General features: G+C 58.6%; 215 protein-coding genes, 6 tRNA genes, 1 other RNA gene, 1 pseudogene and 1 riboswitch (2 of these 224 running past the window's edge). Of the genes and pseudogenes, 104 read left to right on the top strand and 119 right to left on the bottom strand.

What is annotated here, in order from left to right; genetic code table 11:
* The 4 genes in view from ACP0GE_RS06800 to ACP0GE_RS06785 are tightly spaced (at most 15 nt apart) and all read right to left on the bottom strand, a layout consistent with a single transcriptional unit that may run on beyond the window.
* Positions 1-912 carry the 5' portion of a phosphomannomutase/phosphoglucomutase gene (locus tag ACP0GE_RS06800; protein WP_424831230.1) on the bottom strand. It extends 585 nt beyond the left edge of the window, so the window shows 912 of its 1,497 coding nt (coding positions 1-912); the start codon lies at positions 910-912; the stop codon falls past the left edge of the window.
* 15 nt (positions 913-927) lie between these two features.
* Positions 928-1,761 carry a 3-deoxy-8-phosphooctulonate synthase gene (gene kdsA / locus ACP0GE_RS06795; RefSeq protein WP_424831229.1) on the bottom strand — a complete coding sequence of 278 codons (834 nt, stop codon included), beginning with the start codon at positions 1,759-1,761 and terminating at the stop codon, positions 928-930.
* A 5-nt stretch (positions 1,762-1,766) separates the two neighbouring features.
* Complete coding sequence (locus tag ACP0GE_RS06790; protein ID WP_424831228.1) at positions 1,767-3,341, bottom strand: capsule biosynthesis protein; 1,575 nt, start codon at positions 3,339-3,341, stop codon at positions 1,767-1,769.
* Positions 3,319-3,978 (bottom strand): ABC transporter ATP-binding protein, encoded by a 660-nt coding sequence (locus ACP0GE_RS06785; protein WP_424831227.1) that lies wholly within the window; start codon positions 3,976-3,978, stop codon positions 3,319-3,321. The genes ACP0GE_RS06790 and ACP0GE_RS06785 overlap by 23 nt, the downstream gene beginning before the upstream one ends.
* A 218-nt stretch (positions 3,979-4,196) precedes the next feature.
* On the opposite strand from ACP0GE_RS06785, the gene ACP0GE_RS06780 reads away from it, so the two are divergent.
* Together ACP0GE_RS06780 and ACP0GE_RS06775 are read left to right on the top strand one after the other, a co-directional pair.
* The gene (locus ACP0GE_RS06780) at positions 4,197-4,784 is read left to right on the top strand and encodes a uracil-DNA glycosylase family protein (RefSeq protein WP_424831226.1); all 588 of its coding nucleotides are present in this window, start codon (positions 4,197-4,199) and stop codon (positions 4,782-4,784) included.
* On the top strand, positions 4,777-5,565 hold the full coding sequence (locus ACP0GE_RS06775; protein WP_424831225.1) for an SseB family protein: 789 nt from the start codon (positions 4,777-4,779) through the stop codon (positions 5,563-5,565). Before ACP0GE_RS06780 ends, ACP0GE_RS06775 begins: the two co-directional genes overlap by 8 nt.
* 13 nt (positions 5,566-5,578) lie before the next feature.
* On the opposite strand, the gene yghU is transcribed toward ACP0GE_RS06775, so the two are convergent.
* Positions 5,579-6,454, bottom strand: coding sequence for a glutathione-dependent disulfide-bond oxidoreductase (yghU, locus tag ACP0GE_RS06770; protein ID WP_424831224.1), 876 nt, complete (start codon positions 6,452-6,454; stop codon positions 5,579-5,581).
* A gap of 236 nt (positions 6,455-6,690) precedes the next feature.
* Here yghU and ACP0GE_RS06765 point away from each other — a divergent pair, with 236 nt between their 5' ends.
* A complete protein-coding gene (locus tag ACP0GE_RS06765) occupies positions 6,691-7,209 on the top strand; it encodes a YHS domain-containing (seleno)protein (RefSeq protein WP_424831223.1) in 519 nt (172 codons plus the stop codon).
* Positions 7,210-7,270: 61 nt separating this feature from the next.
* Here the strand turns inward: ACP0GE_RS06765 and ACP0GE_RS06760 are convergent, their stop codons facing one another.
* Together ACP0GE_RS06760 and metF are read right to left on the bottom strand one after the other, a co-directional pair.
* Positions 7,271-7,933 (bottom strand): J domain-containing protein, encoded by a 663-nt coding sequence (locus ACP0GE_RS06760; protein WP_424831222.1) that lies wholly within the window; start codon positions 7,931-7,933, stop codon positions 7,271-7,273.
* Between the two features lie 234 nt (positions 7,934-8,167).
* Complete coding sequence (metF, locus tag ACP0GE_RS06755) at positions 8,168-9,034, bottom strand: methylenetetrahydrofolate reductase [NAD(P)H] (RefSeq protein ID WP_424831221.1); 867 nt, start codon at positions 9,032-9,034, stop codon at positions 8,168-8,170.
* 95 nt (positions 9,035-9,129) lie between these two features.
* Here metF and ACP0GE_RS06750 point away from each other — a divergent pair, with 95 nt between their 5' ends.
* Positions 9,130-10,035 carry a LysR family transcriptional regulator gene (locus ACP0GE_RS06750; RefSeq protein WP_424831220.1) on the top strand — a complete coding sequence of 302 codons (906 nt, stop codon included), beginning with the start codon at positions 9,130-9,132 and terminating at the stop codon, positions 10,033-10,035.
* 96 nt (positions 10,036-10,131) lie between these two features.
* On the top strand, positions 10,132-10,917 hold the full coding sequence (locus ACP0GE_RS06745) for an inositol monophosphatase family protein (RefSeq protein ID WP_424831219.1): 786 nt from the start codon (positions 10,132-10,134) through the stop codon (positions 10,915-10,917).
* Positions 10,918-10,968: 51 nt separating this feature from the next.
* On the opposite strand, the gene bhcD is transcribed toward ACP0GE_RS06745, so the two are convergent.
* The 4 genes from bhcD to bhcA are packed head-to-tail and all read right to left on the bottom strand — an operon-like array spanning position 10,969 to position 15,316.
* Positions 10,969-11,946, bottom strand: coding sequence for an iminosuccinate reductase BhcD (gene bhcD / locus ACP0GE_RS06740; protein ID WP_424833821.1), 978 nt, complete (start codon positions 11,944-11,946; stop codon positions 10,969-10,971).
* A gap of 21 nt (positions 11,947-11,967) precedes the next feature.
* Positions 11,968-13,131, bottom strand: coding sequence for a 3-hydroxy-D-aspartate aldolase BhcC (gene bhcC, locus ACP0GE_RS06735; protein WP_424831218.1), 1,164 nt, complete (start codon positions 13,129-13,131; stop codon positions 11,968-11,970).
* Positions 13,132-13,142: 11 nt separating this feature from the next.
* Positions 13,143-14,114 (bottom strand): beta-hydroxyaspartate dehydratase BhcB, encoded by a 972-nt coding sequence (gene bhcB / locus ACP0GE_RS06730; RefSeq protein WP_424831217.1) that lies wholly within the window; start codon positions 14,112-14,114, stop codon positions 13,143-13,145.
* Between the two features lie 11 nt (positions 14,115-14,125).
* Positions 14,126-15,316, bottom strand: a complete 1,191-nt coding sequence (gene bhcA / locus ACP0GE_RS06725; protein ID WP_424831216.1) for an L-aspartate--glyoxylate aminotransferase BhcA — start codon at positions 15,314-15,316, stop codon at positions 14,126-14,128.
* 202 nt (positions 15,317-15,518) lie between these two features.
* Here bhcA and ACP0GE_RS06720 point away from each other — a divergent pair, with 202 nt between their 5' ends.
* Positions 15,519-16,337 carry an IclR family transcriptional regulator gene (locus tag ACP0GE_RS06720; RefSeq protein ID WP_424831215.1) on the top strand — a complete coding sequence of 273 codons (819 nt, stop codon included), beginning with the start codon at positions 15,519-15,521 and terminating at the stop codon, positions 16,335-16,337.
* Here the strand turns inward: ACP0GE_RS06720 and ACP0GE_RS06715 are convergent, their stop codons facing one another.
* On the bottom strand, positions 16,338-17,081 hold the full coding sequence (locus ACP0GE_RS06715) for a rhomboid family intramembrane serine protease (RefSeq protein ID WP_424831214.1): 744 nt from the start codon (positions 17,079-17,081) through the stop codon (positions 16,338-16,340).
* Between the two features lie 42 nt (positions 17,082-17,123).
* A complete protein-coding gene (gene putA / locus ACP0GE_RS06710) occupies positions 17,124-20,528 on the bottom strand; it encodes a bifunctional proline dehydrogenase/L-glutamate gamma-semialdehyde dehydrogenase PutA (RefSeq protein WP_424831213.1) in 3,405 nt (1,134 codons plus the stop codon).
* Positions 20,529-20,630: 102 nt separating this feature from the next.
* On the opposite strand from putA, the gene ACP0GE_RS06705 reads away from it, so the two are divergent.
* Both ACP0GE_RS06705 and ACP0GE_RS06700 read left to right on the top strand, forming a co-directional pair.
* On the top strand, positions 20,631-21,113 hold the full coding sequence (locus ACP0GE_RS06705) for an Lrp/AsnC family transcriptional regulator (protein WP_424831212.1): 483 nt from the start codon (positions 20,631-20,633) through the stop codon (positions 21,111-21,113).
* 36 nt (positions 21,114-21,149) lie between these two features.
* The gene (locus ACP0GE_RS06700) at positions 21,150-21,713 is read left to right on the top strand and encodes a tetratricopeptide repeat protein (RefSeq protein ID WP_424831211.1); all 564 of its coding nucleotides are present in this window, start codon (positions 21,150-21,152) and stop codon (positions 21,711-21,713) included.
* A 57-nt stretch (positions 21,714-21,770) separates the two neighbouring features.
* Here ACP0GE_RS06700 and ACP0GE_RS06695 read toward each other — a convergent pair whose 3' ends face one another.
* Entirely contained in the window at positions 21,771-23,660 is a 1,890-nt protein-coding gene (locus ACP0GE_RS06695; protein ID WP_424831210.1) for a PhoX family protein, read from the bottom strand.
* Between the two features lie 367 nt (positions 23,661-24,027).
* On the opposite strand from ACP0GE_RS06695, the gene ACP0GE_RS06690 reads away from it, so the two are divergent.
* The 4 genes from ACP0GE_RS06690 to ACP0GE_RS06675 all read left to right on the top strand — a co-directional run bounded on the left by ACP0GE_RS06690 (position 24,028) and on the right by ACP0GE_RS06675 (position 29,022).
* Positions 24,028-24,101: transfer RNA gene (locus tag ACP0GE_RS06690), tRNA-Gly, on the top strand.
* Between the two features lie 129 nt (positions 24,102-24,230).
* Positions 24,231-26,039 (top strand): ABC transporter transmembrane domain-containing protein, encoded by a 1,809-nt coding sequence (locus ACP0GE_RS06685; protein ID WP_424831209.1) that lies wholly within the window; start codon positions 24,231-24,233, stop codon positions 26,037-26,039.
* A gap of 157 nt (positions 26,040-26,196) precedes the next feature.
* Complete coding sequence (locus ACP0GE_RS06680; RefSeq protein ID WP_424831208.1) at positions 26,197-28,086, top strand: acyl-CoA synthetase; 1,890 nt, start codon at positions 26,197-26,199, stop codon at positions 28,084-28,086.
* A 12-nt stretch (positions 28,087-28,098) separates the two neighbouring features.
* Complete coding sequence (locus ACP0GE_RS06675) at positions 28,099-29,022, top strand: alpha/beta hydrolase (RefSeq protein ID WP_424831207.1); 924 nt, start codon at positions 28,099-28,101, stop codon at positions 29,020-29,022.
* A 4-nt stretch (positions 29,023-29,026) separates the two neighbouring features.
* Here ACP0GE_RS06675 and ACP0GE_RS06670 read toward each other — a convergent pair whose 3' ends face one another.
* The 14 genes from ACP0GE_RS06670 to ACP0GE_RS06605 form a co-directional block, all read right to left on the bottom strand.
* Positions 29,027-29,863, bottom strand: a complete 837-nt coding sequence (locus ACP0GE_RS06670; RefSeq protein WP_424831206.1) for an alkaline phosphatase family protein — start codon at positions 29,861-29,863, stop codon at positions 29,027-29,029.
* Between the two features lie 151 nt (positions 29,864-30,014).
* Complete coding sequence (locus ACP0GE_RS06665; RefSeq protein WP_424831205.1) at positions 30,015-31,652, bottom strand: ABC transporter ATP-binding protein; 1,638 nt, start codon at positions 31,650-31,652, stop codon at positions 30,015-30,017.
* A complete protein-coding gene (locus tag ACP0GE_RS06660) occupies positions 31,649-32,464 on the bottom strand; it encodes an ABC transporter permease (protein ID WP_424831204.1) in 816 nt (271 codons plus the stop codon). The genes ACP0GE_RS06665 and ACP0GE_RS06660 overlap by 4 nt, the downstream gene beginning before the upstream one ends.
* The gene (locus ACP0GE_RS06655) at positions 32,461-33,417 is read right to left on the bottom strand and encodes an ABC transporter permease (RefSeq protein ID WP_424831203.1); all 957 of its coding nucleotides are present in this window, start codon (positions 33,415-33,417) and stop codon (positions 32,461-32,463) included. The genes ACP0GE_RS06660 and ACP0GE_RS06655 overlap by 4 nt, the downstream gene beginning before the upstream one ends.
* Positions 33,418-33,425: 8 nt before the next feature.
* Positions 33,426-35,015 carry an ABC transporter substrate-binding protein gene (locus ACP0GE_RS06650; protein WP_424831202.1) on the bottom strand — a complete coding sequence of 530 codons (1,590 nt, stop codon included), beginning with the start codon at positions 35,013-35,015 and terminating at the stop codon, positions 33,426-33,428.
* A gap of 355 nt (positions 35,016-35,370) precedes the next feature.
* Positions 35,371-36,453, bottom strand: coding sequence for a glycerate kinase type-2 family protein (locus tag ACP0GE_RS06645; RefSeq protein ID WP_424831201.1), 1,083 nt, complete (start codon positions 36,451-36,453; stop codon positions 35,371-35,373).
* Between the two features lie 17 nt (positions 36,454-36,470).
* Complete coding sequence (gene dtd, locus ACP0GE_RS06640) at positions 36,471-36,911, bottom strand: D-aminoacyl-tRNA deacylase (RefSeq protein ID WP_424831200.1); 441 nt, start codon at positions 36,909-36,911, stop codon at positions 36,471-36,473.
* Positions 36,912-36,941: 30 nt separating this feature from the next.
* Positions 36,942-37,610 (bottom strand): nitroreductase, encoded by a 669-nt coding sequence (locus ACP0GE_RS06635; RefSeq protein ID WP_424831199.1) that lies wholly within the window; start codon positions 37,608-37,610, stop codon positions 36,942-36,944.
* Between the two features lie 101 nt (positions 37,611-37,711).
* Positions 37,712-38,803 (bottom strand): TFIIB-type zinc finger domain-containing protein, encoded by a 1,092-nt coding sequence (locus tag ACP0GE_RS06630; protein ID WP_424831198.1) that lies wholly within the window; start codon positions 38,801-38,803, stop codon positions 37,712-37,714.
* Positions 38,804-38,835: 32 nt separating this feature from the next.
* Entirely contained in the window at positions 38,836-39,984 is a 1,149-nt protein-coding gene (locus tag ACP0GE_RS06625; RefSeq protein ID WP_424831197.1) for an SPFH domain-containing protein, read from the bottom strand.
* 22 nt (positions 39,985-40,006) lie between these two features.
* Complete coding sequence (locus ACP0GE_RS06620) at positions 40,007-40,960, bottom strand: DUF2927 domain-containing protein (RefSeq protein WP_424831196.1); 954 nt, start codon at positions 40,958-40,960, stop codon at positions 40,007-40,009.
* An 8-nt stretch (positions 40,961-40,968) separates the two neighbouring features.
* A complete protein-coding gene (locus tag ACP0GE_RS06615) occupies positions 40,969-42,159 on the bottom strand; it encodes a toxic anion resistance protein (protein WP_424831195.1) in 1,191 nt (396 codons plus the stop codon).
* 28 nt (positions 42,160-42,187) lie between these two features.
* Entirely contained in the window at positions 42,188-43,102 is a 915-nt protein-coding gene (locus ACP0GE_RS06610) for a 5-bromo-4-chloroindolyl phosphate hydrolysis family protein (protein WP_424831194.1), read from the bottom strand.
* A gap of 176 nt (positions 43,103-43,278) precedes the next feature.
* On the bottom strand, positions 43,279-44,091 hold the full coding sequence (locus ACP0GE_RS06605; RefSeq protein ID WP_424831193.1) for a pseudouridine synthase: 813 nt from the start codon (positions 44,089-44,091) through the stop codon (positions 43,279-43,281).
* A gap of 61 nt (positions 44,092-44,152) precedes the next feature.
* Between ACP0GE_RS06605 and ACP0GE_RS06600 the strand changes: the two genes are divergently transcribed.
* Positions 44,153-44,602, top strand: a complete 450-nt coding sequence (locus ACP0GE_RS06600) for a nucleoside deaminase (RefSeq protein ID WP_424831192.1) — start codon at positions 44,153-44,155, stop codon at positions 44,600-44,602.
* A gap of 12 nt (positions 44,603-44,614) precedes the next feature.
* Here ACP0GE_RS06600 and ACP0GE_RS06595 read toward each other — a convergent pair whose 3' ends face one another.
* Positions 44,615-45,307: a metal-dependent hydrolase gene (locus tag ACP0GE_RS06595; RefSeq protein WP_424831191.1), complete on the bottom strand. Its 693-nt coding sequence runs from the start codon at positions 45,305-45,307 to the stop codon at positions 44,615-44,617.
* A gap of 59 nt (positions 45,308-45,366) precedes the next feature.
* Between ACP0GE_RS06595 and ACP0GE_RS06590 the strand changes: the two genes are divergently transcribed.
* Positions 45,367-46,020 carry a ceramidase domain-containing protein gene (locus ACP0GE_RS06590; RefSeq protein WP_424831190.1) on the top strand — a complete coding sequence of 218 codons (654 nt, stop codon included), beginning with the start codon at positions 45,367-45,369 and terminating at the stop codon, positions 46,018-46,020.
* Here ACP0GE_RS06590 and ACP0GE_RS06585 read toward each other — a convergent pair.
* Entirely contained in the window at positions 46,017-46,772 is a 756-nt protein-coding gene (locus tag ACP0GE_RS06585; protein WP_424831189.1) for a class I SAM-dependent methyltransferase, read from the bottom strand. The two genes, ACP0GE_RS06590 and ACP0GE_RS06585, sit on opposite strands and share 4 nt — an antisense overlap.
* 15 nt (positions 46,773-46,787) lie before the next feature.
* Positions 46,788-47,354 carry a DUF4202 domain-containing protein gene (locus ACP0GE_RS06580; RefSeq protein ID WP_424831188.1) on the bottom strand — a complete coding sequence of 189 codons (567 nt, stop codon included), beginning with the start codon at positions 47,352-47,354 and terminating at the stop codon, positions 46,788-46,790.
* A gap of 527 nt (positions 47,355-47,881) precedes the next feature.
* Between ACP0GE_RS06580 and gatC the strand changes: the two genes are divergently transcribed.
* From gatC to rnpB, 5 genes are all read left to right on the top strand, one after another.
* Positions 47,882-48,169, top strand: coding sequence for an Asp-tRNA(Asn)/Glu-tRNA(Gln) amidotransferase subunit GatC (gene gatC / locus ACP0GE_RS06575; RefSeq protein WP_170325838.1), 288 nt, complete (start codon positions 47,882-47,884; stop codon positions 48,167-48,169).
* Between the two features lie 3 nt (positions 48,170-48,172).
* A complete protein-coding gene (gene gatA / locus ACP0GE_RS06570) occupies positions 48,173-49,660 on the top strand; it encodes an Asp-tRNA(Asn)/Glu-tRNA(Gln) amidotransferase subunit GatA (RefSeq protein ID WP_424831187.1) in 1,488 nt (495 codons plus the stop codon).
* Positions 49,661-49,699: 39 nt separating this feature from the next.
* On the top strand, positions 49,700-50,392 hold the full coding sequence (locus ACP0GE_RS06565; RefSeq protein WP_424831186.1) for a hypothetical protein: 693 nt from the start codon (positions 49,700-49,702) through the stop codon (positions 50,390-50,392).
* Positions 50,393-50,395: 3 nt separating this feature from the next.
* Entirely contained in the window at positions 50,396-51,061 is a 666-nt protein-coding gene (locus ACP0GE_RS06560) for an N-acetylmuramoyl-L-alanine amidase (protein ID WP_424831185.1), read from the top strand.
* Positions 51,062-51,184: 123 nt separating this feature from the next.
* Positions 51,185-51,576: RNase P RNA component class A (gene rnpB, locus ACP0GE_RS06555), an RNA gene on the top strand.
* A gap of 6 nt (positions 51,577-51,582) precedes the next feature.
* Here the strand turns inward: rnpB and ACP0GE_RS06550 are convergent.
* The 3 genes from ACP0GE_RS06550 to ACP0GE_RS06540 form a co-directional block, all read right to left on the bottom strand.
* Positions 51,583-51,915, bottom strand: coding sequence for a GYD domain-containing protein (locus ACP0GE_RS06550; RefSeq protein WP_424831184.1), 333 nt, complete (start codon positions 51,913-51,915; stop codon positions 51,583-51,585).
* Positions 51,916-51,984: 69 nt separating this feature from the next.
* Positions 51,985-52,827, bottom strand: a complete 843-nt coding sequence (locus tag ACP0GE_RS06545) for a DUF2182 domain-containing protein (protein ID WP_424831183.1) — start codon at positions 52,825-52,827, stop codon at positions 51,985-51,987.
* 13 nt (positions 52,828-52,840) lie between these two features.
* Positions 52,841-53,476: a DUF1326 domain-containing protein gene (locus ACP0GE_RS06540; RefSeq protein ID WP_424831182.1), complete on the bottom strand. Its 636-nt coding sequence runs from the start codon at positions 53,474-53,476 to the stop codon at positions 52,841-52,843.
* Positions 53,477-53,967: 491 nt separating this feature from the next.
* On the opposite strand from ACP0GE_RS06540, the gene rpmG reads away from it, so the two are divergent.
* On the top strand, positions 53,968-54,135 hold the full coding sequence (gene rpmG / locus ACP0GE_RS06535; RefSeq protein ID WP_007799108.1) for a 50S ribosomal protein L33: 168 nt from the start codon (positions 53,968-53,970) through the stop codon (positions 54,133-54,135).
* A 218-nt stretch (positions 54,136-54,353) separates the two neighbouring features.
* On the top strand, positions 54,354-54,860 hold the full coding sequence (locus tag ACP0GE_RS06530) for a hypothetical protein (RefSeq protein WP_424831181.1): 507 nt from the start codon (positions 54,354-54,356) through the stop codon (positions 54,858-54,860).
* A 161-nt stretch (positions 54,861-55,021) separates the two neighbouring features.
* On the opposite strand, the gene ACP0GE_RS06525 is transcribed toward ACP0GE_RS06530, so the two are convergent.
* Both ACP0GE_RS06525 and ACP0GE_RS06520 read right to left on the bottom strand, forming a co-directional pair.
* A complete protein-coding gene (locus ACP0GE_RS06525) occupies positions 55,022-55,798 on the bottom strand; it encodes a Bax inhibitor-1/YccA family protein (protein ID WP_424831180.1) in 777 nt (258 codons plus the stop codon).
* Positions 55,799-55,982: 184 nt separating this feature from the next.
* A complete protein-coding gene (locus ACP0GE_RS06520) occupies positions 55,983-56,192 on the bottom strand; it encodes a DUF1127 domain-containing protein (protein ID WP_424831179.1) in 210 nt (69 codons plus the stop codon).
* A gap of 127 nt (positions 56,193-56,319) precedes the next feature.
* Here ACP0GE_RS06520 and ACP0GE_RS06515 point away from each other — a divergent pair, with 127 nt between their 5' ends.
* Positions 56,320-57,201, top strand: a complete 882-nt coding sequence (locus tag ACP0GE_RS06515; protein ID WP_424831178.1) for a LysR family transcriptional regulator — start codon at positions 56,320-56,322, stop codon at positions 57,199-57,201.
* Between the two features lie 4 nt (positions 57,202-57,205).
* Here the strand turns inward: ACP0GE_RS06515 and ACP0GE_RS06510 are convergent, their stop codons facing one another.
* Complete coding sequence (locus tag ACP0GE_RS06510; protein WP_424831177.1) at positions 57,206-58,162, bottom strand: NADPH:quinone oxidoreductase family protein; 957 nt, start codon at positions 58,160-58,162, stop codon at positions 57,206-57,208.
* A 316-nt stretch (positions 58,163-58,478) separates the two neighbouring features.
* Between ACP0GE_RS06510 and ACP0GE_RS06505 the strand changes: the two genes are divergently transcribed.
* The 3 genes from ACP0GE_RS06505 to ACP0GE_RS06495 all read left to right on the top strand — a co-directional run bounded on the left by ACP0GE_RS06505 (position 58,479) and on the right by ACP0GE_RS06495 (position 61,138).
* Positions 58,479-58,850, top strand: coding sequence for a helix-turn-helix domain-containing protein (locus ACP0GE_RS06505; protein WP_424831176.1), 372 nt, complete (start codon positions 58,479-58,481; stop codon positions 58,848-58,850).
* 45 nt (positions 58,851-58,895) lie between these two features.
* Positions 58,896-59,687, top strand: a complete 792-nt coding sequence (gene hisN, locus ACP0GE_RS06500; RefSeq protein ID WP_424831175.1) for a histidinol-phosphatase — start codon at positions 58,896-58,898, stop codon at positions 59,685-59,687.
* Between the two features lie 116 nt (positions 59,688-59,803).
* Positions 59,804-61,138, top strand: coding sequence for an 8-oxoguanine deaminase (locus ACP0GE_RS06495; protein WP_424831174.1), 1,335 nt, complete (start codon positions 59,804-59,806; stop codon positions 61,136-61,138).
* A 61-nt stretch (positions 61,139-61,199) separates the two neighbouring features.
* Here ACP0GE_RS06495 and guaD read toward each other — a convergent pair whose 3' ends face one another.
* On the bottom strand, positions 61,200-62,489 hold the full coding sequence (gene guaD, locus ACP0GE_RS06490) for a guanine deaminase (RefSeq protein WP_424831173.1): 1,290 nt from the start codon (positions 62,487-62,489) through the stop codon (positions 61,200-61,202).
* Positions 62,490-62,628: 139 nt separating this feature from the next.
* Between guaD and mgtE the strand changes: the two genes are divergently transcribed.
* Positions 62,629-64,023, top strand: coding sequence for a magnesium transporter (gene mgtE, locus ACP0GE_RS06485; RefSeq protein ID WP_424831172.1), 1,395 nt, complete (start codon positions 62,629-62,631; stop codon positions 64,021-64,023).
* A gap of 5 nt (positions 64,024-64,028) precedes the next feature.
* Positions 64,029-64,586, top strand: coding sequence for a 5-formyltetrahydrofolate cyclo-ligase (locus tag ACP0GE_RS06480; protein ID WP_424833820.1), 558 nt, complete (start codon positions 64,029-64,031; stop codon positions 64,584-64,586).
* A 3-nt stretch (positions 64,587-64,589) separates the two neighbouring features.
* Here the strand turns inward: ACP0GE_RS06480 and ACP0GE_RS06475 are convergent, their stop codons facing one another.
* Positions 64,590-64,823, bottom strand: a complete 234-nt coding sequence (locus ACP0GE_RS06475) for a DUF333 domain-containing protein (protein WP_424831171.1) — start codon at positions 64,821-64,823, stop codon at positions 64,590-64,592.
* Between the two features lie 88 nt (positions 64,824-64,911).
* Here ACP0GE_RS06475 and ACP0GE_RS06470 point away from each other — a divergent pair, with 88 nt between their 5' ends.
* The 3 genes from ACP0GE_RS06470 to ACP0GE_RS06460 all read left to right on the top strand — a co-directional run bounded on the left by ACP0GE_RS06470 (position 64,912) and on the right by ACP0GE_RS06460 (position 68,145).
* Positions 64,912-65,733: a TIGR00282 family metallophosphoesterase gene (locus ACP0GE_RS06470; RefSeq protein WP_424831170.1), complete on the top strand. Its 822-nt coding sequence runs from the start codon at positions 64,912-64,914 to the stop codon at positions 65,731-65,733.
* 82 nt (positions 65,734-65,815) lie between these two features.
* Positions 65,816-67,594 (top strand): SLC13 family permease, encoded by a 1,779-nt coding sequence (locus ACP0GE_RS06465; protein ID WP_424831169.1) that lies wholly within the window; start codon positions 65,816-65,818, stop codon positions 67,592-67,594.
* Between the two features lie 98 nt (positions 67,595-67,692).
* Positions 67,693-68,145 (top strand): META domain-containing protein, encoded by a 453-nt coding sequence (locus ACP0GE_RS06460; RefSeq protein WP_424831168.1) that lies wholly within the window; start codon positions 67,693-67,695, stop codon positions 68,143-68,145.
* Positions 68,146-68,150: 5 nt separating this feature from the next.
* Here the strand turns inward: ACP0GE_RS06460 and ACP0GE_RS06455 are convergent, their stop codons facing one another.
* From ACP0GE_RS06455 to ACP0GE_RS06440, 4 genes are all read right to left on the bottom strand, one after another.
* The gene (locus tag ACP0GE_RS06455; RefSeq protein ID WP_424831167.1) at positions 68,151-69,812 is read right to left on the bottom strand and encodes an FAD-binding dehydrogenase; all 1,662 of its coding nucleotides are present in this window, start codon (positions 69,810-69,812) and stop codon (positions 68,151-68,153) included.
* Positions 69,813-69,823: 11 nt separating this feature from the next.
* Positions 69,824-70,681 carry a bile acid:sodium symporter family protein gene (locus ACP0GE_RS06450; RefSeq protein WP_424831166.1) on the bottom strand — a complete coding sequence of 286 codons (858 nt, stop codon included), beginning with the start codon at positions 70,679-70,681 and terminating at the stop codon, positions 69,824-69,826.
* A gap of 105 nt (positions 70,682-70,786) precedes the next feature.
* A complete protein-coding gene (locus ACP0GE_RS06445; RefSeq protein ID WP_424831165.1) occupies positions 70,787-71,521 on the bottom strand; it encodes a glutamine amidotransferase in 735 nt (244 codons plus the stop codon).
* Between the two features lie 16 nt (positions 71,522-71,537).
* On the bottom strand, positions 71,538-73,310 hold the full coding sequence (locus ACP0GE_RS06440) for an SLC13 family permease (RefSeq protein WP_424831164.1): 1,773 nt from the start codon (positions 73,308-73,310) through the stop codon (positions 71,538-71,540).
* Positions 73,311-73,417: 107 nt separating this feature from the next.
* On the opposite strand from ACP0GE_RS06440, the gene ACP0GE_RS06435 reads away from it, so the two are divergent.
* From ACP0GE_RS06435 to ACP0GE_RS06425, 3 genes are all read left to right on the top strand, one after another.
* A complete protein-coding gene (locus ACP0GE_RS06435; protein ID WP_424831163.1) occupies positions 73,418-74,056 on the top strand; it encodes a hypothetical protein in 639 nt (212 codons plus the stop codon).
* 267 nt (positions 74,057-74,323) lie between these two features.
* Positions 74,324-75,064 carry a YebC/PmpR family DNA-binding transcriptional regulator gene (locus ACP0GE_RS06430; RefSeq protein ID WP_424831162.1) on the top strand — a complete coding sequence of 247 codons (741 nt, stop codon included), beginning with the start codon at positions 74,324-74,326 and terminating at the stop codon, positions 75,062-75,064.
* Positions 75,065-75,241: 177 nt separating this feature from the next.
* Complete coding sequence (locus ACP0GE_RS06425) at positions 75,242-76,516, top strand: permease (RefSeq protein ID WP_424831161.1); 1,275 nt, start codon at positions 75,242-75,244, stop codon at positions 76,514-76,516.
* A gap of 9 nt (positions 76,517-76,525) precedes the next feature.
* Here ACP0GE_RS06425 and ACP0GE_RS06420 read toward each other — a convergent pair whose 3' ends face one another.
* The gene (locus ACP0GE_RS06420; protein WP_424831160.1) at positions 76,526-77,413 is read right to left on the bottom strand and encodes a LysR family transcriptional regulator ArgP; all 888 of its coding nucleotides are present in this window, start codon (positions 77,411-77,413) and stop codon (positions 76,526-76,528) included.
* Between the two features lie 85 nt (positions 77,414-77,498).
* Here ACP0GE_RS06420 and ACP0GE_RS06415 point away from each other — a divergent pair, with 85 nt between their 5' ends.
* The 6 genes from ACP0GE_RS06415 (at position 77,499) to ACP0GE_RS06390 (ending at position 83,317) form a co-directional block, all read left to right on the top strand.
* A complete protein-coding gene (locus tag ACP0GE_RS06415; protein ID WP_424831159.1) occupies positions 77,499-78,098 on the top strand; it encodes a LysE/ArgO family amino acid transporter in 600 nt (199 codons plus the stop codon).
* A gap of 39 nt (positions 78,099-78,137) precedes the next feature.
* Positions 78,138-79,046, top strand: a complete 909-nt coding sequence (locus ACP0GE_RS06410; protein WP_424831158.1) for a DMT family transporter — start codon at positions 78,138-78,140, stop codon at positions 79,044-79,046.
* Positions 79,047-79,134: 88 nt separating this feature from the next.
* On the top strand, positions 79,135-79,707 hold the full coding sequence (gene betI, locus ACP0GE_RS06405) for a choline-binding transcriptional repressor BetI (RefSeq protein WP_424831157.1): 573 nt from the start codon (positions 79,135-79,137) through the stop codon (positions 79,705-79,707).
* Positions 79,704-81,212 (top strand): choline-sulfatase, encoded by a 1,509-nt coding sequence (gene betC / locus ACP0GE_RS06400; RefSeq protein WP_424831156.1) that lies wholly within the window; start codon positions 79,704-79,706, stop codon positions 81,210-81,212. Before betI ends, betC begins: the two co-directional genes overlap by 4 nt.
* A 90-nt stretch (positions 81,213-81,302) precedes the next feature.
* Positions 81,303-82,961, top strand: a complete 1,659-nt coding sequence (gene betA, locus ACP0GE_RS06395) for a choline dehydrogenase (protein WP_424831155.1) — start codon at positions 81,303-81,305, stop codon at positions 82,959-82,961.
* 116 nt (positions 82,962-83,077) lie between these two features.
* Positions 83,078-83,317: a YdcH family protein gene (locus tag ACP0GE_RS06390; RefSeq protein ID WP_424831154.1), complete on the top strand. Its 240-nt coding sequence runs from the start codon at positions 83,078-83,080 to the stop codon at positions 83,315-83,317.
* Between the two features lie 73 nt (positions 83,318-83,390).
* Here ACP0GE_RS06390 and ACP0GE_RS06385 read toward each other — a convergent pair whose 3' ends face one another.
* Positions 83,391-84,791: a helix-turn-helix domain-containing protein gene (locus ACP0GE_RS06385; protein ID WP_424831153.1), complete on the bottom strand. Its 1,401-nt coding sequence runs from the start codon at positions 84,789-84,791 to the stop codon at positions 83,391-83,393.
* A 65-nt stretch (positions 84,792-84,856) separates the two neighbouring features.
* Positions 84,857-86,062 carry a multidrug effflux MFS transporter gene (locus ACP0GE_RS06380; protein ID WP_424831152.1) on the bottom strand — a complete coding sequence of 402 codons (1,206 nt, stop codon included), beginning with the start codon at positions 86,060-86,062 and terminating at the stop codon, positions 84,857-84,859.
* A gap of 180 nt (positions 86,063-86,242) precedes the next feature.
* On the opposite strand from ACP0GE_RS06380, the gene ACP0GE_RS06375 reads away from it, so the two are divergent.
* The 3 genes from ACP0GE_RS06375 (at position 86,243) to ACP0GE_RS06365 (ending at position 88,787) form a co-directional block, all read left to right on the top strand.
* Positions 86,243-87,775, top strand: coding sequence for an acyl-CoA carboxylase subunit beta (locus ACP0GE_RS06375; RefSeq protein WP_424831151.1), 1,533 nt, complete (start codon positions 86,243-86,245; stop codon positions 87,773-87,775).
* 60 nt (positions 87,776-87,835) lie between these two features.
* Positions 87,836-88,309, top strand: coding sequence for a DUF6497 family protein (locus tag ACP0GE_RS06370; protein WP_424831150.1), 474 nt, complete (start codon positions 87,836-87,838; stop codon positions 88,307-88,309).
* A 124-nt stretch (positions 88,310-88,433) separates the two neighbouring features.
* A complete protein-coding gene (locus ACP0GE_RS06365) occupies positions 88,434-88,787 on the top strand; it encodes a hypothetical protein (RefSeq protein ID WP_424831149.1) in 354 nt (117 codons plus the stop codon).
* Between the two features lie 86 nt (positions 88,788-88,873).
* Here ACP0GE_RS06365 and ACP0GE_RS06360 read toward each other — a convergent pair whose 3' ends face one another.
* Entirely contained in the window at positions 88,874-90,025 is a 1,152-nt protein-coding gene (locus ACP0GE_RS06360) for a DcaP family trimeric outer membrane transporter (RefSeq protein WP_424831148.1), read from the bottom strand.
* A gap of 650 nt (positions 90,026-90,675) precedes the next feature.
* Here ACP0GE_RS06360 and ACP0GE_RS06355 point away from each other — a divergent pair.
* Positions 90,676-90,879, top strand: coding sequence for a hypothetical protein (locus ACP0GE_RS06355; RefSeq protein WP_424831147.1), 204 nt, complete (start codon positions 90,676-90,678; stop codon positions 90,877-90,879).
* 117 nt (positions 90,880-90,996) lie between these two features.
* Entirely contained in the window at positions 90,997-93,045 is a 2,049-nt protein-coding gene (locus ACP0GE_RS06350; protein ID WP_424831146.1) for an acetyl-CoA carboxylase biotin carboxylase subunit, read from the top strand.
* Positions 93,046-93,121: 76 nt separating this feature from the next.
* Here the strand turns inward: ACP0GE_RS06350 and ACP0GE_RS06345 are convergent, their stop codons facing one another.
* Positions 93,122-93,568, bottom strand: coding sequence for a DUF4174 domain-containing protein (locus tag ACP0GE_RS06345; protein WP_424831145.1), 447 nt, complete (start codon positions 93,566-93,568; stop codon positions 93,122-93,124).
* Between the two features lie 110 nt (positions 93,569-93,678).
* Between ACP0GE_RS06345 and ACP0GE_RS06340 the strand changes: the two genes are divergently transcribed.
* The 7 genes from ACP0GE_RS06340 to ACP0GE_RS06310 all read left to right on the top strand — a co-directional run bounded on the left by ACP0GE_RS06340 (position 93,679) and on the right by ACP0GE_RS06310 (position 99,977).
* The gene (locus tag ACP0GE_RS06340) at positions 93,679-94,464 is read left to right on the top strand and encodes a hypothetical protein (protein WP_424831144.1); all 786 of its coding nucleotides are present in this window, start codon (positions 93,679-93,681) and stop codon (positions 94,462-94,464) included.
* A gap of 26 nt (positions 94,465-94,490) precedes the next feature.
* Positions 94,491-96,617 carry a methylmalonyl-CoA mutase gene (scpA, locus tag ACP0GE_RS06335; RefSeq protein WP_424831143.1) on the top strand — a complete coding sequence of 709 codons (2,127 nt, stop codon included), beginning with the start codon at positions 94,491-94,493 and terminating at the stop codon, positions 96,615-96,617.
* A gap of 125 nt (positions 96,618-96,742) precedes the next feature.
* Positions 96,743-97,339 carry a VOC family protein gene (locus tag ACP0GE_RS06330; RefSeq protein ID WP_424831142.1) on the top strand — a complete coding sequence of 199 codons (597 nt, stop codon included), beginning with the start codon at positions 96,743-96,745 and terminating at the stop codon, positions 97,337-97,339.
* Complete coding sequence (locus ACP0GE_RS06325; protein ID WP_424831141.1) at positions 97,336-97,824, top strand: N-acetyltransferase family protein; 489 nt, start codon at positions 97,336-97,338, stop codon at positions 97,822-97,824. The genes ACP0GE_RS06330 and ACP0GE_RS06325 overlap by 4 nt, the downstream gene beginning before the upstream one ends.
* A gap of 45 nt (positions 97,825-97,869) precedes the next feature.
* Complete coding sequence (locus ACP0GE_RS06320) at positions 97,870-98,550, top strand: TerB family tellurite resistance protein (protein ID WP_424831140.1); 681 nt, start codon at positions 97,870-97,872, stop codon at positions 98,548-98,550.
* A 4-nt stretch (positions 98,551-98,554) separates the two neighbouring features.
* Positions 98,555-99,568 carry an endonuclease/exonuclease/phosphatase family protein gene (locus ACP0GE_RS06315; RefSeq protein ID WP_424831139.1) on the top strand — a complete coding sequence of 338 codons (1,014 nt, stop codon included), beginning with the start codon at positions 98,555-98,557 and terminating at the stop codon, positions 99,566-99,568.
* 37 nt (positions 99,569-99,605) lie between these two features.
* Positions 99,606-99,977 (top strand): hypothetical protein, encoded by a 372-nt coding sequence (locus ACP0GE_RS06310; protein ID WP_424831138.1) that lies wholly within the window; start codon positions 99,606-99,608, stop codon positions 99,975-99,977.
* A gap of 6 nt (positions 99,978-99,983) precedes the next feature.
* Here the strand turns inward: ACP0GE_RS06310 and ACP0GE_RS06305 are convergent, their stop codons facing one another.
* From ACP0GE_RS06305 to ACP0GE_RS06295, 3 genes are read right to left on the bottom strand one after another with little or no spacing between them, the layout of a single operon-like run.
* Positions 99,984-101,528 carry a Ppx/GppA family phosphatase gene (locus tag ACP0GE_RS06305; RefSeq protein ID WP_424831137.1) on the bottom strand — a complete coding sequence of 515 codons (1,545 nt, stop codon included), beginning with the start codon at positions 101,526-101,528 and terminating at the stop codon, positions 99,984-99,986.
* 53 nt (positions 101,529-101,581) lie between these two features.
* Positions 101,582-102,256: an HdaA/DnaA family protein gene (locus tag ACP0GE_RS06300; protein ID WP_424831136.1), complete on the bottom strand. Its 675-nt coding sequence runs from the start codon at positions 102,254-102,256 to the stop codon at positions 101,582-101,584.
* Positions 102,257-103,330 carry an AI-2E family transporter gene (locus ACP0GE_RS06295; RefSeq protein ID WP_424831135.1) on the bottom strand — a complete coding sequence of 358 codons (1,074 nt, stop codon included), beginning with the start codon at positions 103,328-103,330 and terminating at the stop codon, positions 102,257-102,259. It lies immediately after the preceding gene.
* A 268-nt stretch (positions 103,331-103,598) separates the two neighbouring features.
* Here ACP0GE_RS06295 and proS point away from each other — a divergent pair, with 268 nt between their 5' ends.
* Positions 103,599-104,939 (top strand): proline--tRNA ligase, encoded by a 1,341-nt coding sequence (gene proS / locus ACP0GE_RS06290; protein ID WP_424831134.1) that lies wholly within the window; start codon positions 103,599-103,601, stop codon positions 104,937-104,939.
* Positions 104,940-104,963: 24 nt separating this feature from the next.
* Here proS and ACP0GE_RS06285 read toward each other — a convergent pair whose 3' ends face one another.
* Entirely contained in the window at positions 104,964-105,323 is a 360-nt protein-coding gene (locus ACP0GE_RS06285) for a hypothetical protein (RefSeq protein WP_424831133.1), read from the bottom strand.
* Between the two features lie 400 nt (positions 105,324-105,723).
* On the opposite strand from ACP0GE_RS06285, the gene ACP0GE_RS06280 reads away from it, so the two are divergent.
* Both ACP0GE_RS06280 and ACP0GE_RS06275 read left to right on the top strand, forming a co-directional pair.
* Complete coding sequence (locus ACP0GE_RS06280) at positions 105,724-107,010, top strand: lipoprotein-releasing ABC transporter permease subunit (RefSeq protein WP_424831132.1); 1,287 nt, start codon at positions 105,724-105,726, stop codon at positions 107,008-107,010.
* Positions 107,003-107,689 (top strand): ABC transporter ATP-binding protein, encoded by a 687-nt coding sequence (locus tag ACP0GE_RS06275; protein WP_424831131.1) that lies wholly within the window; start codon positions 107,003-107,005, stop codon positions 107,687-107,689. Before ACP0GE_RS06280 ends, ACP0GE_RS06275 begins: the two co-directional genes overlap by 8 nt.
* On the opposite strand, the gene ACP0GE_RS06270 is transcribed toward ACP0GE_RS06275, so the two are convergent.
* Positions 107,673-108,110 (bottom strand): DMT family transporter, encoded by a 438-nt coding sequence (locus ACP0GE_RS06270; protein ID WP_424831130.1) that lies wholly within the window; start codon positions 108,108-108,110, stop codon positions 107,673-107,675. The two genes, ACP0GE_RS06275 and ACP0GE_RS06270, sit on opposite strands and share 17 nt — an antisense overlap.
* A gap of 96 nt (positions 108,111-108,206) precedes the next feature.
* Between ACP0GE_RS06270 and ACP0GE_RS06265 the strand changes: the two genes are divergently transcribed.
* The gene (locus ACP0GE_RS06265; protein ID WP_424831129.1) at positions 108,207-108,611 is read left to right on the top strand and encodes a c-type cytochrome; all 405 of its coding nucleotides are present in this window, start codon (positions 108,207-108,209) and stop codon (positions 108,609-108,611) included.
* A 3-nt stretch (positions 108,612-108,614) separates the two neighbouring features.
* On the opposite strand, the gene ACP0GE_RS06260 is transcribed toward ACP0GE_RS06265, so the two are convergent.
* The gene (locus ACP0GE_RS06260) at positions 108,615-109,298 is read right to left on the bottom strand and encodes a hypothetical protein (RefSeq protein WP_424831128.1); all 684 of its coding nucleotides are present in this window, start codon (positions 109,296-109,298) and stop codon (positions 108,615-108,617) included.
* A 42-nt stretch (positions 109,299-109,340) separates the two neighbouring features.
* Positions 109,341-110,003, bottom strand: coding sequence for a DNA-3-methyladenine glycosylase I (locus ACP0GE_RS06255; RefSeq protein WP_424831127.1), 663 nt, complete (start codon positions 110,001-110,003; stop codon positions 109,341-109,343).
* Between the two features lie 355 nt (positions 110,004-110,358).
* On the opposite strand from ACP0GE_RS06255, the gene ACP0GE_RS06250 reads away from it, so the two are divergent.
* The 5 genes from ACP0GE_RS06250 (at position 110,359) to ACP0GE_RS06230 (ending at position 115,794) form a co-directional block, all read left to right on the top strand.
* A complete protein-coding gene (locus tag ACP0GE_RS06250; RefSeq protein WP_424831126.1) occupies positions 110,359-111,309 on the top strand; it encodes an ABC transporter substrate-binding protein in 951 nt (316 codons plus the stop codon).
* Between the two features lie 10 nt (positions 111,310-111,319).
* Positions 111,320-112,369, top strand: a complete 1,050-nt coding sequence (locus tag ACP0GE_RS06245) for a quaternary amine ABC transporter ATP-binding protein (RefSeq protein ID WP_424831125.1) — start codon at positions 111,320-111,322, stop codon at positions 112,367-112,369.
* Complete coding sequence (locus tag ACP0GE_RS06240) at positions 112,366-114,429, top strand: ABC transporter permease (RefSeq protein WP_424831124.1); 2,064 nt, start codon at positions 112,366-112,368, stop codon at positions 114,427-114,429. Before ACP0GE_RS06245 ends, ACP0GE_RS06240 begins: the two co-directional genes overlap by 4 nt.
* Before the next feature lie 105 nt (positions 114,430-114,534).
* On the top strand, positions 114,535-115,200 hold the full coding sequence (locus ACP0GE_RS06235; protein ID WP_424831123.1) for an NnrU family protein: 666 nt from the start codon (positions 114,535-114,537) through the stop codon (positions 115,198-115,200).
* A gap of 72 nt (positions 115,201-115,272) precedes the next feature.
* A complete protein-coding gene (locus tag ACP0GE_RS06230) occupies positions 115,273-115,794 on the top strand; it encodes a DUF2478 domain-containing protein (protein ID WP_424831122.1) in 522 nt (173 codons plus the stop codon).
* A gap of 49 nt (positions 115,795-115,843) precedes the next feature.
* Here the strand turns inward: ACP0GE_RS06230 and ACP0GE_RS06225 are convergent, their stop codons facing one another.
* Positions 115,844-116,554 carry a hypothetical protein gene (locus tag ACP0GE_RS06225; protein ID WP_424831121.1) on the bottom strand — a complete coding sequence of 237 codons (711 nt, stop codon included), beginning with the start codon at positions 116,552-116,554 and terminating at the stop codon, positions 115,844-115,846.
* Positions 116,555-116,776: 222 nt separating this feature from the next.
* Positions 116,777-116,860 (bottom strand) — tRNA-Tyr (locus ACP0GE_RS06220).
* 116 nt (positions 116,861-116,976) lie between these two features.
* On the opposite strand from ACP0GE_RS06220, the gene rlmB reads away from it, so the two are divergent.
* From rlmB to ACP0GE_RS06200, 4 genes are all read left to right on the top strand, one after another.
* Positions 116,977-117,750 carry a 23S rRNA (guanosine(2251)-2'-O)-methyltransferase RlmB gene (rlmB, locus tag ACP0GE_RS06215; protein ID WP_424831120.1) on the top strand — a complete coding sequence of 258 codons (774 nt, stop codon included), beginning with the start codon at positions 116,977-116,979 and terminating at the stop codon, positions 117,748-117,750.
* Between the two features lie 156 nt (positions 117,751-117,906).
* Positions 117,907-118,032 (top strand): hypothetical protein, encoded by a 126-nt coding sequence (locus ACP0GE_RS06210; protein ID WP_424831119.1) that lies wholly within the window; start codon positions 117,907-117,909, stop codon positions 118,030-118,032.
* Between the two features lie 105 nt (positions 118,033-118,137).
* Complete coding sequence (locus tag ACP0GE_RS06205) at positions 118,138-118,587, top strand: YHS domain-containing (seleno)protein (protein ID WP_424831118.1); 450 nt, start codon at positions 118,138-118,140, stop codon at positions 118,585-118,587.
* Between the two features lie 201 nt (positions 118,588-118,788).
* Positions 118,789-119,259: a CoA-binding protein gene (locus ACP0GE_RS06200; protein WP_424831117.1), complete on the top strand. Its 471-nt coding sequence runs from the start codon at positions 118,789-118,791 to the stop codon at positions 119,257-119,259.
* Between the two features lie 4 nt (positions 119,260-119,263).
* Here the strand turns inward: ACP0GE_RS06200 and ACP0GE_RS06195 are convergent, their stop codons facing one another.
* The 3 genes from ACP0GE_RS06195 to hisF form a co-directional block, all read right to left on the bottom strand.
* Positions 119,264-119,839, bottom strand: a complete 576-nt coding sequence (locus ACP0GE_RS06195; protein WP_424831116.1) for a hypothetical protein — start codon at positions 119,837-119,839, stop codon at positions 119,264-119,266.
* Between the two features lie 72 nt (positions 119,840-119,911).
* The gene (locus ACP0GE_RS06190) at positions 119,912-120,229 is read right to left on the bottom strand and encodes a phosphoribosyl-ATP diphosphatase (protein ID WP_424831115.1); all 318 of its coding nucleotides are present in this window, start codon (positions 120,227-120,229) and stop codon (positions 119,912-119,914) included.
* Entirely contained in the window at positions 120,226-120,987 is a 762-nt protein-coding gene (gene hisF, locus ACP0GE_RS06185) for an imidazole glycerol phosphate synthase subunit HisF (protein WP_424831114.1), read from the bottom strand. The genes ACP0GE_RS06190 and hisF overlap by 4 nt, the downstream gene beginning before the upstream one ends.
* 129 nt (positions 120,988-121,116) lie before the next feature.
* On the opposite strand from hisF, the gene ACP0GE_RS06180 reads away from it, so the two are divergent.
* Positions 121,117-121,563, top strand: a complete 447-nt coding sequence (locus ACP0GE_RS06180) for a DUF302 domain-containing protein (protein ID WP_424831113.1) — start codon at positions 121,117-121,119, stop codon at positions 121,561-121,563.
* 1 nt (position 121,564) lies between these two features.
* Here ACP0GE_RS06180 and hisA read toward each other — a convergent pair whose 3' ends face one another.
* Positions 121,565-122,284 carry a 1-(5-phosphoribosyl)-5-[(5-phosphoribosylamino)methylideneamino]imidazole-4-carboxamide isomerase gene (hisA, locus tag ACP0GE_RS06175; protein ID WP_424831112.1) on the bottom strand — a complete coding sequence of 240 codons (720 nt, stop codon included), beginning with the start codon at positions 122,282-122,284 and terminating at the stop codon, positions 121,565-121,567.
* A gap of 134 nt (positions 122,285-122,418) precedes the next feature.
* Between hisA and ACP0GE_RS06170 the strand changes: the two genes are divergently transcribed.
* On the top strand, positions 122,419-122,820 hold the full coding sequence (locus tag ACP0GE_RS06170; RefSeq protein WP_424831111.1) for a DUF2147 domain-containing protein: 402 nt from the start codon (positions 122,419-122,421) through the stop codon (positions 122,818-122,820).
* A 4-nt stretch (positions 122,821-122,824) separates the two neighbouring features.
* On the opposite strand, the gene hisH is transcribed toward ACP0GE_RS06170, so the two are convergent.
* Together hisH and ACP0GE_RS06160 are read right to left on the bottom strand one after the other, a co-directional pair.
* Positions 122,825-123,463, bottom strand: coding sequence for an imidazole glycerol phosphate synthase subunit HisH (gene hisH / locus ACP0GE_RS06165; protein WP_424831110.1), 639 nt, complete (start codon positions 123,461-123,463; stop codon positions 122,825-122,827).
* A gap of 52 nt (positions 123,464-123,515) precedes the next feature.
* On the bottom strand, positions 123,516-124,127 hold the full coding sequence (locus ACP0GE_RS06160; protein WP_424831109.1) for a TetR/AcrR family transcriptional regulator: 612 nt from the start codon (positions 124,125-124,127) through the stop codon (positions 123,516-123,518).
* Between the two features lie 86 nt (positions 124,128-124,213).
* Between ACP0GE_RS06160 and ACP0GE_RS06155 the strand changes: the two genes are divergently transcribed.
* Complete coding sequence (locus ACP0GE_RS06155; RefSeq protein WP_424831108.1) at positions 124,214-124,822, top strand: DUF2306 domain-containing protein; 609 nt, start codon at positions 124,214-124,216, stop codon at positions 124,820-124,822.
* Here ACP0GE_RS06155 and hisB read toward each other — a convergent pair.
* On the bottom strand, positions 124,819-125,406 hold the full coding sequence (hisB, locus tag ACP0GE_RS06150; RefSeq protein ID WP_424831107.1) for an imidazoleglycerol-phosphate dehydratase HisB: 588 nt from the start codon (positions 125,404-125,406) through the stop codon (positions 124,819-124,821). The genes ACP0GE_RS06155 and hisB overlap by 4 nt on opposite strands.
* A 154-nt stretch (positions 125,407-125,560) precedes the next feature.
* Between hisB and ACP0GE_RS06145 the strand changes: the two genes are divergently transcribed.
* Positions 125,561-125,800, top strand: a complete 240-nt coding sequence (locus ACP0GE_RS06145) for an Lrp/AsnC family transcriptional regulator (RefSeq protein WP_424831106.1) — start codon at positions 125,561-125,563, stop codon at positions 125,798-125,800.
* 164 nt (positions 125,801-125,964) lie between these two features.
* Here ACP0GE_RS06145 and ACP0GE_RS06140 read toward each other — a convergent pair.
* Both ACP0GE_RS06140 and ACP0GE_RS06135 read right to left on the bottom strand, forming a co-directional pair.
* Positions 125,965-126,039 (bottom strand) — tRNA-Gly (locus ACP0GE_RS06140).
* A gap of 34 nt (positions 126,040-126,073) precedes the next feature.
* Positions 126,074-126,148, bottom strand: a tRNA-Gly gene (locus ACP0GE_RS06135).
* Between the two features lie 148 nt (positions 126,149-126,296).
* On the opposite strand from ACP0GE_RS06135, the gene ACP0GE_RS06130 reads away from it, so the two are divergent.
* Positions 126,297-126,449 carry a hypothetical protein gene (locus ACP0GE_RS06130; RefSeq protein WP_424831105.1) on the top strand — a complete coding sequence of 51 codons (153 nt, stop codon included), beginning with the start codon at positions 126,297-126,299 and terminating at the stop codon, positions 126,447-126,449.
* 9 nt (positions 126,450-126,458) lie between these two features.
* On the opposite strand, the gene ACP0GE_RS06125 is transcribed toward ACP0GE_RS06130, so the two are convergent.
* From ACP0GE_RS06125 to ACP0GE_RS06115, 3 genes are all read right to left on the bottom strand, one after another.
* Complete coding sequence (locus tag ACP0GE_RS06125; RefSeq protein WP_424831104.1) at positions 126,459-126,836, bottom strand: MAPEG family protein; 378 nt, start codon at positions 126,834-126,836, stop codon at positions 126,459-126,461.
* A 73-nt stretch (positions 126,837-126,909) separates the two neighbouring features.
* Positions 126,910-130,347: a pyruvate carboxylase gene (locus tag ACP0GE_RS06120; RefSeq protein WP_424831103.1), complete on the bottom strand. Its 3,438-nt coding sequence runs from the start codon at positions 130,345-130,347 to the stop codon at positions 126,910-126,912.
* A gap of 334 nt (positions 130,348-130,681) precedes the next feature.
* The gene (locus ACP0GE_RS06115; protein WP_424831102.1) at positions 130,682-132,466 is read right to left on the bottom strand and encodes a diguanylate cyclase; all 1,785 of its coding nucleotides are present in this window, start codon (positions 132,464-132,466) and stop codon (positions 130,682-130,684) included.
* Between the two features lie 168 nt (positions 132,467-132,634).
* On the opposite strand from ACP0GE_RS06115, the gene ACP0GE_RS06110 reads away from it, so the two are divergent.
* Positions 132,635-135,031, top strand: coding sequence for an ATP-dependent helicase (locus ACP0GE_RS06110; protein ID WP_424831101.1), 2,397 nt, complete (start codon positions 132,635-132,637; stop codon positions 135,029-135,031).
* Between the two features lie 410 nt (positions 135,032-135,441).
* Here ACP0GE_RS06110 and ACP0GE_RS06105 read toward each other — a convergent pair whose 3' ends face one another.
* Positions 135,442-135,666: a DUF1127 domain-containing protein gene (locus ACP0GE_RS06105; RefSeq protein WP_424831100.1), complete on the bottom strand. Its 225-nt coding sequence runs from the start codon at positions 135,664-135,666 to the stop codon at positions 135,442-135,444.
* Positions 135,667-136,568: 902 nt separating this feature from the next.
* On the opposite strand from ACP0GE_RS06105, the gene mraZ reads away from it, so the two are divergent.
* The 9 genes from mraZ to ACP0GE_RS06060 all read left to right on the top strand — a co-directional run bounded on the left by mraZ (position 136,569) and on the right by ACP0GE_RS06060 (position 146,247).
* Positions 136,569-137,069 carry a division/cell wall cluster transcriptional repressor MraZ gene (mraZ, locus tag ACP0GE_RS06100; RefSeq protein ID WP_424831099.1) on the top strand — a complete coding sequence of 167 codons (501 nt, stop codon included), beginning with the start codon at positions 136,569-136,571 and terminating at the stop codon, positions 137,067-137,069.
* A 4-nt stretch (positions 137,070-137,073) separates the two neighbouring features.
* A complete protein-coding gene (gene rsmH, locus ACP0GE_RS06095) occupies positions 137,074-138,066 on the top strand; it encodes a 16S rRNA (cytosine(1402)-N(4))-methyltransferase RsmH (protein ID WP_424831098.1) in 993 nt (330 codons plus the stop codon).
* Positions 138,063-138,431 (top strand): cell division protein FtsL, encoded by a 369-nt coding sequence (gene ftsL / locus ACP0GE_RS06090; protein WP_424831097.1) that lies wholly within the window; start codon positions 138,063-138,065, stop codon positions 138,429-138,431. The genes rsmH and ftsL overlap by 4 nt, the downstream gene beginning before the upstream one ends.
* Positions 138,428-140,215 carry a peptidoglycan D,D-transpeptidase FtsI family protein gene (locus ACP0GE_RS06085; protein WP_424831096.1) on the top strand — a complete coding sequence of 596 codons (1,788 nt, stop codon included), beginning with the start codon at positions 138,428-138,430 and terminating at the stop codon, positions 140,213-140,215. The genes ftsL and ACP0GE_RS06085 overlap by 4 nt, the downstream gene beginning before the upstream one ends.
* A 22-nt stretch (positions 140,216-140,237) precedes the next feature.
* Positions 140,238-141,719 (top strand): UDP-N-acetylmuramoyl-L-alanyl-D-glutamate--2,6-diaminopimelate ligase, encoded by a 1,482-nt coding sequence (locus ACP0GE_RS06080; protein WP_424831095.1) that lies wholly within the window; start codon positions 140,238-140,240, stop codon positions 141,717-141,719.
* Positions 141,716-143,110 (top strand): UDP-N-acetylmuramoyl-tripeptide--D-alanyl-D-alanine ligase, encoded by a 1,395-nt coding sequence (locus ACP0GE_RS06075; protein WP_424831094.1) that lies wholly within the window; start codon positions 141,716-141,718, stop codon positions 143,108-143,110. Before ACP0GE_RS06080 ends, ACP0GE_RS06075 begins: the two co-directional genes overlap by 4 nt.
* Before the next feature lie 24 nt (positions 143,111-143,134).
* Positions 143,135-144,217, top strand: a complete 1,083-nt coding sequence (gene mraY, locus ACP0GE_RS06070; RefSeq protein ID WP_424831093.1) for a phospho-N-acetylmuramoyl-pentapeptide-transferase — start codon at positions 143,135-143,137, stop codon at positions 144,215-144,217.
* A 149-nt stretch (positions 144,218-144,366) separates the two neighbouring features.
* Entirely contained in the window at positions 144,367-145,767 is a 1,401-nt protein-coding gene (gene murD / locus ACP0GE_RS06065) for a UDP-N-acetylmuramoyl-L-alanine--D-glutamate ligase (protein ID WP_424831092.1), read from the top strand.
* 105 nt (positions 145,768-145,872) lie between these two features.
* Positions 145,873-146,247, top strand: a complete 375-nt coding sequence (locus ACP0GE_RS06060; RefSeq protein ID WP_424831091.1) for a glycine zipper family protein — start codon at positions 145,873-145,875, stop codon at positions 146,245-146,247.
* Here the strand turns inward: ACP0GE_RS06060 and ACP0GE_RS06055 are convergent.
* Positions 146,244-147,419: an NAD(P)/FAD-dependent oxidoreductase gene (locus tag ACP0GE_RS06055; RefSeq protein WP_424831090.1), complete on the bottom strand. Its 1,176-nt coding sequence runs from the start codon at positions 147,417-147,419 to the stop codon at positions 146,244-146,246. The genes ACP0GE_RS06060 and ACP0GE_RS06055 overlap by 4 nt on opposite strands.
* 173 nt (positions 147,420-147,592) lie before the next feature.
* Here ACP0GE_RS06055 and ACP0GE_RS06050 point away from each other — a divergent pair.
* The 3 genes from ACP0GE_RS06050 to ACP0GE_RS06040 all read left to right on the top strand — a co-directional run bounded on the left by ACP0GE_RS06050 (position 147,593) and on the right by ACP0GE_RS06040 (position 148,500).
* Positions 147,593-147,678: transfer RNA gene (locus ACP0GE_RS06050), tRNA-Leu, on the top strand.
* A gap of 156 nt (positions 147,679-147,834) precedes the next feature.
* Positions 147,835-148,206, top strand: coding sequence for a rhodanese-like domain-containing protein (locus ACP0GE_RS06045; protein ID WP_424833819.1), 372 nt, complete (start codon positions 147,835-147,837; stop codon positions 148,204-148,206).
* Positions 148,207-148,314: 108 nt separating this feature from the next.
* The gene (locus tag ACP0GE_RS06040; protein ID WP_424831089.1) at positions 148,315-148,500 is read left to right on the top strand and encodes a hypothetical protein; all 186 of its coding nucleotides are present in this window, start codon (positions 148,315-148,317) and stop codon (positions 148,498-148,500) included.
* Here the strand turns inward: ACP0GE_RS06040 and ACP0GE_RS06035 are convergent, their stop codons facing one another.
* The gene (locus tag ACP0GE_RS06035; protein WP_424831088.1) at positions 148,501-149,259 is read right to left on the bottom strand and encodes an alpha/beta fold hydrolase; all 759 of its coding nucleotides are present in this window, start codon (positions 149,257-149,259) and stop codon (positions 148,501-148,503) included.
* An 89-nt stretch (positions 149,260-149,348) separates the two neighbouring features.
* Here ACP0GE_RS06035 and ACP0GE_RS06030 point away from each other — a divergent pair, with 89 nt between their 5' ends.
* A complete protein-coding gene (locus ACP0GE_RS06030) occupies positions 149,349-149,723 on the top strand; it encodes a hypothetical protein (protein ID WP_424831087.1) in 375 nt (124 codons plus the stop codon).
* Positions 149,724-149,810: 87 nt separating this feature from the next.
* Here the strand turns inward: ACP0GE_RS06030 and glyA are convergent, their stop codons facing one another.
* Positions 149,811-151,106, bottom strand: a complete 1,296-nt coding sequence (gene glyA, locus ACP0GE_RS06025; protein ID WP_424831086.1) for a serine hydroxymethyltransferase — start codon at positions 151,104-151,106, stop codon at positions 149,811-149,813.
* 168 nt (positions 151,107-151,274) lie between these two features.
* Here glyA and ACP0GE_RS06020 point away from each other — a divergent pair, with 168 nt between their 5' ends.
* Positions 151,275-152,036, top strand: a complete 762-nt coding sequence (locus ACP0GE_RS06020) for an NAD kinase (protein WP_424831085.1) — start codon at positions 151,275-151,277, stop codon at positions 152,034-152,036.
* A 250-nt stretch (positions 152,037-152,286) separates the two neighbouring features.
* Here ACP0GE_RS06020 and ACP0GE_RS06015 read toward each other — a convergent pair whose 3' ends face one another.
* From ACP0GE_RS06015 to ACP0GE_RS06005, 3 genes are all read right to left on the bottom strand, one after another.
* Entirely contained in the window at positions 152,287-153,726 is a 1,440-nt protein-coding gene (locus tag ACP0GE_RS06015; protein ID WP_424831084.1) for an amidase family protein, read from the bottom strand.
* Positions 153,727-153,818: 92 nt separating this feature from the next.
* Complete coding sequence (prpE, locus tag ACP0GE_RS06010) at positions 153,819-155,708, bottom strand: propionate-CoA ligase PrpE (protein WP_424831083.1); 1,890 nt, start codon at positions 155,706-155,708, stop codon at positions 153,819-153,821.
* 271 nt (positions 155,709-155,979) lie between these two features.
* Complete coding sequence (locus tag ACP0GE_RS06005) at positions 155,980-158,253, bottom strand: NADP-dependent malic enzyme (RefSeq protein ID WP_424831082.1); 2,274 nt, start codon at positions 158,251-158,253, stop codon at positions 155,980-155,982.
* 186 nt (positions 158,254-158,439) lie between these two features.
* Here ACP0GE_RS06005 and ACP0GE_RS06000 point away from each other — a divergent pair, with 186 nt between their 5' ends.
* The 6 genes from ACP0GE_RS06000 to upp all read left to right on the top strand — a co-directional run bounded on the left by ACP0GE_RS06000 (position 158,440) and on the right by upp (position 164,173).
* Entirely contained in the window at positions 158,440-159,543 is a 1,104-nt protein-coding gene (locus ACP0GE_RS06000) for a cupin domain-containing protein (protein WP_424831081.1), read from the top strand.
* Between the two features lie 105 nt (positions 159,544-159,648).
* Complete coding sequence (locus ACP0GE_RS05995) at positions 159,649-160,041, top strand: cytidine deaminase (protein WP_424831080.1); 393 nt, start codon at positions 159,649-159,651, stop codon at positions 160,039-160,041.
* A gap of 4 nt (positions 160,042-160,045) precedes the next feature.
* Positions 160,046-161,353, top strand: a complete 1,308-nt coding sequence (locus tag ACP0GE_RS05990) for a thymidine phosphorylase (RefSeq protein ID WP_424833818.1) — start codon at positions 160,046-160,048, stop codon at positions 161,351-161,353.
* Positions 161,350-162,561 (top strand): phosphopentomutase, encoded by a 1,212-nt coding sequence (locus ACP0GE_RS05985; protein ID WP_424831079.1) that lies wholly within the window; start codon positions 161,350-161,352, stop codon positions 162,559-162,561. Before ACP0GE_RS05990 ends, ACP0GE_RS05985 begins: the two co-directional genes overlap by 4 nt.
* On the top strand, positions 162,558-163,544 hold the full coding sequence (locus ACP0GE_RS05980) for an adenosine deaminase (RefSeq protein WP_424831078.1): 987 nt from the start codon (positions 162,558-162,560) through the stop codon (positions 163,542-163,544). Before ACP0GE_RS05985 ends, ACP0GE_RS05980 begins: the two co-directional genes overlap by 4 nt.
* Positions 163,541-164,173 carry a uracil phosphoribosyltransferase gene (gene upp, locus ACP0GE_RS05975; protein WP_424831077.1) on the top strand — a complete coding sequence of 211 codons (633 nt, stop codon included), beginning with the start codon at positions 163,541-163,543 and terminating at the stop codon, positions 164,171-164,173. The genes ACP0GE_RS05980 and upp overlap by 4 nt, the downstream gene beginning before the upstream one ends.
* Before the next feature lie 6 nt (positions 164,174-164,179).
* Here upp and ACP0GE_RS05970 read toward each other — a convergent pair whose 3' ends face one another.
* On the bottom strand, positions 164,180-165,193 hold the full coding sequence (locus tag ACP0GE_RS05970; RefSeq protein ID WP_424831076.1) for a hypothetical protein: 1,014 nt from the start codon (positions 165,191-165,193) through the stop codon (positions 164,180-164,182).
* A gap of 193 nt (positions 165,194-165,386) precedes the next feature.
* Between ACP0GE_RS05970 and ACP0GE_RS05965 the strand changes: the two genes are divergently transcribed.
* Both ACP0GE_RS05965 and ACP0GE_RS05960 read left to right on the top strand, forming a co-directional pair.
* Complete coding sequence (locus tag ACP0GE_RS05965) at positions 165,387-166,259, top strand: DMT family transporter (protein ID WP_424833817.1); 873 nt, start codon at positions 165,387-165,389, stop codon at positions 166,257-166,259.
* Positions 166,260-166,491: 232 nt separating this feature from the next.
* Positions 166,492-167,277, top strand: a complete 786-nt coding sequence (locus ACP0GE_RS05960; protein WP_424831075.1) for a Hint domain-containing protein — start codon at positions 166,492-166,494, stop codon at positions 167,275-167,277.
* A gap of 45 nt (positions 167,278-167,322) precedes the next feature.
* Here the strand turns inward: ACP0GE_RS05960 and ACP0GE_RS05955 are convergent, their stop codons facing one another.
* The 8 genes from ACP0GE_RS05955 to ACP0GE_RS05920 all read right to left on the bottom strand — a co-directional run bounded on the left by ACP0GE_RS05955 (position 167,323) and on the right by ACP0GE_RS05920 (position 175,248).
* A complete protein-coding gene (locus ACP0GE_RS05955; protein WP_424831074.1) occupies positions 167,323-169,521 on the bottom strand; it encodes a 3-hydroxyacyl-CoA dehydrogenase NAD-binding domain-containing protein in 2,199 nt (732 codons plus the stop codon).
* Positions 169,518-170,003, bottom strand: a complete 486-nt coding sequence (locus ACP0GE_RS05950; protein ID WP_424831073.1) for a cupin domain-containing protein — start codon at positions 170,001-170,003, stop codon at positions 169,518-169,520. Before ACP0GE_RS05950 ends, ACP0GE_RS05955 begins: the two co-directional genes overlap by 4 nt.
* A complete protein-coding gene (locus tag ACP0GE_RS05945) occupies positions 170,003-171,214 on the bottom strand; it encodes an acetyl-CoA C-acetyltransferase (RefSeq protein WP_424831072.1) in 1,212 nt (403 codons plus the stop codon). The genes ACP0GE_RS05950 and ACP0GE_RS05945 overlap by 1 nt, the downstream gene beginning before the upstream one ends.
* 10 nt (positions 171,215-171,224) lie before the next feature.
* The gene (locus ACP0GE_RS05940; RefSeq protein ID WP_424831071.1) at positions 171,225-171,863 is read right to left on the bottom strand and encodes a glutathione S-transferase family protein; all 639 of its coding nucleotides are present in this window, start codon (positions 171,861-171,863) and stop codon (positions 171,225-171,227) included.
* 276 nt (positions 171,864-172,139) lie between these two features.
* Positions 172,140-172,352, bottom strand: coding sequence for a hypothetical protein (locus ACP0GE_RS05935; protein ID WP_170495439.1), 213 nt, complete (start codon positions 172,350-172,352; stop codon positions 172,140-172,142).
* A gap of 54 nt (positions 172,353-172,406) precedes the next feature.
* Positions 172,407-174,188, bottom strand: a complete 1,782-nt coding sequence (locus tag ACP0GE_RS05930; protein WP_424831070.1) for an acyl-CoA dehydrogenase C-terminal domain-containing protein — start codon at positions 174,186-174,188, stop codon at positions 172,407-172,409.
* A gap of 42 nt (positions 174,189-174,230) precedes the next feature.
* Positions 174,231-174,632, bottom strand: a complete 402-nt coding sequence (locus ACP0GE_RS05925) for a MerR family transcriptional regulator (protein WP_424831069.1) — start codon at positions 174,630-174,632, stop codon at positions 174,231-174,233.
* Between the two features lie 247 nt (positions 174,633-174,879).
* On the bottom strand, positions 174,880-175,248 hold the full coding sequence (locus tag ACP0GE_RS05920) for a MerR family transcriptional regulator (RefSeq protein WP_424831068.1): 369 nt from the start codon (positions 175,246-175,248) through the stop codon (positions 174,880-174,882).
* A gap of 117 nt (positions 175,249-175,365) precedes the next feature.
* Between ACP0GE_RS05920 and ACP0GE_RS05915 the strand changes: the two genes are divergently transcribed.
* Genes ACP0GE_RS05915 through ACP0GE_RS05905 form a run of 3 tightly spaced genes read left to right on the top strand, consistent with a single transcriptional unit; the run spans position 175,366 to position 177,622 of the window.
* Positions 175,366-175,785, top strand: a complete 420-nt coding sequence (locus ACP0GE_RS05915) for a PaaI family thioesterase (RefSeq protein ID WP_424831067.1) — start codon at positions 175,366-175,368, stop codon at positions 175,783-175,785.
* Positions 175,785-176,303 (top strand): PaaI family thioesterase, encoded by a 519-nt coding sequence (locus tag ACP0GE_RS05910; protein ID WP_424831066.1) that lies wholly within the window; start codon positions 175,785-175,787, stop codon positions 176,301-176,303. Before ACP0GE_RS05915 ends, ACP0GE_RS05910 begins: the two co-directional genes overlap by 1 nt.
* Positions 176,304-176,305: 2 nt before the next feature.
* Positions 176,306-177,622: an MATE family efflux transporter gene (locus tag ACP0GE_RS05905; protein ID WP_424831065.1), complete on the top strand. Its 1,317-nt coding sequence runs from the start codon at positions 176,306-176,308 to the stop codon at positions 177,620-177,622.
* On the opposite strand, the gene arsC is transcribed toward ACP0GE_RS05905, so the two are convergent.
* The 4 genes and pseudogenes from arsC to ACP0GE_RS05885 form a co-directional block, all read right to left on the bottom strand.
* A complete protein-coding gene (gene arsC, locus ACP0GE_RS05900; protein WP_424831064.1) occupies positions 177,619-177,960 on the bottom strand; it encodes an arsenate reductase (glutaredoxin) in 342 nt (113 codons plus the stop codon). The two genes, ACP0GE_RS05905 and arsC, sit on opposite strands and share 4 nt — an antisense overlap.
* On the bottom strand, positions 177,957-179,015 hold the full coding sequence (locus ACP0GE_RS05895; protein WP_424831063.1) for a quinone-dependent dihydroorotate dehydrogenase: 1,059 nt from the start codon (positions 179,013-179,015) through the stop codon (positions 177,957-177,959). Before ACP0GE_RS05895 ends, arsC begins: the two co-directional genes overlap by 4 nt.
* Positions 179,012-179,443, bottom strand: a complete 432-nt coding sequence (locus ACP0GE_RS05890) for a DUF1330 domain-containing protein (protein WP_424831062.1) — start codon at positions 179,441-179,443, stop codon at positions 179,012-179,014. The genes ACP0GE_RS05895 and ACP0GE_RS05890 overlap by 4 nt, the downstream gene beginning before the upstream one ends.
* Positions 179,440-179,777, bottom strand: a pseudogene (locus ACP0GE_RS05885) (DUF952 domain-containing protein). The gene ACP0GE_RS05890 and the pseudogene ACP0GE_RS05885 overlap by 4 nt, the downstream one beginning before the upstream one ends.
* 107 nt (positions 179,778-179,884) lie before the next feature.
* Here ACP0GE_RS05885 and ACP0GE_RS05880 point away from each other — a divergent pair.
* Entirely contained in the window at positions 179,885-181,468 is a 1,584-nt protein-coding gene (locus ACP0GE_RS05880) for a bifunctional metallophosphatase/5'-nucleotidase (protein ID WP_424831061.1), read from the top strand.
* Between the two features lie 50 nt (positions 181,469-181,518).
* On the opposite strand, the gene ACP0GE_RS05875 is transcribed toward ACP0GE_RS05880, so the two are convergent.
* A complete protein-coding gene (locus ACP0GE_RS05875; RefSeq protein ID WP_424831060.1) occupies positions 181,519-183,171 on the bottom strand; it encodes a tetratricopeptide repeat-containing sulfotransferase family protein in 1,653 nt (550 codons plus the stop codon).
* A gap of 56 nt (positions 183,172-183,227) precedes the next feature.
* Between ACP0GE_RS05875 and ACP0GE_RS05870 the strand changes: the two genes are divergently transcribed.
* Together ACP0GE_RS05870 and mnmH are read left to right on the top strand one after the other, a co-directional pair.
* Positions 183,228-183,896: an SOS response-associated peptidase gene (locus ACP0GE_RS05870; RefSeq protein WP_424831059.1), complete on the top strand. Its 669-nt coding sequence runs from the start codon at positions 183,228-183,230 to the stop codon at positions 183,894-183,896.
* A 47-nt stretch (positions 183,897-183,943) separates the two neighbouring features.
* A complete protein-coding gene (mnmH, locus tag ACP0GE_RS05865) occupies positions 183,944-184,996 on the top strand; it encodes a tRNA 2-selenouridine(34) synthase MnmH (protein ID WP_424831058.1) in 1,053 nt (350 codons plus the stop codon).
* Here the strand turns inward: mnmH and selD are convergent.
* The 7 genes from selD to ACP0GE_RS05830 are packed head-to-tail and all read right to left on the bottom strand — an operon-like array spanning position 184,987 to position 193,076.
* On the bottom strand, positions 184,987-187,146 hold the full coding sequence (gene selD, locus ACP0GE_RS05860; protein ID WP_424831057.1) for a selenide, water dikinase SelD: 2,160 nt from the start codon (positions 187,144-187,146) through the stop codon (positions 184,987-184,989). The genes mnmH and selD overlap by 10 nt on opposite strands.
* Positions 187,147-187,151: 5 nt before the next feature.
* A complete protein-coding gene (locus ACP0GE_RS05855; RefSeq protein ID WP_424831056.1) occupies positions 187,152-187,538 on the bottom strand; it encodes a Na+/H+ antiporter subunit G in 387 nt (128 codons plus the stop codon).
* A 7-nt stretch (positions 187,539-187,545) separates the two neighbouring features.
* Positions 187,546-187,815, bottom strand: coding sequence for a K+/H+ antiporter subunit F (locus ACP0GE_RS05850; protein WP_424831055.1), 270 nt, complete (start codon positions 187,813-187,815; stop codon positions 187,546-187,548).
* Positions 187,812-188,309: a Na+/H+ antiporter subunit E gene (locus tag ACP0GE_RS05845; RefSeq protein WP_424831054.1), complete on the bottom strand. Its 498-nt coding sequence runs from the start codon at positions 188,307-188,309 to the stop codon at positions 187,812-187,814. The genes ACP0GE_RS05850 and ACP0GE_RS05845 overlap by 4 nt, the downstream gene beginning before the upstream one ends.
* On the bottom strand, positions 188,309-189,847 hold the full coding sequence (locus ACP0GE_RS05840; RefSeq protein ID WP_424831053.1) for a monovalent cation/H+ antiporter subunit D: 1,539 nt from the start codon (positions 189,845-189,847) through the stop codon (positions 188,309-188,311). Before ACP0GE_RS05840 ends, ACP0GE_RS05845 begins: the two co-directional genes overlap by 1 nt.
* Positions 189,844-190,203: a Na+/H+ antiporter subunit C gene (locus tag ACP0GE_RS05835; RefSeq protein ID WP_424831052.1), complete on the bottom strand. Its 360-nt coding sequence runs from the start codon at positions 190,201-190,203 to the stop codon at positions 189,844-189,846. Before ACP0GE_RS05835 ends, ACP0GE_RS05840 begins: the two co-directional genes overlap by 4 nt.
* On the bottom strand, positions 190,203-193,076 hold the full coding sequence (locus ACP0GE_RS05830; RefSeq protein WP_424831051.1) for a monovalent cation/H+ antiporter subunit A: 2,874 nt from the start codon (positions 193,074-193,076) through the stop codon (positions 190,203-190,205). Before ACP0GE_RS05830 ends, ACP0GE_RS05835 begins: the two co-directional genes overlap by 1 nt.
* A 219-nt stretch (positions 193,077-193,295) precedes the next feature.
* Here ACP0GE_RS05830 and ACP0GE_RS05825 point away from each other — a divergent pair, with 219 nt between their 5' ends.
* Together ACP0GE_RS05825 and ACP0GE_RS05820 are read left to right on the top strand one after the other, a co-directional pair.
* Positions 193,296-193,766 (top strand): rhodanese-like domain-containing protein, encoded by a 471-nt coding sequence (locus tag ACP0GE_RS05825; RefSeq protein ID WP_424831050.1) that lies wholly within the window; start codon positions 193,296-193,298, stop codon positions 193,764-193,766.
* Positions 193,766-194,590: an alpha/beta hydrolase family esterase gene (locus ACP0GE_RS05820; RefSeq protein ID WP_424831049.1), complete on the top strand. Its 825-nt coding sequence runs from the start codon at positions 193,766-193,768 to the stop codon at positions 194,588-194,590. Before ACP0GE_RS05825 ends, ACP0GE_RS05820 begins: the two co-directional genes overlap by 1 nt.
* Here ACP0GE_RS05820 and mdoH read toward each other — a convergent pair whose 3' ends face one another.
* The 13 genes from mdoH to cbiE form a co-directional block, all read right to left on the bottom strand.
* Complete coding sequence (gene mdoH, locus ACP0GE_RS05815) at positions 194,591-196,441, bottom strand: glucans biosynthesis glucosyltransferase MdoH (protein WP_424833816.1); 1,851 nt, start codon at positions 196,439-196,441, stop codon at positions 194,591-194,593.
* Positions 196,442-196,458: 17 nt separating this feature from the next.
* A complete protein-coding gene (locus ACP0GE_RS05810; RefSeq protein ID WP_424831048.1) occupies positions 196,459-197,958 on the bottom strand; it encodes a glucan biosynthesis protein in 1,500 nt (499 codons plus the stop codon).
* Entirely contained in the window at positions 197,955-199,172 is a 1,218-nt protein-coding gene (locus ACP0GE_RS05805) for an OpgC family protein (protein ID WP_424831047.1), read from the bottom strand. Before ACP0GE_RS05805 ends, ACP0GE_RS05810 begins: the two co-directional genes overlap by 4 nt.
* Before the next feature lie 44 nt (positions 199,173-199,216).
* A complete protein-coding gene (locus tag ACP0GE_RS05800) occupies positions 199,217-200,587 on the bottom strand; it encodes a tetratricopeptide repeat protein (RefSeq protein WP_424831046.1) in 1,371 nt (456 codons plus the stop codon).
* A 180-nt stretch (positions 200,588-200,767) separates the two neighbouring features.
* Positions 200,768-201,952 (bottom strand): CaiB/BaiF CoA transferase family protein, encoded by a 1,185-nt coding sequence (locus ACP0GE_RS05795; RefSeq protein WP_424831045.1) that lies wholly within the window; start codon positions 201,950-201,952, stop codon positions 200,768-200,770.
* Positions 201,939-203,558: a thiamine pyrophosphate-binding protein gene (locus ACP0GE_RS05790; RefSeq protein ID WP_424831044.1), complete on the bottom strand. Its 1,620-nt coding sequence runs from the start codon at positions 203,556-203,558 to the stop codon at positions 201,939-201,941. The genes ACP0GE_RS05795 and ACP0GE_RS05790 overlap by 14 nt, the downstream gene beginning before the upstream one ends.
* A 79-nt stretch (positions 203,559-203,637) precedes the next feature.
* Positions 203,638-204,096 (bottom strand): DUF302 domain-containing protein, encoded by a 459-nt coding sequence (locus tag ACP0GE_RS05785; RefSeq protein ID WP_424831043.1) that lies wholly within the window; start codon positions 204,094-204,096, stop codon positions 203,638-203,640.
* A 125-nt stretch (positions 204,097-204,221) separates the two neighbouring features.
* The gene (gene cobF, locus ACP0GE_RS05780) at positions 204,222-204,965 is read right to left on the bottom strand and encodes a precorrin-6A synthase (deacetylating) (protein ID WP_424831042.1); all 744 of its coding nucleotides are present in this window, start codon (positions 204,963-204,965) and stop codon (positions 204,222-204,224) included.
* Positions 204,958-205,686 carry a uroporphyrinogen-III C-methyltransferase gene (gene cobA / locus ACP0GE_RS05775; RefSeq protein ID WP_424831041.1) on the bottom strand — a complete coding sequence of 243 codons (729 nt, stop codon included), beginning with the start codon at positions 205,684-205,686 and terminating at the stop codon, positions 204,958-204,960. The genes cobF and cobA overlap by 8 nt, the downstream gene beginning before the upstream one ends.
* Positions 205,683-206,999 carry a cobyrinate a,c-diamide synthase gene (locus ACP0GE_RS05770; RefSeq protein ID WP_424831040.1) on the bottom strand — a complete coding sequence of 439 codons (1,317 nt, stop codon included), beginning with the start codon at positions 206,997-206,999 and terminating at the stop codon, positions 205,683-205,685. The genes cobA and ACP0GE_RS05770 overlap by 4 nt, the downstream gene beginning before the upstream one ends.
* Before the next feature lie 4 nt (positions 207,000-207,003).
* Positions 207,004-207,798 (bottom strand): precorrin-4 C(11)-methyltransferase, encoded by a 795-nt coding sequence (cobM, locus tag ACP0GE_RS05765; RefSeq protein ID WP_424831039.1) that lies wholly within the window; start codon positions 207,796-207,798, stop codon positions 207,004-207,006.
* Positions 207,795-208,163 (bottom strand): cobalamin biosynthesis protein, encoded by a 369-nt coding sequence (locus ACP0GE_RS05760; RefSeq protein ID WP_424831038.1) that lies wholly within the window; start codon positions 208,161-208,163, stop codon positions 207,795-207,797. The genes cobM and ACP0GE_RS05760 overlap by 4 nt, the downstream gene beginning before the upstream one ends.
* Positions 208,160-209,359 (bottom strand): precorrin-6y C5,15-methyltransferase (decarboxylating) subunit CbiE, encoded by a 1,200-nt coding sequence (gene cbiE / locus ACP0GE_RS05755; protein ID WP_424831037.1) that lies wholly within the window; start codon positions 209,357-209,359, stop codon positions 208,160-208,162. Before cbiE ends, ACP0GE_RS05760 begins: the two co-directional genes overlap by 4 nt.
* On the opposite strand from cbiE, the gene ACP0GE_RS05750 reads away from it, so the two are divergent.
* Entirely contained in the window at positions 209,358-210,107 is a 750-nt protein-coding gene (locus tag ACP0GE_RS05750) for a cobalt-precorrin-6A reductase (RefSeq protein WP_424831036.1), read from the top strand. The genes cbiE and ACP0GE_RS05750 overlap by 2 nt on opposite strands.
* Here ACP0GE_RS05750 and cobJ read toward each other — a convergent pair.
* From cobJ to ACP0GE_RS05715, 7 genes are read right to left on the bottom strand one after another with little or no spacing between them, the layout of a single operon-like run.
* Positions 210,080-210,832 (bottom strand): precorrin-3B C(17)-methyltransferase, encoded by a 753-nt coding sequence (cobJ, locus tag ACP0GE_RS05745; protein WP_424831035.1) that lies wholly within the window; start codon positions 210,830-210,832, stop codon positions 210,080-210,082. The genes ACP0GE_RS05750 and cobJ overlap by 28 nt on opposite strands.
* The gene (locus ACP0GE_RS05740; protein WP_424831034.1) at positions 210,829-211,557 is read right to left on the bottom strand and encodes a precorrin-2 C(20)-methyltransferase; all 729 of its coding nucleotides are present in this window, start codon (positions 211,555-211,557) and stop codon (positions 210,829-210,831) included. The genes cobJ and ACP0GE_RS05740 overlap by 4 nt, the downstream gene beginning before the upstream one ends.
* Positions 211,554-212,183 (bottom strand): precorrin-8X methylmutase, encoded by a 630-nt coding sequence (locus ACP0GE_RS05735; RefSeq protein ID WP_424831033.1) that lies wholly within the window; start codon positions 212,181-212,183, stop codon positions 211,554-211,556. The genes ACP0GE_RS05740 and ACP0GE_RS05735 overlap by 4 nt, the downstream gene beginning before the upstream one ends.
* Positions 212,183-213,310 carry a precorrin-3B synthase gene (gene cobG / locus ACP0GE_RS05730; protein ID WP_424831032.1) on the bottom strand — a complete coding sequence of 376 codons (1,128 nt, stop codon included), beginning with the start codon at positions 213,308-213,310 and terminating at the stop codon, positions 212,183-212,185. The genes ACP0GE_RS05735 and cobG overlap by 1 nt, the downstream gene beginning before the upstream one ends.
* A complete protein-coding gene (gene cobN, locus ACP0GE_RS05725) occupies positions 213,307-216,600 on the bottom strand; it encodes a cobaltochelatase subunit CobN (protein ID WP_424831031.1) in 3,294 nt (1,097 codons plus the stop codon). The genes cobG and cobN overlap by 4 nt, the downstream gene beginning before the upstream one ends.
* A gap of 3 nt (positions 216,601-216,603) precedes the next feature.
* A complete protein-coding gene (cobW, locus tag ACP0GE_RS05720; protein WP_424831030.1) occupies positions 216,604-217,659 on the bottom strand; it encodes a cobalamin biosynthesis protein CobW in 1,056 nt (351 codons plus the stop codon).
* A complete protein-coding gene (locus ACP0GE_RS05715; protein WP_424831029.1) occupies positions 217,656-218,036 on the bottom strand; it encodes a DUF1636 family protein in 381 nt (126 codons plus the stop codon). The genes cobW and ACP0GE_RS05715 overlap by 4 nt, the downstream gene beginning before the upstream one ends.
* Positions 218,037-218,131: 95 nt before the next feature.
* Positions 218,132-218,338: riboswitch (cobalamin riboswitch) on the bottom strand.
* Between the two features lie 115 nt (positions 218,339-218,453).
* On the opposite strand from ACP0GE_RS05715, the gene ACP0GE_RS05710 reads away from it, so the two are divergent.
* The gene (locus tag ACP0GE_RS05710) at positions 218,454-219,446 is read left to right on the top strand and encodes an NAD(P)-dependent oxidoreductase (RefSeq protein WP_424831028.1); all 993 of its coding nucleotides are present in this window, start codon (positions 218,454-218,456) and stop codon (positions 219,444-219,446) included.
* 60 nt (positions 219,447-219,506) lie between these two features.
* Here ACP0GE_RS05710 and ACP0GE_RS05705 read toward each other — a convergent pair whose 3' ends face one another.
* A complete protein-coding gene (locus tag ACP0GE_RS05705) occupies positions 219,507-220,430 on the bottom strand; it encodes a glycosyltransferase family protein (protein WP_424831027.1) in 924 nt (307 codons plus the stop codon).
* Positions 220,431-220,736: 306 nt separating this feature from the next.
* Positions 220,737-220,810 (bottom strand) — tRNA-Cys (locus ACP0GE_RS05700).
* A 224-nt stretch (positions 220,811-221,034) separates the two neighbouring features.
* Here ACP0GE_RS05700 and ACP0GE_RS05695 point away from each other — a divergent pair.
* A complete protein-coding gene (locus ACP0GE_RS05695) occupies positions 221,035-221,688 on the top strand; it encodes a protein-L-isoaspartate O-methyltransferase family protein (RefSeq protein ID WP_424831026.1) in 654 nt (217 codons plus the stop codon).
* Between the two features lie 95 nt (positions 221,689-221,783).
* Positions 221,784-222,992, top strand: the 5' portion of a protein-coding gene (locus ACP0GE_RS05690) for a TolC family outer membrane protein (RefSeq protein WP_424831025.1). 210 nt of this gene lie beyond the right edge of the window; only the first 1,209 of its 1,419 coding nucleotides appear in the window; it begins with the start codon at positions 221,784-221,786; the stop codon falls past the right edge of the window.

Here is a 222,992-nt window from a genome sequence, read left to right as displayed (position 1 = left end):
GCCGGTGGATTTCACGTCGGCGACAAAGGTCGAACCCGGGTGAAGTTTCGCCAGATCGCGGGCCATGATGACGCCGACCTTGTCAGCAAAAATCTCTTCGCCCTCATCATCTACCACGCCGCAGCGGTCACCGTCCCCGTCAAACCCAAGCGCCAGATCGGCACCGCTGGATTTCACGGTGTCGGCCATATCGTGGAGCATCTCCATGGCCTCGGGGTTCGGGTTATAGTGGGGGAACGTATAGTCCAGTTCGTTATGGCTGGGTACGATCTCGACCCCCATGCGCTCGAAAATCTCTGGCGCAAAGGCGGACGCGGTGCCATTGCCGGTGGCACACACAACCTTCAACGGCCGTGACATTCTGAAGTCACCCACCAGATCGTCGATATAGGCCTCGCGCACGCCATCGACAAATTCGTATGACCCGCCATCTCGCGCCACGCCTTCACCGTTCAGCACGATGTCGCGCAGTTCCGCCATTTCATCCGGCCCGTGAGTCAGTGGGCGATCAAAGCCCATTTTGACCCCGGTCCAGCCGTTGGGGTTGTGGCTGGCCGTCACCATGGCCACAGCGGGCACATCCAGATGAAACTGGGCGAAATAGGCCATCGGGCTTAGCGCGGGGCCGATATCCTTGACCTGAATACCTGCCTGCATAAGCCCCACGATCAGCGCGTTTTTGATCGACAGAGAATAGTCGCGATAGTCATTGCCGACCGCAATCACCGGCGCGATGCCGCGCTTGTGCATCTGAGTACCCAGCCCCAGACCAAGGGCGGTCATACCCGGCAAATTGATCTCATCAGGGTATTTCCAGCGCGCGTCATATTCGCGAAAACCGGTGGGCTTGATCATCGGATCGCGCAGAAAGCTCCAGGTGTTAGGGGTCACCTCAGGCAAGGGTTTGGGCATAACAGGTCTCAATCGTTAAATCTGAATCGGGTTTTCTTTGGCCAGCGCATCAAAGCGCATCAATGTGTCAATCAATTGGCCCATTTGGTTCAAAGGGATCATATTTGGCCCGTCCGAGGGTGCCGTGTCGGGATCCTGATGTGTCTCAATGAACACGGCTCCTACGCCCAGCGACACGGCGGCACGCGCCATGACCGGGGCGAACTCGCGTTGTCCACCCGATGACCCACCCTGACCACCCGGTTGCTGCACCGAATGGGTGGCGTCCATCACAACCGGATACCCTGTCTGCGCCATCTGCGGCAGCGACCGCATATCCGCAACCAGCGTGTTATATCCAAATGAGGTGCCGCGCTCGGTCAGCAGAATGTTGTGATTGCCCGTGCTTTCGATCTTGGTGGCGATATTGGGCATTTCCCACGGGGCCAGAAACTGCCCCTTTTTGACATTTACAGCGACGCCAGTTTTACCTGCAGCCAGCAACATGTCCGTCTGGCGACACAGGAAAGCCGGGATTTGCAACACATCCACGGCTTGGGCGGCGACGGCACATTGTTCTTCTGTGTGAACGTCCGTCAGAACCGGAATGCCCATCGTCTTGCGGATGTCGTCCAGAACCTTCAATCCCGCATCAATTCCCATCCCGCGCTTGCCGGACAGAGAGGTGCGGTTGGCCTTGTCATACGACGCCTTGAACACATACTGCGCACCCGCGGCTTCGCAGGCCTCTTTCATGGTGCCCGCAATCATCCGGGCGTGGTCGGCTGTTTCAAGCTGGCAGGGGCCGGCGATGATGGTCAGCGGAAGATCGTTGCCAACTGTAAGGTCGGCTATTTTTACATGTTTCATGTGTCTTACGAGGATACCTGTTCACGAAGGACCGACGCTGTAAGCGAGATCATCAGGTAGATACCAGCAAACAACAGGAAAGCCAAAATCGTATTTTCGAACTTGCGCGGATAGCTGGGTTCTTCGCTGGGAACGGGGTTCACCGATACCGTCAGATAACGGACCTTTCGGTTGGCCTCGGTCCGTGTGGTTTCCATATGCTGCATTGCAGTTTGCAGCATCATGTCGCGTGCGGCCAAATCAGCCTGTGCCATCTGAATTCGGACACTCAACCGCGCCAGCGAGTTTTCGCCGGCAGAAGCATCCAGCATCTCGGCGTTAAGGTTCGCCAGCACTGCCTCCAGCCGGGCGATGTCTCGGCTGACGCCGTCCACTTTGGCCTGGTTCGGGCGCAGGTTATCCAACAGGGCGGCGCGCTCCAACTCCTTGTCCTGCAGCTGCACTTCGACCTGATCGATCCGTCCACGTAAGCTGGCAATGACATTCTGAGGGTCCAGAACTGCGCCCTGCAATTGCAGTTCGATCAGTGCCTCTTGGGCCTTGCGGCGCTCGTTCTGCGCGTCCTCGAACCCCTGCATCGCTTCGCGCATCTGGTCCTCGCGCTTCAGCTCGGTCAGGCTGTTGATCTTGTCCTCGGCGTAGGAAATCAGGCGGCGAGAAATATCAACTGAAATCTCGGGCGAGGGTGCGACGACCTCCATCCGGATGATGCCGTCACTGGGGTCATACCCAACGGTGATCATGCGGCTATAAAGCTTATAGGCGTCTTCAAGCGTGGCGTCCGGGGCCAGCCGCTGGATCGGGTCGATCCAATCCTGTTTGAAGATCTCTGAAAAGCCGACGTCGTGTTCCAGCCGCTGCAGTGCGTCTTTCGACTCCAGAAAGTCTTGCGTGGACACTGCATCCTGGGCCGTTGCGTATTGGGTGCCGGACAGCAACCCCCCAATCGACGCCCCTGCGCCATCGGCCTGAAGAATCGAAAAGGCCGAATCACTGGCATACATCGGTGTCGCAACGCGATAGAAGTAGTACCCCACAATCAACGTGGGCAGCATCACAAAGACGGCCAATCGGGCAAACAGACCGAACAGCTTGCGCCGCCGCCGCCGCGCGATGTTCTTCTGGATTTGCCCGATTTCATATTCGCGCCGCTGAGCCGGAGTCAGTTCTGGGCCGGGCAGATTCTCTGTCTTCCGTGCGACGGTCTGCGGCAACTGCACCTTAACCTCGTCCTGCGCCCCGGCGTCGGGCTGATCGTTGGCAGCCAGGTTCAACAGGTTCGTGCGTTGGAACGGATCAATTCCATTTTCCCGCAACAGCCGCACGGCATCGTAGTCCGAGGCTGCCTGCAAACCGTTCTTCTGCGCCAGCCGTCGGGCCACGCGCAATTGTCGTCCGGTCAGACCCTCGCGCTTGATAACCTCAATATCGGTTGAGGGCGGAGCGTCATCGTCGGCTTGCGCGCCGGGTTGCGTCCCGCGTCGGATACGAGAGATCGCATCGGCGCGCGCCTCAGCCGTTCCCTTGCCTTTTGGGCCCGGGTCAGTGTGGAATTTTTTAGCCTTGGGTTTGGTAGTCATAAAGCTGTTTTGCCTCTTCCAAGGTTTCAAACATGTAAAGCTGCCCGTCTACAAGGACAGCGGCCTGTCTGGCAAACTTCTCCAGAACAGTTGGGTTATGGGACACGATCACCAATGTTGTGGTGCGCAGCCGTTCACGCAATATGTCGCCTGCTTTCTTGTTGAATTCGACATCCGTGGTCGCGGGCATGCCCTCGTCGATCAGGTACATGTCGAAATCCAGCGCCAGCATCAACGCAAAGGTGAACCGAGCCCGCATGCCTGATGAATAGGTGCCCAATGGCTGGTCGAAATACTCACCCAGATTGCACAGCCATTTGCAGTAGGCTTCGACATAGTCCGGGTCCATCCCGTAGATTTTTGCGATGTAACGGGCGTTTTCCAGTGCCGACAGTTTTTTGGCGACTCCGCCCGTGAACCCCATCGGGAAGGACACGCGGCATTCGCGGCGGATGACACCTTCGTCCGGTTTCTCAAGCCCGGCCATCATGTTGATAAGTGTGGTTTTCCCCGTACCGTTTGGTGCCAGAATACCGATGGAAGTCCCCAGCTCGACCCGGAACGAGACCTGATCCAGGATCACCTTGCGGCGGGTCCCGGTCCAGAAGGATTTGCTGACGTTCTCGAATTCCAGCATTTGCTGCCTGCTCAGTCTGGTGCGTGGTGCGTCGGCTTAAAGGCATGCCTGCTACCGATCCATATTGGCCACATTATGTCGAATTATGAAACAAATGATCAATGCGTTCCGAATGGATATCACGCCATGTGTGATGTTCCGGGCGATTGGGATCGGTTGGATGCGGGGCCGAACGTCCCTATCTTCGACGCGTTGCCCTAAGAAAGATCACGGACCAGATGACCAGTTTGCTTCGGGAAATTGAGGCCTGTCGCCTCTGTGCAGGCCGGTTTGCAAGAACCGCAACCGCGCATCAGCCGCGTCCGGTGGTCTGGTTTCGGCGCGGCACGCCTATCCTGATTGCGGGGCAGGCTCCTGGTGCGCGGGTGCATGCGTCTGGCCGTCCGTTCACCGACCCTTCGGGAGATCGCTTGCGCGACTGGCTGGGCTTGGATGAAACGGGTTTCTATGATCGTTCGGTGGTGTCCATAGTGCCCATGGCATTCTGTTTTCCCGGTTACAATGATCGCAAGGCCGATTTGCCACCACCGCCCATTTGTCGCCGGACATGGCACGACAAGGTGATGAAGGAACTGGGCGAGGTGCCCTTGACCATTCTGGTCGGCGGGCATGCGCACAAATACCATCTGGACGTAAAAACAACGGTGACGGAAACCGTCCGCAATTGGCGGGACCATGCGCCGCGGGTCTTTGCCTTGCCTCACCCCTCGTGGCGCAATACGGCTTGGCTGAAGAAAAACCCGTGGTTCGAGGCCGAATTAGTGCCGGTTCTGCGCGCTCGGGTGCAAGAGGTTCTGAATGACTGATTCCACCGCTTTGGACGCGGCCCACGCCGCGATGGAGGCTTCCCCGCAGGATGACGCAGCCCGGTTGCGCTTTTTTGAGCGGCTGGCCGACAGTGAGCTTTTTCTGATGCTGACCGAAGAGGCGCAGGGCGACAACATCTCGCCCGAACTGTTTGAAGTGGCAGACGGGCGTTTTGTGCTGGCCTTTGATCTGGAAGAGCGGCTGGCTCGGTTCGCCGGACGCCCGGTTCCCTATGTTGCTCTGTCCGGGCGCGTTCTGGCGTCGATGCTTTCCGGGCAGGGGATTGGTTTGGGGCTGAATCTGGATGCTGCCCCTTCCTCGACCCTGATCCCGGCCGAGGCTTTGGGCTGGTTGTCCGAAACGTTGCAACATGGTCCCGAGGAGGTACAGCAGGAACTGGCCGGATTCGAACCTCCCTCCGGTTTGCCTGAAACGCTGCTTACGGCATTGGATGCCAAACTCGCCACAGCCGCAGGATTGGCTGCTGCCGCATTTTTGGTTGGCACAACGTCCAAGGACGGCGGGCGAGGGCATCTGCTGGGATTTGTCTCGACAGTTGAAGACGCGCAACCCGCGCTTGCACGCGCAGTGTCTGAGGCGTTGACTTTCTCAGGGATCGAGGCAGGTGCTTTGGATGTGGGGTTTTTCGCGTCCGAAGATCCTGCGACCGCCGCTTTGGCCAAGGTTGGCTTGCGGTTCGATCTACCACAACCTCAGGCACCGGATACAGAAAGGGCCGCGCCGGGCAGTAATCCAGAGCGGCCCCCAATTCTCAGATAGTTTTCGGGCAGACTTAATCCGTTGTTTCAAGTTTGTCCTGCGTGCGGGTTTCAAAATCCCCAGAGTCGTGGCGCTCATGTAGCTGGGTATGAGGCTCGCCAAAGGTCCGATTCACCATCCGACCACGCTGAACAGCCGGTCGGGCGTCGATCTCTTTGGCCCAGCGCACTACATTTTCATAGGATTCCACATCCAGAAACTCTGCCGCGCTGTACAGGCGTCCCAGCACAAGCTGCCCATACCAAGGCCAGATCGCCATGTCAGCGATGGTGTATTCGTCGCCAGCGATAAAGGGTTTGTCGGCTAGCTCTAAATCCAGCACGTGCAACTGTCGCTTGGCCTCCATCGCGAAACGGTCGATCGGGTATTGCCATTTTTCAGGCGCATACGCATAGAAATGGCCGAACCCGCCGCCCAGATAGGGCGCGCTGCCCATCTGCCAGAACACCCAGTTCATCACCTCGGTTCGCTTCGCTCCGTCCTCGGGCAGGAATGCTCCGAACTTTTCGGCTAGATGAAACAGGATCGAGGCGCTTTCGAATACGCGAACCGGTTCCTTACCCGAGTGATCCCAAAGTGCAGGGATTTTCGAGTTCGGGTTGGCCCCGACAAAGCCCGAGCTGAACTGGTCACCGTCGCCGATATTGATGAGCCACGCGTTGTATTCCGCTTCGGAATGGCCAAGGGCCAGAAGCTCTTCCAGCATGATGGTGACTTTGACACCGTTGGGCGTGGCCAGCGAATAAAGTTGCAGGGGATGCTGCCCGACCGGCAGATCCTTGTCATGGGTTGCACCGGCAATCGGGCGGTTGATATTGGCAAATTGCCCGCCACTTTCACTATCCCAGGTCCAGACCTTCGGAGGTGTATAGATGGTTTCGTCGCTCATCTCGTGCCTTTCTGACCATTGAAGCGCTGCCACCACAGCTAATGTTGCAAAGGTCAAAGTCCAACCCCGCGAGGTGAACTGATTTTGTAACAATCCGGATCGCGCGCCTCACGTTTGCTGGTGCAAAGTCACAGCGCCGCGAGGAGGGCTACGCAGGGGCGCAGAATTACCTATTGTTTATCCAGTCCCGCCACGATGGCGCCCCCTTTAACAGTTGAGACAAGAGGATTGACCACATGAAACGCTTTGCCCTGAGTTTTGCAGCGGCTATCGCCCTTGCCGCGCCTGCCTTCGCGGGTGATCAATACGTCGACGGCACCGGTTTTGCCGTGTCGGGTTATGACGTTGTAGCCTATCGCAGCCTCGATCAGGTTCCGGTTGGTCAGGCCCAGCCCGAGGCCGTACGTGGCCGGTCCGACATCACCGCCGAATACAACGGCTCAACTTGGGCATTTGCGACTGAAGAGAACCGCGACAAGTTTCAGGAAAACCCGGCCTATTATGCTCCGCAATATGACGGTCATTGCGCCTATGGTGTCTCGCGCGGTGGAAAAGTTCCGGCCAACCCGAACCTGTGGCGGATCGTTGATGACAAGCTGTATCTGAACATCACTGACGTTGTGGTCGGGTTCTGGGAAGAAGACGTCCCGGGCAACATCAATCTGGCCGAAGGCAACTGGCCGGGGATCGAACCTGACGCTGCCTCGACCAGCGTTATCCCAAAATTCACCTCGGAAGGTCCGGTTTCCAACTGACCTGACAAAAAAGCCCGGCTGAAACCAGCCGGGCTTTTGCCTGCAGATGGGCACAACCCCCTTAACTGGCGAGCCAGTAGTCATCTCTCATCTGCTGTCCCGCATCGAACTTGATCTTCACGCTGCGGGCCCCGGGAAATTTCCTGGCGCAAATCGTGTCTGGAACCACGACTTCACCCTGTCCCGAGTTTTTCGATTGAAAAGTTAATATTTCGGTTTCGGTCTTTCGTGCACCCTTCAGAACCGAAGTTGGTAAAGCCACACGGTTGGCCCCCTCAGACACCGGTGTTTTCACAAAATAGGTCAAATCGCGCCCGAAATAGCCGATTGCGTCCGGTATATGATCCGCTATCTGGTCCTTGCCGGGCGCGTTTGCGCCCTGGCCGTCCTTTGATTGGTCGGACAACGCGGGATTCGGGTTCAGCAGATCGCGGCACGCCTCAAGGACGTCCTCGGTTAGTTCAATCACGCGTTTGCGCAATTTCGGACGCCGCGGTTTGGCAGGGCTTTCACTGCCTTTGCCGACCAACCCTTCTTTGCGCAGAAAATCGTAGGCGGATTTGGCACGCGCAAAGCCGGAGTAGTCACCTCCGGTGTGATCGGGGTGGGCATGGAACGCGATATCGCGCCATGCCTCCCGAATATCATGGGCATCGGCGGTCTGGTTCAGCCCTAGCTGTTCCAGCGCATCGGCCCGAGCCTTGATCTTGTCTACTGGCTCCATAACACAAAATACTCGTTACTCACTTAACTGATCCCATTCTGCGATGGGTCACTTTTTTGTCAAATTTTCCGGGGTATTAGATGGAGTAAGGGCAACAGTTTCCCGAGGGTAATCAAGATTGTTGCCTGGGCAGTCAAGATTGGCGGCCGGATTTGATGCGAAATAGCAGCAATACAAAAAAGGAGCGTCCGGCCAACAGGGATTTGGTCCGGACGCCAGTTGAATAACGGTAAGTCAGGCGACGTTCTGCAATTCCGTTTGCGGAGTGATTCCCAGTGCAAAACACACGTCACGAGTCAGCTCTGGACGATTGAGCGTGTAGAAATGAAGCTTGTCCACACCGCCCTCGATCAGGTCCGAGCACAATTCGGAGCATAGCGCGGTCGCCAACAGATCTTCGCGGTCATCGCGAACGGCTTTTTCAAAGGCCTGTTCGATCCATGTCGGGATTCGTGTGCCGCAACGTTGGGCGAATCTGCGCGCGCCTTTCCAGTTTTCAATGGGCAGGATGCCCGGAACGATGGGTTTGTCGATCCCTGCTTTGACACAGGCATCGCGGAACCGGAAAAAGGTGTCGGCCTCGAAGAAGAACTGGGTCAGTGCCTCATCAGCGCCTGCATCCAGTTTGGCTTTCAGCCAGTCAATATCTGCCTGCGCGTTCTGCGCCTCGGGGTGAATGTCGGGGTAGGCACCGACGCGGATACTGAACATTTCGGTCTCGGCAAGGGCCTCGATCAATTCGACCGAGCTTGCAAACCCGTCCGGATGCGGAACAAACCGGTCCTGACCCTTCGGTGGATCACCTCGTAGGGCTACGATGTCCTGAACCCCCGCGCGGGCAAACTGATCGGCGATGTCCAACGTTTCTTGGCGCGAGGCCTCAACACAGGTCAAATGTGCCGCAACTGGCAGGCCAGAGGACTTGTGCAGCGTGGCAACCGCATCCCGCGTCAGCTCGCGGGTTGTGCCGCCCGCGCCGTAGGTGACCGACACGAAACGGGGTTGCAGCGGCGCAAGCGTCTGTACGGTGTCCCACAGGCGGAACGACGCCTCAAGCGTCTGAGGGGGAAAGAACTCAAAAGAAATCTCGGGCTTGGTCATCGGTGTCTCATCCACAAAAACTTAGGCTCTTGTGGCACGTCATAGATTGTGAAACAAACTCATATTACTCAAGAACAACATGAGTTTTGTGTGAAATGCATATCGAATTCCGGCATCTTCGAACCATCAAGGCCATCCATGAATGCGGTGGGCTGGCCCGCGCGGCGGATCAGTTGAACATCACCCAGTCTGCTTTGAGTCATCAGATCAAGGGGTTAGAGGATCAAGCCGGGGTCGAGCTGTTCTTGCGCCGCTCCAAGCCGATGAAACTGTCGGCGGCAGGTCTGCGTCTGTTGCGTCTAGCCGAACAGATCCTGCCGCAAGTTGAAGCGATGCAAAACGAGTTCTCCTCGCTGCGCGACGGACGCACCGGACGGATGCATATTGCCATCGAATGCCACGCCTGTTTCGAATGGCTGTTTCCGGTTTTGGAAGAGTTCCGAAAATCCTGGCCGGATGTGGACGTTGATATCCGCCCCGGGCTGGCCTTTGACGCGCTACCGGCGCTGCAAAAAGAAGAGGTGGATCTGGTTGTTTCCTCGGACCCCGAAGACCTGCCCGGCGTCGAATTCGTCGAATTGTTCGATTATGACGCGGTGTTCGTGGCTGCATCCTCACATCCCTTGGCCGAAAAACCCTTTATCGAGGCCGAGGATTTTCGTGGACAGACTTTGATCACTTATCCGGTGGAACGCACCCGCTTGGATGTTTTCAGCCAGTTGCTGATCCCTGCGCGGGTTGAACCGACGACAATTCGTCAGGTCGAACTTACCGCAGTAATCCTGTTGCTCGTCGCTTCGAACCGGGGTGTCTCGGTTCTTCCGGACTGGGTTGTGCGCGAGGTCAAATACAACTCGGACTACGTCACCCGACCCCTGACCGAAAAAGGAATTACCCGCAGGCTGTACGCTGCGGTAAGGTCCGAAGACCTTGAAAAACCCTTTGTTCAGGACCTTGTGAAACTGGCGCGAACCGAAGCCCGAAAGCTGCAGACACAATAGGCGTAAAACGCGGGTCTGCTATGCGCATCATTCCTCTTGGCAAGGGCGCAATGCCCCAGTATACGCGCGGTTTGACCGGACAGGAGCCTTGGAACAATGGTTGGCAGTGCAAATCTCAACATCATGATGAAAGCCGCGCGTAAAGCGGGGCGGTCTTTGGTCAAGGATTTCCGTGAGGTCGAGAACTTGCAGGTATCGATGAAAGGTGCCGGTGATTTCGTCTCCAGGGCCGACATCGCTGCTGAAAATATCCTGAAAGAGGAACTGCTGGGTGCCCGTCCGACCTATGGCTGGTTGGGTGAAGAAGGCGGCGGCGAGGATGGCGAAGACCCGACCCGTCGCTGGATCGTCGACCCGCTGGATGGCACCACGAACTTCCTGCACGGCTTGCCGCATTGGGCGGTTTCCATCGCGCTGGAACACAAAGGCAAGATCGTCGCTGGGGTGATCTACGACGCCGCCAAGGATGAGATGTTCTTTGCCGAAAAGGGCGAAGGCGCGTGGATGAACGACACCCGTATCCGTGTTTCGGGCCGTCACCGCATGATCGAGTCGGTTTTTGCCACTGGCGTTCCTTTCGGTGGCCGGTCCGATCTGCCTGCAACCTTGCAGGATCTGGCTCGCCTGATGCCTGCCTGTGCGGGTGTGCGCCGCTGGGGTGCTGCAGCGCTGGACATGGCGTATGTTGCCGCCGGTCGCTACGAAGGTTTCTGGGAACGCCGCCTGAACGCGTGGGATTTGGCCGCTGGGATCATCATTGTCAAAGAAGCAGGCGGCTTTGTACAGGCGCTGAACCCGGAAGGCAGCGTGCTGGAGGATGGCGAGGTGATCTGCTCGAACGAGCCGATCTTTGATCAGTTTGCGAAAGTAATCCGGGGCTAAACCCCGTATACCACGGATGGACAAGCGCGACCCAAAGGAGGCGCGCTTTTATTATAGCGTGATGCGCTGTGCCAGTCCGGCCTCATCCGCCAGCTGAGCCGCGACCGAGGCGACGGCCAGATCCTGAAGCCCAACACCTGTTCCGTCGAACAGAGTGATTTCTGCGTCACTGCTGCGCCCTACATGCTCACCGTTGATCACCGCACCGATCTGGGTGATGTCTTCTGCCGACAGATCGCCCGCACCCACTGCGTGTTGGGCTTCACCGATGGTGATGGACTGCGCGACCTCATCGGTGAAAACGGTGGCCACTGTGACCAGTGCCGGATCGACCTCCATTTTGCCTTTGGTATCCGTGCCCATGCAGGCCAGATGGGTGCCGGGTTTGATCCACTCTTTCTTCAAAAGTGGTTCAAAGGCTGAGGTTATGGTGATGATCACATCGGCCTGTGCACCCAGTTCCTGCTGGCTGACGGCCTGGAATTCCAGCCCCAGCTCGTCAGCGACGGCCGCAAGACGGGGGAGCATGTCCGGATGGGGATTCCAGGCGACGACCTTTTCGAAATCCCGTTGCTCGGCTGCGGCGCGGAGTTGGAAGGTCGATTGATGTCCTGCCCCAACCATGCCCAGCACCTTGGCATCCTTTCGGGCCAGATGCGCGATGGACACCGCTGACGAGGCAGCAGTTCGCACGGCGGTCAGATAGTTCCCCCCCACAAGCGCTGACAGTTTCCCGGTGTCAGGGTCGAACAGAAACACCGTGGACTGATGGTTTGTCAGCCCCTTGTCGGCATTTCCGGGCCAGTACCCGCCGGACTTCACGCCCAGAACCTGACCGTCGCGGTCAAACCCGGATTTGAAGCCGTATAGCGCATCCGCATAACCCAACGCTTCGCGCACGACCGGAAAGTTCCACGCGCCGCCGCTGGCCATTGCCCCAAAGACCGATTGAACCGCCTCAAAAGCTTGTTCGCGGCCAACCAACTGCTGGCAGAGGTCTTCGCCCACAATCAGCAGGCCATCTTGCATATTCATGGCATCCCTCATCGCTTAATAGGCCTTTCCACGTGCCGAGACGGGCCAAAGGGCTTCGACTTTCCCGTTCCGAACACCCACGTACCAGTCATGGACGTTGCAGGTGGGGTCACAGTGACCCGGCACCAGCCGCAGCTTGTCGTTAACTTTGAGCACACCGTCCGGATCACCGATCACTCCGTGCTCGTCCGAACACTTGAGGTATTCGACATCATCCCGCCCATAGATAAAGGGTAGCCCGCTATCGACCGATTGCGCCTTCAGACCCGCGTCGCAGATAGCTTTGTCGACTTTCGCATGGCTCATGACGCTGGTCAGAATGAACAGGGAATTCTCCCATTCGCCCTGATCAATTCGCTTGCCGTTCTGGTCCAGAATGCGGCCATAATCCGCGTCCATGAAGGCGTAGGAGCCGCATTGCAGCTCGTTATAAACGCCCGAGTTGCTTTCGAAGTAGTAGGACCCTGTGCCGCCGCCGGAAACCAGGTCGCAATCAATGCCTTCGGCTTTCAGACCCTCGACAGCGTCCTTGACCATTGCGATGGCAACATCCAGCTTTTCCTTTCGCGCCTCATAGGAGTCGAGATGCTGCATCGCGCCCTGATAGGCCTGTATCCCGGTGAATTTCAGGTTGGGTGCAGTTTCGACCGCTTTGGCGATTGCGACCACGTCCGGTGTTGTCGTGACACCGCAACGGCCAGCGCCACAGTCGATCTCAACAAACACTTCCAGCTCGGTCCCATGGGTCTGAGCCGCGGTTGACAGGTCCGCGACGTTGTCGATGTCATCGACGCAGACAATTGTGCGGGCACCCAGCTTTGGAAGGCGGGCAAGGCGGTCGATCTTGGCCGGATCGCGCACCTGGTTTGAAACCAGAATGTCCTTGATGCCGCCACGGGCAAAAACTTCCGCTTCCGAGACTTTCTGACAGCAAACACCAACTGCGCCGCCCAGTTCCTCTTGCAGCAGGGCGACATCCACCGATTTGTGCATTTTCCCATGCACCCGGTGCCGCATTCCGTGCGCTTTGGCATAGTCGCCCATTTTCTTGATATTCCGCTCCAGCGCGTCCAGATCAAGGATCAGGCAGGGCGTCTGGATTTCGGACTCGTCCATGCCGATGGCAGCAGGGATGTCAAAACCAACCTCAAGCTGATCAATATTTGCAGGTTTGTTCATCTTCTTCCTCCTTACCCTTTCAACCAGGGCAGTTTGTCCAGATCCACATTGCCGCCGGTGACGATCACGCCGACACGCTTGCCCCGGAACACGTCAGGGTTCTTAAGAATAGTGGCCAGCGGTACTGCTGAGGATGGCTCCATCACCACCCGCAAGTACTTCCAGGTCAGTTTCATCGCATCGATGATTTCTGCGTCAGACGCCGTGAAGATATCGGCCACGTGGTTCGATACGAAATGCCAGGTGTTTTCCTTGAGCGGCACCAGCAACCCGTCGGCAATTGTCTTGGGGGCATCATCGGCGATGATATGGCCCGCCTTGAAGGATCGATACGCATCGTCCGCCTGCTCCGGCTCGGCCGCATATATCGCGGTTTGTGGGGCCAGACTGGACACCGTGAGACAGGTGCCTGAAACCATGCCTCCGCCACCAATTGGCGCGATGACTGCGTCTACGCCATCGGTTTGCTCCAGCAGCTCTGCCGAGCAGGTCGCCTGACCTGCGATGACGCGGGGATCGTTGTAGGGATGTACGAACTCTCCCCCTGTACGCGCCTGCACCTCGGCAAAGGTTGCCTCGCGGGATGATGTTGACGGCTCGCATTCGGTAATGATTCCGCCATAGCGGCGCACGGCGTCTTTCTTGGCCTGCGGCGCTGTGCGCGGCATGACCACGTTGCAGGGAATGCCCCGGCGAGCGGCAGCGTAGGATAGCGACAGGGCGTGGTTGCCGCTGGAATGCGTACAGACACCCTTGTCCATCACGTCTTCGGGCAGACCGAATACTGCGTTACAGGCTCCTCGGACTTTGAAGGCGCCCGCTTCCTGAAAATTCTCGCATTTGAAGAACAGCTGCGCGCCGGTCAGGTCGTTGAGGTACTCCGACGTCATCACGGGTGTTCGACGAATGTGCGGTTTGATCCGTTCATGCGCGGTGCGCATGTCGTCGATTGTCAGGTCAGTGGCTGAGATTTGGTCCAACATTCCAACCCTCCCTAAGCTGCGGCTTTTGCACGGTCGGATGAACCGTTGCGGAAGTAATCCTGAGCGGCGGCCACTCCGGTGCCCAGCTTGATTGGGTAATTGAGGTCGGCCATTGCCATCTCGATCGTGGCGAGCCCGGACAACACCATGACATCCGTCAGGCTGCCCAAATGGCCAATACGAAAGGCTTTGCCGTTCAACTGTCCCAACCCGATACCGAAGGAAACGCCATAAGTGTTGAACGCGTGATCCGTCAGGGCGTTACTGTCGAACCCCTCGGGAACGTAGATCGCGCTGACCGTGTCCGAGTAGAGATCGGGCGATTGGGCGACCAGTTTCAGGCCCCAGGCGTCTACCGCACGGCGCACGCCCTCGGCCAGCCGGAAGTGACGGGCATAGACATTGTCCAGACCTTCTTCAAACAGCATCTTAAGACTTTCGCGCATGCCGTAGATCAGTTGAAGCGGCGGCGTGTAAGGGAACCCGCCCGAGGCATTGGCAGCCATCATGTCGCTGAAGTCAAAGAAGGTACGGTGCAATTTGGCCGACTTCGTAGCCTCCAGCGCCTTGGGGCTTACGCATAGGATGGCCATGCCGGTCGCCAGCATGAACCCTTTTTGCGATCCCGAAACAGCGATATCGACACCCCATCGGTCAAACTCGAATGGCATGGATGCCAGAGAGCTGACGCAATCCACGAACATCATCGCCGGATGATTGGCAGCATCCATGGCCTGCCGAACGGCGTTGATGTCCGAACGAACGCCAGTGGCCGTTTCATTATGCGTAACCAGAACGGCGCGGATGGAATGGGCCGTGTCGGCAGACAGGACGTCTTGAAACTTGTCAGCTGGCGCGCCGCTGCCCCACGGGCAATCAATAATCTGGACATCCAGACCGTGCCGTTGACAAAGGTCGATCCAGCGGTGGCTGAACACGCCATACCGGGCCACCAGAACCTTGTCGCCGGGGCTGAGTGTATTTGTGATCGCTGCCTCCCAGCCGCCGGTTCCGCTTGCGGGGAATGTCACGATCTGGCCTTCGGTCGTGCCAAAGACTTTTTTGGTGTCCTCAAGAACCGGTGCAAAAGTTTCCACAAAGTCCGGCGCACGGTGATCCTGCGTCTGGACTTGCATGGCAAGGCGCAGGCGGTCGGGGATGTTGGTTGGTCCTGGAATGAAGACCGGGTTCTGGTTTGACATCAGTATGTCCTCCGCTTTGGACATAAGTGTCACTGCAAAGCGCTCTATATGCAATTTTCTTGAAAAATATTTTCATTTATGAAATAAAATACTTAACACGCTGAAAATATTATCCTTTCAGTTTTTCATTCCCGGCATCGAGAAACTGAGAAATTTTCTACCAATCGTTGGATGGTCGATATCAGAAGCGAGGAGGCCCGGCATGGAGACTCAGAAAAGACCGCGTGGCAGGCCGAAATCACTGTTCAAGGAAAGCTCGGCCGGGACCATGCAATCCTTGGACCGGGCGCTGGGCGTGTTGACATCTGTTGCCCGGCTGGAACGGGCCGCACTCAGCGATCTTGCGCGCGAGATCGATGTACCTACGGCTACAACACACCGTATCCTCGTCACATTGCAGAAACACGGCTTCGTGGCCTTTGACGATGAGCGGCAGGAATGGATGATCGGGATCGAGGCCTACCGCACAGGTGCCACTTTCCTAAGGCGTAGCAGCGTGCTTGAGATCGGCCGACCTATTTTGCGGCGTCTGATGCAGGATAGCGGTGAGACGGCCAATCTGGCTGTACCCGACGGCGCCGAAGTCGTTTTTGTGGGGCAGGTAGAGACCCCAAATCCGATCCGCGCCTTCTTCCCTCCGGGTGCGCGGACGCCGATGTACGCTTCGGGCACGGGCAAGGCGATTCTGGCGGCGATGACCGACGTGGCCCTGGCCAAGGTTCTGGCCAAGACTGACCCGGTTGCCTTCACCACCCACACGCGATTGCCGGAATCGGGGCTGGCCGAAGATCTGTCCACGACCCGCGCGCGTGGCTGGTCGTTTGACAGCGAGGAGCGTTATGAAGGCATGTCCTGTATCGGCGCGGCGATCTTCAACAGCAGGGGCGAGCCCTGCGCGGGTATTTCCGTTTCCGGCCCGACGGTCCGCTTTGATGAGGATCGTGCACCGGAACTCGCGTCGCTGGTCGTACAGGCAGCGTGGGATATTACTCATCTAAGCGGCGGGCAGGCGCCGGAATAGCTATCGGCGGGGCACGCGGGGAATGCGCGAGGCCGAAAGCTTGTATTTGCTTTCGGGGTGAGGGGGATGACCATGCGTTCGGTTCCAAAAGGCCGTTCCCCCACGTTTGAGCCAAAGCGGGACGCATAGGATCAGCCCGACAACAAACCCGCCGGTATGGGCCCAATAGGCTACACCGCCTTCGTCGGGGCTGCTGGACAGGCTGCCCAGGAACTGAAACCCCAACCAGATGCCCAGCATGACAAAGGCCGGGATCGTGAAGACGCGGAAATAGACAATCAGGATCAGCAGGATATCCACGCGGGCGCGGGGAAACAGCAACAGATATCCGCCCATCACACCGGCAATCGCTCCGGATGCACCTACGGTCGGCACAATCGAACCCGGAGCTGTGGCGACATGGATCAGTCCGGCACCGATTCCGGCTACAAGGTAGAACAGAAGAAAGGGCAAGTGACCCATTTCGTCTTCCAGATTGTCGCCAAAGATCCAAAGGAACAGCATGTTCCCGGCCAAGTGCATCCAGCCTCCGTGCAAAAACATCGACGTCACCAGCGTCTCAAGTGCGACGCCGTCAGCGATACGCGCGGGAATGATGGCGTAGTCGAAGTAAAACCGGTTGATCAGGCGCGCGTCGTCCATGATTCCCACATAGCTGAGGAAAATCAGAATGTTTGCCGCCATCAATGCGTAGACAACAAACGGCGTGCGCCCCGAGGGATTATGGTCACGGATCGGAAACATGCCGCGACGCTGGGCTTTTCATGGCCCAGCGTCAAGGTCCGGTTATGCCGCACCTCCCAAAAGGGCGGCATTGCCGCCAGCGGCGGTGGTATCGACGCAAACGTGACGTTCACCCAAGACCCGAGCGCGGTCCGGCTTGCCGGGAATCAGCGGTAGGATCGGGCCGTTGCGCCGGGCAAGGTGTTGTTCGATCTCGCGCGCGGTCTCTTCGTTGCCCCACCACAGAACGCCGGAGACGTTGCCTAGGTTTTCAAGCCGGTGCAGATCCAGATCGCCTGTTGCTTGTATGGCAGTGCCGCCCAAGGCCCGAACCGCATCGGCCTGCGCTTGCGCGGCATCCTTGCCCGGTCCCATGCACAATAGCGGCGGGCGGGGGAGTTCGCTCAACCGGTTTGACTCACCGGTCGGGCCGGGCAGGGACTGAGTCAGGACCTCGGCAGGTTTGCCTTGTGGGGCCGGAATGGACGCCATTGCGGTATCCCACCGGCCAGAGGTTGTCTGCCGATCCGGCGCACAGAACCGCGCCATGTAGTTCGGGCCGCCCGCCTTGGGCCCCGTGCCGGACAGGCCTTCACCGCCGAAGGGTTGTGAGCCAACAATCGCGCCGATCTGGTTGCGGTTAACGTAAATATTGCCCGCATGGATCGCTTCGGTCACGTGCTGCACGCGATCATCGATCCGTGTGTGCAAACCAAAGGTCAGCCCATAGCCAGTCGCGTTGATGTCGGCGATGACCTTGTCGATTTCCTGCGCTTTGAAGCGTGCGACATGCAGCACCGGGCCAAATATCTCCCGCTCCAACGCGGCAATACCGGGAATTTCGATCAGAGTGGGGGCGACAACGATTCCTTCGGGGGGAAGGGCTAGTTCCCTAAGCACCCGCCCGCTGACACGCGCTTGCGCGACATGATCCGCAATGCCTTGACGCGCCTGTTCATCGATCACCGGCCCGCAATCGGTCGAGATCAGCCATGGATCGCCAACCTGAAACGCATCCATCGCGCCTTTGAGCATGGTCAGGACATCATCGGCGATGTCTTCCTGTACATAAAGGCATCGCAGGGCCGAACAGCGTTGCCCGGCGGATTGAAAGGCGCTTTCCATGATCGATTGAACGGCCTGTTCGGGAAGGGCGGTACTGTCCACGATCATCGCGTTCAGGCCGCCGGTTTCCGCAATCAACGGCGTGCCCGGGCGAAGATTATCCGCCATTGCAGCGCGGATTTTCAACGCAGTGGCGGTTGATCCGGTAAAGGCCACGCCGCACACGCGCGGATCCGACGTCAGCGCCGCCCCAACGGCTGGCCCGCCAGGCAGAAGTTGCAGCGTGTCTCGGGGCACCCCGGCCTCGTGCAACAGTTGCACCGCACGGTATGCGATCAGCGGCGTTTGCGGCGCGGGCTTGGCGAGTACCGCGTTACCGGTCGCCAATGCGGCCGAGATTTGACCCGTGAAGATTGCCAGAGGGAAGTTCCAAGGGCTGATGCAGGTAAAGACCCCGGCGGGCTTTGCGCCGTCCGGGATATTGGCTGCGTAATAGCGCAGGAAATCAACCGCTTCCCGCAGTTCGGCCACCGCGTCGGGCAGCGATTTTCCTGCCTCGCGGGCCAACAGGGCGAACAGCTCACCAAAATGCGCCTCATACAAATCCGCCGCCACGTTCAGAACACGCGCGCGTTCTTCCGGTGTGGCTTGCCACGGGTTGGCGGTGGCCAGGGCCATTTCCACATCCTCAGCGCTCGCACCGGCAACCGAACCGGGGTGATCCTGGGGTCGGGCCGGATTGATGACCGGCTGCTCGGCCTCGGGCTTGGCGGTTTCCGCCAATAGAGGTTTCGCGTGCCAGCGATGCGTGCGAAACGCCTCGCGGGCGGTTTCAATCCGGTCCAGCGTCGGAGTGTGATGCAGATCGAAACCCATCGAGTTCCTGCGTTCCGGGGCGAAGAGTTCGGGTCCTGTCGGCAACGGCTTTGCCGGGCTTTTGACCGTTTCGAACGGGTCAGCCGCAACCTCTTCCGGGGCGACATCCTCATCCACGATCTGGTTCACGAAGGACGAGTTCGCCCCGTTTTCCAGCAGCCGTCGTACCAGATAGGCCAGCAGATCACGATGCGCGCCAACGGGGGCGTAGATGCGGCAACGGGTGTTCTGCTGGTCTTTGACGATCTGGTGCAGGGTCTCGCCCATACCGTGCAGTCGCTGGAACTCGAACGGCTGACCTTCGGCCATGTGCAGGATGGCGCTGACCGTATGCGCGTTGTGGGTGGCGAATTGCGGATAGATACGGTCCGTCATTGCCAGCAGCTTGCGGGCATTGGCGATGTAAGACACATCCGTTGCCGCTTTTTGGGTGAAGACCGGAAATCCATCGACCCCTTCGACCTGAGCGCGCTTGATCTCGGTATCCCAATAGGCGCCCTTGACCAGCCGGACCATCAGCTTGCGATCGTGGCGTTGAGCCATGTCATAAAGCGTATCCAGAACCAAGCCCGCGCGCGGCCCATACGCTTGCACCACGATGCCGAAACCGTCCCATCCCGCCAACGCAGGCTCGGCCATGACCGCCTCGATGACCTGTAGCGACAGCGACAGGCGGTCCGCCTCTTCCGCATCGACATTCAGCCCCATACCGGCGGCTTTGGCCAATAGGGCCAGGGCGCGCAGGCGGGGGACCAGCTCCTCCATCACGCGCTGTTCCTGTGCCAGTTCATAGCGCGGATGCAAGGCCGAGAGTTTTACCGAGATGCCCGGGTTGGCGCGGATGTCGTCGTGGATGCAGGCCTCGGCAATCGCTGCAATGGCGCGGGAATAGGACAGATGGTAACGGGCTGCATCGGCCTCGGTTCGCGCAGCTTCGCCCAGCATGTCGTAGGAATAGGTATAGCCCTTATCTTCCATCCCTTTAGCGCGGGACATGGCGGAATGAATGGTTTCTCCCAGTACGAACTGACGGCCCATTTCTTTCATTGCACGTCCCACGGCGGTACGGATCACCGGTTCTCCCAGCCGTTTGATCGCCCCGCGAAGGGCACCAACGGGCGAGGGCTTGTCTTCATCCAAAACCCGCCCGGTCAACATCAGTGCCCAGGTTGAGGCATTGACCAGAGACGACGAGGACCGCCCCAAATGCTTGCCCCAATCCGAGGGTGCGATTTTGTCCTCGATCAGCGCGTCGATGGTGTCTGCATCTGGTACGCGCAACAGTGCCTCGGCCAGACACATCAGGGCGACGCCTTCGTCGGTGGACAAGCCATATTCGGCCAGAAACACCTCCATCAGTCCCGGTGATGTGCTGGACCGAATGTCGCGCACCAACTGCGTCGCCGCAGCGCAAATGACCTGAAGGTCGGCGGGTTCCAGGCTCGCCTGAGCGATCAGATCATCCAAAATGGCGGATTGATCAGCATAGGTTCGTGTGTCGATAAGGGTGCGCAAGGTATGAGACATGTGTCCTCCGGAATTTCGAGCAGTATACATGTGAATTTTCGGGACAATCGCTCGAATTTCCGTATCATATGGTCTAATGATCTGAAAAATGATGGAAGATCGATGCAAAAAGACTTTCCCGGGCTGGACCGGTTCGACCGGGCCCTTTTGACGATTCTGGCCGAAGACGGCCGGATATCCGTTGCGGATCTGGCGCGGCGGATCGGGTTGTCGAAATCACCGACACAGGCGCGGCTGAAGCGGCTTGAGGCTGAGGGCGTCATCACCGGTTATCGGGCGATGCTGGACCCGATCCGGCTGGGTCTTGACCATGTCGCCTTTGTCGAAGTTCGCCTATCCGACACGCGAGAGAAGGCGCTGGGAGAATTCAACACCGCAGTGCGCCGTATACCCGAGATCGAGCAAGCCCATATGATTGCATCGAATTTCGACTATCTGCTCAAGGTGAGGACGGGATCGATGTCAGAGTACCGGGCCGTTCTGGCCGAGAAGGTTTCAGCCTTGCCGCATGTTGCGAACACATCGACTTTTGTGGCGATGGAGGCGGTCAAGGAAACCGGCCTTCTGGGCGCGCTTGAGAGCTGAAGTTGACGCAAAACGGTTCTGCGCCATCATTGGCGTATGAAACGAGTCGTTATTGCCCTGACATTATCGGCGCTGCCTTTTGCTGGCCAGGCAGAAACCTGCCCTGATGCTTTGGATCATAGCGCGGATATCGACGCGCTGATTGCGCAGGTGCAGGGCGCGGCATCACAGGCCGATGCCCGCGTCATTTCTAATCAGATGTGGGAACTGTGGACGGACGCTCCTGACGTGAGAGCGCAGGCTTTGCTGGATCAGGGAATGGGTTTGATTCAGATCGGTGATTTGGCGGGGGCTTACAGCATCTTGAATGCGCTCGTCGACTACTGCCCGGATTATGCCGAAGGATATAATCAGCGGGCTTTTGCGAGCTACCTCAGGAAAGACTATGCAGCAGCGCTGAATGACCTTGATGCCGCAATCGACCTGTCGCCGACCCATATTGGCGCGCTCAGCGGGCGGGCGCTGTCCCTGTTGGGGTTGGAGCGTATTGATGAAGCACGGGCCGCCCTGAAACACGCTTTGCAATTGAACCCATGGCTGGCTGAACGCGCCTTGTTGGAACCGGGCGGGGCGCTGGACCCGCCCGGAAAGGATATCTGACAACAAAGAAAGCCACCGGAACACTCGCCCCGATGGCTTTTGAGTTTGTCAGTGCGGTCAGCCAATCAACCCGTTGTCGGCCCGCTTGATCGCGATGACCGAAGAGCGCGGAGTGCCACCATCCGGCCAGTTGCTGCCCGGGTGCTGGATGCCAACGAACATGGTGCGCAGATCGGTCGACCACGCCAGTCCGGTGACCTCACAACCGTTCGGGCCGGTCATGAAGCGGGCGATTTCACCAGTGATCGGGTCGCCAACCAGCATCTGGTTGTTGCCATTGCCGGCAAAGTCTTCTTCGTTGTCGTCGTTCCCGTCCGTCTGGATCCAGACCAGTCCGGTCGAATCGATGGCCATACCGTCGGGCGAGTTGAACAGATTGCCTTCGTTCACATTCGGCGACCCGGCGCGGTCATCCGAATGTACGACTGGATTGCCTGCCATGACATACAGATCCCAATCAAAGCTTTCGGTGGCGTGATCGTCATTTGCCGGGCGCCAACGCACGATCTGGCCATACTTATTTGCCTCGCGCGGGTTGGGACCGTTGACCGATGTGTCATCACCACCTGCATTTGGCTTCACACCACGGTTCTTGTTGTTCGTCAAACAGCAATAAGCCTCGACCGCAACAGGACTGGAGGCCACCCATTCCGGACGGTCCATGGTGGTGCCGCCCGCAGCCGATGCAGCCATACGAGTGAAGATCAGGATTTCGGCTGCGTCCATGCCGGTGGTTTCTGGTGTCAGAGGCAGCCATTCGCCGGTCATGTCATCGTTGAACCTGGCAACGAAAAGGGTGCCGTCGTTCAACAGGTTCTCGGTGTCGACGCCAGGCGCGTAAGCCGCGTTCGAGACGAACTTGTAGAGGTACTCACCACGCTCGTCGTCACCCATATAGACCACGACACGACCATCCGTCGCCAGCGCAACCTCGGCATTCTCGTGCTTGAAACGGCCCAGACCGGTGTGCTTGACGGGGGTGCTGTCCGGCTTGGTCGGGTCGATTTCGACGATCCAACCCGCGCGATGTGGTTCGTTCGGGTTTTTCGACGTGTCAAAGCGCGGATCGAACAGCTCGTAGTGGTTCCAGCTTTCGGACTTGATACCGTAACGCTTCATGCCATCCGCGACCTTCTGGTCATAGCTGGCGTTTTCATCCGTCGAACCAAAGTAGCCGTTGAAGTTCTCTTCACAGGTCAGATAGGTGCCCCATGGCGTCTTGCCCGAGCCGCAGTTGTTCAGAGTTCCCAGAGACGCGGTGCCGGACGGATCGGCCTCGGTCTTCAGCAGGTCATGACCGGCTGCGGGGCCCACGATTTTCATCGGGGTGTTGTGGTGGATGCGGCGGTTGTAGGGGCTGTCTTTGACGACAGACCAGCCCTCGGGGCCTTCCTTGATTTCCATCACAGTCACGCCCTGGATGTTCTGGAACTTCCGGACTTCGTCGGCATTTGCCGGAACACCTTCCTGCGCGGCGGGCAGGTTGATCTTGCGGTTCGGATACTCGTGGTTGATCGCGATCAGTTCGTGACCCTGGAACGAGAAGGTCTCCATCCCGTCAGTGTTCTCACCAAAGATCTTGTCTGAGTTCTCAACCGAGCCACCATCGGTCAGGTCATAGCCATCGGCTTCGGAAAACAGCGGATCACCCCAGCGCATCAGCATTTTCCACTCATAGCCTTCCGGCACATGAACGGTCCCATCGGTCTGGGCAGGGATCGGCGTGAAGGCAAAGCGCGAAGCCTCAACGGCATGTGCCGAGGTCGAGCCCATCAGGCCCGCGCCCATCGCCGCCGCGCCCGAGCCAAAGGCCAGCACTCCGCCCAGGAAGCCACGGCGGGAAATGGCGCTTTCCACCACGCGGTCAAAGTCGTTTTCCGCGGGGCGAGGGAAATGCAACTCGTCCCAATCATCAGCGGACAAGGTGGTGGGGTCGACGTTTTTCATGGATGGCTCCTGGCTATCTATATTGGATTCGCCCCGAGGGAGTAGAACGCCCACATGACAGGAAAATAACAGGATTGGTAAAGTTATTTTTAGATTAGAATTGAAGGCAGATTAATGCTGATCCGCCTGCGCAGCTGATTAAGAATGGGGCATTTCGTCTGCGTTTCTCTGGGCGGGTGGGGCAGGTTATCATGGGAAACCCAAAAAGAACGACGCGCCGAGCTGGAATCAATCCCTTGAGTCGATCGAACATTTGAGACGCCGCAATGCACTGGCGCTTTTTCGGATGATGGCTCGGAAAAGCAGGGACGGCTTGATTTCGCTTCTTGACGCCCGCAGATGCATGGAATACTCAGCCCAGACCTGAGCGGGTATAGCTTAATGGTAAAGCCCCTGCCTTCCAAGCAGGCTATGTCGGTTCGATTCCGTCTACCCGCTCCAGTTCTGTCTACATGTTTCTGCGTCAAATGGCCCGCCGGGCCACGCAATTTGCGTACAGCCGCTTGACCCCGGTTGCCGCTGCGGCCAAGAAGCTGAGACCTAGAAAGTGTCAGTACACAAGGGCCCGATATGGCAAGAAGACCCGCCAGCACCGCAGCACCAGGAGCCAGCGAAGAGCGAGAAAGCTCAAAGAAGCTGGGCGTACTGGCATCGCTGTGGCCCTTTATGCAACCGTATAAGGTGTTGATGATCGGCGCGACGCTGGCCCTTGTTTTGACAGCCAGCATGACGCTGGCCCTGCCATTGGCTGTGCGCCGAGTGATCGACAATTTCCGCATCAAGGACGGAGAGCTGCTGGACTGGTACTTTTTGGCGGCACTCGGAATTGCGGCGGTTCTGGCTGTTGGCACAGGTATCCGTTACGCGCTGGTGACCCGGTTGGGGGAACGGGTGGTTGCCGACATCAGAAAGGCCGTGTTTGACCGCGTCATCGGTATGAGCCCCGAGTTCTATGAACGCATCATGACCGGAGAGGTTCTGAGCAGAATCACGACTGATACAACACTTATCCAGTCGGTATTGGGCTCGTCGGTCTCGATCGCACTGCGCAACATGCTGATGTTTTTCGGCGGGCTGGTTCTGATGCTGCTGACCTCGGCCAAGCTGACCGGCTTGGTTCTGTTGCTGATACCGGTTGTGATTGTTCCGATTCTAGTGCTGGGCCGCCGCCTGCGCGTGATCAGCCGCGAAAACCAGGACTGGATCGCTGCGTCCTCGGGCAATGCGGGTGAGGCGCTGAGCGCGGTTCAGACCGTGCAGGCCTTTACGCACGAAGACGCCAGTCGCAAGCAGTTCGGCGATATGACCGAGACCTCATACGTGGTGTCCCTGCGCCGGATCCAGACGCGGGCAGTGTTGACCGTGATCGTCATCTTTCTGGTCTTCTCCGGTATCGTCGGTGTCCTGTGGATGGGCGCAAATGACGTCCGCAGCGGTGTGATGACCGAAGGTGTGCTGGTGCAGTTCGTAATCTATTCGATCATCATGGCAGGCTCGGTTGCCGCCCTGTCCGAGATCTGGAGCGAACTTCAGCGCGCCGCTGGCGCGACTGAACGGCTGATCGAGTTGCTGAATGCCGAAGACACAGTCACCGATCCGGTGCAGTCAGATGCGTTGCCACAACCTGTGCGTGGCGAAATTCGGTTTGACGATGTGACGTTCCGCTATCCCGCGCGGCCGGATGTTGTGGCGCTGGACCACCTGTCTCTGACCGTCGAACCCGGAGAGACCGTCGCCTTTGTGGGGCCGTCCGGCGCAGGCAAGACGACCGTGATTCAGATGATCCAGCGGTTCTATGACCCGGATGCAGGGCAGGTCAGCCTTGATGGTATCAATTTGCGCGACCTGGACCGGTCTACCTTTCGGCAGAACATGGCGTTGGTGCCACAGGATCCGGTGATTTTTGCGGCGTCGGCTCGTGAAAACATCCGGTTCGGACGCCCGGACGCCACGGACGCCGAGGTCGAAGATGCCGCGCGCGCAGCGGCAGCGCATGAGTTCATCGCGGCACTGCCCGAAGGATATGACAGCTTTGTCGGCGAACGCGGTGTGATGCTCTCGGGTGGTCAGAAGCAGCGCATCGCTATTGCCCGTGCGATCCTGCGCGATGCTCCGGTCTTGCTGCTGGACGAAGCAACCTCGGCCCTGGATGCCGAAAGTGAGCGCGCGGTTCAGGGCGCCGTTGATCAGATGAGGGCCGGGCGGACGACCCTAATCGTCGCGCACAGGCTGGCGACCGTGAAGAAAGCGGACCGGATCGTGGTGATGGAGGCCGGTCGGATTGTGGCACAGGGCACCCATGACGATCTGGTGTCGCAGGACGGGCTGTATGCGCGCCTGGCACGGTTGCAGTTCACTGACGGCGTGGCTGCGGAATGAGTTGACGCACCGGCACGGGAAAAACGCCGCGGCGTCATTCTACATTTTCCAGAACCCTACCGATAAGCCCCTGCTTGCACGCGCTTGGTTTTGCTTCCATCTTGGAGGAACAGAAAAAGCCCGTGCACGACATGGGAGAAAACAGGGGAGGAGCCGCATGGCCTTTGTGGGAGTTGAAGACAAGGCGCGTATGGAACAGGAAATGCCGTGGGAGGATCGGGACGTTCCGGTAACCTTCCACCAACTGCTGTCACGTACGGCGGGCAAATTCCCAAACCATAAGGCAATCAGCTTTCAATTGCTGTCAGGTCCAACGGACAAGGCCGAGACGCTGACGTGGTCCGAATTGCTAAGCAAGGTTAATCAGGCGGCCAACCTGTTCCGCTCGTTAGGGATTGGAGAGCAGGATGTGGTGGCTTACGTTCTGCCCAACTGCAACGAAACTTTGGTTACCATGATGGGTGGGGCGGTCGCAGGAATCGTCAATCCGATCAATCCTTTGCTAGAGCCGGAGCAGATTTCTTCGATCCTGCGCGAAACCAAGGCCAAGGTTGTGGTTACTCTGAAATCCTTTCCCAAAACGGACGTGGCGCAAAAGGTCGAGGAAGCAGTCCGCCACGCGCCGGGTGTGCATACGATCCTAGAGATCGATTTGAACCGGTATCTGACACCGCCCAAATCCTGGCTGGTTCCGTTGCTGCGCCCAAAAATGGGGGATAAGGAAAAACTGGCTCATGCCGACTATAAGAACTTCAACCAAGAGCTGTCGAAGCATCCTGCCACATTGACGTTTGAGGACAGCAAGGAAGATCGGGTTGCCTGCTATTTCCACACCGGCGGAACGACTGGAATGCCGAAAGTGGCACAGCACAAATACTCGGGCCTTGTGTACAATGGTTGGCTGGGCGCAACGCTGCTGTTCGACGAAAATTCCGTCATCATGTGCCCGCTACCCATGTTCCATGTTTTTGCCGTGCATGTGATCATGATGGCCGCCGTATCCTCGGGCGCGCATGTGGTGTTCCCAACGCCTGCCGGTTATCGCGGTGACGGCGTGTTCGACAATTTCTGGAAGCTGATCGAACGTTGGAAAGTATCGTTTATCATCACGGTGCCAACGGCGATCTCGGCCAAGATGCAGCGCCCGGTAGATGCAGATATTTCAAGCGTGAAAACCGCATTTTCGGGGTCAGCCCCATTGCCGTTGGAACTGTTCCGCCGGTTCGAAGAAGCGACAGGCGTGAACATTGTCGAAGGATATGGCCTGACCGAGGCCACGTGTCTGGTTTCCTGCAACCCGGTGGATGGTAAAAAGAAAGTTGGCTCGATCGGTATCCCGTTCCCTTACACGGATGTCAAAATCCTTCAGGATGGGCCAGACGGACCCACGGAATGCGCAGCAAATGAAATCGGTGAAATCTGTGTGTCCAACCCGGGTGTCTATGCGGGCAATACCTATACCGAGGCTGAGAAGAACGAGAACCTGTATCACTTTGACAAGTACCTGCGCACGGGCGATCTGGGCCGTTTTGACGAAGACGGGTATCTGTGGATCACAGGTCGTGCCAAGGATCTGATTATCCGGGGCGGCCACAACATTGACCCGGCCGAGATTGAAGAAGCTCTGCTGGGGCATGAAGCGGTTGCCTTTGCCGGTGCCATTGGTCAGCCCGACGCGCATTCGGGCGAGGTTCCCTGTGCCTTTGTCGAACTGGTCGACGGGGCCTCGGTCACCGAGAAGAAACTGATGGAATATTGCAAGGTTCACGTACATGAACGTGCCGCACAGCCCAAGCACATGACCATTCTGGATGAACTTCCGAAAACCGCTGTTGGCAAGGTGTTCAAACCTGACCTGCGCAAGCAGGCGATCACGCGGGTTTATAACAGTGCCCTGGAAACCGCAGGAGTTGCGGCAAGGGTCGTGTCAGTCGTCGATGACAAGAAACGCGGGCTTGTCGCGCAGCTTGACGCGAATGGGTCTTCCGAAGACGATGTCTCGAACGTGCTGGGGTCATTCACCCGGCCGTGGGAGTGGTCAGAGTAAGCCGGAGGAACAATGGACTATGAACGCCTGATCGACGAAGAAACCTGGGCGTTCATACGTCGCACAGCCGAAAGCTATCCGGACGACGCTGTTGATCTGTCGATTGCTGAGCAACGACGGGTTTACAACGCCATGTGCGACGTTTTCCGCCAGGCGCGGCCATCGGGGGTTGCGACCGAAGACAGGTCCGCCAATGGCGTTCCCGTGCGTGTCTATACCGCCGGAGATCCAACACGCTCGGTCGTTTATTTCCACGGTGGCGGTTTTGTTGTTGGTGGCCTGGACAGTCACGATGACATCTGCGCCGAGATTTGTGCGCAGACTGGGTATCGGGTTGTGGCGGTCGATTATCGTTTGTGCCCGGAAAACCTTCACCCGGCGCAGTTTCAGGATAGCTGGAGCGCGACGGAATGGGTCGTTGAGGAATTCGGTGACCCGATTGTTTTGGCCGGGGACAGTGCGGGCGGAAATCTGGCCGCCTCGGTCGCGCACTACGCGCGGGGACGTCTCGATATAGTGCTTGGGCAGGTGCTGATCTATCCCGGGTTGGGAGGGGATCCCTCGAAAGGGTCTTATCTGGAACACGCCCATGCGCCGATGCTGACGCAGGAAGACTGCCTGTTTTACGAAAAGATGCGATGTGGAGGTGTCGTTCCGCAAGACGACCCAACCTTTGCGCCGTTACTGGACGGCGATTTTTCGAACCTGCCGCCTACGGTCGTGTTTACAGCAGATTGCGACCCGCTGCGGGACGACGGCCCAGCCTATTGCGACAAGATTGTTGCGGCGGGTGGGGTGGCGCATTGTGTCAACGAAATGGGCATGATCCACGGGTATCTGCGCGCCCGATCATCGGTTAAGCGGGCGGCAGACAGTTTCGAACGCATTTCAGTTGCGATTGAGGCGCTTGGGCAGGGAATCTGGTCCTACGATTAGCGCGTTACCTCAGGAAAGGTTCGGCTTTCATCGTTTCCGCAATTGGCGCACCCATGCGATGCAGAATCGTGGGCGCCAGTTGTAGCTGATCGAATACGGTTTCCGCATCCGGGCCCTCTGCATCCCCGAAGTAGTACAGCGCCGTTTCCTGCTGCATCGGGCTGCGTCCGCCATGGTGGCCGCGGTCGTCCTGCCCGTGATCGGCGGTCACGATAACCTCATAGCCCAGCTGCCGCCAGCGATGGATGAAGGGGGCCAGCATCTCATCCATCACGAAACAGGCGTGGTCCATTTCTTCGCATTCGTGGTGGAACCTATGCCCCATACTGTCCAGCGTGCAGGTGTGAAGGATACCGTAGTCCAGCCCAAAGCGCAGACACAGGTTGGTCAGCGTGGCGAACAGGTCCACGTCTGACGGGGTCATCTGGTTGGACTTGCCGTACCCGGTCATGCTGTGGAACCGGCCATGGTTGATGGTCGCGCTGTCGGGCTCGTCATATTCGATGTCGCGGACATAGTCGAAGGGATGACGGTTGAAGAACTGCGACCAATAACTGTGTGTCACTGCGCCGGTCACGCCACCAGCCTCGCGCACTTGGCTGAAGACATCCTTGTGGTCCAGCCGAAATACATTGGCATTGCCGGTGCAGCCATGTTCCTGCGGCGTCACCCCGGTATGGATCGACGCATAACAACTCGCTGAGGTCGAGGGCAGGACGGCGCGCAGTTTCCAAACGCGCGCCTCTCCGCTGTCGACCCAACCTTCCAGATTGCCAAACAGGCGGCGAAAATTGCGCCATGGCACGCCGTCCAAGATGATAAGCAGCAGTTTGCGGTCCATATCCCGACCCTTTTCTTGAGTATTTCAGGCGACCCTACGGGATTCGATGCGCACAAGCCGCCTGTTCGCGCCCCCAATAGCAAAATCCCGACACCTGTCATCAGACAAAGCGCCGGGATTTCGAATTTTCATCAGATTGTTACGCTTGGGATCAGTTACCCGCACTCTCCATCTTGCGATGGGAGACAACCTCTTCCAGCCAGCCCAGCTGCATCTCGGGCACCGAACTGAGCAACAGGTCGGTATAGTCGTCGAATGGAGGGCTAAGTACCTGAGATTTTGGTCCATAGCGCACCACACGCCCCTGATACATCACAGCGATGCTGTCGCTGATCGCGCGGACCGTCGCCAGATCGTGGGTGATGAACAGGTAGGCCACATTCTCGATCTTTTGCAGATCGAGCAGCAGTTTCAGGATGCCGTCCGCCACCAGCGGGTCAAGGGCCGAGGTGACCTCATCACAGATGATCATCTTGGGCTTGGCTGCCAGCGAACGCGCGATGCAGACACGCTGCTTCTGGCCGCCGGACAGTTCCGCCGGATAGCGATCCATGAACTTTTCGCCCAGTTCGATCTCATCCAGCAATTCGATGATCCGCTTGCGTTTCTCGGCACCGCGCATGTTGAAGTAGAACTCCAGCGGTCGTCCGATGATGGTGCCCACGGTTTGACGCGGGTTCATCGCAACGTCTGCCATCTGATAGATCATCTGCAACTCACGCAGGTCCTCGCGGGTGCGTCCTTTCAGATCAGAGCTCAGCTTGCGTCCGGCAAAGGTGATCTCACCATCGCGCGGCGGCAGCAGGCCGGTGATCACCCGCGCCAGCGTGGATTTACCCGAACCGGATTCACCCACAACCGCCAAGGTCTGCCCCGGATGAAGCTCGACATTGACGTTGTGCAGCACATCGAAATTCAGCCCCTTGTAGCGCGCGGTGATCCCGTCAACGCTCAGAACCGGTTCCGGTGTGGGCTGTTTCTCTTCGTGTTCGATCGAACGCACCGAGACCAGCGCCTGAGTATACTCCTCTTGCGGGTTGTTGATGATCTGATCGGTGTTGCCGTATTCCACCGTATCGCCCATCCGCAGCACCATGATGTCGTCGCTTACCTGCGCCACGACAGCAAGGTCGTGCGTGATGTAAAGCGCGGCAACGCCGGTATCGGCAATGGCCTCTTTGATCGCCATCAGAACGTCGATCTGAGTGGTTACGTCCAGCGCGGTGGTCGGCTCGTCAAACACCACCAGATCAGGCTCGGGGCACAGCGCCAGCGCCGTCATGCAACGCTGCAACTGACCACCGGAAACCTGGTGCGGATAACGGTCGCCGATATTGTCCGGATCGGGCAGACCCAGCTTGGCAAACAGCTCCCGCGCACGAGACTCTGCCTCTTTGCGCGAAAACTTCTTGTGTTCGACCGCGGCCTCGACCACCTGATCCATGATCTTCTTGGCCGGGTTGAAGGACGCGGCTGCGGATTGCGAGACATAGGTCACCTCGCCCCCACGCAGTTTGCGGATGTCGCCATGCGACGTCTTCAAAATATCGCGCCCGTTGATCCAGACCTCGCCGCCGGTGATCTCAACACCACCCCGGCCATAGGCCATCGAGGCCAGGCCGATGGTGGATTTGCCAGCACCGGACTCGCCGATCAGACCCAGCACCTTGCCGCGTTCGAGGTCAAAGCTGACCCCATGCACGATTTCGATGTCATGGGGTTTCTCACCCGGCGGATAAACGGTCGCACCGATTTTGAGGTCGCGGACCTTGAGAAGGGTATCACTCATCCCCGACCTCCTTTCAGCGATGTGGTACGGTTCAGAACCCAGTCAGCCACGAGGTTGACCGAGATCGCCAGCGTCGCGATGGCGACAGCAGGGTACAGGGCCGCACCGATGCCATAGACGATACCGTCCTTGTTTTCCTTCACGATGCCGCCCCAATCCGCCAGCGGCGGCTGAACGCCAAGACCCAGGAAAGACAGGGTCGAGACAAACAGAACCATGAAGATGAATCGCAAACCCAGCTCGGCCACCAGCGGTGACAGGGCGTTGGGCAGGATTTCGCGGAAGATCACCCAGGTCTGGCCTTCACCACGCAGGCGCGCGGCTTCGACATAATCCATCACGGCGATATCCACCGCGACGGCGCGCGCCAGACGGTAGACGCGCGTAGCGTCCAGAAGGCCCATGACGATGATCAGGATCGGGATGGTCACCGGCACCATGGCCAGAATGACCAGCGCGGTGATCAGCGACGGGATCGACATGACCAGATCGACCGTTCGTGACATCAACTGATCAGCCCAACCGCCCAGAACAGCGGCCAGAAAACCCAGGATCGAGCCGGTCACGAAGCTAAGGATCGTCGCAGCGGTTGCGATAAAGATCGTCGTACGCCCGCCATAAATCATGCGGCTTAACAGATCGCGCCCGATATTGTCAGTTCCGAGCCAGAATTCCGAGCTTGAGGGCTCCCACACGTCGCCAACCACCTCGGCCATGCCATAGGGGGCCAGCAAGGGGGCGAAGACAGCGATGATGAAGTACAGGGCGGTAAAACCCAGCCCGATCATTGCAGAAATAGGGATATTCTTCATTTCGGATGCCTCAGCCTTGGGTTGGCCAGAATGGCAACGATATCTGCAACCATGTTCAGTCCGATATAGATGGCGGCAAAGATCACGCCGCAGGCCAGAACCACCGGTACGTCACGTTTGGTCACGTGATCGACCAGATACTGCCCCATGCCGGGATAGACGAAGACCACCTCGACCACGACAACGCCGACGACCAGATAGGCCAGGTTCAGCATGACAACGTTGACGATCGGAGCGATCGCGTTGGGGAAAGCATGGCGGTAGATGACCTGAAAATTGCTCAGGCCCTTCAGTTCGGCAGTTTCCACATAGGCGGACTGCATCACGTTCAGGATCGCGGCCCGGGTCATACGCATCATATGTGCCAAAACCACCATGGTCAGAACAATGACCGGCAGCGCGATGGCGTTCAGTTTCTGCCCTAAAGACATGCTGTCATTGACCATGGCCAGCGGGGAGAACATGCCCAGTTTTACAGCGACGAAGTAGATCAGCACATAACCGATCAGGAATTCAGGGATCGAAATGGTGGTGAGGGTGACCGCCGAGATCAGCTTGTCCGGCCAGCGGTTGCGGTAGCGAACAGCCAGCAGGCCGAGGAAAATGGCCAGAGGAACCGAAACCAGCGCAGCCCAGAATGCCAGGAAAAGCGTGTTGCCCAGACGGTTGCCGACGGATTCGGCAATGTCGAGTTTATTGGTGAGGGATGTCCCCAGATCGCCTTGCAAAATGCCGCCGAACCATTCGACATAGCGGGTCAGCGCAGGGCGGTTCAGCCCCATTTCCTCGCGAAGGTTTGCCAGGGATTCAGGTGTCGCGGACTGGCCCAGGACGGCTTGCGCGGCGTCTCCGGGCAGGGCTTCAGTCAGACCAAAGATCAAGGCCGAAGCGCCAACCAGCAAAAGGAGTCCCAGCGCAATGCGCTGGGAAACCAGTTTAAGAATAGGATGCATGTTTTACCTTACGCATCCAGCCAGCATTTGATCGGTGCCCAGGAATACATCAGGAATCCATTCGGATCGTCCTCGTAGCCCTGAACGTTCTTTGACACGCCATCAACGAAGTCATTGAACATCGGGGCAATCAGGCCACCCTGATCACGCACCATCATAGCCATTTTCGAGTACATCTCTTTCCGCTTGCCCTCGTCCAGCTCGCCACGGGCCGCGAACAGCAGTTCGTCGAATTCCGGGACGTTGAAACGGGTATCGTTCCAGTCAGCGCTGGACAGATACGCGGTCGTGTACATCTGATCCTGAACCGGACGGCCCGACCAGTACGAGGCACAGAACGGTTTGACGTTCCAGACTTCGGACCAGTAGCCATCCGACGGCGCGCGCTCGATCTCGATGTTGATACCGGCTGCTGCGGCGGATTGCTGGAACAGCTGTGCCGCGTCCACCGCACCGGCAAAGGCGGCATCCGAAACATGCAGAACAATCGGCGAGCCATCATGGCCCGATTTCTTGTAATGCTCGGCTGCTTTGGCCGGGTCGTAGGTGCGCTGCTCGATGCTTTCGTCAAACAGCGGATAGGCGGCGTTGACGGGAATGTCGTTGCCAACCGAACCGAAGCCGCGCAGGATCTTCTCGACCATTTCCTCGCGGTTGACGGCATATTTCAGTGCCAGACGCAGGTCGTTGTTGTCGAAAGGCGCCGTGTTGCAGTGCATCGGGAAGATGTAATGCGCGCGGCCAGAGACTGAACGCACATCCAGATTCGGCGCGCGGCCCAGCAGATCAGCAACCTTCGGGTCGACGCTGTTGACCATGTGAACCTGACCCGACTGCAGCGCAGCCATACGGGCAGTGGCGTCGTTGATGACCAGAACTTCGACTTCGTCTACGTGGCCGAGGCTGTCATCCCAATAGTTGGGGTTCTTTTTGAAGGTATGGCGTACGCCCGGCTCATCGACTTCGATGATATAGGGGCCGGTGCCGATCCCGGCATTGGGATCGTCAAAACCACCATCGGGCTGCACAACCAGATGCCAGTCAGCCATCAGATAGGGCAAGTCAGCGGTCGGGTTTTCCATCTCAACCGTAAAGACATCACCTTCGGCTTTCATGCTCTTGATGCCTTGCAGCACGCCCAGAGCGCCGGATTTCGAATCTTCGTTCGCATGACGTTCAATCGTGCGCAGGAAATCCTCGGCGGTGACGGTTTTGCCGTTGTGGAATTCGACATCCTTACGAACCTTGAAGTTCCAGGTTGTGGCGTCTTCCGAACCCTCGACGCTTTCAGCCAGGCGCGAATTGATACTGCCATCGGGGGCAACATCCACGATCTGATCGCCATAAAGACGCAGAACCATACCCGGAACCTGAGTGGCGGCGGGGGCCGGATCCAGCGTGTTGGTGCTTTCGCCGCCCAGCATACCAAGTTTCATGGTGCCGCCTTTGTTCGGGCCAGCCGCGCGTGCGGCGTCAGCAAACAATGTGCTGGCCATTGCAGCCGAAACACCCAGTGCTGCGGCTTTGCCCATGAACTCACGCCGTGTCAGCTTGCCTGCCGTCACTTGTTTGGTCATGTGAGTGAGTTGGTCGTTCATTCAGAACCTCCTGTTAGACTTTCACAGCTCCTTGAAGGAGCTTTTTGTTGACGCATGAGTCAACGTTGGCTCATTTCCGCTGATCGGGCAATACTTATTGTCCGGCTAGCGGGCACACGGACGTCTTAGACGAAAACGATGCGGAAGAATGTAGAACTTATGTGAAATTCCAATATGCCGTTATCAAACGGTTTTATGCTCAACCAATCGTGATTGGGTAGGGTGCGACGCCTCCAAGATGAAGATTGCATTAGACAAACGGACCGTGGATCGAGCCTGCTTGTGCTGTGATCTTTTTTAGATCATTCCGTGCAGGATGATCCAAAGTGAATCAGCCCGTTTTCACCCGCTGGGTTCACTGACGCACTGCGACGATCAGGTCCATCACGTTTGTTCCGGTTGGGCCGGTAACCAAAAGCGCGCCTGACTGGTCCAGAAATGTGCCAGCGTCGGCCTGTGACAACGCCGTTTCAGCATTCGGTTGCCAGGTCGTACCATCCACAATTGCACCTGCCGCAGTTGTTGGGCCATCTGTCCCATCGGTTCCACCCACGACAACGGTCAGACCTTCGCTACCAGCAATCTCTCGTGCCAAGGCCAGGGCCAGTGCCTGATTACGTCCACCGCGCCCCGGATTTTCTGGCAGAACCACTGTGGGCTCTCCCCCAAAGATCATAACGCCCGGTTCCATCTGCTTCAGGCGCGGACCAAGCCGCGATGCGACATGCAAAAAGTCATCATGCAGGCATTCCTGATTCTCATGAACTGTCAGACCGGCGGACCGTGCCGCAGATTCGGCAGCCGCGCGGGCATGTGCGTTCGACGCGATGATCCGGGTGTCCGCCTTAAACTCATACTGATCGGGCAGGGCACCGATGCCCGAGCCGATGACATCCAGCGCATCACCCGGAACATCTGAAATCGCCAGCACTGTGACGCGGGCACCGTTGAAATGAGATAGCAATCCGCCACCCTTGATCCGCGACAGCCTTCGGCGTTCCTCATTCATCGCGCCGATATCCAACCCCTCGGCCAGCAATTTGCGATTGAGGTTTTCCAAATCGGTCAGGCTGATGCCCGGTCGTAAATCCTCGGCCAGAGATGAGGAGCCGCCTGACACCAGCAGTAGTAAGTGCGTGCCTGAACCCATCTCTTCGACCGCCTGCCGCAACGCTGCACCGCCTTGCAAGCTGCGTTGGTCGGGAACAGGGTGTGACGCCTCGATGACCTCGATATCGGCAGGCAGGTCACGTCCATGGTTGTCTTTGGTGACCACCAGTGAGGGAACCGGACCGAACTGATCATAGGCTGCACGGGCCATTGCGGCTGCCGCCTTTCCAACCGCAAGAATGCGATCCGGCTTGTCCACTTCAGGCAATGCAGCTTGCGTCGCAGAGTATCCGCCGACCGCGTCAACGCCTGCCTGCCAGAATTCCATGGCCAAATCCGAAGTCTTCACTGGCTTTCCACCCAAATTGTCACGGGGCCATCATTGACCAATTCCACGGCCATATCCGCCCCGAATTTTCCTGTTTCAACCTGCACATTCTGCGCACGCAACTGCTGTGCAAAGAATTCATACAGGCGCTCACCCTCGGCAGGTGCAGCAGCGTTTGAAAAGCCTGGCCTGTTCCCGCGCGACGTATCCGCCGCAAGTGTGAACTGGCTTATCACAAGCGCCGATCCCCCGGTATCCAGAATGGAGCGATTCATTTTACCTGCATCGTCCTTGAAAATTCTCAGCTTGGCAATTTTGGCTGCCAGGGCAGAGGCTTGTTCCTCATTGTCCCCTTGCATGGCACACACAAGGATCATCAGCCCATGCCCGGTTTTGCCAATCACCTCGCCACTGACCGTGACCTGAGCCCGGGACACTCGTTGAACTAGGGCACGCACGTCGTTCTCCTGCTTGCTTGTTTGGAGGCTTTACCCGATCCAGGATGTGATTTCACCCAACCCTGCACGATCGGTACGAAATGCGTTGGCCGGGTGCTGCTTGTCGGGGTATCCGAAAGATATTGCGCAAAGGATCAGCCGGTCTTCGGGAATATTGAAATACCAGCGCAGGAACGGGCTGTACGAGGCAACGGCCGCTTGCGGAATGCTTGCAACGCCCAAGGCCTGTGCCGCCAGAGTGAAGGCGGTGACGAACCCTCCGCAATCCATCGCGCCATAAGGACCCAATTCAGCCGGGCTTGAGACGATTGCGCAATGTGGCGCACCAAACAGAGAGAAATTTTCCATCATCTGCCGGGCCGAACCGGCACGGTCGCCCTTTTCGACGCCGACCGCCCGATACAAGGCCAGACCGCAGGCACGGCGGCGGTCCTGATAGACGCCGGTGTAAGATGTTGGAAACGGAAGGTCAGGTGCGGGCGCGCCAGCTTCAACTTCTTGCAGCAAAGCGTCGCGGAACTTTTTGGTCTCTGCTCCGCTGGTCAGGTAGAGATGCCAGGGTTGCGCGTTGCACCAGCTTGGCACCTGCGTTGCACTGGTCACGATCTGTTCGATCTGCTCTTTCGGCACGGGGTCGGACAGGAACGCACGGCACGAATGCCGGTCGCCCAGCAAGGTGTTCAGAACTTCCAATGACAATGTGATGTCTCCCCCAAGCGAACACCGCGCAGGATGGCGACAGCGGTGCCGGGTTTCAAGGGTTCACGCGGCAGTTTTTTGCCCCACGGATGGGGTAGACGCTATTGCTGCCCTGTGGCCATCAAATATCCGACGCCGGCAGCGACCAGCAGACCTAAAACCACCGCTACGGTGATCTTCAACGCAGACCAAGGGCGTTCACCCTGAACCCGCCCGGTGCGACCGTTGACCACGAATCGATAGGTCTCTCCTCGGTATTTGTAAGCCGCCATCCAAACCGGCAACAGAATGTGTTTGAAGGTAACATCCCGCACTTCGGTATCGACCGCATGGATGCGCTGACGATCGCCTCCGATATCAAAGCGAACGTCGCGTTCGATCACCCGGGCCATGTGCTGTCGCGCTTCGGCATAACCATCCTGCAACTCGACCGTGTAGGCCTCGGCCCTGAACCCGGCAAGGTATTCGGGTTGATAAGGCTCCAGCGCCGGAAGGTCCCAAGGTTCTAGCGCGTCGGTGTAGGATTTCGGCAAGGAACGGGAGGCCAACACCAGCACATCGTCGAAAAACCGTGCAACGCGCCCGGATTTTGGCGACCAGCGAACTTTGGCAACTTGCTGCTGCACACGCTTTCCATCGCGCATCACGGTTCGGGTTTCGTAGTAGACCACACCGCGCTCACCGCGATAGCTGGATTTGGTATCCGCATCGAAGGTCCAGTAGGGAACGTAAATCCCCTGCATCTTACGACCTTTGCGGGCGTAGTCTTTCAGCCCGTTCGGCGCAAACCACAACCGCCCCAGCCAATCTCCCATTGCTTTGTGTGCCGCTCGTTCGTCTAGCGCGAAAGGCAGCACGCCACGGGGTTTTATGTGCCGGCTGACGCCAGTATCCGTCACAACCGGAGTGGCGCAGAACGGGCATTCAGCGGCGTGGGTATCCGGATCGAATTCGAGCTGAGCGGCACAGTTCGGGCATGACAGGACGCGGGTTTCCTCGATCTCTGCCTCGGGTAGCTGACCCGCGATTGCTGCGTCGAAATCCAGCTCGCGCAGGCTTGCGCCACCCCAAGGGCCATTGCCGATGGGTTCTGAGTGACCACAGTGATCGCAGGTCAGAGTGCCGTCGCCGGGATTGAACCGGTAGTCTGCACCGCACTGATTGCAGGGAAAGCGATGTTCGTCCGTGGTCATTTGTTCGGCGTCTCTGATCTGTCGGGGCGAGGTCAGGCGCCCGGTGGGGGCGGCGGCAGGATTGTGAACAATTGCGCCAGTTCCTGCACGTCCCCTGCCTTTTTCCAACCGTCCTGACCGGCGGTCCAGACAAAGGTCTCACGGGTGATTTCCCCATCCGTTGCCATACGGCCCATCTTGGCCTTCGAGAATGGCCCACTGGTCTGACCGTCCGCTGCAATGTGCCAGACATGTTCGACCGGCGGAGGGGGCGGCGGTGCTGCATGCGCAGCCGGTTGAGGGGCAGTGGGCGCGGAACCGCCCCATGGGCCGGACGGTTGACCCGCTGCCATGTTCGACATCTGCTGTGCCATCGCCATGCCCATTCCCATACCAAGACCTGCGCCCATGCCGCCGCCCTGGCCGGGGTTGTTGGCGGCAGCCGTCATCGCTTCGGCTGCCGAATACTGGGTAAACTTGCCCAGATCGCCCGCCAGCCCCATTGAGGTCCGTTTATCCAGCGCGGCTTCAACTGCTGGCGGTAGTGAGATGTTTTCGATGTAGAATTCCGGCATCTCCAACCCATAACCTTCCAGCACCGGAGAGACCTCGGCCGCGATCAACTTGCCCAGATCAGCCGTGTTGGCGGCCATGTCCAGCACCGGAATGCCGGACCCGGCGATCACCCGGCTGAACTCCTGCACGATGATGTTGCGAATCTGAAAGCTGATCTCGTCCATGGTGAACTCGCCATCGGTTCCCACAATCTCGACCAGGAACCGGGCGGGGTCTTTGACGCGCACAGTATAGGTGCCGAAGGCCCGGATGCGCGTGGGCCCGAATTCCGGATCACGCAGCATGATCGGGTTCTTGGTGCCCCATTTCAGGTCGTTGAACCGCGTCGTGTTGACGAAATAGATCTCGGACTTGAACGGCGACTGGAACCCGTGGTCCCAATGCTGCAGCGTCGTCATGATCGGCATGTTGTTGGTCTCAAGCATATAAAGGCCCGGCGTGAATACATCCGCCAGTTGCCCTTCATGCACAAACACCGCTGACTGACCTTCGCGTACGGTCAGCTTGGCGCCGTACTTGATCTCGTGCCCTTCGCGTTCGAACCGCCAGACCATGGTGTCTCGGGTGTCATCCACCCAATGGATGACATCAATGAACTCTCCGGTCAGAAAATCGAAAATTCCCATTTGGGTTCTCCTGTCCTGGGGGTCAAAGCGATTGACCCATCAATTCTCGCGCAAGGATACGTACGACGGGGCGGGCCTCTTCACCCGACATGCCTGGGGTCAGGCGCGGGTCATAAAGCATGGATAGCAGCTTCTCATCATGGCTGGTGAGCAACGCAAACTCGTCGTCATCATTGAATATCGACGGGCGCGCGGTCGGGCTGTCATTTGACAGGCCCAAACCTTGCGCGATCTCTTCGTGAATACAGCTTAGACGCAACAGATCCGAGTTTTCGGACCGGATAAAGGCGACGGCCCGGGTGATCGTATTGGTGTCTCCGGATCCGGCAAATGTGAACACAAAGCAGTAATACGGGCGTTGCAGGTTTCCGATCAGCGCCAGCCTGTCCGCCGGGATATTCGGGATCAGCGTCTTTAGTCGCTGCTGCGCATAGTCCGTGTCGTCCGTTCCAGCGATGACCACAATGAAGTTTCCATCGGACTTGGCGCTGCGAATACTGTGCCCGGTCACCCGTGCAAGCCTGCTGGCGTAGGCCTCTATCTTCTCACGGTCCTCTGCACGTGTTTCCGGCGGGACTGTTGGACCGAATTCGGTGGCAATACGGATCGGTTTTTTCCACCGAGTAAGTTTAACCTCGGACTGCCCCCCGGCAGAGACGCCGGTTCGACCGGAATGCTCGTTTACAAACGCGATTTGCTCGAAATTTCGGGCAAGGTCGTCGGCGTCATATGGGGTATCCGGCCCACCTCCGTCGGTGCGCAGCATGCCACGAGTCAACAGGTCGTTTTCAACCCTGAGGTAATAGCGCGCCAATTCTTCACTGGCGGCTGATGCCGGAACATAGGCATTTGTCGCAGGTTCCGGGGCAGGTGCGGGTTGCAGCACGGTTGATGGGGTCAGGGCCTCATCACAATTGGCAAGCGCCAGCAGACCTGCCAGCGCCAGTGCCAGTTTCAGATGGGTGATGGCCCTCATGTCCAGCCTCAGCCCGGGACGGCGGTTCCGGCGTTGTCGCCGATTCCGTCGCGGCGCGCCTTGGCGGCGGCCAGGGTATCGCGCAATTCGGCTTCCATCTTTTGCAGCTCGACCTCGGCAGCGGCGCGCTTGGCCTTCCCTTCGTCGGCAATCGCCAGGCTTTCGTTGATCGTCCCGATCAGGTCTGCATTGGCTTGTTTGACGGCTTCAATGTCAAAAACGCCGCGCTCCATCTCTTCGCGGATCATTTTGTTGGATTCCCGCAGGTTGGCTGCGTTCGACGTCAGCAATTCGTTGGTCAGATCGTTGGCATCGCGCACGGCTGCAGCGGCCTCGGCGCTGCGCTGGATGGTAACGGCCTGTGCCAGTTGGGTTTCCCACAGCGGCACTGTGTTGACGAGGGTCGAGTTGATCTTAGTCACCAGCGACTTGTCGTTTTCCTGTACCAACCGGATTGAGGGCAGCGACTGCATAGTCACCTGGCGTGTCAGTTTCAGGTCATGCACGCGGCGCTCCAGATCGTCGCGTGCAGCACGCAGGTCGCGCAATTCCTGCGCCTTGATAACTTGTTGATCCTCGGGTGCGGCTTCGACGGCAGCTTCAAGTTCGGGGATGTCATGGCTGTCCAACTCGGTCAGCTTTTCTTCACCCGCAGCGATGTAAAGGGCAAGCTCGTCGTAGAAATCCAAGGTTTTTTCATACAGCAGGTCAAGCGACTTGATGTCCTTGAGCAGTGTATGTTCATGCCCCAGAAGGTCGTCGGTGATCCGATCAATCTGGCTTTGAACTTCTTCGAATTTGGCGGTGAACTTGGCGAAAGGTGTTGCGCGGCCCAGCAATCTTTCCCACCAGCTTCTCTCGCGACGCACGTCAAGTTCGCTGACCGAGAACCCACGGATCGTCGTCACGATATTGCGCAGGCTGTCGCCCGCAGGCCCGACATCCTTGTTGCGCACATCCGCCAGCATGGCTTGACTGATTTCCTGCAACTCGGCCTGAGCCGAAGACCCAAAGGACACGATCGAGTTGGTGTTGCCCATGTCGATCTCGGCCATGCGCTTTCGGATCTCGGCTCCGACGGGTTCGTCGGCTTCTTCCAGTGGCACAATGTCGGCTTGCGGGTCGGGCAGGGTAACTGCAGTGACTTCCTGCACCAGAGTTTCGGCCTCGACCGCTTTGTTCTTGATGGTATCGGACATGGGGTAATCCTCGCTCAAAAATGGCCGGTCAGTCCAACCGGACGCCTTCGCGCTGCAATCGTTCGCGCAGCACGTCAATTTCCACTGTCAAATCGCTGCGATCATCCAACAGCATCTTGCGCGTGCGGGCAGCGAAGTTTTGTTCAAGATCGTCCAGCAATGCCGTAAAATCATTCAACGTTTGCGCATCGCGTGTGCGTGCATAGACATCCGCGAACTTGATCGTCGCGTCGCGCGCGCCTTGCAGATAAACCGTCAGGTACTTTCGGGCCCCGGCCAGATCTCGCGGGTCCTCTTCAACCGTCCGAAACAACTCGCGGGCAGTGTCCTGAAACCGTTCAACGCGCGCCTCAACCTGCCGGTCACCGGCGCGTTTGATAGCATCGGTCATGGCCGAAAGGTGAGCTTCGGCGTCATCGACAACCCGAGCGACCCGATCCTGCTGGAACGTATCGATCCCTTCCATGCCTTTGTCCTTCAGCGGGTCGAACCCGAAGGAAACGGAATGCAGGATTGTCGCGGCCACGCCAAACAACAAAGGGGCCAGCAGGCCGGCTTGTGCGGCGGCCTCGGCATCCAGGACCTCGGTCCGATAGGACGCCAAGGCGGCGCCAAGTCCTGTTAGCAGGCTGGCGAACATCTTGCGGGGAAAGGCCGGGCGGCGCGCTGTGCGGCGCGCGTTATATGCGGCCTCGGCGCGTAGCCCCTCGCGCAGCAGGAAGGCTGCGGCTGTCAATATTCCGGCGGCGATCAAGCCGACCGTCATTCCGATGGCGCCGTCGTTCAAAGACAGGAATACCAAAGGAACTGCCGGTAGGAACAACAGATTGGCGCGCGCGCCGGCGGGTTCCACCCGGGCACCATCGAACTGGCCGCGCGGGGCCTGTTCGTTGGGGTCAGAGCCTCCATCTGGGCTGTATTTGCCGCCAAAGCGTTTCGCCATCGCGTTACAACCCCCCGATCAGACCGGTGCATAGGCCAAGCAGCAGCGCCAACAGCACCACATAGGCCAGTTTTTGCACCCCGGTTCCGGACATGTTTTCCCCCTACAGCAGCAGCACACGGAAAATTTAGGGGATGCGAGCCTTTCGCGCTAGGGGGAAGGTCACCTAACTTGCGTCACCTGCGAGGATTCTTGCCGTTTTGAGGTCGATTGCGGCGTGGTCGTGAGGGGCGTTTCGGTTTGGCTGGTTGACTCTCTGCCTCAAGCCCCAACTGATCGCGCAAAACACGGCGGCGGATTTCTTCAACCTCGCCAGGTTTCAGGTTGCCCAATTGGAATGGACCGTAAGACACCCGCAGCAGGCGGTTCACGGCAAAGCCGATATCTTCGATGGCGCGCCGAATCTCGCGGTTTTTCCCTTCGCGCAAGCCGATGGTCAACCAGGCGTTAGCGCCTTGTTGACGGTCCAATGTGACGGTCATGGGCTGGAAACGTTCGCCTTCGATCACCAGCCCCTTGCGCAGAGGCGCGAAATCTTCGTCCTTTGGCCGCCCATTCACACGCACCCGATATTTTCGCAACCAGCCGGTTGCGGGCAGTTCCAGCTTACGCTTGATGCCGCCGTCATTGGTCAGCAGCAACAACCCTTCCGAGTTCAGGTCCAGCCGCCCGACGCTCATCACCCGGGGCATGTCCTCGGGCAGTTTGTCGAAAATCGTCTCGCGCCCTTTTTCGTCGCGGGCGGTCGTCACCAGACCCGAAGGCTTGTGATACAGCCACAAGCGCGACGGCTCGGGTTCTGAGACCGGTTTGCCGTCTACGGTAATCCGGTCTTTTGCCGTCACATTCAGCGCCGGGCTGTCGATGGGTTTACCATTCACGGTCACACGACCGGCTTCGATCATGCGTTCAGCTTCGCGGCGCGAGGCGATACCGGCGCGCGCCAGCACTTTGGCGATCCGGTCGCCGGGAGGAGGGGTGTTGCTCATCCCCCAGCCTTACCCCATCTGTCCGGCTTGCGAAAGGCAGGTTTCTGGGGCAGTCAGAGGCATGAGTTTCAGATCGTATATGGATCAGGCGCTGGACGAGGCGCGCGCTGCTGCGGACAGGGGCGAGGTGCCGGTGGGGGCCGTGATCGTCGCGCCGGATGGCCGGGTCGTGGCCGCAGCGGGCAATCGGACACGCGAGTTGAACGATCCAACGGCCCATGCGGAAATCCTGGCGTTGCGCGCGGCCTGCGGAGATGCAGGCTCGGAACGGCTGCCGGGACATGATCTGTATGTGACGCTGGAACCCTGCGCCATGTGCGCCGCTGCGCTGGCTGCAGCGCGTGTCGCGCGGGTATATTTCGGGGCGTCCGATCCGAAGTCCGGGGGTGTTATCCACGGCGCGCGGGTGTTCTCCCACCCGCAGGCCCATCATGCGCCCGAGGTCTATGATGGCATTGCCGAAGATGAAGCCGTCGCGCTGCTGAAGGCCTTCTTTGAGGCCCGGCGCTGAGGCAGGCCACTGCTACAGAGTGATGGCTTTCATGACTTCCGGCTCGATCACGTCCACCCCGGGCAACCCGTCAACCAGGTCCTGTGCCGACTGTTCGAGGATCGGGAAGGTTTTGTAATGGCAGGGAATAACGGTTTTGAAGTCAAAATAGCGCTTGGCCGCGTATGCCGCACCTTTCATATCCATGGTGAAATGCCCGCCGGCTGACAGGATGCCAATATCGGGTTTGTAGTAATCTCCCATCCACTCCATATCCGCCATGATATCCGTGTCGCCCGAGATATACAGCACGCGCCCCTCGGCCTTGATCATAAAACCAACCTCGGTGCCGCCCGTTCTTACCCCATCTGGCGTCGAGAAGGTCGAGCTATGAGATGCTGGCACCATACTGACCTTCACCCCGTTCAGATTGACCGTCCCGCCCTTGTTGAACCCGACTGTTTCAATGCCTTCGGCTTCGGCCCAATAGCCCATAAGGTCATATTGCCCGACCACCGGGATGCCTAGATGCTTGGCCAGCGGCAGAACGTCGACGACATGGTCGAAATGCGCGTGCGTCAGTAAGATATGCGTGGCGCCTTCGACCGCTTCGTCATGCTGTGTTTCAGACAGGGATGGGTTGCCGGTCAGCCAGGGATCGATCAGCAGAACCTGACCTTCGGTTTCAACACGAAAACTGCCATGGCCCAGCCAAATGATATTCATGATCGATCCTCCCGAAAATATCGCTTGGACCCAGCCTAACATCCGTTATGTAAAAATCTATGGACTGGACACGGCAAATTGACAGCTATTGCGAGAGGTTATCGCCCGTCTATTGGGCCGAGCCCGTGAACGCAGTGACCAACGCGGCCTTTCTGATCGCAGCTTTTATCATGTGGAACCGGCTTCGGGGCCAATCAGCTCCGCTGGCGCATCTGTTGGTCTGGATACTCGCCGCGATCGGGATCGGCAGTTACCTGTTTCACACCCACGCACAGGTCTGGGCCGCTATCGCGGACACAACACCGATCCTGCTGTATATTCTGGTCTATATCTTTGCCGTGAATCGGGACATTTGGGGTATGAAACCGTGGGTCGCGCTGCTGCTGACCCTGATGTTCATCCCTTACGCGGCGCTGACCGTTCCGATATTCCAGTTGATCCCGGGGCTGGGCAGCTCGGCAGGGTATGCGCCTGTGCCGCTGTTGATTCTGATCTACGCGTTTTTGTTGCGAAATCGGGTGCCGCAGATTGCCAAAGGGTTGGCCACCGGTGCGCTGATCCTGATTGCCTCGATTACCTTCCGCGCGCTGGATCTGCATCTGTGCGGTCAGTTTCCCCTTGGGACGCATTTCATGTGGCACATTTTGAACGCCATCATGCTGGGCTGGATGATCGAAGTTTACAGGCGAGCTTTGATCACATCGCGCGCCTAAACGGGCAGTTTCCGCCCAATGTAGAAACCATAGCTGACATAGTCCGCGTTGCGTTCGTACAATGCGATTTCGGCCTGCTCGGCATCGATCAAGGCGCGCGCCTCCTCTGACTCTCCATGCTGTCGCAGGAGCTCTGGACACCGCTGCTGCAACGGTCGGTAATAGTGGTCCAGCCAACAGTCCTTCGGTAACGGGAAATAACCCATTACTTCATAGCCGCTGGCTTCGATCTGTGCGATCTTTTCGGAGGCGAGGCCAACCTCCGAATATGCCCTTGTCCAATGTTCGGTCAGTTCTTCCGGTCGGTCCCGCGTCAGCCATGTCAGTTCCGAGACCGCAAGAACGCCGCCGGGTTTTAAATACCGGTGCCAGTTACGCAGACCTGTTTCGAAACCGATATTGTAGATCGCGCCCTCGGACCAGATGACATCAAAGGCACCATCCTCAAACGGCAGATCGTCCATCGACGCGGCCAGCGTCTTGATGTGCCGGGACACTCCGGCGGATTCAGCGCGAGCTTCCAGCTCGGCCAGAAAGTCCGGCAGGAAATCGATCGCAACGATGTCAGCTTTCAGATCCTGCGCCAGTATCAGACTGGCCGCGCCGGTGCCGCAGCCAATATCGGCGATCCGCAGGTTGGTCTGAGGGGTCAGACCCGCCAGTTCCATTGCGCGCCGGGTCATAGCGTTACTGCCCGGCCCCTGACGTTCACCGCCAATATGCAGGTCGATCAATAGCTGAAGGTCATCCATCGCGAAAACTCGGCTCTAGTTCGGCTTGAAGGCTGCCGCCAAGGGTTCCGGAAGATCGAACTCTTTCAAGACCCGTGCCCGACCGTCTTCAGACATTTTCAGGGCAGTCTTTTCGACGATGCGCTGAATTTTCTCGTCGGAATGTTTCGCGGCGAAGGGCTGGAAATACCACTTCAGGAAGACAAAGCAGATCACGTCTTCCAACGCCTGAACCTCGGCGTCTCGTTTGATGCCTTGCTTTCGCAACATCCGTCCTACGGTTTCGATCTGATCGGCGTCATAGCCAGCCTGTTCCATCATCCCCATGACAACATCCGCATGATAAACGCCCTGCGCTTTACGCCACGCCAGATAACCCGCGCGTCCTTCGGGGTATTCGGTGCGTTTGAGCTTCCAGCGCTCGACATGTTGCCCACGTGCGGCGATCTGCAAAAGCTCTGAGGCATTCGGGACCAGTCGATCCAGCTCGGCACTCATCCTTTGTCCATACAAAAGCGACTCGGGCTGGCCATCTTCCAGATTGGGGTCCTGTGCGTTGGCCGCATCAATTGCGTCCAAAACCTTTTGCATTTGCGCGCTCATGTCCTGCTCCACTGGCTGGTGCCTCCGGGTGCGGAGGTCAATTTGACTGTGATTCATGTCATGCTAGCGGCATGTCGCGTCAGGTGCAGTAGTCAAATGCGCAGATACCGGGCCGATTTTTCAAAACCGACCCGGCGGGTGTGTTTCCATTATCGATCTGTGGGTGTTTTGTCTTTCGTTACAGGCTCTGGCGCGGGTTCGGGGAAACTAAGTGTCCTTGTGATGTTGCTTGTATCCACGCCCAAAGCCATCGCTGGTGCGGCCAAGAGGGATGTTGAAAGGACGAGCACGATCATAATGGGTTTCATTTTCTAACTCCGGTTTTGCTGTGTGGATAATATTGAAATGAACTGTTCAGTTTATTTTTCAAGACCCAAAGTGAACTGATCGGTTTATTTTTTTGACCAAGGTCAATTTCCGGGCATCACAGCGGTTTCCGAACTGGGTGGGGCCAGTCAATCGCGCAGCGGTCTTGCGGCTGTTGCGGCGGACAGGTAAACGCCCCCTAACGCATATGAGGTTTTCCGATGTCGATTGACCAAAGCACCGCCGCCAAGGTGGCCAAACTGGCCCGGATCAAGGTCGAGGATGACGCGCTGCCCGCGCTGGCATCCGAGTTCAACACCATCCTCGGGTTCATTGAGCAACTGAACGAAGTGGATGTCGAAGGTGTCGAGCCGATGGTCTCGGTCGAGCCGATGCGCCTGAAGCGTCGTGAGGATGTGGTCACCGATGGAAATCAGCAGGACAAGGTTCTGGCCAATGCCCCCGACGCGCGCGAAGGGTTCTTCGCTGTTCCCAAAGTGGTGGAGTAAGACATGAGCGACCTGAACAAGCTAGGCCTGGCCGAGGCCCGCGATGCGCTGCGAGCCGGTGATGTGACCTCGGTCGAGCTGACCGAATCCTGCCTCAAGGCCATTGACGAAGCCGACGCGCTGAACGCCTTTGTTCACAAGACGCCCGAGATTGCGCTGGAACGAGCCAAGGCGGCAGATGAACGGATCAAAGCTGGCGATGCACCGTCGATGTGTGGCCTGCCGATTGGCATCAAGGATCTGTTCTGCACCAAGGGTGTGCCCTCGCAGGCGGCTTCCAAAATCCTCGAAGGCTTCAAGCCCGAATACGAATCCACCGTGTCGCAGCAACTGGCGGATGCCGGTGCCGTGATGCTGGGCAAGTTAAACATGGACGAATTCGCCATGGGTTCGTCCAACGAAACCTCGGTCTATGGCAACGCGGTCAGCCCGTGGCGGCGCGGCAATGACGACGCGCAACTGACGCCGGGTGGCTCGTCGGGTGGTTCGGCCTCGGCCGTGTCCGCTGACCTGTGCCTGGCCGCAACCGGCACCGATACCGGCGGCTCGATCCGGCAGCCTGCGGCGTTTGTCGGTATCACCGGCATCAAGCCCACATATGGCCGCTGCTCGCGCTGGGGCATCGTGGCCTTTGCATCCTCGCTGGATCAGGCCGGACCGATGACCAAGAACGTACGCGATGCGGCGATCATGCTGGAAACCATGTGCGGTCATGACCCCATGGACTCCACCAGCGCCGAATTGGCCGTACCGAATTTCGAGGCGATGTTGACCGGCGACATCAAGGGCAAGAAAATCGGCATCCCCAAGGAATACCGCATGGATGGCATGCCCGCCGAGATCGAAAAGCTCTGGGCCGACGGAGCCGCGATGCTGAAGGATGCAGGCGCCGAGATCGTCGATATCTCACTGCCTCACACCAAATACGCGCTGCCGGCCTACTACGTGATTGCGCCTGCCGAAGCGTCGTCGAACCTCGCCCGCTATGACGGCGTTCGCTATGGCCGTCGCGCGCAGCTGGCACAAGGTGACGGCATCACCGAGATGTACGAGAAAACCCGCGCCGAAGGTTTCGGCCACGAGGTCCAGCGCCGCGTGATGATCGGCACCTATGTTCTGTCTGCGGGTTTCTACGACGCCTACTACAATCGGGCCCGTAAGGTTCGCAACCTGATCAAGAAAGACTTCGAGGATGTCTTTGCCGCAGGCGTTGACGCGATCCTGACCCCGGCCACGCCGTCGGCATCCTTCGGGCTGGGAGAAATGACCGAGGCCGATCCGGTGCAGATGTACCTGAACGATGTCTTCACCGTGACGGTCAACCTTGCGGGTCTGCCCGGCATTTCAGTTCCCGCTGGCCTGGACGCTCAGGGTCTGCCGCTCGGCCTGCAACTGATCGGCCGCCCTTGGGACGAAGGCGATCTGCTCAACACCGCTTACGCGTTGGAAAGCGCGGCTGGCTTTGTGGCCAAGCCGGGCAAATGGTGGTAAGCCTTAGGCAGGCAAGACACAACAAGACGGAGCAGCCAGATGCGCAAAGTGCTTCTGATTCCGGCCCTGGGGCTGATCGCGGGATGCAACTCGGTTGCGCCGATTTCAGACCCCGGTTTCAACACACCGGAGTATCAGGCGCAGCGTGAAGCGCAATTGAGCGGGCAGGGCCTTGCGGGCAACCCGCTGGCACCACCCCCGGCTGTGTCACAGGAACCGCTTTTGGCGCAAGGATCGGGCGCGGCGCCCCTGACGACTGGGGATTCCAGCGACATTGCCAATCAGACCGCGGCGGCTCTGGCCAATACATTCCCTCAATCCGCGCCTGTGCCAAATAACACTGGCATCTCAGACGAGCAGGATTTTGCGGCCGTCTCGGAACGCCGCAGCATCGAATCCGACGCGGCCCGGATCGAACAGAACCGCCAGACCTACGAGGTCGTGGCCCCGACCGCCGTACCGCAGCGGGGGTCGGACGGTCAGCCAAACATTGTCCAATATGCGCTCAGTTCATCGAACCCGGTCGGAACACAAATATACAGCCGGGCAGGGTTCAACCTACAAGCCAAGGCGCAGCGCAATTGCGCCCAGTTCGCCTCACCAGATCAGGCTCAAATCGCTTTCCTGTCCAACGGTGGGCCTCAGCGCGATCGTAAAGGCCTGGACCCGGACGGGGACGGCTATGCTTGCGGGTGGGACCCCAGCCCGTTCCGCAACGCTGTCAACAACTGACCATTGAAACCGATCTGGCACCCATCCCCCAATTTCGGTGCGCGTCGGGATGGGCTACGGCCATCCCTGATCGTTCTGCACTACACGGCGATGAACAGCGCAGACGAAGCGCTGAAACGGCTATGCGACCCGGAGCACGAAGTCTCGGCCCACTATCTGATTGGTGCAGACGGCACCCTCTGGCAAATGGTGCAGGAGCAGGATCGCGCATGGCATGCCGGGGCAGGGGAGTGGTGCGGCCAAAGCGACATCAACTCACGCTCAATCGGCATCGAGTTGGACAACCGGGGTGACCACCCGTTCTCCAACCGGCAAATGGCGGTTCTGGAAAATCTGCTGACCGGGATCATGGCGCGCTGGTCTATCCCCGCGGCTGGAGTTATCGGCCACTCGGACATGGCCCCAAGCCGCAAATCCGACCCCGGCCCGCGATTTGACTGGCAAAGGCTGGAACGCCTGGGTCTTGCTGCCACACGCGGCGCTGAACCAGAAATCGATACGCCAACGATGGATCAGCTTCGTATGTTGGCGCGCCAATCCGGCTTCACCGCTCCGATTGATGACGTCGATCTGCTGACCGCTGTCCGCCTGCGTTATCGTCCTTGGGCATCCGGTCCGCTTGAATCCGCTGATATACAAGTGCTTTGCCCACTCCCTTCGCAAACCTGATCCACTCTTCATCTGGCCAAAAATATCCCGGGGTTGAATTGGCCGCAGGCCAAGAAGGGGCGGGCCCCTTCAACTCGTTCCACTCTTGACGCCACCCCGCCCAAGGCATACCCACCGCTCTGCGCGGAGGGCCGGATGGCCGCTGGGGCGCAAGCCCGAGAGGAAAGTCCGGACTCCACAAGGCAACGGTGCCGGGTAACGCCCGGGCGGGGAAACCCGACGGAAAGCGCCACAGAAATCAAACCGCCACATGCGTGTGGTAAGGGTGAAACGGTGGGGTAAGAGCCCACCGCGCCGCTGGCAACAGTGGTGGCACGGCAAGCCCCACCGGGAGCAATGCCGAATAGGGTCCCCGCGCGGGCCGGTCGGCGTCAGCCGATACCGCCGCTAGGCTCGCCTTGGCCGAGAGGGACCGGGTTGGCAGCTTGAGCCGCGCAGCAATGCACGGCCTAGAGGAATGGTCATCGAAGGGGGTAACCCCGGAACAGGATCCGGCTTACAGGCCCTCCGCGCGTTTTTCCTCAGCGACCTGGTGGTGTATAGGTGCCGGACAATTTGGCGGCTTTTTTGGTGATGGCGACAAAGTCCTTCGCCTTCCAGGCACGCACCGTTTCCACCTTGGACACCGCGCCTGATGCGGCTACGGCCATGCCGACCGCAACAGCATCTGTACCGTCCGGGGCTTCGCTGATCACAACCACATCGTTGTCCCCGGTTGTCATGTAAAACGCCAACAATTTCCCGCCGACTTTTTTCAGCAATGCTCTGACCGCGCCGGTGCGGTCTGCGGGCTTCTTCAACATGCCTTTGACACCGTCCTGCGAATAGGACGCATAGGTAATATAAATGGGCATTTGTACCTCCCGTAAATCAAGTTGATGCAGGACCTGAAGTGTGGCCGGTCCTTTGGCCAAATGCGCGTTTCATCTCGCAAAAACCCAAGGGGTAGCGATCAGCCAAACGCCCATGACGAACAATGCCATACCGGTCAGAGGCACCAGCCATGTGGCCCGCGGCATCAGTTTTTCAGCCGCAACGTAAAGGGCGACTCCGACAATCCAGTACAGGTTCATGATGCCGCCAACGAACAGAAGCAGCATCAACGCCCAGCAACATCCAAGGCAATACGTCCCATGCAATGCGCCGGTTCGAAAGGCGCCCCATGGTCCGGGTCGACTGTGCTCGGCCAGGAATTGACCCGGGCTCCGGCAATGGCGCAGGCAGGCGGTCTTTAGGGTGGAAAGCTGATATAGACCCGCGGCAATCAAAACTGCACCCGCGAAACCCTTTGACCGGATTGTCATCATGGGGCCGTCTGACAGGCCGGCCAATTCCAATCCCCACTGGGCAAAGGTCGCAGCGGCACTGAATGCGGCCCAGGCGATCAGATATCCCGTCAGAAACAGCAGGCTAAGCCACGCGATTCGATCCGCCTCGGGACCCATTCGCTTGAGAGCCGTGTACAGCAGAACCGTGGGCGCGGCGCTGGGGGTCATCATGGCGATCATCATGACCCACCACATCAGGAATATGAGAACGGCATACCCCGCGTTCCAGATGACCCCGCCCCTCATCTGCATGGGCTCGCCGATGGGCCTGGCCATCCGAGTCATCTCGATGGCGGACATGTTCATTCCGATGCCAGCGACGGTGTACCAGCAAGCCGCAAGAATGATCAGGCAGACACTGCCAATGACAATGGCATTGTCCCGGCGCAGCAAGCGTTCGACCTTATCCGTGCGGAGCGCAGCAAGATTTCTGGCCATACGAACGTCCGGCTCAGGCACCAAGGACGCCGTGGCCCGATATGTTCAGATGAGCCAGATGCGCATGCGTTGCATCAAAAGTCAGGCTGATCGCGCCTCCGGTTGTCTTTGCTGTACCCGATGCCGCTTCGGCGTAGCGATATTCGAACCCGTTCGGCAAATGGAACGCCGCCCGGTGCGGGGCTCCTGAAACGATGTGCGGAATTGGGCTGACTTCGATGTCGAACACACCTTTGACCTTTGCAGTGCCAGTGCGATCTTCCCGGCTCCAGTCCAACTCAATAGGCACAAAAAGAGTTTCGTGCTTGGTCGGGGCCATGGCGCTGTAAACGTACCACATGGTGGCCATTTCGTCGGTATCTTGCCCCAACATGATCGCTTCCAGGGCTGCTCTTTGGTCGGCGCTGGCGCTGTCATCGACAATCAGTTGCATCTCGCCATTGCCTTCATGGATGGGTCCGGGCCAATAATAAACCCCGGCCGCTCGCACACCGGCCAGATCGGTGTCGCCGTAGCTTCCGCTTTCAATGTCGTAGACGACAATCGCCTCGCAGTTTCCATGCGTCGGCAGCACACTAAACTGACACGGGCAACCAAAGTTACAGTTACAGTTGGCCAGCTCTTCGCCTTGAATCGTCCATTCTGTCATGAGATCCCCCCGGAAATATCGCACAGTAAATTCCTGCTGCTGCAGGATGTTGCCTGTTTCCGGTGCCTCAACGGTAGAACCTTGATTGATCCTATTGTCGCTGGATTATGATCGTCATATCACGAAACCGTAATTTGTTCAAACGTAGGCCTCGACTTGCAACCTTGCGCCGTTTTCGCGCTGGCCGCCAATTCGGGGGCACCGCAGAGAACGCAGATCTGTGCCACGTCTCTTGCCGCGATTCGCCTGGATAAGGATCGCGAGGCTGCTTATCTGCCACAAGTGGCCACCGCCCGAGGATTGTCCGAAGGTGAACGGAACCAGAAACATACCTAAATGAGTGCGTGGACGCTGTCTGCCTGAGCCGGTTGCGTTAACCATTGGCCCGAGGGGTGCGAATGCGCTTGACATAGCCGGTGCAGGGCGTAAAAGCGCACGCTCATAGGAATTCAACCGAAAGGCCCCTGACTTTTCGGACGCAGGAGATAACCATGGCGAAGCCGACGACAATCAAGATCCGTCTGAACTCGACCGCGGGCACGGGCCACTTCTACGTGACCAAGAAAAACGCGCGCACCATGACCGAGAAGATGACCGTTCGTAAATACGACCCGGTCGTTCGGAAACATGTCGAGTACAAGGAAGGCAAGATCAAGTAATCAGCCCATCCGCTTGGACAAATTCAGGGGTTCTGCCGAAAGGCGGAACCCTTTTTTGTACTCGAGCCTTCGAGCCGAACCCTGGCAGGTAGGTCGCCCGCCGAAATGGTCCGTTGCAGAGGCGCATCAGCGGAAAGGGTAATCGAAACCGGGATGGCTTGCTTTTTTGGTCTGCGTGCCGCTACGCTCCGACCAATCGTTCCAAAATGTTGAGCGCCATGAAAAAAATCATACTTCCCGCACTGGCCGTTTTGACCCTTTCCGCCTGCGAAGACCCCTTAAATCGCGAAGGCGTGGGCTTTACCGGAATTGACGGCGAACCGCGCACGATCTCCGAAGTGAAGGGCGCAGCAGCCTTTCTTCCTGATGCGACGAATGTTCCTGCGGAACTGGCGGAATTGCCAACCGTTCAGGTCACTTCGGACAAGGTTGAGGCTGACAAACTTGCTGGCGTTGCCATTGACAACGCCGGTCGCACCAGTGCCAATGCAGTCCAGTTGTCGGGTGCCGACACTGATATGTATCTGAGTACGGTCAGCGTGAACGGAACCCTGTACGGCGTTCTGCGCACGGTGAACAACAGTACAAGGGTCGATAATTCGGTGGGCGAGATCTTTGGCTCGGAAACCGAACGGTTCACCGGCTGTTTGCCCGCAGGGAATGTCTACGGCAAAGGATCATCCTCGCGCAGTTCGGGGTTTGCAATTCCACTGAATTGTAGCTGACGTAAGTAAACTTCTTAAGAAAACCCCGCCCATCGTGGCGGGGTTTTTGTTTGGGCCGACTGTATCCTCGGGTCCCAATGTGATTGTCGGTTTGGCAATCGGAAACAAAAAGGGCGGGCCCCGCAGGACCCGCCCTTTTGAATTTAAATCGGTTCAGCGCTTTATTCGCGGTTGCCGAAGAGTGACAGCAACATCATGAACATGTTGATGAAGTCCAGATACAGGCTCAAAGCGCCCATGATAGCAGCCTTACCCAGCCACTCCTGATCACCCGAATGGGCCATCTGCAAGTAGGTGGTTTTGATGCGCTGCGTGTCGTAGGCTGTCAAACCGGCAAAGATCAGAACACCGATAACCGAGATGGCGAAGGCCACTGCCGACGATGCCAAAAAGATGTTGACGACCATTGCGACAATCAGCCCGATCAGGCCCATGATCAGGAAAGTGCCCATTCCGGACAGGTCTTTTTTGGTCACGTAGCCATACAGCGACAAACCCGCAAAAGCGATGGATGTGATCAGGAACACCTGGATGATCGACTGACCAGTAAAGACCAGGAATATCCAGCTGATCGAAACGCCCATAACGGCGGCAAAGACGTAGAACACCAACTGCGCGGCTGCGGCCGACAGGCGATTGATTCCGGCGCTAAAGCCGAAGACGAACAGCAGCGGTGCGAACATGATCACCCAGCGTAGGGGCGACGCAAACAGGCTGTAGCCCAGCGAGGTCAGATAGGTGTCGGCGTTTAGCTGCGCCGCCGCTGCGGACGGATCGGACGTCGTGGCAAGCCCGGCAATTGCCCAAGCTGCTGCAAACGTGATCAGCATACCCACGGACATTGTGCCGTAGACTTTGTTCATATGGGCGCGCAGGCCCTCATCAATCTCGGCAGCGCGCGCACCGGTCGCCGTCCGGATCGTGTCAAATTGTGCCATCTAAAAGGTCTCCCCTCACTTATCTGCTCTCAGCCCGCAGTTGCAGGCCGGTTTCCTCGCAAATATCGGAAAGTGTGACCCGTGTTTCAAGGGTTTTCGGCCCAATTCTCAGCAAATCGGTCAAGAAATATGGCGGCCAGTCACATCTGACCGCCACAAACGCCTTAAAATACTTCCAGTTCAGCTATTTAAGCCAGTGATTTGGAGCGTCCCAAAGGGGGCGAGCGGCCTCGGCGCGCGCTTCGGCTCGGGTGACGCCAATATCCTCCAGCGCACGGTCATCCAGCCGGGCCAGGTCCCGACGTTGCTTGGACAGGCTCAGCAGGCGCCGGAATATCCCGCCTTTGCGGGTATGGGGCAGGCAGAGCGGTTTTGAGATCGCAGCATGAGTCATAGCAGTTGCCCTTTCGTATTGGGTGATGGTTTCCCGGGTTAGTATCAAACTTCTTGATCTATATGGCGCAACCTGACATATTTTGAAAATGAATGTTTTTGACGTCACCCATAAGGAATATTGAAGAATGCGTAATCTGGACATCACTACGCTGCGATCCTTTGTGGCTGTTGCCGATCACGGAGGTGTCACCCGCGCCGCCGGGTTTTTGCACCTGACGCAATCTGCCGTATCCATGCAGCTCAAACGTTTGGAAGAACTTTTGGGTCTGGAGTTGCTGGACCGCAGCGGGCGAACAATCGCCCTGACCGCTTCCGGAGACCAGCTGCTGGCCTATGCCCGCCGCATGATTGCCCTGAATGACGAGGTGATTTCGAAATTAACGGACCAGGCCTTTGAGGGCGAAGTTGTGTTGGGTGTTCCACATGACATTGTTTACCCTGCAATCCCGCGCGTCTTGCAGAGGATAAACGCCGAGTTCCCTCGTGTCCGGGTGCAGTTGATCTCATCCTATACGCTACAGTTGAAAGAAATGTTTCAGCGGGGCGAATGCGATCTGATCCTGACGACCGAAGCGGATGGGGGCGCAGGTGCAGAAACGATTGCCGAGCTTCCCTTGCGATGGATCGGTGCGCCGGGCGGATCGGCCTGGCGCAAACGTCCACTTCCGTTGGCGGTCGGGCGACGTTGCATGTTCCGCCCGCAGATCATAGCGGCATTGGATGAGGCCGGAGTTCCTTGGGAATTGTCGGTGGAAACCGAAAATGACCGGACGATTGAGGCCACGGTCAGCGCGGATCTTGCCGTCCATGCGATGCTGGATGGAACCGAGGCGGCGCATCTTGAACAGATCGACTCGGGTGGTGCGCTACCTGATCTGCCTGCGCACAGGATCAACCTCTATGGCGGCGACAAATCACGTGATCCGGTCGTCGATGCCCTGGCAGCGTTGGTGCGGCAGAATTTTTATCTTCTGGGGCGGACGCCTTTGAAGGCGGTTGCCGGGTGATCGGCTAGGGCGTGATGACGATTTTGCCGGTCGATTTGCGCTCTTTCATCAGCCGCATCCCCTCTGCAACGTCACGCAGTGGTAGAGTGTGGCTGATATGCGGTTTGATCCGGCCCTCGGCATGCCAGCGAAAAAGCGTGGCGAAGCTGTCCTGGACAACCGTGGGCCGGAATTTCAGATAAGCACCGAAATACACTCCGATCACGGTCAGATTCTTGACCAGAAGGTGATTGGCCGGAATCTGAGGCACCTCTCCTCCGGCAAACCCGATGGGCAGCAGGCGGCCCTCGGGGTTTGTGGCGCGGAAAGCCGCCTTGAAGACGTCGCCCCCAATCGCATCATAGACCACATCAGCCCCGCCCAATGCCAGCACTCGGGCACGCAAGTCTTCGCTGGCATCAATCAGATGATCTGCACCAGCCTGTTGCGCCACAGCCAGTTTTTCGGCCCCGCGCGCCTGAGCAATGACCGTGGCACCCATAAGTTTGCCCAACTCGACCGCCGTCAGGCCAACGCCCCCTGCCGCACCGGTGACCAACAGGGTTTCGCCCGGCTGCAATCGTGCCCGGTGGTGCAGTGCAACATGGCCGGTGCCGTATGCGATTTGCATCGCGGCCGCGTCCTCGAAACTCATGGAATCAGGCAACGGCAGGAGTCTGTCGGAATCAAAAACACCGTATTCAGCCAGCCCGCCCTGGCCCGAAAAAACAGCAACCCGGTCACCAGGTTTTACATTCGTGACATTGTTGCCGATTTCGTCAACAATCCCGGCGATTTCCATGCCCAGGGTAAACGGAGCTTCGGGTGTATCCTGATAACTGCCTTTCAGCATCAACAGGTCGGCAAAGTTCAGGCCGCATGCGCGAATGGTTACCCGAATCTGCCCGTCACCGGGCGATGGAACCGTTGTTTCACAAAGTTCGGCCTTGGCCCCATTCGAATTGATGCGATATGCCAGCATGCCCGTCCTCCGGTTTTGGCGCATTGGTGGGCAGGCGGTAAATTTTGTCAATTCCAAACTCAGATGACGTAGCGCGGAACGGGTTAGTGTTTCTCAGGAGGAAACTGTCGGGCCGGTTACAACCTTAAACAACTATTCGTGGGTTTGAATTCAACTTGCTTGAAAAAAAAGTTGAATGCGGCAATACTGATGCGCGGTGCCAACGGGGGGCCCGTTCCGGATTAGGGAGTTCTTAAGCCACGAGCCGCTATTCTTGCGGCGAGGGCTGGTGTGGTTTGTCCCTATCGGATGTTTGAGTAAAATGAGGAGATTACCAATGACTCATCACGTCGATGTCCATGTGGGCAAGCGCGTCCGGCATCGCCGCTGGCTGATTGGCATGACCCAGCAGCAGTTGGCGCAGCAAGTTGGTATCAAGTTTCAACAGATTCAGAAATATGAAACCGGGGCCAACCGGATCAGCGCGTCCCGCCTTTGGGATATCGCCGAGGCATTGGATGTTCCTGTCAGCTTTTTCTTTGAAGGCTTGGAAGAAGAGCAAAAAAGCGATGCAGACAAAAAGTCTGTTCCTGCCGATCTGATGGGTGACAAAGAAGCATTGGATCTTGTGCGCTCGTATTACTCGATCCCAGAGAACCAGCGCCGACGTCTGTTCGAACTGGCCCGTGTTCTCAGCGAAGTTGCGTGACACGATCATCTTGACTCTGGGGTGACACCGTCGCACGGGTGGGGCATGCGACACACACATCTCAGCGATCAGGACGTTGCCGAAGAAATGGCCGATGCGGCGCGTTTGGCCATTCTTCCGTTTTTCCGTCAAGTCGACCTTGAAACTGAAAACAAACTGGATGCGGGTTTCGATCCGGTCACTGCAGCCGACCGGGACGCAGAAAAAGCGATGCGTGCCGTTCTGGCGAAACGCCGTCCCGATGACAGCGTTCTGGGTGAAGAGTTCGGGCATAGTGTCGGAACCAGCGGACGGACTTGGGTGCTTGATCCCATCGACGGGACACGTGGGTTCATCAGCGGAACACCAACTTGGGGTGTTCTGATCGCTTTAGGCGATGCAAACGGGCCGTTCCTTGGCGTCATCGACCAGCCCTATATTGGTGAGCGATTTGTTGGACAGGATGGGCAGGCCTTCGTCACAGGCCCAACGGGGAAAGCCCGCTTGAAAACGCGCGCGGCACGAGAGCTGGAGCAGGCCGTCGTGTTCACCACATTCCCTGAAGTCGGCACTGAAGCAGAATGCGAAGCGTTCCACGCCGTGTCTCGCAAGGCAAAGCTGACACGCTATGGGATGGATTGCTATGCTTACGCGCTGCTCGCGGCGGGGCAGGTTGATCTCGTGATCGAGGCTGGATTGAACGCCTATGACATTCAGGCGCCGATTGCAGTGATCCGGGCTGCCGGTGGAATCGTGACCGATTGGCAAGGCAACCCGGCTCATGGTGGCGGGCGGGTCGTGGCGGCTGCGAACTCGGATATTCACGCGGCTGCGCTGGGCATCCTGGGCACATTCTGAACCCAGGTTGCTGGATGCGTGGCTGAAGGTTATAGTCCCGGCAGCTGGTTCTTAAGCCCGTTTTCCACCAGCTGGCACTCCTATGCATGAGGCGGGCAGATGCAGGAGTGTGCGTTATGCCCGAAATACTGATCCGAAATGCCGATACGATCCTGACCATGGACGATACTCGGCGTGAATTGTCCGGCGCTGATCTGCTGATCCGCAATGGTCAGATCGCTGAAATTGGTCACGACCTGACAACAGAAGGCGAACTTCACGACGCCGCGGGATGCGTGGTCACGCCCGGCCTGGTCAACACTCACCACCACCTTTACCAAACGCTGACCCGTGCGGTGCCGGGTGGTCAGGACGCGCTGCTATTCGGGTGGTTGAAAACGCTCTACCCGATTTGGGCGCGGTTTGGGCCCGAGGAAATCTACATCTCAGCACAAATCGGATTGGCCGAACTGGCCCTGTCCGGATGCACGCTCAGTTCGGATCACCTGTACCTTTATCCAAATGGCGCGCGTCTTGAGGACACGATCGCCGCCGCGTCCGAACTTGGCATGCGGTTCCACCCGACGCGCGGCGCGATGAGCATCGGCGAAAGCAATGGCGGGCTGCCACCGGACAGCCTTGTCGAGGCCGAAACCAGCATACTCGAAGACATGATCCGTGTTGTAGACGCTTTTCACGACCCGTCCGAAGGCGCCATGTGCCGGGTGGGATTGGCGCCATGTTCACCCTTTTCGGTCAGCCGGGACCTCATGCGCGATTCGGCCCTGTTGGCCCGGGATAAAGGCGTGATGTTGCACACACACCTGGCTGAAAATGACGAAGATATCGCCTATTCTCAGGCTCAATTCGGCTGTCGGCCTGGTCAATACGCAGAAGATCTGGGATGGACAGGGAACGATGTCTGGCATGCCCATTGCGTCAAACTCGACGAGGCCGAGATCGATCTGTTCGCACGCACCAAAACCGGCGTTGCTCATTGTCCATGCTCGAACTGTCGCCTTGGATCCGGAATTGCGCCGGTGCGCGCCATGCGGGACGCGGGCGTCAAAGTCGGCGTTGGTGCCGATGGGTCGGCCAGCAACGACAATGGCAGTTTGTTTGAAGAGGCCCGCCAAACCATGTTGCTTCAGCGCGTTGTGAACGGCGCAGATGCGATGTCGGCCCGGGAGGCGCTGGAAATCGCAACGCGGGGCGGTGCGGATGTGCTCAACCGGCCTGATTGCGGGCGGCTGATGCCAGGAAAACGCGCGGATATCGCCGTTTGGGACACGACCGGCATTGAAAGCGCCGGCAGCTGGGACCCCGCCGCGCTCTTGCTGGCCGGGCCGCAAAAGGTGAAACACCTTTTTGTCGAAGGCCGCCAGATCGTGAGAGATGGCTTGATCACCACAATCGACTTGCCTCGCGTAGTCGAAAACCAAAATCGCCTTGCGCGCGCCCTCTCGTCCTAGCGGGGTCCATTCTTCATCTGGCCAAAAATATCCCCGCCGGAGGCATGCGCCGCAGGCGCATTCAGATCGCGACCCGTCTGCCGCCGATCCAAACATCGGCAATGGCGCGGTCGTCACCCATCATGATGGTCGGGAAGATCGCTTCCCACAAATCATCCGCATGGGCTTCGCGCTGGGAAATGGCAGGTGTCGAGGCGAGGTCCAAAACAACAAGATCGGCTTCCATGCCGTGCGCAATGTTACCAATGCAATCGTCCATCCGCAGGGTCCGGGCTGATCCAACGGTGCCCAACCACAGCAGTTGCGCCGGATGCAGCGGACGACCGCGTAGCTGACCGATCTCATAGGCCGCTGCCATGGTCCGCAGCATCGAAAAACTGGACCCGCCGCCGGTATCGGTGGCCAGCCCTACGCGGTGGCCGTCCAGAACCAACCCGTTCATGTCGAACAGGCCCGAACCGATAAAGGTGTTGGACGTTGGGCAATGGATCAACGCAGCATCAACTTCGCGCAGCCTATCGCGTTCGCGGGGTTCCAGATGGATCACATGACCATAGAGACCGTGCGCGCCCAACAAACCGAACTGCTCATACGTATCCAGATAATCCCTAGCATCCGGGAACAATGACCGGACCCATTCGATCTCATCCGTCTGCTCACTCAGATGGGTCTGCATCAAGCAGTCGGGGTTTTCGGCCCACAGCGCGCCCATTGCTTCTAGCTGCTCGGGTGTTGATGTCGGCGAAAACCGGGGCGTGATCGCGTATGAAATTCGGTCCACCCCATGCCATTTCTGCAACAGGACTTTCGACTGGTCATAAGCGGTTTGCGCGGTATCTCGCAGCCCGTCGGGTGCGTTGCGGTCCATACAGGTTTTGCCAGCAACAACCCGTTGACCACGGGCTTGGGCGGCGGTGAAAAAGGCCTCTACGCTTTCGGGGTGGATCGTGCAGAAACTGCACATGGTAGTGGTGCCATGGGCGGCGGTCAGGTTTAGATATCTGTTTGCGATTTCAACAGCATAATCCGGGTCGCCAAACTTCATCTCTTCCGGGAAAGTATAGGTATTCAGCCAATCGATCAGGCGTTTGCCCCAACTGGCGATCATGGCGGTCTGTGGATAATGCACATGCGGGTCAATAAACCCGGCCATGATCAAATGGTCGCCATAATCTGTCACTTGTGCGTCCGGATGGGCCGCCGACAGATCGGCAGAGGTTCCCACGGCTGCAAAACGCCCATCCTCGATCAGGACCGCTTCGCTTATTTGGGTCGCGTCGACAGGCTCCCCCTCGAAAGGTGATCCGCTGAAACTCAGAACGCGTCCTTTCAAAAGCGTCTTCTGCGCCATTTGTCTTGTTCTCCGCCCATTTTGAACCGCTGTTCAGCATAGGGGGCCGAAAGATGTGGGTAAATCGGACCATTGTCATTGTTTTCCGGTAGCTGCTTCTTCTATTTAGGGGCCAATCGCCACGAAAAGGGGGCAGCGCATGACGACAGGCAGTGACGAGGTCAGACCAGACCAGCCCCGGGACGAGGACGCCTATGCGCTGGATCGCAAGACGGTAACAGCGATCCTGTATGCGGTGGACGTGGATGACCGCGACAAGCTGGTTGAACTGATGGAGCCGCTTCACCCGGCCGACATCGCCGACCTTCTTGAGCAGATCAATTCTTACGACCGCGCAAGGCTGATCCGCCTGTATGACAAGGAATTCGACGGCGACATCCTGTCGGAACTGGACGAAGCCGTCCGGGAAGAAGTCATCAACGTACTGAACCCGGATGTTCTGGCCGAAGCCGTGCGCGACATGGAAAGCGACGATGTCGTCGACCTGCTGGAGGATCTGGAAGAGCCGCAGCAGGAAACCATTCTGGACGCGCTAGAGGATTCCGAACGTATCGCTGCTGAACAAGCGCTGGCCTATCCCGAGAATTCGGCTGGTCGCCTGATGCAGCGTGAGGTCGTCATGGCACCCGAGCATTGGACGGTTGGACAGGCCATCGACTTTATGCGCGCCAATGACGATCTGCCCGAGCAGTTCTATCACATAATCCTTGTTGACCCGCGGATGAAACCGATCGCTCAGGTCACATTGGGTAGACTGATGGCCACTCGGCGCGAGGTTCCGCTGCACGACATCATCGAAGAAGAGTTTCACATCATCCCCGTCGATCAGGATGAAGAGGATGTGGCCTATGCGTTCAACCAGTACCATCTGATCTCGGCGCCCGTTGTGGATACCGACGGGCGATTGGTGGGCGTCATCACCATCGACGATGCCATGGTTGTTCTGGACGAAGAATATGAAGAGGACATGCTGCGTCTGGCTGGTGTGAGCGACGAAAGCTCGATCTCTGACAGCGTGGCGGCGACAAGCAAGCGGCGGCTGCCGTGGCTGGCGGTGAATTTGTGTACAGCGATCTGTGCCTCGTTGGTGATTTCGCAATTCGAGGGGGCGATTGACCAGCTTGTTGCACTGGCCATTCTGATGCCAATCGTGGCGTCCATGGGTGGCAACGCCGGAACGCAGTCACTTACAGTTGCGGTACGGGCGCTGGCAACGCGCGATCTGACCGGGTCCAACGTGTTGCGGGTTATCCGGCGAGAGCTTTTGGTTGGGCTTTTGAACGGGCTGTGTTTTGCCATCGTGTTGGGTACGGTCGGGATGATGTGGTTCGATTCTGCGATGCTGGGCGTCGTGATCGGATGTGCATTGGTCGTGAACATGATCATCGCAGGCTTCGTGGGTACGGTAGTGCCTGTGGTACTGGACCGTCTGGGCGCTGACCCTGCGCTTGCGTCCGGTACCTTTGTGACAACCACCACTGATGTCATGGGGTTCTTCCTGTTCCTTGGTCTTGCCAGCGTGGTGCTTTTGTGAACGACATAACCGATTTGGCCGAAATCAAAGCCGCCGCGCGCAAGGCGGCTTTCGCGCGCCGAAAGGCTGCCTTTGATGCCCGCCCGCCCGGAGCTGCCGGTCGTCTGTCTGAAGTTCTGGCGGGATACCGGGGCGTACCTTTGTCCGGGTACATGCCGATCCGTACCGAGATCGACCCGCTGCCCGCAATGGCCGAAGCTTCGGCCTATGGACCGGTGGGTGTGCCGGTCATTCAGGCCGCCGAGCAGCCGCTACGCTTTTCTCGCTGGACGCCCGAGGGCGTGCTGAAAGACGGTCCGTTCGGGGCCAAAGTGCCCGAGGTTGACGACTATTTCGAACCCGAGATTCTGATCGTTCCTTTGGTCGCTTTTGATGCGCTGGGCGGTAGGCTGGGTTATGGCGGCGGGTTCTATGACCGCACGCTGGAACGGTTGCGCGCCATTCGTCCGACTATGGCCATCGGGTTCGCCTTTGATGCGCAGGAGGCTGATGGACTGCCATTGGAGGCGACGGATCAGCCGCTGGATATGGTGATCACCGAAAGCCGTGTGTTGACGTTCTGACGGTCAGCCCGTGTGATTTTCACGGAAGTAGTCCCAGGCATCGACCTCGCGCCCATCCGCCAGAATGCAAACACCCGTCTGACCGTCCGCGCCATCCCGAATTTCATATTTTGCACCGCTGTCGATGCAATAGGTCGCCGCAGGGTTGGCCAATTGTGCAGACGAGTCCGTAGATGATGGCTGATCACAGGCGGCAAGTGTTGTCAGACCAGCGGCTGTCAGAAGAAAACGGTGCATCAAATCCTCCGTGAGAAATCGTTTCAACAGGTTATGTCCGCAGCTTAACCGCTTGTGCTTGGGCAAGACCACACTTAGGACGGTTTGAATGAGAATTCTATTTCTGGGTGACGTCATGGGCCGCGCCGGTCGCGCGGCAGTTCAACAACATCTGCCGCGTCTGCGTGACGAATGGCGGTTGGATTTTGTTGTGGTCAATGGCGAGAATGCCTCGAACGGAATGGGGCTGACCGGCGATCACGCCAAGCTGCTGCTGGATGCCGGCGCGGACTGTCTGACGCTGGGTGATCACGCGTTCGACCAGAAGGACATGCTGCAATTTATCGAAAAAGAGCCGCGTGTCATCCGCCCGGTGAATTTCGCCAAAGGCGCACCGGGGAAGGGGCATCGCTTGTTCACAGCACCGGGTGGGCGCAAGGTGCTGGTGGTCCAGGTGCTGGGGCAGGTCTTCATGAAGCGACCCTTCGATGACCCGTTTTCGGCCATCGAACCGATTCTGAAATCGCACCCGCGCGGCGGGCAGGCGGATGCCATCATCGTCGACATGCATTGCGAAGCAACGTCCGAGAAAATGGCGATGGGCCACTATTGCGATAAACGCGCCAGCCTCGTGGTTGGAACACATACCCATGTACCTACGGCGGACGCTCAGATTTTGCCCGGCGGAACAGCTTATCTGACTGATGCAGGGATGTGCGGCGATTACGATTCGGTCATTGGCATGGACAAGATCGAACCGATGCGGCGCTTTATCACCGGCATGCCCAAAGCCCGTTTTTCACCGGCCAACGGCGAAGCAACACTGAGCGGCGTTTTCGTCGAAACGGATGATCAGAATGGGCAGGCCCGTTCCGTTCACATGGTGCGCGTGGGCGGGCGATTGCAACAGGCGGGTCCTCAGGACACATGACAGGCTTGCTCAACCGGGATCAATGCGGGAAACTGCATGTCAGGCGCTTAGGCCGGGTTAGGGTTCGGACAGAATACCACGCATGCAATTCCTTCCACTGACAGAAACGGGCAGCGCAATTCTGGCGCTGGCAGTTGTTGCGGGCATGTTCATCATGTTCCTGCGCGAGGTGTACCCGACCGAAGTGGTCGCCATCGGTGGTGTGGCCCTGATGTTGGTCACGGGTATTCTGCCCTATCAAAGCGCGCTGGCGGTGTTGTCTAACCCGGCGCCTTGGACGATTGCGGCAATGTTCATCATCATGGGCGCGCTTGTGCGAACCGGCGCGCTGGATGCTTTTACCTCGACCGCGCAGAAACAGGCCCAAGTCAATCCGCGCATCGCCATCGGATTGCTGATGGGCTTTGTCATTGTGGCCTCGGCGGTGGTGTCCAACACGCCCGTGGTCGTGGTTATGATCCCGGTATTTGTCCAGATCGCCCGCACGCTGGGCGTTCCAGCATCGAAACTGCTTATTCCACTAAGCTATGCAGCCATTCTGGGTGGCACGCTGACGCTGATCGGAACCTCGACCAACCTGCTGGTTGACGGTGTGGCACGGGCGCAGGGGATGCAGGCCTTTTCGATTTTCGAAGTCACGCCGCTGGGCATTGCACTGGTGATCTACGGGATGATCTACCTGCGGTTCATTGCGCCCCGGCTGCTGCCGGATCGCGACAGCATGGCGTCCATGCTCAGTGATCGCTCGAAGATGAAATTCTTTACCGAGGCCGTGATCCCTCCGGACAGCAATCTTGTTGGGCGCGAGGTGACGGGCGTTCAGCTGTTCAAACGCCCCGGCGTTCGTCTGATCGACGTGATCCGGGGTGATGAGTCGCTACGGCGTAACCTGAAGGGCGTGGCCCTGCGCGTCGGTGACCGCGTGGTGCTGCGCACCGAGATGACCGAATTGCTGAGCTTGCAGAGCAACAAGGAGTTGAAGCGCGTTGATCAGGTCTCGGCAGTTGAAACCAAAACGGTTGAGGTGCTGATCACCCCCGGCTGTCGTATGGTGGGGCGAACCTTGGGTGCGATGCGCCTGCGTCGCCGGTACGGTGTCTACACGCTGGCTGTTCATCGTCGGAACCAGAATATCGGCCGTCAGCTTGACGATCTTGTGGTCCGTGTCGGCGATACGTTGCTATTGGAAGGCGCGCCAGCGGATATTCAAAGGCTGGCCGCAGATATGGATATGGTGGATGTCAGCCAACCTTCGGCCCGGGCCTTCCGGCGCTCTCATGCGCCGATTGCGATTGGAGCTCTGACCGGGATCGTGGTTCTGGCCGCATTGGGCGTGGCACCGATTCTGCTGTTGTCGATTCTTGCTGTGGCCGTGGTGCTGTTGACACGATGCATCGATGCGGATGAGGCGTTTTCCTTTGTCGAAGGCCGCCTGTTGGCCCTGATCTTTGCCATGTTGGCCATCGGCGCTGCCCTTGATGCCTCGGGCGCAGTGTCACTGATTGTCGAAGCCGTGGCACCGGGCCTGGGTATGTTGCCGCCGTTTATGATCGTGTGGGCGGTTTACCTGCTGACCTCGGTGCTGACCGAGCTGGTGTCAAACAACGCCGTTGCCGTCGTGGTGACGCCGATTGCCATCGGTTTGGCGCAGGCGGTCGGCATAGATCCGCGCCCGCTGGTGGTTGCGGTGATGGTGGCGGCGTCCGCCTCATTCGCGACGCCAATCGGGTATCAGACCAACATGATGGTTTACGGCCCCGGCGGGTACAGGTTTACCGACTTTCTCAGGGTTGGTGTGCCGCTGAACCTGACGGTTGGCCTGCTGGCGTCGTTGCTGATCCCGCTGATCTGGCCACTGTAGGGCAGGCGCGGAATCGCCGATAAAAATGTGCGGACCTTGTAAACGCTGATACTGTCCCAATCTTTTCTTCAAAGCATCTGGAGTGAAAGGACAGGAACATGCCTTTTCCAAAGATCGGCAAGGCCATCGTGGCCTGCGCAGTTGTATTGGCCCTTCTGGGCAGCCATAGCACGGCCCAAAGCTCAAGCGACCCGGCTGACGGGCAGGGCGCTGCTGTGCTTGAAAACACAAAATGGTCCGCGATTGGGATCGATGCAGATACGCTGAACACAGACAAGCGACCCGAGATCGGCTTTGAAACCGAAGGTGCGTTTGGCGGCAGCGGCGGATGCAATCGCTTTATGGGTCAGGCGGAGATTTCCGGTAACATGATCGACTTCCCGGACAATATTGCCGCGACACTGATGGCCTGCCCACCCGAACTGGAACAGGTCGAGCGGCAGTTCTTCGACGCGCTGCAAACCGTAGCGACATATGCGGTTGCCGGGGACAGTCTGGTCATGCTCGATACGGCGGGTGAGCCGGTGTTGAAATTCGTGCGCGTGGAGTAGCCGTGTCAGGCAACTGCCCGCGAGCGTCCAGCGTTGCGCCCTGAAAAGATGCATCCCCCCAGGAACGTACCTTCCAGCGCGTTGTAGCCGTGATATCCACCGCCGCCAAAGCCTGCGACCTCTCCGGCGGCGAACAGCCCGGAGACGACCTGTCCGTCTTCACCGATCATCTGGCTGTCCAGATTGGTTTGTAACCCACCCAGCGTTTTGCGGGTCAGTATGTGCAGTTTGACGGCGATCAACGGACCATTGGCTGGATCAAGGAACTTGTGCGGCTTGGCGGTACGGATCAGTTTATCCCCACGATAGTTACGGGCCGCCAGGATCGCCATCATCTGCGCGTCTTTCGAAAACAGATTGTCGACCTGAGAATCCCGCGCTTCGATCTGGGCGCGCAGCTGGGCCTCGTCAATCAGGCCGCCGCCCAATTGGTTCATGCCGCCGACCAGTTCTGTCAGTGTATTTGCGACCACAAAATCTTCACCCTTTTCCTTGAATGCCTCAACGGGTCCGGTCGCCTTGGAGCCTGAGAGAATGCGCTGGCGGATCACCTCTTTCCAACTGCCAGAGGTGAAATCAGGGTTCTGCTCTGATCCTGACAGGGCGAACTCTTTCTTGATCACCTTCTGGGTCAGGACAAACCAGCTGTATTCGTAGCCGGTTTTCAGGATTTCGCGCAGCGTGCCTAGCGTATCGAACCCCGGCAAGAAGGGCGGAGCCAGCCTGTTGCCCCGTGCATCAAACCACATTGAGCTTGGGCCGGGCAGAATACGTATACCGTGGGACGGCCAGATCGGGTTCCAGTTGCGCACGCCTTCGGTGTAATGCCACATCCGGTCGCCGTTGATGACGTGCCCGCCCGCTTTTTCAGCAATGGGAATCATCCGCCCGTCGACATGGAAAGGCACGCCAGCCACCATGTCTTTTGGAGGCTCACCCAGCCGAGCACGCGGCCAGTTCTTACGAACCATTTCGAAATTTCCACCAATCCCGCCCGAGGTAACAATGACGGATGGGGCGTAAACTTCGAATTCACCCACTTCATCCCGATTGGTCTTGGCACCTTGTACGGCCGTATCATCGGCCAGAACCTCACCAGATACGCCCTTTGCGCTACCGTTTTGCATAATGATATGGCTGACTTGATGGCGGAACTTCAACTTGATCAACCCGGCGCTGACATGTTCACGAACCCGGCGGATGAAATGTTCCAGAACGCCGGGTCCGGTGCCCCACGTGATGTGAAAGCGCGGGACAGAGTTGCCGTGCCCATTGGCGTAAGATCCGCCGCGTTCGGCCCAGCCGACAACTGGAAACCAACGCAGGCCCATCTGATGTAGCCACGGGCGCATCTCGCCAGCGGCAAACTCGACATAGGCCTCGGCCCATCTGCGGGGCCAGGCGTCTTCAACCCTGTCGAATTGTGCGCTGCACATCCAGTCCCGCAGCGCAAGATCGTGGCTGTCGCGGATTCCCATCCGGCGCTGCTCGGGGGTGTCGACCATGAACAGCCCGCCGAGGCTCCAATGCGCTTGCCCGCCCAGAAAATGCTCGGGCTCCTGATCCAGAACGATGACCTTTTTGCCACGATCCCCAAGTTCCGCCGCCGCAGCCAACCCGGCGAGCCCTGCGCCAACGACAATCGCGTCTGCAGTGTTCGAGGTCATGGGACGCCCTTTCAGCGGCTGCGGAACCAAAGAATGAAAGGCGCAACGACGATGTACATGGTGATGCCGTACACGGCCGCAGGGACTGCCAGTGGGCTGAAACCCGTCGTGGTGCCAGTGATCAGAGCCGCCAGTGTAATACCAAGCGTCGAGTTTTGAATGCCGGTCTCAATCGAAATCGCCCTGGCTTCTTCCGGGGACAGGCCGGCAGCCCGCGCAAGGCCCAATCCGATCAGCAATAGGGCGATGATCATCGTGACCAGCGCCGCCCCCATGGAAGCAAAGTTATCGACGAAGAACTGCCAGTTCCCTGCCAACGCGGCGATGACGATCAGAACGAAAAGCACAACGGCCGCTTTGGACAGCGGCCCGTCCAGCCGCTCGGCGAATCCCCGGGCGAAGTGCCGAAGGCTGACACCGATCGCGACGGGAAGTGTGGTAATAAGAAACAGAGCAATGGCCAATCCGGCGATCGAAACATCCGGGGCTTCGCTGCCCATAAAGTAGTTGATGGACCACGCCGCAAGGAATGGAACAGTCACAATCGAAAGAAGGCTGATGACCGCAGTCAGGCTGACCGACAAGGCCACGTCACCTTTGGCGAGCTTGGACAGGATATTGGTGGTCACCCCGCCAGGGCAAAAACTGAGCAGCATCACGCCAACCGCGATTTCTGGCGCAAGGGAAAACAAATTGACGATCAGGAAAGCCGCTATTGGCAGCAACACGACCTGACTCAGCGCGCCGATTGCAAAGGCGTGGCGGCGGGTGAAAACGCGGCGAAAGTCGGCAACTTCAAGCCCAAGTCCCAAGGACAACATGATGATGGCCAGTGACAGGGGCAGGCCCACATTGATGAGTAGATCCACGAACAGTTCCTCCCGAATTCGTTTCAGATCAACCTATGCGCGGGTCCAAGGCACACGCAACAGCGCCGTTGCGATGCAACGCGAATTTCTGCCGGCGTTTTTGGATCAGGCGTACCGCTCAACGAAGCGGCGCAGGATTTCTCCGGGCTGGGTCACGTTGGCCGAGTGGCAGGTGTCGATCAGCTTTTGCGCGTCTTCGGGCGGGAAATATCCGTGGCTTTTGTAAATATTGATGCGCTGTTCAAAGTCCTTCGCGTCCGCCTCGGGGTGGAATTGCGTTGCGTAAACATTTTGACCCCAGCGGATCATCTGAAACGGGCAGGGGTCAGAAGTGATCAGATGAACACACCCTTCCGGCAATGCCTGAACCGCTTCTTTGTGGCCGACAAACGCGTCAAATGTCTGATCCAAACCTGCGATCAGCGGGTCCTGAGCCCCTTCCTGCGTCACCCGGCAGGTGGACGGCCCTACCGGTTCCCCATACTGCGCCTTGCTGACGTCCCCGCCCAGATGGGCGGTCAGGATGCCCAAACCATAGCAGCAGCCCATAAACGGATGATCCAGCGCTGTGATCTGAGGCATCAACCCCATGATCGTGGCCTCGATACGGGCGTCCATCGGCGATTTGGTCGCTGCATCGTCACTGACGCAGCCGGGCCCGCCGCCAACAATCACACCGGCATAATCCGCCACGTCCAATCCCTCGGGCAGGTCCTCTCGGTCCAGGCGGACACGGTGCGTCTGGTCGGACGACAGGCCGCTGCGGTTCAGGATCGAGGCGTATTCGGCGTCCGACGCATCCGTTTCCGGGCGCAGTTGCAGGATCAAAAAGCGTTTCATGCGACGCCTTTACCCGTCAAAGTGGCCAGAAGACAAGGATTGCGGGGATCGAGACGGCGATGATCAGGATCTCCAGCGGCAAGCCCATGCGCCAGTAATCTCCGAACCGATAACCTCCGGGGCCCAAAACCAGCGTGTTGTTTTTGTGCCCAATCGGCGTAAGAAACGCGGCGGAGGCTGCAACGGCGACCGTCATCAGGAACGGGTCGGGCGATACGTCCAAAGTGCGGGCCATTTGGATGCCGACCGGGGCCGCGACAATGGCGGTGGCCGTGTTGTTCAGCACGTCCGACAGGGTCATGGTTACGACCATCAGAACCGTCAGGATCGCCCATGCAGGCAGACCATCGGTTAATTGGATCAGAGCATTCGCGATCAACTCGGTGCCGCCGGACGTCTCCAGGGCGCTGCCCAAGGGGATCATCGAGCCCAACAACACGACAACCGGCCACTCGATGTGATTATAAATGTCACTTATCGGCATGATCTTGGTCAGAACGTAAGCAACCACCACAAAGCCTAACGCAATGGGCAGGTAGATCAGGCCAATGCTGGCCGCCAATACGGCAGCGGCGAACAGGCCGATGGCGAGCCATGCTTTGTCATTGGCCGTTACGTTTAGGCCCCGCTGTGCCAGCGGCAAACAACCGAGCCATTCGGTGACATCCGCCCCCCGGTCACGCGGGCAGAGCAGCAGCAGGATGTCACCCGCTTCCACCTCGGTCTTGCGAACCTGCTCGGTAATCCTGCGCCCCTGGCGCGAGATACCCATCAGAACGGTGCTCTGACGCCATGCCAGGCCCAACCCCTGAGCGGTGCGGCCGGTAATCCGCGCGCTTTCGGTGGCAACGACTTCGATGACTTCGAGGCCCTCGCCTTCCGCGGTCAAAACCTCTTGTCGGCGGGTATCAGAAAAATCGAGCTTCAAAGCCGCGCGGAATTCATCCAGCGCTTCGGGGCGGGCTTCCAGCACCAGCGCGTCGCCCTCTTTCAGTGTCGTATGGGTGGATCGTCCATAGCGGCGCTTGCCATCCCGGATCAGTCCGATGATGGCCACGTCGGATTTCTCGGCATCCTCGTACAGTTCGCTGACCCTCTTGCCGATGTGAGGTGACTCGGGCGGCAGAGTCAGCTCTGCGATGTATTCCGCCAGCGCCTCGGACGTTTCTTCCTGCGGGCCTCGGTTCGGGATCAAGCGCCACCCGATCAGGGATACGAAGGCCAATCCGGCTATTGCGGCCAGGCCGCCGACCGGGGCGAAATCGAACATCCGAAACGGCTCACCTAATGTCTCGGCCCGGATCGACGCAATGATAATGTTGGGTGGTGTCCCGATCAGGGTCGCCATCCCGCCTAAAATCGTTGCAAAGCTCAGCGGCATCAGGGTTAGCCCTACGGCGCGCCCCGCCTTGCGCGCAGTCTGAATGTCGACGGGCATCAGCAAAGCCAAAGCAGCCACGTTGTTCATGAAGGCCGACAGAACCGCTCCGATCCCGCCCATCAGGGCGATATGTGCGCCCAGCCCGCGCGAGGCATCGACCAAAGTGCGCGTGATCAGGAACACAGCACCCGACCGTACCAATCCGGCGGATACAACCAGCACCAGCGCTACAATTATGGTCGCCGGATGCCCAAAGCCCGCAAAGGCGTTGTCCACCGGCACAACGCCCAGCACCACGCCCACCATCAAGGTGGTGAAGGCCACAAGGTCATAGCGAAACCGGCCCCACAGAAGCATTCCAAAAACAGTGATGAAAAGCGCGAAAAGAATGATTTGATCTGTCGTCATACCAACAAGTAAGCACATAATTTGCAGCTTGGGCAGAGGTAGTTCAAAAACGATGCCAGATACTGTAATGCATTGCCAATTAAGCCAGAAAATACCGGAAAGAAATTATGCCCGAACGGTATCCGAACATGCTCTTTCACTACACTTCGCTGGAAACACTTGCTCTAATATTGGCAACCAAAAAACTGAAATTCACGCTTCTTAGTGAGTTGAACGACCCTCTTGAGGGAAAAACATCAGACTTCCAGCATGCTGAGCGTATGATCTACTCCTCTTCTTGGACGGCAAACGCTTCGGACACACTACCTATGTGGAAGATGTACTCCGATCTTCGAGGCGTTAGAATCTGCCTTCCGTCAGAGATGTTTGATACTCAAGCCCCAATAGAGTCAGGAAATTGGCCTCCTGCAACTATCAATTACGCCGAACTCAAAAATCCTCCGAGGCCAAAAATGAATTGCCTTTGGAACGGAGAGCAACTCGTCGGCGAATTGAAGCAAATCATGGGGCCGGACAAAGTAGAATATGTTGATGCCGAGCGGGTAGGAGACATTCCTAAGGTACTCACTAAAGCAAACAGCTCAGAAGGCGAGAAGTATTTTGCAACGCTAAGCCACGTCGGTCTCAATAAAGCTGTTGATTGGGAATTCGAGGCTGAATGGCGCTTTCGGCTGCCGTTCAGCATTGCGTTTAGCACTATTCAAGGTTTGTCGGCGAAGGATGCATTCAGTCTGATGACATTTTAAGATACAGCTGTTTTTGCCAATCTTAGAGCTGATGTTTTTGATAACATGAGTGTAACTTTGGGCCCAAAGGCGGACCGTGGGTCGGAATTGCTGTTGCAGGCTCTGTTTGAAAAGTATGCCCCCAATGCCAAATGGGAGCGGAGCAAGATTCAGGTCCGTTGATGAGTTACTTGTGTTGTCATCTTGGGTGCTAGGCTCTCTTGATCCTGCCCCCCGCAAACGTCTATATGAGCGCCGAATACGCAAACATGATGACGAGGACGCACCATGGCAGGCCATTCCAAATGGGCCAATATCCAGCACCGCAAGGGACGTCAGGACGCCGCGCGGTCCAAGCTGTTTTCCAAACTGTCGAAAGAGATCACGGTCGCCGCCAAGATGGGCGACCCCGATCCTGACAAGAACCCGCGCCTGCGTCTGGCGGTGAAAGAGGCCAAGTCGAACTCGGTCCCCAAGGACGTGATCGATCGCGCGATCAAGAAATCGGTTGCGGGTGAAGGCGACGATTATGAAGAAATCCGGTACGAGGGCTACGGCCCCAATGGTGTCGCCGTGATCGTCGAGACGATGACCGACAACCGCAACCGCACCGCTTCGACCGTGCGCTCCACCTTCTCGAAGAATGGTGGGAACCTGGGCGAAACCGGTTCGGTTGGCTTCATGTTCGACCGTAAAGGTGAGGTGATCTATCAGGCGGATGCAGGCGATGCGGACACCATTTTCGAAGCGGCTATCGAAGCCGGGGCCGAGGATATCGAAAGTTCGGAAGATGGCCATATCATCTGGTGCGCTGACACCGATTTGAACGATGTGTCGAACGCGCTGGAAGAGGCGCTGGGTGAATCCGAATCCACCAAGCTCGTGTGGAAGCCCACCACCACCACCGAGCTGGGTCTGGAAGATATGCAAAAGCTGATGAAGCTGGTGGATGCGCTGGAAGATGACGATGACGTGCAGCGCGTGACCACAAATTTCGAAGCCACCGACGAGGTCATGGCGCAGCTTTAATCGCGTAGCAAGCGCATTTTTTAAATAAACCCGGTCTCTGCGGCCGGGTTTATTGCTTTTGATACGCCCCTTGGCCGAAGCTATTTGAGTTTATACACTTTGATTTAGGGCGCGCTTGAATGGCACCCGATGGGCAGCGTCGCATCGTAAGGTGCGGGAAATTTGGAACAGCAAATAATGGCACTCTCATCTTCTGGATCGGCAAGACGCAATGTATCGGTGTTGGCCGGTCAAAGTGTGTTGTCGCAGGTTGCCTGGACGTTGGGCAGCCCATCAGTTGTTCTGGCTTTTCTTGCAGTCTCGCTGGATTTGCCGATGTTTCTGGCCGGTGCGCTGGTGTCGGTCCGCATGGTGGGCAGCATGATCTCGGACCTGTTCTTTGCCCGCCCCATTGCCGCGCAGCTACAAAAGAAACGCGGTATCGCGGTGACGGAAATGGGGATCGGTGTGTGCCTGTTGGTCGCCCTATTGATTGCGGCTACCGGCAACATCCCGATGACGGCAGTTGCCTTTGTGCTTGCGTTCTTTCTGATCGGCCTGATCGAGGAAAGCCAATCACTGATGCTGTCAGATGTGTTCGGAGACCAGCTGAAGGCCAAGTCCCGCATGGTGATTAACTACCTTCAACTCGGGCTTGGAGGGCTGGGCGCGATTGGGCTTGCTTTGCTTATTCACGAGATCACCAAAGAGCATCCTCCGTTTTCCAGGCATTTTGCGGTTGTTGTGGCCTCAGTCACTTTCTTCCTGTTCTCTGCCGTTTGCATTCTGGCGATGGCAGAGGTTGTTCCGGACGAAAAGGCGAAAACCGGGGCAGCGCGTCCGCAGCGCCAGTCCCTGCGCGAGATTGTTGATGGCATACGCCGCATGTTCGATCAGGCCTGGTTTCGCCGCTACATGGTCATGCGGCTGCCCTTGGTGGTGGTGACGTTGTCGGTTCCCTTCTTCGCCCTCATCGCTGCTGAGGCACATCATCAAACGGCCCGAGGGCTGACTGCAATGATCGTGTCGTCGGCCTCGGGCTATCTGGTCTCCGCGCCATTGTGGCAAGTCGTAAACATGAAATCACACCGTGCAGTCATGGTTACCGGCACATTAATGGTTGCGATTACCGGGATTGTCCTGTTGACCTTTCATTACCTGCATTTAGACCATGACATTCATCTTCATGCGGTCGCTCTGTTTGTCGTTTCGGTCGCCGTGACAGGCGTCGGAACAGCAAGAAAGCTGTATTTCCTGGACGTCGCCCCCAAAGACCAGCGCATTCAGGGCGCGGCGGCGGTTAAGGCGATTTGCCGACTGGTCGGAGTTATTGTCTCGACCATTCTGGCGGCAATTGCGCATATGCACGAGGTCGCCTCGGCGATTTTGTTTATCGTTCTTGTCTGCCTTTGGTCTGCCTATTCCTGTTATCGGATCGTGACGCCGGCCAAGAAAGCACCTGCGCAGGTTTGATTTCGCGAGTCAGGATCGCGGTTTCAGAGCCCGGGCGGCCGCGCGGCGCACAGCGCTGGTCAGCGGGGCCAGTGCAGGGGATAGGATACGTCCAACCTGCCAGCTGAGTGCTATATCCAATGGAGCATTTGGTGTGATGACGCATAACCGCCCGTCGTCCAATGCGGGCCGTGCCAGGCTTTCGGGGTTCATACCCCAGCCCAACCCCGCCACGGCGGCATCCACGAACCCGTGCGAGGAGGGCAGGAAATGGGACGGAGGGGTCACTCGGCTGCCGGTCTGCTGCAATATCCATGCCTTTTGCAGATTGTCTTTTTGATTGAATGTCAGGCAGGGCGCGTTTTGCAGGGATTTTACCGTGACGCCATCGCGGAACCACCTGCGAACGAAATCCGGACTGGCGGTTGGCAGATAGCGCAGGCCTCCCAGTTCAAAGGCGTCGCAACCTGTCACCGGCTGGCCACCCACGGTAACTGCCGCGCTCACCTCGCCGCGCTTCAGCCAATCTGCCGAGTGGTCTTGATCGTCAATCACCAGATCAAACAGCATATCATCAACTTGGGACAGCGCCTCGATAAACCAGGTCGCCAGACTGTCTGCCGGTACAGCGATCTTTACGCGGGTCGGCACGGTGTCACGGCCCAAGGACAGCTCTCGGCTCAGCTGTGCCTCAAGCAGTCCGATATCGGCGGCATGCTGCGCGATCCTTAGGCCCGCGGGGGTCGCAGAGCAGGGTGTCCCGCGTTGGATCAAAGTAACCCCGACCCGATCTTCCAACGCCTTGATCCTTTGGGAAATGGCGGATGGTGTAACGGACAGTTCGGCCGCGGCGGCCTCAAAACTGCCGTGTCGCAGAATGGCCGCCAAAGCGGACAGGTGATTGGGGTCCAGCAGCATTAGCAGAACTTAATCCAGGTTAACTTCTTTAATTTGATAGGACGGTCCAGTCGCTGTAGTCAATGCAACACGCAGCGGAGGCAGCATGACCCCATCCATTTTCGCCGGATTCGCCCTTGGCTTCAGCCTGATCCTTGCCATCGGCGCGCAAAACGCCTTCGTGCTGCGCCAAGGCTTGCGGCGCGAGCATGTCTTTGTTCTGTGTCTGACCTGTGCGCTGTCCGACGCTATCCTGATCGCTGCAGGCATTTCCGGGTTTGGCACCTTGGCAGAGGCAGTGCCATGGTTCGAGACGGTTATGCGCTATGGCGGGGCGCTGTTTCTGATATGGTATGGGCTGCGTAGCTTTTGGGCGGCCTGGCAGGGCGGAGCAGCGATGGAGATCGGGTCCGGCCCGACAACCGCGCGTCGCACTGCACTTTTGACGGTGCTGGCTTTCACCTGGCTTAACCCGCATGTGTATCTGGATACCGTTGTGCTCATCGGATCGATTTCGGCGCAATATGACGACCGGTTGGGGTTCGCAATTGGCGCGGTCGCGTCCAGCTTTGTCTTCTTCTTTTCGCTGGGTTATGGCGCGCGTATTCTGACGCCAATTTTCACTCGTCCGCGCGCCTGGCAGGTGCTGGATGTGGTGATCGGTCTGGTCATGCTGGCCATCGCGTTCAAACTTGTTGCGATGTGAAGGGTTGTAGCATTCGGTATTTCGGTGTTCAAAGCTGCCATGACCACCTTGTCCGCCACATCTCGCCCTGTTGCCGGTATGCTCTGGATGCTGGCCGCCGGGTTTTCCTTTGTGGTGATGAACGCTTTGGTCAAGTCGCTGGGACCATCGGTGGATCCGATCCAGTCCGCGTTCCTGCGCTATTTGTTGGGGCTGGTCTTTCTTCTACCCGTCTTGCCCGCAATCTTGAAAACGCGGCTGACTGCGCGCCATTTGAAGCTGTTCGGTTTGCGGGGCGTCGTGCACGCCATTGCGGTCATGCTCTGGTTTTACGCCATGACCAATATCCCGTTGGCCGAGGTCACGGCGATGAACTACCTGACGCCGATTTACGTGACTGTCGGCGCCGCCCTGTTTCTGGGTGAAACCCTTGCGTTGCGCAGAATCGCTGCGATCGTGGTCGCCCTGATCGGTGTCACCATCGTTTTGCGCCCGGGGTTTCGCGAGGTTTCACCCGGACATCTCGCCATGCTGGGAGCCTCGCTTTCGCTGGGGGCGTCCTATTTGCTTGCCAAGCTGCTGGTTCGGGATATTCCGCCGTCGGTGGTTGTGGCCCACCTGTCGATCTGGGTTACCATAGCCCTAATCCCCTTTGCCATCGCCGTCTGGGCGCCGCCCAGTATGCAGGACTTGTTTATACTGTTTCTGGTTGCCAGCTTTGCCACTGCGGGCCATTATTTCATGACATTGGCCTTGCAGGCCGCACCGGTTGCGGTGACGCAGCCCGTGACGTTCCTGCAATTGATCTGGGCGACCTTGTTGGGGGCATTGGTGTTTCATGAGGGCGTCGATTTCTGGGTCGTCGCCGGCGGTACACTCATCCTGGCGGCGGTCAGCTTCATTTCGTGGCGCGAGGCCGTTTTGAACCGAAGCGCGATTACGCCACCCGATATCGGCACAAAATTCTAGGTGTTTGCCAAGCGGGAAAGGGTTATTGATTGACGAGTCAATAAAAACCCCTTAGCTTTTTGGTATAGCCTTAGCCAAAGGTGCCTCGATGCCAAAACTTGGAATGGAGCCGATCCGCCGCGACGCGATCATCAAAGCGACGATTGCGGAACTGGGTGCCCAGAAGTCTCTGGATGTGACGGTCAGCCAGATCGCTAAGCGGGCTGGGATGTCCAGCGCGCTGGCCCACCATTATTTTGGTGGCAAAGATCAGATCTTTCTGGCAGCCATGCGCCGCATTCTGTCGGATTTCAGTATCGAAGTGCGAACCGAGCTTGGAAAAGCCAAGCCCGACGACCGCGCGCAAGCCATTGTCCGGGCCAGCTTTGCGCCTTCATGCTTTACGCCTGACGTCATTGCAGCGTGGATGACATTCTATGTTCTTGCGCAAACCAATGCTGATGCCCTGCGCCTGTGGCAGGTTTATCAGGCGCGCATCCGGTCAAATCTCATCAGCGCTCTGCGTCCTTTGACGAGCACACCGGTTGAGACAGCCGAAACCATGATCGCGTTGATCGATGGGCTGTATATCCGCGCTGCCCTCAGCGCACCGGAAGAACCGCAATTGGCCGTTTCTCATGCACTGCGCGTCCTCACCACTCTACTTGAGACTGAAAAATGAAAAACCCGAACATTCTGATCCTGATGGTGGATCAGCTCAACGGAACCCTCTTTCCCGATGGTCCCGCAGATTGGCTTCATGCCCCCAACCTCAAGAAGCTGGCAGAACGCTCAACCCGTTTTGCGAACGCCTATACAGCATCGCCCCTGTGTGCACCCGGGCGGGCCAGCTTCATGTCGGGGCAGTTGCCCTCTCGCACGGGTGTTTATGACAACGCTGCCGAGTTTCGCAGCGATATCCCGACATACGCGCATCACCTGCGCCGCGCGGGGTACTACACTTGCCTGTCGGGCAAGATGCATTTCGTTGGTCCTGACCAGTTGCACGGGTTCGAAGATCGCCTGACCACAGACATCTATCCGGCTGATTTCGGATGGACCCCGGACTATCGCAAACCCGGAGAGCGGATCGACTGGTGGTACCACAATATGGGCTCGGTCACCGGTGCAGGCGTCGCCGAAATCTCGAACCAGATGGAGTATGATGACGAGGTCGCCTACAACGCCAAGGCCAAGCTTTATGATCTGGCGCGTGGCAAGGATGACCGCCCGTGGTGCGTGACCGTCAGTTTCACCCATCCGCATGACCCATACGTGGCACGGCGGAAATACTGGGACCTCTACGAGGATTGTGAACATCTTCTGCCCGAGGTCACCGACCTTGGTTATGACAATCAGGATCCGCATTCCAAACGTATCTTTGATGCGAATGACTGGCGCAGCTTCGACATCACCGAAGAGGATATCCGCAAATCCCGCCGTGCCTACTTCGCCAATATCTCATATCTCGATGACAAGATCGGTGAGATACTCGAAGTGCTGGAGACCACTCGGCAAGAGGCGATCATTCTCTTCGTGTCGGATCACGGAGATATGCTGGGCGAGCGTGGGCTGTGGTTCAAGATGACTTTCTTCGAAGGCTCCGCTCGTGTGCCGCTGATGATCTCGTCCCCCGATTTGCCGACCGGGCGGATCGATACACCGGTATCGACGATTGACGTGACCCCGACACTGGGCGCTCTGGCAGGTGTCGACATGGCCGAAATCGCACCGTGGACGGATGGCGAAGACCTGGTGCTGTTGGCCAAAGGGGGCGAACGTACCGCTCCGGTTGCCATGGAATACGCGGCCGAGGCGTCTTATGCGCCTCTGGTGTCGCTGCGCTATGGCAAGTGGAAATTCAACCGCTGCGCGCTGGACCCGGATCAGTTGTTCGACCTTGAGGCCGATCCGAAGGAATTGCACAACCTTGCCGACGATCCGGCCCATGCGGGAACCCTGCAAACCCTGCGCGCCAAATCCGAGGCCCGTTGGGACCTGGATCGCTTTGATGCGGATGTGCGCGCCAGCCAGGCGCGGCGCTGGGTGGTCTACGAAGCATTGCGGCAGGGTGGTTATTACCCGTGGGATTACCAGCCCCTGCAAAAGGCGTCCGAGCGCTATATGCGGAACCACATGGATCTGAATATCGTTGAAGAAAACGCACGCTTCCCGCGCGGCGAATAACCTCTTCATCTTTTTGAAAATACTCCCGCCGGAGGCATTGAGATTTTTCGACGAAAAATCTTGCCCCGGAGGGGTATAGGAGACCTGACTATGGAAGCAGATTTTGTCATCGTAGGCGCCGGATCCGCCGGATGTGCGATGGCCTATCGCCTGAGCGAGGCCGGGGCTTCGGTTCTGGTTATCGAACATGGCGGGACCGATGCCGGCCCCTTCATCCAGATGCCCGCAGCGCTGAGCTATCCGATGAACATGTCGCGCTATGACTGGGGTTTCCAGTCCGAGCCCGAACCGCATCTGAACAACCGGCGGCTGGCCTGTCCACGTGGCAAAGTGATCGGCGGATCTTCGTCCATCAACGGCATGGTCTATGTGCGCGGCCATGCCCGCGATTTCGATACCTGGGCGGAGATGGGGGCGGACGGTTGGTCCTATTCTGATGTGCTTCCGTATTTCAAACGCATGGAAACATGGCATGACGGCGGCCATGGCGGGGATCACACGTGGCGCGGAACGGATGGTCCGCTGCATGTCTCCCGCGGGCCCCGGGCGAATCCCCTGTTTCAGGCTTTCGTGGATGCCGGACGGCAGGCTGGTTACGAGGTCACGGGTGACTACAACGGAGAAAAGCAAGAGGGCTTTGGCCCGATGGAGCAGACGGTTTGGAAAGGACGGCGCTGGTCGGCCGCGAATGCCTATCTGAGGCCTGCGCTGAAGCGTGAAAACTGTGATCTGGTCAAAGGCCTGGCTTCGCGCGTGGTCATCGAAGATGGCCGGGCCGTAGGTGTCGAATTGCTGCGTGGTGGAAAGAAAGAGGTCATCCGCGCCCGACGCGAGGTGGTACTTGCGGCGTCGTCTATCAACTCACCCAAGCTGTTGATGTTGTCCGGCATTGGCCCGGCGGCGCATCTGGCAGAACACGGCATCGATGTTTTGGCAGATCGCCCCGGTGTCGGTGCAAACCTTCAGGATCATTTGGAGCTTTATATTCAGCAGGCTTCATTGCAGCCGATCACGCTTTACAAGCATTGGAACCTGATCAGCAAAGGCTTGATCGGGGCGCAGTGGCTGTTTACGAAAACCGGATTGGGCTCATCGAACCAGTTCGAAAGCGCGGCATTCATCCGGTCGAAGCCGGGTGTGGAATATCCCGATATTCAGTACCATTTCCTGCCGATCGCTGTGCGTTATGACGGCAAAGCCGCCGCCGAGGGGCATGGGTTCCAGGCCCATGTGGGGCCGATGCGATCCCCGTCGCGCGGGGCGGTCACTCTGCGATCAGACCGGCCCCAGGACGCGCCGGTTATTCGGTTCAACTACATGAGCCATGAGGAAGATTGGGAGGACTTCCGCACATGCATCCGTCTGACGCGCGAGATTTTCGGGCAGGATGCGTTCAAACCCTATGCGGGTAAGGAAATCCAGCCCGGCGTGTCGGTTCAAACGGATGAAGAACTCAACGGCTTTATCGCTGAGCACGCCGAAAGCGCGTACCACCCTTGTGGAACCTGCCGCATGGGACGGGCAGATGACAAACACGCGGTCGTCGATCCCGAAGGTCGAGTGATTGGGGCAGAAGGTTTGCGGGTCGTCGACAGCTCGATCTTCCCGCAGATTACCAATGGCAACCTGAACGCGCCGTCGATCATGGTGGGTGAGAAGATGTCAGACCACCTGCTGGGGCGCGATCCTTTGGCCAAGGCCAATGACCAGCCGTGGATACATCCGGCTTGGGCAACCGCGCAACGATAGGCGAGTGGCTGCGATGCGTTGGTGCTTTGGTGCGGTGGAATTTGATCCGCGTCAAAGCGGTGCGCGGCGGGTGTCTTTAGCGTCGGGACGTAACGCCAAACAAAGGAGCGAACAGGATGTCCCACACCCCGCATGAACTGGCCGAAGAGTTTCCAGACAAGGTCGATCTGATGAGCCAGCTCAAGCAGACCGATGCGCATTTCGCCCGGTTGTCGGAGGAATACCACGAAATCAACCGCGAGGTTCACCGGGCCGAGACCAATGTCTCTCCGATGGAGGAGTTGGCAGAGGTTGAGCTACGAAAGAAGCGCGCAGCGTTGAAGGACGAAATCTGGGCGATTCTTTCCAAGAGTTAAGGGTGCAGGCGGGGGCTCTGCCCCCGTCGCGGCAGGCCGCGACTCCCCCGAGGTATTTTCAAACAGAAGAAGATCAGGTGACCTCGTAAGGTAGGGTGCCGCGCTTATGAGCGTCGATTGAAAGGCGGCGTTCCAACGGCGGGACCGATCGTTGGTGGCATGTTTGCCGTTCGCAGATGCGGCAGGAGATGCCGATAGGCTCAAATGCGCTGGCGTTGTTGATGTCCAGATTGTCAGCATAGACCAAGGCTTGCGCATGACGTACCTCGCACCCAAGCGCTATGGCATAGCGGCGGACCGGGGCGCCGAATGAACCGCCGGACTTCGAAACGTCCGTTGCCAATGAGATATAGCGGACACCGTCCGGGGTTTCGGCCAATTGACGCAAGAAATGTCCTGGTGTTTCGAAGGCGCGGTGTACGTTCCACAGAGGGCAGGCGCCGCCAAAGCGCGCGAATTGTAACCGGGTTGCCGAGTGACGTTTGGTGATCGTTCCAGCCTGATCGACGCGGACAAAGAAGAAGGGAATGCCCTTGGCCCCGGGTCTTTGCAGTGTGGACAGGCGGTGCGCGACTTGTTCAATGGATGCGCCAAATCTGTTGCTGAGCAGTTCCAGATCATGCCGGTATTCCTGCGCCATGTTGAGGAAAGGGCCATAAGGCATCAGAGACGCCCCGGCAAAGTAGTTGGCAAGGCCGATTTTTGCGATAGAGCGGGCCTCATCGCTTTGAAAACGCGCGAAATCCAAAGTGGCTTCGAGCAGTTTGTCCTGCCGGATCAGCGCCACTTGCAGCAATAGCTGAAACACCTGAGTTTGCGGGGCCGCGCGCGAAGAGAGGTACAGGGTCTTGATGGTTTCGTCATAGCTGCGCAACGTTTCCGTGTCAGCGAAGGTGACCTGGATACCCTGTTCTGAAAGGCTGTCGAGTGCGGCCTGGCGGATACCGCCGGGTGCCGCAGCGTGTGATGCGAAGCGTTCCGCCGCACGGTCGACGGCATCAATATAATTGTCGCAATAGTGAAAAAAGTCACGCACCTCTTCCCATGGGCTGGCCTGGGCGCGTGCGTCTTCCCGCCCTAAAGCCTCGTCCAGTGAAGCGAGCCTTTCATGGGTTTGGCGATAGCTGCGGTGTAGCTCGATAAATGCGCGCGCCAGGGCAGGTGCGTTCGAGGCGGTTAACCTGAGGTCGGCGAGCGGCGGGACCATGTCCGCGAAAACCGGGTCTGCCAGTGCTTCGCGCATGTCCGACACCAAACGCTCGCTGTCGCCCGTGCTGAGTTCGGTTACATCCATTCCGAACTCTTGCGCCAATGCCAGAACAACCGTGGTCGAGATCGGACGGTTGTTGTTCTCCATCTGGTTCAGGTACGGCAGCGAAACACCCAGTTTGGCGGCGAATTCCTTTTGCGTCAGGGTCAAGCGCGTGCGCATCTCACGCAGTTTTGCGCCCGCATAGAGCTTCTGGGTGGCCATGGCTTGCCTTTGCAACTTTTCTATTAGCGCATGCTAACTTTGCAAACCCTGGGGTGCAAGCGGCGTCACAAGCCCAGTTTCCTTTCGCGGCGGATCACCGAGGCGATTGCGCAGATCGCCAATCCCGCTGTTGCAAGCATCAGCCATAGCAGCGGCATGGCGCCTGTCTCATGGGTCAGCATAGCCCCGGCAAGCGCGCTAAGAGCGGCACCGCCGCCCAGCATGATTGCACCGCTCAGGCCCGAGGCGGTTGCCGCCAGATGGGGGCGCACGGACAGCGCGCCTGAAGTGGCATTTGGAATGGTCATACCATTGCCAATTCCCACAAATGTCATCAGCCCAAAAAAGCTGAGGGCGGTGCCAAGATCGGCCAGAAACAGAATGGCCGACAGGACTACTCCAAGCGCATTCAACCAGCATCCCCAAAAGACCATTCTGTTCACACCGAACCGAACGGAATACCGTCCGCTGATGAAATTGCCGAAGAAATATCCAACTGCGGGCGCTCCGAAATAGATACCGACCTGGGCGGCGCTGAGGCCAAACAACTCCGTTCCAATGAACGGGGCGCCGCCGAGATAGGCAAAAAAGGCACCTGACGAAAACGCTGAAGATAGCGAATACCCCCAGAACCGCGGAGAACGAAGCAGTTCGGGATATTCCCGAAATTGCTGCACCAGAGACTTGCCGCTTTTGCCCGAGGTTTCGCCGAAGTCCAGAAAGGTCAGGACAAGCGTCATCGCGCCCAGTGCGAAGGGTAGCCAGAAATTGGCTTTCCAGCCGAAACTCTCTTCCAGCAGGCCGCCAATGGCCGGGCCGATCATAGGAACAACTGCCATGCCCATTGTAACGTAGCCAATCATCGAGGCTGCCTGATCCTGATCATATAGATCGCGAACAGCAGCCCGACTTAGAACCATCCCGACGACCACGACCGCCTGGCACATTCTGAAGGCCAGGAAAACCTCGGCGTTGGGGGCGTAGATGCATCCCAATGTGGCAATCAGGAACAGTGTCAAACCCCACAGCAGTACAGGTCTGCGCCCGGCTTTGTCCGCTATTGGGCCGATCAATATTTGGAGTACGGCGTTTACAAGCAGATACAGCGCAATCGATAGCTGCATGACCTTGTAGTCTGCTTCGAAATACAGGGCCATGTTTGGCAGGCTGGGAAGAAACAAATTCAAGCTCAGCGCGGATAGCCCGGACAGTAAAACAAGTGTTGAAATGGTTGGCGGCGACCGGCGCGCCGGTGAAGAACTGAACTGCATGGTTCACTCATAGGCTGTGTTTTTTGGAAAAGCCACCCAGTTCGCTGGGATGGGGCAATATTAGCAAATTAGCAATTTCCCATATGAGAGTTTTCAAAAGTTTGCAAATTTGCCGAAAAAAACTTTGGACCAGGGGCGCCTGTCTGTATGTTTAGCCAACTTTTACAGGGGATCAATGTCATGAAAGATATCCTTTCCGAGCTTGAGGACCGCCGCAACAATGCGCGGCTGGGTGGTGGGCAAAAGCGGATCGACGCGCAGCATGCGCGTGGCAAACTGACGGCGCGCGAACGGATCGAATTGCTGGTTGACGAGGGCAGCTTTGAAGAGTTCGACATGTTCGTCAGTCATCGCTGCACTGATTTTAGCATGGAAAAACAAAAACCTGCCGGCGATGGCGTGGTGACCGGGTGGGGTACGATCAACGGCCGTATGGTTTATGTGTTCAGCCAGGATTTCACTGTGTTTGGTGGGTCGCTGTCGGAAACTCATGCGCAGAAGATCTGCAAGATTATGGACATGGCGATGCAGAATGGCGCGCCGGTCATTGGCATCAACGACTCCGGGGGCGCGCGCATTCAAGAGGGCGTCGCATCGCTTGCGGGGTATGCCGAAGTCTTCCAGCGCAATGTAATGGCGTCGGGCGTGGTCCCGCAGATCAGCGTGATCATGGGGCCCTGTGCTGGAGGTGCTGTCTATAGCCCGGCGATGACGGACTTTATTTTCATGGTCAAGGACACGTCGTACATGTTTGTGACCGGCCCTGATGTGGTGAAGACCGTTACAAATGAGGTGGTCACTGCCGAGGAACTGGGCGGCGCTTCGACCCACACCAAGAAATCGTCTGTGGCGGATGGAGCCTTTGAAAACGATGTCGAGGCATTGGCCGAAGTGCGCCGTCTGGTGGATTTCCTGCCGCTCAATAACCGCGAGAAACCTCCGGTGCGCCCTTTCTTTGACGAACCTAACCGGGTCGAGGCCTCGCTGGACACGTTGGTGCCGGACAACCCGAACACGCCCTATGATATGAAGGAACTGATCACCAAAGTAGCGGATGAGGGTGATTTTTACGAAATTCAGGAAGACTACGCCAAGAATATCATAACCGGTTTCATCCGGCTTGAGGGGCAAACGGTCGGTGTTGTGGCTAACCAGCCGATGGTACTGGCCGGATGTCTGGATATTGACAGCAGCCGCAAGGCCGCAAGGTTCGTGCGGTTCTGCGACTGTTTCGAAATTCCGATCCTGACTTTGGTCGATGTTCCGGGCTTTTTGCCAGGGACGTCTCAGGAATATGGCGGCGTCATCAAGCACGGTGCGAAACTGCTGTTTGCCTATGGTGAGGCGACGGTGCCCAAAGTCACGGTGATCACCCGCAAAGCCTATGGCGGGGCCTATGACGTTATGGCGTCCAAGCACCTGCGCGGGGATTTCAACTATGCCTGGCCAACTGCTGAGATCGCGGTGATGGGTGCAAAAGGCGCTACTGAGATCATTCATCGCGCCGACTTGGGTGACGCTGAGAAAATTGCTCAGCATACTCAGGATTATGAGGATCGGTTCGCCAATCCCTTCGTTGCCGCCGAACGCGGGTTCATTGACGAAGTCATCATGCCGCAATCGACCCGCCGCCGTGTGTCCCGCGCCTTTGCCAGCTTGCGCAACAAGCAGCTGAAAAATCCGTGGAAGAAGCACGACAATATTCCGTTGTAGGGGAAATGGGCGGGTCGCACCGCCGTGCCGCATTAGGGAAATCGGGCGAAAGAGCGTCAGATGACGGTTTTGACACATAACAACATTGCGCAAGGATCAGGTGCTGCGCGTGCAACCTCGGACAGGGTAAGCGGCGCGGTACGGCTCAGCCTGTGTTGTGCCCTGTTGTTTCAGTTGGCCGAGGCAGCTCAGGCTGAAAACCTCTTACCCGTCCCTTCGGGCCAACCGGTCGAACTGCAAAACGTCATGCTCGACACCAACCCCGGAGAGCTTTGGGTGCGGTTCCGGTTCATTGCACCAAAGATCGGATCAATTGCAGGGCGCATTACTTATGATGTGGCGGTCGTGGATATGGCGCATTTGTGTGAGGTGCTTGCCGTTCCCTACGTAGCGCTCCACGAGTTGGACCCGGCGCGGGTTGTGATTTCCTTCGCTGACCAGGCACTGGAGTTCGGGGACACCACCCCGGACGTCACGCAGTTTTTCGAGGCCTACCGGCTGGAAGAGTCCCGGTGTATCTGGGAGGGGCTCTGACCATGAACGCTAGACGTCATGACCTCAGCGCGTTTTGTCCCAATATTGCACCTGCGGAGGTATGCATGGTTCTCACCCATCGGTTTTCTTTCCTTTTCAATGTCTTGCGAAGGGAGGCTAAGGTATGATCAAGCACCGTGGCTTTCCCGGCCGTCTTTCGGGGACAGATTTCCAGTTCACGATCCGGCGCGCCAACCCCAAGGGCGCGACGCCGTTGACCCGGCGCGAACGCTTTCGGGATCGCAAACCGGCTGACCGCCGGGCCGATACTGCGTTCATGCGCGCCTTGCTTGAGAATTTCTGGGATCAACCGTTCGAGCGCGGCAATCTGGACGCCGGGCGGCTTAGCTGGCTGTTCGGGCGCGAGGTGATTGCAGCCGAGGATCCGTTTGATCCGGCCAGCTATGATGCGTTGCTTGTGATTGATCTGGATGTGGTGCGTCAGTCCTTTCCCGACCTGATCGACGGGGCGGGCTGAGCGTGACTTGTACGGCACACCATATGGATGCGCATGGGTTTGACCATGCGACCCCGCCCCAGATAGGGCGGGGCCATAAGGGGGTGTCAGAAGTTCAGCTGCGCCGCAAGCTGGATCCGATTGCCGTCAAAGGTACGGCCCGTATTAACGTCGTTTCGCTCGCCATAGATGTACTCGGCGCTCAGCGTCAGACTGTCCGTCGCCTTGTAGAAGGCGTTGACGTGGATCGTTTCCAGTTCGGTAAACGACAGTGTTCCGGTCGAGGTCGGCAGGTCATAGTCTTCCCGACCGTAGGCAATGCCAACATTCCACTTCGGAGTGATGTCTTGTCGGAGTTCGACGGTATAGCCATCGACATCGTTTGCCTGGCCGTTAACGATCGGGTCTCCAAGGCCAATCAGGTAGGGCCCCAGAGCCTCACCGTTGACGTAGTTGACCTGAAACAGGCCACCGCTCCAGGGCCGGACCGAACCGGACAGGGTGAAACCGGTCTGGTCGACCTCGACAGTGCCGGATTGGGCTTTGCCGTACAGGGCGGAAGCGCGGGCCAGATAGGTGCCGTCGTTATATTCGACAGAGCCCGTCAAAACCGGGTCGTTCGAGTTGGATCCGCCGACATTTTCCTCGACCGAGACTGCGAATGTCGTGTTGTCGGCAAAACTGTTCGTAAAGCGGACCTGAGGCACCCGAGCAAAGGGGATGCCGACCGGTCCGTTGAACTCAACCGTGGTCGGGTAGGAATCCAATGGCATGAAGTTCGTCCAATACTGACCGATCAGCCAGGCGTCGCCGATGGTGATGTTGGCGTGGCGCAGGCGCAACTCGGCGGTGCCGTTGGACGCGAACAGGTCCAGTTCAAGCTGGCCGCCGATATCACCAAGCGCCGAGGGCGTGTTGGTCCTGAGGCCAATGCGGGACTGGCGAACGGTTGCCCCGAATGTGCCATCGGTCTCGGCCGAGGGTTCGCCGATCACGTTCACGAAGGCCGTGTCGCCCTGATCGTATTCGAAGTCGTAGAAGAAGTCGGCCTTGATGTATCCGTAGACATCAAGCGTGGTGCTGCCGATTTTCAAATCACCGGTTCCCGATCCGGGGTTGGCGGCTTCCAGAGCTTCGACTCTGGCGCGCAGAGCATCCAGCTCGGCCTGCGTCTGCGCATCCTGTGCAGTGGCTTGCGCTGCAGTCACGCAAAGCGCGCCGGCAGTCAGCAGGCAAGCGGTTTTACACCTTGTTTTCATGGGATTAAGTCCTTGTGTGCGAGTGTGCATCAACACCGTTCCACGCAAGCGAAAGGGATGGAAATCACTAACCCGGGAGAAAACCGCCGAAATTTCTCAAGCGATCGTGTTGCCAGGCGCGCGCTACATCACGCCCGGGTGACACAGGCGCGTAAACGTCCGCGCCGCAGTCAAACTTTTCGCTGTGTCCGTGCCGCCCCGCGTGAGGAAAGGCTGCGGCTTCAGCGACCATCCCTCCGGTTTTGTAACGGCAATGTGACGGTGATCGGGGGCAGTGACTTCCAATCCGCAGATGGACGTTTCGGCGCAAATTTGCGCGCGGAGTTTCGCGATTGGCGGGTTTCAGCCGGAATCCGCCGGGGAATTAATGTCCGGTTGGCGGCCAATTTGGGAACGGGCAAGGTGAAAGGGCCGTGCGGCTCTGTTTTGCCTGCGTCGCACATGCACCTACTATTCCGTACCCCTTCCTTCCGCGGGCAGGCTTGTGTTCCCCACATTGTCCTGCTCGCGTTTTTCTTTGGCCCACGCCCGGGCCTTGAAAGGCAAAAATCTGCGCAAATCGCCGAATTACGTGGCTTGTTATTGCATAACAAAGCTGAAATCGGGCTACTGCCTCCAAAGTCAGCAAGAAACCAGAAGGGGCAGAAAACATGCGAATCCCAAGACTTATCTGCGTATTGGCGACCTGTGCCGGGCTTGCAGCCTGCGGCGATACCACGGGTGAGCAAGCCTTGTTGGGCGGCGGTGCAGGCGCTGTCGGCGCGGCGGTCCTCAGCGCGGACCCGTTGTTCGGCGCGGCCGTTGGGGCGGCGGGCAACGTGCTGTATTGCAAGACGCAGAACAACTGTAACTAACACATACTTTTCGGGGTGTTCAGCACCTCGGCCGTCATCACGCATCACGCCGTTGCGGGGCTTTGGTCCCGCGGCGGCGTTTTTGCGTTTTCAGAACATCAAGACAGAGGACGTTCCATGTTCAACAAGATCCTGATCGCCAACCGGGGCGAAATCGCCTGCCGGGTCATCAAGACCGCGCGCAAGATGGGTATCGGCACCGTCGCCATCTATTCGGACGCGGACAGGAATGCTCTGCATGTGTCTATGGCGGATGAGGCGGTTCATATCGGCCCACCACCTGCCAACCAATCTTATATCGTGATTGACAAGGTTATGGACGCCATTCGCCAAAGCGGCGCGCAGGCGGTGCATCCCGGCTATGGCTTCCTGTCAGAAAACGCCAAATTCGCCGAAGCGCTTGAGGCCGAGGGCGTGGCCTTTGTCGGCCCGCCGAAAGGTGCGATCGAGGCGATGGGGGACAAGATCACCTCGAAGAAGATCGCGCAGGATGCGGGTGTTTCGACTGTCCCTGGGTATATGGGCCTGATCGAGGATGCGGACGAGGCGGTTAAAATCTCGAACGACATTGGCTACCCCGTCATGATCAAGGCCAGCGCTGGGGGCGGTGGCAAGGGCATGCGGATTGCCTGGAACGATGAAGAAGCGCGCGAGGGGTTCCAATCGTCCAAGAACGAGGCAGCGAACTCGTTCGGCGATGACCGGATTTTCATCGAGAAATTCGTGACCCAGCCGCGTCACATCGAAATTCAGGTTCTCTGTGACAGCCATGGCAACGGTATCTACCTGGGTGAGCGTGAATGCTCGATCCAGCGCCGCAACCAGAAAGTGGTGGAAGAGGCACCATCGCCGTTTCTTGATCCAGAAACCCGCAGGGCGATGGGGGAACAGGCCGTCGCGCTGGCCAAGGCTGTGGACTATGCTAGTGCGGGGACTGTGGAGTTCATCGTGGATGGCAACAAGAACTTCTATTTCCTGGAAATGAACACCCGCCTGCAGGTGGAACACCCGGTGACAGAACTGATCACCGGCGTCGATCTGGTGGAACAGATGATCCGCGTGGCTGCTGGTGAGAAACTGACCATCACGCAGGATGATGTGACCTTGAACGGCTGGGCGATAGAAAACCGTCTGTATGCCGAAGATCCGTATCGCAATTTCCTGCCCTCGATCGGTCGTCTGACCCGCTATCGCCCGCCACAGGAAATTGCGGCCGGACCGATGCTGGTGAACGGTAAATGGCAGGGAGATGCACCAGAGGGCGACGCAGCTGTGCGCAACGATACCGGGGTTTATGAGGGCGGTGAGATCAGCATGTATTATGACCCGATGATCGCCAAGCTCTGCACTTGGGCCCCGACGCGCGCGCAGGCGATTGAGGCGATGCGCGTCGCCTTGGATAGTTTTGAGGTCGAAGGTATTGGCCACAACCTGCCGTTCTTGTCGGCTGTTATGGATCATCCAAAATTCGTCAGCGGTGATATGACCACGGCCTTTATTGCCGAAGAATATCCGGACGGATTTGAAGGCGTGGAACTGCCCGAAGACGATCTGCGCCGCATCGCGGCCTCCTGCGCGGCGATGCATCGCGTGGCCGAGATACGCCGCTCTCGCGTGTCGGGTCGCATGGACAACCACGAACGCAAGGTTGGCATAGATTGGGTTGTTACTTTCGGCGGAGAGATTCCGTGGCCTCTCAAAGTTATCGCTGATCAGGAAGGGGCAACAATCGAGTTCGAGGATGGTCAGGAAATGAGGGTTGCGGGCGATTGGACCCCCGGCGATCAGCTTGCGACAATGATGGTCGATGGCACTCCGCTGGTCATGAAAGTGGGTAAGGTCGCTGGGGGATTCCGCGTCCGGCACCGGGGTGCGGACCTAAAGGTGCATGTGCGCACCCCGCGTCAGGCCGAACTGGCCAAGCTGATGCCGGAAAAGCTGCCGCCGGATACTTCGAAGATGCTTCTCTGCCCGATGCCCGGCCTGATTGTGAAGATCAATGTCGAAGTGGGTCAAGAGGTGCAGGAAGGTCAGGCGTTGTGCACCGTCGAGGCCATGAAAATGGAAAACATCCTGCGGGCCGAGAAGAAAGGCGTCGTTGCCAAGATCAATGCGGGGGCAGGTGACAGCCTGGCCGTGGATGATGTGATCATCGAGTTTGATTGACGATGAGCCTGTCTGCGCCATATCCCCAAAAGCCCCGGGTGGTCAGCGCCGGGGCAATTGAGAATGGCAAGAACGTTCAACCGCCTTCGCGCCGCTCGCGGATTTCGCGTTCACGCAGGGGAGTTTTGTCGATGGATCGACCGATTTCACGAACACTCCACGGGCTGGGCTTGCGCAGTTTGACCACGCCGTCCTTGTCAACGAACACCATCTGGAAGCCGCGCGGTCTCAGCTGCGACCGTATAGGAGACCGTGCGGAAGGATCGGTGTCGGTCAGAACGATGACATCCCGATCACGCATCGCGTCTTCGCCTTCGATCAGCATGTCGACCTGTTGTTGGAAACGCGGGTCGGCGGGCGTGTCCGCAAAGACGATAATAGGGCGGTTGACCCACAAGAATTCGCTGAGATCGCTTTCGCCAACGGGCCGGACGAAACTGTCATCAGCCGGTGCTGAGCCGTCCGCGGCCAGCGCAGCCAACGGGAATAGTGCCGAGAAAACAAGGGCAAGCGTGCGTGTCATATGGCCTCCTGTTCCATCGAATATAGCCCCTGTTCGCGGGAATGCGACCGCTGGAATGCAGGTGGGCTTCAAAAAAACGTATATACACGACTATTTGGTGGGTTAGGCGCATGGAAGTTATCTTGCATTTTGGTGCCCATCGCTGTGCCACCACCAGCTTTCAGGAATACATGCGCCGAAACGCCCCTGCACTGGCAGAGCAGGGTATCGCGTTCTGGGGCCCGGAAACCGTCAGGGATACCGATCTGCGCGCGCTCAAGGCCATGACGGCTGACTCTCATGCGACCCTCCAGCGGGAACTGGACCGGTGTGAGGCGCAGGGCGTCAAACAGCTACTGGTCAGCGAGGAAAACTTCCTGGGCATGATGCAGCAGAACCTGAACAAAGGCGAATTGTACCCCGAGGCGGGCCTGCGGGCCCGGCTGGTGGCCAACGCATTTGGCGGGCGCGTTACGGGAATTGCGCTGAATATCAGGGCTTTGAACACCTATTGGTCGTCGGTGGCGGGCTACGCGGTGCGAAACAAAAAGCACTTCGGGGACAATGTGCGCTGGGCAAAAATTGCAAAGCACGACCGCAGTTGGCGCGAGGTGATAAGCGAACTGGCCGGCGCGTTTCCGGGTCTGCCTTTGCGTGTTTTGCCATTCGAAGAATTCGCCGGGCATTCGGATACACAGCTTGAAAGACTGGTGCATTGCACAGCGCCGCAGCAGGCGTCCGGACTATGGCTCAGCAGGGATAATGACGATGAACCGCAAGTGTCCAACAGCGTGCAGGAGCTGAAGCTGATGGCGAAGTTTGCGGATGATTTGACCTGGCTGGCATCGGGAGCCGACGGGTTGGCTCGGCTTTGTCTGCTTGAGGAAACAGAGCGCGGCGACACGGCGCCCGCGTAAGAACGTATGGACGAGAGGAACATGAAATGACCGACACGAAGGACTGGAAAGCGCTGGCTGAGAAAGAGCTGCGCGGTCGTCCGTTGGATGATCTGACCAAGGAAACGCTGGAAGGCATCGACGTCAAACCTCTGTATACACAGGAAGATACCGCCGACCTGCCGCATATGGGAACCCTGCCCGGCTTTGGCCCGTTCACACGTGGGGTGAAAGCGACGATGTATGCCGGGCGTCCGTGGACAATCCGGCAGTATGCGGGATTTTCAACGGCGGAGGAGTCGAACGCGTTCTACCGCCGCAATCTGGCCGCCGGTCAGCAAGGGGTGTCGGTGGCTTTCGATCTGGCCACGCACCGCGGGTATGACAGTGATCATCCGCGTGTGGTTGGTGACGTTGGAAAGGCTGGCGTGGCGATAGACAGCGTCGAAGATATGAAAATCCTGTTTGATGGTATCCCGTTGGATAAGGTCTCGGTTTCGATGACCATGAACGGTGCAGTTGTCCCGATTCTGGCAAGCTTTATCGTTGCGGGTGAAGAACAGGGGCATGACAAATCCGTGCTGTCCGGCACCATTCAGAATGACATTCTGAAAGAGTTCATGGTGCGAAACACCTATATCTATCCGCCTGAGCCGTCGATGCGGATCATCTCGGACATCATCGAATACACTTCGAACGAGATGCCCAAGTTCAACTCGATTTCGATCTCGGGCTATCACATGCAAGAGGCGGGGGCGAACCTGGTGCAGGAACTGGCCTATACGCTGGCGGATGGTCGTGAATATGTCCGTGCTGCGACAGAGGCCGGGATGGATGTGGACAAGTTTGCGGGGCGTCTGTCGTTCTTCTTTGCTATCGGCATGAACTTCTTCATGGAAATCGCCAAGCTTCGTGCGGCCCGTACGCTGTGGCACCGTGTGATGACCGATTTTGGTGCGAAATCCGAGCGGTCAAAGATGCTGCGCACCCACTGTCAGACCTCGGGCGTCAGCTTGCAGGAACAAGACCCCTACAACAACGTGATCCGCACCGCCTATGAGGCGATGAGCGCGGTATTGGGTGGTACTCAGTCGCTGCACACCAACGCTCTGGACGAGGCAATCGCATTGCCCACTGATTTCTCGGCCCGGATTGCGCGGAACACGCAGTTGGTGTTGCAGGAAGAGACCGGTGTGACCGATGTGGTCGATCCTCTGGCGGGATCTTACTATGTTGAAAGCCTGACCAATGAGCTTGTTGAAAAGGCCTGGGCCTTGATGGAAGAGGTCGAGGAAATGGGCGGCATGACCAAAGCCGTCGCCTCGGGCATGCCCAAGTTGCGGATCGAGGAAAGCGCCGCCCGCCGTCAGGCGATGATCGACCGCGGCGAAGAAGTCATCGTTGGCGTCAACAAGTACCGAAAGGAACAGGAAGACCCGATCGATATTCTCGACGTCGACAACGTCGCCGTGCGCGAAGCGCAGGTCGCGCGGTTGGAGCGCATTCGTGCGACCCGGGATGAGGCCGCGTGCCAACAGGCACTGGACGCTCTGACGAATACAGCCCGTGAGGGTGGCAACCTGCTGGCGGCTGCTGTCGAGGCCGCCCGCGCCCGTGCATCCGTAGGAGAGATCAGCATGGCAATGGAAAAAGAATTCGGCCGCCACCGCGCCGAGGTGAAAACGCTGGCCGGTGTCTATGGGGCCGCGTACGAAGGTGACGAAGGTTTCGCCGCGATCCAGAAATCCATCGAAGGTTTTGCTGAGGTCGAAGGTCGCCGCCCGCGTCTGCTTGTGGTTAAGATGGGGCAGGACGGGCATGACCGCGGCGCCAAGGTCATCGCCACCGCTTTTGCCGATATCGGCTTTGACGTGGACGTAGGACCTTTGTTTCAGACCCCAGCCGAAGCGGCGCAGGATGCGGTCGATAATGATGTTCATGTCATTGGCATCTCGTCGCAGGCGGCAGGTCACAAAACATTGGCACCGCAACTGGTGGAAGAACTGAAGAAGGCTGGGGCCGAAGACATCATTGTGATTTGCGGCGGGGTGATCCCGCAGCAGGATTATCAATTCCTCTATGATCATGGCGTAAAGGCAATTTTCGGGCCCGGAACAAATATTCCCGAGGCGGCGCAGGATATCCTGCGCCTGATCGGTGAGGCCCGAACCTGATGGCAGGATACTTTTGGGGGATAAGATTATCCGCCGAAAAAATACTGTGATACACGGTTTTCGACGACGACATTGCCAACGAAGCCAGCGCCTTGTCGCGCTGTCTTTTCCACAGGAGCTTATGCATGGAACTGGACCACATCGCGGTATCCGGCGAAACGCTTGAAGAGGCCGCTGCACATGTCGAACAGGCTCTGGGCGTCTCTTTGCAACCGGGTGGCAAACATGCCAGGTTTGGAACGCACAATCGGTTGCTGGGGCTGGAGGACGGTCTGTATCTGGAAGCCATCGCGGTCGATCCAGAAGCGCCCGGGCCAGATATGCCGCGCTGGTTTGATCTGGACCGGTTCCAGGGCAGCGCACGCCTGACCAATTGGATTTGCCGTGTTCCGGACATTGAATCCGCTACAATGCCCGGCGGTCCTGTTGCGCCCATCGATCTGGATCGGGGTGCGTTGCGCTGGCGTATGGCGGTCCCACCGTCTGGGCGTTTGCCTTTCGACAACCTTTACCCGGCTCTGATCCAATGGCAGGGGGATCTGCACCCTGCTGCGATGCTGCAAGCCAGCGGATGCAAACTGCGCCGGTTGGTGGTGTATCACCCGGACGCGCTGGAGCTTGCACGGCTTCTTGGGTCTTTGGAACTTGTAGCGTTTGATACCGGTCCTGCATCTTTGCGGGCCGAGATTGACACGCCGCATGGGCTTCGCGTGCTTGAATGATCATCCGCCCGGCGACACCTGCGGACGTTGACGCAATCGTGTCAATCACCAATGAGGTCATTCAAGACACGCTGGTTACATTTACGACCGAGCTTCGAACCCCTGCCGGGATTGCCGCCGATATCAAGGGCCGCTCAGGGCATTATCTGGTCGCGGAATTACGCGATCAGGTTGTGGGTTTCGCCACATTTGGGCCGTTCCGGGCGGGGCCGGGCTATGCCAAGACTTGCGAACATACGATTCAGCTGTCACCCGATGCGCGGGGGCAGGGCGTGGGCAAGGCGCTGATGAAGGCGCTGGAAAATGTGGCACGTGACAATGGCGTTCATGTTCTGGTCGCCGGAATATCTTCGGCCAATCCCGCTGCGATCGCCTTTCACGCCGCCTTGGGTTTTGCCGAGGTTGGCCGGATGCCCGAGGTAGGCCGGAAGTGGGATCAGTGGCTTGATCTGGTGTTGATGCAAAAAATACTTACCCCGCAGTGACATGTCGCACCTGACACTTGTCGTCGGGCGCGTTAGGGTGCGCCCATGTCGATCTGGACCCGTATATCCGACGCGCTGAGCGCGCTTGCGCAGGGCGAAAGCCTGACCGCTGTTTTCGAAAAGCTACGCACGCCACCTGAACGGTCTGTTGCCTTTGCGATTGCCGTGATTGCGCTTGGGGCGAAGATGGCCAAAGCCGACGGGCAAGTCACTCGGGACGAGGTGACGGCCTTTCGAGAGGTCTTTCAGATTGCCCGTGAAGACGAAGATGGCGCGGCCCGCGTTTTTGACATGGCTCGCACGGATGTGGCTGGGTATCAGGACTACGCCAAGAAAATCGCGCGGATGTTTGCCGAGGACAGCACGACGCTGTGCGACCTGATGGAAGGGCTGTTCCATATCGCAATGGCGGATGGGTTCTATCACCCAAATGAAAATGAATTCCTGGAACAGGTCAGCCGTATTTTTGGCCAGACCGACGCGCAGTTCATGGCCTTGCGCGCGCGCTTTGTGCCAGATGCACCAAACGATCCTTACACGGTGTTGGGCGTGCCGCGCGATATGCCCATACCAGAGATCCGCAAGATTTGGCGGCAATTGGTCCGAGAGACCCACCCCGACGCGATGATGGCCCGGGGCGTACCCGAAGAAGCCGTACGGCTTGCGGAAAAGAAGATGATCGATATCAATCGCGCCTGGGACGAAATCAACGGCGCGAAGGTTTAGATCGTTGCGGCTGGCGACCTACAATATTGAATGGTTCGCCAACCTGTTTGATCATAACGACACGCTGATCGTCGATGACAGTTGGTCTGGCCGCCATGATGTGACCAAGGCACAGCAGGTCGAAGCAATTGCGAAGGTTCTGACGGCTGTTGATGCCGATGCAATACTGATTGTCGAAGCGCCCAACACCGGAAAATCGCAGAACACAGTGCGTGCCTTGCAACGCTTTGCCGACGCTTTCGATCTGCGGACGGCACGCGCGATCATGGGTTTCCCCAATGACACCCATCAGGAACTCGGGTTGCTCTACGATCCCGAAATTCTGCACGCACGCCACGATCCGGTAGGAGAGCCCGCGACCGAAACCGGCAGCCCTGATGCCCCTCGATTTGATAGCGTGTTTCGAATCGATCTGGATGTGGATGCAACCGAAGATCTGGTGCGGTTTTCGAAACCTCCCATGGAACTGGTCATAGAGCCAACGGATGGCACGCCGTTTCGTTTGATCGGTTCGCATTTGAAATCAAAGGCCCCGCATGGCGCCGAGTCACGGGACGAGGCGATCCGCATCTCGATTGCCAATCGACGCAAGCAGTTGGCGCAGGCAATTTGGCTGGCTCAACGCGTCGAAGGCCATCTTGCTCAGGGCGATCCGGTCATTTTGCTTGGAGACTTGAATGATGGCCCCGGGCTGGACGAGTTCGAACATTTGTTCGGTCGATCTTCGGTGGAAATTCTGCTGGAGGCTGGCCTCTATGACCCTCATGCTGCGCGGGCCTACGGGCCACGACCCGGGTCGGTTCCGTCCACAGCGCGGTTCGCCCGCCCGGACGAAGGTCGCTATCTGGAGGCTTTGCTGGATTATATCATGATCAGCGATGATCTGCGCGACCGGCAGCCCGACTGGCGTATCTGGCATCCGTTTCGGGATGCGGCCTGTTGGGGTAACCCTGACCTTCGCGATGCGTTGCTAACCGCATCGGATCATTTTCCGGTGACGTTGGACATCGCGCTGTGACCTTTCAAGCATCACCTTCATCGCCTATATCTTGAGTATGAGACGTTATCTGACGATCTGCGCGGTCTGCATTGCCTGGGCCCTTCCCGTGACTGCTCAGGAAGAGGACAGTCAATCCCTGATGGAGCAGGGGGCCGAGCTGTTTTTCGAAGGCCTTCGGCAGGAGATGGAGCCAGCGCTGAGCGAAATTCTGGGCCTTGCGGACCAGTTAGGCCCGGCCATGCAGTCCTTCGTTCAAGAAATGGGGCCAGCCTTGGCCGAGTTGGCAGCCAAGATCGAGGATTGGAGCGCTTATGAAGCGCCCGAATTGTTGCCCAACGGAGACATCATCATCCGTAAGAAACCGCAAGATGACCTGGAAGAAGCGCCTGCGCTGCCAGAGCCCTCAGATGGATTGACTGATATCTGAAACAGCTTAACCCCGCATGATCACACGGCATTCGGATTTCAGCGCGTTGGCAAGGGAATTGAAACGCGCCACGGCGACTTCGTTATAAAGCGGCGTTGCGGCTTTGGGTAGGATCAGTTCCAGCTCACGCTTTTTGGGGAAGTAGCGCAACTTGCCCATCGCGGCGTCGCTCTGCATCCAAAGCATGGCACCAAAACGCATGGCTTTGCCCAGTATTTCAGCCTGTTTCTGGCCCTGTTCATCCAGCAGTTCATAGAGCTGTGTAAACCGGTTGCCTTCCCGCTTGTTTCGATATCTGTGCTGCAACGCCAGCCCGATAAAAACGCGTTCCGAATGCTTCAAGCCGCTCATGTTCGCGCGGGTCACGGTTTCAAAGCAAACCTCGGCCCGATAATCGGGATGCGCGCGCCAGCTGACGTCGTGCAGCAGGCAAGCCGCCTTGATCAACCGCACCTTCTGCGGCGGCGCCGAACGAAACAGCGGCATGACGAAATCGAACAGGTGCTTACCGAACCCCGGAAGGCGGGCATCCTTGGCTTCTGCAAAGCGGCTGGCTTCGATCAATGGGTCCCTGTCGCGCAGGTTCTGCGACATTTGCTGATACAGCAAGCCTTCGCGGATACCATAGCTGGAGATCGCAATATCCTTGGGTTTGAAGGTGCGGATCAGCCGCGCCAGAACGTCCATCGCATATGGGATCAACGCCATGCGCGAACTGGATACACCCGCCTGGCTGCGCAGTTTTTCCGGGTCGTTCTTTTCGATGAACTTGATAGTTTCCCGCACCTGTTTATGCGTCATGCGATATTCGTGCAGCACATTCAGCGGATAGCCGCGGCGCAGCATGTCCAATCGGGCAAAGGCCCGCCAACTGCCACCGACCAGAAACAAACGATCCCGCTGAGGACCCATCTGATCGCGCATCTCTTCAAGGGTTGTCTTGATATGGGCCTTGCGGGCACGGCGGCCGCCTTTGATGTCACGCAGCTTAAGCGGACCCAGCGGAGACGTCATCCTGCGCCCAACTTCTCCGCCGCCGATCTCGGCCAACTCAACAGATGAGCCACCGATATCACAGATAAGCCCATAGGCGCCGGGCCATCCCAGCAACACGCCCTGCGCGGACAGGCGTGCCTCTTCCCGGCCGTCGACTACATTGATCGTCAGGCCCGTTTTGGTCATGACCTCTTCGCAGAAATCAGGGCCGTCTTCAGCTTCGCGTACGGCGGCGGTTGCAACGGCATGCAGGGCAGGCAGGCCAAGATCCTTTGCCAGATGCTGGAACCGCTGCAAAGCTGCCAGCGCACGCACGCGACCCTTTGGGTTCAGCCGTCCGGTTTCGGACAGGCCCGCGCCCAGCTCACACATCACCTTTTCGTTGTAAAAATAAGCCGGAGACCGGGCCGCCCCGTCAAAGATGACCATCCTGACCGAGTTCGACCCCACATCCACAACACCCACCCGCGACAATGCTCGGGCATCCGGGTCGTCGAACAGGGGCTTTCCAAACGGTCCATAATCCGGAGTATCGATCTTGGCGGTCTGTTCCATAAGTTCCCCAGCAGTTCCGGTGACAGGATGCGAAATCGTCACTGTTCGGTCAATCACCCGTCTGCGCCCATATTCAGGACGCGTACTGCCAACGATCGGGTAATGTCACGTTTTTCGCTGAGTGCCAGATTGTCCAGCTGTTCAACCACATGCGCCGCAGTTTCAAAGCTGCGCTCCATGTGTTTGACCAGATAAGCGATCACTTCCGGGCCGGGGTTGAGCTGTCGGTCAGTAAACAGTTTCGCAAGCACGGCCCCCAGCAAGGCATCGTCGGGGCTGTCCAGCGCCACGTGATGTGCGCCTTCAACCCGGCTTTGCAAATCGGCAAGCGGCAGGTGCCATTGCCTGGGCGCGGCACGTCCGGTCATCAATAGGGCGTGCCCCTCGGCCAGTGTGAGATTATGCAGATGAAACAGGGTTTTCTGCTGCTCGGCATCCGACGCGATCAGTGGCACATCTTCAACAGCGATCGGGGTGCGGGCCAGGTCCGGTACGTCCTCGTGCCGCAAGGCAGAGGCTTGAACAATCCGCCCTCCGGTTTCTGCGGCCCAGACATGGGCCAGATGCGTCTTGCCGGACCCGGCAGGCCCGCTGAGCACCAGCTTATTGCCGGGCCATGATGTGGCCGAGATCATCGCAACGGCTAACGCATTTGCGGGCGAGACAAAGAAATCCTCACGCCCCAGCGCAGTTTTGGAGGGCAAATCGAAACTCAGTTGAGTGGCCATTTACTGGTCGTCCTGCTCCAACGCGTCGCGACCGGTATAAAGGCGACTGCTCAGATACTGGTCGGTCGCAAAGCGGGCGAGTACGCCCAAAGCGGCCGCAACCGGAACCGCGATCAGCATGCCGACAAAACCAAACAGCGCGCCAAAAACGGACAGTGCCAGCAGCAACCAGACGGGGTGCAGACCGACTGAACTGCCAACCAGTTTAGGAGTCAGGAAGTTCCCCTCGGTCACCTGTCCGAGCGCGAATATACCTGCGACCAGTCCGATCTGAGTCCAATCGCCCCAAAACTGAAACAGGGCCAGACCGATGGCCAGCGTGCCCCCGATCAGCGCCCCCAGATAGGGGATGAAAGTGACCAGCCCGGCGATGAAGCCGACGATAAGGCCGAACTGCAGGCCAACGATCATCAGGGCAATGGCGTAGTAGGTGCCCAGGATCAGGCAGACGGTACCCATGCCCCGCACAAAAGATGCAAGCACCGCGTCGATCTCACCCGCCAGACGTTTGATTGTGGGCGCATGGTCGCGCGGCAAAAGCTCACCAATGCGTGTGATCATCCGGTCCCAGTCCATCAGCAGGTAGACCGCAACGACGGGGACAATGACCAACAGCACCACCACGTTGATTGCGGAACCCAGCGAGGTCAGAACGGTTTGCAGTACATCCCCGGTTTTGGATTTCAGCGTCTCGCCGAATGAGACGAGCATCTGGTGCGTGTTGGATTCGCTATCCAGCAGCGACGGGAACTGTTTCTCAATAAAGGCGCGTAATTGTTTGAAAAGACTGGGGAGAGTGTCCACCAAATCCAGCAACTGAGTTATCAGCGCGGGCACGACCATCAGGATCATCAGAACGAAACTGAGCACTCCGACCACCGTGATGATCCCCGTCGCGGCCATTCGGGACAAGCCCAGCTTCTCCAATCGATCCGCCACCGGATCAAGGAAATACGCAATCGCGCCGCCAATGACAAAGGGCAACAGCACGTCGCCCAGCAGATACAACACCAGCACGAATATCGCAGCCGCGATGCCCCAATATCTCAGCTGATCCCTCACCGGCAACGCCATGGCGCATCCCTTTTTGCGGCCTTTTGTAGTGTTCTTGGCGTATGACACGCTGCGATGCAAGCGGTTCATGCCGCACGGGTTTGTGGCGGATCGATTGGGCGCAGGGCACATTTTGGTGTGTCCTCGGCCGCGACTGCACCAGTCACAGATGGCGGTTGATGCAGGGCCGCCCGGTGCAGGACCGCAATTATTGCATTGCCCGATTGCCCCCGGCGGGGCTTTGGCATAAGCACCTTTGAAGTCGAATTTCACCTTCAAAGGTCCACCCATGCGCCTCAGTCGTTACTTTCTGCCCGTTCTCAAGGAAAACCCCTCAGAGGCTCAGATCGTCAGCCACCGGCTGATGCTGCGTGCCGGGATGATCAAGCAGGCCGCCGCCGGTATTTATTCCTGGTTGCCGTTGGGCTTCAAAGTCCTGCGCAAGCTGGAAAACATCGTGCATGAGGAACAGGCGCGCGCAGGCCATATCGCGATCCAGATGCCGATCCTGCAATCGGCGGACCTGTGGCGTGAGTCTGGTCGCTACGACGACTACGGTCAGGAAATGCTGCGGATGCAGGACCGCCATGGCCGCGACATGCTGTATACGCCGACGGCCGAGGAACTGGTGACCGATATCTTCCGAGGCCACGTCAACAGTTATAAAGACCTGCCGCTGACTTTGTACCAAATCCAGTGGAAGTTCCGCGACGAAATCCGCCCGCGCTTTGGCGTGATGCGGGGGCGCGAATTCTACATGAAGGACGGCTACAATTTCGACCTGACGAAGGAAGACGCGCTGCACGCCTATAACCGCCATCTGGTCAGCTATTTGCGCACCTACGAGCGCATGGGCCTGCAAGCGATTCCGATGCGCGCTGATTCCGGCCCCATTGGCGGCGACTACACGCATGAGTTCCTGGTTCTGGCCGATACCGGCGAATCCGAGGTGTTCTATGACAGCGCCGTCACCGACCTGACCTTTGGCGACCGCGATATCGACTATGACAATCGTGATCAATGTCAGGCGATCATGGACGAGTTCACCTCGAAATACGCGCGGACCGATGAGACCCATGACGAAGCGGTATTCAATCAGGTGCCAGAGGAACGTCGCCGCGTGGCGCGCGGGATCGAAGTGGGGCAGATCTTCTATTTCGGTACGAACTATTCGGAAGCCATGGGCGCAACCGTTCAGGGCCCCGATGGCAAACCGGTTCCGGTCCATATGGGCAGTCACGGTATTGGCGTCAGCCGTCTGATCGGCGCGATCATCGAGGCGAGCCATGACGACAAAGGCATCATCTGGCCCGAGGGCGTGACCCCGTTTCACTGCGGTATCGTGAATCTGAAGCAGGGCGATGAAGAGGCGGATGCGGCCTGTGAGAAAATCTACGCGGCACTGACAGCGTTGGGGCTGGAACCGCTCTATGATGATCGCAATGAAAGGGCCGGGGGCAAATTTGCCACCATGGACCTGATCGGCCTGCCGTGGCGGATCACCGTTGGTCCCCGCGGCCTGAAAAACGGTGTCGTCGAATTGACCAGCCGTCGCACGGGCGAAAGCGAAGAACTGAGCCCAGAGGCCGCCGTCACCAAGATCGCAGAAATCTACGAACAGATCGCCTGATCCGGCGGGCTGTTCCGTAGTTTCCTAAGTGGCGCCCGGTGTTGGCCGAACGGCCAGCACGTCACCATCGGCCTGACTGCCGCGCGCGACAACAATCGGGCGGCCCATGCGCCGGACCAGATCCCGAAACTCAAGCCCCAGAAAGCGCAGTCCGCAGACACGCTCGTCCGTTATGCGATCCGTGATGCATAACCGGCCTTTGCGGAAAGCAAGGCGATAGCCTTTTTCTTTCAGGATGTCTGCCAGGTTCGACCAACTCGCCGCGCTGGCGAAGATCGGGCGGAGTGCGGCGCGCAACAAAGCAGCGCTTTCGCAATCCAGTTCAGTTGAAGCCGTGCGGTTCGTGGGTTGATCCGCAGTAACCATGTCACCTTTTAAAAACATGAGCGTCTCCCGCTCTGAAAATGTGTTCCCCCAAATGCTAGGGTGTCAAAGTTTCCTAAATTAAGCAAAAAGCGAAATAAAATTGCTACGTAAATGTTGCATTTTGAATTCAGTTTCACTGTTTGCATTCACATTGGCTTCATAGCCGAAACAATAGGCCGTTGTCTGTGAACAGCGCCACAGTTTTTGGTTTAGCCAATCCCGCCTGAAACCATTTTAGGATGATCATCCTTAAGTTTCAGGTTCAGCGATTCTCTGTCCCTGCAGTGGCAAGCCAGAAGCTTCGGGCTGCGACGGGTCACATTTGCCCGGCCAGACTGCGTTGTCGATGCCGGATAACCGACTTGACCATCCGCGCAAATGCCGAGAGGGTCGCGGCAAAACAATCGTCGGAGCAGGAATGGCCAACACGCCCCCGCCTTTTGCCCCTTTTGAATGGAAAATCGCCTGGCGTTACCTGCGCGCGCGTCGTGCCGAGGGGGGCGTCAGCGTGATGACATGGATCTCGCTGGTCGGGATCACTCTGGCGGTCTTTGCGCTGATTGCGACATTGGCGGTGCGCTCGGGGTTTCGGTCTGAGTTCGTCGGAACCATCCTGGGGGCTAACGCGCATGTCACCGTCTATTCGGCGGGGGAAATTGACGCGCAGGGCCGGGTGGATCGCACCATCGCCGACTATGATGGCATGGCTGCGCGTATCGCGCAGGTGCCCGGCGTGGATCGCACTGCGCCCCTGGTCAAAGGGCAGGTCTTGCTGACAAACCGCGACCGTAGTTCCGGTGTGGAAGTGTTTGGCATACGCCCGGATGACCTGCGCAATCTGCCGGGTATTGCGGAAAGTGATCAGGCCGTGGGGGATTTAAGCCGGTTTGAGGATGGTATCGCCATCGGCTCTGGCGTGGCGCGGGCGATTGGGGCGACCGTGGGTGACACGGTCAAGGTGACATCGCCCAACGGGGTCAAGACGGCATTTGGTACCTCGCCCCGGGTTAACGCTTATGAGGTCGTTTATGTCTTTTCAGCGGGTCGCTATGACATCGATCGAACCCGCGTCTACATGCCCTTTGCCGAGGCACAGAGCTTTTTCAACCGCGATGGGGTGGCTGACGAGATCGAAGTTATGGTCGTGCAGCCGGAAAACCTGACCCCGATCCTGATCCCGATCCTTGAGGCCGCAGGCGAGCGTAGCCAAATCTGGACCTGGCAGGATGCCTCTGGCGGGTTTCTGCGGGCTTTGGAGGTCGAGGACAACGTGATGTTCATCATCCTGTCGATCCTGGTTTTGATCGCCGCGATGAATATTGTCTCAGGGCTGATCATGCTGGTGAAAAACAAGGGCCGCGACATCGGCATCCTGCGCACCATTGGGTTGAGCGAGGGGTCGGTACTGCGAGTGTTCTTCATCTGTGGGGCCTTCACCGGGATAATCGGCACGGCGCTGGGTGTCCTGCTGGGGTGCCTTTTTGCGATCTATATCGACCCGATCTTTTCCTTCGTGAACTACGCCATGGGGGGCGGAGTATGGGATCCATCTATCCGTGGCATCTATGCTCTGCCCGCCGAGTTACACCTGTCAGACGTGCTGAAGGCGATTGGCTTGTCTTTGGGCTTGTCCTTTCTGGTCACCTACTTCCCGGCCCGCCGCGCGGCCCGGCTGAACCCGGTCGAGGCGTTGCGCTATGAGTGATGTGACACTGCGATTGAACGGCCTGACCAAGACTTATCTGCAGGATACTCCGGGTGAGGTGCAGGTGCTGCGCGGTGCCGATTTAGAGTTGCGGGTGGGCGAAGCTGTAGCGCTGGTGGCCCCCTCGGGTGCGGGCAAATCGACCCTTCTGCATATCGCTGGCTTACTGGATACGCCGGATTCGGGAACCGTTGAGATTGCGGGGCAGGCGGCCTCGGGCAAAGGCGACCGCACTCGGACAGCGATCCGGCGGCGGGATGTCGGCTTTGTCTATCAGTTTCACCATCTGCTGCCGGAATTCACAGCGCTTGAGAATATCGTGCTGCCGCAGTTGGCCAATGGGAAGTCCGAGCGTAAGGCGCGGGATCGGGCACTGATTTTATTGGACCGTGTCGGAGTGGCGGCCCGCGCGGATCATCGGCCCGCAGCGTTGTCTGGTGGTGAACAGCAACGGGTGGCATTCTGCCGCGCGCTGGCAAACAAACCGCGTGTCCTGTTGGCGGATGAACCGACCGGAAACCTGGATCCTGACACCTCGGATCAAGTGTTTACCGCACTGATGTCGCTGGTGCGCGAGGCCGGGTTGTCGGCTTTGATCGCCACGCACAACCTTGATCTGGCATCAAGGATGGATCGGATGGTTAGGCTGGATGGAGGCGTCCTTAAGCCAGTTGAGTAATCGCAACGCCAATGGCCATGACGGAAATTCCGGCGGCGCGCATCAACGTCAATGGCGTGACCTGAGCGCCAAACAGTCCGAAATGATCGATTGCCGCGGTACTGATCAACTGTCCCAGAAGAACAAAGAACACCGCATTTCCGACCCCGAAGTGGGGTGCGACATGGGTAATGGACAGCACGTAAAAGGCGATCAGCACACCGGCCAGAAACAGATGCTTGGGCGCTTCGGCTGCTTTGGCAAAAGCGGCGCCCCCGGGCAGCAACAGCATGGCAAGGGCCGACGCGGCAAAGGCAATCGCAAACAGGATGACCGCCGCCGTGTTGGGGGATCCGATCAGCCTGCCCAAGGCCGCGTTCAGCGCCGCAAGGACAGGGACGCCGATACCTGCCGCCAGCATGATTGCCGCGTATTGTGTCATGATGTGTCTCTCTCAGCTGAATCTGTTGATCTGGATCATTGCGCCCCCAAGGGCATCCGGCAAGCCTGTAAATGTTTGATAGGAGTGGAGGATAGGATGATCCGGTGGCTATTCACGATAGGTTCTGCGGCCTTTCTGGCGCTGGTGCCACATGGCGTGCTTGCACAGGATGCAGATGTCGGGGCCGAGCTGTTTCGGCACTATTGCGCGACCTGTCACGGGTTGGATGCTACCGGGAACGGTCCGATGGCCGGAGTGCTTGTGATCCAGCCGACCGACCTGACAGCGCTGATTGATGAAAACGGAGTTTTCCCGACCGCCCGGGTTGTCGCACGCATCGACGGGCGCGACCCTCTGGTCAGCCATGGCAGCCCGATGCCCGTTTATGGGCCGTATTTTGAGGGTGAGGACACGGCGATGAAAACACCGGCTGGCCAGCCGATTCTGACCAGCAAGCCTATCGTGGATTTGGTGGCCTATCTGGAAACCATTCAAAACTGAGTGTTAGCTGCAGATCCCCTGAATCTCGGCTCCGGCCCAGGGCAGCGTTATGTCACGTTCGCGGCTGCCGGGCAACGTCGACAGATCGAAATGCGGCTGGAGCATATCATGCAGGCGTTTGGTGCGGGGTGCGTCGGGGTCCAACGCACGGCAGCAAACGTATTCCTCGACAATAGAACCCTGCTGTTCATAGCCGTAGGCCAGGAAATCCGGTGATGTGTCCAGATCGAACAAGTAAGGATCGCTCTGCCGGCCGTGCTCGGCAGCGGCGCGCAGGGGGTGATAACCGGTCGTGGCGCGATTTTGCCATTGCCAGACATGGGTCAGCTCATGCGCCAGTAACATCGCCGCGATTAGGTTCATCCGTTCCGGGTACTGGCTCATGTAGTCGTCCAGATACCAGTCCTTGGTAAAGTAGACCCGGTTGAACAGGGCAACTGCGGCTGGTTTTCCGGTCACGGTTTCCTCTTTCACTGGCGGCAGGATGCGCTCGCGGCAGGCCAGCCGGGGGCGTGCTTTTCGCGTATAAGTGATCGCCGCCACCGGGGCGCCTTCAACCAGCTTCACACGGTCCAGATTCAGAGTGTCACCGTGTATGTTCCCGGCAAAAGCGCGCTCTTGCTCGGTCAGGGGGCGGCCACAGGCAGCGAACAGGATCAACAGGGACATCAGAAAGGGGCGACGCATGCGTGTAAGCCTAATGCGACCGGTCTGCTCCGCAAGCTGAATTCACAGGCTCATGGCCAGAACCCTGCTGATCTCGTTCAGCGAACGGCCGGACTGTTCCATCCAAGTGTTGAACGCCTCCTGAACAGCCGCCATCGCCTTTTTCGAAGAGGCTGGTTTGTCAATTACGCCCTCGGCGATCAGACGCGCGGTGACATCACGTGACAGGATAAAACTGTCCCGCCCTGCAAAACGCATCGCATATTGCGCCGAAGCCCCGCCCAGCCGTGATCCGCGCTTGGCCAACATCGCAAGCAAGCCGATGTAATCGGTCGAAGGCCAGCCACCCAGAACTGTCCCCGCGCCGCCTTCTTCCCGGAGTTCCAGCAGGAACGCGGCATTGTCGCGGACAGAGGCGATTTTGGTGCCGTTTCGCACGATACTGGTGTCCTGCAGCAGCGCATCGAATTTCTCGTCATCCATGAATGCACAGCGTCCGACATCAAACCCGTCAAAAGCTGTTTCGAAACCGTCCCACTTCGACTCGATCACTTTCCAGTTAAACCCGGCTTGAAAGATCGTTTTGCTAATGATCGACAACCAGCGGTCATCCGTCATAGCGGCAAGCTCTGCCTGAGTCTTTGGTTTTGTCAAGTTGCTTTCCAGCGCGTCCGGACCGCCGTGCCGACCTGCTGCCAGATCATAGATTTCGTCAAAATGGCGCATCAGAAGGCCCTCCACGCTCGCCAGTGTTGCCTTTTTGTTCTGATTGAGCAAGGCGGTTTCTGATTTTGCCGGAAACGGCGTTTGCGGGCCCACGGGGTAAATTTTTAATTGACTAGTCAGTCAATTTCCCGCAGCGTACCAAAAACCGTAAACAAGATGCCAGAAATGGTGCGATCAGAGTGGGGAGCGTTCTGTTGGATCATTGGCCGGATAATTCGGCCATTTGAACGTCGGTTCCCCTTTTCTTTTGCGATCAATTTTGTGCATTCTGCGATAGGTACCAAAACTGAAGAACATCTTGGGCTGCATCGTGTACGCCGCAAGGTGACAAGAATGAAAACAGGGAGTTAACTTCATGAAAAAACTGGGTGTAAGCCTTTTGGCGATGATGGCGGCAAGCGCAGTCAACGCGGCCGACATGGGCGCAGTGGACGAGCCTATCAAGCTGGCGATCAACGAATGGACCGGTCAGCATGTGACCACTCATGTGGCGGGCGAGATGCTGAAGGCCGCCGGCTACAACGTGGAATATGTAACCGCTGGTATGATGAACCAGTTCCAGGCGCTGGCTGATGGTGACATCGACGCGACGCTGGAAATCTGGTCGTCCAACGTGTCTGACGAATATGCGAAGAAGATCGACGAAGGCACCGTGGTTGAAATCGGCGATCTGGGTTTGGATGCCAAGGAAGGCATCGCTTATCCCGCGCACGTGGCCGAACTGTGCCCGGGTCTGCCAGCGTGGGAAGCGCTGAAGGATTGCGCGCAAGTCTTTGCCACTGCGGAAACGCTGCCCGGTGGCCGTCTGGTCGATTACCCGGCTGATTGGGGCACACCCGGCGCTGATCGTATGACCGGGCTGGAACTGCCGTTCAAAGCCGTGCCTGCGGGGTCTGAGGGGGCTCTGATCGCCGAGCTTCGTGCATCGACCGAGCGCAAGTCGCCGTTGCTGATCACATTCTGGCAGCCGCATTGGGCGATGTCGGCCTATGACGTTCAGTTCGTCGAACTGCCTGCGGGTGAAGAGGCGTGCTTTAACGATCCGGCATGGGGTCCGAACCCCAACGCAGTGAACGACTGCGATTTCTCGCCTTCACGCATCTTCAAGGCCGGCTGGAGCGGTATGGCAGACAAATGGCCTGCCGCTTATGAAATCCTGTCCAACTATCAACTGGCGGTCGAAGACCAGCAGCCGATGATGGGTGCGATTGATGTGGATGGCGGCTCGGTTGAAGAAGTCGTTGCCGCCTGGATGGCTGAAAATGAAGATAAATGGCGCCCCGTCGTCGACGCGGCAACTCAGTGAGCTTGCATAAGTGACCGACGCTACGACGCCAGCCATTGCCTGCCAGAATCTCTGGCAGGTTTTTGGCCAAGGCGCTGAGAAAGCCCTGACCGACGCGCTGTCTCGGTCAGGGAATGATGCTGACAAAGCCGCTGACGATCTGCGCGAAAACGGGTTCATTCCCGCCGTTCAGGACGCCAATTTCGAGGTTCGCGAGGGCGAGCTTTTCGTCATCATGGGCCTGTCGGGCTCGGGCAAATCGACGCTGATCCGCTGCATTTCCCAGTTGCTGCCCGGTACCGGAGGGGAAATTCGAGTGGACGGCGAGAATGTCGTTGGCGCTTCCAAGAAGGCGTTGACCGAGCTGCGCCGCAAAAAGCTGGGCATGGTGTTCCAGCATTTCGGCCTGTTCCCGCATATGACGGTCGCCGAAAACGTTGCCTATCCGTTACGCGTGCAAGGTGTTGGCAAAAAGGAACGGCTGGCCCGTGCGCAAGAGGTGATCTTGCTGGTCGGTCTGGAAGGTCGCGAAGACAGCTTCCCGCGCCAGCTTTCCGGCGGTCAGCGTCAGCGCGTCGGGATCGCCCGTTCGCTGGCTGTGAATCCCGACATCTGGTTTCTGGACGAGCCGTTCTCGGCCCTCGATCCTTTGATCCGCCGCCAGTTGCAGGACGAGTTCCTGCGCATTCAAGCGACGCTGAAGAAATCCATCGTCTTCATCACCCACGATATTCAAGAGGCCCTCAAACTGGCCGACCGTATCGCCATCATGCGCGACGGCAAGATCGTTCAGATCGGCACGCCCACGGATATCGTGCTGCGACCGGTCGATGACTATGTGCGCGAATTCTCCAAGGACGTGGCCAAAGGTCAGCACGCCAAGGTGGCTTCAGTCATGCGCGAGGATGGGGAACGTGGGCCAGATGATCCGGGCCTGACCACATCAATGACGTTGGATGCAGCACTTGCGCATTGCATGGAGCTTTATGAACCCGTGCCCGTGCGCGATGCAGACGGCAATATTGTCGGCACCGTGCATCCGTCTGATTTGGCTGCAGCCTTGCAGGTGGATGAGACATGACCGCGGTGACGGACACTCCCGCGCAACAGGTTCGCCTGACAGCCGGGGCGCAAGCTGCGCTGATTACAGTGATCGTCGGTGCGGTGTGCCTTGCCCTGGAAGCACACGCCCCATGGCTGGCCACATGGCCTACCGCGTGGGAACTGCCTGCAACGCAATGGGTTGGGGCGTTTCTCGACTGGTTTCTGAATGGCATCAAACCGGCGATGCGGCTGTTCTCGGATCTGATGACCTATCCGATGAATGCCGCCAACTATGTGCTGGGAAATACGCCCTGGCCGATCCTGATCGGCATCGTCACCGCGCTGGGCTGGTATCTGGGTGGCCTGCCGATGGCGGCGCTGGGCTTTATCGGGCTCAGCTTCGTACTGGCCTCGGGCTATTGGGCTGAAAGCATGAACACGCTGGCGCTTGTTGCCGTATCCGTGCCCGTCGCCCTGATCATGGGCGGAGCGATTGGCATCCTCGCGAATGAGGTGCCTCGGGTGAAGTCAGTCGTTCAGGCTGTACTGGACATCATGCAAACTGTGCCGACCTTTGCCTATTTGACACCGCTGCTGCTGCTTTTCGGCTTTGGTCCGGTGGTCGGCCTGATTGCTTCGGCCATCTATGCTGCCCCGCCCATGGCGCGCAACGTGATGCTGGGGCTGGAACGTGTGGAGTCCGAGATTAAAGAGGCCGCCATCATGTCTGGCGGCACCCGACTGCAACAACTGTTCCAGGTCGAAATCCCCGCCGCCACAACGCAGATCATGGTTGGCGTCAACCAATGCCTCATGGCCGCCCTGTCGATGGTGATCATCGCTGCCGTCATCGGCGGTTTCAATGACATCGGCTGGGAGGTTCTGCTGACCATGCGCAAGGCGCAGTTCGGCGAATCCCTGATGGCCGGTCTGGTCATCGTTGTGTTCGCCGTCGTGATCGACCGGATGAGCGGCACATTGGCCACCGAGCGCAAACGCTATGACAGCCGCGTTGTCTGGGCGATGCTGGGTTTTGCCGTTCTCTTTACGGTCGCCTTCTGGGCGTGGTTGCCAAACCCGTCCGAACTGACTGTGCTGGACCCGATGGCAACGGCGATTGACAATGGCCTGACCGCCTTCACGCAGGCCAACGGGCCGTGGCTGGATGCGTTCAAGAACAATTCTCTGTTCTATGTGCTATTGCCGCTTCGGATTGGTCTGGATCAGGCGGTGTTGCCCTTCACCTGGGGTTTCGCCTGGACCCCGGCCATGAGCTACGGCCTGTTCGCAGTGGGGGCGGCAATCGCCTTGCTGATGGCATGGCGCGGGCACCTGACCGGAGGTCTGGTCGTTCTGATCCTGATCGGCATGCTGGAAACCGGCATCGCGAATCTGCCATGGCCCTTCGTTTTGACCGGCGCTGCCGCGTTGGGCTGGGTTGCCGGTGGCTGGCGTCTGGCCGCGCTGTCGGTGGGTTTGCTGTGCACCATCCTCGTTTCCGGCCTGTGGGAACGCGCCTTGCTGTCGCTGTACCTCAGCGGTGCTGCGGTATTCTTCTGCGCCATACTGGGCGGACTCATCGGTCTGGCCAGCGCAGTCTGGTCGCCAGTCTGGACCATTGTGCGCCCGATCTGCGATATGCTTCAGACGATCCCACTGTTCGTGTTCCTGATCCCGGTACTGATGGTCTTTCAGATCGGTGAGTTCTCGGCCTTCCTCGCCATCTGCGCCTATGCGATCGTGCCGATGATCCGCTACACGCGGCACGGGCTGGTCAACATGCCCGAAGAGATGATGGAGGCCGCAATCTCCAGCGGCGCGACCGAGTGGCAGATCATGCGCGACGTCCGCGCACCCTATGCCGCACCGACCATCCTGCTAGGGCTGAACCAGACCATCCTATACGCCTTTGCGATGCTGGTGATCGCTGCGCTGATCGGCACGACCGGTCTGGGTCAGTCGATCTATCTGGCGCTGGGGCAGGCGGATGTGGGGCTTGGCATTTCGGCCGGGGCTGCCATGGCCATTCTGGCCCTGATCGCCGACCGCATGGTGCAGGGCTTTGCCGAGGAACGCCGCAAGGCGCTTGGCCTCTGAGATAGGGCAGGGGTGGGGAACCGCCCCTGCATCCTCACTTGATTTCGGACAAAGACCTGCGCCGGACCAACGCCTAAAACGTGCGCAACACGTTCGGAGACTATCATGACCGGTTGGGGTCTTTTCCTCGCTGCACTCGCCACATTTCTGCTCAGCCATATGATTCCGGCGCGCCCGGCTGTGCGCGGCTGGCTGATCGGGACATTGGGACGCACTGGATACTTCGCCGCCTATTCACTGGTCTCGGTGGCCGTTCTGGGCTGGTTGATCATCGCCGCTGCCAATGCGCCTTACGTCGAGGTCATCCCGCCATTCCCGTTCTTCCGATGGGTGCCGCTGCTGATCATGCCCGTGGTTTGCTGGCTGGCCATCGCGGGCCTGTCGATCCAGAATCCGTTCTCGTTCGGAGGGTTGGGCCACCGCCCATTCGACCCAGAAAACCCCGGCATTTTGCGGACCACGCGGCATCCTATCCTCGTGGCGCTGATGCTCTGGGCCATTGCTCACCTGCTGGCCAATGGCAGCCTGTCGCATGTTATCCTGTTTGGCCTGTTTGCCGGATTTGCTGCTATGGGGATGGCCCTGATCGACCGCCGTACCGCCCGTAATATGGGGCCGGACTGGCATCGCCTGTCCTGCAATACTGCGCGCCTGTCTCTGCGTGCACCCCGTCCATGGCCGCGCCTTTGGGTCTGGCTGACCGCCCTTGCCGTCTATGCGGCGCTTCTCCATCTGCACGAAGCCGTGATCGGGCTTTCGCCGCTGTCTTGATGCCCTAAAGTGGCCGAACCGCTCCGCCCGTGCTATCTGAACAATCACCATTCGAAGTCTTGAGGTCCCACAATGCACCTGGCCTATGTTACCACCACCGATCGCGGCGCAACCGATCGCCTTTTAAGCGCGGTCGCAGAACGCCTACTGGCAAAGGGTGCCAAACTGTCCGGCGTGGTGCAGACCAACACCGAATGCGCAGACAACACGAAATGCGACATGGATTTGAGAGTATTGCCAGACGGCGAAACCATCCGTATCTCGCAATCGTTGGGCGCTCATTCCCGTGGCTGTCGGCTTGACCCGGCAGCATTGGAACAGGCGGTGGGATACGTGACAGCGTCGCTCAGCGAGTCGCCACAATTGCTGATCATCAACAAATTCGGCAAGCACGAGGCCGATGGCCGCGGGTTTCGACCGGTGATTGGCGAAGCCTTGGCCTTGGAGATTCCCGTGCTGGTCGGGGTGAACGGGCTGAACGCCGAAAAGTTCCGCGATTTTACCGACGGTGTGGCGCAGGCGTTGGAGCCGGAAGTGGACGCAATTGTGGCGTGGTTCGAGCGTGTGGACAATTTGCGCTCGGCCGCGGCCTGAAAATCCAGTCTGGCCGCAGTGGATGGCAGCGCTCAGAGGTCCTTCGTCATTACGCTCTGATCCGCCGGAACCCAAGCAACCCCAGCAGCCCGCCAAGCAGTAGGAAGCCACTGGCTGGCAGGGGTACGGGTGCGACGTCGGTTGTTACCACAAGGTTGTCAGCCCAATACTCGCCACACCATACAGGGCACCAAACGAAATTTGACGGCGCGTTGTCTGGTGGGCCGTAATCTTTCCAATCAACGGTCGGAAATTGAAGGCTGAGCACAAGGCTGTCTATGCCTTTGAAGGCGCTAGAGAACTGTGTGGTTGACCAGGTTGGTGTCCAATTATTTCCGCTCTGAGATGTTGATACCGACTGTGTGGCAACCACTTGATTATTTAGGACACCTTGGAACGCCAATGTGATCGGAGGAGCAATCCCAGATGTATCCCAAGTAGATGGGCTGTTGGGATCAGGATCTGGCCCAGGTCCGGTTTTGTAAACCTGGCTGAACCCCGTTGTATCAATGGATATCGGCGTGAACTTGCTGCCGTTCGCCGCCTGAATGGTTGAGGACGTAAGCCCGCTATCGTCGTGCAGCGCTATATGTTGACCAGTCAGATAAGTGTAACTGAAATCGTAAGTGAAGCCCTGGCTTTCGCCGATGTTCTCGAAGTTTGCTGGATTACTGGTAACGTTGGTATGGTCGAAGGTCACGGTCAGCGCATTGGCTGCACCAGCGGCACACAAGACAACAGCCGCAAAAAATAGTCTCATCACAAATCCCCCTAAAATAGCTGAAATACTACTCTAAGGAGTGTCATTTTGCAACTTTGTTGGCTTAGATTGTCGAACCCTCGAGCAACAAAAGGGTTTCCCTGCGAAGAGCCCGGAACCACGTGCGTTGTCTGCTGTGAGTATCCAACGAGTGGTGCAGTCAGACACAAACCTGAAAGCCAGTAGAAGCCGCGTTGCGTGGTCTTTGGATATCAAGGAAAATGGTGGGCGACCCTGGAATCGAACCAGGCGTGCGTCTCCGCGAGGGAGTTACAGTCCCCTGCCACACCTTGCGGCCTGTCGCCCACTGTCAGGCGTTGCACCTGACGTGGAGGCGTGATTACTAGCGCGTCTAAGGTGCGTCAACAGGAAAATATCGCTTTGACGCAGGAAACGTATTCGCCAGCCCGGAGGCCCATGGCATGAAGAAACCCAAATGGGTCGTCGAGAAGGAACAGGCGCGTAAAGCCGCTGCTGCGGAAACGGTCTGGCTGTTCGGATTACACGCCGTTCGTGATGCGCTGATGAACCCCAATCGCCAGAAATTGCGCCTTGTGGTGACCCGAAACGCTCAGGATAAATTGGCCGAGGCCATTGCGTTTTCAGGTATTGAGCCCGAAATGGCCGACCCGCGTAAATTCACCGCGCCGATTGACCCCGGATCGGTCCATCAGGGCGCGGCGCTTGAGGTCAAGCCGTTGGAATGGGGTGGGCTGGCCGAAAATTGTATCGGGCGGGAAAACCCGCGTGTTCTGCTGTTGGATCGGGTGACTGACCCCCATAACGTTGGGGCTATTCTGCGCTCTGCTGAGGTGCTTGGAGCCAGCGCCGTGATTGGAACCCGCCATCATTCAGCCCCCGAAACGGGCGCATTGGCGAAAACTGCCAGCGGAGCGCTGGAACGGCAGCCCTATTTGCGGGTCCGCAACCTGGCCGATGCGATTGTCGAGCTTCAGGATATGGGGTTTTTGGTGCTTGGGTTGGATGGCGAAGCCGAAGAGACCATCGAAACCGCGCTGGCAGATAAGCGTGACCGTCCGGTGGCGTTGGTCCTTGGGGCGGAGGGTCCCGGATTACGCCAAAAGACCAAAGAAACGGTGGATCAACTGGTTAAGATTGACGCGGCGGGCGGATTTGGGTCACTCAATGTCTCAAATGCTGCCGCAATTGCCCTATATGCATCTGGCTCAAGATAGCAGGAGGCGACCATTTCCACCCCATCCAAAATAGCCACGTGCTGTTATTGCGGCACCCGAGCGGCCCTGGTTCTGAAAGGCAATCAACGGCATGAACTGAGTTGTTCCAGCTGTGGCGCTCCGCTGCACAACCTCAAGATGATGCCCAAGGCCAAAATGGCCGACCAAAAGCAAAAACAGTTTGTCAAAGTCGACAAGTCCAAAAAGAAAAAGAAGAAGAAAGGGTTGTTCTCGCGCGTTCTGGACGAGGCCTGGGATGCGATCGAGGACGTTTTCGACTAGACGCCACAAGGCAGCACAGGTGTTCACATCACCGTCATCGGGGGTTTCTACGGGTGCATGAAATATGCATGTTTAAGCCTTCACGCTGAAATTGATGAATCGCCCATGCTGTCCCGACGTACGTTTTTAACTGCCCTTACCTGTTCTGCTTTTGCGCCTGTTGCTCATGCGCAGCCCCAATCCGTTTTCTACGCGGTCGATGGGGCGGCGGTCTCGGGATATGATCCGGTTTCATATTTCAAGACAAGCGGCCCCACCGCCGGGCGTTCTCAGATTGCTCTCACCTGGAAAGGGGTGGTTTGGCAGTTTGCGTCCGAAGAAAACCGGGATCGTTTCGAACGCAATCCGCGTGCGTTTGCTCCGCAATATGGCGGGTATTGTGCCTATGCGATGGCCCAAGGGAAACTGCTCAGCTCTGATCCCCGCGCCTGGAAGATTTTCGACAACAAACTGTATCTGACCCATTCCGCTGCGGTCGAACAGATTTGGCAGCAGAATATCAGTGGTTATATCCGGCAGGCTGACAAGAACTGGCCCGGAGTCCTGTACCTTTGATAGGCGGGCTTCCGCTTTTTGCGGGATGTCATCACAAAAATGCGCGCACCCTCTTTTTTTTCGAAAAGCTATGCTTAAATGTCACAGTGACCGCGGAACGGAACTGCCGCGGGTCATTTCACTGTCCCTCGTTCCAACAACTGGCGCTCAGGTCCAACCTGAGCGCTTTTTTCTTTGCCGTGCCCCGGCTACGGTGCCGACATGCCTGACTATTCCGACGATCATCTAAAAACCATTCTGCGGCGCACCAAGGTTGTCGCAGTGGTTGGTGTGTCGATGAACCCGGTGCGCCCCAGCTATTACGTCGCGCGGTATTTGTCGTTGAAGGGATACACTGTTATTCCGGTGAACCCCGGACATTCCGGCAAGATGTTGTTTGGTCAGGCCGTGCGGGCGTCCTTTTCCGATATTACCGAACCGGTGGACATGGTCGATATTTTCCGCCGGTCCGAGGCCGTGCCGCCGATTGTGGAAGAAGCGTTGGACAGCTTTCCGGGATTGAAGACAATATGGATGCAGATCGGTGTGGAGCACGAAGAGGCCGCTGCGACCGCCCAAAAACGCCGCATTGATGTGATCATGAACCGGTGTCCCAAGATCGAATACCAGCGCCTGTTTGGTGAGTTACGCATGGGTGGGTTTGCAACCGGTGTGATCTCGTCAAAGCTCTGAGCGGTCAGTTGCCGGGCAGGGGCGTCAAACGCGCAACTTGCTCCTGCCGTCGCTTTTCCAGAACCAATTCGCGCGGAACCCAGTCATACCGCGTATCCTCGCGCAGGGGTGCCCAGTACAAGACACCACCATACCGCCAGGGATCCAACACCACACCTTCATAAAGAGTCTCGCCGCGGCGGCTGATTATAGCTGTGCTATGGTCGATGAGAAACGGGTTGTCTGCGTTGGCAATTGCGCGATGCAGTTCCAGAGTCTTGAAATTTTCCTGTTTCAGCCGTCGTTCGATGTCTTCAGCCCAATGCCAGCACAGGCCGCGCGGGCGCAGGCCCTGATTGACCTTGGCATTGTGGAGCAGCGGGGGATCGGTGATCTGATATTCCTGCGCCAATTGCGCCGTATAGGCATATGCGATGCGTGCCGCGCGATCAGCCTCTTCGGGGTCGATGTCCGGTCCCAAGGTTTTGATCTGGGTCGAAAGGCGCTGTACGTCATCGCTGCTGGCAGGTGGCGGAGAAGCGCACGCGCCAAGCGTCAGGCAGGCCATCAGTGCCAGCAGATATGCAAAACGTCTGATCATTCCAACAACCATCGACGAGGGCGCATTTACACTCGAATCTCATCGGATGGTGAGGCATAGGCGTCGGCCAGGTCAATTCCTGGGCCGAGAAGCTTTTTCTTCAATGCCGCTGGTGCCCTGACGCCGGGCCAGTTCTTGCAGCACGTCGTCCAGAGCCACGTCGCGCGCGGCCAGCATGACCAGCAAGTGATACAGTACGTCCGCAGCCTCGGACGTCAGTTTTTCTGTATCCCCTTTGGTGGCCTCAATAATGGCTTCGATAGCTTCTTCGCCGAATTTCTCGGCGCATTTTTCAGGTCCCTTGGCCAGCAGCTTGGCAGTCCAGCTGGAGTCCGGGTCGGCTTTTTTACGTGTTTCTATGGTGACGGCCAGGTCGTGCAGAATGCTCATGTCAGCCTCATGGGAATGCCCGCAGCGGCCATGTGCTCCTTGGCCTCACGGATGGTGTATTCGCCGAAATGGAAGATCGAGGCCGCCAGCACGGCACTGGCACCGCCCTTGGTTACTCCTTCGACCAGATGATCCAGATTTCCAACACCACCCGAGGCGATCACGGGCACGTTAACTGCGTCGGAGATGGCGCGGGTCAGGGGCAGGTTGAACCCGGCTTTGGTGCCGTCGCGGTCCATCGATGTCAGCAGGATTTCTCCGGCTCCTTTGCCGACTACGGTTTTCGCAAATTCTACCGCGTCGATGCCGGTGGATTTGCGGCCACCGTGGGTGAAGATCTCCCATTTGCCGGGGTTGACGGTTTTGGCATCAATAGCGCAAACGATGCACTGGCTACCGAACTGATCCGCCGCTTCGGCGATCACATCCGGGTTGGCCACGGCGGCTGAGTTGAAGCTGACCTTGTCCGCCCCTGCCAACAGCAGCGCGCGCACGTCGTCTTTGGTGCGGACACCGCCGCCAACGGTCAGCGGCACAAAGCACTGTTCAGCCGTCCGTTGCACCACATCGAACATGGTGCCGCGGTTTTCGTGGGTGGCGTGGATGTCCAGAAAACAGATCTCGTCTGCGCCGGCGGCGTCATAGGCTTTGGCCGATTCCACCGGGTCGCCTGCGTCGCGCAGGCCGACAAAGTTGACGCCTTTGACCACACGGCCATCAGCAACATCAAGACAAGGAATGATCCGTGTTTTCAGCATGTCCGCATCCTTTGTTGCCGCACCTCTACCGGCAAAGCCTCGCCGATGCCAGCGTCGTGATTGGCACAAGCGTTCAAACTTCTTAAATTCATCAGCAGATCAATGAGATGCGTATGGGAGGCTCGTGCGATGCGTAAACTCTTACTGGCGACAACATTCCTTATCGGAGGGATCACCACTGCGATGGCTGACGACATTATCAAGGTAAACACGGCCAAATCAGTGTCCGAGGCCTTGGACGCGCTTGAGATCGCGGTGGGCAATGCCGGGGCGACCGTCTTTGCCCGCATCGATCATGCAGCGGGGGCCGAAAAAGTGGGCCAGACCATCCCGGCCAATCAGGTGCTGATTTTTGGCAACCCGGCCTTGGGAACGCCCGCCATGCAGATTGACCCGCGCGCCGGGCTGTTCCTGCCTTTGAAAGTGCAAGCCTATGAAGATGAAAACGGGCAGGTTTGGCTGGCCTATGAAGACCCCAAGGAAACCATGGACGAGCTTGATGCGGTCGAAAAATCGCCCGTAGTCGAAAAGATGCGCGGCGCGTTGGCCAAGCTGACTTCGGTTGCCGCGCAGTAGTTTAGTTCAGGGCGCGGATGGCCTCGGCCAGATCAATCGCGCCATCATAAAGTGCACGCCCCGAGATCGCGCCGTTCAATGCGACCCCGCAGTCGCGCAGGGCAATCAGGTCATCCAGTGAGCTGACCCCGCCCGAGGCGATCACCGGGATAGACACGGCTTGCGCGAGCGCTGCGGTGGCTTCGATATTCGGCCCCTGCATTGCGCCGTCGCGGTTGATGTCGGTGTAGATAATCGCGGCGACGCCAGCGTCCTCAAAGCTGCGAGCCAGGTCGGTGACTTGCACATCAGTCTCTTCAGCCCAGCCCTTGGTGGCGACCATACCGTTGCGCGCGTCGATGCCCACCGCGACCTTGCCGGGGAACGCTTTGGCTGCTTCGCGCACCAGTTCAGGGTTTTCGACCGCGACAGTGCCCAGAATGACTCGCGCCAGCCCTTTGTCGATCCACGTCTCGATGGTCGCCATGTCTCGGATACCGCCGCCCAGCTGAGCAGGCACGTTGCAGGCCTTCAGGATTGCCTCGACCGGGGCGGCGTTGACCGGCTCACCCGCGAAGGCACCGTTCAAATCAACCAGATGTAACCATTCGCACCCAGCATCAACAAAGGCGCGCGCTTGGGCCGCAGGGTCTTCGTTGAACACCGTGGCCTTGTCCATCTCGCCACGCAGCAGGCGCACGGCCTGGCCGTCTTTGAGGTCGATAGCGGGGTAGAGGATCATGTCAGGCGGCCTTATATGAGTGTTACATGCGCGGCATATCGCACAGGCAGGGCAGTGGACGCAACGCGACGCTAAGTCATTCTTGCCCGATCACACGCTGCGGGCCAGACTGGCCGCGAAACAGGGAGAACAGCATGAAGACATTCACATTTGCAGCGGCTTTTGCAGCATTGGCCACCACTGCCTTGGCGGATGATCCGGTAGATGGCCTCTGGAAAACCCAGCCAGGTGATACCGGAGGGTATCTGCATGTCACGATTGCCGAGTGCGGAAGCGCCATTTGCGGGACGATCGACAGTGCATTTGATGCCGATGGCAACGAACAGCTGGAATATGAAAACCTGGGCAAGCAGATTATCTGGGACATGATCCCCGAAGGCGACGGAAGCTATGACAACGGCAAAATCTGGGCCCCTGACCGGGATAAAACCTACAACTCGAAAATGACCCTGGACGGCCAGAACTCGTTGACGGTTAAGGGCTGTGTCGCGGGCGGCCTGATCTGCCGCGGACAAAGCTGGACGCGCGTTCAGTAAGGGCTCAGGGTGCCCAGGTCAGGAAATTCCCGATCATCCGCAGCCCAACATCCTGACTTTTTTCGGGATGAAATTGCATCCCGACCATGGTGTCGCGGCCAACAACGGCCGTGACGTCCTGCCCGTAATCCACATGGGCCAACCGTTGTGCCGGATCAGCGACACAGAAATGGTAGGAGTGGACGAAATAGGCGTGATCACCCGTATCTATGCCTTCAAACACCGGGTGCCTGCTTTCCAGAACAAGATCGTTCCAGCCCATATGGGGTACTTTCAGGGTGTCGTCTGTTGGGGCGATCCGAACCACATCTCCGGCCACCCAGCCCAACCCGTCCGTCTCGGTGTATTCATGGCCTTTTGAGGCCATCAGCTGCATGCCCACGCAGATGCCCAGAAAAGGGCGGCCCTTATGCTCGACCGCCTCGACCATAGCATCATGGATGCCTTTGTGACCGCGCAACTCTGCCGCGCAAGCTGGGAACGCTCCGTCCCCGGGCAGAACAAGGCGATCCGCCCGTGCGACGACATCCGCATCCGAGGTCACAACGACCTCGCCCGCGTCAAATTCACGAGCCATGCGCTGAAACGCTTTTTCGGCAGAGTGCAGGTTGCCGCTCTCGTAGTCGATGATGGCAGTCAGCATCGGGGTGCCTCCGGTTATCCGGCACCTCAACTGTCGCGATATTGTCTGATGGTCAAGTCCCGTTTGCCAGCGGAAGCTGATCAAGCAGAGCGATTACGGTTTCGAAGGGCCCAAAGTTCTGCGCGTCGGGATCGACCGGTCCAAACCGGCCCGAAAGATAAAGCTGGGCATAACCATGGACTAGCGACCAGACCTGCGTTTCGACGATCACGGGATCTGCGCCGATGCGCACAAAAGGCGCACAGGTTTCGCGCAATACATCATAGGCAAACTGCCCTTTGTCGTCCAAGCTTCTTTGCAGTTCTGACAGGCGGTTGTAGCTGAAGATTAAACCAAAAAGTGCCGGGTTTTCGATCGCGAAACTCAGATAGCCGCGACAAATATTCTTGAGCTGGCTATGCGGGTCCTGTGGTCCCTTGGCGCGAGCATCCAGCAAATAGCTTTGAAAAATCCGGAACCCCTCATTGGCGATGGCTTGCTTGAGGTCGGCAAGCCCGTTGAAATGATGCGCGGGCGCAGCGTGCGAGACACCAACTTTTGCCGCGCATTTTCTGAGCGTCAGGGCTGCTCGCCCACCTTCTTCCAGCAATTCGATCCCAGCGCGGATCAGTGAATTGCGCAAATCGCCGTGGTGATGAGGTTTGGGAGCGGTGTTTTGGGTCATAGTTGAATGCATTCTAATGCTGAACTTGACATCGTCAAGTTTGACAGTAACTTTACGATGTCAAGTTTGGCGATGAGGACGCAGGTATGCGATATTACAACGCGATCCAAGTTTCTCTGTTCTGGATTCTGCCCTTGCTGATTGCTCTGGCATCGGTTCGATTTCTGCTTTTGCCCGCCGAAATCGGGCTTGCACATATGGCGCATCAGCTTCGCGCTTCTCCTATGTCGCTTTATAGTCATGCTGCTGCCTCATCCATTGCCCTTGCGCTTGTCCCAATACAACTTTGGTCCAAAATACGCGATCGCTGGCCCGCTTTGCATCGCTGGACCGGGCGCCTTTATGGTGTCGCGGTTCTGGTTGGTGGGATCACGGGGTTCCTGATTGCGCTGAATGCGCTTGGCGGCCCGGTCGGGCAAACCGGGTTCGCCGTATTGGCAGTCGGTTGGGTTGCCACAACCGGCATTGGGATTTGGCAAGCCAGCAGCAGGAACTTCGCCGACCATCGCCGCTGGATGATCCGGTCGTCAGCCCTGACTTGGGCAGGGGTGACGCTCCGGCTTTATCTCCCGATCATGATCCCGGCCCTTGGCACACAGCTGACGTTTGCCATCGTCGCCTGGCTGTGCTGGGTTCCGAATCTGCTGTTTGCCGAATGGCTGCTGCGACGGCGTGCCGAGCCACATCCGGCCTAGAGCGCGCCTTTGGTGGACGGAATCGCATCTGCTTTGCGCGGATCGGTCTCAACGGCAAGACGCAAGGCGCGCGCGACGGCCTTAAAGGCCGCCTCGGCAATGTGGTGACTGTTGAAACCGTGCAACTGGTCGATATGCAGGGTGATCCCGCCATGGGTGCTGAGCGCCTGAAAGAACTCCCGTACAAGTTCAGTGTCAAACGCGCCGATCTTGGGTGTCGGCAGGTCCACATTCCAGATCAGAAACGGACGACCTGACAGGTCCAGCGCGCAGCGGACCTGAGCATCATCCATAGGCAGATGGCATTCGCCATATCGACGGATGCCTTTCTTGTCGCCCAGAGCAGCGGTCAGCGCTTGACCCAGCGCGATGCCTGTATCCTCGACCGTGTGGTGATCGTCGATGTGATAGTCACCCTTGGCACGGATTGTCATGTCGATCAGGGAATGGCGCGCCAACTGGTCCAGCATATGATCGAAGAACCCGACACCGGTCTGGTTGTCGTATTGGCCGGTGCCATCCAGATTGACCTCGACCGAGATCTCGGTTTCGGCGGTCGTGCGGCTGATCTTTGCGCTGCGCATGGGCGAATTCCTTTTTCTACAGGCGCGCTTATAGACGGGCAGGGGTGGGCTGATCCAGTCCAAGCTTGGCTTTCACCGCAAACTGTTGCAGGGGATTGCACCCGGCCGCCGCACGTGCCAGCCTGCCGTCAGCACGAACCAATAGGGCCAAGCTATGTCCATCTGCGTCTTCATCCAGATCCGCTGCAAACCCGGCACCACGTATCAGGTCGCCGAAGAGATCGCGCTGCGCGAGATCCACTCGGAATTGTATTCCACCAGCGGCGAATATGATCTTCTGCTCAAGCTATATATCCCGGAATCAGAGGATGTGGGCCATTTCATTAATGAAAACCTGCTGGTGATCCCGAATATTGAGCGATCATTAACGACGATGACGTTCAAAGCGTTTTAGATCAGTTCGAGCGGCGGCACGCTGAAGATTGCCTCGGATCGGTGCCCGGTATCTGGCCGGAATACATCCGTCTGATTCAGCGACGCCTGGCAACCTGAGGTTCGCGACCCAGACAAGGTCTGCGCGCCGCAAAGAACCGTCATGTATAGAAGGGATTTGGTATCTGGAGCGGGCGAGGCGATTCGAACGCCCGACCCTAACCTTGGCAAGGTTATGCTCTACCCCTGAGCTACGCCCGCATCAGATACACATGTTGGTCCGAAGACCTCTCAATGGAGCGGGCGAGGCGATTCGAACGCCCGACCCTAACCTTGGCAAGGTTATGCTCTACCCCTGAGCTACGCCCGCGCCGTTGAGTGAGGAGGGATGTATAAAGTCCCACACGAGGCTGCAAGCGGAAAAACACAAAAAAAGGCAAAAATCTTTCGACGGAACCCCAAGGCTGATGCGTTGTACAACCATATGTTTCAAAGAAACGAGGGACTGAGCAAACGAAATGACCCGAATTGCGGACATTAAAATGGCGGTGCTGGCTGTGCTGATCGTATTGACCTCGGTCCTGTGCAGGCAGAATGACGATAAACTGGCAGAGGCGCGGCCGATCCTCCTGCACGCCCCGTTGATCGAAACGCAGCGTTTGACGGGCTGAACTAAGCTCTCATACAGCAATAACGAGATTCACGATTGCGGCCACCGCAATGGCCGTGAAGGTCAGGCCCATCCCGAGCTGCCGCAGAATGACGATCTGCGGGCTGCGGCCAAAGCCATAGGCATGCAGCAAACGCCCGGCCAGCAGCGTCAGCCCGAGCAGATGCAGCGACCGGCTGCCCCCGCCCTGAATCTCGACCATCAGGATCAGCAGTAAGGCAAAGGGTGTGTATTCCACAAAGTTGGAATGCGTCCGCATCACCTTGAGCATGGACGTATTGCTCCCATCCCCATACGAAATCTTTTCGCTGCGGCGCTGGCCGATGACCTTGATGCTGAGCCAGACATACAACAGTGCCAGCAGTGCGGCATAGATTGGGGTGATCATCCTGATCCTCCTTTACGCGAAAAGGCCGCCCGGTTCCCCGAACGGCCCTTGATGGCTTAGAAGGCTAAACCGGTTACTCCAGTTCGACCAACAGGTCCTTGGCGTCAATTTGTCCGCCGGGTTGGACATGGACGGCCTTGACCACTGCGTCGCGCTCGGCATGGATGCCGGTTTCCATCTTCATCGCCTCGATGGTCAGCAGCAGATCACCTTCCTTGACCTCCTGTCCCGTGACGGCGGCTACGGTGGCGACGACACCTGGCATCGGTGCGCCGATATGGTTGGGATTGCCAACTTCGGCCTTCGGGCGTTGTGTAGTCGAGGCTTTCACCAAACGGTTTGGCACCCGGATCACGCGGGGTTGGCCGTTGAGTTCGAAGAACACCCGGACCTCGCCATTCTCATCCGTTTCACCAATGGCCTGACAGCGAATTTCCAGCGTCTTACCAGGGTCGATCTCGGCGGTGATCTCTTCACCCGGCTCCATCCCGTAGAAGAAAGTGCGTGTCGGCAGGGTGCGGACCGGACCGTAAGAGCGATGACGGCCCATGTAATCCAGAAACACCTTGGGATACATCAAATAGCCGTTCAGGTCCTCGTCATCGATCTGTTTGCCGTCCAGCTGTTTGGACAGATCGGTGCGGGTGGCCTCAAGGTCTACTGCCTCGACATGTTTGCCGGGGCGTTCAGTGTTGGGGACCTCGTCCTTGAGAACCTTCTTGATAATTGTGTCCGGAAACCCACCCGGGGGCTGACCCAGATTGCCGCGCATCATGTCGATCACAGAATCGGGGAAGGCGACATCCGTGCCCGGATTTTCCACATCATCCCGGGTCAGGCCCTGGCTGACCATCATCAGCGCCATGTCGCCCACAACCTTCGACGAAGGTGTCACCTTAACGATATCGCCGAACATCTGGTTCACATCCGCGTACATCTGCGCCACCTCGTGCCAGCGCTCCTCCAGCCCCAGAGAGCGCGCCTGCGCCTTGAGGTTGGTGAACTGGCCGCCGGGCATTTCGTGCAGATAGACCTCGGACGCGGGTGCTTGCAGCCCGGTCTCAAAGGCTGCGTACTGACCGCGAACCGCTTCAAAGTAATCGCTGATCTCGCGGATCGCCTTGACGTCCAGTCCAGTGTCACGCTCGGTATGACGCAGCGCTTCGACCACCGTGCCCAGCGTTGCCTGAGAGGTGTTGCCCGAGAACGCATCCATCGCGCAATCCACCGCGTCTACGCCCGCTTCGGACGCTGCCAGAATGGTGGCGCTGGCGATGCCCGCAGTGTCATGGGTGTGGAAGTGGATCGGCAGGCCGACCTCTTCTTTCAATGCCCGGATCAGGATGCGGGCCGAGGCCGGTTTCAGCAAACCAGCCATGTCCTTCAGACCCAGTACATGGGCGCCTGCATCGCGCAGCTCCTTCGCCATGCCGACATAATATTTCAGGTCGTATTTGGCGCGGTCCGGGTCGAGGATATCGCCGGTATAACAAACCGTGCCCTCGCAGATCTTTCCGTTTTCAACAACCGCGTCCATCGCCACGCGCATATTCTCGACCCAGTTGAGCGAGTCGAACACACGGAACACGTCGATATTCTGCGACGCCTGACGCACGAATTCCTGTACTACGTTGTCAGGGTAGTTGGTGTAGCCAACACCATTCGCCCCGCGCAGTAGCATCTGTGTCATCAGGTTCGGCATCGCCTCACGCAGGTCGCGCAGACGCTGCCACGGGCATTCCTGCAGGAACCGATAGGCTACATCGAAGGTCGCCCCGCCCCAGCATTCAACCGAGAACAGTTGCGGCAGGTTGGCGGCATAGGAAGGCGCAACCTTGATCATATCGATTGACCGCATCCGGGTTGCCAGCAGCGACTGGTGCCCGTCACGCATGGTCGTGTCGGTGATCAGCAACTGACGCTGCGCTTTCATCCAGTCGGCCACGGCCTGTGGGCCCTTTTGCTCCAGCAGGTTGCGGGTGCCCATCTGTGGCTCAGCCTTCAACGCTGGGGGCTTGGCCTCTTTCAGGTCAGCGCGCGGCATCGGGCGGTCCTTGGTCTCGGGATGCCCGTTCACGGTGATGTCCGCGATATAGTTCAGAACCTTGGTGCCGCGGTCACGACGTTTCTTGAAGTGAAACAGGTCCGGCGTCTCGTCAATGAACTTGGTGGTGTATTCGTTCGACAGGAAGGTTGGGTGCTTCAGCAGGTTTTCGACAAATGCGATATTGGTCGACACTCCGCGCACCCGGAATTCACGCAGGGCACGGTCCATCCGCGCAATCGCCTTTTCGGGAGTGGGGGCCCAGGCGGTGACCTTGGTCAGCAGCGAGTCATAATACCGTGTGATCACCCCACCCGCATAAGCGGTGCCGCCGTCCAGACGGATACCCATCCCCGTGGCCGAGCGATAAGCGGTGATGCGGCCATAGTCGGGGATAAAGTTGTTCAGCGGGTCCTCGGTGGTTACGCGGGTCTGCAGCGCGTGGCCGTTCAGGCGGATATCATCCTGGCTGGCTTTGCCAGTTGCGTCTGCCAGCGACTTGCCCTCGGCGATCAGGATCTGCGCCTGCACGATGTCGATGCCCGTGACCTCTTCGGTGACGGTGTGCTCCACCTGCACACGGGGGTTGACCTCGATGAAGTAGAACTTGCCGGTGTTCATATCCATCAGGAACTCGACGGTGCCCGCGCATTCATAGTTTACATGGGCACAGATACGGCGACCCAGCTCGCAGATTTCGTCGCGCTGTTCGTCGGACAGATAAGGAGCAGGAGCGCGTTCCACGACCTTCTGGTTGCGGCGCTGGACCGAACAGTCGCGTTCATAGAGGTGATAGATCTCACCATGTTTATCGCCGAGAATTTGAACCTCGACATGACGGGCGCGGGTGATCATCTTTTCCAGATAGCCCTCGCCGTTGCCGAACGCGGCCTCAGCCTCGCGGCGACCTTCCAGCACCTTCTCTTCCAGTTCATCTGCGGACAGGATCGGTCGCATCCCGCGACCGCCGCCGCCCCAGCTGGCCTTGAGCATCAGCGGATAACCGATCTCGGCCGCTTCGGCTTTGATGGCCTTCATGTCATCACCCAGCACCTCGGTGGCCGGGATCACCGGAACATCCGCGGCAATTGCGACCTTGCGGGCGCTGGCTTTGTCACCAAGTGCGCGCATGGTTTCGGCTTTTGGTCCAATAAAGGTGATGCCGTTCTGTACGCAGGCATCCACAAAATCCGGATTCTCTGACAGCAAGCCATAGCCGGGGTGGATCGCGTCCGCGCCGCTTTCCTTGGCGACCCGGATGATCTCGTCGATCGACAAATATGCGGCAACCGGCCCTAACCCTTCCCCAATGCGATAAGCCTCGTCCGCCTTGAAACGATGCAGGCCGAGCTTGTCCTCTTCGGCGAAGACAGCAACGGTGCGTTTGCCCATCTCATTGGCAGCGCGCATCACGCGAATGGCAATTTCACCGCGGTTGGCGATCAGGATTTTTTTGAAGTCGGTCATTTCTGGTCCCGGTCTTTTGGCTGTGGCCGTGTTCATAAAGTGAGATTATGCGCAGAGATATCAGTTCTTCTGGGTAGAACCGGCATGTTAACGCTCGCAAACGCCACTTATTCTGACCGTTCTTTTAGCGATGCTGCACTGCAGTATCAATCGTGAGGTTGTTTGGCGGCCAAACGCGCGACGTTGGTAGGCCTCATGGATTTCGATTCGCCCTGCCTGAGGACCCATCGTCGTTGCGATGCGGGGCGAAACCCTCGGCAATCAACCCGCTACCGAGGCAAGGCGCAGGTCAGTGTAGATGTGAGTGTGGCGAGGCCATGCGGCATTGGTTCCATCAGGCTGCGGTCTTAGAAGGACCTGCTTTCGTTGTTGTCGCATGCTTTGCGTCAAGGGATTGCGCGCAGCCAGATCCCGCCACATGCACCTGATTTCTGCCTTTGTCCTTCGCCAAATAAAGTGCGTCGTCGGCCGACCGCATCAGGTCCTGAGGCATCGTCCCATGAGCGGGGTAGTGGGCGACCCCGACCGAGATCGTGATGCGGGGCAACGACTTCTCACCATAACGTACGGTCACAGCCTCGACCGCCTGGCGCAGTTTTTCGGCCCGGGTGACGGCTTCTTCAGGGCTGTTGTCCGGCAGGATCAGCATGAACTCCTCTCCACCGATGCGGCAGGCCACTTCATCCCGGTCGCAACCTTGTTCCAACGCTGCGCCTACTGCGCGCAACACCATATCCCCCGCATCATGCCCATGCGTGTCGTTGAATTTCTTGAAGTGATCTACGTCCACAGCAATCAAGCTTAGCCGGGCGCCCGTCTGTTGGCTGCGGCTGATTGATTTGCGCAGCGCATCCGTCATGTGACGGCGATTGAACAGACCGGTCAGCGAGTCGCGCACCGACTGGTCATGCAACTGATCGCGCATCCGCACATTGGCAATCGCCATGCTGATTTGTTCCGCACAAAGCTGCGCCAGTTTCTTGCTGCTATGAAACTCATCATCGCTGCCTTCATGAGCCCGCAGATGCAGCAGACCTACCGTTTCCCCATGCGCCAGAATGGGAAAGCAGAAATATGGCCGCCCGTCATGAGGTTCCGCATGTTCACAAACAAAATCGACCTCGGAGGCGCCGAATTCATAGGTCCTTCCACGGCGCAGTCCCCAGCAGCCCTCGGGGTGGATATGTGTCTTATGGGTGCCCCCATTCCAGCTGGCGCAGCCATCCAACACATCGCGCGAGTTGGAATAGACATATACGCTGCCCTCGGCTTCGGGCAGGATATGGGTCATGAAGCGCGATACCATATCGAACAGCTCGTCCAGAGAGCGACTTGATTGCAGCCATTCATTCAACTCTCCCAACAAGCGCACCTCACGCGCCAGACGCAATTGATCATCCATCAGTTCACGTTCCTTGGCCGACCGGCTTTGCAGCGCCAGAACCTGAAACCGGTTGGTGCGATAGGTCACAAGCGACACCGCACCCAGCGCAATCAGGGCCACCCCGCTTAGAATCGCCAGAGAGACCCGCAGCCGGGTGATAAACGTCCCCCTTAGATCGGTGAAATCGGTGAAGAATTCTATCGCGCCGATAAAACGGCCATTTTTGGTGACCGGCACGAAAACCTCAGCCACGTGGTGCTGGGTGGTATTACTGACGTTTTCGGTATGCAGATCGAGCCCGTCAATCTCGGACAGCGGGACAACTTCCTGAATATAGTGGTTCATGCCGCGCGCTACATCGCTGCGAAAAAAGGCGCGTGGTTCGGAGGTGCCGATTTCATCGGGCCGCGTTGACCAGACGACCTGACCCGCCGTATCGAACAGTTTGAACCGATAGACATCGGATGCCTCGGGCATAGACGACAGAAACTCGGCGTCATGTGGGTCGATCCGGCCCGTGCGCAGCGCTGTTTCCGGGTCTTCCAGATGTAGCACGACCCGGCGCTTCCACAGCTCTGCCTGTTTCAGGATATCGGTTCTGAGCATACGGTCCACCACTGGCGCGGGCAGTGCGTAGATTCCCCATCCCGCAGCAGCGGTCAGCGTAATCAGCAAAAAGGTGATTCCCGCCCATTTCAGCCGATGGCCAAGGGGCTGCTGGTCCGTCTGCTTCATCTTCCACACTCCCAAAACAGTGGGCCAAGCATCATTGGCAAGGTTTGACAGAGGATTAACGACGCCCGCAGGATTGTTTAGAATTGAGCGGAAAGTGCGCGGGAAACCCTGTGAACAAGCCGTGAACAAACCCTTTCCCTTAGCGCGCATCCGGCGTAGTTTGGATTCATGAGCAGTTTTGATGAAATGGACGCCTTCGAAGGCGCATCCCTGTCGGCGCGAGCGATGGCTGCGCGCCCGATGCCGTATCTGGACGAGCTGAACCCGGCCCAGCGTGACGCGGTGGAGCGGCTGGACGGTCCGGTGTTGATGCTGGCAGGCGCCGGAACAGGTAAAACCAAAGCCCTGACGGCACGTATCGCGCATTTGCTGAATACCGGGCGGGCGCGCCCAAACGAGATTCTGTCAGTGACCTTCACCAACAAGGCCGCGCGCGAGATGAAAGAGCGTGTCGGACGCCTGTTGGGGCAGCCTGCCGAGGGGATGCCGTGGCTGGGCACATTCCATTCAATCTGTGTCAAGCTATTGCGCCGGCACGCAGAACTGGTGGAACTGAAATCGAACTTCACCATTTTGGATACAGATGACCAGCTACGCCTGCTCAAGCAGTTGGTTCAGGCCGCCAATATCGACGACAAACGCTGGCCCGCCCGTATGCTGGCCGGGATCATCGATGACTGGAAGAACCGCGCGCTGACGCCGGACAGGGTACCTGCGGCGGATGCAGGAGCGTATAACAACAAGGGTATTGAGCTTTACGCTCAGTATCAGACCCGCCTGCGAGAACTGAATGCAGTGGATTTCGGAGATTTGCTGCTGCATGTGCTGACGATCTTCCAGACTCATCAGGACGTGCTGGAACAGTATCAGCGCTGGTTCCGCTATATCCTTGTGGATGAATATCAGGACACCAACATTGCCCAATACCTGTGGCTGCGGCTGCTGGCCGGGGCGCATAAGAACATCTGTTGCGTGGGCGATGACGATCAGTCGATCTATGGCTGGCGCGGTGCCGAGGTGGGCAATATCCTGCGGTTTGAAAAGGACTTTCCCGGTGCGTATGTTGTGCGGCTTGAGCAGAACTATCGCTCGACCCCGCATATTCTGGCGGCGGCATCGAATGTCATTCGCGGCAACGAAAGCCGACTGGGCAAAGAGCTTTGGACCGATGCGGAAGAGGGGCACAAAGTCAATCTGATCGGCCATTGGGATGGCGAGGAAGAGGCGCGCTGGATCGGCGAGGAAATCGATGCGATGCAGGGCGGGACGCGCGGTATTCGCCCGATGGCGCTGGATGAGATCGCCATTCTTGTCCGCGCCTCGCATCAGATGCGCGCGTTTGAGGATCGGTTTCTGACCATTGGTTTGCCGTACAAGGTGATCGGCGGCCCACGATTCTATGAGCGGATGGAGATCCGTGATGCCATGGCCTATTTCCGGCTGGTCGTCAGCCCGGGTGATGATCTGGCGTTCGAGCGGATTGTGAACACGCCGAAACGTGGGCTGGGGGATAAGGCGCAGCAGACGATCCAGCTGACCGCGCGTGAAAATGGCGTGTCTCTGGTCGACGGGGCGCGGATCGCGGTCGATAACGGGCTGATCAAGGGCAAGGGCGGCAAGGCGCTGCGCGATTTGATTGACGGGTTGGCGCGATGGAATGCAATGACGCGTGGGCCACGGATAGAGATTGACGACGAATCCGTGATTGACGACGGAACCGCGCCTTTGCGCTTTGGCGAACCGGAAGTGTCGCATATCGAACTGGCGCAGATCATTCTGGACGAGGCCGGCTATACCGCCCATTGGCAGAACGAAAAGACGCCCGAGGCTCCGGGGCGGCTGGAAAACCTCAAGGAACTGGTCAATCAACTGGATAATTTCGAGAACCTTCAGGGGTTTCTGGAACATGTCAGCCTTGTCATGGATAACGAGCAGGAGGGCGATGGGGCCAAGGTCTCGATCATGACCCTGCACGCGGCCAAAGGGCTGGAGTTTCCTGCCGTGTTCCTGCCGGGCTGGGAGGATGGTTTGTTCCCCTCGCAACGCTCGATGGATGAAGCTGGTATCAAGGGGTTGGAGGAGGAGCGGCGGCTGGCCTATGTGGGAATTACCCGCGCAGAAGAAGTCTGTACGATTTCATTCGCCGCCAACCGGCGTGTATTCGGGCAATGGCAGAACTCAATGCCCTCGCGTTTCATAGACGAATTGCCCGAGGATCATGTGGAGGTGCTGACCCCGCCGGGGCTTTATGGCGGCGGGCAGGTCTCGGCCGGGATTGAAACCCGCGCGGCCGAGGCGAATGTATATAATTCGCCCGGCTGGAAGCGGATGCAGGCACGGCAGGGGCAGTACGGGATGTCTCAGCCCCGGGAAAGCCGAAATACGGTGATCGACGCGACGGCCGTTGCCAGTTTCACCTTGGGAGAACGGGTGTTTCACCAGAAATTCGGCTATGGCGCGGTGATTGGTATCGAGGGCGACAAAGTTGAGGTCGATTTTGATAAGGCCGGAGTCAAGAAAGTGGTATCGCGCTTTCTGACCAACAAGGACGACGTGCCGTTCTGACAGTTTGCGAGGCTCTGCCTCGCGCTCCGAAGTATTTTTGAACAGAAGAAGCAGGGGGCGTTTTGCGCCCTTTTTTGTGTTTTGGCAAACAAAAACGGCGGTTCCCAGGGAGGAGGAGGGGGAACCGCCGTTCTTTTCAACATCAGGACAGGGAGGAGGAGAGCCCCGATGTATTCGAACCCGGGTTTGATCCCGGTATGGGTAAGACGCGGCGACGTCAGGGAGGAGGAAGGCGTCGCCGCGCGCTTTCAACATCGGGACAAGGGAGGAGGAGAGTCCCGATGTATCAGTGTCCGGCTGTCAGGGCCGGTATAAGAGGCGGCAACGTCAGGGAGGAGGAGAGACGCTGCCGCTGAAATACAGACCCCAAGGGAGGAGGAAGGGTCTGATCCCGGTTGTTTTTGTTGCGCTTAGCGCGCTGTGTAGTTTTCGGTCGCCTGCATTGCGACCCGGCGGATCATCGAGCGGTGCAGGCCCAGATCGGCCAGTTCACGGTTCGAAAGCGCCGACAGTTCGTTTACTGTCTGGCGATAGACGCGATGACGTACAAAGCGGATTTTTACCGCCTCGATCAGAGAGGCCAGTCCGTTTACCTGCACGCCATTCAGCGTTGAAATATTGCTTGCTGCTGCCATCGTTCTATTCCGGTATCTGCGTCACTTGCCGAAGTGTTCGGCGTTTGCTTGAGCTTGAAAATAGGCGAATGCTGCGATTGCACAACACTGATTGGCGTCAATGCCGCTATGCAGAAAATGCATAGATGTCATGGCTTTGTCACTTGACCTTTGAATGCGCCATGAAAACAGGCCTGCCAGGTACATCTTTGTCGAGGCGACCGTTTGGCGGGGCCGGAAGGATCGGCGGATGTGCAACATGTTTGTTCGTATGCGCGCAAATATTGAGCATGCCTAGAGCGCGGAATTTGAACAGATGCCTAACTGCCGCGCCAATATGGGAATTTATGGGCCATCGTTTGAGGTTGGGTTTGTGCGGGCCAGGGCTCTTCGAACCCAACGCTGATTCGACGAATTGGGCGCCTTGAAAGAGGTAATTATCACCTCTTTAGCGAAAAGGCGGAAAAAATATGGGAAATCGTGGGACGAGATTAATCACTCTAGAGACTGCACATTTTGTATGTGTATGCAGCTGTAGCGCAATTTATAGTATCTATACGGCTCTTTCCGCCATTATTATTGCCCGAAGATCGCATTGTGTAAGATATGATTGCCAAATTTTCTATTGATTTCCATGAATTCCCATGTCATCCCTAATACATCCGATGAGGACGAGGCACATGGGGCGCTAAATGACCCCGAACCAAAAAGACTAATCAGGTTTCATACAGGCATCTCGCTTTCATCAACTAAGAGATCCGGCGCGCGGGCGAGCAGACATCCCCCCAGGTGGCGCGCGCAGCTGGACATCCCGCAAGGCGGGTCAATGCGGCGGGTTGATCAGTGGCAGCAGATCAACCCGCCGTTTTTCATCCGGGGGGCGTGAATTTTGAGGTGGGGCGCAAGCGAAAGGGACAGTCGTCTTGGCGCGCAGGTTTAGAGGTGAAAGCCACCATAAGGTGGATGCGAAGGGCAGGGTGTCGATCCCGGCCCTGTTTCGCCGTGTGCTTGAAGCCTCTGACCCAAACTGGCAGCCTGGCGACACTCCTGAGCTTGTGATTGTCTACGGCGGGCAAAGCCGCAAGTTTCTGGAATGCTATTCCATGGAGGCGATCGACGAGGTGGACGCCAAGATTGATGCGCTGCCGCGTGGTTCGACCCAGCGTAAGATGTTGCAGCGCATGTTTCATGGTCAGTCGTTTCCGACCACTGTGGATGAAACCGGACGTCTGGTGCTGCCCGCCAAGCTGCGCGAAAAGATCGGTCTGGAAAAGGAAGCGTTCTTTATTGCCGCCGGCGACACCTTCCAGATCTGGAAGCCGGACACCTATGAGGCCGAAGCCCTGTCGGACGCAGAAGAGTGGAACGAAGAATATCCCGAAGACTTCGACCCGATGCAGTTCCTTGACGGCTCTGGGGCGTGACGGCATGGCCGGCGCCGAAACCTCTTCCGACAAACCCCATATCCCTGTTTTGCTACGCCCTTTGCTGGCCCAGGTTGCGCCTGTGTCCGGTGTCTGGCTGGACGGGACCTTCGGAGCAGGCGGGTACACGCGCGGTCTGTTGGAGGCCGGTGCGGACAAAGTCATTGGTGTGGACCGTGACCCGCTGGCCTTTGAAATGGCCGCGGAATGGGCCGGGGAATACGGCGACCGGCTGGTGATGCAGCAGGGCGCTTTCTCGCGCATGGATGAATATGCGCAGGATCTGGACGGCATTGTGCTGGATCTGGGCGTGTCATCGATGCAGTTGGATCAGGCCGAGCGTGGCTTTTCCTTCATGAAGGACGGCCCGCTTGACATGCGCATGAGTCAGGACGGCGAAAGCGCGGCTGATCTGGTCAACACTGCGACCGAGGCTCAATTGGCCGATATTCTGTTTCATTACGGTGAGGAACGCGCAAGCCGTCGTATCGCCAAGGCAATTGTCAAGGCGCGGACCGAAGAAGCGATCACGACGACCCTGCGGCTGGTCGAGATCATTGAATCCTGCCTACCGCGCCCTAAACCCGGTCAATCGCACCCGGCCACCCGCAGCTTTCAAGGGCTGCGTATCGCGGTGAATGGCGAATATGAAGAGCTGTTTCAAGGCCTTATGGCGGCTGAGCGAGCGCTCAAACCCGGCGGGCAACTGGCTGTTGTGACCTTCCATTCGATCGAAGACCGGATGGTTAAGCGGTTTTTCCAGTCGCGGGCGGGTAAGACGGGGCGGGCGAACAGGTATGCGCCCGAAATCGAACAGGATCAGCCGCAATTCAACCTGAAAACCCGTAAGGCGGTCGGCCCGGATGATCAGGAGTTGCAGGAAAATCCACGTGCGCGGTCGGCCAAGCTGCGTGTGGCAATTCGAACCGAGGCTCCGGCGGGGGAAATTGAGGCCCGCGCCATCGGGATGCCTCAGTTGGGGGGAAGGGCAAGATGAAGAGTATTTTGTATGTGTTGACCGCTCTGTCCGTGTTCGGGCTGGCTTTGTGGGCATATCAGGAAAACTATCGGACGCAGCAGGTGCTGAAAGAAACCCAGTCGCTGCAACGTCAGATCGGGGTTGCACAGGCGCGGCTGGCTGTGCTGAACGCGGAATGGGCGTATCTGAATCGCCCGGATCGTCTGCGCGAACTGGCTGACCTGAACTTTGAACGTTTGGGGCTGTTGCCCCTGAGGGCCGAACAGTTTGGCCGCGCGGATCTAATCTCTTACGGGGAAGACCCTGACTTGCCCGAGGTTGATCCTGTCGAGTTGCAGGCCATCACCGAAGTTCAGGCCGTGATCGAGGTGCAGGTTCCATGACTCGTACCCCGCTTCGCCCCTTAGCCCGTATTCTGGACGCCCGCGCCCGTGGCGAGAACCCAAAGACGATTGAGCGCGAAAACATTCGTCAGCGCCACGAGGACATGAAGGACCGCGCCCGGGCCCGCGCCGAAGGCCGTTTACTGGTTTTGGGTCTGTTCTTTTTCTGCGCGTTCTCGGTGGTCGGGTTCCGCATGGGGATGTTGGCCACGTCCGAGGCGCAGGAGCCGATGGCAAGTGCGCCGGGTGCGTCCATCGCGATGCAGCGGGCGAATATTGTAGACCGCGAAGGGCGTATTCTGGCAACCAATCTGGACACATACTCCGTCTATGCCCAGCCGCCGCTGATGATCGACCCGATTGCCGCCGCCGAACAGTTGGTGGCGATCTTCCCGGACCTGGAAAAGGACCGGCTGGTCAAGGATTTCACCGGCAAGCGCAAGTTCTTGTGGATCAAAAAACGCATCTCGCCCGAGCAGAAACAGGCCGTACATGATATTGGCGATCCCGGCATCCTGTTTGGCCCGCGCGAAATGCGCCTGTATCCGAATGGTAAGCTGGCAGCACATATTCTGGGCGGGTCAGGCTTTGGTCGTGAGGGTGTAAGCGCCGCCGAAGTGATCGGTGTCGCCGGAGTCGAGAAGCAGTTCGACGACTACCTGCGCGACCCGGCCAATGGCAACAAGCCCCTGCAACTGTCGCTGGATCTGACGATTCAGGCGGCGGTCGAGGAAGTGCTCTACGGCGGCATGAAGATCATGAACGCCAAGGGGGCGTCGGCGGTTCTGATGAATGCGCATACGGGCGAGGTGATCTCGGCCGCGTCGCTGCCGTCCTTTGACCCGAATGACCGTCCACGCCCGCCAACCTCGGGGTTTGACCCCTCGGACAGCCCTTTGTTCAACCGCTATGTGCAGGGCGTGTACGAACTGGGCTCGGTTTTCAAAATCTTCACGGCGGCACAGGCCGTGCAACTGGGGCTGGTAAACTCAAACACGATCATCGATACCACTGGGCCGATGAAAATCGGGCGCTTCCCGATTGGCGAGTTCAACGGCAAGAATTACGGCAAGATCAGCGTGGCGGATGTGATCGTCCACAGTTCGAACCGGGGCACCGGGCGGCTTGCTTTGCAGATTGGGTCGCAGCGTCAGCAGGATTTTCTGGATGCGCTGGGCATGTTTGACCCAACGCCGTTCGAAATTGTCGAGGCCAAGGGTGGTGTGCCGCTCAAGCCCAGAAAATGGGGCGAGCTGAGCACGGTAACGATTTCATATGGCCACGGCCTCTCGACCAGCCCTATGCATCTGGCAGCGGGCTATGCGGCCATCGCCAATGGCGGGCATTACGTTAGTCCGACCATTCTGCGGAAGAATGGCGCGCAATATGGCCCCAGAGTCATGTCCCAGAACGCGGCACGGCAGGCACAGAAGATGTTGCGTAAGGTTGTGACCGATGGCACGGCCAGCTTTGGCGATGTGCCGGGCTATGCGGTTGCGGGTAAGACCGGTACGGCAGACAAGCCGAAGCCGCGCGGCGGGTATTACGAAGACAAGGTGATTGCCACCTTTGCAACGGTCTTCCCGGCCTATAATCCGCAATACGTTCTGGTCGTCACACTGGATGAGCCGTCGATTGTGGCATACGGCGAAAAACGCCGCACTGCGGGTTGGACAGCGGTGCCTGTCACCTCGGAACTGATCGGTCGTGTGGCCCCTTTGTTGGGGCTGCGGCCCCGGCTTGAGCCTGAGGCGGGCGCTGCTATAACGCTGACTTCGAATTAGGCTGTCCGGCAAGAGGTGGGTCATGGGCAATCGGTCAAAGAAACTCAGCCAACTGGCCCTGACCGCGCGGGGTGGCGCAAATCCCGACATCACCGGGCTGGCGGTCGACAGCCGCGAGGTCAAGGATGGTTTTCTGTTCGCGGCCTTGCCTGGCACGCGCGTACACGGTGGAGAGTTCATCCAATACGCTTTGCGCATGGGCGCTGCGGCAATCCTGACCGATGCTGAGGGCGCGGAAATCGCCGCCGAGGAATTGGCTGCGTCTGACGCTGCATTGGTTGTCGTCGAAGACCCGCGTCAGGCTTTGGCGGGTTCTGCCGCATTGTGGTTTGGCGCCCAGCCGCGGACCATCGTGGCCGTCACCGGAACCAATGGAAAAACCTCGGTTGCCAGCTTTGTGCGCCAGATCTGGACCGAGCTTGGCCATGCAGCCGTTAACCTCGGGACGACAGGTGTCGAGGGGGCTTGGACGGCCCCGCTGGCCCATACGACGCCCGAACCCATCACCCTGCATCGTTGTCTGGCCGAAGCTGCAGAAAACGGCGTGACCCACGCCGCGATGGAGGCTTCCTCACACGGGTTGGAACAGCGCCGTCTGGACGGTGTGCATCTGGCCGCCGCTGGTTTCTCGAATTTCACGCAGGACCATCTGGATTACCACGAAACGTTTGAGGCGTATTTCAACGCTAAGGCCGGGTTGTTTGACCGTGTCCTGCCGCAAGACGGAACGGCTGTGGTGAATCTGAGCGACCCCAAAGGCGGTCAGGTCCGCCGTATCGCGGAACAACGGGGGCAAGAGGTTCTGACCATTGGGTTGGGCGATGCCGACCTGTGTCTGCTGAATCAGCGATTTGACGCAACAGGGCAAGATCTGAGATTTTCCTGGCAGGGCAAGGCGTTCCAGACCCGTCTTAATCTGATCGGAGGATTCCAGGCTGAAAATGTCCTGCTCGCCTGCGGCTTGGTTATTGCGGCAGGTGACGACCCTGAACGGGTATTCGAAACTCTGCCGCATCTGACGACCGTGCGCGGGCGTATGCAACTGGCGGCAACCCGTGAAAACGGCGCGGCGGTATTTGTCGACTATGCGCATACTCCCGATGCTGTGGCCACGGCGCTCAAGGCCATGCGGCCGCATGTCATGGGCCGTCTGATCGCCGTTGTCGGCGCAGGTGGTGACCGGGACGCAACCAAGCGTCCGTTGATGGGACAAGCGGCTGCGAACCATGCAGATGTGGTGTTTGTTACCGATGACAATCCGCGCAGCGAAGACCCTGCTGCAATCCGGGCCGCCGTTATGCTGGGTGCGCCCGAGGCGACAGAGGTCGGCGATCGGGCCGAGGCGATCCTACGCGGCGTAGACGCGTTACAACCCGGGGACGCTTTGTTGATCGCCGGTAAGGGGCATGAAACCGGGCAGATCGTGGGCGATCAGGTGCTGCCTTTTGACGATGTGGAACAGGCCAGCATTGCAGTCGCCGCGCTGGATGGGCGGGTCGCATGACGCTGTGGACTGCGCAGGAGGCCGCTGAGGCCACAGGTGGGCAAGCCACTTCGGACTGGACGGTCGATGGTGTGTCAATCGATACGCGGACATTGCAATCGGGCGATCTGTTTGTCGCCCTGACGGCGGCGCGGGACGGGCACGAATTTGTTGCGCAGGCTTTGGAAAAAGGCGCTGGCGCCGCACTGGTGTCGCGTATACCCAAAGGGGTCCCGACGGATGCTCCGTTGTTGATCGTTGATGACGTGCAGGCGGGGCTTGAGGCTTTGGGACAGGCCGCCCGTGCCCGAACCGATGCGCGGGTTGTTGGTGTGACGGGTAGTGTCGGTAAAACGTCCACCAAAGAGATGCTGGCGACGATATTGGAAACACAGGGCAAAACCCATGCCAGCGTGGCCAGCTACAACAATCATTGGGGGGTACCGCTGACCCTGGCCCGGATGCCCAAGGATGCGGACTTTGCCGTTATCGAAATCGGCATGAATCATCCGGGCGAGATTGCGCCTCTGGCCCGGCAGGCCCGCCCGCATGTGGCTTTGGTAACAACCGTCGCTGCCGTCCATCTGGAGGCTTTCGACTCGGTGGCAGGCATTGCACATGAGAAGGCTGCCATTTTTGAAGGGTTGCTCGAAGGCGGAGCGGCCATCGTCAATGCAGATATTGAACACACACATATTCTGCGCGGATGCGCCATGGATGCCGGTGCCGGTGTTGCCGAGTTCGGGCGCGGCGCGGCGGACTACGTTTTGACTGAGGTACGGCCGTCTGCCGACTCGGTCGACGCGCAAGCGCGGGTCGGGGACGAAACCTTTGCGTTCAATGTCCATTCGGCTGGTACGCATTTTGCCATGAACGCCTTGGGCGCACTGGCCGCCTGCGTCGAACTGGGCGTCGAGCTGGATCAGGCCATCACGGGTCTGGGCCGCTGGTCTCCGGTGGCCGGACGTGGCGTGCGTGAGAGCTTGCCTCTGGCTGGTGGTGGCCAGATTGAACTGCTGGATGATAGCTATAACGCCAATCCGACCTCGATGGAGGCCGCGCTGGATGTGCTGGCCGCATCAAAGGGCACCCGTCGCATTGCGTTTCTGGGCGACATGAAGGAATTGGGTGCGCAGGAACTGGCTATGCATGCCGCCATGGCGGATGTCGCAGCGATGGCACATATCGATCAGGTTCATTGCATTGGCCCACTGATGCGGGCCCTGCATGACGCCCTGCCGGAGGCGAGGCGTGGATTGTGGTTCGAGACCAGTGAAGAGATGGCCGCGCGCCTGCCTGAACTGGTCCGCGATGGCGATACGGTGCTGGCCAAGGGCTCTCTGAGTATGTCTTTGGCACGGATTGTTGACGGTTTGCGGAAACTGGGGCATGGGGGCGTGCTTGATCCATGACCGTCGCTTAAGAGGGGTTTTGTAATGCTATATTGGTTGACCGCCTTGTCGGACGGAGGGGATTTCTGGAACCTCTTCCGCTACATCACTTTCCGCGCTGGCGGCGCCTTTCTGACAGCGCTTGTGTTTGGGTTTCTGTTTGGCAAACCCCTGATCAACGTGCTGCGCAAGAAACAGGGCAAAGGCCAGCCGATCCGCGATGACGGGCCCGAAGGGCATTTCAGTAAGGCCGGTACGCCGACCATGGGCGGTTTGCTGATCGTCGGCGCGCTGGTGACCTCGACATTGATCTGGGCGCGGTGGGATAATCCCTATGTCTGGATGGTTCTGTTTGTGACGCTGGCCTACGCAGCCATCGGATTTGCCGATGACTATGCAAAAGTGTCCAAACAGAATACCAAAGGCGTTTCCGGCAAGATGCGAATGGCGCTAGGTATCCTCATCGCTGTACTGGCCGCGCTCTGGGCGACCCTGCATCACCCCGAAGGGCTGCAGAACCAACTGGCTGTACCGGTGTTCAAGGATACGCTGATCAATCTTGGTATCTTCTATCTGCCTTTTGCCATCGTCGTGATCGTAGGAGCCGCGAACGCAGTGAACCTGACCGATGGGCTGGACGGGCTGGCCATCATGCCAGCAATGATTGCGGCCACGACCCTTGGGATTATTGCCTATGCGGTCGGTCGGGTCGACTTTACCGAGTATCTGGACGTGCATTATGTGCCTGGAACCGGCGAGATCCTGATCTTCACGGCAGCGCTGTTTGGCGGTGGGCTTGGGTTCTTGTGGTATAATGCCCCGCCCGCTGCCGTGTTCATGGGCGACACCGGCTCGCTGGCGCTGGGCGGCGCGCTGGGGGCTATTGCCGTGGCCACCAAGCACGAACTGGTTCTGGCCGTGGTCGGCGGTCTGTTTGTGGTCGAAGCGCTGAGTGTGATCATTCAGGTTCTGTACTTCAAACGCACCGGCAAGCGGGTATTTCTGATGGCCCCGATCCATCATCACTACGAAAAGAAAGGCTGGGCGGAACCCACGATTGTGATCCGGTTCTGGATCATCTCGCTGATCCTGGCGATGATCGGTTTGGCGACCCTGAAAGTTCGGTAGCACTCCCGCCAGGTTCGGCAGGCCTGCGGCCTGCCTGCCACCTGTTGGGCCCGGCTCGCGCTGGCGCGCGAGCCTGATCGCGGCCTTGCCAATCGGTTTTTCTTCGGTGCAGTGTGGCCGCACCATAATGGCATGTGAAGGTGGGCAGAATGATCCCGGTCAAAGGGTTTTCCGGACAAAAGGTTGCGGTTCTGGGCTTGGGCCGTTCGGGTCTTGCCACGGCACGTGCGCTGCGCGCCGGAGGGGCGGAGGCGCTGTGTTGGGACGACAACCCGGCCGCGCGTAAAAAGGCCGAAGCCGAAGGGTTTATTTGCACGGATTTACGCCGCAATGGTGTGTGTGACGGCGTGGCCTCGCTTATTGTCTCGCCCGGTATCCCGCATCTATACCCCGAGCCGAATCCGGTCGTGGTGGCCGCGCTGGAGGCCGGGGTGCCTGTGGACAACGATATCGGCCTGTTCTTTCGTTCTTTTGCCGGACCCGAGTGGAACACTTTCGACATCCCTCCGCGCGTGATTGCAGTAACGGGATCGAACGGGAAATCGACCACGGCAGCGCTTATCCACCATATTCTGACCGAGGCGGGGCGCGAGTCGCAGTTGGCCGGGAATATTGGACGAGGGGTTTTGGATATTGATCCGGGGGGCAATGGATCAGTCGTCGTGTTGGAGTTGAGCAGCTATCAGACCGAGCTGGCGCGTGCGCTGACGCCGGACGTCGCTGTTTTTACCAACCTGTCGCCGGATCATCTGGATCGCCACGAAGGTATGGGGGGATACTTCGCTGCCAAGCGGCGCCTGTTTGCAGAGGGCGGGCCAGACCGCGCCGTAATTGGGGTGGATGAGACCGAAGGTGCGTTTCTGGCCGGGCAAATGGCCGAAGGCCCGGCAGACGACCGTGTGATCCGGATTTCTGTTGATCGCAAGCTGACCGGCCCGGGTTGGCAGGTCTTTGCGCGCAAAGGATTCCTGTCGGAATACCGCAAGGGGCGGCAGGCCGGGTCAATCGATTTACGCGGGATCAAGGGCCTGCCGGGGGCACATAACCACCAAAACGCCTGTGCCGCGTATGCAGCCTGTCGTGCGCTGGGCCTCGCCCCGCGCGTGATCGAGCAGGCGATGCACAGTTTCCCCGGTCTGCCGCATCGCAGCCAGATCATCGCAGAAGCGAACGGGGTGACCTATGTGAACGATTCCAAGGCAACAAATGTGGATAGTGCTCTGAAAGCCCTGAACGCATTTGACCGGATACGCTGGATTTGCGGTGGCCTTGAAAAAGACGGCGGCATCGCGGCCTTGAACGAGGCTGGTGAGCGGGTTCTCAAAGCGTATGTGATTGGGCGCGAGGCAGCATCGTTTGGGATGCAGCTAAAGGTCGACAACGCGGTTTGTACGGATATGGCATCGGCAGTGGAACAGGCCATGGCGGATGCTCAGCCGGGCGACACGGTGCTGCTGGCCCCGGCAGCGGCCAGTTTCGACCAATATGACAATTTTGAACAGCGTGGTGAGGATTTTGCCGAGCAGGTTCGGCAAAGGCTGCCCGAATAGGTATTTGCAATAGATCGCCGGTTGGGCGAAGCTGCGATGCTATCAGCTTGACGCGCCAAAATTATTGGTTTTGCCTGCCTGCAAATTCAACACGAGGTTATGATTATGCCATACCGTAAGTTCTCTGTGATCCTGCCCGCCATTCTGGTTGTGGGTGCATGCACCAATGTGGGTGCGAATTATCAGCCAATTGTCGACGGCCCCGTTGGTCCAAACTACAACGCGGATCTGGCACAATGCCAGGCATTGGCCCGGTCGCAGCCGACGGTAGACAGTAATACTGCCGGAGCGGCCGCAATCGGCGCTGCGGGTGCGGCGGGGACCAAAGCCATCATCGATGACAGCGCCAGCGATCTGGGACGCGCCGCCGTGGCTGGTGCACTGGTCGGTGCCGGTGCAAGCGCCATCCAGAATACTCAGAATCAAGAAGTCATCGTGCGCAACTGCATGCGCGGGCGCGGCTACAACGTGGTCGGTTAACCGGCGATTGCTTTCCCTGCGGCGTAGCCCGATGACCACGCCCACTGGAAGTTGTAGCCACCCAACCAACCGGTGACATCCACCGCTTCGCCAATTGCATAGAGGCCAGGGACTTCCTTGGCCTCCATTGTTTTTGAGGACAGGCCATCGGTGTTGATCCCGCCCAGAGTGACCTCGGCCGTTCGATACCCTTCCGTTCCCGATGGCAATAGCTGCCAGTCGGACAAACGTGCGATCAGGTCCTTCAGCGCTGTATCGGACTGATCAGCAAGGTTTCCGGCCATCGGAACCTGTTGGCCCAGATAGTCGATAAGCCGAGCAGGCAGATGGCGCGCCATCTCGGTCTTCAGGGCTTTTCGCCCGGCCGTTTGCCGCTGCGCGCGGAGCAGGTCGAGCAAGGGCAGGTCGGGGATCAGATTTACGGAAACCGCCTCGCCCTCGCGCCAGTATGAGGACAGTTGCAGAACAGCAGGCCCGCTGAGGCCGCGATGCGTGAACAGCAGAGCTTCGTCAAAGCTTGCGCGGGCATTGGTCAGACGGGCAGGGACAGAGACGCCCGACAGGTCCCTGAACCGGCCATCGGGGAATGTGAACGGTACCAAAGCCGCCCGGGTTTCAGTGATTTCCAGGCCAAATTGTTGCGCGATATCATAGGCCAACCCGGTGGCCCCCATCTTGGGGATCGATTTGCCACCCGTCGCCAGCACCAGATTGCGGCAACTCAGGCTGTGTCTTTGCCCGTCCCGCTCGACCTCCATGCGGAACTCATTATCCGTTTTGTTCAGGTTGCGCAGAGAGGTTTGTAGCCACAATTCGCCCCCAGCGCGTTCCATCTCAGCCAACAACATGGCAATGATCTGTTTTGACGAACCGTCGCAGAACAATTGCCCCAGTGTCTTCTCATGCCATGCAATGTCATGGCGCTGCACCAGATCGACGAAATCCCACTGTGTATACCGTGCCAGTGCAGACTTACAGAAATGCGGGTTGCCGGACAAAAAGTTCTCGGGGCCCGCATGCATATTGGTGAAATTGCACCGCCCACCGCCCGAGATGCGGATTTTCTCGCCCGGTGCTTTCGCATGATCGATCACCAGCACGCGCCGGCCGCAATGAGCCGCACACATCATACCGGCAGCGCCGGCACCCAGAATGATCGTGTCAAATGTCATAGGGTGCCCTTGGCTTGAATTCCGCCGAATGACAAGAGGGAGCGGATGCGTCGTCATCTGCGCAGGCTATTATAGCGGAACCGAAAATCCTGGTTCCGAGCCCGCAAAACGCATTGTATTCAGCGGCCAGTGGCCTTAGTGAATTCGCAGGCCAATGCTGACGCAGACGCCTTGCCCGCGTGGTGGAATGGTAGACACAAGAGACTTAAAATCTCTGGGCCGGAAGGCCGTGCCGGTTCGAGTCCGGCCGCGGGTACCACTGCTGACATGTTCAGGTCGGATAACGCCGTTCCTGGATCAAATGCCAAGGCCTTTGGTCGGCGGTTGAAGTCAAACGTTGATGTGAGCGTTGAAGCCTACACCTTCCAAATTCTGCATGTTACCGTCTGATCAAACCAACTTCGGAGGGGAAATGATGCCACTGACAGTTAAGTCCATGCTTGAAGACGCAAACGCCGTGATCGAACGGATTGATACAGCGCGGGCAAAAGCCTTGATGGGGCAGGGTGCGCTTTTGTTGGATGTCCGTGATGCGCCCGAGCTGGATGGCGCGGGTCGGGCGGCCGGCGCGCATCATATTCCACGCGGTATGCTGGAGTTTCGGGCTGATCCCGATTTGCCGTCTCATGATGCCGAACTGAGAATGGACCGTCCGATCATCCTGTTCTGCGCGGCCGGTGGGCGCGCGGCTTTGGCGGGGAAGCTGCTGAAAGACATGGGATACCAGCAAGTCTACAATATGGGCGGGCTTAAAGATTGGGTGAATGGCGGCGGTGAGCTGGCCTGACCCCGGACCTTGCTGAGGTTTAAGCCGTTGATCTGACACAGATCAAAGCGCGACGCATTCCATTCTCGTAATGTAAGGTTCTGAAGTTATCACAGCAGGACCTTCTACATGATACGCCTTGCAGCCATGTTGTATTCGTTGATCGCCACAGCAGTCGCAGGCACCGCTGTGATCGCAGTTTTGTCCGCTGGCATGGTGTCGGCTGCGGCTATAGTGGTGGCGGCCGGGGTTGGGGCTGTCATGGCGGCACCGGTTGCGTGGCTGGTGGCGAAACGCCTGTATCAAGGCACGTGATCAGGCGTTCAGGAAGGCGCGGACTGCAGCCTCGAACTCACGGGGTTTCTCGGCGTGCAGCCAGTGGCCTGCGCCAGGGATTTTGGCAAATCGCGCCGAAGGGAACAGGCTGCGAATTCGGTCGCGATGTTCAGGCAGAACATAGTCGGAGTCTGCCCCAGACAAAAACAGAGCCGGGCCGTTCCAGGATGATGAAATTTCGGGAAAGCCCATAATCTTGGGCATCTGATCGGCCAGAACATCCAGATTCAAACGCCATTTCTTTTCGTCTGTGTCCAGCGATTGCGTGAAAAAGCTCTGCAAAGCGGGCTCAACGCCCTGTTCCCCCAACTGCTCTTGCGCGTCCGACCGTCGATGCACCCGGGACATGTCGACTGCGCGCATCGCTTCGATGAACTGTATCTGACTGTGGCCATAGGCCACCGGAGCGATATCGGCCACAACAAGCTTGCGAACCAAATCACCATGGCTGAGGGCCAGAACCATCGCTGCCTTGCCGCCCATCGAATGCCCAAGCATGTCAACCGGCCCGCCAATGCTGCGGATAACTTCGGCCAGATCGTCTGCCAGATGCGGATAATCGTGCTGATCATCCCATTTGCTGTAAGCATGGTTGCGCATGTCTACGGCGATCACCTGCCGCTCGTCCGACAGCCTGCGTGCGATAACACCCCAGTTCCGGGCCGAGCCATACAGCCCATGCGCAATCAGTAAAGGAGGGTTTTCGGTCGGCTCGCCATGGATAATCGTGTTCAGCATGAAGCCCGTGATACAAGCCACTGCGTGGAACAGCCAGCCCCATTGTGGCCTGTATCAAGCGTCGCTACATTGCGCGGTCAGGAGGCCTCATGTCGAACGACACCGATATTCAGACCCGGATCGCCGAAACGATCCAATTGCTGCGTAAAAAGCTCGGCGTGCGGGACAAAACTCTGGCCGCGTCTGTGCGGCGTGCAAGGCGGAGGTTGCCGCGGACCGTCTACAAGCAAGCGCTGGTACTGGCACGGGCCGAAGCGATGATGGATCACCCCAGGCTGAGGTTGGTAGTTGATACGCCAGCCTTGCAAAAAGCGTCGGACGACGTTCAGACACACCTGAGGTCCATCGACCTCGCAGATCGTCGCCGGGGCTGGGTTTTGAGCGTTCTTGGCTCGATCGCACTGGGGATTCTGGTGCTTGGAGGGGTGATCATCTTCGTACTCAGGTGGCGCGGTCTGATCTGATCGAGGGATTAAGTTCGCGATTCAAGCATATGATTTCAAAAGATAACGGCGCCCGGGGTGGGCGCCGTTTCGGTGTTTTTTGTTGGCTCAGAGGTTTGGATATAGCGGGAACCGCGCGCAAAGATCGGCGACTTCGGCTTTGACCTTAGCCTCTACCGCTCCGTTGCCATCTTCACCGTTGACTGCAAGTCCGTCGACAACTTCGATGATCCAATCGGCGATCTGGCGGAATTCGATCTCACCAAAGCCGCGCGTGGTTCCAGCGGGTGAACCCAGACGGATGCCGCTGGTGACGGTGGGTTTTTCCGGGTCAAATGGCACGCCGTTCTTGTTGCAGGTGATATGCGCACGTCCCAAAGCCTTCTCGGTCGCGTTGCCCTTGACGCCTTTGGGGCGCAGGTCAACGAGAACCACATGGGTGTCGGTGCCGTGTGTCACAGTGTCCAGCCCGCCCTTGATCAGCTGATCCGACAGAGCCTGCGCGTTGGTTACCACCTGCTGGATATAGCTTTTGAACTCGGGGCGCAGCGCCTCGCCAAAGGCCACGGCCTTGGCCGCGATCACATGCATCAGCGGGCCGCCCTGAATGCCGGGGAAGATGGCCGAGTTCACTTTCTTGGCAATATCTTCATCGTCGGTCAGGATCATGCCGCCGCGCGGACCGCGCAGGGTTTTGTGCGTTGTGGTGGTCGCCACATGCGCATGCGGGAAGGGCGAGGGATGCGCGTCTGCCGCGACCAGACCGGCGAAATGCGCCATGTCCACGTGCAGATAGGCACCGACCATGTCGGCGATCTCGCGCATCCGGGCAAAATCAATGATGCGGGGAATGGCCGACCCGCCCGCGATGATCAGTTTGGGCTGGTGCTCTTTCGCCAATGCCTCGACCTGATCATAGTCCAGCATGTTGTCTTCCTTGCGGACGCCGTATTGCACCGCGTTGAACCACTTGCCCGACTGGTTCGGGCGGGCACCGTGGGTCAGGTGACCGCCTGCGTCCAGGCTCATACCCAGAATAGTGTCGCCCGGTTTGATCAATGCTTGGAACACGCCTTGGTTGGCCTGAGAGCCCGAGTTGGGCTGAACATTGGCGAAACCACAGCCAAACAGTTCCTTGGCGCGGTCGATGGCGAGGTTTTCGGCCATGTCGACGAACTGGCAACCGCCATAGTAGCGGCGACCGGGATAGCCCTCGGCGTATTTGTTGGTCATCACCGAGCCCTGCGCCTCCATCACGGCGGCAGAGGCGATGTTTTCGGACGCGATCAACTCGATCTCGTCGCGCTGACGGCCCAACTCGGATGTGATTGAGCCGAACAGCTCGGGGTCACGGTCGGCAAGGGATTGCGTGAAGAAACCGGTATCTCGGGGGGTGGCGTTCATGGGGGCTCCGACTGACTGGGGTATGTTTGGCGGATTTCCTATCGGAAACCGTATGCCCGAGAAAGGCTGTAAAGCGACGAATTGGCCCGCTTGGGCGTCAAGTCTGGCCTAATGCGGAAAGGTGTGTTTGTTTCGGAACCAAATGTGCAGCACCGGAAACCGAAATTGATGACTAAGAGAATCGCCTTTCTTGCCAGCGACGTTCCTGTGGCGCAGATCGCGCGGGATGCGTTAGTGGCGCGTTACGGCAATTCGGCACCGCTGGATGCCGATGTCGTGGTTGCACTTGGTGGGGATGGCTTCATGCTGCACACGCTGCACGGAATTCAACATCTCGACACGCCGGTCTACGGTATGAATCGCGGGACCATCGGATTCCTGATGAATGAATATGCTGAAACCAATTTGATGCAACGCCTTGCCGAAGCTGAAGAAGAGGTCATCAACCCTCTGGTCATGACGGCGATGAATCGGGCGGGCAAACAGCACAACGCGCTGGCGATCAATGAGGTCTCGCTGCTGCGTGCTGGTCCGCAGGCCGCGCGGCTGAGGATCAGCGTCGATAATCGCGAGCGTATGGCCGAACTTGTCTGCGATGGCGCGCTTCTGTCCACTCCGGCGGGATCAACGGCCTATAACTATTCCGCACACGGGCCGATTGTGCCCATCGGCGCGGACGTTCTGGCGTTGACACCCATAGCGGCATTTCGGCCCCGGCGCTGGCGCGGGGCCCTGTTACCCAAGGGGGCGCAAGTCAGGTTTGATGTGATCGAGGCCGACAAACGCCCGGTTATCGTGGCCGCCGACTCGGTTTCTTTCCCGGACATAGACTGGGTCGAGATTCGGTCTGAACCTGCGGTGCAGCACAGAATCCTTTTCGACCCGGGGCACGGTCTGGAGGAGCGCCTGATTTCCGAGCAGTTCACCTGAAAACTGCCTTGGAACGGTGCATTCTTTCACGTTGTGTGAACTAGTTCACATGCAAGCCACACACGCTTTGTTAACCTAATCGTGCCCGGAGAACACGCCAGGGTGGAAGTGAGTGGCCATCCAACGGTGTTTTCGAATGATTGCGCAGTATACGCGCTGGCGAGGGTGGGTGGTGCCACGCTCGTCATCAGAAATCCGGGCATATTTTAGTATGCGGACCCCGGGCTCAAAAACCCGGGGTCAATTTTTGTCAGGGCTCAGCCGCCATTTTATCCCAGAGAACCGGGGCCATCTGGCCGATCCGCGATTCGATTGCCGCGGCGGCATCAACGGCCATATCTTCGCGCCACCGCCGGGCGGCGATTTGAACATTGATCGGCTGTGGCCCGGTCGGCAATTCCGCCAACCGTGCGGGAACGCATGCGGCGGGTAACCCCAGGAAGTTCATTGCATAGGAATAAACAGCACAGCCCAAGACCTCGTGCACACCCTCGACCCCTTCGGTATCGCGATCTGGCTTGAAAAAAGGTTGTGGCAGGAAGGGTGAAAGGATCAACGGGAAGTCCTGCAAAAACAGAGACCACTCGCGGGCATAATGGCTGCGTTTGGCCATCATTTGCAGCAGTTCGGTGCCAAGGATTGGCGGGAACTCCTGAAAGTAGACATCGAATATGTCGCGGATCGTCTGTGATCCTGCGCCCTCGATATCGTTTTTCATCAGGGACAGCACCTCACCCATCAACGCACGGTAACCGTTGCGACCGCATTCAAACACATCGGGGGGATCGATCTCCTCGACCAAATAACCGGCATCAGCCAAGGCATCACGTGCAGCATCCAGTGCTTTTTCAACCTCGGGGTGCAGGGCATAACCAAAGGTGTTTTTGGTGAATGCAACCTTTATTGGGCTTTCCAGTTCTTGCCCCCGCCATGGCATCGGAACGTGAAACGGGTCGCGCGGGTCGGCTGAGATCAGGCTGGGCATCGACAGGTGCAGGTCCGCCGCCGAGCGCGTGATCAACCCCTGCACTGACATTGATTGCGCCAGCAGGCCGCGTTCGGCCTTTTGCCCGGGGTTCCATGCAGCGACGCGGCCAAGGCCGGGTTTCACGGTTACTGCACCATTTGCCGCTGCGGGAAATCGCAAGCTGCCGCCGATGTCATTGCCATGCCCCAGCGCGCCAATACCAGCCATCACTGCCGCCCCTGCGCCACCCGAAGATCCACCGGGTGAGATATGTTGGCCCCATGGATTATGGGTACGGCCATGCAGCGGGTTGTCCGTGTCGGCGCGGAAGGAAAACTCTGGCGTGTTCGTGCGCCCGATCACCACCGCGCCCGCGTTCAGCAAGTTGGTCACAACCGGGGCATCATCTGGCGCTATCGCTTCTTGCAAGGCAATTACGCCGTTTGTGGTGGCGTGGCCTTTCTGGTCGACATTTATCTTGATGGTGACCGGAACCCCATGCAGCGGCCCCGTAGGGGCGCCTTTTGCGCGGTTTTGGTCAAGTGCGCGCGCGCGTTCCAGCGCCTCGGTGCGCAGGTCTTCGACCACTGCATTCAGGCCGGGATTGACCTGATCCATGCGGTTCAGAGCGGACTGAACAGCACCCTCTGCGCTCAGGTCGCCGGCGCGGGTGCGTTCCGTAAGCTCGGTGGCGCTCAGACGCCAGATGTCGGTATGTGCCATATGCCCTCGCTATCTTGACTTGACAGTAGGGGGCCCGTGGCAGGTTGCAAGAGAAACCACTGAAGCGGGCGGTGGAACCGCCCATCCCAGAATTATTGAGCGTACCCGATGGTTTGCAGAGCTACCGTGATCTCGTCGAGAATGGCCGGATCATCAATAGTTGCGGGCATTTTGTAGTCTTTCCCATCGGCAATCGACACCATCGTCCCGCGCAGGATCTTACCCGAGCGGGTTTTGGGCAGGCGATCCACAACCACGGCAAGTTTGAACGCTGCAACTGGCCCGATCTTTTCACGAACCATTTTGACGACTTCATGCGCGACGTCTTCGTGCGCGCGCTCTGACCCGGCATTCAGGCACAGAAAGCCAACGGGCATCTGGCCTTTCAACTGGTCCGACACACCGATCACCGCACATTCCGCCACGTCCGGATGGGCGGCCAGAACTTCTTCCATTCCGCCTGTGGACAGACGGTGCCCCGCCACGTTGATCACGTCATCGGTGCGCGCCATGATATACAGGTATCCATCCTCGTCGATCATGCCTGCGTCGCCGGTTTCATAGTATCCGGGGAACTGGTTCAGATACGAGCTTTTGAACCGGTCTTCCGCATTCCAAAGCGTCGGCAAAGTACCGGGGGGCAGGGGGAGTTTTACCGCAATGGCTCCAAGCTGCCCGGGTTTCATCGGGTGGCCGCCTTCGTCAAGGATTTGCACGTCGTACCCCGGCATCGGTTTCGCGGGCGAACCCAGCTTGACCGGCAGTTCCTCGACCCCCAGCGGGTTGCCTGCAATGGTCCAGCCGGTTTCTGTCTGCCACCAATGGTCGATGACCGGCACTTTCAGTGCATCCTGCGCCCATTCGATCGTATCCGGGTCTGCCCGTTCGCCGGCTAGGAAAAGGGCGCGAAGACAAGACAGGTCATATTTCGCCAGCATTTCACCTTTAGGGTCCTCGCGTTTGACGGCGCGGATGGCGGTAGGGGCGGTGAAGAAGCTTTTGACATTGTGCTCAGAGATCACGCGCCAGAACGTCCCTGCGTCGGGGGTGCCGACGGGTTTACCCTCGAACACGATGGTCGTGTTGCCATGGATCAGCGGTGCGTAGCAGATGTAGGAATGTCCCACGACCCAGCCCACATCTGACGCCGCCCAGAATACGTCGCCCGGATCGACATCGTAGATGTTCTTCATCGTCCAGTTAAGGGCCACCAGATGCCCGGCGGTCGGGCGTACAACGCCCTTGGGCGCCCCGGTGGTGCCCGAGGTATAAAGGATATAGGCCGGATCATTGCCAGCCACAGGGACACATTCCGCAGGTTCGACGCCATATTGGAACCCGTGCCAGTTGACATCGCGGCCTTCGATCAACTGGGCAACCTCTTGCTCGCGCTGAAAAATTACGCAGAATTCAGGCTTGTGGTCTGCCATGTCGATGGCCCCGTCCAGCAGAGGCTTGTAATGCACGACCCGTCCCGGCTCCATCCCGCAGGAGGCTGCGATAATGGCCTTGGGTTTTGCATCGTCAATACGTACCGCCAGTTCGTTGCTGGCAAAGCCACCGAATACGACCGAATGCACAGCACCCAGACGGGCGCAGGCCAGCATCGCCTCAAGCGCTTCGGGGATCATCGGCATGTAAATGATGACGCGGTCGCCCTTTTCAACGCCTTTCGCGCGCAGTGCACCCGCAAGGTTGGCCACGCGATTGCGCAGCTCGACGTAAGAGATCTCACGTTTGGTGTGGGTAATCGGGCTGTCGTAGATGATGGCTGTCTGTTCTCCGCGCCCGTTTTCCACATGGCGGTCGACGGCGTTCCAGCAGGTGTTCACTTTGGCGTCACAGAACCATTCGTAAAGCGGCGCATTGTCATCAAACAGCGCTTTGCTGGGGGGCTGCACCCAATCGATCCCTTGCGCGGCCTGCATCCAGAACGCTTCGGGGTCCGACTTCCAGCCTTCGTAAACAGCCTGATACGTCATGGTAACTCCTCCTACTACCACTATGCACTGTGTACGGCGTCCCATCGGTACCCGACAAGCGACGCGCAGGACGGCGCGTCAGTTTATCGCAAAATCTTTGCAGAATGTTACGAGTTGACCTGCAAACTTTTGCAAATATCCAAAGAGTAAGGGTATTGAGATTAACCGTCTGAACACTTTGCAAAACTGCAAAGTATTTTGTGCAAAGCTGAAGTCCCAAATAGAATCACAGCGGGCCTCGTCACAAAGCCCGCTGACATCACCGCCCGCGCTAACCGTAATGTGCGACCGGAGTCCCAGCGATAGCGGCCATGTTCAAAAGCCCTCGTGCGGTGATGGATGGCGTCACAATATGCGCCTTGTTCCCCATGCCCATCAGAATTGGACCAACCTCTAGCCCATCGGCCTTCATCTTTAGGATATTTCGGACACCACTGGCCGCGTCCGCATGGGCAAAGATCAGTACATTGGCAGAACCTTGCAGTCGCGAATTCGGGAAGATCCGGTCTCGCAGCGCAGGATCCAGCGCCGCATCCAGGTTCATTTCTCCTTCGTAGATAAAATCCCGGGGCTGACTGTCCAGAATCTCAATCGCTGCGCGCAGACGTTTTCCCGATCCTTCTGCCTGATTGCCGAACTGAGACTGCGAACAGAACGCAATCTTGGGTTCGATCCCAAACCGCCGCACATGTCGTGCAGCGCCCAGCGTGCTTTCCGCAAGCTCTTCCGGTGACGGCAACTGCCGCACATGGGTATCGGCAATGAACAAAGGGCCGTCTTCCAGGATCATCAGCGAAAGCGCACCATGCGGACGCAGATCACCGTCGTCAAAAATCTGTTCGATATAGTTCAAGTGCCAACGGTATTCCCCGAAGGTGCCGCAAATCAGGCTGTCGGCCTCGCCCCGACGGACCATGATCGAGCCGATTGCCGTCGTATTTGTACGCATGACCGCTTTGGCCAGGTCGGGGGTCACCCCACGGCGCTGCATGATCTCATGATACGAGTTCCAGTAGTCGTAATAGCGCGGGTCGTTTTCTGGATTCACGATCTGAAAATCCTGCCCCGGGCGCACCGACAGGCCCAGTCGCTCGCAGCGCGCGTTGATGACGTCGGGGCGACCGATCAGAATCGGTGTTTCAGTGGTTTCTTCCAGAATCGCCTGAGCCGCCCGTAGAACGCGTTCATCTTCTCCTTCTGCAAAAACGATCCGGCGGGATGCAGCGGCGGCGGCCTCGAACACAGGTCGCATCAGCAGGGCAGACTTGAACACAGTCTGGTTCAGTTTTTCCTTATAGGCCTCGATATCGTCGATAGGTCTTTTGGCGACGCCGCTGTCCATCGCTGCCTTAGCAACCGACGAGGAGACAACGCCCACCAGCCGCGGGTCAAACGGTTTGGGAATCAGGTAGTCCGGCCCGAAGGTCAGTTGCTCACCTTTATAGGCTGCGGCTGCTTCGGCACTGGTTGTCGCGCGGGCCATGTCAGCGATGCCGTCCACGCAGGCAATCTGCATCTCGTCATTGATCTCGGTCGCTCCGGCATCCAAGGCGCCCCGAAAGATGAACGGAAAGCACAGGACGTTGTTGACCTGGTTGGGGAAGTCGCTGCGCCCGGTCGCGATGATCGCGTTCGGAGCCACTTCGCGCGCATCATCAGGCAGGATTTCCGGTGTCGGGTTGGCCAGCGCAAAAATAATCGGACGGTCTGCCATACGCTTGACCATGTCCGGTTTCAGCACATTGGGACCGCTGAGGCCCAGAAACAGGTCGGCACCATCGATCACATCGTCCAGCGTGCGCAGGTCGGATTTCTGAGAGAACTGGTCCTTATGAGGGTTCATATCCTCAGCCCGACCTTCGTAGACCAATCCGTGAATATCACACAGCCAGATGTTCTCGCGCTTGACGCCAAGCTTTACGAGCATGCTCAGGCAAGCGATCCCCGCTGCGCCACCGCCGGTTGAAACGATCTTGATGTCTTCAAACTTTTTGCCGGCTACGTGCAAGGCGTTTTTGGCCGCTGCGCCTACAACGATGGCCGTGCCGTGCTGGTCATCGTGGAAAACCGGGATGTTCATGCGCTCACGACATAGCTTTTCTACGATAAAACAGTCAGGGGCCTTAATGTCCTCCAGATTGATCGCCCCGAAGGTAGGTTCCAGCGCGCAGACAATGTCGGCCAGTTTTTCAGGGTCGGGTTGGTCAACCTCGATATCAAAACAGTCGATGCCCGCGAATTTCTTGAACAGGACGGCCTTGCCCTCCATCACTGGTTTTGAGGCCAGAGCGCCAATATTGCCAAGTCCCAACACAGCCGTGCCATTTGACACAACCGCCACAAGGTTGCCGCGTGCTGTGTATTTCTCGGCGTTGGCGGCATCGCTTTTGATTTCAAGGCTGGCCTCGGCCACGCCCGGCGAATAGGCCCGCGCCAGATCACGACCGTTGGCCATCGGTTTGATGGCCTTGATCTCCAGCTTCCCTGGCTTTGGATGCGCGTGATAGTCAAGCGCGGCTTGGCGCAGGTTGGGTGTGTCGGACATGTCGACTCATCTCCCTTTCGAGAATTGGTTTAGGGCTAAACTATTTTTACAACTTTGGCCATGACGTTACGTTCCGAGTGAATTTTCCGCTTACTTTAAAAGAAACGTCCGCGGTGTTCTTTTCAATTGGCATTTTAGTTTCTGTTCTGATGGGATGGTCGAAAGATACGATCAAAGAGACATCCCATGCACCATACACCAGACTCGAGATTGACGCTCGCCGAAATCCGCTTGCCCACCGATGAGTTGCGCGACGATATCCCGTTCTATACCAAAGTGTTGGGGATGCGGATGGATATGATCTATCCGGCAGACGACCCAATAACGGCTGTGTTTTCGGGGCACGGGCTGAGGTTGCGCATAGAGAAGGGCGCGCCAGAAGCTCCGGGTACTTTGCGTATTCTGACAGAAGATCCGGATGGGTTTGCCGATGGAAAACGCAGCTTGACTGCACCAAACGGCACGCGGGTCGAAATCGAAGACCGCAACCCGCCTCTGGTTATGCCGGACACGGTACATTCTTTTGTTGTGCGCAGGCTCAAGGATCAAGCGCCGTGGATTATCGGGCGTGCGGGCATGCACTATCGCGATCTTGTTCCAGATCGTCTGGGCGGGTCGATTATCGCCAGCCATATTCGCATCCCGGACGGTGGCCCGGTGCCTGATATGGTGCATTTCCACAAAGTCGGGTTTCAGCTGATCTTTTGTATCCACGGCTGGGTTGACGTGGTTTACGAAGATCAGGGCGAGAAGATGCGGCTGACCGCTGGTGACTGCTTTATTCAACCGCCCGAAATCCGGCACCGGGTGCTGGAAGCTTCGGACAATGTGCAGGTCATTGAAATCGGTGTGCCTGCCGAGCATGTCACTGAGATTGACCACGATATGGATTTGCCGACCCCTCATTTCCGGCCTGATCGCGAATGGCAGGGTCAGCGGTTCGTTTACAATCAGGCCAAGGATGCGAAATGGGGGCCGTTCCGATTGCCCGGCTATATTTGCCGTGACACAACGATTGCCGAGAACACCAAAGGCGTCGCGGGGGTACAGGTGATCCGCCGGGGGCAGGGCGATCCGCAATGGGCCAGCCATGATACCGATATCCACTTTACCTTTGTGATGAACGGTGAGGTTACATTGGAAGGCGAGGGGCGCGAGCCGTTCCGGTTGGAACAAGGTGACGCCTTTGTCATTCCCCCCGGAATGCGGACACGGCTGTCTGATCCGTCTGACAGTGTTGAACTGCTTGAGGTTACTCTGCCCGGAACGTTTACGACGACTTTGGGCTAGCTTGAAAATCGCTGTGGAAAAAGGCGTGGCAGGGCTTCAATTCCCCACCGCGTTTGAATTAGGTTACGACATTCTGACCAGATGATCAAAAATTGGGGAATCGCCATGCCGCTAAAAGACACTGCCTTGTCCGTTCGCGAAAACGCCTACGCGCCCTATTCGAATTTCAAGGTGGGTGCGGTGGTCCGTTCGGCTTCGGGTGTGGTCTATTCCGGCTGCAATGTTGAAAACGTGGCCTATCCCGAGGGGACCTGCGCCGAAGCCGGGGCCATTGCCGCTATGGTCGCGGCCGGTGAGCAGGAACTGGTCGAGGTTTATGTCGTCGCCTCCAGTCCCGAGCCCGTCCCGCCCTGCGGTGGATGCCGTCAAAAGCTGGCCGAGTTCGGCAAGGCAGACGTGCCGGTGACACTGGCGACCACGGATGGAGCTGAGCTGAAAACAACGATTGGTCAGCTTTTGCCCGGCGCGTTTGATGCATCGCATATGGAAGGCTCCTAAGCCGATGGACGCACGTTCGATCATTGCCAGGCTGCGTCGGCATGAGGTTCCCTCGCGTGATGAACTGATCTGGTTCGCGCATGGGCTTGCCGATGGTGGGGTCAGCGATGCACAGGCCGGGGCTTTCGCCATGGCGGTCTGCATGGGTGGGCTGGGCGCGCAGGGGCGTGCCGATCTGACCGTCGCCATGCGCGACAGCGGAGAGGTGCTGACCTGGGATTTCGATGGTCCGGTGATTGACAAGCATTCGACCGGAGGGGTCGGGGATTGTGTCAGCCTGGTGCTGGCCCCGGCGCTGGCTGAATGTGGGGCTTATGTTCCGATGATTTCGGGCCGCGGTCTGGGGCATACGGGCGGAACGCTGGATAAGCTTGAGGCCATCCCGGGTGTAACGACCCAGATCGGGCAGACGCGCCTGACGCAAATCCTGAAAGAAGCAGGGGCAGCTATTGTCGGCGCGACCGGACAGATCGCACCCGCCGACAAGCGTCTTTATGCCGTGCGGGATGTAACGTCGACGGTCGAGAGCCTCGACCTGATCACCGCGTCGATCCTGTCCAAGAAACTTGCGGCCAGTCCGGATGCGTTGGTTCTGGACGTCAAGGTCGGCACCGGCGCGTTTATGAAAACCCATGACGAGGCCCGCAAGCTGGCACAGGCGCTGACAGAGACGGCCAATGCCGCCGGGTGCCGGACCTCTGCCGTGATCACCGATATGCATCAGCCGCTGGCCCCGGCGCTGGGCAATGCGTTGGAAGTGGCCGAAGTGATGAAGGTACTCACCAGCGGTGGCGTATCGCCTTTGGCCGAGATTTCGGCTGAGCTGGGGGGCACTCTTCTGGCTGACGCGGGCATGTGCGACAGTTTCGAAGAAGGCTATGCGCGGATATCCGAGATTATTCGCTATGGGCGCGCAGCGGACCGCTTTGGCCGCATGATAGCAGCTGTTGGCGGGCCGGTTCATTTCGTCGACAATTGGTCGCGGTTCTTACCCGAAGCAAATGTCATTCAAGAAGTTCCCGCGCCGCGGGATGGGTATGTCTCAGCAATAAATGGTGAGGCGCTGGGTCTTGCTGTCGTTGCGTTGGGGGGCGGGCGTCAGGTCGAAAGCGACGAGATCGATCCGGCCGTTGGCCTGTCAAACATGCAGCGTCTGGGTGCGCGCGTTGCCAAGGGTGAGCCTTTGGCGGTTGTTCATGCCGCCCGGGAGGAAGCCGCGCGTCAGGCTGTGGCGACTGTTCTTCAAGCCTTGACGATCAGCGCGGAACCCGTGGACGTGCCCAACCTTGTTTATGAAAGGATCACCGCATGAGCCGCGCCTTTCTGGTGGTGATGGATTCGGTCGGTATAGGTGGTGCGCCGGATGCGGATCGGTTTTTTAACGGGGAAACACCCGATATAGGCGCAAATACGCTGGCGCATATCGCGCAGGCCTGTGCCAAAGGCCGGGCCGAGGAGGGACGGTCAGGGCCGTTGCACCTGCCGAACCTTGACGCTTTGGGATTGGGTGCGGCCACGCGGTTGGCGTCAGGTGATGCCACGCCCGGTCTACAGGCGCTGCCCACGGGGCGTTGGGGCTGCGCACGGGAACATTCGCCGGGCAAGGACACGCCTTCAGGACATTGGGAACTGGCCGGGCTGCCTGTTCCGTGGGACTGGCACTATTTTCCCGATACTGTGCCAACCTTTCCCGCCGACCTGAGCCGCGCCGCTGCCGAAGCCGCCGGAACACGGGGCATTCTGGGCGATTGCCACGCTTCCGGCACTGCCATCATTGCCGAGTTGGGTGCCGAGCATATGCGGACGGGTTGGCCGATTTGCTACACCTCGGCCGACAGCGTGTTCCAGATCGCAGCGCATGAGGAGAGTTTTGGCCTCGACCGGCTGCTGGACATGTGCCGTACCCTTGCACCGCGTTTGCATGAGATGAAGGTGGGTCGGGTCATCGCGCGGCCTTTCGTTGGTTCGCCGGAAGAGGGGTTCACCCGCACGACAAATCGCAAGGATTTTGCCATTCTGCCACCAGCCCCGGCTCTGACCAACTGGGCGCAGGACGCCGAGCGGCATGTGTATGCGGTGGGTAAGATCGGCGACATCTTCTCGATGCAGGGGATCGATAGCTTGCGCAAGGGCTCGGATGCCGAACTGATGGGGCACCTGTCTGATCTGGTGGACGACGCCGAGGATGGCAGCCTGACCTTCGCCAATTTCGTTGAGTTCGACAGCCTGTATGGCCACCGTCGCGACATCAGCGGCTATGCCCGCGCGCTGGAATGGTTTGACCGGGAAATCGGGCCGATCATATCGCGCTTGCGTCCGGGCGATCTGATGCTGCTGACGGCCGACCATGGTAACGACCCCAGTTGGATCGGCACTGATCACACACGCGAACAGGTGCCTGTCCTGATTGCCGGGCAAGGTGCCGGAGAAATCGGTGCCGTCAACTTCGCTGATGTAGCCGCAAGCATTTCCCACCACCTGAACATTCCGGCACAAGGGCCGGGAAAGAGTTTTCTATGACCGTTGCCGACCTGCCCAAGATCGAACTGCATCTGCATCACGAAGGCGCAGCTCCGCCAGCGTTCATCCGACAGCTTGCGCATGAAAAGCGTATCGACCTGAGTGGAATTTTCAAACCGGACGGGTCGTATGATTTTCGCGATTTTGCTCATTTTCTCAACGTGTACGAGGCCGCTTGCGAAGTGCTGAAAACGCCCGAGGATTTCCGTCGCCTGACACTGGCGATCCTTGAAGAAAGCGCGGCGAACGGTGTGGTGTATTCAGAAACCTTCCTCAGCCCCGATTTCTGCGGTGGCGGTGACCTGCATGCCTGGCGGGACTACCTGAACGCCATTCAGGACGCAGCCGATGAGGTAGAGCGCAAGTTCGATATCACCCTGCGCGGTGTCGTGACCTGTGTCCGCCATTTCGGACCCGAGCGGGCGAAGATCAGCGCCCATTGCGCCGCCGAGACAGTTGGGGACTGGATCACCGGTTTCGGCATGGGCGGCAACGAAGCCGTGGGTGCTCAGGGTGATTTCCAATGGGCCTTTGATTGCGCTCGCGAGGCGGGTCTGCGTCTGACAACTCATGCCGGAGAGTTCGGCGGCCCTGAAAGTGTGCGGGATGCGATCCGTGATCTGGGGGTTGAGCGCGTTGGTCACGGAGTCCGCGCCATTGAAGACCCTGATCTGGTCAACGAACTGGTTGATCGGGGCATCACGCTTGAGGTTTGTCCCGGATCGAACGTGGTTTTGGGCCTGTTTCCCGGCTTCGACGCCCATCCGATTGCGAAACTGCGCGATGCTGGGGTCAAAGTCACCGTTTCCACCGATGATCCGCCGTTTTTTCATACCACCATGCGGCGCGAATATGAGATGCTGAGCAAAGCCTTCGGCTGGCAGGCCGAGGATTTCGCCGCCCTGAACGAAACCGCCCTGAATGCGGCGTTCTGCGATGAAGACACCCGCGCGCGGGTCAAGAAAAGACTGGAGAGAACATGAGCGAACACCTGACCGTTGTTGATCACCCGCTGGTCCAGCACAAACTGACGCTCATGCGGGACAAGGGCACCTCGACCGCTGTATTCCGGCAGCTATTGCGCGAGATCACCCTGCTGCTGGCTTATGAGGTCACGCGCGAACTCAAGCTGACCACCCGCCATATTGAAACCCCGATGGAGGAGATGGACGCGCCCATTCTGGCGGGTAAGAAACTGGCGCTGGTCTCGATCCTGCGGGCCGGGAACGGGATGTTGGATGGGGTTCTGGAACTGATCCCTTCGGCCCGCGTCGGTTTTGTCGGTCTTTACCGCGATGAAGAGACGCTGAAGCCTGTGCAATATTACTTCAAGGCACCTGAAGGGCTGAAGGATCGTTTGGTTATCGCGGTTGATCCGATGCTCGCCACCGGCAACAGCTCGGCCGCCGCGATCGACTTGCTGAAAGAGGCGGGGGCCACCGATATCCGTTTCCTCTGCCTGCTGGCCGCGCCCGAGGGGGTAGAGCGGATGAAAGAGGCGCACCCGGACGTGCATATTGTCACCGCCGCATTGGATCGCCAGCTGAACTCGAAAGGGTATATCATGCCCGGGCTCGGCGATGCGGGTGACCGGATGTTCGGCACCAAGTAACCCGGCCTATTCTCCGCAGATATTTTGGAGCCGGACCCAGTCGCGGTCCGGCAGAACCTGCTCCAGCGTCCGCCCGGCCATCGGGTCGGCCTCAATCAGGCCCAGCACTGTTTCTCCGGTAATATCCAGAGCATAGGCGTAAGGGGTTGAGGGCAGAGCCGCTTGGGCAAAGATAGCCAACAGGTCATCGTCGTCGATTGCGGGCCGGGGCCGGGTCAGGACCTCTTCGGTATAGGTATCGATATTCGCTGCCGTTAACTGGCCGGTTGTCAACAGGCGGAATGCGGCTGCAGGTCCGGTTCGGTCCAGTAACTCGTCCAGTGGATCCTGGTATTCGGCCCGTGCCCGGGCGGCGATAATGTAGCCTGCAACAACCGCCGGATCTTCGTGATCCTCAACCAACGCACGGTTCAGCAAGACAGTGCCGCCCGGCAGGCTGAGGCTGTCCGGAACACCCGCCGGAAGAATGACGATCTGGCGCACACCAGCCCGCTTCGCCAGGCGATCCAGCGAGGCCTGAGCATCCGCCGATGTGCAGGCCCGTCCGGACACGCGCTCGATTCGTTGGAGGATGATCTGGGCAATTTCTTGCTGTTTGATATCAGGCACCACCGAGACCACATGGCGTTGAAGTGCTCCGGGCAGCCACAAAAGCAGCACCGCCAGCACAGCGATCACAACGCCTGCAACGGACAGCCATCGCAATCGCCCCGGATGTGGGCGCGCCCGGTCGATGGCACGCTGCAGGCGGTCGATGGCCTCAAGCATCGTCGTTTCGGTCTCGGCCAGTTCCAGTGTTTCGCCGGGATCTCCATCGGGATTGAATACTGCCGGGTAAGCGCCCGGATTTTGCCGCTCTAGCGCGGCCAAAGACCAGTGCGTCAGTGCCCGGTCGTTGAAATCCGAAATGGTCAGAGTCGCCTCTCCAATCGATACCACGACCTCACGCCTTTGCTCGTCGGGCGTGGGGCGCCACAGACCGGTCGCTTCGATCCGCTGATACTGTTTCAGGGCGGTCATCGGGTAACACTGCTCAGATTTTGTTTTGCCCGAATGTAGCACGGCAAAATCCTTTCGCGCAAACTTGTTGCGCTGCAATTCCAATTTGTGCTGGATACACTCGGATGGTCCGGCGCGGGCCCAAACAAATGCAGAAACGGGGTTCAGGTTGCAGGCAGACAAACCCACTTCGCCGATCTTGGCCGCAGTCCTTATGGTCGGTTCAATGGCTTTTATTGGCGTGACCGATAATGTTGTGGTCTTGCTGGCGGAATCCATGGGGTTATGGCAATTCCATTTCGTCCGCACTGTGCTGATGTTGCCGCTGATCGTCGGATTGTCTCTGATGGGGCTGGGCGGGCTGAGGCCACGGCGACCGGGGCCGGTTGCGCTACGCAGCTTGCTGGTAGCAGTTTCAATGTTGTTCTATTTTGCGGCTCTGGCAATAATGCCGATCGCGCAGGCATTGGCCGGGCTGTTTACCTCGCCGATTTTTGTTCTTTTGATCACAGCCCTGGTGATGAAGCAGCCTATTGGCCCATGGCGCATATTGGCTGTACTTATCGGATTTTGCGGCATCCTTTGTGTGTTGCAGCCGACGCCTTCGGATTTTGACTATCGGACATTGCTGCCGGTGGCTGGCGGATTCTTCTACGCCATCAGCGCTGTTTACACCCGCAGCCATTGTGTTGAAGAGAGTACCGTCTCGCTTTTGGCCGGGGTTGCGTTGGCGCTGGGGTTGGCCGGGGCGCTGGGTGTCTTGGTGCTGGCCATTGGCGGCGCGGCAGGGGCAGAGGGGTTTGTCACCCGCGGATGGGTTTGGGATATGCGACCAGCCGCGCCTTGGGTTGTGGCTCAGGCGGTTGGGTCAACCGCCGGCGTCTTCATGCTGATCAAGGCTTATCAGGTGGGTGAAACGTCCTATGCGGCGATTTTCGAGTACTCGGTGATGATCTTTGGGCCTCTTTTTGCCTGGTATGCGTTTGGGCAGACGGTTGGCATTATGCAGGTCATCGGCATCGGATTGATCGTTGCTGCGGGTGGGCTTTTAGGGTGGCGCTCCAGCAGGGTCATGGAGGAAAAATGATCAGGCAAATGCGCTTGGGGATTCGCGATATCTCCTGAGGTTTGGCGCGGCGAACAGTTTCCAAAATCGACTTAAAGCAAAAATAATACGTGCTGTTGTTAACCAATAACCACCCAAATTGGCTCATAATGGCCTTAATCCGGGTCAAATATGTCGGAAATAAGTCACCCACTCTTGTGTCGTGTTAACCCTATTAAAGTGTTTTTTGTTTGTGCCAAAGGGGGTTCGGCACGTGTTGGAAGTAGTGAGTATTTCGGGTTTTTCCGACGAAGCGGCGGGTGTTGAGCCGCCATCACAGCGCGGAGCGGTAACCGCGCGGCGGGGGGGGCTGGTGCACGGCACCAAGGTCGCCTCAACAAGCGGTTGGAAACGTGTAGAGAAACTTAAGGTCGGCGACCTGGTCCGTACCGTGGACGACGGGTTCAAAGAGGTCCGTCGTGTGTCGACCGATTTGGTCACCATCCCGGCCGGTGAAACGCGTGCCGACTGCCTGCCGGTGCAGGTTCCGTCCCGCGCGGCATACAATGGGCGTGTGGTTTGGTTGATGCCGGAACAGGGCATGGCCATTGACCACAGCAAGATCGATCCATCCCAGACAGAGATATCTGTCGTCGCCGCCAGATTGCTGAGCGGGACGTGCAGGCTCCGGTCACGGGCGCCCGCCTCAAGTTTTGAGGTCACCACATTGTTCTTCGATCAGGATCAGGTGATCTTTATCGAAGGCGGTTTGCAGGCCTATTGCCCGGCAGCCCGCTTTGGGACGCGGCCCGGTGCGGATCAAAAGACCTATCAGGTGATCGATGGTGAAACCGCCATGCTGGTGATTGATGCGATCGCCGACCGGGGCAACATGGCGGCCCTTGCAAACCCGTTGGGCGCCTTGCCTGCGCCGGTCCCAGGAGAGCCGATCTTTCCCATGAGGCCTGCAACGGGCCAGCGGCGCCCCGGGCGACCGGGACGCCCACCGCAGCCCACATTGTTCCTGCGGCCCGAGTGGATGATGCTAACTCATCAATAAAATGAACCCGGCGCAAAAGATCCTGCGCCGGGTTCTTCACTTGGATCAGGCAGCTTTTTTTGTGGCGTCGAAACGACCGTAGAAGCTCTGCCCTTTATCGGCCATCTCGCGCAGCAGCGGTGGGCAGGCAAAGCGCGCGCCATATTTTGCGGCCAGCTGATCGCAACGATCCGCAGCATAGGGCGTGCCCAGAATATCCAGCCAGCTCAGCGGGCCGCCGGACCATGGCGCAAAGCCCCAGCCAAGGATTGCCCCCACGTCGCCCTCGCGGATATCTTCCAGAACGCCTTCTTCCAATGCCCGGACCGCTTCCAGAACCTGAGCAAACATCAGGCGTTCCTGAACCTCTGTCAGCTCGGGTTGATCGTCCGCCAGCGGGTATTTGTCTTGCAGGCCTTTCCAGTGCCCGGTGCGCTTGCCTTTCTCATCATAGTCAAAGAAACCGGCATTCGCCTTGCGCCCCAATCGGCCTTGTTCCTCCATCCAAAAGATCAGTTCGTCGCTGGGGTTTTCCGGATAGGCGTCTCCCATCGCAGCCTTGGTAGCACGCGCGATCTTGGCCCCCAGATCAATCGAGGTTTCGTCGTTCAACTGGATCGGACCCACTGGGAAACCCAACTGACGCGCGGCATTGTCGATCAGCACGGGGCTTACGCCTTCGGTGATCATCCGCAGACCTTCGTTGATATACGGGATGATACAGCGGTTGGCGTAGAAGAAGCGCGCATCATTGACCACAATCGGCGTCTTGCGGATCTGACGCACGTAATCCAGCGCCTTCGCCACCGCGCGATCCCCGGTTTCCTTGCCCTTGATGATCTCGACCAGGAACATCTTCTCAACCGGCGAGAAGAAATGGATGCCGATGAACTGATCCGGGCGCACTGAGGCTTTGGCCAGATCCGAAATCGGCAGGGTCGAGGTGTTCGAGGCGAAGATGCAGTCCTCAGGGATGATCGCCTCGACCATTTGGGTAATCTCGGCCTTGACGCCCGGATCTTCGAACACGGCCTCGATGATCAGGTCGCATCCCTTCAGTTGATCAAGATCAGGGGTCGCGGTGATACGGCCTAGCATGGCCTCTTTCTTCTCAGCCGTGACCTTGCCGCGCTTGATGCCTTTGTCCAGATAGGCCTCGGTATAGGCTTTGCCCTTGTCGGCTGCGTCCTGATCACGGTCGATCAGTACGACCTCCATCCCGGCTTGAGCCGACACCAGCGAGATGCCGGCCCCCATCATACCCGCGCCGAGAACGCCGATCTTCTTGACCGACTGGTCAGCGACATCTTTGGGCCGCACCGCACCCTTTTCCAGCGCTTCTTTGTTCAGGAACAAGCTGCGGATCATTGCCGAAGATGACGGGTTCATCAGGATATGTGTGAACCAGCGCGCCTCGATGCGCAATGCGGTGTCAAAATCGACCAAAGCCCCTTCATATGCCGCACTCAGCAGCGCTTGTGCGGCAGGGAACGCGCCCTGTGTTTTGCCATTTACCATGGCCGACGCCCCGACATAGTTCATGAAACCGGCGGGGTGATAGGGCGCACCGCCTGGCATCTTATATCCCTTCGCATCCCAAGGTTTGACCAGATCGGCGTCAGTGGCATTCAGCACCCATTCTTTTGCGGCGGCCACGGGATCTTCGACAACTTCGTCAATCATGCCTGCGCCTTTGGCTTTTTTCGGCTCCAGCGTCTTGCCTTCCAGCAGCAGCGGAGCGGCGCCAACCGCGCCCAGCTTGCGGACCAGACGGGTGGTGCCGCCCATGCCGGGGAAAATGCCGATCATGATTTCGGGCAGGCCGATCTTGGCTTTGGGGTTGTCGGCGCAAAAGATGCGGTGACAGGCCAGCGGAACCTCCAGCCCGATACCCAAGGCAGTGCCGGGCAGGGCGGCGGCAATCGGCTTGCCACCTTTCTTCGTCTTGGGGTCCATGCCTGCCAGTTCGATCTTCCGCAGAATGCGATGCCCGTTCATGGTGAAATCGAACATGGCCTGAGCCGGTTCGTCGCCCGATTTTTCACGGATCGACCCCAGCACGTTCAGGTCCATCCCCGCAGCAAAACTGTCCTTGGCCGAGGTGATGACCGCGCCCTTGATGCTATCGTCGGACAGGACCTGATCAATCATCTCTTCAATCAGTGCCAGCGCCTCGACGCGCAGAATGTTCATGCTTTTGTCGGGAACGTCCCAGGTGATGATGGCAACGCCATCCGCGTCCACGTTCATGGTGAAATCAGTCATGTCTCATCTCCGATCTGGTCAGCCGTCAGCGGGCTGCCGTCCTTGCGGGTAAAGCGAAAGCCATCGGCATCGAACTTCACCATCATGTCCACGTCGCTGTAATAGCCGGTCTCGGTCGGCGTCCGTGTGCCAACCACCAGAAAGGTCGCGGGTGCATCACTCTTGTTCACAAGGTGATGGCCGTTCGCCTCACCCGCCGGCCATGCTGCGCAATCGCCGGGCTGCATCTCATGCTCGCCATCATCGTCAATCAGCGTGCAGGTGCCGCTGAGGATAATGGCGAACTCGTCTTGTTCTATGTGGTAATGGCGCAGCGATGACAGGCCGCCCGGCTCCAACCGCACGATGTTTACTCCGAACTGCGTCAGACCGTTCGCGTCGCCCAGAGGCTGTACATACCGCGCGTCGCCTGCTTTCGCCAATTTGCCGGGATAGCCGGAACCGTTTCGAAACGGGATTTTGGAAAGTTCAATCTTGGGCATCAGACTCTCTCGATAATGGTTGCCGCACCCATGCCGGATGCGATGCACAATGTGGCGAGGCCAGTTTCCTTGTCCTGGCGCTCCAGCTCATCCAGAAGTGTGCCGATGATCATCGCGCCGGTCGCACCCAGCGGATGACCCATCGCGATCGAGCCGCCATTGACGTTGACCAGCGCGGGATCCACATCAAACGCCTGCTGGAAGCGCAGCACGACCGAGGCGAAGGCTTCGTTTACCTCGAACAAGTCCAGATCGCCGATCTTCATGCCATTGTCGGCGAGGATCTTCTCGGTTACCGGAACCGGGCCGGTCAGCATGATGGTCGGGTCGGTGCCGATCTTGGCGGTCGCTTTGATGCGGGCACGCGGCTTCAGGCCATACTTCTCGCCGAATTCCTTGTTGCCGATCAGAACCGCAGCCGCCCCATCCACGATGCCCGAGCTGTTGCCCGCGTGATGGATATGGTTGATCCGCTCAAGATGCGGGTATTTGATCATGGCCACCTTGTCGAAGCCCGGCATTTGCTCGCCCATCATCGCGAAGGACGGGTTCAGCGCGCCAAGGCTTTGCATGTCGGTGCCCGGGCGCATGTATTCATCCCGGTCCAGAATGGTCAGGCCGTTCTGATCCTTGACCGTGATGACCGATTTTTCGAACCGGTTGTCTTCCCAGGCATTCGCCGCACGTTTCTGCGATTCAACGGCCAGCGCGTCCGCGTCATCCCGGCTGAACCCGTACTCAGTCGCGATGATGTCGGCTGAGATGCCTTGGGGCACGAAATACGTGTTCATTGCCAGTGTCGGATCGACGGCAATTGCGGCTCCGTCGCTGCCCATGGGTACGCGGCCCATCATCTCGACGCCACCGGCGATATACGCGTCACCCGCGCCGCCTTTGACCTGGTTCGCAGCCAGATTTACGGCCTCCATACCCGAAGCGCAAAAGCGGTTGATCGCCAGACCGGGGATCGACTGGTCCAGATCCGAGGCCAGAACGGCCGAGCGCGCCAGACAGCCGCCCTGTTCCATCACCTGTGTGACGTTACCCCAGATCACATCCTCAACGGCGTGGCCTTCCAGATTGTTGCGTTCTTTCATGGCGTTCAGGGTCACGGCGGACAGGCGCACCGAGGTTACCTCGTGCAGGCTGCCATCCTTGCGGCCTTTGCCGCGCGGGGTGCGCAGGGCGTCATAGATATAGGCTTCGGTCATGGGGATCTCCTCAAGCTCGATCCGACGGGTTGCCGGGCATCAGGTCATAGGGGTGTTTCCAGCCGGGCTGTTCGGATAAGCGGGTCAGCCAGGCATCGATATGGGGCCAGTCGGCACGATCAAAGCCGAATGGTTCGGGGTAATAGAGGTAGCCGCAGCAGCTGATATCGGCGTTGGTCACACTGTCGCCTACGATCCAGTCGCGGCCTTCCAGATGACCATCCAGCACCTGATAGGCGGCTTTCAGGCGTCCTTGATTGAAGGCAATCACATCCGGGTTGCGGTGCTTTTCCGGCAGAAAGTTGATCAGGAAACGGGTCAATCCGGCCATCGAGCTGAGCTTGTGGTTGTCCCACAAAACCCAACGGAAAATGTCATAATTCTCCTCCCGGTCCTTGCCGCCGAATTTTCCCGACTTTTCTGTGACATAAGCCTGAATCGCACCCGATTGGCTGGTGCGGAAATCACCGTCCACCATCACAGGCGCTTCACCCATTTCGTTCACTTCGGCGCGATACTCCGGCGTGCGTGTTGCACCGTTGAAGAAATCGACAAAGACCGGTTCCCACTCAAGGCCAGACATCTCAAGGGCCAGCGCGGCCTTGTAGCTGTTTCCGCTTTCTCCGAAGCAATGCAGTTTGATGGTCATGCGCTCGCCCCTCCCAAGGCGCGTGTGGTTAGATCGGGAATGAGTATTTGTGAAAAGATGAAGGTTTCATCGTAACTATTTCGTAACCAACTTCTGGCCTGATGGCCGTGCGGTACAGGTTGGAGAGCCGATGACCGCAAAAGGTGAAGTCGTCCCTGTCCTGATGGTGAGTGCGCCCGGTGACAGGGGCGCATCATGTCTTCATCTTTTCAAAAATACTCCCGCCGGAGGCATCTGGCCTCGAGGCCAATGCTGGCAGCGAATTGGTGCGAAGCGTCACCGCTTGCGCGCTTCCAGTTCGGAATTGAAGATGCGTAGCCGGTGGGTCAGGTTCTCCTCGTTGATGACGCTGTTGAAATTCTCGAACAGGAAAGACAGTGCCTCCCCTTCGTCCAGACCCGCCTCGCGGGCAAAGCCGCGGAGTTTGCGATACCCGTCTTCCGTCATTGCGACGGGAAATCGGCGGGTCAAGCGAAAGCGCTTTGGCATGTAAAGTCCTCCTGGAACTGGTTCCGGGCACAGGGGCCCGGAACCACACTGAGATCAGAAGTTCGCCGCGTCCAGTGCCATTACCGTGTCTGCTCCGGTCTGGATGCGGGCCAGATGCATGGCGGTCGCGGGCAAGCGGCGGGCCATGTAGAACCGGCCGGTGTCGATCTTGGTCTCGTAGAACTCTTTGTCCGACGCGCCACCGTCCAGCGCATCCTGCGCGGCCTTGGCCATCTGCGCCCACAAAAGGCCCAGGCAGACATGGCCGAACATGTGCATGAAGTCATAGGACCCAGCCAGAGCATTATTCGGATTCTTCATGCCTTCCTGCATAAAATACATCCCGGCAGCCTGCAGGTCTTTTGAGGCAGCTTTCAGCGGCTCGATGAACGCTTTGTCATAGGCTTCGTCCTTGCCTCCGTTCTCCTTGCAGAAGGTTTTGACCATCTCGAAGAACGCCATGACGTGCTTGCCGCCGTCCTGCGCCAGCTTGCGGCCTACAAGGTCCAGCGCCTGAACGCCGTTTGCGCCTTCGTAGATCATCGCGATACGGGCATCGCGGGTGTATTGCGACATGCCCCATTCCTCGATGTAGCCATGCCCGCCATAAACCTGCTGCGCCTGAACGGTCATGTCATAGCCCTGGTCGGTCAGGAAGCCTTTGATGACAGGTGTCAACAGCGAGATCAGGCCGTCTGCGTCCTTGTCTTTGGCGCGGTGTGCCTTGTCCAGCATCGTCGCACCCCAAAGGATGAACGCACGCGCGCCCTCGGTGAAGCTTTTCTGGTCCATCAGGTTACGGCGGATATCCGGGTGGACGATCAGCGGATCAGCCGGGCCATCGGGGTTCTTCACACCGGTCACGTCGCGACCTTGCAGGCGGTCTTTGGCGTATTCCAAGGCGTTCTGGAACGCAGCTTCGGCCTGCGCCAGACCCTGCATTCCGACACCCAGACGCGCCTCGTTCATCATGGTGAACATGGCGCGCATGCCTTTGTGCTCTTCGCCCAGCAGCCAGCCTGTCGCCTCGTCATAATTCATGACGCAGGTCGAATTGCCGTGGATGCCCATCTTCTCTTCGATCTTGCCGACCGAGACACTGTTACGCTCACCCAGAGAGCCGTCTTCGTTGACGATGAACTTTGGCACGATGAACAGCGACACGCCCTTGATGCCTTCGGGTCCGCCGGGGATTTTGGCCAGCACCAGATGGATGATGTTGTCAGCCATATCGTGGTCGCCGGACGAGATGAAAATCTTCTGACCGGTAATCTTGTAGCTGCCATCGCCCTGCGGTTCCGCTTTAGTGCGCATCAGACCCAGATCGGTGCCGCAATGGGGCTCGGTCAGGTTCATGGTGCCGGTCCATTCACAGCTGACCATGTTCGGCAGATAGGTGTTCTTCTGATCGTCAGACCCGTGCGCAAGAATGGCCGAGGCCGCGCCATGGGTCAGGCCCTGATACATGGTAAAGGCCTGGTTGGAGCCCGAGAACATCTCGCCCACCGCGGTGCCGATGACATAAGGCATATTCTGCCCGCCATATTCTTCCGGCATGTCGAGGCCCGTCCAACCGCCTTCCTTCATCTGCTCAAAGGCGTCTTTGAACCCGGTCGGGGTATAGACCACACCGTTTTCCAGTCGGCAGCCTTCGGTATCGCCGACCACGTTCAGCGGGTGCAGAACGTTCGAGGCTATCTTGCCCGCCTCTTCCAGAACGGCGCCTGTGAATTCGGCCTCAAGCTCGGAATATCCCGGAATGTCCGAGGACGAGACCTTCAGTACATCATGCAGAATGAACTGTGCATCTTTGATTGGCGCATTGTAGACGGGCATATGAAGCTCCCTTAATTCAGATGTCCGGAGGGCAGGGCGAGGTTACTCGGCTGCCTTCTTTTCCTGTTTCATCGAGGCGATGACTTTCTCGCCCCAGCGCAACTGCTCTTTCAAATCGTCGATGGCCTGTGTCAGTTCATCGCGGCGCGCTTCCATATCCGACAGACGTTCGCATGCGATTTCATACGTGCGGGTCATCTGGGTCAGTTGCTGGTCGCCCACATGGTACAGGTCCAGAAGTTGCCGGATTTCTTCAAGGCTGAAGCCAAAGCGCTTGCCCCGCAGGATCAATTTCAGGCGGGCACGGTCCCGTTTGGTGAACAGGCGCTTTTGGCCCTCACGGATCGGAAACAAAAGCTCCTTGGCCTCATAAAACCGCAAAGTGCGCGGCGTGACGTCATAGGTCTCGCACATTTCGCGGATGGTCATCAGGTCTTCGGTCATGTTTCAAACTCTCATCACTGGCGTCATGCCAATTGAGTTGCGCAGTCTATGAGCGTTTTACAACACAGAATTGACGTTTACGTAATGTGGACGCTGCGTCACAACAAAATTGACGTAACTTCCGGTCACGTAAGTCGTGAGGGACGCAATAATCTTACCCTGCGTAAGACGTAAAAGGACTAGCTTTGAAGGCAGAAGATTGTGTCAGGCGGGCACAGAACGATCCGGCCAGGCTGATTCAGGTTGCCTACTCCAGCAACTCGACGGTCTGGTCCCGCAATTGTTGCAGGGCTTCCATGGCTTCGTCCAGTTGCTGGCGTTGTTTGCGCAGTTCTTCCATCTGGCGATCAGCCATCTCGACAAAGGTAGCCATCTGCGCCTGATTGCCCTGATCTTCGTAGATCAGCAGCCACTGTCGGATCTCCTCCAACTGGAAACCGAACTTCCGACCGCGAAGGATCAGTTTCATACGTGCAACTTCGCGCGGACCATAGAATCTTGAGCGACCTTCGCGATCTGGCTGCAGCAGTTCGATGTATTCATAATAGCGAAGCGTACGCGGCGTTACATCGAACTCGGCGCACATCTCTTTGAATGACAAACGGTTGCCGGACATACGTGATCTCCTCGGCTGCAACCTAGGGCGTTGGACGCGCAAGCGCAACAGGCGGGCTTGCCCTTTGCCAGCGCGCGCTCTCATATAGGAACAAACAAGAGGACAGGAACCTTTCCCATGGTCGACAAGACGGTGTTTGCCCGCCAGTTCATCGAGGCGATCCCACACGCAAAGGCGTTGGGGCTTGAGCTGACTTTTATTGGCGACGGGGAAGCCGAGATTTCAATGCCATACAACGAGCAACTGATCGGGGACCCCAGAACCGGGGTAATCCACGGCGGCGCTGTTTCCACCATGCTGGACACGTGCTGTGGCGCGGCCGTCATGAGCCATCCGTCGGCGCCGGGAAGCACTGCGACCATAGATTTGCGCATCGACTACATGCGTGCGGCGACACCGGGTCAAAGCATACACACGCGCGCCACCTGCTATCACATTACGCGTAACGTCGCCTTTGTGCGGGCAACGGCCACAGATGACGACTCTGATCGACCGGTCGCAACTGCGTCCGGTGCGTTTACTGTGGAGGGTCGCTAATGGCCCGCGCCCGTCCCGAGCCTATGCAGGTCGTCAAGCAACGCCGCGATGCAGCCCTTAGGGCGCTGGTCGAAGGCGTTCCCTATATCCGGTTTCTTAATATCAGCTTTGATCGGCGGGGGGATGAACTGACGGGTGTCCTCAATTTCGACGAAAAGCTCATCGGCAACCCGCTTTTGCCTGCCCTGCATGGTGGTGTCACAGCGGCATTCCTTGAGGTGACAGCGGTGATCACCTTGAGTTGGGAACACATGTTCCCTCGGATTGAAAGCGGAGAGATCGAGGCCGAGGATATTTTGCGTGACGAGAACATCCGGTTTCCGAAGACGATCGACTTTACGGTCGATTATCTGCGCTCGGGCCTGCCGCGTGACGCGTATGCCCGGGCCTTTGTCAATCGTTCAGGGCGCAGATACGCTTCGGTTCGGGTAGAGGCCTGGCAGGACAATCACGCAAAGCTGTTTGCGCAAGGAACCGGGCACTTCCTGATGCCGCAGGCCTCGGGGCGCAGTACTTAGCCGTGCAGGATTCGTCAGCCCCGATAACCCACCGGCGCGTTTTGAAGATCGCGGTACCGATCGTGCTGTCCAATGCGACAGTGCCGATCCTAGGGGCCGTCGATACCGGAGTGGTTGGCCAGATGGGGCAGGCGGCTCCGATCGGGGCCGTGGGCATGGGTGCCGTGATCCTGTCAGCGATCTACTGGATATTCGGGTTTCTGAGGATGGGCACAACCGGCCTTGCCGCGCAGGCGCGGGGCGCGGGGGATACGGCCGAAACCGGCGCACTGCTTATGCGCGGCCTGCTTTTGGGTGCATCAGCCGGGGTTATCTTCATTCTGGCGCAGGTGGGCGTATTCTGGGGGGCTTTTGCCCTGTCGCCGGCCAGTCCCGAAGTCGAGGCCCTGACCCGCGACTATCTGGAAATCCGCATCTGGGGTGCTCCGGCCACCATTGCGCTTTACGCGGTGACCGGATGGCTGATTGCGATTGAAAAGACGCGGGGCGTCTTCATCCTTCAGGTCTGGATGAACGGGCTGAATATCCTGTTGGATTTATGGTTCGTGCTGGGCCTGGGATGGGGTGTCGAAGGCGTCGCAATCGCGACGCTGATTGCTGAATGGACCGGGTTGGCGCTGGGTCTGTGGCTGTGTAGGCAGGCATTTGCAGGCAATCAGTGGAAAGATTGGGCCCGTATCTTCGATGCCGTCCGCCTGCGGCGTATGTTGCAGGTCAACATGGATATCATGATCCGCTCGGTGCTTCTGACCGGCGCGTTTACGACCTTCCTGTTCGTCGGCTCGGACCTCGGTGATGTCAATCTTGCCGCCAATCAGGTGCTGTTGCAGTTTCTGGAAATCACCGCCTTTGCACTGGACGGGTTCGCCTTTTCCGCCGAGGCTCTGGTCGGCAGCGCCGTGGGCGCGCGTGATCGATACCAGGTGCGGCGCGCCTCGGTCATGGCATCTCAGTGGGGTGTCGGCGGCGCCTTTGCGCTGGGTCTTCTGTTCTTTCTGGCCGGCCCTGCGTTGATCGATCTGATGTCAACCTCGCCCGAAGTTCGGGCGGCGGGGCGAGACTATCTGTTCTGGGCGGCTATCGCGCCTGCCATTGGCGTGGCCAGCTGGATGTTCGACGGCATCTACATCGGTGCGACATGGACCCGCGCGATGCGTAATGCGATGGTCCAGTCGGTTGCGATCTATGTGGTTGCGCTGTTTGTACTGGTGCCAACATATGGCAATCACGGATTGTGGGCCGCGCTGATGGTGCTGAACATTGCGCGCGGCCTGACCATGGCTTGGCGGTATCCGCGGCTTGAGGCGCAGGTGGCCTAGAGGAGATCCAGCAAAGCCTCGGGCGGGCGGCCAATCGCGGCCTTGGTGCCGGTAATCCCCACAGGACGCTCAATCAGGATCGGGTTTTCCGCCATTGCCTTGATCAACGCATCCTCAGGTGCGGCTTTGGTCAGCCCCAATTCCTTAAAACGCTTTTCGCCTGTGCGCATCATATCAATTGCAGAACACCCTAGAAGCGTCAAAGCAGTGCGCAGTTCATCCTCGGATGGTGCGTTTTCCAGATATTTGCGTACCTCGACCTCTGCTCCTTTCTTTTCAAGCAGGGCCAGCCCCTGACGAGATTTGGAGCATCGGGGGTTGTGCCAGTATTCGATCATAACCAGTCCTCACGTTTGGTACCCACAGCCTGCGCCACAGTTTCAAATCCATCCTTGGCCAGCAAACGGTCCAGCCCCCGTGCGATGTCGGCGGCCAGAGAAATGCCGCCATATACCATCGCGGTGTAAAACTGCACGGCCGAAGCGCCTGCGCAAATCTTGGCATAAGCTTGCTCGGCCGTGCTGATGCCGCCAACGCCGATCAACGGAACCTGATCGCCGACCATCTGACTGAGTTGCGCCAGCACACGGGTGGATTTTTCGAACAAGGGCGCTCCGGACAATCCGCCAGCCTGTTCCTTGTGACGGCTATGCAAACCATCCCGCGAAAGGGTGGTGTTGGTGGCTATGATCGCATCGACACCGGTTTCCAGGGCAACCTCGGCAATGTCCTGCAACTCGGCTTCGGTCAGGTCAGGGGCGATTTTCAGGAAGACCGGCAGCGGGCGAGATAGGGTGTTCCGTGTTTCAATGACGCCCGACAGCAACGCGCCAAGCGCGGCCTTGCCCTGCAGGTCCCTCAGCTTCTCGGTGTTGGGGGATGACACGTTGACGGTGGCAAAATCCAGATACGCCGCGCAATGGGCCAGAACTTTGGCGAAATCGCCGGAGCGGTCGTCGCTGTCCTTGTTGGCCCCCAGATTCAGGCCGATCACCGCGTCTTTGGGGCGTTTAGCCAACCGTGTGGCCATGACTTCCATACCCTCATTGTTGAACCCAAAGCGATTGATGGCGGCCTGATCTTTTGTCAGGCGAAACAGACGCGGCTTGGGGTTTCCCGGCTGCGGGCGCGGCGTGACGGCCCCGACCTCGATAAATCCAAAACCGACGCGCGACAGGGGGGCAAGTACTTCGCCGTTCTTGTCGAATCCGGCGGCCAAGCCAACAGGATTGGGCAGGTCCAGCCCTGCAACCTGTGTTCTAAGCCGTGATGAGGTGACAGGCCCCGGTGTGGGCGCAAGGCCAGCTTTCAGTGCCTTGATTGACAGGCCGTGTGCCGTTTCGGGATCTAGCTTGTGCAGGGCGGCAAGGCCCAGTCTTTCGGTCAGGTTCATCCGAATGAGGTTCCGCTGTCTGTTGGCGCACACCGGATCAGGCGAGAGGTCTGAACCGCAGCCTGCCGATGGATAACCGCCTTTTGGTATTCAGGATCGGTCACCATTTGCAAAAAGGCGTGGGCTGAGGGGTAGCGGGCAATGAACACCTCGTCCCAGCTTTCGTCATCCGGGCCGATGAGCATTGTTTGATACGATCCGCGCCACAGGATCGATGCCCCAAGGCGTGCCACGATGGGGGCTGTCTCGGCCCCATAGCGCTGATAGGCCTCGGCCCCGCTAAGCCCCGCGCCTGCCAATTGGTGATCCTGCGGGTATTCCGCTTTCTCCCGAAAGCGAACGAGGTTCAGCATCTCGATCGGATGGTCGCGGTCCAGCGCTTTAAAAGCTTCGAACTGCCCGCGTTCGGGGTCGATGAACGTGGTCATAACATGTCCTCCGGGAACTGGTGTATTCCGTCCTGCATGGGCAGATCACGGGCCCACAGAACATCCGACATCCGGATCTGGCGATAAAGATGTGGGAACAAGGCGCCACCGCGCGAGACCTCCCATTTCAGATCATTGCCCATTGCGTCGGCATCGCAGGCCAACAGCGTCAACCCTTCGGCACCAGCGAAATGCTTGGCCACAGTCTCGGCCGCCTGATCGGCAGTCGAAAAGTGGACATAACCGTCAGCAACATCAATCGGTGCCCCGTCAGAGGCGCCTTCTCTTGCAGAGCAGCCCATTCATCGGCCCGGAAAATCTTGTAAATCAGCATGCGGAGGTGATGCCTTGCGTTGCGGGTAGAATCAAGCTGGATTTCCCCCTTTGACTCTTCCCACACAACGGCGCACGATCCTGGCAATAACAAACAGGGAGTCTCAGATGTTTACTCGATTTCTGACATCAGTGGCCGTTCTTGGCCTGACCGCAGGTATGGCTGCGGCGGAATACAAACTAACCATTCTGCATACCAACGACATTCACAGCCGTATTGAGTCCATCAATAAATACGACTCCACCTGTGACGCCGAAGGTGAGGCCGAAGGAAAGTGCTTTGGCGGCGTCGCCCGTCTGAAAACACTGGTCGACAGCAAACGGGGCGAATTGGCCGATCAGAACGTGCTGCTGTTGGATGCAGGCGATCCCTTCCAGGGATCACTTTTCTATACGACCTACAAAGGCGCTGCCGAGGCCGAGTTCATGGAAGCCATCGGATATGACGTAATGGCGGTGGGTAACCACGAATTTGATGACGGCCCCGAGGGCCTGGCCGCATTCATCGATACGGTCAGTTTCCCGGTTATCTCGGGCAACCTTGATTTGTCCTCGTCAGCCGAGTTGAAGGATAAGGTGCAAAACCACGTCGTTTTGGATGTGGGCGGCCAGAAAATCGGCATCATCTCAGCACTTGCTACAGATACGGTTGATACGTCCAGCCCCGGCAAGGACGTCATTTTTCAGGATGAGATCGAAAGTCTGACGGCAGATGTGGCGGCCCTTCAGGACGAGGGTGTGAATATCATCATTGCGTTGAACCATGTTGGTTTGGCCAAAGACCTGGAAATTGCCGAGAAAGTCCCAGGCCTTGATCTGGTGATTGGCGGCCATTCGCATACGTTGCTGTCCAATACTCAGGACGGTGCCGCCGGGCCTTACCCAACGATGGTCGGCGCAGTGCCGGTTGTTCAAGCCTATGCTTACTCGAAATATCTGGGCGAGATCACGCTGACATTTGACGATGATGGAAACCTGATCTCTGCAGAAGGTGAGCCGATCCTGCTGGACGCGTCCATCACGCCAGACCCGGATGTCGCTGCCCGCGTCGCGGAAATGGGGGCTCCGATCGAGGAGATGAAGAAGCGCGTCGTGGCAGAGACTGGTGCCTCGGTTGAAGGCTCGCGCGATATCTGCCGTGTGCAGGAATGCGAGATGGGCAATCTGGTCGCCGACGCCATGCTGGCACGGGTCAAGGATCAGGGGGCTCAGATCGCAATTGCCAACTCGGGCGGTTTGCGTGCTTCGATTGACGAAGGCGAGGTCACCATGGGCGAAGTTCTGACGGTTCTGCCGTTCCAGAACACCCTTTCGACCTTCGAGATCAGCGGACAGGGTGTCATCGACGCTCTGGAAAACGGTGTCAGCCAGGTTGAAGAGGTCAAAGGCCGCTTTCCGCAGGTTGCCGGTATGACTTTTGTCTGGGATCCCTCTGTAGCTCCGAACGAAGGTCGCATTACCGAAGTTATGGTTGAGACCGATGGCGGCTTCCAGCCCATCGATCCAGGCGCCACGTATCTGGTTGTGACCAACAACTACGTGCGTAATGGCGGGGACGGCTACAAGATGTTCGAGGGCGATGACAAGAACGCCTATGACTTCGGCCCTGATCTGGCGGATGTGACGGCCGAGTATCTTGCAGAAAACGCCCCGTACCAGCCTTATTTGGATGGGCGGATCAAGCAGAAGTAAATCATGGGAATAAATCAGAAAGGCCGCCCATTCGGGGCGGCCTTTTTCGCTTAACCGAATTCGTATTCCGGCCAGAGGTCCGGGTCGAACCCATCCAGCATGGGTTGGATGTGGTCCGCAACCTCGCGCCATCCGCCGATGGATTTGGTCGAGATTTTTTTGCGCACCTGATCGATGCTCGCGGTGCGCACCTGCTTTTTGTTTTCTTCCGGGTGCATCATTTGTTCGTGCCATTCTATCCCACAGAACGCAGCGACCTTGCGGCTGTAGGTTTCCGGGTCAGCCACCAGTTTTTCATAGGGGATCGTCAGGATACGATCACCGAACACCTTGTCCCAATGGGCCATGTATTTCCGATACATATTGGCTGAATGTGCAATCGCTTCGAGGTTCGAGGCATAGCGCATGCCCGGCGCCGGAAAGCGGCGAATCCATTTGGACAGGCCGACATCCCGTGGATCGCGCATCATGTTGACGATCTTGGCGTTCGGGAAGGCCGCCAGCAAAAACCCAACCCGCTGATAGTTGTGGGGCATCTTGTCTACAAATGCAGTCGAGCCTTCGGGGATCGGTGGCATCAGCTTTCTGAATTCCTGTGCGAATTCCCGGGCGGCGTCGGTATCGAAGACCTTTTCCTCTTCGACCAACTGGTGAGAAAGGTCCGCCGCCAGGGTCAGTTCTCCGCACCCTGCGATGTCAGGCGCAGAGCTTAGCATCATCTCCATCAAAGTGGTTCCCGAGCGCGGCTGTCCGATGACGAAGATTGGCATCGGGTCCTCGGTCAGACCGGAGGCCATTGATGATGCAGAAGCCGGGAACATGGCACAAATCTGTTGCTGCTTCTCCTCTTCTCCAGCAGCGTCGTACGGGTTTGTGTCGTGTTGCGCGGCGTTTGCGATGCTGAATTGCGGTAAGGCCTCAGACAATCCATCACGCTTTGAGATTAGGTGAGCCTTCGCAAATTCGAGCGTTGAGCTGACGTGATCAGTCTCGGAAATTGCCTTTTCGGTCGTCGCGATCAAAGCGTCGACCTCATTTGTAGATACCATGCTGGAAAGCTGGAACAAAGAGGAGGCGTGGGTGGGTTCCCTCTCCAGTATAAGCTCCAGGATTTCAGCGCTACCCGCTTTGTCTCCGGCCTGATGAAGGTTGACAGCATATCGAAACGCGATGTCGGTATCGTCTGCAGCCAGATTGTGCGCTTTTACAATATCCCTTGTGCTGTTTTCGACAAACCCAATGCGACCATAAGCGCGACCCCGCGCTGACAGTAGTTTGGCGTTGTCGGGGTCGTTTTCCAGTTTTTTTGTCGTGTATTCGATGATCGTCCGCCAATTGTCACCCTTCAACTGAATCTCATCCGCTACCCGAACCAGTTCCTTGTTGTTCGGAAACTGTTCCAGCTTTTGCTCCGCATAGGCCAGTGCACGCGGAATCTGACCGGTTTGCATCAGGGCGTTGGCAAGGTTCTCGACAAACTGCGGATCATCCGGCTTCATCTTCGCGGCTTCGATAAAGTGCGGAATGGACTGCTTATAGCGCTTCATCTCGGTCAGGACGAAGCCTGCGATGGCGTGATAATCCGAATCTTTCGGAAACTTCTTCACCCCCAGCTGCGCCTTTTTCAACGCCTGCGGTAGTTTGCCGGTGTCCAGATCAGCAAGTGCTTTGCTTTTGAGGGGATTCACTGTTTGTTGTGCCATATGACCGCGCGGGATCCTGTGCCTGTGTGAAATCAATCTTTGAAAGTTCATTACCGATGTGCGGACGGTTTGCAATAACTCTTCAAACGGACGACATGGCCAGGCTGTTCTCAGCCAGACCTGCGAACTACCAACCGGTTACGCCCAGCTATAATGTGTGTCCGACAAACCCTGTACATGTTGTGCGCCCAGGGGAAGACGGGCGTCGGCTGGATGCTCTGCGTTGGGGGTTCTTGCCGCACTGGTACAAGACCGAGACGGATGGCCCTTTGCTGATCAATGCCCGGTCCGAGACGCTTGCCGAAAAGCCTGCTTTCCGCGCTGCATGCCGTGAACGTCGCTGCTTGATCGCAGCAACGGGGTTTTATGAATGGACGAAAACCGCAGATGGTCAGCGCCAGCCGTGGTTTATCCAACGTCGCGATGGAGAGCCCATTGCCTTTGCTGGTGTCTGGCAGGATTGGGGGGCAGACGGCACCCGGCAGGGCACCTGTGCGATTGTAACTACAGCAGCCAACAAAACCCTGGTCGGGATACATCACCGTATGCCTTTGATCCTTGAACCCGAGGATTGGCCGCTGTGGCTAGGTGAAGAGGGCAAAGGCGCGGCGCGTCTGATGCAGCCCGGCCCCGAGAATACCCTGACTTTTCATCGCGTGGCGCGGGCCGTAAACTCGAACCGCGCCAGCGGGCCAGAGCTGATCGAGCCTGTGCCGCAGCGCTGATTGGCATACGCCTTTCCTTCCATCTTCTCGCAGTTTAAACCCCGGATATGTCCTTGAAATTCTCCAGCCTGCCGCAACTTTACGCGCATCCGTTTGACAATGTGATCGATGTGCGCAGCCCTGCGGAATATGCCGAGGATCATTTGCCAGGCGCCATCAGCCTGCCGGTACTGGACAATGAAGAGCGCGCACGAGTGGGCACTATATACGTCCAGCAAAGTCCGTTTCTGGCGCGCAAGCTGGGTGCTGCGCTGGTGTTTCGTAATGCAGCGAACCACATTGAAAACAGCCTCAGCCATCATGAGGGTGATTGGCGTCCTCTGGTCTATTGTTGGCGCGGAGGGCAGCGGTCGGGCTCATTTACATGGATGCTGCAACAAATAGGCTGGCGCGCCGAAGTGGTTGAGGGCGGCTATCGAACTTATCGCCGTTTGGTGAACCGATACCTTTATGATGATCCGCTGCCGCATCGTCTTGTGGCGCTGGACGGCTATACCGGCACGGCCAAGACGGATCTTCTGGCGCTGTTGCAAACGCAAGGAGTGCAGGTGCTGGATCTTGAGGGGCTGGCCAATCATCGCGGCTCATTGCTGGGTGAGAGGCCCGGCGGGCAGCCCAGTCAGAAAGCTTTCGAATCCGCCTTGGCCGCTGCATTGTGCCAGCTGGACCCGGCGCGCCCGGTGGTGGTCGAAGCGGAATCCTCGAAGATCGGTAGCTTGTTTCTACCACCCACCCTCTGGTCGGCACTATGTGCCGCTCCGCGCATCGTGATTTCGGCTACGATTGAAGCGCGCGCTGCCTATCTGGCCGAAGCATATGACGACATTTTGTCTGATACCGAGCGGCTGCGTGATCGCCTGTCGCCCCTTCGGTTCCATCGCGGGCATGAGGTGGTGGATAGCTGGCTCGCCTTGATAGACACTGGCAACAAGCAGGGGTTGACGCAGGCACTGATGGAGCAGCACTACGATCCGGCCTACGCAAAATCTCGCAGAGCGCAGGCGGCAGAGGTGATCGCGCTGGTCGAGACCGCAACTCTGGATGCCGCCGGTTTGTCCGAAATGGCCGATCAGATCGGGCAGGTTCTGGATCAGCTTTGAAATCGCAGGCCTGCTGTATCCGTAAGGTGCCCAATGACAACCGCCGGATAGCCAGCGGCGCGCAGTTGCGAGCACAGGTGCTCCGCTTGATCATCAGCAACCGCCGCCAGCAGTCCGCCTGCCGTTTGTGGATCAAACAGCAAATCCGCTTTGCTGCCTGTTGGCAGTTCCGGCGCAATCGCCCGATTGTCAGCGAAAATCGTCGAGCGGATACCTCGCTCACTCAAAGCAATTGCGCCATCCATTACGGGGATGTTCGTCAGGTCGAGCGTCGCGCCACAGTCCGAAGCCTCACACAAGCCGCTCAGGTGACCGGCCAGGCCAAATCCTGTCACGTCCGTCATCGCATGGGCTTTGAACAGAATGCTTGCGGCCTTTCCCTGTGGCTGAGTCATATGCTTGTAGGCCTCTGCGACCCAGGCCCCTTCGGCCTGACCAGCCATTTCCGCCGCCATCAGAACGCCGCTGCCCAATGGTTTTGTCAGGATCAGGGCATCTCCGGGTCGACCTCCGGCCAGTGTGAGTGGCTGGTCTGAACACAGACCCGTAAGAGTAAAGCCGATGGTCATCTCATCCCCGAGCGAGCTGTGGCCCCCGACGATTTCCGCCCCGGCCTGACGCATGACCTGACTTGCCGTGGCCATAATCTCGGCCATGGTTCGGTGCTGCAACTCTGCCGACATCCGGGGCAGGATGATCGTGGCGGTTGCCGCTTGCGGTGTCGCAGCCATCGCCCAGATGTCCCCCAGTGCGTGGACCCCAGCGATGCGGGTCATCAGAACAGGGTCATTTACCAAGCTGCGCAGGTGATCCGAGGTCATGACCTGCCGAGCGCCGCCGGTCTGCATCAGCGCTGCGTCATCACCGGGCAGGGGGATAATGTCATTTCGGGTTGGCGGCGGAAGGTCCTGCAAGGCAGCCCGCAACGCGTTCCGGCCCACCTTTGCCCCGCAGCCGCCACACATGGGTTTGTCGCCCAGTGCCTCGGTCAGCCCAGCGGCGTGCTGGCGGGGGACAGCTGGAGTCCTCATCTGTGGCAGCTGGCGAAACCTGTCCATGAAACCCTGATCGATATGGTTCTTCCACTTCCACATCAAAGGGCCGCTGAGTGAGGTTCCCATCCGCTCGGCCAATGCAGATTTCGTGCCCAGTGAAATCAGCTTCAGATAATCGCGTTGCGGCTTGTAGTGTCGCATCCGTCCGGCCCCCAGTGCAGCACGTAGATTATCGAACAGCACCGGAGCTTCGCGCACCGCATAAACACCGGCCTTTGGGCGCGGGTTTTCGGTGAGGTGGGCGCAATCTCCCGCGGCGAAAACCGCCGGATTGCTGGATTGCAGATGCGCGTTTACACGGATGAAACCGTCCTGAAGGTCCAGCCCGGTTTTGGTTATCCAGTCGTAGGCGCGGGCACCGGCGGCTCCGGTGATGAACTCTGCCGGAATTGCGCGGCCGTTCTCCAACTCAACATGGTCTGGGGCGACACGAGTGATCGTGGCATCTTCGATCACATCCACGCCGAGTTCAGACATGGCTTTCCGGATGGTGTTGGCGGCTTTGGCCCCCGTTGCCGTCAGGGCCTGAGCGTTGTCAATCAGAGTGATTTGAGCGGGTCGGTTTCTGGCCCGTAGTGCGTGGGCCATGGCCATGACCAGTTCAGCCCCCGCGACCCCCCCGCCGATAACTGCCACGGACGCGGGGCCAGAACCGTCCAGATACGCGGCCCATCGTGCCGCAAACGGGCCTAGGGGTTTGGCAGGGACGGCATGTTCCGCAAAACCGGGCAGGGACGGCATGTCCGAAGTAATCCCGACATTGATCGAGGCCACATCGAAGGCGACGGGCGGTCGCCCGGGCACGTGAACCGTTCGCTGATCCGCATCGATCCCGTCGACAGCCCCAAGGATCACCCGCGCGCCTGCGAAGCGCGCAAGGCGGATGAGGTCAATATCCAGCTCACACCGCTGATAGTGTCCTGCAACAAAGCCAGGCAACATGCCCGAATAGGGGGCCGTTGGCCCGGGATTGATCACCGTCACCCGCGCGCCGGGTAAAGGGTTCATCCCCCATTTGCGCAGGAGCAAGGCGTGCGTATGACCGCCGCCAATCAGAACCAGATCACGGGTCAGGGGCAGCGGAGATGTGTGCATGTTTCTCAGTTCGTGCTGTGGTCGGGGACGTCCTCGACCTGCTCAACCGCGTGGGTGGCCCAAAGCTCATCCTCGCCCGCGTCCGGCAGATCGCTGGGCTTTTCATGGCGGTGAATATGCCATTTGGCAATGAACAGCGCCGTGATCGGTGCGGTCAGGAACAGGAAAAGGGTAATCAGCAACTCATGCAGGGACAGGTGCTGCTCGATCAGACCAGAATGACAGATCGAGGCCAACAGTACGCCCCCCACGCCCAGCGTTGTGGCCTTGGTGGGTGCATGCAGGCGCGACATAGGATCTTTCAGCTTGATCATGCCAAACGATCCGACAAAGCCGAAAATGCCCGAGACGATCAAGAAGACGGTGATCAGCAGTTCGAATATGACTGTCATGCCGCCCTCACTCGATAATGTTGCCGCGCAGCATAAAGCGCGCATAGGCCACGGTTGAGACAAAGCCGAGCATCGCGATGATCATGGCGGCCTCGAAAAAGATCTCGGTCCCCTGCGCGATGCCATAAAGGATCATCAGGGCGATCGTGTTGATGACCATCGTATCCAGAGCCAGGACGCGCGTGCCCACACCGTCGGCGGTGATGATCCGCCACAGGCACATCATGATGGCGGCACCAAAGCAGGCGAAGGCGAAATAAATGGCATAAGTGATCATTCGAAAATCTCCTTCAGGCGGCGTTCATAACGCTGCTTGATCTGGTCCCGCACCGCGTCGGTGTCGGGTGCGTCAAGGCAATGAACCAGCAGGTTATGCCCTTGTGCCGATAGATCGCAGCTGACAGTGCCCGGGGTCATGGTGATTGTGCCTGCCAGAACCGTAATTGCTTCGGGCGTGCGCAGCTCCAGCGGGATGCAGACCCAGTTGGGCTGCCGGTCGGCATCGCGTTTGAACAGGATGATGCGGGCGACGGTGATGTTGGCCATCACGATATCCCAAAGCACCACCAGAATGTACTCGACCACCATCGGCCAGTTCCGCAGCTTGGGTCGGTCGGGCCAGTACGGCTGGGTGATGAAAGGGATGATGATCCCCAGAATCAGCCCAAACACCAGCGAGTTCAGCGAGGGCTTGTTGGCAAGCAGAATCCAGACCAGAGTCAGCAGGACCGTCAAGTGCGGGTGGGGGAATATTCGGTGCAGCAGCTTCATTACTCTTCCCTTCCCAATACGGCTGAGATGTAGTCATCCGGCGTAAACAGTTGATCAGCGGTCTTGCGGGAATATTCCAGCGCCGGTCCGGCAAACAGTGTCAGCAGGACAAGGCCCAGAACCGCGCCGAAGACGGCTGTGAAAGCCAGGCCCGGCTGCGGTTCCGGGGCCGGCAAAGGTTCAACCTCTTCTTCAGTTTCGGGTTTTGGGTTGTGCTCGGCATCGTGGCTTTTCCAGAAGATCAGCGAACCGGCGCGGGCCAGACCCACGATTGTCACGAAAGACCCGATCAAGATCACAGCCCAGATTGCATTCGCATCGGGTGCGTTCCGCGCAGCGTCCAGAACCAGCAATTTGCCGATGAATCCTGACAGGGGCGGCATCCCTGCCAAGGCAATTGCTCCGACAAAGAACAGGGCCGAGATCAACCCGCTTTGCGGCATCGGGGCTTTGGGGACAATAGCGCCCCCGCGACGCTCCATCACCATGTCGGCCACAAGGAACAAAAGCGCTGTGGCGAGCGTCGAATGGAAGATATAGTAAAGCGCCGCCGCCGAAGCCTCGGGCGTGAACAGAGAAATGGCAATCAGCAGCGTGCCCATCGACGCAATGGCGCAAAAGGCGACCATGCGCGCGATATGTTGGGCACCAAGAGTGCCGATGGTCCCAACAGCCAGCGTTAGCAACGCCGCTGGTTGCAGCCAAGTGCCGACCAGCCCTTCGGTCACCGGTACGTCCGGTCCGAAGGCCAGTGTATAGACACGCAGGATCGAATAAGCACCCACCTTGGTCATGATGGCGAACAGGGCCGCGACCGGCAGCGGGGCATTGGCGTAACTGGCGGGCAACCAGAAATGCAGTGGCAGGACCGCAGCCTTGATGCAGAAAACCAGCAACAACAACACGGCCCCAACCCGCAGCAACGCGGTATCTTCAGGAGGAATCTCAGCCACCCGCACGGCCAGATCGGCCATATTCAGCGTACCCGTCACGCCATAAATCGTACCAAGCGCAAACAGGAACAGGGTCGAGCCGATCAGGTTATAGGCGACGTACTGAACACCAGCCTTCAAGCGGACTGACCCGCCGCCGTGGGTCATCAGGCCGTAAGATGCGATCAGCAGGACTTCGAAGAACACAAACAGGTTGAAGGCGTCGCCGGTCAGAAAGGCACCGCAAACACCCATGAGTTGGAAGTGGAACAGGGCGTGGAAATGCTTGCCCCTATCATCCCAGCCTGACGCAATGGCGTAAAGTACGATGGGCAGAGCCAGCAAAGCGGTCAGTAGCACCATCATGGCAGACATTCGGTCCAACACCAGAACAATACCGAATGGCGCCGGCCAGTTGCCCAGTTCATAAACTTGGATTACGCCGCTGGACGCCTGCGCGGTGACGGTCAGTGCAATGCCCAGCAGACCAACCACGCCAGCGACCGAGAAGATGCGTTGCAGGTCCAGATGGTAGCGCAGGACCATGATGATGAACGGGGCCAGAATCGCGGGCAGGACGATCGGCGCAACGATCCAGTGGTTCATGCGTCTTCTCCCGGCGCGTCCACGCTGTCCTGTGGGCTCATGTCGATATGGTCATCTTTCGAGGACAGGTACGCCGACAGCGCGATCATCACGATCACCGCCGTCATCCCGAACGAAATCACGATGGCCGTCAGAACCAGCGCCTGCGGCAGCGGGTCGGTATAGGGGACCTCTTCATATTTGTTCAGAACCGCAGGCGCGTTCAGCGCCAGACGGCCGGTGGCAAACAGAAAGACGTTCACCGCATAGGTGATCAGGGACAGGCCCAGAATGACGGGGAATGTCCGACGGCGCAGGATCAGGAAGATCCCGGCTGCGGTCATGACGCCCACGGCAGAGGCTACCAGCGCTTCCATCAGACCTGCTCCTTCTTTTCTTGTTCTTCTTCCGGTGGATCATCCCTTAGCGGGTTGATATCCATCGGATGCTCCTGCGCCATGCCGGGCTGCCATGCAAAGCGGGACAGGCTGTCCAGCGCCAGCATCACCGCGCCCAAAACGGCAAGGAAGACGCCTGTGTCGAACAGCAAGGCTGTGGCCCATTCGAACTCCTCCAGCGGTGGCCAGTTGATGTAGCCGAAATCGCTGGTCAGGAACGGGCGCTCATTGAACCACGCGCCCAGGCCGGTGGCGGCGGCAATCAGAACACCCCAGCCGATGGTCCCGTGGTAGTAGAACCTTTGCCTCTCGATGGCCCAGGTGTACCCGCTGGCCATGTATTGCATCAGGAAGGCAATCGCGACGATCAGGCCTGCGATAAACCCACCCCCAGGCTGGTTGTGCCCACGGAAAAAGATGTAGGCACCGACCATCAGCGCAATCGGCATCATCACGCGGGTGGCAACCACCATCATCAGCGGATGCGAGTCCCCGGATTGCGGCCAATGGGGTTTTCGGTTCAGCAGGTAACCGCGGACATTGCTGCTTAGAACGGCTTCGGTCAGGGCAAAGATGATCAGGGCTGCGATGCCCAACACAATGATCTCACCAAAGGTATCAAATCCCCTGAAGTCTACGAGGATGACGTTGACCACATTGGTTCCGCCGCCACCTTTGTACGAATTCGCCAGATGGAAATCGGATATCGTCGGAAAGGCAAAGTCCCGCATCATCAGCGCATAGATCAGCCCGCCCGTACCAAGCCCGGCAACAACCGAGATCGCCGCATCGCGCCATCGGCGCGGGGCGCTGCTGTCCCACGGTGTGTCGGTAGGCAGGAAGTTCAGCGACAGCAGCAGCAGAATCATCGTCACCACTTCGACCGAGATCTGGGTCAGTGCCAGATCCGGAGCCGAGAGATAGTTGAACGCCATCGAAACGATCAGGCCCACAACGCCGATTAGCACCAGCGACAACAGGCGATTGCGGTGGAACCACATGATGGCCAGCGTCGCTCCGACCAGGCAGATCCACCCGATGATCGGAATGATCTGAGCGGGCAGAGGCACGCGTGTTTCAAGGCCAATGGTTCCGGTCGCGTAGGCATAATACCCCAGTAGAACCGTGAAAGTGATGAGGATGATGGCATAGCGGCTGAGGACGCCGTTATGCAGCTCGTCGGTGACCCACCGGCTGATCCGTGTGAACGCGCGGATGACGGCTTCGAAGATCACTTTGGCCTCGGGGCGGGGCAGAGCATTCCACACTTGGTCAGCCCTGCGATGCAGCGACAACAGGAACAGGCCGCCAAGTGTTGCAACGGTGGACATGTAAAGCGCAGGTGTAAAGCCGTGCCACAGCTTGAGCGAGTAATAGGGCAGCTTCTCTCCGCCAATCACGGCGCTCGCTACAACCGCGACCAGAGGCCCGACAATCGCAGCTGAGTAGAGGCCGATCAGAACGACCAGGACCACCAGAAACGCTGGGGCAAGCCATAGTCCTACAGGGGGGTCATGTGGGTGATGCGGATAGTCGTCCCGCTGGGGGCCCAGAAACACATGCCCGATAAAGCGGAAGGAATAAGCGGCCGAGAACAGTGCGGCCAGCAGCGCCAGACCTGGCACCAGATAGTCAGAATTCAGCCATGCGGTATGCACGGTCTCTTCCAGCATCATCTCTTTCGACAGGAAGCCGTTCAGCGGCGGCAGACCCGCCATGGACAGTGCTGCAATCGTGCCGATGGTAAAGGTGATCGGCATCAGGTGCCGCAATCCGCCCAGGCGTTTGACATCGCGCGTTCCGGTTTCGTGGTCGACGATCCCGGCGGTCATGAACAGCGCGGCCTTGAAGGTGGCGTGGTTGATGATGTGAAACACCGCCGCCACGGCGGCAAATTTCGTGCCAAAGCCCAGCAGCATGGTCACCAGACCCAGATGCGACACGGTGGAAAACGCCAGCAGCGCCTTCAGGTCATCCTTGAACAGCGCGATGCAGGCACCGATCAACATCGTCACCAGCCCGGTCGTGGCGACGATATAGAACCACGCATCCGTTCCCGCCAAAACCGGCCACATGCGTGCCATCAGGAACAGTCCGGCCTTCACCATCGTGGCCGAATGCAGATAGGCGGACACGGGCGTCGGCGCGGCCATGGCGTGCGGTAGCCAGAAGTGAAACGGGAATTGCGCCGACTTGGTAAAACAGCCCAGTAGGATCAGGATCAATGCGGGCAGATAATAGGGCGAGGCCTGAATCAGCTCTTTGTTTTGCAGGATGACGCTCAGGTCATAGGACCCCACGATATTGCCCAGAATCAGCATGCCCGCAATCATTGCCAAGCCACCCGAACCGGTCACGGCCAACGCCATGCGCGCGCCCTGACGACCTTCGGGCAGGTGTTTCCAATAGCCGATCAGCAAGAATGAGCTTAGCGACGTAAGCTCCCAGAAAACAAGCAGAAGTAGGACGTTGTCAGACAGAACGATCCCTACCATAGCGCCTTGAAACAGCAACAGGTACGTATAGAACTGCCCCATCGGGTCCTCACGCGACAGGTAGAAGCGCGCATATAGGATGATCAGCAGGCCGATCCCAAGGATCAGCAACGCAAACAGAAACCCCAACCCGTCCAGCATGAAATTCGCATTCAGGCCAAGTCCCGGGATCCAGTCAAACCGCGCTGTCACAACGTCTCCGCGCATGACCGAAGGGATGTGGATCAGCAACCCCATGAGCGCGAGGAACGTGGTCAGCCCCGCTGCGGATGCCGCCGCGTTGCGGCCTGCTCGGATCAGAAGGGCCGGGAAAACAGCGCCGAGAAAGGGAAGGGCCGCGATAAGGAATAGGGACAACTGCGATACTCCGGTCTGGGCGGTCGTTGTTATGATTGTGTAGCGATAATTTAATGGCTGCCCGGAAAATGCAAGGTTTCCAGACGTATCCAAAGGTACCTATTAGATGCGTTTTTCCTGCGTAATAATGACGCGAACTTGATCGGACCCTCCGATTTCGGCGCGGTAATGACACATGGGCTGTGATAAAAGCGGTCTGAAGGCGCAGGAGATTTCGTCATGGAGCGCAGTTCGAACAGAACCCGAAGATGGGTCCTCCTAGGAGGCGGCGCGGCCGTAGTGGCAGGATTCGCTATCCGGGAATACCGGTTGATCCCGGAAGACTATGGCGGTGACCAACTGACTGTGGCCGAGGCACATACCCAAGCTTTGTCCGGGGATATCCTTTTGGTCGACATTCGAACACCCAAGGAATGGCGGTCTACTGGAATAGGCGAAGCGGCAGCACCGCTGGACATGCGGCGCGAGGATTTTGTGCAAGCCCTGACGCAGCTTGTGAAGGGCGATTTGGCGGCACCCGTGGCCCTGATCTGCGCGCGGGGCGTCCGGTCAGCCCGGCTGAGCAATCAACTGACCGAGGCCGGTTTTTCAAACATTATCGACGTCCCCGAAGGGATGCTTGGGTCGGCCGCCGGGCCCGGTTGGGTTCGGGCGGGTTTGCCGGTTGGCCAATATTCAGAGGACACATGATGACAGTGAAACAATTGTTGGCGCTGGGTTTTGTTGTAACAGCGCAACCAGCGCTGGCCATATGCGGCGCAGAAGAAGGTGTGTGCACGACACTGATGGGCGAGTACCATATCGAACTGCCCGAGGCCGAGAACCCGCCGCTGGTGGTGTTCCTGCACGGCTATGGCGGCAACGGCGCGGGAACGATGCGGAATCGCGGTATGGTCGATCCTCTGCTGGACCGGGGATATGCCGTGATGGCGCCCGAAGGGCTGGCCAGACCGGATCGGGGTGGAACCCAAAGCTGGAATTTCTATCCTGGCTTCGGTGATCGCGATGAAACTGCCTTTCTGACAGAGGTGGTCAAGGACGCCGCCGACCGCTTCGGCATCGACGAAGAACGGGCAATTCTGGGCGGTTTTTCTGCTGGCGGTTTCATGGTGAACTACCTGGCTTGCGCTGCACCGGATACGTTTTCTGCCTATGTGCCTGTATCAGGCGGCTTTTGGCGCCCGCACCCCGAGGCCTGTGAAGGACCGGTGATGTTGTTCCACACCCACGGCTGGACCGACAATGTCGTCCCGCTGGAAGGCCGCCTATTGGGCGGTGGCCGGTACCATCAAGGGGACATTTTCGCAGGGCTGGAAATCTGGCGTGAGGCAAATGGTTGCCGTGATACCAAACCCACAGGCTTTTCAACGACCGGAGAATTCATGCGCCGTAACTGGACCAACTGTGCCAAGGGAAGCGCGCTGGAATTTGCCTTGTTTCCCGGCGGGCATGGTGTGCCCGCAGGCTGGGCCGATATGATGGTGGATTGGTACGAAGGTCTGCCCGGCAGTTGATCACTCAGCCGGGGTCATTGTGCCTTTACCTTCGACCAGTTGTTTCAACTCGTCGCGGTAGCGCCGGGCCGAACGGGTAATCGCGGGTTCGGTTACGTCCTCGCGCATCCCAACCATGCGTCGTGCGGCCCCTGCGGTGACACCGCTAAGGGCTGACAACGGAACCGCCAGAGCCAGGCTGATTGCAATCGGGGCCAGCCAGATTGACACCAGACCGGCCAGAATACCGATGCTCAGGGCCACGCCACTGACTGTTTCCAGAATATGGCACAGAACCAGGGTGCGCAGGTTGTACTTGCCTCCGTCACGCGCTTGCGGGGACCAACCGCGCTGGATGCCAAGTGCTGTGCGGAATACGGCGATCATCTGCTGTACCATCAGGATTGGGGCGTAGAGGATCGACAAAATGACCTCAAAGAAGAACGACGTCAGAAACCGCCAGCCGCTGCCGAATTCGGAGTAGCGCACACCGCTGAGAGGCAGGGCAACCACGCCCAAAACCTTGGGGGCCAGCAGCATTGCGTACATCACCAGAATGACCAGCACATGCCGCGTCTCGGACATCTCGGGCCATTGCGGAAATAGCGGGTTGTCGGGGCTGAAATAATGCAGGACGGACGCGTCTTCGCCCTGACCGATCAGCGCCCACATCAGCAGCAAGGCGAACCAAAGCGGCGACATCAGATACCCGACTGCGCCGTGGAACATGTGAAAGCGCGAGACGGCACGGAATCCGCTGGAGCCCAGCAGCTTCAGGTGCTGCAAATTGCCCTGACACCAGCGACGGTCGCGCATGGCATGGTCGATGAGGGTGGCCGGCGTTTCTTCGTATGAGCCGCGAATGCGCGGCAGGAACCGAACGGCCCATCCGGCGCGGCGCAGCAGACCGGCTTCGACGAAATCGTGGCTCATGATCAGTTTGTCTTGACCTGTGAGCGAACGCAGCTTGGGCAGACCCGCGCTGGTGGCAAATGCCTTGGTGCGGATGATCGCGTTGTGGCCCCAATAGTTGCCCTCTTGCCCGCACCAGCGCGCCAGACCTTCGGCAAAGGCGATGCCATAAACCCCGTTTGCGAATTGCTGCATCCGGGCAAAAACGGATTGCGCGCCAATAAGTTGCGGGTAACTTTGAATGAGGCCGGCGCCAGGATCACGCGCCAAAGCGTCTGTCAGACGATAAATCGCGCGCCCGGTCATCAGGCTGTCGGCGTCAAGCACCAACATCGCGTCCCAATCTGCACCCCAGCGGCTGACCCAGTCGGCGATATTGCCCACCTTGCGGTCGGTGTTGTGTTCGCGGCGGCGATAGTAAAGTTCCAGCCCCGGGGCAAGCGTGGTGCGCAGTGCTTCGACACTGGCTTGTTCCTGGGCCGCGACCTCGGGGTCACGTGTGTCGGACAGGATGAACATGGCATAATGGTGATGGCCGCCACGCGCCTGCAAATCCTCAAGCATCGTGCGGGCGTTGCCGACAACGTTCCACGGGACCTCATTGTAAACCGGGGTCAGCAAGGCCACTCGTAACGGTTGCGATCCTGTTTTGTGCTCAGGGCGCTCCTGCCGGGACAGCGACACCATGCCCAGCAAGACGGTGCACACGGTAAAGGAGATCCAGAAGAAGTTGAACGAGATCAACGCCAACAGGATGCCTTCGACCAGGTTGATGCCTTCGGCACCGAACCAGTCGCTCATGACCCACAACAGGCCCAACGTGGCCGCCATGGCAGGCGAGAATGCCAGCGCGCGCCAAAACCCCGCAGAAGAGGCGCGACGGCCTGATGGCGCATCTGCATCCCGAAACCGCGCACTGAAATCCTGCGCGGGCATGGCCAAAGGCGCCTCGGGCGGCATGATATGCAGGTCGCGGCTCACGAGGTCCAACGGTAGAGCCAGACCTCGGAGGCTGGCTGCTTGTCTTTCAGAAGCTGCGCGCGCAGTTCAACGTGATTGCGTTCGCCCGGCTGGAACGAGAAGGCCAGCCGCAGACCACCGGTATCGGGATTAAGTTGCAGCACGCCGTCCGAGGTCTCGGCATGGGGCGAATCCACAAAAATGGTCATGGCCTCGGGATCGTCATAAAGCTCGGACGCTTCGAAATCGATTACGGCCAAGCGGCCTTCGCCAAAGGTATTGTCGCCCATCGCGGTGTTGATCACGCGCGGCATCGGTGTGCGCTGGGGTTCATCGCCCCAGATCAGCCGGTATGAAAAATCAACCTGACTACCAGCCGCATATGGCTCGGCAGGGCGCCAATAGGCGACGATGTTGTCGTAGATTTCCTGATCGGCTGGGATTTCAACCAGTGTGACTGAACCCTTGCCCCAATCTTGATTGGGTTCCACCCACAGACCGGGACGTTTGTGATAGTTCGCCTCAAGATCGGCATAGTCCGAGAACTCGCGCTTACGCTGCATAAGGCCGAAGCCGCGCGGATTTGTGTCGACGAAAGACGAGATTTGCAGCCGTGTCGGGTTGGCCAGCGGACGCCACAGGACTTCACCGGCGCCGTTGCGGATCATCAGCCCATCGCTGTCATGCACTGCGGGGCGGAAATCGTCGAACCGGCTGTGATTGGTCTGATCGAACAGGAACATCGAGGTGCCCGGAGCGAGGCCCACATGAGTCAGCTCTTCACGCGGAAAGAGGGTGGCTTCGATGTCCATCACGCAATCTGCACCGGCAGTGACGTTGAACCGGTAGGCCCCTGTCACGCTGGGGCTGTCCATCAGCGCATGTACAACCATGTTGCGCTGGCCCGGTTTGGGGCGTTCCAGCCAGAAGCGGATGAATTCGGGGAATTCCTCGCCATCCGGATCGCCGGTTTTCAGGGCAAGACCACGCGCCGACAGGCCATAGACCTCATGCAGACCGATGGCGCGGAAATAGCTGGCCCCTTGCCAGACGCAGAACTCATCGGTTTTGCCGGGGCGGTGCATCTCGGTACGCAGGCGCAGGCCGGAAAAGCCCAGCGTGTCGTCAATGGGCAGCTGCGGTACGTCCTCGGATTTGTCGAACATCTCAAGATCGAAGACCACGGGGGTAGTCATCCCGTCCTCAACAGTTGAGACTTTAACTGTGCGCGGGAAGTACAGGCCCGGTGTGAAGAAATCGACGTTGAACGGAGTTTCCGTCTCGTACCAAAGCGCACGATCCAGCCGGAACCGGATCGAGCGATATTGTTGATAGGTCAGGTCCTGCCACTCCTGCGGCACCATCTCGCGTTCCGCATAAGGGCGACCGGCCAGATCACGGGCCAGTTCGATCACGTCCGCGTGGTCAAACGGGACCTCGCCCCCGGTTGCAAAGGCAGACGGTGCAAAGGCCAGAGCGGTCGTCGAGGCAAGGAATGCGCGGCGGGTAAAACTCATTTCTTCGACTTCCAGGGTTGTGACTTGAACCAGGCGGCCAGATAAGCCACGCCGATGATCATGGCAAAGCCAATCATGTTGGCGACAAAGACACTGGCAACATCCCGCTCAGTCTGGTCGAGCGCCACGCCGATCAGCCGCGCCGCAGCCATAGAAAAGACAAAGACTGCAAGGGATTGCTGGCCGACCTTAGTTATGATCATCAGCAATATTTGCCAGGCACGCGCACCAAGGCTGTGGCCCGTCGCGATCAGACGATGGCCATGTTCACCCGCCGCGACCCACCCCAGATAAGCCAGAGACAGAAAGTGGATGTAACGCAGCACGCCGAAGTCGGTCTTGCCGCGCAGCTCTTCCGTCAAGGGCCAGCCTGGACGCAGCATCGCGCCAAGCTCGGGGGCTGCGTTGTTGATCCAGGTAAAGACTTTCCATGACCCAAACGGTGCCGACAGGACCAGAAAGAGGATTGCGGCCCAGATCAGGAATTTCGAAACCGGCGGCGCTGGAATCCAGCCGCGCATGAATGCAAACCCGGTGAAGAACAACAATTGCCAGCCGAAGGGGTTAAAGAACCACTGACGCTCCGACCAAGGCTCGGCTGGTAACGCCAGCACGCCGGTTTGTGCGACAAGCCAGATCGCCACGCATGTCCCAGCCATCAGCCAGAAACTGACCCGATACAGCGCCATGTAAAGCGGCATCAATGCCAGAACCACAAGATACATCGGCAGGATGTCAAAGTAGTTCGGCACATAGGTCAGCGTAAAGATACCAACCATCTGCGATGCAGGGTCCTTGAAAAAGTGCTGAAGGTTCAAAGACGAGACGTAAGTCTTTTCAAACGCACCGGTTTGGTCGAGTGCAGCCATGGTCATGGCGACGAAGAAGAACAGGCAGATATGCGCCCAGTAGACCTGCCAGATGCGGTAGGCCACGCGGGCTGTTCCCATCCACCAGCCTTTGCGCATGAACGCCCCGCCGAAGGCAATGGCCGAGGCCATGCCCGAGCAGAACACAAAGATCTCGGTGGCGTCGGAATATCCAAAGCGGGCTGGAATCCACTTAGCCCAAGGGTCATTGGGGATATGAGCGATCAGGATGATGAACATCGCGATGCCGCGATAAAAATCCAGCCGTGGGTCGCGCACACTGGCACTGGCCGCAGCTTGAGCTGCGACAGGTGCAAAATCAGAAGCGGGCGAAGCAGTCGCCATACGGTTTTCCGTCCTTCGTGGTCTTTTTTGTTGTTCTTGTTGTTTTATTCGGCAGGGACGCTTTGCGCGTCATCGCCATCGCGGGCCGCATCGATCAATGCACGGCGCGCCAGTGCGTAATTGTCCTCGCCTCCGGCGCGTTTGGCGCGACGGTCGTCCAGGATGCGCTCGACCTCATCCAGGCGACCGGCCCGCAGGCCTGAATCAATCGTGATGCGCTCGAATACATCACGTTGCGCGTGACTTCCACCGGCCAACTGCATTGAGCCGCGCGTAGTAGACAGGAAGTCGAACGCTGTTCCGTACAGCCCGTCCCCGAATGCTTCGAGGCCCTTTGCCGCGGCGACGCCGGGATCGGACATGCGGATCGCTGTGTCGCCATGGTTGCGTCCGGCATCTTTCTGAATGCGTTGCAGCATCTTGCCAGTCGCGTCCGCGCGATTGTCACCAGTCAGGGCCAACAGATAATGTAGATCGGCAAAGATCAGACATCCGTCTTCGGTCCGGGCGGCGCTTAGATCGGCCAGTTCTTCCCAGCGATTTCCGACGTTTACGCCCTCAAGCTCAAGTCGTGACAGTAGCGATGTGGCGTTCGAGATATCGCGGTAATCGTCGGTTTTGTCTTTGCGGATATGTTCGTCATACAGCGCCATAACCTGATCGATCTGACCCAGATCCAGATGCATCAGTGCCTTGTGCCACCAGACATGATAGCGGAAGTTGTTACAATGCGCCCAGGCGTCCTCGCGCCCGGCCAACCAGTCCAGTCCAAGCTGGGCGTTGCCTGTCATCTCATGCACATGCGCGACCGCATGCAAACCCCAGGCATCGTCCGAGACCATCCACAGGGCCTGGCGGCCAGCGATTTCAGCCTTTTCGTAAGCGCCGGTTTCTTCGAGAGCAAAAGAATGACACCCCAGTAGATACCCCCGCCCGGGGTGGTCCGGCTCATAAGCTGGCATAACCCGCTCAATTGACCGCCGCATGCCGTGCGAGTCCCCCAGAACGAACCGCGTTGCATGGCTGAGCTTCATTGCCAGGGTGTCGGTCGGATTAGCGCGCAGGACCTCTTCGAATTTCTGGATGGCTTGCGAGGGCAGGTCGCCCAGATACAGCGCCAACGCCTCGACATACAGCTTTTCACGTGCGGAAACGGGCTGGCGCTCCATCGCCGTATTGGCCGCGTTCAGGGCCTCGGTTGCGACCGGCAGCATTTCGCGGCGGCCCAGCAGAACCATGAACAAGCCTTTGACCGCATGACCCAGCGCAAAGTCGGGTTCAAGCTCCAGCACTTTGCCCAGATGTTGAGGTGTGATTGCGGCATGCGCCATGAACCCGAGCAGAACACCGTTCCACGCATCGACGGCCGCCGATTGGGTCAGGGTGTTCATCTGTCCAAAAACGTCTTGTTTCATGCTCGGGTCCAATCTGATTGCAATATTTCACACTCTTCGATGTAGCAGAGTGTGCAGGCGGGTCGTATCAGTATCGGCCTTGCTCTCGAATTGGTGAAAAGCTGTGTGTGCAAAACGTGAAAAAAATCGCCGATTCAACGGCATGTTTCAGCAACATGCTGCCGAAATAGGCACAGTGTTTCAATCTTCAAACGGGTTTTCGGCGTTCAGAACGGCCTGAGTGTCCGCCCCGCAGATCGGTGGCGGGCTGCGATATGTTACAGGCGTGCGCGACAGGTTCAGGGGATTCCCGATCAGTTGAACCGGACCGGGGGTTGCCTGCATCGTGATCTGCATCTGGCGGGCCGTAACCTGGTCAGTTGCGAAAACCTGATCCAGAGTCTGCACCGGGCCGACCGGGACCTTCAACTCCTCAAGCCCGTTGATCACGGTATTCGTATCCAATGTCCGAACGGCAGGGCGCAAAATGGCGTTCAGTGCATCGCGATGTTCCAGACGGGATGGGTTGGTCGCAAATCTGGGGTCATCCGCCAGCTCAGCACGTTCAACAAAGCCGCAGAACCGCCTAAACTGGCTGTCATTTCCGACAGCCAGGATGACGTGCCCGTCAGATGTTTCATAGACGTCATAAGGAACGATATTGGGGTGACCATTGCCGCGACGTTGAGGCACGTTGCCCGAAGTCAGGTAATTTACGCCTTCATTGATAAGCCAGGCAATTTGCGCATCAACCAGGGCAAGGTCGATCTGCTGTCCTTCGCCCGTCAGATCCCGGTGGCGCAAGGCGGCCAGAATGCCGACGCTGGCATACATGCCGCACATCACATCTGCGATCCCAACGCCCACCTTGGTTGGTACGCCGTCGGGGTCGCCCGTCAGAGACATGACACCGCCATAGCCCTGAGCCATCAGATCGTAGCCTGGCTTTGACGCATTGGGGCCGGTCTGGCCATAACCAGAGATCGAACAATAGACCAGCCCGGGGAATTCCTGTGACAGGGTCGCATAGTCCAGCCCGTATTTCGCAAGCCCACCGGGTTTGAAGTTTTCGATCAGGATATCTGCGTGTGACGCCAGCCGACGTATTTCGGCCTGACCTTCTGCGGTAGAGATATCCAACGCGACGGACTTCTTGTTCCGGTTCGACGACATGAAATATGCACTCAAATCCGAGCGGTTGCCTTGCGCGTCCTCTACATAAGGGGGACCCCATTGCCGGGTGTCGTCGCCTCCGGTGGTTGGGTTTTCGATCTTGATGACACTTGCGCCCAAATCGCCCAGCAATTGCGTGCAGGTTGGTCCGGCCAGAATGCGGCTTAGGTCCAGTACCTTTACGCCTTTCAGCGGTCCCTTAGATGCGGCCATCATAACCTCCTCGGTCGATTTCTGCCGCGATAACGGTGAACCGGTCGGCCTTCAAGGCATCGTGCAGCGCTGCGCGCAGTTCTTCGCGTGCCCTTACGGTGTGGCCATAACCACCGAAAGCCCGCCCCATGGCAGCAAAATCGTGCCGGTCGAAATCAACGCCTCGATTGCCCATCTGGCGTTGACGCTGTTTCAATTCGATCAGGGCAAGGCTTGCATCCACAAAGACCAGAAAAATCGGGTTACCACCCATTTCGGCAGCGGTCGACAGCTCTCCGGCGACCATCAGGAATCCGGCATCGCCCGAGAAACTGATCACCGGACGGTTTGGTTCGGCCAGTTTCAGGCCGATTGCCATCGGTACGGCACACCCCATTGTACACAGCGCCGAAGATTGGATCAGCCCGCGTTCTTCAGAACACTCCCACATCTGGCTTAGCAGGATGCGATGGGCGCCGCTATCTGCGGTTGCCAGAGTTTCCGGGGGCAGCGCGGCACGGGTCTCGGCGATCACGGCGGCGGGCCCCCAATCCTCGTCGATCGGGAAGGCCTTCGCCAATTCAGCCTTGGCCCGTGCGGGCTGACCTGCTGGCCAAGTTTGGCGAGCGGGGTTGCCCTTGGCGATGGCTTCCAGCGTGGACGCTGTATCTGCCACCAGATGCAAGCCTGCCTGGTGCATGTAATGATCGTTGACCACGGCTGAGATGTCGATGACTCGCTTATCCTCGGGATCCCAGATCTCGCGCCAGCCGGGGCGCATTTCAATCGGGTCGTAGCCGAGGCACATAATCAGATCGGATTGTTCAACCAGCGGCACAAGGTGCTTATCGGCCAGCGGGGACAAGCCCGCCCCACCCAGACACAGCGGATGGCTCTCGGGCACCACGCCCTTGGCCTTGTACGTGGTCACGAAGGGGATGTTGAAGTGTTCCAGAAAGGCTTGCACCACACTGCGCGAGTCGTCGTAAAGCACGTCTAGCCCGATGATTGCGATGGGGCGTTCGGCCTCTGACACCCAGCGGCGCGCCTTTTCCAGACATTCCCCGCCGGGGCCAACCGGTGCCACTTTGGCAAGTCGCCGCCGCTTTACCCCCTGCACGCGCGTATCCGCGACCGAGATCGGTACGTCGATATGCACCGGACCGGGACGAGGCTGATTGGCCAGGGTTACCGCCTTGTCTGCGATGATATCCGCACCCTCGGCAGTCAACATGAACGTACCCTTGGTGATCGAACGATAAACCTGTGCATGGTCCATCACCTGATGCGTGTAGGTGAGCGCCTCATCCGCATCGACGCAACCGGTCAGTACGATCATGGGCACCCTGTCCTGCAATGCATTGGCCACCACGTTGATCCCGTTCATCGCGCCTGGACCCAGTGTCGCAACGAGAATCGCGGGTGCCCCATCACGATGATGCACCGCCTCGGCCATGAAACCCGCAGCGTTTTCGTGCTTGGTCAGGTGAAAGGTGATGCCCGCCTGTTCCAGCGCATCGACCAGCGTCAGAACCTCACCGCCCGGCATTCCAAAGGCGTGGCGGCATCCGGCCTCGTACAGGCGTTGGGCCAAAAGATCCGCAGCGCGCGGCGAGAGGTCCTGCATCTATCATGCTCCGAAATCGGTGTTTTAATGCAGATTGCGGAGGACAGCCCTGGACGCAAGGCGGATCACGTCAGTGTGACTATTTGACTGCGCTTTCCGCCACGGCCTGAAACTTATTGTCTAATTCCGCAGCGATTTCCTTCAGCGCTTCGCCACCTTCGAACACATAAGGGGCGAACACAAAGCTGGGTGTCTTGTAGGACAGGGTGGCGGTTCCGTTGTCGTTTTCCGTGACATAGAATCGGATCGGAGCCTCGATCATAGCGTTGGTCGAGGTTTCAAGCACGCGCACCGCGTAGTCATTGTTGAACGCACCGATGACGCGGTTACCCGGGATAGTGATCCCACGGGCTGCTGCAGCCTTGGTCGGCCCGGCCTGTGTCACCACGATCAGGCCGTTTTCCTTCACAGCGGCCTTGGTTGCATCAATCAGTTCATCATAGCTTTTGACGCTGGGATAGACGGCCCAACCGGCCAAAGGCTCCTGCGCCCATGCAGGCAAGGCAAGCAGGCTGAAAACTGTCGCAAGTGCTTTCATCACGGACACTCCTTTAGCGCGGATGGCCGAGTGTCGCCGAATTTGTACCTGGGTGCATTCACAATCTTGTGCGAACAGGTCTGTTGCATCGGGGATGGATTCGAAAGCCAATGCGAAATTTTCGATCAGTGCGCGCGTTTTTTCAGCAGATAGATGTCCATGATCCAGCCGTGATCAGCCCGGGCCGCAGCACGGGTATCAAGAATCTGCTGTGATGCCTCATCCAGTGGCCCGCTGATCAGAATTTCTTCTGCCATGCCGACATAGGCACCCCACCAGATATCGTACTGCGCCATTTCAAGGCCTTGGAACGAGCATTCGCCGTCCAGCATAACTGCAACCTTGCTGGCATCACCGGGCCAGCCTTCGTCACGTAAACGGCGGCCGGTTGTCACGACATAGGGCGCGCCGATGTCATTGATCGGAATCGCATGGGCCGCTGTCAGCGCCTGCAAAGCGGTGATTCCGGGAACCACTCGCGTGATGGGTTGCGGAACCAACCGGGATGCAATCCGCAGGGAACTGTCGTAAAGCGACGGATCCCCCCAGATCAGCAGCGCGATCTTGCTGGCGTTGGGATGAGCATCCATCGCGGAGCGCCATTTTTTGGCAATGGCGTCGTGCCACTCGTCTACGCCCTGAAGATAACCGTCATCCGCGCGCCGATTTGGGATGTCAAAATAGGCGATTTCAGGTGGTATATCAGCCACTTTCGCAATGATCTTCTCGCGAATACCCGCCAGATCGGCTTTGTTTTCACCTTTACGCGGGATCAGGATCAGATCGGCCTTTTGTATCGCTTGCGCCCCCTGAAAGGTCACATGATCGGGGTTGCCGGTGCCGATGCCGATCAGGATCAGCTCAGTCATCGCCGAACTCCGCCAACGGTCCGTACAGGATCAGGGCAGGTGCGGTTCCGACATCTGCTTTCAGGCGTTCGGACAGGCCTCCAAGTGTTGACCGGTGCAAGGATTGTTCCGGGGTGGAAACGGCCTCGGCCATCAGTGCGGGTGTGTCCAGCGGCAGCCCGTGATTGTGCAAAACGTTGACCAACAGGGGGAAAGTGCGCTTTCCCATAAAGACAACGGTTGTTGCCCCGGGGTCTGCCAAAGCGGGCAGGTTCAGATCTTCGGGTAGCTTGCCGCTGACGTCATGGCCTGTGATGAACTGCACCCGCCGAGCCGTCAGCCGCCGGGTCAGAGGGATGCCCGCCGCTGCAGCCGCGGCGACGGCCGAGGGGACGCCGGGGATGATCTCGTATTCGATCCCAGCGTCGCGCAACGACACAAGCTCCTCCTCCAGCCGTCCGAACATGCCACCATCACCTGATTTCAGGCGCACGACGCGCTGCCCTGTCTGTGCGTATTCGACCAGCAAGCGGCTGACATGATCCTGCTTTGGGGACGGGCGCCCGGCGCGTTTGCCCACGCCAACCAGATCGGCACCGTCCCGCGCATGGGTCAGGATTGGGCCGCTGCTGAGGTCATCAAACAAGACCGCATCGGCCTTGTTGAGCCTGTCCACAGCCTTGAGTGTCAACAGTTCCGGGTCACCCGGCCCCGAGCCGACAAATGAGACAAAACCAGTCATGCCGAAGCCTCTGCGATCAGGTGAAAGAACGTGCCGGTGACATTGCCACGCACGGATCCTGTTTGTGGGCCTTCGGCCCCCTCGGCATCGAAGACGCGGGCCAGCGGCGCATCAGGCTGCTCGACAATCGAGGAATAGTGAAATTCGTGCCCGCGCAGGGCGGTTCCGGTGGAAAACCCGGGCATTGCCGACAGCAATTCCGCCCGGCGATACCCAAGGTTGAACTTGCGTTTCTCGTACGAGGTCACCAACCCCAGCAGCCCGGCCATTTTGTGCCTTTGCCCTTCTTTGTCGATCAGAATTTCACCCAGGGCCATGTATCCGCCGCATTCGCCGTGAACGGGTTTCGTTTCTGCATGCTTGCGCAGCCCTGCCAGAAAGGTCTCGGCTGCGGCCAACGTTCCAGCGTGCAGCTCGGGGTAACCTCCGGGTAGCCAGACAAGATCGGCGTCTCTGGCAGGGGCTTCATTGGCCAGCGGAGAAAACGGCAATATCTCCGCTCCGGCGGCACGCCAACCCTCCAAAAGATGCGGGTAGGTAAAGGAAAACGCTGCGTCCCGTGCCAGTGCGATCCGGTGCGCCGGAGGTCGCGGCAGCGCGGTTGACGATGGCCCATCTGGGCCTGAGGAAGCCGCCCGCTTGATGGCCTCCAAATCCACATGCTCGCGCAGGAAGGTTGCATACCCAACAATGGCGCTTTCCAGATCAGGATGCTCGACCGCTTGAATCAGCCCCAAATGCCGCTCGGGCAAAGTCAGATCACCGCGACGGGGCAAAACCCCCAGAACGGGCAGTCCGGCGCGTTCCATTCCCAGGCGCGTCAGGCGCTCGTGTCGTGAGCTGGCGCAGCGGTTCAGGATCACTCCGGCAAAAGGCAGGTCAGGGTTATACATCTTGAACCCCAGCGCGGTTGCCGCAGCCGACTGCGCCTGTCCGCCCACATCCAGCACCAACACGACAGGCCACCCCATGCGTCGCGCTGTTTCGGCGCTGGAGCCATGGCCCAACTCGCCCGGCTTAGCCACGCCGTCGAACAGCCCCATCGAGCCCTCGGCGACCACGATATCCGCCCCTTCGGCCTGCGCCGAGATGGCGTTCAGCAGTTGCTCTCCCATCGCCCAACTGTCCAGATTGAACGAGGAACGGCCAGCTGCGGCCCGATGAAACGCCGGGTCAATATAGTCCGGCCCGCTTTTGAATGGCTGCACGGCAAGCCCGTCTTCGGCCAATGCGCGCAACAGGCCCAGCATGACAGTTGTCTTGCCCGTTCCCGAGGATGGAGCGGAAATCAGTATGCCCGGAGGGTTGGTCATCGAGTCATTCCTTCTCGGTGCTCCAGCTTGACCACGGGCTATCCGCGCTTTGCGGACGATAGCGACGATCATAGGTCTTTGAGTAAAGGCAGCTTTCATCGAACCCTTCGCCGGCAAGCGCGGGGCCAACCAAAATAAGCGCGGTGCGCGAAATACTGTCGTCCAGCGACCCCTTGAGGGTCTTCAGCGTTGCACGGATGATCCTCTCATCCGGCCAACTTGCGCGATAGACAACCGCAACCGGGCATTCTGCACCATAGGCCGGGGTCAGGTCCGATATGACTTTGTCCAGATTGCCGATCGACAGATGAATGGCCAATGTCGCGCCGGTGCGTGCGAAATTCTCCAGCGTCTCACCCTCGGGCATCGAGGATGCGCGACCCGGTGTCCGGGTCAGAACTACCGATTGCGCCAGACCGGGTAGGGTCAACTCGGTGCCAAGCGCGGCAGCGGCAGCGGCAAACGATGGTACGCCGGGTGTGACACTGACGGGAATGCCCATTTCCTTCAGACGGCGCATCTGTTCCCCCATCGCGGACCACACGGACAGGTCGCCGGAATGCAACCGCGCCACGTCGTGACCGGCCTGATGTGCCGCCTCGATCTCGGCGATGATCTGATCCAGATCCATAGGCGCGGTATTCACGATCTTTGCGCCTTCAGGGCAATGGCCAAGGATTTCTTCGGGCACCAGAGACCCGGCATAGAGGCAAACTGGGCAAGTGGCGATGATATCGCGTCCTCGCAGGGTCAAAAGATCGGCGGCACCCGGTCCGGCGCCGATGAAATGAACGGTCATGTTTGTCCTCCGATGGCAATGGCGCAGGTGGCCAGCCGGTCGTCTGAAATCTGTCTGGGAGAGAGCAGCCGCGCGCCGGGACCGGCGGCGGCCAAAGCCGATGCTTCTGCCACACTGCCAGTGCCATAAGTGGCCCGGCTGCGGTTCGAGCAGGTGAGAGTGCGCTGCCCGGCCAGATCGTCCGGCGTGATGAGGTGCAGGGGCAGGGCGGCGGTTGCGGCGAACTCGGCCAATGCGGGGTGGCTTTCCTTGTCGGCAACGGTCGCCAGCGCATCCACGTTCTGACCAGTCCGGGCCTGGTCGAACGCGGCGCGCAAGCTGCTGGCCGTTGCTTGCGATGAAAACCCCAACCCTGCGACGATCATAGGGTGACGCTCCACTGCACCACTGGATAGGCAGCGTTCCAACCTCGCATCGACCCCAGTGCGGATGCCTGCGCCAGCTCGATGCGTAGCAGATCGCCGCCAAGTTTTTCCTGCCACTGTGCCAGCAGCGCCTCGCTTTCCAGAGTTACTGCATTGGCGACCAATCGGGCGCCGGTGGGCAAGGATCTGTGCAACCATTCCAGCAGTGTCTGGCTTAACCCACCGCCGATGAAAACCACGTCTGGCAATGGCAACCCGCCCAATACCTCTGGCGCGGTCCCGTGCACCACATGCAGGCGATCTTGTCCAAGCGTATCTGCGTTGCGACGAATACGCTCGGCCCGGTCGGTGCGGGGTTCGATTGTGGTTGCCGTCAGTGTGGGGTCGCACATCAACCATTCGATACTGATCGAGCCGGTGCCACCGCCGATATCCCAAAGATGTTCGCCGCGCTGCGGTGCCAGCGCCGAAAGTGTCAGCGCGCGTACCGGGCGTTTGGTGATCTGACCATCGTTTTCAAAGATGTCATCCGGTTTGCCCGAGGCCTTCGGGAAAGCCCGCCCTGCGCCGGTAACTTCAAGCCCGACACAGACCGGGTGGTCAAAGGTCCCCAGCAATGCCTCGGTCAAACTGACGGTCCGCGTGTTTTCCCTTGGTCCACCCAGGGCCTGCATCACGTGCAACGCGCTGTCCGGAAAACCGGTTTCAGTCAGGTATGTTGCCAGCTCGGCCACGGCCTTGCCGTCACGCAAAAGCAAAATGGCGCGCAAACCGGGCGACAGATGTGGGCGCAATCGGGTTAGAGGGGCCGCATGCAGGCCAAAGGTCAGTGTCGTTTCCAGCGGCCAGCCCAGGCGCGCAGCGGCCAGAGAAAACGTCGATTGGCCGGGCAGGGCCGTCCACTCTCCCGCTTCGAAATTGCGCGCAATGACCGAACCTGCACCGAACCAGAAAGGATCGCCCGAGGCCAAAACCACCGTTGCGCGTCCGCGAAGCGTCGTCAGGATCGGCAAACCATCAGAAAACGGCACCGGCCACTCGACCTGCTCGGCGCCGGTATCGGGCAGCAGCGCAAGGTGTCGTGGTGGACCCATGATGACTTCGGCGCGGTCAAGCACTTGACGGCTTGCAGGCGACAGTCCATCCAGTCCATCTTCGCCCAAGCCCAATACGGTCAGCCACGGAGCTTTATGCATGTCCAACCTCCTGATCCTTGGCGGCACGACCGAGGCCAACGCTTTGGCCAAAGCCATTTCCGATCAAGGGATTGCGGCCGTCTATTCTTATGCCGGACGGGTCGAGACGCCGCGTCCGCAGCCGTTGCCTGTGCGCATCGGCGGCTTTGGCGGCCCTGACGGCCTTGCCGGGTATATTCAACAGAATGCAATCACCCATGTCGTCGACGCAACCCACCCCTTTGCCGCGCAGATGAGCCGAAATGCGATCACGGCCTGTACTGCCACCAAAACCCCGCTGGTCGCGTTGACCCGCCCGGAATGGACCGCGCGGGCGGGGGATCGCTGGCGACACGTGCCGGATATTGCTGCCGCGGTCCGGGAACTGTCCGGTGCGCCGCACCGCGTGTTTCTTGCCGTCGGGCGAATGCATCTTGAGGATTTCGCCGCCCAGCCTCAGCACCATTATCTGTTGCGTCTGGTGGACGAACCTTCCGCGTTGCCTTTGCCCAATTGCGATGTCGTCGTGGCCAAAGGCCCGTTTGCCGAAGACGATGATCGGGCTTTGATGAAACGTCACGACATTGAACTGGTCGTGTCCAAAAACGCGGGCGGTTCCGGCGCGCGCGCCAAGCTTGACGCGGCGCGCACGCTGGGCATTCCAGTGCTGATGATCGATCGTCCGGTCCTGCCACAGCGGACCGAACTGACCAATGTCGTTCAGGCTCTGGACTGGTTGTCTCATTCCGGTGTGAACCTCGGCGTATAGACGATAGGTGGGCCGTTTCGTTCGATCATCCGCGTGCGCGATGACCCAACAATAACCACCGTCTGCATGTCTGCCATGTCTGGCGTCGCTTCGGCCAGCGTGGAAATGCGCAGCGCTTCTTCGGCGCGAGACACTGCGCGCGCAAACAGGATCAAACGCTCGGGTTCACATTCTTGACGCAGTATTTCCAGTGTCTTTACAAACCCTTCCGGGCGGGACTTCGAGCGTGGATTGTAGAACGCCATGGAAAAGTCGCCCTGCGCCGCCAGACGCAGCCGTTTTTCGATCAGAGACCACGGTTTTAGGTTGTCGCTCAGGTTAATCGCACAGAAATCATGGCCCAACGGCGCGCCTGCTCGGGCCGAGGCGGCCAGCATGGCTGTTATTCCGGGCAGGACGTCGATCTGAACTTCCCGCCATTCTTCGGGACCGTTTTCCAACGCCTCGAAAACGGCGGCGGCCATGGCAAAAACGCCCGGATCGCCGGAGGAAACGACAACCACCCGTTTGCCCTCGGATGCCATTTGCAACGCATGTTGCGAGCGGTCAATCTCGACCCGGTTGTCGCTGGCATGCAGGGTCAGCCCCTCGCGTTCCGCCACGCGGGCGACGTAGGGGATGTAGCCGACGACATCGGTCGCTTCGGCCAGTGCGTCGGTGACTTCGGGTGTAATCAGCGCCTCATCACCTGGCCCAAGACCCGCGATCTTGACCCAGCCACTCATGGCCGACGCCCTTGTCCGTGGACGATGATAATCGAAAAATACGGCGTGATCTTATCGCAAGCCTCGGACAGTTTCGTCACGGTCTGGTTCGGCATCTGCGCGAATTCAACAATCCACGCGCGGTCATACAGCCCTGCAGTTTTCAGGGCGCGCTTTACCTTGTTGATATTGCGCCCAAGCTTCATCACCACCAATGCGTCGGTCTGCGCCATGCGCTCTGCCAGAGTGTCCTCCGGCAGGGTGCCGACCAGAACGGTCAGGACGTCATCTCCCCAGGTGATGGGGTCTCCGGTCGCCGTCCAGGCCCCGGACATACCAGTGATCGCCGGCACTACTTCAACGTTGATTTCATCTCGTAAGCGGCTGTAAAGATGCATGAAAGAGCCGTAGAAGAACGGATCGCCCTCGCACAACACCACAACATCTTCGCCCTGTTCCGACAGCGCCTTAAGATGCGTGGCGCAGTCTTTGTAGAACGTGGACAGCAGTTCATTATAGCGCGGATCGGTCACTGGAATTTCGGTTGTCACCGGGTATTCCATCGGGAATTCAACAGCATCTCCGGGGATCATCCCATTGACGATTTTGCGTGCCTGACCACTGCGGCCCGGTTTGCGGAAGAACGCCACATGCCGCGCGCTGCGTAACAGGCGATCCGCCCGGACGCTCATAAGATCCGGATCACCGGGGCCGAGGCCCACGCCGTATATCTTGCCCGCGCTCATTCCGCGCGGCTCGCGATCGCGTTGACGGCAGCGACTGTGATGGCGCTGCCGCCCAGGCGGCCTTTGACGATGCAAGACGGCACGGGTTGCGCCTCCCACAAGGCGTCCTTGGATTCGACCGCGCCGACAAAGCCGACCGGACAGCCGATGATGGCGGCCGGGCGAGGGCAGCCGGGGTCTTCCAACATGTTCAGCAGATGGAACAGCGCAGTTGGTGCATTGCCAATGGCGACCAGCGCGCCCTCAAGATGAGGCCGCCACAGCTCCAGCGCGGCGGCAGAGCGGGTATTGCTTAGCTCAGCGGCCAAAGGGCGCACGCGTTCGTCATGCAGGGTGCAGATCACCTCGTTCTCAGAGGGTAGGCGGAAGCGGGTCACGCCTTCGCTGACCATACGCGCGTCGCACAGGATCGGCGCGCCGCTTTCCAGTGCGGTACGGGCCTTGGCAACAAACCCGGGCGAGAAATGCACGAACTCTTCCAGCCCGACCATCCCGGCGGCGTGGATCATGCGCACGGCAACCTGTTCCTCGTCCGCATCGAACCGGGCCAGATCAGCCTCAGCACGGATGGTGGCAAAGCTTTGCTTATAGATCGCCGCGCCATCGGTTTCGTATTCATAGGGCATCAGGTGAAGTCCATGGTCATGAGTGTTTCTTCGGTCAGGCCGCGTTGGCAAGGCTCATCCCCTGCGCGCCCTTGTTTGACAAGATCAAATCGTCCGTTGTAGCCGATCAGAGTAACATCGGCTGAGGCCATGCGGGCGCATCCCTTGGCGCAGCCTGAAACATGCAGACTGCCGGATACGCGCGGGGCCAATGCGCGGGCGATCCCCCGTGTTTCCACTTGCGCCTGCGGGCAGAATGGCGCCCCGGGGCAGGCGTCGGTGGTCATCAGCGGGTCGCTGCCATCCGTGACAAAGGTCGGAGCAGGTAACGCCGCCCCGTCTTCCAGCAGGATCAGCCGCCAAGGGGTGACCCGCAGGGCAGAGGCACCGCTATTCTCAATCAATTCGCCGAGATCACGCGCAGGCAGTTGCCCGAAGGCCGCACCATAGAGCGTGCCCTGCGCGCAGGTGCCGGGTTGAAGCGCGGGGCTGACCGGGCCGGGGGCGATGCCTTGCCATTCACGGGGCAAACCACGCGACGCCACGACCCGTGCCATGCGGCGGGCCTCGGGCGTGTGGCACTCCGCAAACCAACGTGCTAGCGCGAGCAATTGGTCAATGGCATTAGCCTCGGTCACACGGTGCCCGGTTTCGGCACCATCAGCGCGGAGGATCAGGCCATCAGGGCTGGTCTCAAGTCTGATATCCGCTGAGTCCTCGGCCAGTAAACGCGCGGGCCCAGTGTCGATGGCAAATCCGAACTTGGCGGGCAAATCCGGTAGCTCGGCCAGACGGTCGATCAGTTCTTGCGCCAATCGTGCGGTCAGATCGCCGGTCTGATAGAGCGGCGAGACCAGAATGTTGCGCCGCACCTCGATGTCCGGCTCGGCATCCAACAGGTTCAACGCAGCAAGCTGGGCCAGCAGTGATTGATGATCGGCTTCCTGCACGCCGCGCAACTGAAGATTGGCGCGGTTTGTCAGGTCGATGGTTCCATTGCCGAAACGGCCCGCCAATTCGCAGAGGCCCAGTGCCTGTCGGGCGTCCAGCCGGGCCAGCCGGGGCCGGACCCGCACTACCAGACCGTCGCCGGACATCATCGGGCGATGGGCGCCGGGACACCAACCCTGAACTATCGGGGCGCTCATTGCGGCCCCTCCAAACCGGCCCGAATCGAGTTCCGGCGGGTATTCCACAATCCGGCTTCGAGCAGCGCCCGGAACCGATCTTGCATGGCTTGATGGGCTTGCGGGTTGGCCTGTTGCAGAAAGCCATCGACTTCGGCGTCTCCCAGCGTAGCGTCGTGGTAGAGGTCGAACAGATGCGGTGCGACCGTGCCCGAGAGATGCGCGAACGAGGCCATGTGATCCAGCGTCGCCGCGATTTCGGCCGCACCCCGGAAGCCATGCCGCTGCATGCCCGCGATCCAGCCGGGGTTGGCGGCACGGGCATGAACGACGCGGCTGATTTCCTCGGGAAGGGTACGGGCGCGCGGGTTTTCCGGGTTGGTATTGTCCAGATGATAGAGCTGTGCGGTACCGCCTGTGACCTTCTTGGCCGCCGCGAAACCGGCCTCATGCGTGGCGTAGTCATTGGCCAGCAACAGGTCGGTTTCGGTCAGGTCCTGCAGATGAACAAAACTGTCAGCATTGGCGACACGCTGAGTGATTCCATCCTTGTCCTGTGCGATATGTTCGCCTTCCAGGGCAAAAGAACTGGCCTCGAGCCAGGCTTCACCAGCCTGCGCGCGCGCCTCGTCGGTGTAGGTTTCGGACAATTGAGTCATGTTCAGCCCGTAGCTCCCTGGGGCGGGGCCAAACACGCGAGCGGCTGGGTCGTGACCGGCATAGGGGTTCCAGTCAGGAGCCTCTTCCCGCACGGACAGGGCGCGGACGGCCTGACCATAAAGCGCTGAAAGCGTTGGGAATACGTCCCGGAACAGGCCTGAGACCCGCAGGGTCACGTCCAGGCGCGGGCGGCTGAGGTCGGTGATCGGCAGCACTTCGATTCCCGAAACCCGTTCTGATCCTTTGTCCCAGACCGGCTTCACACCCAGCAGATGCAGCGCCATGGCGAATTCCTCGCCCGCCGTGCGCATGGTGGCCGAGCCCCAGAGATCGACGATCAGCCCTTTGGGATAGTCGCCTTCCTCTTGCAGATGTCGCCTAACCAGTTCCTCGGCCAGTTTCACGCCTTGGGTATAGGCAGCGCGGGTGGGCACCGAACGTGGGTCAGTGGTGTACAGGTTCCGCCCGGTCGGCAACACGTCAACACGACCGCGATAGGGAGAGCCGGAGGGACCGGCCTCGATCCGCTTGGCATCCAGTGCATCGATCAGGGCGCGGCGTTCGGCATGGGCCGAAGGGGCGGGATCGAAGTTACCCGTCGCGTCGGGGACACGACCAAAGATGTGCAAGCCGTCACCGAACTGGCTTTCTTTGATGTCACAGACAAAACGGTCGATGCGGGTGATCGCCTCGGCGGTGCAGGTGGCCTGATCGAGGCCAAGATCATTTTCCAGCCCGATGGCTTGTGCCTCAATCCGGATGTCCTCTTGCAGACGGTCGCGGCGTTTGGGGTCCAGGCCGTCGGCGTTCGAGAACTCGTCCAGCAGCGATTCCAGCCGCACCATCCGATCCGGCGTACCGCTTTCCTTCATCGCGGGCGGGATATGGCCCAGCGTAACAGCGCCGATCCGGCGTTTGGCTTGCGCAGCCTCACCGGGGTCATTGACGATGAACGGGTAGATCACGGGCAGATCGCGGATCAGCACCTCGGGCCAGCATTCATTGCACAAAGCGACAGATTTCCCCGGCAGCCATTCCAGCGTGCCGTGCGCCCCGATATGGATCAGAGCATCTGCGCCAAGGCCTTTGCGCAGCCACAGATAAAACGCGACATAGCAGTGGCGAGGGGTGCGCGAGAGGTCGTGGTAATCGTCATCTCGCATCTCGGGCGTGCCGCGTTCGGGTTGCAACGCGACCAGAGCCTTGCCTCGACGCGCAGCAGCGAAGTGGAACGCGCCATTTGCGAATGTTGGGTCGTCCTCGGGTTGGCCCCAGACGGTTTGCAGATCGGCGCGCAACCGTTCGGGCAAGTCGGCCAGCGCAGTCTGATAATCTTGCAAGGGCCACGAAATCCGCGCATCCAGCAGGGTTTCGGCAATCGGCTCGGCAGGGGCAGTGTCATACCCCTGACCCTCAAGATCTGACAGCATCGCCTCGGCAGAGGCCAGCGCATCGAGGCCCACCGCATGGGCCATCTGCCAATCTTTTCCGGGATAGGTGGACAGCACCAGCGCCGGAACCTGATCCGCCTTGGGCTTGTCATGCAGGTTCAACCATCCGGCGACTCGGTCGATTATAGCCTCGATCCGTTCCGGTTCGGGCCGATGGGCGAAGCGGGAATATTCCAAATGCGGATCACGTTTGCCGGGTTCCTTGAAAGACACGATGCCCGCGTTGATCCGCCCATCCACCTCCGGCAGCACAACATGCATCGCAAGGTCGGCGGGGGAGAGGCCGCGTTCTGCCTCGGCCCACGCTTTCCGGCGTGACGTGGCGAGGGCAACCTGAAAGACGGGCACCTCCGCCGCGTCCAAAGGCGAGGTTCCCGACGCACCTTTGCCCGAGAAGGAGGTGGCGTTGATGATCGCCGAGGGTTTCAGGGCGATGAGTGTTTCACGCACCCAATCGGCGGCGGCCGGTGCCTTTAGCGAGGGGGCGAACAGACCGATGGCCTCGAAACCTCGCGCCCGCAAGCTGCGGATCAACGCCGCAACCGGGGCGGTGTCGGCCGAAGTCAGATAGGCGCGATAGAACGTCACAACTATTCGCTTTGCGCCTTCGGAGGGTGTGCTTTCCACAGGGATCACGCCACGATCCGGGCACCATGCGCCGTATTCGGGAATGGTTTTTGCACCCATCACGGGCCCTGCATAAAGACCCGCAGCCAACGCCATCTGCGCCAGTGCGGCCTGCGCAGCAACCTCTCCGCCTGTATCACACAGATGCGCAAGCCGCCGCAGGGTCGAAACCGGCAGGGTAGAGTAGTCATCCAGCCGCGTATCCTCTCGCCCATCCGCAGGCAGCACGGCCAGAGCGATCCCTTTGGCCTGTGCAAGTGCCAGAACCTGCTGCAAGCCATAGGACCAATAAGGCACCCCGCCGATCAGGCGGATCAGGATGCCTTTGGCGCCCTCCAATGTCTGCTCGACATAGGTATCAACCGACAGAGGATGTTTCAGCGCCGTCAGGTTCGCCAGACGCAGGGTCGGCATCCGCCCCTCAGGCCCGCCGCCACGATGCCAGCCCGCCGCGAAAGCGCCTAGGTCACTGTCGGAAAAGGACAGCACCACCAGATCTGCCGGGCTTTGACCCAGATCGGTTGGGGTCTCGGTTTCCTCGAGCCCGTGGCTTTCGCGGAAGACGACATGCATGGGTTATTCAGCGGCCTCGGTTAGGCCAACAAGGATATCACGGATTTCGGCCTCTTTGATATCGTCATGCTCGGCAATAACCACAAGGCGAGAGCGGCGTGCTTCGCCGGGCTCCCAAGGGCGGTCATACTGATGACGCACGCGCGCACCAACGGCCTGAACCAGCAAGCGCATGGGTTTGCCCTGAACGGCCGCATAGCCCTTTACACGAAGGATGTTCAGCTCGGTCGCCAGACGTTCGATCTTGGCAACCAGATCAAGCGGATCGGTCTGTTCGGGCAGTTCGACGATGATGCTTTCGAAATCATCATGTTCGTGATCGTGATGCCCGTCGTGATGTGATGGACGGGCGTCCATATCATCTTCGGCTGCGGCTTCCAGACCCAAGACCACGCGGACATCCACGGCACCTTCGGCAACCTCGACCACGGGCAGGGGGCGCGGAGCCTCTGCCGCGATGATTTCCTTGGCTTTTGCAATACCCTCAGGACCGGCCAGATCGGGCTTTGTTAGCAGGATGATGTCGGCGCAGGATATCTGATCCTCGAACACTTCGGACAGGGGTGTTTCGTGATCGATCGAGTCATCGGCCAAACGCTGAGCATCCACCGCCTCGACATTGGGGGCAAAGCGACCGGCGGCCACAGCCTCGGCATCTGCCAGAGCGATCACACCATCGACGGTGATTTTTGAGCGGATATCCGGCCAGTCGAATGCTTTCAACAGCGGTTTGGGCAAAGCCAGCCCTGAGGTTTCAATCAGGACATGATCCGGGCGCGGCTCCAGCGCCATCAGGGCTTCGATGGTCGGAATGAAATCATCGGCCACGGTGCAGCAGATGCAGCCGTTCGCCAGTTCCATGATGTTTTCCGCCGGACAATCGGGGATCGCGCAGGATTTCAGGATGTCGCCATCGACGCCGACATCGCCGAACTCATTGACCACCACGGCCAGACGTTTGCCCTGAGGGTTTTGCATCAGATGACGCACCAGCGTGGTCTTGCCCGAGCCCAGAAAGCCGGTGATCACGGTGACGGGAAGTTTTTCGAGATTGCTCATTTCAGGGTTCCAATCGGCGGAATGCGTGCTGCACAGTTTTTGCGGAAATGTTCGGGGCGTTCGCGCCATTTGACGAGGCCATCTTCTGTGGCTAGGTACTTTGTGGCACCTTCTACGATGGTCTCGACATGGTCGGTTTCGTTCAGATGCTCATAAACAAAGGTCCAGCGATCCGGCCCCCCGCGCAGCACGATGGAGCAGCCCTCATCGCAGTTCGACAGACATTCCACGGCTTTGAGGGTGATCCCTTCGGGCAGGTCCGCCTGCTCAAGCGCTTTGTGTAGCAATGTACCGGGGCGCTGTTCGTCATCCTCGATGGGCAGACCACGGCGGCAGATGGTGCAGACCAGCAGCTCGACTGGTGCAGTCTCGGTCATGTCTCTCATCCCCCCAAAATCCTCTTTGTGGGGGACGGGGTTTCATGCGGGCCACGTATTGCGACATGGACCCGACACCGGAACACCCCGTCCGGTTTCAGTTTCGGGCGCTGGCAGGTCTCCCGGCTTGCGGATGCCAGAGCGGTCGCTCTGTCGGATGTCCCGCCTTCCCGGCCATATGGCCAGTGGCATTGGGCACCCTCTCCGGTCACGGTCGCGGGGGCGGCTGCGTTTGACGGATAGTCCGCTGACGCATTCCCTTTTCATCTGCTCGCGCAGACACCAGCAGAGCGGACATGCGGCACCAAAGCCCGCCTTGTCAAGCGAGTCGCGCGGTTGTGACGGGCTACTGGGTGAAAAGCGACCTGTCCGGGTCGCTGGACGGCATGAACCCAAGAGGCGTACATGATCGCATCAATGACAAAGACGATCAGGGAGAAGCGTCGCATGAAAGTTGGATTCATAGGGTTGGGTAATGTTGGCGGCAAACTGTCCGGATCATTGCTGAGGAATGGAGTCGACCTGACCGTTCATGACCTAAACCCGGAGTTGGTCGCAGAATTCGTGGCCAAGGGCGCCAACGCTGCGGAAGGCCCCGCGCAGCTCATGCGTGATTGTGACGCGGTCATTACCTGCCTGCCATCTCCCGCCGCGTCGGACGCGGTGATGCAAGAGATGTTGCCCGAGGTCGGTCCGGGCAAAATCTGGATGGAGATGTCGACCACCGACGAAGCCGAAGTCAAACGTCTGGGTGCGCTGGTGATCGAGCAGGGCGGGGCGGCTGTGGATTGCCCGGTTTCCGGAGGGTGCCACCGGGCCGCCACAGGCAATATCTCGATCTTCGCAGGTTGTGATCGTGAGACGTTCGAGCGCATCCTGCCGTTTCTGACCACCATGGGCCGACGTATCCTCCATACAGGAGATTTGGGCTCGGCATCGGTTCTGAAAGTGCTGACGAACTACTTGGCCACCGCCAATCTGATCACCTGTGCCGAGGCTTTGGTGACAGCCAAAGCCGCCGGGATGGATCTTGGAACCACCTACGAGGCCATCAAGATTTCGTCCGGTACTTCCTTTGTGCATGAAACCGAGAGCCAGGTCATTCTGAACGGCTCTCGCGATATCTCATTCACCATGGATTTGGTGAAGAAGGATATCGGCCTGTTTCAGGAGGTTGCAGACCGTGCTGGTGTTCCCCTTGAGATGAACCCGGTGATGATAGAGATATTCGAGGACGGTATTGCGCGGTACGGTGAACGTGAGCTTTCGCCGAATATCATCAAACGACTTGAAGAGGCCACTGGCCTCGACATCCAAGCCCCAGGCTTCCCACCCGAGATGTTGGATGATGAGCCCGAAGAGCCAGGATATGAAGTGGTTCCGCAAAATCGAACTGCGAGGCAGGCCTGAGGGCCTCAAGCCGGTTTGGCAGGACCTGGACACCCGGTATCACTGTAATCCTGTAACCGGCTACTTTTGCCGATCAGCTTGCAACAACCTTTCAACGACCGCACAGGTTTGAACGGCCCTTTGGTCAAAGCTGTGCAGGTCAGGCAGCCTAAGGGCCAGATCAAGACGATCCTGCCGTTTTTCTTCGGTCTCGTTGAGCGCTGCATGAGCTGCTTCTGTAAAGCTGTCAGCGTCGCGGTATTCATACACGTAAGGCTGCAATTCTTCCGGTAACCCTGCTTTTGCATCGGTCAATACAGGTCGTCCGCAAGCCAGTGCGTCGTACACTCTGTTTGAGACGAGCTGACTGCGTTTCATGATCACCAGATGGTCGTTCAAAACGACAGACCCGCTGCGATAAATCGAACCCAGCTGGCTGTTTTGCACATTTCCACCTGCCTGCATCGACGCAAACTCGGTGTTTTCCCACCCGTCCCCCCAAATCCGGGTAGGAAGCCCGGATTGGGCAGCAAATGAAACAACCGGGCGCCTGTCCACTGACCTGGGTGTGCCGACAAAAACCAGGTCATTTGTCGGTTTTTCATCCGTGGGAAACATGATGTGAGAATCAAATGCCTGATACATCAGGTCGACTTTTCCTTGCCCGGCTCGCCTGCTGATGACTCTCTGTTGAAGTGGTGAGGCGGCAAAGAAGTGATCTGTGTGGTCGTAATCCCCCGCAACTTCCTTGGGTTGGAAAGAAATGCACCAGGCCAGGGTCAGGCGGCCAAACCGGCGATCAGGCGCGGCACGCCCGCGGATGACAATTGCAATGTCATCGGCCAACGTCTGGTCCCAGTTGTCCCGCGACAGCAACTTGGTCTTGTGACCCCGCCGTTCCAGCGCGTCTGCAAAGCTCCGACCAAAGAAGTAATCTCCATGAGAGTATTTGCGCTTTTCTGACCCGACAGGAAGTAAGATGCTGAAACTAAGTGGCTTTTCCAATATTTCACTTTGCCTTCTTGTTTCGCATCCAGGTAAAGGGCAGAGGTTTGCGCTCTGCCTTTCTACGCGTGCCGGTCAGAAAGATGAAGTTGTTTTGGAGGTAGGATGAGATTTGGAAGGGTACGACGCCTGTGTGTTGAAAGCGACCGGCAATAATCTATCCTGTTGCTTGGCATGGCTCGTCCGTGCCGAGAAAAGTCAGCTGAGGCACTGATAAGCCGTTCTGATGGGGCGGACCGCAATAACGGGTTTGTTACGGACTTATCGGTTCAAACGTCATTTCTCTAAGTCAGTGACTGTTAGGATTGGAGGCGAGTACCGGAATCGAACCGGTGTACACGGATTTGCAATCCGCTGCGTCACCACTCCGCCAACTCGCCTTTTCAAGTAAAATCAATCACTTGTAGTGGTGTGACGGGCGTTCTAACAGCTTTCGATCAGAACGTCCAGAGGGTAGGGGGCAAAACCATCGTTGCGATAGGTTTTCTGCGGCAAATTCGGCCGACCCCCTAAGCCCTGATCGGTTTCGGGCCGTGGCCCGTTGCCGGACAGGTTTGGATGTGGCACAAGCCCATCAACACAGGGAATATGGAAGAGCGATCAGATGACAGATTTCGCAGCCCGACGCCTCACGATGGTAGACACTCAAATCCGGCCTTCGGATGTAACAAAATTTCCGATCATTGACGCGATGCTGTCCGTCGAGCGTGAGAATTTCGTACCGGATGGGCAGCGCGAAGCGGCTTATGTCGGAGATCTGATCGAGTTCGGAGCACAACGTTGCCTGCTTGAACCGCGCACTCTGGCCAAGATGCTTGATGCGCTGAACATCGCGAACGATGAGGTTGTGTTGGATATTGCTCCGGCATTTGGATACTCGACCGCTGTTGCCGCGCGCATGGCACAGCTGGTGGTGGGTGTCGAGGATGACGAAGCTCTGGCAACTGAGGCGCAGACAATTCTGGTCGAATCGGACGTCGACAACGCTGTGATTCACACCGGGCCTCTGGATCAGGGCGCGGCAGAGCATGGGCCATATGACGTGATCATGGTCCAGGGCGGAGTTGAGCACCTGCCGGAGGTCTTGCTGGACCAGTTGAAGGATCATGGCCGTATCGCGTGCCTGTTTATGGACGGCGAACTGGGGACGGTTCGCGTGGGCTATAAGTCCGGTGGCCGGGTCAATTGGCGCTATGCCTTTAATGCCAGCGCGCCGGTTCTGCCGGCATTTCGCGCCGAGTGTGCATTTTCGCTATAGTGCGCCACTAGATTTTTTTGCTGACTTGATTACTTGAACGCAAGGGCGCAATGTGTTTGCGAGGCAGTGAAATTTTGATTTGAGAGGGTTAATAAATGCGTGGTACAGCAGGAAAAAGGCTGGCCAAGGCCTTTGCGTTGGCCGCCGTTGTTGCAGTCAGTGCTTTGCCCGAAAGACCCGCTTGGGCAGACAATATCACCGATGCATTCATTGGCGCGTACAATACCAGCGGCTTGCTGGAGCAGAACAGGGCATTGCTGCGGGCAGCGGACGAAGACGTTGCAATCGCCTTGTCAGCCTTGCGTCCAATCATCAACTGGTCTGTGCGGATCAGTGAGGATTACACCAAAAGGCGTGTTGGCACGCTGGTGACCACCACGCGACCGACTAACTTTTTCTCTGGGCTGACGCTGAGCCAATTGATCTATGACGGCGGCGCTTCGGTTCTGGGTAAACAGTCGGCACAGGAAACGGTGCTGGCCACCCGGCAATCGCTTGTCGATATCGAACAACAAGTGCTGATCCGTGCAGCAAATGCCTATCTTGGTGTTCTGCTGCAAGAGGAAACGGTCAATATCCGTCAGAACAACGTGAGTGTTTCCGCTGAAGAACTTCGGGCATCTCAGGATCGTTTTGAAGTGGGTGAGGTCACCCGCACTGATGTCGCGTTGTCCGAGGCGCAGCTGGCCAGTTCGCAGGCGGATCTGGCGGTCGCCCGAGGCAACCTGAGCATTGCGCAGGCCGAATATGTCAACGCCGTTGGCAAAGACTCTGGTCGGACAGCGGGCCAGCCCAGTCTGCCGAACCTGCCGCGGTCCGAGGCTGAAGCCATCGGTCTTGCACAGCGCAACCACCCGGCCATTTTGTCCGCTCAGCACCAGGTTCGCGCCTTGGACCTGATCGTTGAACAGCAGCGGGCCAATCTGGGGCCGAATGTAAGCCTGAACGCAGATGCCGGGGTCACTGAGAGCTTTGACAATGATGACTACATCAACGACGCGACAGTCTCGCTGAACTTTAATCAGCCGATCTATTCGGGCGGTGGACTGGCTGCAGCTGTTCGGCGCGCCATGGCAACGCGGGACGCATCGCGTGCAAATCTGCTGAACGTTCAAAAAGACATTACGCAGGGGGTTGCCGACCGCTATGCCGCGTTTCAGGCCGCTACTGCGAGCCTGAGGGCGTCGACCGAACGGGTTCGTGCCTCTCAGGTAGCCTTCGATGGTATCCGGGAAGAGGCAACGCTGGGTGCGCGGACCACGCTGGACGTGTTGAACGCGCAGCAGGACCTTCTTGATGCGCAA

Origin of the sequence: Ruegeria sp. (assembly GCF_965243365.1) — a bacterium.
GTDB lineage: Bacteria > Pseudomonadota > Alphaproteobacteria > Rhodobacterales > Rhodobacteraceae > Ruegeria.
The sequence above is the reverse complement of the archived record's forward strand: the minus strand, read 5'-3'. Positions and strand labels throughout refer to the sequence as shown.

What these genes read in the sequence shown, in the direction of transcription:
- ACP0GE_RS05750 (WP_424831036.1), top strand. Translation starts at nt 209,358, where the DNA reads ATGTCCAACCTCCTGATCCTTGGCGGCACGACCGAGGCCAACGCTTTG.
- ACP0GE_RS06520 (WP_424831179.1), bottom strand. Translation starts at nt 56,192, where the DNA reads ATGACTCATGCTGCGATCTCAAAACCGCTCTGCCTGCCCCATACCCGC.
- ACP0GE_RS05935 (WP_170495439.1), bottom strand. Translation starts at nt 172,352, where the DNA reads ATGCCAAAGCGCTTTCGCTTGACCCGCCGATTTCCCGTCGCAATGACG.
- ACP0GE_RS06230 (WP_424831122.1), top strand. Translation starts at nt 115,273, where the DNA reads ATGCACCTGGCCTATGTTACCACCACCGATCGCGGCGCAACCGATCGC.
- ACP0GE_RS06565 (WP_424831186.1), top strand. Translation starts at nt 49,700, where the DNA reads ATGCGCAAAGTGCTTCTGATTCCGGCCCTGGGGCTGATCGCGGGATGC.
- ACP0GE_RS06270 (WP_424831130.1), bottom strand. Translation starts at nt 108,110, where the DNA reads ATGACACAATACGCGGCAATCATGCTGGCGGCAGGTATCGGCGTCCCT.
- ACP0GE_RS06040 (WP_424831089.1), top strand. Translation starts at nt 148,315, where the DNA reads ATGATACGCCTTGCAGCCATGTTGTATTCGTTGATCGCCACAGCAGTC.
- scpA (WP_424831143.1), top strand. Translation starts at nt 94,491, where the DNA reads ATGACCGACACGAAGGACTGGAAAGCGCTGGCTGAGAAAGAGCTGCGC.
- ACP0GE_RS06420 (WP_424831160.1), bottom strand. Translation starts at nt 77,413, where the DNA reads ATGCTGCTGGACCCCAATCACCTGTCCGCTTTGGCGGCCATTCTGCGA.
- cobG (WP_424831032.1), bottom strand. Translation starts at nt 213,310, where the DNA reads ATGAGCGCCCCGATAGTTCAGGGTTGGTGTCCCGGCGCCCATCGCCCG.
- ACP0GE_RS06470 (WP_424831170.1), top strand. Translation starts at nt 64,912, where the DNA reads ATGAGAATTCTATTTCTGGGTGACGTCATGGGCCGCGCCGGTCGCGCG.
- bhcC (WP_424831218.1), bottom strand. Translation starts at nt 13,131, where the DNA reads ATGAACAAACCTGCAAATATTGATCAGCTTGAGGTTGGTTTTGACATC.
- arsC (WP_424831064.1), bottom strand. Translation starts at nt 177,960, where the DNA reads ATGATCGAATACTGGCACAACCCCCGATGCTCCAAATCTCGTCAGGGG.
- ACP0GE_RS06155 (WP_424831108.1), top strand. Translation starts at nt 124,214, where the DNA reads ATGCGATATTACAACGCGATCCAAGTTTCTCTGTTCTGGATTCTGCCC.
- ACP0GE_RS05845 (WP_424831054.1), bottom strand. Translation starts at nt 188,309, where the DNA reads ATGAAGCTGCTGCACCGAATATTCCCCCACCCGCACTTGACGGTCCTG.
- ACP0GE_RS06075 (WP_424831094.1), top strand. Translation starts at nt 141,716, where the DNA reads ATGACGCTGTGGACTGCGCAGGAGGCCGCTGAGGCCACAGGTGGGCAA.
- ACP0GE_RS06615 (WP_424831195.1), bottom strand. Translation starts at nt 42,159, where the DNA reads ATGTCCGATACCATCAAGAACAAAGCGGTCGAGGCCGAAACTCTGGTG.
- hisF (WP_424831114.1), bottom strand. Translation starts at nt 120,987, where the DNA reads ATGCTGAAAACACGGATCATTCCTTGTCTTGATGTTGCTGATGGCCGT.
- ACP0GE_RS06330 (WP_424831142.1), top strand. Translation starts at nt 96,743, where the DNA reads ATGGAACTGGACCACATCGCGGTATCCGGCGAAACGCTTGAAGAGGCC.
- ACP0GE_RS05770 (WP_424831040.1), bottom strand. Translation starts at nt 206,999, where the DNA reads ATGACCAACCCTCCGGGCATACTGATTTCCGCTCCATCCTCGGGAACG.
- cobM (WP_424831039.1), bottom strand. Translation starts at nt 207,798, where the DNA reads ATGACCGTTCATTTCATCGGCGCCGGACCGGGTGCCGCCGATCTTTTG.
- prpE (WP_424831083.1), bottom strand. Translation starts at nt 155,708, where the DNA reads ATGACGTATCAGGCTGTTTACGAAGGCTGGAAGTCGGACCCCGAAGCG.
- ACP0GE_RS05805 (WP_424831047.1), bottom strand. Translation starts at nt 199,172, where the DNA reads ATGGCGACTGCTTCGCCCGCTTCTGATTTTGCACCTGTCGCAGCTCAA.
- ACP0GE_RS06385 (WP_424831153.1), bottom strand. Translation starts at nt 84,791, where the DNA reads ATGGCCACCCAGAAGCTCTATGCGGGCGCAAAACTGCGTGAGATGCGC.
- ACP0GE_RS06665 (WP_424831205.1), bottom strand. Translation starts at nt 31,652, where the DNA reads ATGAGTGATACCCTTCTCAAGGTCCGCGACCTCAAAATCGGTGCGACC.
- ACP0GE_RS05910 (WP_424831066.1), top strand. Translation starts at nt 175,785, where the DNA reads ATGGCCCGCGCCCGTCCCGAGCCTATGCAGGTCGTCAAGCAACGCCGC.
- ACP0GE_RS06035 (WP_424831088.1), bottom strand. Translation starts at nt 149,259, where the DNA reads ATGCTGAACACGATTATCCATGGCGAGCCGACCGAAAACCCTCCTTTA.
- ACP0GE_RS06660 (WP_424831204.1), bottom strand. Translation starts at nt 32,464, where the DNA reads ATGAAGAATATCCCTATTTCTGCAATGATCGGGCTGGGTTTTACCGCC.
- ACP0GE_RS06600 (WP_424831192.1), top strand. Translation starts at nt 44,153, where the DNA reads ATGAGTTTCAGATCGTATATGGATCAGGCGCTGGACGAGGCGCGCGCT.
- ACP0GE_RS06375 (WP_424831151.1), top strand. Translation starts at nt 86,243, where the DNA reads ATGAAAGATATCCTTTCCGAGCTTGAGGACCGCCGCAACAATGCGCGG.
- ACP0GE_RS06320 (WP_424831140.1), top strand. Translation starts at nt 97,870, where the DNA reads ATGTCGATCTGGACCCGTATATCCGACGCGCTGAGCGCGCTTGCGCAG.
- ACP0GE_RS06745 (WP_424831219.1), top strand. Translation starts at nt 10,132, where the DNA reads ATGGTTGGCAGTGCAAATCTCAACATCATGATGAAAGCCGCGCGTAAA.
- ACP0GE_RS06765 (WP_424831223.1), top strand. Translation starts at nt 6,691, where the DNA reads ATGAAACGCTTTGCCCTGAGTTTTGCAGCGGCTATCGCCCTTGCCGCG.
- ACP0GE_RS06030 (WP_424831087.1), top strand. Translation starts at nt 149,349, where the DNA reads ATGTCGAACGACACCGATATTCAGACCCGGATCGCCGAAACGATCCAA.
- ACP0GE_RS06410 (WP_424831158.1), top strand. Translation starts at nt 78,138, where the DNA reads ATGACCACCTTGTCCGCCACATCTCGCCCTGTTGCCGGTATGCTCTGG.
- yghU (WP_424831224.1), bottom strand. Translation starts at nt 6,454, where the DNA reads ATGAGCGACGAAACCATCTATACACCTCCGAAGGTCTGGACCTGGGAT.
- guaD (WP_424831173.1), bottom strand. Translation starts at nt 62,489, where the DNA reads ATGGCGCAGAAGACGCTTTTGAAAGGACGCGTTCTGAGTTTCAGCGGA.
- ACP0GE_RS05915 (WP_424831067.1), top strand. Translation starts at nt 175,366, where the DNA reads ATGGTCGACAAGACGGTGTTTGCCCGCCAGTTCATCGAGGCGATCCCA.
- ACP0GE_RS05855 (WP_424831056.1), bottom strand. Translation starts at nt 187,538, where the DNA reads ATGACAGTCATATTCGAACTGCTGATCACCGTCTTCTTGATCGTCTCG.
- ACP0GE_RS06235 (WP_424831123.1), top strand. Translation starts at nt 114,535, where the DNA reads ATGACCGGTTGGGGTCTTTTCCTCGCTGCACTCGCCACATTTCTGCTC.
- ACP0GE_RS06190 (WP_424831115.1), bottom strand. Translation starts at nt 120,229, where the DNA reads ATGAGCATTCTGCACGACCTGGCCGTCACCATAGAAACACGTAAAAAA.
- ACP0GE_RS05920 (WP_424831068.1), bottom strand. Translation starts at nt 175,248, where the DNA reads ATGTCCGGCAACCGTTTGTCATTCAAAGAGATGTGCGCCGAGTTCGAT.
- ACP0GE_RS06045 (WP_424833819.1), top strand. Translation starts at nt 147,835, where the DNA reads ATGCCACTGACAGTTAAGTCCATGCTTGAAGACGCAAACGCCGTGATC.
- ACP0GE_RS06780 (WP_424831226.1), top strand. Translation starts at nt 4,197, where the DNA reads ATGACCAGTTTGCTTCGGGAAATTGAGGCCTGTCGCCTCTGTGCAGGC.
- ACP0GE_RS05965 (WP_424833817.1), top strand. Translation starts at nt 165,387, where the DNA reads ATGGTCGGTTCAATGGCTTTTATTGGCGTGACCGATAATGTTGTGGTC.
- hisA (WP_424831112.1), bottom strand. Translation starts at nt 122,284, where the DNA reads ATGATCCTCTACCCCGCTATCGACCTCAAAGACGGCCAGGCCGTGCGC.
- ACP0GE_RS06775 (WP_424831225.1), top strand. Translation starts at nt 4,777, where the DNA reads ATGACTGATTCCACCGCTTTGGACGCGGCCCACGCCGCGATGGAGGCT.
- ACP0GE_RS06630 (WP_424831198.1), bottom strand. Translation starts at nt 38,803, where the DNA reads ATGACCACGGACGAACATCGCTTTCCCTGCAATCAGTGCGGTGCAGAC.
- ACP0GE_RS06300 (WP_424831136.1), bottom strand. Translation starts at nt 102,256, where the DNA reads ATGGCCACTCAACTGAGTTTCGATTTGCCCTCCAAAACTGCGCTGGGG.
- ACP0GE_RS06265 (WP_424831129.1), top strand. Translation starts at nt 108,207, where the DNA reads ATGATCCGGTGGCTATTCACGATAGGTTCTGCGGCCTTTCTGGCGCTG.
- betA (WP_424831155.1), top strand. Translation starts at nt 81,303, where the DNA reads ATGGAAGCAGATTTTGTCATCGTAGGCGCCGGATCCGCCGGATGTGCG.
- ACP0GE_RS06285 (WP_424831133.1), bottom strand. Translation starts at nt 105,323, where the DNA reads ATGTTTTTAAAAGGTGACATGGTTACTGCGGATCAACCCACGAACCGC.
- mnmH (WP_424831058.1), top strand. Translation starts at nt 183,944, where the DNA reads ATGTCCTTGAAATTCTCCAGCCTGCCGCAACTTTACGCGCATCCGTTT.
- ACP0GE_RS06620 (WP_424831196.1), bottom strand. Translation starts at nt 40,960, where the DNA reads ATGAGGGCCATCACCCATCTGAAACTGGCACTGGCGCTGGCAGGTCTG.
- ACP0GE_RS06295 (WP_424831135.1), bottom strand. Translation starts at nt 103,330, where the DNA reads ATGGCGTTGCCGGTGAGGGATCAGCTGAGATATTGGGGCATCGCGGCT.
- ACP0GE_RS06060 (WP_424831091.1), top strand. Translation starts at nt 145,873, where the DNA reads ATGCCATACCGTAAGTTCTCTGTGATCCTGCCCGCCATTCTGGTTGTG.
- ACP0GE_RS06675 (WP_424831207.1), top strand. Translation starts at nt 28,099, where the DNA reads ATGGACTATGAACGCCTGATCGACGAAGAAACCTGGGCGTTCATACGT.
- ACP0GE_RS06715 (WP_424831214.1), bottom strand. Translation starts at nt 17,081, where the DNA reads ATGTTTCCGATCCGTGACCATAATCCCTCGGGGCGCACGCCGTTTGTT.
- ACP0GE_RS05810 (WP_424831048.1), bottom strand. Translation starts at nt 197,958, where the DNA reads ATGAGTTTTACCCGCCGCGCATTCCTTGCCTCGACGACCGCTCTGGCC.
- cbiE (WP_424831037.1), bottom strand. Translation starts at nt 209,359, where the DNA reads ATGCATAAAGCTCCGTGGCTGACCGTATTGGGCTTGGGCGAAGATGGA.
- ACP0GE_RS06145 (WP_424831106.1), top strand. Translation starts at nt 125,561, where the DNA reads ATGTCCATCTGCGTCTTCATCCAGATCCGCTGCAAACCCGGCACCACG.
- hisB (WP_424831107.1), bottom strand. Translation starts at nt 125,406, where the DNA reads ATGCGCAGCGCAAAGATCAGCCGCACGACCGCCGAAACCGAGATCTCG.
- ACP0GE_RS05695 (WP_424831026.1), top strand. Translation starts at nt 221,035, where the DNA reads ATGACAGATTTCGCAGCCCGACGCCTCACGATGGTAGACACTCAAATC.
- ACP0GE_RS05760 (WP_424831038.1), bottom strand. Translation starts at nt 208,163, where the DNA reads ATGATCGTCGCAGGGTTGGGGTTTTCATCGCAAGCAACGGCCAGCAGC.
- ACP0GE_RS06720 (WP_424831215.1), top strand. Translation starts at nt 15,519, where the DNA reads ATGGAGACTCAGAAAAGACCGCGTGGCAGGCCGAAATCACTGTTCAAG.
- ACP0GE_RS06210 (WP_424831119.1), top strand. Translation starts at nt 117,907, where the DNA reads ATGGCCGACCAAAAGCAAAAACAGTTTGTCAAAGTCGACAAGTCCAAA.
- ACP0GE_RS05895 (WP_424831063.1), bottom strand. Translation starts at nt 179,015, where the DNA reads ATGAACCTGACCGAAAGACTGGGCCTTGCCGCCCTGCACAAGCTAGAT.
- ACP0GE_RS06595 (WP_424831191.1), bottom strand. Translation starts at nt 45,307, where the DNA reads ATGAATATCATTTGGCTGGGCCATGGCAGTTTTCGTGTTGAAACCGAA.
- cobA (WP_424831041.1), bottom strand. Translation starts at nt 205,686, where the DNA reads ATGACTGGTTTTGTCTCATTTGTCGGCTCGGGGCCGGGTGACCCGGAA.
- ACP0GE_RS06430 (WP_424831162.1), top strand. Translation starts at nt 74,324, where the DNA reads ATGGCAGGCCATTCCAAATGGGCCAATATCCAGCACCGCAAGGGACGT.
- ACP0GE_RS06680 (WP_424831208.1), top strand. Translation starts at nt 26,197, where the DNA reads ATGGCCTTTGTGGGAGTTGAAGACAAGGCGCGTATGGAACAGGAAATG.
- hisH (WP_424831110.1), bottom strand. Translation starts at nt 123,463, where the DNA reads ATGCTGACTGCCATCATCGACTACGAGAGCGGCAACCTGCACTCTGCC.
- ACP0GE_RS06540 (WP_424831182.1), bottom strand. Translation starts at nt 53,476, where the DNA reads ATGACAGAATGGACGATTCAAGGCGAAGAGCTGGCCAACTGTAACTGT.
- ACP0GE_RS06055 (WP_424831090.1), bottom strand. Translation starts at nt 147,419, where the DNA reads ATGACATTTGACACGATCATTCTGGGTGCCGGCGCTGCCGGTATGATG.
- ACP0GE_RS05800 (WP_424831046.1), bottom strand. Translation starts at nt 200,587, where the DNA reads ATGAAACAAGACGTTTTTGGACAGATGAACACCCTGACCCAATCGGCG.
- ACP0GE_RS06260 (WP_424831128.1), bottom strand. Translation starts at nt 109,298, where the DNA reads ATGCGTCGCCCCTTTCTGATGTCCCTGTTGATCCTGTTCGCTGCCTGT.
- ACP0GE_RS06125 (WP_424831104.1), bottom strand. Translation starts at nt 126,836, where the DNA reads ATGATCACCCCAATCTATGCCGCACTGCTGGCACTGTTGTATGTCTGG.
- ACP0GE_RS06305 (WP_424831137.1), bottom strand. Translation starts at nt 101,528, where the DNA reads ATGGAACAGACCGCCAAGATCGATACTCCGGATTATGGACCGTTTGGA.
- ACP0GE_RS06700 (WP_424831211.1), top strand. Translation starts at nt 21,150, where the DNA reads ATGAAACGAGTCGTTATTGCCCTGACATTATCGGCGCTGCCTTTTGCT.
- kdsA (WP_424831229.1), bottom strand. Translation starts at nt 1,761, where the DNA reads ATGAAACATGTAAAAATAGCCGACCTTACAGTTGGCAACGATCTTCCG.
- ACP0GE_RS06440 (WP_424831164.1), bottom strand. Translation starts at nt 73,310, where the DNA reads ATGACGACAGATCAAATCATTCTTTTCGCGCTTTTCATCACTGTTTTT.
- ACP0GE_RS06255 (WP_424831127.1), bottom strand. Translation starts at nt 110,003, where the DNA reads ATGCGCCATTTTGACGAAATCTATGATCTGGCAGCAGGTCGGCACGGC.
- putA (WP_424831213.1), bottom strand. Translation starts at nt 20,528, where the DNA reads ATGTCTCATACCTTGCGCACCCTTATCGACACACGAACCTATGCTGAT.
- ACP0GE_RS06310 (WP_424831138.1), top strand. Translation starts at nt 99,606, where the DNA reads ATGAGACGTTATCTGACGATCTGCGCGGTCTGCATTGCCTGGGCCCTT.
- ACP0GE_RS06160 (WP_424831109.1), bottom strand. Translation starts at nt 124,127, where the DNA reads ATGACCCAAAACACCGCTCCCAAACCTCATCACCACGGCGATTTGCGC.
- ACP0GE_RS06645 (WP_424831201.1), bottom strand. Translation starts at nt 36,453, where the DNA reads ATGGAATTCTGGCAGGCAGGCGTTGACGCGGTCGGCGGATACTCTGCG.
- ACP0GE_RS06695 (WP_424831210.1), bottom strand. Translation starts at nt 23,660, where the DNA reads ATGAAAAACGTCGACCCCACCACCTTGTCCGCTGATGATTGGGACGAG.
- mgtE (WP_424831172.1), top strand. Translation starts at nt 62,629, where the DNA reads ATGACGACAGGCAGTGACGAGGTCAGACCAGACCAGCCCCGGGACGAG.
- ACP0GE_RS06760 (WP_424831222.1), bottom strand. Translation starts at nt 7,933, where the DNA reads ATGGAGCCAGTAGACAAGATCAAGGCTCGGGCCGATGCGCTGGAACAG.
- ACP0GE_RS06605 (WP_424831193.1), bottom strand. Translation starts at nt 44,091, where the DNA reads ATGAGCAACACCCCTCCTCCCGGCGACCGGATCGCCAAAGTGCTGGCG.
- ACP0GE_RS06495 (WP_424831174.1), top strand. Translation starts at nt 59,804, where the DNA reads ATGCCCGAAATACTGATCCGAAATGCCGATACGATCCTGACCATGGAC.
- ACP0GE_RS06005 (WP_424831082.1), bottom strand. Translation starts at nt 158,253, where the DNA reads ATGTCCGACACACCCAACCTGCGCCAAGCCGCGCTTGACTATCACGCG.
- selD (WP_424831057.1), bottom strand. Translation starts at nt 187,146, where the DNA reads ATGCACACATCTCCGCTGCCCCTGACCCGTGATCTGGTTCTGATTGGC.
- ACP0GE_RS06355 (WP_424831147.1), top strand. Translation starts at nt 90,676, where the DNA reads ATGCGAATCCCAAGACTTATCTGCGTATTGGCGACCTGTGCCGGGCTT.
- ACP0GE_RS06670 (WP_424831206.1), bottom strand. Translation starts at nt 29,863, where the DNA reads ATGGACCGCAAACTGCTGCTTATCATCTTGGACGGCGTGCCATGGCGC.
- ACP0GE_RS06515 (WP_424831178.1), top strand. Translation starts at nt 56,320, where the DNA reads ATGCGTAATCTGGACATCACTACGCTGCGATCCTTTGTGGCTGTTGCC.
- ACP0GE_RS06525 (WP_424831180.1), bottom strand. Translation starts at nt 55,798, where the DNA reads ATGGCACAATTTGACACGATCCGGACGGCGACCGGTGCGCGCGCTGCC.
- ACP0GE_RS06110 (WP_424831101.1), top strand. Translation starts at nt 132,635, where the DNA reads ATGAGCAGTTTTGATGAAATGGACGCCTTCGAAGGCGCATCCCTGTCG.
- ACP0GE_RS06585 (WP_424831189.1), bottom strand. Translation starts at nt 46,772, where the DNA reads ATGGATGACCTTCAGCTATTGATCGACCTGCATATTGGCGGTGAACGT.
- ACP0GE_RS05995 (WP_424831080.1), top strand. Translation starts at nt 159,649, where the DNA reads ATGCCGCTAAAAGACACTGCCTTGTCCGTTCGCGAAAACGCCTACGCG.
- ACP0GE_RS05925 (WP_424831069.1), bottom strand. Translation starts at nt 174,632, where the DNA reads ATGACCGAAGACCTGATGACCATCCGCGAAATGTGCGAGACCTATGAC.
- bhcB (WP_424831217.1), bottom strand. Translation starts at nt 14,114, where the DNA reads ATGTTGGACCAAATCTCAGCCACTGACCTGACAATCGACGACATGCGC.
- ACP0GE_RS06020 (WP_424831085.1), top strand. Translation starts at nt 151,275, where the DNA reads ATGACTAAGAGAATCGCCTTTCTTGCCAGCGACGTTCCTGTGGCGCAG.
- ACP0GE_RS06505 (WP_424831176.1), top strand. Translation starts at nt 58,479, where the DNA reads ATGACTCATCACGTCGATGTCCATGTGGGCAAGCGCGTCCGGCATCGC.
- ACP0GE_RS05880 (WP_424831061.1), top strand. Translation starts at nt 179,885, where the DNA reads ATGTTTACTCGATTTCTGACATCAGTGGCCGTTCTTGGCCTGACCGCA.
- ACP0GE_RS06390 (WP_424831154.1), top strand. Translation starts at nt 83,078, where the DNA reads ATGTCCCACACCCCGCATGAACTGGCCGAAGAGTTTCCAGACAAGGTC.
- ACP0GE_RS06280 (WP_424831132.1), top strand. Translation starts at nt 105,724, where the DNA reads ATGGCCAACACGCCCCCGCCTTTTGCCCCTTTTGAATGGAAAATCGCC.
- bhcA (WP_424831216.1), bottom strand. Translation starts at nt 15,316, where the DNA reads ATGTCAAACCAGAACCCGGTCTTCATTCCAGGACCAACCAACATCCCC.
- ACP0GE_RS06370 (WP_424831150.1), top strand. Translation starts at nt 87,836, where the DNA reads ATGACGGTTTTGACACATAACAACATTGCGCAAGGATCAGGTGCTGCG.
- ACP0GE_RS06750 (WP_424831220.1), top strand. Translation starts at nt 9,130, where the DNA reads ATGCATATCGAATTCCGGCATCTTCGAACCATCAAGGCCATCCATGAA.
- glyA (WP_424831086.1), bottom strand. Translation starts at nt 151,106, where the DNA reads ATGAACGCCACCCCCCGAGATACCGGTTTCTTCACGCAATCCCTTGCC.
- ACP0GE_RS06790 (WP_424831228.1), bottom strand. Translation starts at nt 3,341, where the DNA reads ATGACTACCAAACCCAAGGCTAAAAAATTCCACACTGACCCGGGCCCA.
- ACP0GE_RS06475 (WP_424831171.1), bottom strand. Translation starts at nt 64,823, where the DNA reads ATGCACCGTTTTCTTCTGACAGCCGCTGGTCTGACAACACTTGCCGCC.
- upp (WP_424831077.1), top strand. Translation starts at nt 163,541, where the DNA reads ATGAGCGAACACCTGACCGTTGTTGATCACCCGCTGGTCCAGCACAAA.
- ACP0GE_RS06360 (WP_424831148.1), bottom strand. Translation starts at nt 90,025, where the DNA reads ATGAAAACAAGGTGTAAAACCGCTTGCCTGCTGACTGCCGGCGCGCTT.
- ACP0GE_RS06015 (WP_424831084.1), bottom strand. Translation starts at nt 153,726, where the DNA reads ATGGCACATACCGACATCTGGCGTCTGAGCGCCACCGAGCTTACGGAA.
- ACP0GE_RS05930 (WP_424831070.1), bottom strand. Translation starts at nt 174,188, where the DNA reads ATGCCCGTCTACAATGCGCCAATCAAAGATGCACAGTTCATTCTGCAT.
- ACP0GE_RS06200 (WP_424831117.1), top strand. Translation starts at nt 118,789, where the DNA reads ATGCCTGACTATTCCGACGATCATCTAAAAACCATTCTGCGGCGCACC.
- ACP0GE_RS05795 (WP_424831045.1), bottom strand. Translation starts at nt 201,952, where the DNA reads ATGGCCGCATCTAAGGGACCGCTGAAAGGCGTAAAGGTACTGGACCTA.
- ACP0GE_RS05940 (WP_424831071.1), bottom strand. Translation starts at nt 171,863, where the DNA reads ATGACCATCAAACTGCATTGCTTCGGAGAAAGCGGAAACAGCTACAAG.
- ACP0GE_RS05820 (WP_424831049.1), top strand. Translation starts at nt 193,766, where the DNA reads ATGACAGTGAAACAATTGTTGGCGCTGGGTTTTGTTGTAACAGCGCAA.
- ACP0GE_RS06465 (WP_424831169.1), top strand. Translation starts at nt 65,816, where the DNA reads ATGCAATTCCTTCCACTGACAGAAACGGGCAGCGCAATTCTGGCGCTG.
- ACP0GE_RS06425 (WP_424831161.1), top strand. Translation starts at nt 75,242, where the DNA reads ATGGCACTCTCATCTTCTGGATCGGCAAGACGCAATGTATCGGTGTTG.
- ACP0GE_RS06380 (WP_424831152.1), bottom strand. Translation starts at nt 86,062, where the DNA reads ATGCAGTTCAGTTCTTCACCGGCGCGCCGGTCGCCGCCAACCATTTCA.
- ACP0GE_RS05990 (WP_424833818.1), top strand. Translation starts at nt 160,046, where the DNA reads ATGGACGCACGTTCGATCATTGCCAGGCTGCGTCGGCATGAGGTTCCC.
- ACP0GE_RS05890 (WP_424831062.1), bottom strand. Translation starts at nt 179,443, where the DNA reads ATGACCACGTTCATCGACCCCGAACGCGGGCAGTTCGAAGCTTTTAAA.
- ACP0GE_RS06610 (WP_424831194.1), bottom strand. Translation starts at nt 43,102, where the DNA reads ATGGCGAAACGCTTTGGCGGCAAATACAGCCCAGATGGAGGCTCTGAC.
- ACP0GE_RS06000 (WP_424831081.1), top strand. Translation starts at nt 158,440, where the DNA reads ATGCACCATACACCAGACTCGAGATTGACGCTCGCCGAAATCCGCTTG.
- ACP0GE_RS06340 (WP_424831144.1), top strand. Translation starts at nt 93,679, where the DNA reads ATGGAAGTTATCTTGCATTTTGGTGCCCATCGCTGTGCCACCACCAGC.
- betI (WP_424831157.1), top strand. Translation starts at nt 79,135, where the DNA reads ATGCCAAAACTTGGAATGGAGCCGATCCGCCGCGACGCGATCATCAAA.
- ACP0GE_RS06130 (WP_424831105.1), top strand. Translation starts at nt 126,297, where the DNA reads ATGACCCGAATTGCGGACATTAAAATGGCGGTGCTGGCTGTGCTGATC.
- rsmH (WP_424831098.1), top strand. Translation starts at nt 137,074, where the DNA reads ATGGCCGGCGCCGAAACCTCTTCCGACAAACCCCATATCCCTGTTTTG.
- rpmG (WP_007799108.1), top strand. Translation starts at nt 53,968, where the DNA reads ATGGCGAAGCCGACGACAATCAAGATCCGTCTGAACTCGACCGCGGGC.
- mraY (WP_424831093.1), top strand. Translation starts at nt 143,135, where the DNA reads ATGCTATATTGGTTGACCGCCTTGTCGGACGGAGGGGATTTCTGGAAC.
- ACP0GE_RS06225 (WP_424831121.1), bottom strand. Translation starts at nt 116,554, where the DNA reads ATGAGACTATTTTTTGCGGCTGTTGTCTTGTGTGCCGCTGGTGCAGCC.
- gatA (WP_424831187.1), top strand. Translation starts at nt 48,173, where the DNA reads ATGAGCGACCTGAACAAGCTAGGCCTGGCCGAGGCCCGCGATGCGCTG.
- gatC (WP_170325838.1), top strand. Translation starts at nt 47,882, where the DNA reads ATGTCGATTGACCAAAGCACCGCCGCCAAGGTGGCCAAACTGGCCCGG.
- betC (WP_424831156.1), top strand. Translation starts at nt 79,704, where the DNA reads ATGAAAAACCCGAACATTCTGATCCTGATGGTGGATCAGCTCAACGGA.
- ACP0GE_RS06435 (WP_424831163.1), top strand. Translation starts at nt 73,418, where the DNA reads ATGCCCGAACGGTATCCGAACATGCTCTTTCACTACACTTCGCTGGAA.
- ACP0GE_RS06170 (WP_424831111.1), top strand. Translation starts at nt 122,419, where the DNA reads ATGAAGACATTCACATTTGCAGCGGCTTTTGCAGCATTGGCCACCACT.
- ftsL (WP_424831097.1), top strand. Translation starts at nt 138,063, where the DNA reads ATGAAGAGTATTTTGTATGTGTTGACCGCTCTGTCCGTGTTCGGGCTG.
- ACP0GE_RS06685 (WP_424831209.1), top strand. Translation starts at nt 24,231, where the DNA reads ATGGCAAGAAGACCCGCCAGCACCGCAGCACCAGGAGCCAGCGAAGAG.
- ACP0GE_RS06345 (WP_424831145.1), bottom strand. Translation starts at nt 93,568, where the DNA reads ATGACACGCACGCTTGCCCTTGTTTTCTCGGCACTATTCCCGTTGGCT.
- ACP0GE_RS06115 (WP_424831102.1), bottom strand. Translation starts at nt 132,466, where the DNA reads ATGAAGCAGACGGACCAGCAGCCCCTTGGCCATCGGCTGAAATGGGCG.
- ACP0GE_RS06650 (WP_424831202.1), bottom strand. Translation starts at nt 35,015, where the DNA reads ATGAACGACCAACTCACTCACATGACCAAACAAGTGACGGCAGGCAAG.
- ACP0GE_RS06080 (WP_424831095.1), top strand. Translation starts at nt 140,238, where the DNA reads ATGGGCAATCGGTCAAAGAAACTCAGCCAACTGGCCCTGACCGCGCGG.
- ACP0GE_RS06275 (WP_424831131.1), top strand. Translation starts at nt 107,003, where the DNA reads ATGAGTGATGTGACACTGCGATTGAACGGCCTGACCAAGACTTATCTG.
- mdoH (WP_424833816.1), bottom strand. Translation starts at nt 196,441, where the DNA reads ATGCCGCCCGAGGCGCCTTTGGCCATGCCCGCGCAGGATTTCAGTGCG.
- ACP0GE_RS05970 (WP_424831076.1), bottom strand. Translation starts at nt 165,193, where the DNA reads ATGACCGCCCTGAAACAGTATCAGCGGATCGAAGCGACCGGTCTGTGG.
- ACP0GE_RS06240 (WP_424831124.1), top strand. Translation starts at nt 112,366, where the DNA reads ATGACCGCGGTGACGGACACTCCCGCGCAACAGGTTCGCCTGACAGCC.
- ACP0GE_RS05945 (WP_424831072.1), bottom strand. Translation starts at nt 171,214, where the DNA reads ATGACCGAAGCCTATATCTATGACGCCCTGCGCACCCCGCGCGGCAAA.
- ACP0GE_RS05735 (WP_424831033.1), bottom strand. Translation starts at nt 212,183, where the DNA reads ATGCCCTATGAATACGAAACCGATGGCGCGGCGATCTATAAGCAAAGC.
- cobJ (WP_424831035.1), bottom strand. Translation starts at nt 210,832, where the DNA reads ATGAGTGGCTGGGTCAAGATCGCGGGTCTTGGGCCAGGTGATGAGGCG.
- ACP0GE_RS06785 (WP_424831227.1), bottom strand. Translation starts at nt 3,978, where the DNA reads ATGCTGGAATTCGAGAACGTCAGCAAATCCTTCTGGACCGGGACCCGC.
- ACP0GE_RS06705 (WP_424831212.1), top strand. Translation starts at nt 20,631, where the DNA reads ATGCAAAAAGACTTTCCCGGGCTGGACCGGTTCGACCGGGCCCTTTTG.
- ACP0GE_RS06120 (WP_424831103.1), bottom strand. Translation starts at nt 130,347, where the DNA reads ATGACCGACTTCAAAAAAATCCTGATCGCCAACCGCGGTGAAATTGCC.
- ACP0GE_RS06510 (WP_424831177.1), bottom strand. Translation starts at nt 58,162, where the DNA reads ATGCTGGCATATCGCATCAATTCGAATGGGGCCAAGGCCGAACTTTGT.
- ACP0GE_RS05710 (WP_424831028.1), top strand. Translation starts at nt 218,454, where the DNA reads ATGACAAAGACGATCAGGGAGAAGCGTCGCATGAAAGTTGGATTCATA.
- cobW (WP_424831030.1), bottom strand. Translation starts at nt 217,659, where the DNA reads ATGAGCAATCTCGAAAAACTTCCCGTCACCGTGATCACCGGCTTTCTG.
- ACP0GE_RS06325 (WP_424831141.1), top strand. Translation starts at nt 97,336, where the DNA reads ATGATCATCCGCCCGGCGACACCTGCGGACGTTGACGCAATCGTGTCA.
- hisN (WP_424831175.1), top strand. Translation starts at nt 58,896, where the DNA reads ATGCGACACACACATCTCAGCGATCAGGACGTTGCCGAAGAAATGGCC.
- cobN (WP_424831031.1), bottom strand. Translation starts at nt 216,600, where the DNA reads ATGCATGTCGTCTTCCGCGAAAGCCACGGGCTCGAGGAAACCGAGACC.
- ACP0GE_RS06655 (WP_424831203.1), bottom strand. Translation starts at nt 33,417, where the DNA reads ATGCATCCTATTCTTAAACTGGTTTCCCAGCGCATTGCGCTGGGACTC.
- ACP0GE_RS06105 (WP_424831100.1), bottom strand. Translation starts at nt 135,666, where the DNA reads ATGGCAGCAGCAAGCAATATTTCAACGCTGAATGGCGTGCAGGTAAAC.
- ACP0GE_RS06350 (WP_424831146.1), top strand. Translation starts at nt 90,997, where the DNA reads ATGTTCAACAAGATCCTGATCGCCAACCGGGGCGAAATCGCCTGCCGG.
- ACP0GE_RS05840 (WP_424831053.1), bottom strand. Translation starts at nt 189,847, where the DNA reads ATGAACCACTGGATCGTTGCGCCGATCGTCCTGCCCGCGATTCTGGCC.
- cobF (WP_424831042.1), bottom strand. Translation starts at nt 204,965, where the DNA reads ATGACTGAGCTGATCCTGATCGGCATCGGCACCGGCAACCCCGATCAT.
- ACP0GE_RS06460 (WP_424831168.1), top strand. Translation starts at nt 67,693, where the DNA reads ATGCCTTTTCCAAAGATCGGCAAGGCCATCGTGGCCTGCGCAGTTGTA.
- rlmB (WP_424831120.1), top strand. Translation starts at nt 116,977, where the DNA reads ATGAAGAAACCCAAATGGGTCGTCGAGAAGGAACAGGCGCGTAAAGCC.
- ACP0GE_RS06250 (WP_424831126.1), top strand. Translation starts at nt 110,359, where the DNA reads ATGAAAAAACTGGGTGTAAGCCTTTTGGCGATGATGGCGGCAAGCGCA.
- ACP0GE_RS05985 (WP_424831079.1), top strand. Translation starts at nt 161,350, where the DNA reads ATGAGCCGCGCCTTTCTGGTGGTGATGGATTCGGTCGGTATAGGTGGT.
- ACP0GE_RS06455 (WP_424831167.1), bottom strand. Translation starts at nt 69,812, where the DNA reads ATGACCTCGAACACTGCAGACGCGATTGTCGTTGGCGCAGGGCTCGCC.
- bhcD (WP_424833821.1), bottom strand. Translation starts at nt 11,946, where the DNA reads ATGCAAGATGGCCTGCTGATTGTGGGCGAAGACCTCTGCCAGCAGTTG.
- metF (WP_424831221.1), bottom strand. Translation starts at nt 9,034, where the DNA reads ATGACCAAGCCCGAGATTTCTTTTGAGTTCTTTCCCCCTCAGACGCTT.
- ACP0GE_RS06445 (WP_424831165.1), bottom strand. Translation starts at nt 71,521, where the DNA reads ATGAAACGCTTTTTGATCCTGCAACTGCGCCCGGAAACGGATGCGTCG.
- ACP0GE_RS06195 (WP_424831116.1), bottom strand. Translation starts at nt 119,839, where the DNA reads ATGATCAGACGTTTTGCATATCTGCTGGCACTGATGGCCTGCCTGACG.
- murD (WP_424831092.1), top strand. Translation starts at nt 144,367, where the DNA reads ATGATCCCGGTCAAAGGGTTTTCCGGACAAAAGGTTGCGGTTCTGGGC.
- ACP0GE_RS05790 (WP_424831044.1), bottom strand. Translation starts at nt 203,558, where the DNA reads ATGCAGGACCTCTCGCCGCGCGCTGCGGATCTTTTGGCCCAACGCCTG.
- ACP0GE_RS05825 (WP_424831050.1), top strand. Translation starts at nt 193,296, where the DNA reads ATGGAGCGCAGTTCGAACAGAACCCGAAGATGGGTCCTCCTAGGAGGC.
- ACP0GE_RS06530 (WP_424831181.1), top strand. Translation starts at nt 54,354, where the DNA reads ATGAAAAAAATCATACTTCCCGCACTGGCCGTTTTGACCCTTTCCGCC.
- ACP0GE_RS06415 (WP_424831159.1), top strand. Translation starts at nt 77,499, where the DNA reads ATGACCCCATCCATTTTCGCCGGATTCGCCCTTGGCTTCAGCCTGATC.
- ACP0GE_RS06085 (WP_424831096.1), top strand. Translation starts at nt 138,428, where the DNA reads ATGACTCGTACCCCGCTTCGCCCCTTAGCCCGTATTCTGGACGCCCGC.
- ACP0GE_RS06180 (WP_424831113.1), top strand. Translation starts at nt 121,117, where the DNA reads ATGCGTAAACTCTTACTGGCGACAACATTCCTTATCGGAGGGATCACC.
- ACP0GE_RS05740 (WP_424831034.1), bottom strand. Translation starts at nt 211,557, where the DNA reads ATGAGCGCGGGCAAGATATACGGCGTGGGCCTCGGCCCCGGTGATCCG.
- proS (WP_424831134.1), top strand. Translation starts at nt 103,599, where the DNA reads ATGCGCCTCAGTCGTTACTTTCTGCCCGTTCTCAAGGAAAACCCCTCA.
- ACP0GE_RS06625 (WP_424831197.1), bottom strand. Translation starts at nt 39,984, where the DNA reads ATGGGAATTTTCGATTTTCTGACCGGAGAGTTCATTGATGTCATCCAT.
- ACP0GE_RS06545 (WP_424831183.1), bottom strand. Translation starts at nt 52,827, where the DNA reads ATGGCCAGAAATCTTGCTGCGCTCCGCACGGATAAGGTCGAACGCTTG.
- ACP0GE_RS05835 (WP_424831052.1), bottom strand. Translation starts at nt 190,203, where the DNA reads ATGGAAGCGCTGGTAGCCTCTGCCGTGGGCGTCATGACCGCAGCCGGG.
- ACP0GE_RS06550 (WP_424831184.1), bottom strand. Translation starts at nt 51,915, where the DNA reads ATGCCCATTTATATTACCTATGCGTCCTATTCGCAGGACGGTGTCAAA.
- ACP0GE_RS05950 (WP_424831073.1), bottom strand. Translation starts at nt 170,003, where the DNA reads ATGCCCAAGATTGAACTTTCCAAAATCCCGTTTCGAAACGGTTCCGGC.
- ACP0GE_RS05875 (WP_424831060.1), bottom strand. Translation starts at nt 183,171, where the DNA reads ATGGCACAACAAACAGTGAATCCCCTCAAAAGCAAAGCACTTGCTGAT.
- ACP0GE_RS05870 (WP_424831059.1), top strand. Translation starts at nt 183,228, where the DNA reads ATGTGCGGACGGTTTGCAATAACTCTTCAAACGGACGACATGGCCAGG.
- ACP0GE_RS05785 (WP_424831043.1), bottom strand. Translation starts at nt 204,096, where the DNA reads ATGAAAGCACTTGCGACAGTTTTCAGCCTGCTTGCCTTGCCTGCATGG.
- ACP0GE_RS06365 (WP_424831149.1), top strand. Translation starts at nt 88,434, where the DNA reads ATGATCAAGCACCGTGGCTTTCCCGGCCGTCTTTCGGGGACAGATTTC.
- ACP0GE_RS06580 (WP_424831188.1), bottom strand. Translation starts at nt 47,354, where the DNA reads ATGAGCGCGCAAATGCAAAAGGTTTTGGACGCAATTGATGCGGCCAAC.
- ACP0GE_RS05955 (WP_424831074.1), bottom strand. Translation starts at nt 169,521, where the DNA reads ATGACTGATTTCACCATGAACGTGGACGCGGATGGCGTTGCCATCATC.
- ACP0GE_RS06590 (WP_424831190.1), top strand. Translation starts at nt 45,367, where the DNA reads ATGGACTGGACACGGCAAATTGACAGCTATTGCGAGAGGTTATCGCCC.
- ACP0GE_RS05715 (WP_424831029.1), bottom strand. Translation starts at nt 218,036, where the DNA reads ATGACCGAGACTGCACCAGTCGAGCTGCTGGTCTGCACCATCTGCCGC.
- ACP0GE_RS05850 (WP_424831055.1), bottom strand. Translation starts at nt 187,815, where the DNA reads ATGATCACTTATGCCATTTATTTCGCCTTCGCCTGCTTTGGTGCCGCC.
- ACP0GE_RS06205 (WP_424831118.1), top strand. Translation starts at nt 118,138, where the DNA reads ATGCTGTCCCGACGTACGTTTTTAACTGCCCTTACCTGTTCTGCTTTT.
- ACP0GE_RS05980 (WP_424831078.1), top strand. Translation starts at nt 162,558, where the DNA reads ATGACCGTTGCCGACCTGCCCAAGATCGAACTGCATCTGCATCACGAA.